202 protein-coding genes, 2 tRNA genes, 1 other RNA gene and 2 riboswitches (1 of these 207 only partly in view) are annotated in these 228,349 nt (G+C 66.1%); of the genes, 63 read left to right on the plus strand and 142 right to left on the minus strand.

Going from position 1 to position 228,349, the window contains the following annotated elements; all coding sequences use genetic code 11:
- From DES52_RS06065 to DES52_RS06195, 27 genes are all read right to left on the minus strand, one after another.
- Window positions 1–628, minus strand: partial view of a cation:proton antiporter domain-containing protein gene (locus DES52_RS06065; RefSeq protein ID WP_170130919.1) — the 5' end (the start) only. It extends 635 nt beyond the left edge of the window; the window shows 628 of its 1,263 coding nt (coding positions 1–628); the start codon lies at window positions 626–628; its stop codon lies beyond the left edge, outside the window.
- The gene (locus DES52_RS06070) at window positions 625–1,350 is read right to left on the minus strand and encodes a MinD/ParA family ATP-binding protein (RefSeq protein WP_110885909.1); all 726 of its coding nucleotides are present in this window, start codon (window positions 1,348–1,350) and stop codon (window positions 625–627) included. The genes DES52_RS06065 and DES52_RS06070 overlap by 4 nt, the downstream gene beginning before the upstream one ends.
- Window positions 1,347–2,486 (minus strand): HAMP domain-containing protein, encoded by a 1,140-nt coding sequence (locus DES52_RS06075; RefSeq protein WP_110885910.1) that lies wholly within the window; start codon window positions 2,484–2,486, stop codon window positions 1,347–1,349. The genes DES52_RS06070 and DES52_RS06075 overlap by 4 nt, the downstream gene beginning before the upstream one ends.
- Window positions 2,483–3,451, minus strand: a complete 969-nt coding sequence (locus DES52_RS06080) for a D-alanine--D-alanine ligase family protein (protein ID WP_170130920.1) — start codon at window positions 3,449–3,451, stop codon at window positions 2,483–2,485. Before DES52_RS06080 ends, DES52_RS06075 begins: the two co-directional genes overlap by 4 nt.
- A gap of 131 nt (window positions 3,452–3,582) precedes the next feature.
- Window positions 3,583–4,923, minus strand: coding sequence for a hypothetical protein (locus DES52_RS06085; protein WP_110885912.1), 1,341 nt, complete (start codon window positions 4,921–4,923; stop codon window positions 3,583–3,585).
- 27 nt (window positions 4,924–4,950) lie between these two features.
- The gene (locus DES52_RS06090; RefSeq protein ID WP_110885913.1) at window positions 4,951–5,337 is read right to left on the minus strand and encodes a hypothetical protein; all 387 of its coding nucleotides are present in this window, start codon (window positions 5,335–5,337) and stop codon (window positions 4,951–4,953) included.
- 57 nt (window positions 5,338–5,394) lie between these two features.
- Window positions 5,395–6,165 carry a MinD/ParA family ATP-binding protein gene (locus DES52_RS06095; RefSeq protein WP_110885914.1) on the minus strand — a complete coding sequence of 257 codons (771 nt, stop codon included), beginning with the start codon at window positions 6,163–6,165 and terminating at the stop codon, window positions 5,395–5,397.
- Between the two features lie 17 nt (window positions 6,166–6,182).
- Window positions 6,183–7,943, minus strand: coding sequence for a SpoIIE family protein phosphatase (locus tag DES52_RS06100; protein WP_110885915.1), 1,761 nt, complete (start codon window positions 7,941–7,943; stop codon window positions 6,183–6,185).
- A gap of 13 nt (window positions 7,944–7,956) precedes the next feature.
- On the minus strand, window positions 7,957–8,286 hold the full coding sequence (locus tag DES52_RS06105) for an STAS domain-containing protein (protein ID WP_110885916.1): 330 nt from the start codon (window positions 8,284–8,286) through the stop codon (window positions 7,957–7,959).
- Between the two features lie 2 nt (window positions 8,287–8,288).
- The gene (gene glgX, locus DES52_RS06110; protein ID WP_110885917.1) at window positions 8,289–10,493 is read right to left on the minus strand and encodes a glycogen debranching protein GlgX; all 2,205 of its coding nucleotides are present in this window, start codon (window positions 10,491–10,493) and stop codon (window positions 8,289–8,291) included.
- Complete coding sequence (locus tag DES52_RS06115) at window positions 10,490–10,825, minus strand: anti-sigma factor antagonist (protein ID WP_110885918.1); 336 nt, start codon at window positions 10,823–10,825, stop codon at window positions 10,490–10,492. Before DES52_RS06115 ends, glgX begins: the two co-directional genes overlap by 4 nt.
- Before the next feature lie 54 nt (window positions 10,826–10,879).
- The gene (locus DES52_RS06120; RefSeq protein ID WP_110885919.1) at window positions 10,880–12,742 is read right to left on the minus strand and encodes an AGE family epimerase/isomerase; all 1,863 of its coding nucleotides are present in this window, start codon (window positions 12,740–12,742) and stop codon (window positions 10,880–10,882) included.
- On the minus strand, window positions 12,739–13,176 hold the full coding sequence (locus DES52_RS06125; RefSeq protein ID WP_110885920.1) for a VOC family protein: 438 nt from the start codon (window positions 13,174–13,176) through the stop codon (window positions 12,739–12,741). Before DES52_RS06125 ends, DES52_RS06120 begins: the two co-directional genes overlap by 4 nt.
- Window positions 13,173–13,778, minus strand: coding sequence for a DJ-1/PfpI family protein (locus tag DES52_RS06130; RefSeq protein WP_110885921.1), 606 nt, complete (start codon window positions 13,776–13,778; stop codon window positions 13,173–13,175). The genes DES52_RS06125 and DES52_RS06130 overlap by 4 nt, the downstream gene beginning before the upstream one ends.
- Window positions 13,771–15,330 carry a GMC family oxidoreductase gene (locus DES52_RS06135; RefSeq protein ID WP_110885922.1) on the minus strand — a complete coding sequence of 520 codons (1,560 nt, stop codon included), beginning with the start codon at window positions 15,328–15,330 and terminating at the stop codon, window positions 13,771–13,773. The genes DES52_RS06130 and DES52_RS06135 overlap by 8 nt, the downstream gene beginning before the upstream one ends.
- On the minus strand, window positions 15,327–16,682 hold the full coding sequence (locus tag DES52_RS06140) for an ester cyclase (RefSeq protein ID WP_110885923.1): 1,356 nt from the start codon (window positions 16,680–16,682) through the stop codon (window positions 15,327–15,329). Before DES52_RS06140 ends, DES52_RS06135 begins: the two co-directional genes overlap by 4 nt.
- Window positions 16,683–16,712: 30 nt before the next feature.
- Window positions 16,713–17,669: an ester cyclase gene (locus DES52_RS06145; RefSeq protein WP_110885924.1), complete on the minus strand. Its 957-nt coding sequence runs from the start codon at window positions 17,667–17,669 to the stop codon at window positions 16,713–16,715.
- Entirely contained in the window at window positions 17,666–18,607 is a 942-nt protein-coding gene (locus DES52_RS06150; RefSeq protein WP_110885925.1) for an ester cyclase, read from the minus strand. Before DES52_RS06150 ends, DES52_RS06145 begins: the two co-directional genes overlap by 4 nt.
- 46 nt (window positions 18,608–18,653) lie before the next feature.
- Entirely contained in the window at window positions 18,654–18,965 is a 312-nt protein-coding gene (locus DES52_RS06155) for a tautomerase family protein (RefSeq protein WP_110885926.1), read from the minus strand.
- A gap of 76 nt (window positions 18,966–19,041) precedes the next feature.
- Window positions 19,042–19,509 (minus strand): nuclear transport factor 2 family protein, encoded by a 468-nt coding sequence (locus DES52_RS06160; protein WP_110885927.1) that lies wholly within the window; start codon window positions 19,507–19,509, stop codon window positions 19,042–19,044.
- 12 nt (window positions 19,510–19,521) lie between these two features.
- On the minus strand, window positions 19,522–19,962 hold the full coding sequence (locus DES52_RS06165) for a nuclear transport factor 2 family protein (protein WP_110885928.1): 441 nt from the start codon (window positions 19,960–19,962) through the stop codon (window positions 19,522–19,524).
- 64 nt (window positions 19,963–20,026) lie between these two features.
- Window positions 20,027–20,482: a hypothetical protein gene (locus tag DES52_RS06170; protein WP_110885929.1), complete on the minus strand. Its 456-nt coding sequence runs from the start codon at window positions 20,480–20,482 to the stop codon at window positions 20,027–20,029.
- A complete protein-coding gene (locus DES52_RS06175) occupies window positions 20,479–20,868 on the minus strand; it encodes a nuclear transport factor 2 family protein (protein ID WP_110885930.1) in 390 nt (129 codons plus the stop codon). Before DES52_RS06175 ends, DES52_RS06170 begins: the two co-directional genes overlap by 4 nt.
- Before the next feature lie 13 nt (window positions 20,869–20,881).
- On the minus strand, window positions 20,882–22,585 hold the full coding sequence (locus DES52_RS06180; protein WP_110885931.1) for a thiamine pyrophosphate-binding protein: 1,704 nt from the start codon (window positions 22,583–22,585) through the stop codon (window positions 20,882–20,884).
- Between the two features lie 4 nt (window positions 22,586–22,589).
- Window positions 22,590–23,411: a type 1 glutamine amidotransferase domain-containing protein gene (locus tag DES52_RS06185; RefSeq protein ID WP_110886138.1), complete on the minus strand. Its 822-nt coding sequence runs from the start codon at window positions 23,409–23,411 to the stop codon at window positions 22,590–22,592.
- A gap of 74 nt (window positions 23,412–23,485) precedes the next feature.
- Window positions 23,486–24,157, minus strand: a complete 672-nt coding sequence (locus DES52_RS06190; RefSeq protein ID WP_170130921.1) for a response regulator transcription factor — start codon at window positions 24,155–24,157, stop codon at window positions 23,486–23,488.
- Between the two features lie 111 nt (window positions 24,158–24,268).
- Window positions 24,269–25,516 carry a GAF domain-containing sensor histidine kinase gene (locus DES52_RS06195; RefSeq protein ID WP_170130922.1) on the minus strand — a complete coding sequence of 416 codons (1,248 nt, stop codon included), beginning with the start codon at window positions 25,514–25,516 and terminating at the stop codon, window positions 24,269–24,271.
- A gap of 159 nt (window positions 25,517–25,675) precedes the next feature.
- On the opposite strand from DES52_RS06195, the gene DES52_RS06200 reads away from it, so the two are divergent.
- Window positions 25,676–26,905: a low temperature requirement protein A gene (locus DES52_RS06200; protein ID WP_110885934.1), complete on the plus strand. Its 1,230-nt coding sequence runs from the start codon at window positions 25,676–25,678 to the stop codon at window positions 26,903–26,905.
- Between the two features lie 66 nt (window positions 26,906–26,971).
- Here the strand turns inward: DES52_RS06200 and DES52_RS06205 are convergent, their stop codons facing one another.
- The 9 genes from DES52_RS06205 to DES52_RS06240 all read right to left on the minus strand — a co-directional run bounded on the left by DES52_RS06205 (window position 26,972) and on the right by DES52_RS06240 (window position 32,689).
- Window positions 26,972–27,715: a shikimate dehydrogenase gene (locus DES52_RS06205; RefSeq protein ID WP_110885935.1), complete on the minus strand. Its 744-nt coding sequence runs from the start codon at window positions 27,713–27,715 to the stop codon at window positions 26,972–26,974.
- Window positions 27,715–28,770, minus strand: a complete 1,056-nt coding sequence (locus DES52_RS06210; RefSeq protein WP_110886139.1) for a lipid II:glycine glycyltransferase FemX — start codon at window positions 28,768–28,770, stop codon at window positions 27,715–27,717. Before DES52_RS06210 ends, DES52_RS06205 begins: the two co-directional genes overlap by 1 nt.
- Window positions 28,771–28,805: 35 nt before the next feature.
- Window positions 28,806–29,012 carry a hypothetical protein gene (locus DES52_RS06215; protein WP_110885936.1) on the minus strand — a complete coding sequence of 69 codons (207 nt, stop codon included), beginning with the start codon at window positions 29,010–29,012 and terminating at the stop codon, window positions 28,806–28,808.
- On the minus strand, window positions 29,009–29,425 hold the full coding sequence (locus tag DES52_RS06220; RefSeq protein WP_110885937.1) for a BON domain-containing protein: 417 nt from the start codon (window positions 29,423–29,425) through the stop codon (window positions 29,009–29,011). Before DES52_RS06220 ends, DES52_RS06215 begins: the two co-directional genes overlap by 4 nt.
- A 22-nt stretch (window positions 29,426–29,447) precedes the next feature.
- Window positions 29,448–29,624: a hypothetical protein gene (locus DES52_RS22845; protein WP_170130923.1), complete on the minus strand. Its 177-nt coding sequence runs from the start codon at window positions 29,622–29,624 to the stop codon at window positions 29,448–29,450.
- Between the two features lie 52 nt (window positions 29,625–29,676).
- On the minus strand, window positions 29,677–30,150 hold the full coding sequence (locus tag DES52_RS06225; RefSeq protein ID WP_245900760.1) for an HD domain-containing protein: 474 nt from the start codon (window positions 30,148–30,150) through the stop codon (window positions 29,677–29,679).
- Window positions 30,151–30,154: 4 nt separating this feature from the next.
- On the minus strand, window positions 30,155–31,150 hold the full coding sequence (gene trxB, locus DES52_RS06230; protein ID WP_110885939.1) for a thioredoxin-disulfide reductase: 996 nt from the start codon (window positions 31,148–31,150) through the stop codon (window positions 30,155–30,157).
- Between the two features lie 106 nt (window positions 31,151–31,256).
- On the minus strand, window positions 31,257–32,549 hold the full coding sequence (locus DES52_RS06235; protein WP_211317870.1) for a S8 family peptidase: 1,293 nt from the start codon (window positions 32,547–32,549) through the stop codon (window positions 31,257–31,259).
- A 66-nt stretch (window positions 32,550–32,615) separates the two neighbouring features.
- Window positions 32,616–32,689: transfer RNA gene (locus DES52_RS06240), tRNA-Gln, on the minus strand.
- A 160-nt stretch (window positions 32,690–32,849) separates the two neighbouring features.
- Between DES52_RS06240 and DES52_RS06245 the strand changes: the two genes are divergently transcribed.
- The 3 genes from DES52_RS06245 (at window position 32,850) to DES52_RS06255 (ending at window position 36,210) form a co-directional block, all read left to right on the plus strand.
- Window positions 32,850–34,571 (plus strand): 30S ribosomal protein S1, encoded by a 1,722-nt coding sequence (locus DES52_RS06245; RefSeq protein ID WP_170130924.1) that lies wholly within the window; start codon window positions 32,850–32,852, stop codon window positions 34,569–34,571.
- A 95-nt stretch (window positions 34,572–34,666) separates the two neighbouring features.
- Window positions 34,667–35,029: a DoxX family protein gene (locus DES52_RS06250; protein ID WP_245900762.1), complete on the plus strand. Its 363-nt coding sequence runs from the start codon at window positions 34,667–34,669 to the stop codon at window positions 35,027–35,029.
- A gap of 8 nt (window positions 35,030–35,037) precedes the next feature.
- On the plus strand, window positions 35,038–36,210 hold the full coding sequence (locus DES52_RS06255) for an acetyl-CoA C-acetyltransferase (protein ID WP_110886141.1): 1,173 nt from the start codon (window positions 35,038–35,040) through the stop codon (window positions 36,208–36,210).
- A 61-nt stretch (window positions 36,211–36,271) separates the two neighbouring features.
- On the opposite strand, the gene DES52_RS06260 is transcribed toward DES52_RS06255, so the two are convergent.
- The 4 genes from DES52_RS06260 to DES52_RS22510 form a co-directional block, all read right to left on the minus strand.
- A complete protein-coding gene (locus tag DES52_RS06260) occupies window positions 36,272–36,589 on the minus strand; it encodes a non-heme iron oxygenase ferredoxin subunit (RefSeq protein WP_110885942.1) in 318 nt (105 codons plus the stop codon).
- 52 nt (window positions 36,590–36,641) lie between these two features.
- On the minus strand, window positions 36,642–38,378 hold the full coding sequence (locus tag DES52_RS06265) for a 2-oxo acid dehydrogenase subunit E2 (RefSeq protein ID WP_110885943.1): 1,737 nt from the start codon (window positions 38,376–38,378) through the stop codon (window positions 36,642–36,644).
- Between the two features lie 24 nt (window positions 38,379–38,402).
- A complete protein-coding gene (gene aceE, locus DES52_RS06270; RefSeq protein WP_170130925.1) occupies window positions 38,403–41,111 on the minus strand; it encodes a pyruvate dehydrogenase (acetyl-transferring), homodimeric type in 2,709 nt (902 codons plus the stop codon).
- Window positions 41,112–41,399: 288 nt separating this feature from the next.
- Window positions 41,400–41,693, minus strand: a complete 294-nt coding sequence (locus DES52_RS22510) for a hypothetical protein (RefSeq protein WP_146237203.1) — start codon at window positions 41,691–41,693, stop codon at window positions 41,400–41,402.
- Window positions 41,694–41,988: 295 nt separating this feature from the next.
- On the opposite strand from DES52_RS22510, the gene DES52_RS22515 reads away from it, so the two are divergent.
- From DES52_RS22515 to DES52_RS06285, 3 genes are read left to right on the plus strand one after another with little or no spacing between them, the layout of a single operon-like run.
- A complete protein-coding gene (locus DES52_RS22515; RefSeq protein WP_146237204.1) occupies window positions 41,989–42,948 on the plus strand; it encodes an LCP family protein in 960 nt (319 codons plus the stop codon).
- A 22-nt stretch (window positions 42,949–42,970) separates the two neighbouring features.
- Entirely contained in the window at window positions 42,971–43,870 is a 900-nt protein-coding gene (locus tag DES52_RS06280) for a LysR family transcriptional regulator (RefSeq protein WP_110885946.1), read from the plus strand.
- Window positions 43,871–43,917: 47 nt separating this feature from the next.
- Complete coding sequence (locus DES52_RS06285) at window positions 43,918–45,018, plus strand: MFS transporter (protein ID WP_110885947.1); 1,101 nt, start codon at window positions 43,918–43,920, stop codon at window positions 45,016–45,018.
- A 184-nt stretch (window positions 45,019–45,202) separates the two neighbouring features.
- On the opposite strand, the gene DES52_RS06290 is transcribed toward DES52_RS06285, so the two are convergent.
- The 5 genes from DES52_RS06290 to DES52_RS06310 all read right to left on the minus strand — a co-directional run bounded on the left by DES52_RS06290 (window position 45,203) and on the right by DES52_RS06310 (window position 48,032).
- Entirely contained in the window at window positions 45,203–45,556 is a 354-nt protein-coding gene (locus DES52_RS06290; protein ID WP_211317871.1) for a cupin domain-containing protein, read from the minus strand.
- Window positions 45,557–45,590: 34 nt separating this feature from the next.
- Window positions 45,591–46,667, minus strand: coding sequence for a CopD family protein (locus DES52_RS06295; RefSeq protein ID WP_110885948.1), 1,077 nt, complete (start codon window positions 46,665–46,667; stop codon window positions 45,591–45,593).
- Window positions 46,668–46,670: 3 nt separating this feature from the next.
- Window positions 46,671–47,093, minus strand: coding sequence for a copper resistance CopC family protein (locus DES52_RS06300; RefSeq protein ID WP_110885949.1), 423 nt, complete (start codon window positions 47,091–47,093; stop codon window positions 46,671–46,673).
- A gap of 12 nt (window positions 47,094–47,105) precedes the next feature.
- A complete protein-coding gene (locus DES52_RS06305; protein WP_110885950.1) occupies window positions 47,106–47,546 on the minus strand; it encodes a hypothetical protein in 441 nt (146 codons plus the stop codon).
- A gap of 75 nt (window positions 47,547–47,621) precedes the next feature.
- Entirely contained in the window at window positions 47,622–48,032 is a 411-nt protein-coding gene (locus DES52_RS06310) for a DUF2946 family protein (RefSeq protein ID WP_110885951.1), read from the minus strand.
- Between the two features lie 152 nt (window positions 48,033–48,184).
- Here DES52_RS06310 and DES52_RS06315 point away from each other — a divergent pair, with 152 nt between their 5' ends.
- From DES52_RS06315 to pruA, 7 genes are read left to right on the plus strand one after another with little or no spacing between them, the layout of a single operon-like run.
- Window positions 48,185–48,874, plus strand: a complete 690-nt coding sequence (locus DES52_RS06315; RefSeq protein ID WP_245900765.1) for a GntR family transcriptional regulator — start codon at window positions 48,185–48,187, stop codon at window positions 48,872–48,874.
- On the plus strand, window positions 48,871–49,806 hold the full coding sequence (locus DES52_RS06320) for a proline dehydrogenase family protein (RefSeq protein ID WP_110885953.1): 936 nt from the start codon (window positions 48,871–48,873) through the stop codon (window positions 49,804–49,806). Before DES52_RS06315 ends, DES52_RS06320 begins: the two co-directional genes overlap by 4 nt.
- A gap of 4 nt (window positions 49,807–49,810) precedes the next feature.
- On the plus strand, window positions 49,811–50,116 hold the full coding sequence (locus tag DES52_RS06325; protein WP_110885954.1) for a hypothetical protein: 306 nt from the start codon (window positions 49,811–49,813) through the stop codon (window positions 50,114–50,116).
- The gene (locus DES52_RS06330; RefSeq protein WP_110885955.1) at window positions 50,117–51,373 is read left to right on the plus strand and encodes a Gfo/Idh/MocA family protein; all 1,257 of its coding nucleotides are present in this window, start codon (window positions 50,117–50,119) and stop codon (window positions 51,371–51,373) included. It abuts the gene before it with no gap.
- The gene (locus tag DES52_RS06335) at window positions 51,370–51,837 is read left to right on the plus strand and encodes a DUF6714 family protein (protein ID WP_110885956.1); all 468 of its coding nucleotides are present in this window, start codon (window positions 51,370–51,372) and stop codon (window positions 51,835–51,837) included. Before DES52_RS06330 ends, DES52_RS06335 begins: the two co-directional genes overlap by 4 nt.
- A complete protein-coding gene (locus DES52_RS06340; RefSeq protein ID WP_110885957.1) occupies window positions 51,834–52,340 on the plus strand; it encodes a DUF6714 family protein in 507 nt (168 codons plus the stop codon). Before DES52_RS06335 ends, DES52_RS06340 begins: the two co-directional genes overlap by 4 nt.
- Before the next feature lie 22 nt (window positions 52,341–52,362).
- Complete coding sequence (pruA, locus tag DES52_RS06345) at window positions 52,363–53,913, plus strand: L-glutamate gamma-semialdehyde dehydrogenase (protein ID WP_110885958.1); 1,551 nt, start codon at window positions 52,363–52,365, stop codon at window positions 53,911–53,913.
- Between the two features lie 60 nt (window positions 53,914–53,973).
- Here the strand turns inward: pruA and DES52_RS06350 are convergent, their stop codons facing one another.
- Window positions 53,974–54,774 (minus strand): nucleotidyltransferase domain-containing protein, encoded by an 801-nt coding sequence (locus tag DES52_RS06350; RefSeq protein ID WP_110885959.1) that lies wholly within the window; start codon window positions 54,772–54,774, stop codon window positions 53,974–53,976.
- 66 nt (window positions 54,775–54,840) lie between these two features.
- On the opposite strand from DES52_RS06350, the gene DES52_RS06355 reads away from it, so the two are divergent.
- Together DES52_RS06355 and DES52_RS06360 are read left to right on the plus strand one after the other, a co-directional pair.
- Complete coding sequence (locus DES52_RS06355; RefSeq protein WP_211317872.1) at window positions 54,841–55,845, plus strand: sodium-dependent bicarbonate transport family permease; 1,005 nt, start codon at window positions 54,841–54,843, stop codon at window positions 55,843–55,845.
- A 19-nt stretch (window positions 55,846–55,864) separates the two neighbouring features.
- Window positions 55,865–56,167, plus strand: coding sequence for a P-II family nitrogen regulator (locus DES52_RS06360; protein WP_110885960.1), 303 nt, complete (start codon window positions 55,865–55,867; stop codon window positions 56,165–56,167).
- 26 nt (window positions 56,168–56,193) lie between these two features.
- Here DES52_RS06360 and DES52_RS06365 read toward each other — a convergent pair whose 3' ends face one another.
- A complete protein-coding gene (locus DES52_RS06365) occupies window positions 56,194–58,065 on the minus strand; it encodes an HD domain-containing phosphohydrolase (protein ID WP_170130926.1) in 1,872 nt (623 codons plus the stop codon).
- A gap of 175 nt (window positions 58,066–58,240) precedes the next feature.
- Here DES52_RS06365 and DES52_RS06370 point away from each other — a divergent pair, with 175 nt between their 5' ends.
- A complete protein-coding gene (locus DES52_RS06370; RefSeq protein ID WP_110885962.1) occupies window positions 58,241–59,161 on the plus strand; it encodes an alpha/beta fold hydrolase in 921 nt (306 codons plus the stop codon).
- A 51-nt stretch (window positions 59,162–59,212) separates the two neighbouring features.
- On the opposite strand, the gene DES52_RS06375 is transcribed toward DES52_RS06370, so the two are convergent.
- Window positions 59,213–61,060, minus strand: coding sequence for an arginine--tRNA ligase (locus DES52_RS06375; RefSeq protein WP_110885963.1), 1,848 nt, complete (start codon window positions 61,058–61,060; stop codon window positions 59,213–59,215).
- Window positions 61,061–61,149: 89 nt separating this feature from the next.
- Between DES52_RS06375 and DES52_RS06380 the strand changes: the two genes are divergently transcribed.
- Window positions 61,150–61,674, plus strand: a complete 525-nt coding sequence (locus DES52_RS06380; RefSeq protein WP_110885964.1) for a hypothetical protein — start codon at window positions 61,150–61,152, stop codon at window positions 61,672–61,674.
- A 55-nt stretch (window positions 61,675–61,729) separates the two neighbouring features.
- On the opposite strand, the gene DES52_RS06385 is transcribed toward DES52_RS06380, so the two are convergent.
- The 4 genes from DES52_RS06385 to DES52_RS06400 form a co-directional block, all read right to left on the minus strand.
- Window positions 61,730–62,395: an amino acid ABC transporter permease gene (locus tag DES52_RS06385; RefSeq protein ID WP_110885965.1), complete on the minus strand. Its 666-nt coding sequence runs from the start codon at window positions 62,393–62,395 to the stop codon at window positions 61,730–61,732.
- A gap of 81 nt (window positions 62,396–62,476) precedes the next feature.
- Window positions 62,477–63,265 (minus strand): transporter substrate-binding domain-containing protein, encoded by a 789-nt coding sequence (locus DES52_RS06390; RefSeq protein ID WP_110885966.1) that lies wholly within the window; start codon window positions 63,263–63,265, stop codon window positions 62,477–62,479.
- A gap of 94 nt (window positions 63,266–63,359) precedes the next feature.
- Window positions 63,360–65,045 carry a M20/M25/M40 family metallo-hydrolase gene (locus DES52_RS06395; protein WP_110885967.1) on the minus strand — a complete coding sequence of 562 codons (1,686 nt, stop codon included), beginning with the start codon at window positions 65,043–65,045 and terminating at the stop codon, window positions 63,360–63,362.
- 106 nt (window positions 65,046–65,151) lie between these two features.
- A complete protein-coding gene (locus tag DES52_RS06400; RefSeq protein WP_110885968.1) occupies window positions 65,152–66,054 on the minus strand; it encodes a hypothetical protein in 903 nt (300 codons plus the stop codon).
- 58 nt (window positions 66,055–66,112) lie between these two features.
- Between DES52_RS06400 and DES52_RS06405 the strand changes: the two genes are divergently transcribed.
- From DES52_RS06405 to DES52_RS06415, 3 genes are all read left to right on the plus strand, one after another.
- Window positions 66,113–67,399 (plus strand): HD domain-containing protein, encoded by a 1,287-nt coding sequence (locus DES52_RS06405; protein ID WP_110885969.1) that lies wholly within the window; start codon window positions 66,113–66,115, stop codon window positions 67,397–67,399.
- Between the two features lie 18 nt (window positions 67,400–67,417).
- Window positions 67,418–68,854 carry a glycoside hydrolase family 13 protein gene (locus DES52_RS06410; RefSeq protein WP_110885970.1) on the plus strand — a complete coding sequence of 479 codons (1,437 nt, stop codon included), beginning with the start codon at window positions 67,418–67,420 and terminating at the stop codon, window positions 68,852–68,854.
- A 95-nt stretch (window positions 68,855–68,949) separates the two neighbouring features.
- Window positions 68,950–70,056 carry an acyl-CoA dehydrogenase family protein gene (locus DES52_RS06415; RefSeq protein WP_425451118.1) on the plus strand — a complete coding sequence of 369 codons (1,107 nt, stop codon included), beginning with the start codon at window positions 68,950–68,952 and terminating at the stop codon, window positions 70,054–70,056.
- 17 nt (window positions 70,057–70,073) lie between these two features.
- Here DES52_RS06415 and melA read toward each other — a convergent pair whose 3' ends face one another.
- Window positions 70,074–71,402 (minus strand): alpha-glucosidase/alpha-galactosidase, encoded by a 1,329-nt coding sequence (gene melA, locus DES52_RS06420; RefSeq protein ID WP_110885972.1) that lies wholly within the window; start codon window positions 71,400–71,402, stop codon window positions 70,074–70,076.
- 158 nt (window positions 71,403–71,560) lie between these two features.
- The gene (locus DES52_RS06425; RefSeq protein WP_110885973.1) at window positions 71,561–74,953 is read right to left on the minus strand and encodes an ATP-binding protein; all 3,393 of its coding nucleotides are present in this window, start codon (window positions 74,951–74,953) and stop codon (window positions 71,561–71,563) included.
- A gap of 185 nt (window positions 74,954–75,138) precedes the next feature.
- Here DES52_RS06425 and DES52_RS06430 point away from each other — a divergent pair, with 185 nt between their 5' ends.
- The 4 genes from DES52_RS06430 to DES52_RS06445 are packed head-to-tail and all read left to right on the plus strand — an operon-like array spanning window position 75,139 to window position 83,838.
- Window positions 75,139–75,336 (plus strand): hypothetical protein, encoded by a 198-nt coding sequence (locus DES52_RS06430; RefSeq protein WP_110885974.1) that lies wholly within the window; start codon window positions 75,139–75,141, stop codon window positions 75,334–75,336.
- Window positions 75,336–76,619 (plus strand): hypothetical protein, encoded by a 1,284-nt coding sequence (locus tag DES52_RS06435; RefSeq protein ID WP_110885975.1) that lies wholly within the window; start codon window positions 75,336–75,338, stop codon window positions 76,617–76,619. The genes DES52_RS06430 and DES52_RS06435 overlap by 1 nt, the downstream gene beginning before the upstream one ends.
- Window positions 76,609–81,936 carry a PKD domain-containing protein gene (locus DES52_RS06440; protein ID WP_146237205.1) on the plus strand — a complete coding sequence of 1,776 codons (5,328 nt, stop codon included), beginning with the start codon at window positions 76,609–76,611 and terminating at the stop codon, window positions 81,934–81,936. The genes DES52_RS06435 and DES52_RS06440 overlap by 11 nt, the downstream gene beginning before the upstream one ends.
- Window positions 81,937–81,951: 15 nt before the next feature.
- On the plus strand, window positions 81,952–83,838 hold the full coding sequence (locus tag DES52_RS06445) for a fibronectin type III domain-containing protein (RefSeq protein WP_110885977.1): 1,887 nt from the start codon (window positions 81,952–81,954) through the stop codon (window positions 83,836–83,838).
- Between the two features lie 47 nt (window positions 83,839–83,885).
- Here the strand turns inward: DES52_RS06445 and metG are convergent, their stop codons facing one another.
- Entirely contained in the window at window positions 83,886–85,862 is a 1,977-nt protein-coding gene (gene metG, locus DES52_RS06450) for a methionine--tRNA ligase (protein WP_110885978.1), read from the minus strand.
- Between the two features lie 186 nt (window positions 85,863–86,048).
- On the opposite strand from metG, the gene DES52_RS06455 reads away from it, so the two are divergent.
- Both DES52_RS06455 and DES52_RS06460 read left to right on the plus strand, forming a co-directional pair.
- Window positions 86,049–88,094, plus strand: coding sequence for a penicillin acylase family protein (locus DES52_RS06455; protein WP_110885979.1), 2,046 nt, complete (start codon window positions 86,049–86,051; stop codon window positions 88,092–88,094).
- Window positions 88,095–88,106: 12 nt separating this feature from the next.
- On the plus strand, window positions 88,107–88,787 hold the full coding sequence (locus tag DES52_RS06460; protein ID WP_110885980.1) for a DUF2259 domain-containing protein: 681 nt from the start codon (window positions 88,107–88,109) through the stop codon (window positions 88,785–88,787).
- 56 nt (window positions 88,788–88,843) lie between these two features.
- Here the strand turns inward: DES52_RS06460 and DES52_RS06465 are convergent, their stop codons facing one another.
- Both DES52_RS06465 and DES52_RS06470 read right to left on the minus strand, forming a co-directional pair.
- A complete protein-coding gene (locus DES52_RS06465; RefSeq protein WP_110885981.1) occupies window positions 88,844–90,037 on the minus strand; it encodes a thiolase family protein in 1,194 nt (397 codons plus the stop codon).
- 49 nt (window positions 90,038–90,086) lie between these two features.
- Window positions 90,087–92,462 carry a 3-hydroxyacyl-CoA dehydrogenase/enoyl-CoA hydratase family protein gene (locus tag DES52_RS06470; protein WP_110885982.1) on the minus strand — a complete coding sequence of 792 codons (2,376 nt, stop codon included), beginning with the start codon at window positions 92,460–92,462 and terminating at the stop codon, window positions 90,087–90,089.
- A gap of 148 nt (window positions 92,463–92,610) precedes the next feature.
- Here DES52_RS06470 and DES52_RS06475 point away from each other — a divergent pair, with 148 nt between their 5' ends.
- From DES52_RS06475 to DES52_RS06485, 3 genes are all read left to right on the plus strand, one after another.
- Entirely contained in the window at window positions 92,611–93,009 is a 399-nt protein-coding gene (locus tag DES52_RS06475) for an SET domain-containing protein-lysine N-methyltransferase (protein WP_110885983.1), read from the plus strand.
- 213 nt (window positions 93,010–93,222) lie between these two features.
- Window positions 93,223–94,302, plus strand: a complete 1,080-nt coding sequence (locus DES52_RS06480; RefSeq protein WP_110885984.1) for a M42 family metallopeptidase — start codon at window positions 93,223–93,225, stop codon at window positions 94,300–94,302.
- 4 nt (window positions 94,303–94,306) lie between these two features.
- Window positions 94,307–94,819: a hypothetical protein gene (locus tag DES52_RS06485; protein WP_110885985.1), complete on the plus strand. Its 513-nt coding sequence runs from the start codon at window positions 94,307–94,309 to the stop codon at window positions 94,817–94,819.
- Window positions 94,820–94,864: 45 nt separating this feature from the next.
- Here the strand turns inward: DES52_RS06485 and DES52_RS06490 are convergent, their stop codons facing one another.
- From DES52_RS06490 to DES52_RS06605, 24 genes are all read right to left on the minus strand, one after another.
- Complete coding sequence (locus DES52_RS06490) at window positions 94,865–95,248, minus strand: SPW repeat domain-containing protein (protein WP_110885986.1); 384 nt, start codon at window positions 95,246–95,248, stop codon at window positions 94,865–94,867.
- Window positions 95,249–95,591: 343 nt separating this feature from the next.
- On the minus strand, window positions 95,592–97,052 hold the full coding sequence (locus DES52_RS06495; RefSeq protein WP_425451116.1) for an NADH-quinone oxidoreductase subunit N: 1,461 nt from the start codon (window positions 97,050–97,052) through the stop codon (window positions 95,592–95,594).
- Window positions 97,049–98,476, minus strand: coding sequence for an NADH-quinone oxidoreductase subunit M (locus DES52_RS06500; protein WP_110885987.1), 1,428 nt, complete (start codon window positions 98,474–98,476; stop codon window positions 97,049–97,051). The genes DES52_RS06495 and DES52_RS06500 overlap by 4 nt, the downstream gene beginning before the upstream one ends.
- Entirely contained in the window at window positions 98,476–100,356 is a 1,881-nt protein-coding gene (nuoL, locus tag DES52_RS06505) for an NADH-quinone oxidoreductase subunit L (protein WP_245900767.1), read from the minus strand. The genes DES52_RS06500 and nuoL overlap by 1 nt, the downstream gene beginning before the upstream one ends.
- Before the next feature lie 18 nt (window positions 100,357–100,374).
- Entirely contained in the window at window positions 100,375–100,677 is a 303-nt protein-coding gene (gene nuoK, locus DES52_RS06510; protein ID WP_110885989.1) for an NADH-quinone oxidoreductase subunit NuoK, read from the minus strand.
- Window positions 100,677–101,282: an NADH-quinone oxidoreductase subunit J family protein gene (locus tag DES52_RS06515; protein ID WP_110885990.1), complete on the minus strand. Its 606-nt coding sequence runs from the start codon at window positions 101,280–101,282 to the stop codon at window positions 100,677–100,679. Before DES52_RS06515 ends, nuoK begins: the two co-directional genes overlap by 1 nt.
- On the minus strand, window positions 101,279–101,809 hold the full coding sequence (gene nuoI, locus DES52_RS06520; RefSeq protein ID WP_110885991.1) for an NADH-quinone oxidoreductase subunit NuoI: 531 nt from the start codon (window positions 101,807–101,809) through the stop codon (window positions 101,279–101,281). Before nuoI ends, DES52_RS06515 begins: the two co-directional genes overlap by 4 nt.
- On the minus strand, window positions 101,810–102,973 hold the full coding sequence (nuoH, locus tag DES52_RS06525; protein ID WP_110885992.1) for an NADH-quinone oxidoreductase subunit NuoH: 1,164 nt from the start codon (window positions 102,971–102,973) through the stop codon (window positions 101,810–101,812). It abuts the gene before it with no gap.
- Complete coding sequence (gene nuoG, locus DES52_RS06530; RefSeq protein WP_110885993.1) at window positions 102,973–105,111, minus strand: NADH-quinone oxidoreductase subunit NuoG; 2,139 nt, start codon at window positions 105,109–105,111, stop codon at window positions 102,973–102,975. Before nuoG ends, nuoH begins: the two co-directional genes overlap by 1 nt.
- Window positions 105,108–106,445: an NADH-quinone oxidoreductase subunit NuoF gene (gene nuoF / locus DES52_RS06535; protein ID WP_110885994.1), complete on the minus strand. Its 1,338-nt coding sequence runs from the start codon at window positions 106,443–106,445 to the stop codon at window positions 105,108–105,110. The genes nuoG and nuoF overlap by 4 nt, the downstream gene beginning before the upstream one ends.
- Window positions 106,442–107,059 carry an NADH-quinone oxidoreductase subunit NuoE gene (gene nuoE / locus DES52_RS06540; RefSeq protein WP_110885995.1) on the minus strand — a complete coding sequence of 206 codons (618 nt, stop codon included), beginning with the start codon at window positions 107,057–107,059 and terminating at the stop codon, window positions 106,442–106,444. The genes nuoF and nuoE overlap by 4 nt, the downstream gene beginning before the upstream one ends.
- Before the next feature lie 3 nt (window positions 107,060–107,062).
- Entirely contained in the window at window positions 107,063–108,289 is a 1,227-nt protein-coding gene (nuoD, locus tag DES52_RS06545; RefSeq protein ID WP_110885996.1) for an NADH dehydrogenase (quinone) subunit D, read from the minus strand.
- Window positions 108,279–108,872, minus strand: a complete 594-nt coding sequence (locus DES52_RS06550; protein WP_110886145.1) for an NADH-quinone oxidoreductase subunit C — start codon at window positions 108,870–108,872, stop codon at window positions 108,279–108,281. Before DES52_RS06550 ends, nuoD begins: the two co-directional genes overlap by 11 nt.
- Window positions 108,869–109,405 (minus strand): NuoB/complex I 20 kDa subunit family protein, encoded by a 537-nt coding sequence (locus DES52_RS06555; RefSeq protein WP_110885997.1) that lies wholly within the window; start codon window positions 109,403–109,405, stop codon window positions 108,869–108,871. The genes DES52_RS06550 and DES52_RS06555 overlap by 4 nt, the downstream gene beginning before the upstream one ends.
- Window positions 109,396–109,809: an NADH-quinone oxidoreductase subunit A gene (locus DES52_RS06560; protein WP_245900769.1), complete on the minus strand. Its 414-nt coding sequence runs from the start codon at window positions 109,807–109,809 to the stop codon at window positions 109,396–109,398. Before DES52_RS06560 ends, DES52_RS06555 begins: the two co-directional genes overlap by 10 nt.
- Window positions 109,810–110,111: 302 nt before the next feature.
- Complete coding sequence (locus tag DES52_RS06565; protein WP_245900771.1) at window positions 110,112–111,284, minus strand: ATP-binding protein; 1,173 nt, start codon at window positions 111,282–111,284, stop codon at window positions 110,112–110,114.
- Window positions 111,285–111,444: 160 nt separating this feature from the next.
- Entirely contained in the window at window positions 111,445–113,475 is a 2,031-nt protein-coding gene (locus DES52_RS06570) for a M3 family metallopeptidase (RefSeq protein WP_110885999.1), read from the minus strand.
- Between the two features lie 49 nt (window positions 113,476–113,524).
- Window positions 113,525–114,577 (minus strand): tRNA preQ1(34) S-adenosylmethionine ribosyltransferase-isomerase QueA, encoded by a 1,053-nt coding sequence (gene queA / locus DES52_RS06575; protein WP_110886000.1) that lies wholly within the window; start codon window positions 114,575–114,577, stop codon window positions 113,525–113,527.
- Window positions 114,574–115,110 (minus strand): LabA-like NYN domain-containing protein, encoded by a 537-nt coding sequence (locus DES52_RS06580; RefSeq protein ID WP_110886001.1) that lies wholly within the window; start codon window positions 115,108–115,110, stop codon window positions 114,574–114,576. Before DES52_RS06580 ends, queA begins: the two co-directional genes overlap by 4 nt.
- Window positions 115,111–115,187: 77 nt before the next feature.
- Entirely contained in the window at window positions 115,188–117,656 is a 2,469-nt protein-coding gene (locus DES52_RS06585; protein WP_110886002.1) for a phosphoenolpyruvate carboxylase, read from the minus strand.
- A gap of 13 nt (window positions 117,657–117,669) precedes the next feature.
- The gene (locus DES52_RS06590) at window positions 117,670–118,434 is read right to left on the minus strand and encodes a TIGR00282 family metallophosphoesterase (protein WP_110886147.1); all 765 of its coding nucleotides are present in this window, start codon (window positions 118,432–118,434) and stop codon (window positions 117,670–117,672) included.
- A 176-nt stretch (window positions 118,435–118,610) separates the two neighbouring features.
- Window positions 118,611–119,171 (minus strand): HD-GYP domain-containing protein, encoded by a 561-nt coding sequence (locus DES52_RS06595; protein WP_170130927.1) that lies wholly within the window; start codon window positions 119,169–119,171, stop codon window positions 118,611–118,613.
- Complete coding sequence (locus DES52_RS06600; protein ID WP_110886004.1) at window positions 119,168–119,347, minus strand: hypothetical protein; 180 nt, start codon at window positions 119,345–119,347, stop codon at window positions 119,168–119,170. Before DES52_RS06600 ends, DES52_RS06595 begins: the two co-directional genes overlap by 4 nt.
- A complete protein-coding gene (locus DES52_RS06605; protein WP_110886005.1) occupies window positions 119,347–119,532 on the minus strand; it encodes a hypothetical protein in 186 nt (61 codons plus the stop codon). The genes DES52_RS06600 and DES52_RS06605 overlap by 1 nt, the downstream gene beginning before the upstream one ends.
- A 46-nt stretch (window positions 119,533–119,578) precedes the next feature.
- Between DES52_RS06605 and DES52_RS06610 the strand changes: the two genes are divergently transcribed.
- Window positions 119,579–121,456, plus strand: a complete 1,878-nt coding sequence (locus tag DES52_RS06610) for an SARP family transcriptional regulator (RefSeq protein WP_110886006.1) — start codon at window positions 119,579–119,581, stop codon at window positions 121,454–121,456.
- 12 nt (window positions 121,457–121,468) lie between these two features.
- Here DES52_RS06610 and DES52_RS06615 read toward each other — a convergent pair whose 3' ends face one another.
- The 6 genes from DES52_RS06615 to mraZ form a co-directional block, all read right to left on the minus strand.
- Window positions 121,469–122,647 carry an ABC transporter permease gene (locus DES52_RS06615; RefSeq protein ID WP_245900772.1) on the minus strand — a complete coding sequence of 393 codons (1,179 nt, stop codon included), beginning with the start codon at window positions 122,645–122,647 and terminating at the stop codon, window positions 121,469–121,471.
- Between the two features lie 24 nt (window positions 122,648–122,671).
- Window positions 122,672–123,544, minus strand: coding sequence for a 3D domain-containing protein (locus tag DES52_RS23400; protein ID WP_245900773.1), 873 nt, complete (start codon window positions 123,542–123,544; stop codon window positions 122,672–122,674).
- A gap of 419 nt (window positions 123,545–123,963) precedes the next feature.
- The gene (locus tag DES52_RS06625; protein WP_146237206.1) at window positions 123,964–125,526 is read right to left on the minus strand and encodes a peptidoglycan D,D-transpeptidase FtsI family protein; all 1,563 of its coding nucleotides are present in this window, start codon (window positions 125,524–125,526) and stop codon (window positions 123,964–123,966) included.
- Complete coding sequence (locus DES52_RS06630; RefSeq protein ID WP_110886009.1) at window positions 125,523–125,873, minus strand: hypothetical protein; 351 nt, start codon at window positions 125,871–125,873, stop codon at window positions 125,523–125,525. Before DES52_RS06630 ends, DES52_RS06625 begins: the two co-directional genes overlap by 4 nt.
- Window positions 125,870–126,739, minus strand: coding sequence for a 16S rRNA (cytosine(1402)-N(4))-methyltransferase RsmH (gene rsmH / locus DES52_RS06635; RefSeq protein WP_110886010.1), 870 nt, complete (start codon window positions 126,737–126,739; stop codon window positions 125,870–125,872). Before rsmH ends, DES52_RS06630 begins: the two co-directional genes overlap by 4 nt.
- 22 nt (window positions 126,740–126,761) lie before the next feature.
- On the minus strand, window positions 126,762–127,190 hold the full coding sequence (gene mraZ, locus DES52_RS06640; RefSeq protein ID WP_110886011.1) for a division/cell wall cluster transcriptional repressor MraZ: 429 nt from the start codon (window positions 127,188–127,190) through the stop codon (window positions 126,762–126,764).
- Between the two features lie 228 nt (window positions 127,191–127,418).
- On the opposite strand from mraZ, the gene DES52_RS06645 reads away from it, so the two are divergent.
- Entirely contained in the window at window positions 127,419–127,823 is a 405-nt protein-coding gene (locus DES52_RS06645) for a DUF423 domain-containing protein (RefSeq protein ID WP_110886012.1), read from the plus strand.
- 4 nt (window positions 127,824–127,827) lie between these two features.
- Here DES52_RS06645 and rnpB read toward each other — a convergent pair.
- Window positions 127,828–128,222: RNase P RNA component class A (gene rnpB / locus DES52_RS06650), an RNA gene on the minus strand.
- Between the two features lie 751 nt (window positions 128,223–128,973).
- On the opposite strand from rnpB, the gene DES52_RS06660 reads away from it, so the two are divergent.
- From DES52_RS06660 to uvrC, 4 genes are all read left to right on the plus strand, one after another.
- On the plus strand, window positions 128,974–130,401 hold the full coding sequence (locus DES52_RS06660) for an alpha-amylase family glycosyl hydrolase (protein WP_110886013.1): 1,428 nt from the start codon (window positions 128,974–128,976) through the stop codon (window positions 130,399–130,401).
- Between the two features lie 69 nt (window positions 130,402–130,470).
- Entirely contained in the window at window positions 130,471–131,163 is a 693-nt protein-coding gene (locus tag DES52_RS23695) for an HAD family hydrolase (protein ID WP_425451117.1), read from the plus strand.
- Entirely contained in the window at window positions 131,160–132,152 is a 993-nt protein-coding gene (locus DES52_RS06670; RefSeq protein ID WP_110886014.1) for a dipeptidase, read from the plus strand. Before DES52_RS23695 ends, DES52_RS06670 begins: the two co-directional genes overlap by 4 nt.
- Window positions 132,153–132,209: 57 nt before the next feature.
- Window positions 132,210–134,057 carry an excinuclease ABC subunit UvrC gene (gene uvrC / locus DES52_RS06675; RefSeq protein ID WP_110886015.1) on the plus strand — a complete coding sequence of 616 codons (1,848 nt, stop codon included), beginning with the start codon at window positions 132,210–132,212 and terminating at the stop codon, window positions 134,055–134,057.
- Window positions 134,058–134,060: 3 nt separating this feature from the next.
- On the opposite strand, the gene miaA is transcribed toward uvrC, so the two are convergent.
- The gene (miaA, locus tag DES52_RS06680) at window positions 134,061–134,960 is read right to left on the minus strand and encodes a tRNA (adenosine(37)-N6)-dimethylallyltransferase MiaA (RefSeq protein ID WP_110886016.1); all 900 of its coding nucleotides are present in this window, start codon (window positions 134,958–134,960) and stop codon (window positions 134,061–134,063) included.
- Window positions 134,961–134,996: 36 nt separating this feature from the next.
- Here miaA and DES52_RS06685 point away from each other — a divergent pair, with 36 nt between their 5' ends.
- On the plus strand, window positions 134,997–135,380 hold the full coding sequence (locus tag DES52_RS06685) for an Hsp20/alpha crystallin family protein (RefSeq protein ID WP_110886149.1): 384 nt from the start codon (window positions 134,997–134,999) through the stop codon (window positions 135,378–135,380).
- A gap of 50 nt (window positions 135,381–135,430) precedes the next feature.
- On the opposite strand, the gene DES52_RS06690 is transcribed toward DES52_RS06685, so the two are convergent.
- Window positions 135,431–138,340 (minus strand): (Fe-S)-binding protein, encoded by a 2,910-nt coding sequence (locus tag DES52_RS06690; RefSeq protein WP_110886017.1) that lies wholly within the window; start codon window positions 138,338–138,340, stop codon window positions 135,431–135,433.
- A gap of 287 nt (window positions 138,341–138,627) precedes the next feature.
- Between DES52_RS06690 and DES52_RS06695 the strand changes: the two genes are divergently transcribed.
- The 5 genes from DES52_RS06695 (at window position 138,628) to DES52_RS06715 (ending at window position 143,554) form a co-directional block, all read left to right on the plus strand.
- On the plus strand, window positions 138,628–139,599 hold the full coding sequence (locus DES52_RS06695) for a phosphotransferase enzyme family protein (RefSeq protein ID WP_170130928.1): 972 nt from the start codon (window positions 138,628–138,630) through the stop codon (window positions 139,597–139,599).
- Between the two features lie 173 nt (window positions 139,600–139,772).
- Window positions 139,773–139,857: riboswitch (ZMP/ZTP riboswitch) on the plus strand.
- 42 nt (window positions 139,858–139,899) lie between these two features.
- Window positions 139,900–141,399 (plus strand): bifunctional phosphoribosylaminoimidazolecarboxamide formyltransferase/IMP cyclohydrolase, encoded by a 1,500-nt coding sequence (purH, locus tag DES52_RS06700; RefSeq protein WP_110886019.1) that lies wholly within the window; start codon window positions 139,900–139,902, stop codon window positions 141,397–141,399.
- Window positions 141,400–141,407: 8 nt separating this feature from the next.
- Window positions 141,408–142,274: a bifunctional 5,10-methylenetetrahydrofolate dehydrogenase/5,10-methenyltetrahydrofolate cyclohydrolase gene (locus DES52_RS06705; RefSeq protein ID WP_110886020.1), complete on the plus strand. Its 867-nt coding sequence runs from the start codon at window positions 141,408–141,410 to the stop codon at window positions 142,272–142,274.
- Window positions 142,275–142,353: 79 nt separating this feature from the next.
- Entirely contained in the window at window positions 142,354–142,896 is a 543-nt protein-coding gene (locus DES52_RS06710) for an RNA polymerase sigma factor (RefSeq protein WP_110886021.1), read from the plus strand.
- Window positions 142,886–143,554 carry an anti-sigma factor gene (locus DES52_RS06715; RefSeq protein WP_146237207.1) on the plus strand — a complete coding sequence of 223 codons (669 nt, stop codon included), beginning with the start codon at window positions 142,886–142,888 and terminating at the stop codon, window positions 143,552–143,554. Before DES52_RS06710 ends, DES52_RS06715 begins: the two co-directional genes overlap by 11 nt.
- 102 nt (window positions 143,555–143,656) lie before the next feature.
- Here the strand turns inward: DES52_RS06715 and DES52_RS06720 are convergent, their stop codons facing one another.
- The 7 genes from DES52_RS06720 to DES52_RS06750 all read right to left on the minus strand — a co-directional run bounded on the left by DES52_RS06720 (window position 143,657) and on the right by DES52_RS06750 (window position 151,065).
- A complete protein-coding gene (locus tag DES52_RS06720; RefSeq protein WP_110886023.1) occupies window positions 143,657–145,087 on the minus strand; it encodes a molybdopterin-dependent oxidoreductase in 1,431 nt (476 codons plus the stop codon).
- A 120-nt stretch (window positions 145,088–145,207) separates the two neighbouring features.
- Window positions 145,208–145,915 (minus strand): DUF4397 domain-containing protein, encoded by a 708-nt coding sequence (locus DES52_RS06725; RefSeq protein ID WP_110886024.1) that lies wholly within the window; start codon window positions 145,913–145,915, stop codon window positions 145,208–145,210.
- 91 nt (window positions 145,916–146,006) lie between these two features.
- Window positions 146,007–147,638: an HD-GYP domain-containing protein gene (locus tag DES52_RS23410; protein WP_110886025.1), complete on the minus strand. Its 1,632-nt coding sequence runs from the start codon at window positions 147,636–147,638 to the stop codon at window positions 146,007–146,009.
- A 128-nt stretch (window positions 147,639–147,766) separates the two neighbouring features.
- Entirely contained in the window at window positions 147,767–148,741 is a 975-nt protein-coding gene (locus tag DES52_RS06735) for a homoserine O-acetyltransferase family protein (RefSeq protein WP_110886026.1), read from the minus strand.
- Window positions 148,738–150,069, minus strand: a complete 1,332-nt coding sequence (locus DES52_RS06740) for an O-acetylhomoserine aminocarboxypropyltransferase/cysteine synthase family protein (protein WP_110886027.1) — start codon at window positions 150,067–150,069, stop codon at window positions 148,738–148,740. Before DES52_RS06740 ends, DES52_RS06735 begins: the two co-directional genes overlap by 4 nt.
- A gap of 120 nt (window positions 150,070–150,189) precedes the next feature.
- Window positions 150,190–150,315: riboswitch (SAM riboswitch) on the minus strand.
- Window positions 150,316–150,369: 54 nt separating this feature from the next.
- A complete protein-coding gene (locus DES52_RS06745; protein ID WP_110886028.1) occupies window positions 150,370–150,762 on the minus strand; it encodes a VOC family protein in 393 nt (130 codons plus the stop codon).
- Between the two features lie 39 nt (window positions 150,763–150,801).
- Window positions 150,802–151,065, minus strand: a complete 264-nt coding sequence (locus tag DES52_RS06750; protein WP_110886150.1) for an acylphosphatase — start codon at window positions 151,063–151,065, stop codon at window positions 150,802–150,804.
- 95 nt (window positions 151,066–151,160) lie between these two features.
- Between DES52_RS06750 and DES52_RS06755 the strand changes: the two genes are divergently transcribed.
- A complete protein-coding gene (locus tag DES52_RS06755; protein ID WP_146237208.1) occupies window positions 151,161–164,054 on the plus strand; it encodes a translocation/assembly module TamB domain-containing protein in 12,894 nt (4,297 codons plus the stop codon).
- Between the two features lie 71 nt (window positions 164,055–164,125).
- Here the strand turns inward: DES52_RS06755 and DES52_RS06760 are convergent, their stop codons facing one another.
- The 3 genes from DES52_RS06760 to DES52_RS06770 are packed head-to-tail and all read right to left on the minus strand — an operon-like array spanning window position 164,126 to window position 167,828.
- Window positions 164,126–164,575: a hypothetical protein gene (locus DES52_RS06760; RefSeq protein ID WP_110886030.1), complete on the minus strand. Its 450-nt coding sequence runs from the start codon at window positions 164,573–164,575 to the stop codon at window positions 164,126–164,128.
- An 18-nt stretch (window positions 164,576–164,593) separates the two neighbouring features.
- Window positions 164,594–166,693 (minus strand): ABC-F family ATP-binding cassette domain-containing protein, encoded by a 2,100-nt coding sequence (locus DES52_RS06765; RefSeq protein WP_110886031.1) that lies wholly within the window; start codon window positions 166,691–166,693, stop codon window positions 164,594–164,596.
- A 43-nt stretch (window positions 166,694–166,736) separates the two neighbouring features.
- Window positions 166,737–167,828 carry a GGDEF domain-containing protein gene (locus DES52_RS06770; RefSeq protein WP_170130929.1) on the minus strand — a complete coding sequence of 364 codons (1,092 nt, stop codon included), beginning with the start codon at window positions 167,826–167,828 and terminating at the stop codon, window positions 166,737–166,739.
- A gap of 138 nt (window positions 167,829–167,966) precedes the next feature.
- On the opposite strand from DES52_RS06770, the gene sucC reads away from it, so the two are divergent.
- From sucC to DES52_RS06785, 3 genes are all read left to right on the plus strand, one after another.
- Complete coding sequence (sucC, locus tag DES52_RS06775) at window positions 167,967–169,112, plus strand: ADP-forming succinate--CoA ligase subunit beta (protein WP_110886033.1); 1,146 nt, start codon at window positions 167,967–167,969, stop codon at window positions 169,110–169,112.
- Window positions 169,112–170,023: a succinate--CoA ligase subunit alpha gene (gene sucD, locus DES52_RS06780; RefSeq protein ID WP_110886034.1), complete on the plus strand. Its 912-nt coding sequence runs from the start codon at window positions 169,112–169,114 to the stop codon at window positions 170,021–170,023. The genes sucC and sucD overlap by 1 nt, the downstream gene beginning before the upstream one ends.
- 134 nt (window positions 170,024–170,157) lie before the next feature.
- Window positions 170,158–170,718, plus strand: a complete 561-nt coding sequence (locus tag DES52_RS06785) for a hypothetical protein (protein WP_110886035.1) — start codon at window positions 170,158–170,160, stop codon at window positions 170,716–170,718.
- 10 nt (window positions 170,719–170,728) lie between these two features.
- On the opposite strand, the gene bshA is transcribed toward DES52_RS06785, so the two are convergent.
- A complete protein-coding gene (gene bshA / locus DES52_RS06790; RefSeq protein ID WP_110886036.1) occupies window positions 170,729–171,847 on the minus strand; it encodes an N-acetyl-alpha-D-glucosaminyl L-malate synthase BshA in 1,119 nt (372 codons plus the stop codon).
- Between the two features lie 133 nt (window positions 171,848–171,980).
- Here bshA and DES52_RS06795 point away from each other — a divergent pair, with 133 nt between their 5' ends.
- Window positions 171,981–172,823: a DegV family protein gene (locus DES52_RS06795; RefSeq protein WP_110886037.1), complete on the plus strand. Its 843-nt coding sequence runs from the start codon at window positions 171,981–171,983 to the stop codon at window positions 172,821–172,823.
- Window positions 172,824–172,880: 57 nt separating this feature from the next.
- Window positions 172,881–173,345 (plus strand): hypothetical protein, encoded by a 465-nt coding sequence (locus DES52_RS06800; protein ID WP_110886038.1) that lies wholly within the window; start codon window positions 172,881–172,883, stop codon window positions 173,343–173,345.
- Here the strand turns inward: DES52_RS06800 and rpsT are convergent.
- Window positions 173,342–173,626, minus strand: a complete 285-nt coding sequence (gene rpsT / locus DES52_RS06805) for a 30S ribosomal protein S20 (protein WP_110886039.1) — start codon at window positions 173,624–173,626, stop codon at window positions 173,342–173,344. The two genes, DES52_RS06800 and rpsT, sit on opposite strands and share 4 nt — an antisense overlap.
- A 220-nt stretch (window positions 173,627–173,846) precedes the next feature.
- Between rpsT and DES52_RS06810 the strand changes: the two genes are divergently transcribed.
- From DES52_RS06810 to DES52_RS06820, 3 genes are all read left to right on the plus strand, one after another.
- Window positions 173,847–174,314, plus strand: a complete 468-nt coding sequence (locus DES52_RS06810; RefSeq protein WP_170130930.1) for a RecX family transcriptional regulator — start codon at window positions 173,847–173,849, stop codon at window positions 174,312–174,314.
- Window positions 174,315–174,403: 89 nt separating this feature from the next.
- A tRNA-Pro gene (locus DES52_RS06815) sits at window positions 174,404–174,480 on the plus strand.
- A gap of 67 nt (window positions 174,481–174,547) precedes the next feature.
- Window positions 174,548–175,234 (plus strand): metallophosphoesterase, encoded by a 687-nt coding sequence (locus tag DES52_RS06820; protein WP_110886041.1) that lies wholly within the window; start codon window positions 174,548–174,550, stop codon window positions 175,232–175,234.
- Between the two features lie 4 nt (window positions 175,235–175,238).
- Here DES52_RS06820 and tilS read toward each other — a convergent pair whose 3' ends face one another.
- Window positions 175,239–176,801 carry a tRNA lysidine(34) synthetase TilS gene (gene tilS, locus DES52_RS06825; RefSeq protein WP_281268560.1) on the minus strand — a complete coding sequence of 521 codons (1,563 nt, stop codon included), beginning with the start codon at window positions 176,799–176,801 and terminating at the stop codon, window positions 175,239–175,241.
- A gap of 79 nt (window positions 176,802–176,880) precedes the next feature.
- Between tilS and DES52_RS06830 the strand changes: the two genes are divergently transcribed.
- Complete coding sequence (locus tag DES52_RS06830; RefSeq protein WP_110886042.1) at window positions 176,881–177,372, plus strand: peroxiredoxin; 492 nt, start codon at window positions 176,881–176,883, stop codon at window positions 177,370–177,372.
- Between the two features lie 10 nt (window positions 177,373–177,382).
- Here DES52_RS06830 and DES52_RS06835 read toward each other — a convergent pair whose 3' ends face one another.
- The gene (locus DES52_RS06835) at window positions 177,383–177,898 is read right to left on the minus strand and encodes a hypothetical protein (RefSeq protein WP_110886043.1); all 516 of its coding nucleotides are present in this window, start codon (window positions 177,896–177,898) and stop codon (window positions 177,383–177,385) included.
- 133 nt (window positions 177,899–178,031) lie between these two features.
- On the opposite strand from DES52_RS06835, the gene DES52_RS06840 reads away from it, so the two are divergent.
- Entirely contained in the window at window positions 178,032–179,237 is a 1,206-nt protein-coding gene (locus DES52_RS06840) for a class I SAM-dependent rRNA methyltransferase (RefSeq protein ID WP_110886044.1), read from the plus strand.
- Window positions 179,234–179,536, plus strand: coding sequence for a hypothetical protein (locus DES52_RS06845; RefSeq protein WP_110886045.1), 303 nt, complete (start codon window positions 179,234–179,236; stop codon window positions 179,534–179,536). The genes DES52_RS06840 and DES52_RS06845 overlap by 4 nt, the downstream gene beginning before the upstream one ends.
- Here DES52_RS06845 and pdxR read toward each other — a convergent pair.
- Window positions 179,476–180,930, minus strand: coding sequence for a MocR-like pyridoxine biosynthesis transcription factor PdxR (pdxR, locus tag DES52_RS06850; protein ID WP_110886046.1), 1,455 nt, complete (start codon window positions 180,928–180,930; stop codon window positions 179,476–179,478). The two genes, DES52_RS06845 and pdxR, sit on opposite strands and share 61 nt — an antisense overlap.
- A gap of 66 nt (window positions 180,931–180,996) precedes the next feature.
- On the opposite strand from pdxR, the gene DES52_RS06855 reads away from it, so the two are divergent.
- Window positions 180,997–181,512, plus strand: a complete 516-nt coding sequence (locus tag DES52_RS06855) for a hypothetical protein (RefSeq protein ID WP_342767070.1) — start codon at window positions 180,997–180,999, stop codon at window positions 181,510–181,512.
- Window positions 181,513–181,557: 45 nt separating this feature from the next.
- Here the strand turns inward: DES52_RS06855 and DES52_RS06860 are convergent, their stop codons facing one another.
- The 3 genes from DES52_RS06860 to DES52_RS06870 all read right to left on the minus strand — a co-directional run bounded on the left by DES52_RS06860 (window position 181,558) and on the right by DES52_RS06870 (window position 184,168).
- Window positions 181,558–183,144, minus strand: a complete 1,587-nt coding sequence (locus tag DES52_RS06860; RefSeq protein WP_110886047.1) for a phosphoenolpyruvate carboxykinase — start codon at window positions 183,142–183,144, stop codon at window positions 181,558–181,560.
- A 154-nt stretch (window positions 183,145–183,298) separates the two neighbouring features.
- Window positions 183,299–183,502: a DUF1540 domain-containing protein gene (locus DES52_RS06865; RefSeq protein ID WP_245900776.1), complete on the minus strand. Its 204-nt coding sequence runs from the start codon at window positions 183,500–183,502 to the stop codon at window positions 183,299–183,301.
- A 144-nt stretch (window positions 183,503–183,646) separates the two neighbouring features.
- A complete protein-coding gene (locus DES52_RS06870; RefSeq protein ID WP_146237209.1) occupies window positions 183,647–184,168 on the minus strand; it encodes a hypothetical protein in 522 nt (173 codons plus the stop codon).
- 122 nt (window positions 184,169–184,290) lie between these two features.
- Between DES52_RS06870 and DES52_RS06875 the strand changes: the two genes are divergently transcribed.
- Window positions 184,291–184,773: a hypothetical protein gene (locus tag DES52_RS06875; protein WP_110886049.1), complete on the plus strand. Its 483-nt coding sequence runs from the start codon at window positions 184,291–184,293 to the stop codon at window positions 184,771–184,773.
- 55 nt (window positions 184,774–184,828) lie between these two features.
- Here the strand turns inward: DES52_RS06875 and DES52_RS06880 are convergent, their stop codons facing one another.
- From DES52_RS06880 to DES52_RS06920, 9 genes are all read right to left on the minus strand, one after another.
- Window positions 184,829–185,614: an ABC transporter permease gene (locus DES52_RS06880; RefSeq protein ID WP_110886050.1), complete on the minus strand. Its 786-nt coding sequence runs from the start codon at window positions 185,612–185,614 to the stop codon at window positions 184,829–184,831.
- Window positions 185,611–186,414 carry an ABC transporter permease gene (locus tag DES52_RS06885; protein ID WP_110886051.1) on the minus strand — a complete coding sequence of 268 codons (804 nt, stop codon included), beginning with the start codon at window positions 186,412–186,414 and terminating at the stop codon, window positions 185,611–185,613. Before DES52_RS06885 ends, DES52_RS06880 begins: the two co-directional genes overlap by 4 nt.
- On the minus strand, window positions 186,411–187,448 hold the full coding sequence (locus tag DES52_RS06890; RefSeq protein WP_110886052.1) for an ABC transporter ATP-binding protein: 1,038 nt from the start codon (window positions 187,446–187,448) through the stop codon (window positions 186,411–186,413). Before DES52_RS06890 ends, DES52_RS06885 begins: the two co-directional genes overlap by 4 nt.
- A 192-nt stretch (window positions 187,449–187,640) precedes the next feature.
- Complete coding sequence (locus DES52_RS06895) at window positions 187,641–188,132, minus strand: DUF421 domain-containing protein (protein ID WP_110886053.1); 492 nt, start codon at window positions 188,130–188,132, stop codon at window positions 187,641–187,643.
- A gap of 97 nt (window positions 188,133–188,229) precedes the next feature.
- On the minus strand, window positions 188,230–189,465 hold the full coding sequence (locus tag DES52_RS06900; RefSeq protein WP_110886054.1) for an MFS transporter: 1,236 nt from the start codon (window positions 189,463–189,465) through the stop codon (window positions 188,230–188,232).
- Between the two features lie 225 nt (window positions 189,466–189,690).
- Window positions 189,691–190,380, minus strand: coding sequence for an HAD family hydrolase (locus DES52_RS06905; protein ID WP_110886055.1), 690 nt, complete (start codon window positions 190,378–190,380; stop codon window positions 189,691–189,693).
- A gap of 8 nt (window positions 190,381–190,388) precedes the next feature.
- Window positions 190,389–190,778 (minus strand): MmcQ/YjbR family DNA-binding protein, encoded by a 390-nt coding sequence (locus DES52_RS06910; protein WP_110886056.1) that lies wholly within the window; start codon window positions 190,776–190,778, stop codon window positions 190,389–190,391.
- Window positions 190,779–191,333 (minus strand): mycothiol transferase, encoded by a 555-nt coding sequence (locus DES52_RS06915; protein WP_110886057.1) that lies wholly within the window; start codon window positions 191,331–191,333, stop codon window positions 190,779–190,781. It lies immediately after the preceding gene.
- Window positions 191,334–191,336: 3 nt separating this feature from the next.
- The gene (locus tag DES52_RS06920) at window positions 191,337–192,650 is read right to left on the minus strand and encodes a beta/alpha barrel domain-containing protein (protein WP_110886058.1); all 1,314 of its coding nucleotides are present in this window, start codon (window positions 192,648–192,650) and stop codon (window positions 191,337–191,339) included.
- A gap of 68 nt (window positions 192,651–192,718) precedes the next feature.
- Between DES52_RS06920 and DES52_RS06925 the strand changes: the two genes are divergently transcribed.
- A complete protein-coding gene (locus DES52_RS06925) occupies window positions 192,719–193,921 on the plus strand; it encodes a citrate synthase (RefSeq protein WP_110886059.1) in 1,203 nt (400 codons plus the stop codon).
- 138 nt (window positions 193,922–194,059) lie between these two features.
- On the opposite strand, the gene DES52_RS06930 is transcribed toward DES52_RS06925, so the two are convergent.
- A complete protein-coding gene (locus tag DES52_RS06930; RefSeq protein ID WP_110886060.1) occupies window positions 194,060–195,841 on the minus strand; it encodes an acyl-CoA dehydrogenase family protein in 1,782 nt (593 codons plus the stop codon).
- Window positions 195,842–196,009: 168 nt separating this feature from the next.
- Window positions 196,010–196,252 carry a hypothetical protein gene (locus tag DES52_RS06935; protein WP_110886061.1) on the minus strand — a complete coding sequence of 81 codons (243 nt, stop codon included), beginning with the start codon at window positions 196,250–196,252 and terminating at the stop codon, window positions 196,010–196,012.
- 121 nt (window positions 196,253–196,373) lie between these two features.
- On the opposite strand from DES52_RS06935, the gene DES52_RS06940 reads away from it, so the two are divergent.
- The gene (locus DES52_RS06940) at window positions 196,374–196,763 is read left to right on the plus strand and encodes an NADH-quinone oxidoreductase subunit 15 (RefSeq protein ID WP_110886062.1); all 390 of its coding nucleotides are present in this window, start codon (window positions 196,374–196,376) and stop codon (window positions 196,761–196,763) included.
- Window position 196,764: 1 nt separating this feature from the next.
- Here the strand turns inward: DES52_RS06940 and DES52_RS06945 are convergent, their stop codons facing one another.
- From DES52_RS06945 to DES52_RS07005, 13 genes are all read right to left on the minus strand, one after another.
- Complete coding sequence (locus DES52_RS06945; protein WP_110886154.1) at window positions 196,765–197,226, minus strand: divergent PAP2 family protein; 462 nt, start codon at window positions 197,224–197,226, stop codon at window positions 196,765–196,767.
- Window positions 197,223–198,086, minus strand: a complete 864-nt coding sequence (locus DES52_RS06950) for a bifunctional 5,10-methylenetetrahydrofolate dehydrogenase/5,10-methenyltetrahydrofolate cyclohydrolase (protein ID WP_110886063.1) — start codon at window positions 198,084–198,086, stop codon at window positions 197,223–197,225. Before DES52_RS06950 ends, DES52_RS06945 begins: the two co-directional genes overlap by 4 nt.
- Window positions 198,086–198,565, minus strand: a complete 480-nt coding sequence (gene nusB / locus DES52_RS06955) for a transcription antitermination factor NusB (RefSeq protein ID WP_110886064.1) — start codon at window positions 198,563–198,565, stop codon at window positions 198,086–198,088. The genes DES52_RS06950 and nusB overlap by 1 nt, the downstream gene beginning before the upstream one ends.
- Window positions 198,565–198,903 carry an Asp23/Gls24 family envelope stress response protein gene (locus DES52_RS06960; protein WP_110886065.1) on the minus strand — a complete coding sequence of 113 codons (339 nt, stop codon included), beginning with the start codon at window positions 198,901–198,903 and terminating at the stop codon, window positions 198,565–198,567. The genes nusB and DES52_RS06960 overlap by 1 nt, the downstream gene beginning before the upstream one ends.
- Window positions 198,904–198,921: 18 nt before the next feature.
- Entirely contained in the window at window positions 198,922–200,922 is a 2,001-nt protein-coding gene (ligA, locus tag DES52_RS06965) for an NAD-dependent DNA ligase LigA (RefSeq protein WP_110886066.1), read from the minus strand.
- A 26-nt stretch (window positions 200,923–200,948) separates the two neighbouring features.
- Window positions 200,949–202,412: a xylulokinase gene (gene xylB, locus DES52_RS06970; protein WP_110886067.1), complete on the minus strand. Its 1,464-nt coding sequence runs from the start codon at window positions 202,410–202,412 to the stop codon at window positions 200,949–200,951.
- Complete coding sequence (gene xylA / locus DES52_RS06975; protein WP_110886068.1) at window positions 202,409–203,620, minus strand: xylose isomerase; 1,212 nt, start codon at window positions 203,618–203,620, stop codon at window positions 202,409–202,411. The genes xylB and xylA overlap by 4 nt, the downstream gene beginning before the upstream one ends.
- Window positions 203,617–204,786 carry a Gfo/Idh/MocA family protein gene (locus DES52_RS06980; RefSeq protein WP_110886069.1) on the minus strand — a complete coding sequence of 390 codons (1,170 nt, stop codon included), beginning with the start codon at window positions 204,784–204,786 and terminating at the stop codon, window positions 203,617–203,619. Before DES52_RS06980 ends, xylA begins: the two co-directional genes overlap by 4 nt.
- On the minus strand, window positions 204,783–205,805 hold the full coding sequence (locus DES52_RS06985) for a sugar phosphate isomerase/epimerase family protein (protein ID WP_110886070.1): 1,023 nt from the start codon (window positions 205,803–205,805) through the stop codon (window positions 204,783–204,785). Before DES52_RS06985 ends, DES52_RS06980 begins: the two co-directional genes overlap by 4 nt.
- 55 nt (window positions 205,806–205,860) lie before the next feature.
- On the minus strand, window positions 205,861–206,820 hold the full coding sequence (locus tag DES52_RS06990; RefSeq protein WP_110886071.1) for an ABC transporter substrate-binding protein: 960 nt from the start codon (window positions 206,818–206,820) through the stop codon (window positions 205,861–205,863).
- A 70-nt stretch (window positions 206,821–206,890) separates the two neighbouring features.
- Window positions 206,891–207,895: an ABC transporter permease gene (locus DES52_RS06995; RefSeq protein WP_110886072.1), complete on the minus strand. Its 1,005-nt coding sequence runs from the start codon at window positions 207,893–207,895 to the stop codon at window positions 206,891–206,893.
- Entirely contained in the window at window positions 207,876–209,411 is a 1,536-nt protein-coding gene (locus tag DES52_RS07000) for a sugar ABC transporter ATP-binding protein (protein ID WP_110886073.1), read from the minus strand. The genes DES52_RS06995 and DES52_RS07000 overlap by 20 nt, the downstream gene beginning before the upstream one ends.
- Entirely contained in the window at window positions 209,408–210,628 is a 1,221-nt protein-coding gene (locus DES52_RS07005) for an ROK family transcriptional regulator (protein ID WP_211317874.1), read from the minus strand. Before DES52_RS07005 ends, DES52_RS07000 begins: the two co-directional genes overlap by 4 nt.
- A 308-nt stretch (window positions 210,629–210,936) precedes the next feature.
- Here DES52_RS07005 and DES52_RS07015 point away from each other — a divergent pair, with 308 nt between their 5' ends.
- Window positions 210,937–212,040, plus strand: coding sequence for a BMP family lipoprotein (locus tag DES52_RS07015; RefSeq protein ID WP_110886075.1), 1,104 nt, complete (start codon window positions 210,937–210,939; stop codon window positions 212,038–212,040).
- A 60-nt stretch (window positions 212,041–212,100) separates the two neighbouring features.
- Here the strand turns inward: DES52_RS07015 and DES52_RS07020 are convergent, their stop codons facing one another.
- On the minus strand, window positions 212,101–212,940 hold the full coding sequence (locus DES52_RS07020) for a phosphatase PAP2 family protein (RefSeq protein ID WP_110886076.1): 840 nt from the start codon (window positions 212,938–212,940) through the stop codon (window positions 212,101–212,103).
- 76 nt (window positions 212,941–213,016) lie between these two features.
- Here DES52_RS07020 and DES52_RS07025 point away from each other — a divergent pair, with 76 nt between their 5' ends.
- The 3 genes from DES52_RS07025 to DES52_RS07035 are packed head-to-tail and all read left to right on the plus strand — an operon-like array spanning window position 213,017 to window position 216,093.
- Complete coding sequence (locus tag DES52_RS07025) at window positions 213,017–214,576, plus strand: ABC transporter ATP-binding protein (protein WP_110886077.1); 1,560 nt, start codon at window positions 213,017–213,019, stop codon at window positions 214,574–214,576.
- A gap of 56 nt (window positions 214,577–214,632) precedes the next feature.
- A complete protein-coding gene (gene deoD, locus DES52_RS07030; protein ID WP_110886078.1) occupies window positions 214,633–215,340 on the plus strand; it encodes a purine-nucleoside phosphorylase in 708 nt (235 codons plus the stop codon).
- 27 nt (window positions 215,341–215,367) lie between these two features.
- Window positions 215,368–216,093 (plus strand): hypothetical protein, encoded by a 726-nt coding sequence (locus DES52_RS07035; protein ID WP_110886079.1) that lies wholly within the window; start codon window positions 215,368–215,370, stop codon window positions 216,091–216,093.
- Between the two features lie 60 nt (window positions 216,094–216,153).
- On the opposite strand, the gene trpA is transcribed toward DES52_RS07035, so the two are convergent.
- Genes trpA through gluQRS form a run of 3 tightly spaced genes read right to left on the minus strand, consistent with a single transcriptional unit; the run spans window position 216,154 to window position 219,081 of the window.
- A complete protein-coding gene (gene trpA, locus DES52_RS07040; RefSeq protein WP_110886080.1) occupies window positions 216,154–216,945 on the minus strand; it encodes a tryptophan synthase subunit alpha in 792 nt (263 codons plus the stop codon).
- Window positions 216,942–218,180 (minus strand): tryptophan synthase subunit beta, encoded by a 1,239-nt coding sequence (gene trpB / locus DES52_RS07045; RefSeq protein WP_110886081.1) that lies wholly within the window; start codon window positions 218,178–218,180, stop codon window positions 216,942–216,944. The genes trpA and trpB overlap by 4 nt, the downstream gene beginning before the upstream one ends.
- Window positions 218,167–219,081 (minus strand): tRNA glutamyl-Q(34) synthetase GluQRS, encoded by a 915-nt coding sequence (gluQRS, locus tag DES52_RS07050; RefSeq protein WP_281268561.1) that lies wholly within the window; start codon window positions 219,079–219,081, stop codon window positions 218,167–218,169. The genes trpB and gluQRS overlap by 14 nt, the downstream gene beginning before the upstream one ends.
- Window positions 219,082–219,356: 275 nt before the next feature.
- Here gluQRS and DES52_RS07055 point away from each other — a divergent pair, with 275 nt between their 5' ends.
- Complete coding sequence (locus DES52_RS07055) at window positions 219,357–222,320, plus strand: FAD-dependent oxidoreductase (protein WP_146237210.1); 2,964 nt, start codon at window positions 219,357–219,359, stop codon at window positions 222,318–222,320.
- Window positions 222,321–222,327: 7 nt separating this feature from the next.
- On the opposite strand, the gene betC is transcribed toward DES52_RS07055, so the two are convergent.
- The 6 genes from betC to DES52_RS07085 form a co-directional block, all read right to left on the minus strand.
- Complete coding sequence (gene betC, locus DES52_RS07060; RefSeq protein ID WP_170130932.1) at window positions 222,328–223,776, minus strand: choline-sulfatase; 1,449 nt, start codon at window positions 223,774–223,776, stop codon at window positions 222,328–222,330.
- Between the two features lie 61 nt (window positions 223,777–223,837).
- Window positions 223,838–225,124: a flotillin family protein gene (locus DES52_RS07065; protein ID WP_110886085.1), complete on the minus strand. Its 1,287-nt coding sequence runs from the start codon at window positions 225,122–225,124 to the stop codon at window positions 223,838–223,840.
- A gap of 84 nt (window positions 225,125–225,208) precedes the next feature.
- Window positions 225,209–225,514, minus strand: a complete 306-nt coding sequence (locus DES52_RS07070) for a hypothetical protein (protein WP_110886086.1) — start codon at window positions 225,512–225,514, stop codon at window positions 225,209–225,211.
- Complete coding sequence (locus DES52_RS07075) at window positions 225,511–226,263, minus strand: sulfite exporter TauE/SafE family protein (protein WP_110886087.1); 753 nt, start codon at window positions 226,261–226,263, stop codon at window positions 225,511–225,513. Before DES52_RS07075 ends, DES52_RS07070 begins: the two co-directional genes overlap by 4 nt.
- 38 nt (window positions 226,264–226,301) lie before the next feature.
- Entirely contained in the window at window positions 226,302–227,498 is a 1,197-nt protein-coding gene (locus tag DES52_RS07080) for a S41 family peptidase (protein ID WP_110886088.1), read from the minus strand.
- A 31-nt stretch (window positions 227,499–227,529) separates the two neighbouring features.
- Window positions 227,530–228,282 carry a fumarylacetoacetate hydrolase family protein gene (locus DES52_RS07085; RefSeq protein ID WP_110886089.1) on the minus strand — a complete coding sequence of 251 codons (753 nt, stop codon included), beginning with the start codon at window positions 228,280–228,282 and terminating at the stop codon, window positions 227,530–227,532.
- Between the last annotated feature and the right edge of the window lie 67 nt (window positions 228,283–228,349).

Here is a 228,349-nt window from a genome sequence, read left to right on the forward strand (position 1 = left end):
GCAGCACGGTGCGCACCGCGCCCGCGAATTGTCCGGCGGTGGCGGCGAGCGCGAAGGCCAGCAGGCACCACGCGACGACGTCCGACACGGCTCCCGCCGCGAGGGCCAGCACGCCGACTCGGTCGTGCAGCAGACCGCGCTCCTTGACGATGCGCGACAGTACCGGCAAGGCCGTGATGGACATGGCGGCCCCGAGGAAGAGCAGCGCCGCCGTGCGCGGCGTGCCGCTCGGAAACAGCGTGGCGTTGTCGTGCCACGCCCAAGCGAGCAACGCGCCGAGGATGAAGGGCGCGGCCAAGCCCGCCACGGCGACCGCCGCGCCTTCGCGGGCGAGGCGCTTCATGCGGGTGACGTCGAGTTCGAGCCCGACGATGAACACGTACAGCACGAGGCCGATTTGCCCGAGGGCGTTCAAGACGTCGCGCCCCTCGGGCGGAAACAAGGCGCGCTGCACGTCGGGCAAGGCGGCGCCGAGCAACGACGGCCCCAGCAGGATTCCCGCGAGGATCTCGCCGACGACGCGCGGTTGGCCGACACGGCGTAACAGGGCCCCGAGGGCGCGGCACGCGATCAAGATGACCGTGACTTGCGTCAGCAGCAGTGCCACGCCGCTCAATTCGATCGTCACTCGGCTCGCTCCCGTCGACCGAGGGTCGGCGCAAGCCTGACCCACAAGTTCGCGAGGGCCGCGTCGAGCGTGTCGGGCGTTTCGGCGTACGGCACGACGAGCGTGTCCGCGTCGTAGGTGCCCGACACCCTCGCTTCGATGGCGCGCTCGTCGTACGACGGCAAGACCATGTTCACGAGGAGCCGCACCGACGGCACCCCGAGTTTGCGCGCGACGTCGGCCGTGACGCCCGTTCCTTGGTAATCTTGCTGATCGAGGCGCATGACGAGCAGCAAGTCGTCGGCGAGGGCGATGGCGGGCAGCGACTGCTCGCCGAGACCTGCCGCCGCGTCCAGCACGATGAGGTCCAGCTCGAGTTCGGCGCGCAGTTCGCTCAGGGCGCGGTCGAGTTGTTCGACGGACAGTCTCGTGCGGGCGGTGCGCGCGACTTCCGTCGGATGGTCGTTGACGCACCCGACGAACAGCGTGCCCGAACGAACGACTTGCAAGGGCGTCATGATGTCGGCGGCTCGGCAAGCGCCGACGAGGAAGTCGTTGAGGTAGAAGCGTGGAGCATCGAGGTGCAGCAACGTCTGCAAGGACGGCGCGCCGAGGTCCGCCTCGATGAGGGCGACGCGGGCGCCGCGCGACGCGAGAACGGCGAGGCGAGCGGCGAGCGTCGTCTTGCCCGAACCGCGTACGAACGAATGCAGTACGAGTGTCGGGGGAACGCGCGACGTCATGGAGACGGCTCCCTGGGGTCCGTGTCGGACTCGTCTGCGCGCGGCTGGCTCGCGCGGGCGCGCATGGAGGCCGCCTTGCCCTTGAGGTCACGGAAGAAGTCGGTGTCGACGATTTCCTTGACCTGCTTTTCCTTCTTCGCTTGATCGATCTCGATGCGCAGTTCCAACACTTCGCGCCGCAAGGACTGCTCGCGTTCACGCACCTTCTCGGTCATGCCGGTGAGCACTTGGGCGAGCACCACGATCTCGTCGCGGGTACGCACGCGCACCAAACGACCGAAATCTTGGTTGTAGTCACCGTCGCCGACCTTCTCGGCGGCGGCGGTGAGAACGGTGATCGGACGCGTCAAGACGCCCGAGACGATGTAGACGAGGAAGAACAGCACGAGGTACACCATGGCGAACACGAGCGCGACTTGTCCGAGGATGGCGTTTTGCACGTCGTCGACTTCGGACGCGGTGAAGTCGATGCCGACCGCGCCGACGACTTGCCCTTTCGAATCGAGAATCGGGTGGTAGGCGGAGACCCACTTGCCCCACTCGTCCTCGTACCCGACGCGGCCGAGCGGGTTGAACGACGTCAAGCCGAGCCGCCCCCAGAAGGTCTCGCTGAGGTCGGCGCCGCGCCGATTTCGCGGCATGTTGAGCTGCACTTGCGTCAAGCCGCGCCACAAGTTGCCTTTGCTGACGAAGGTGTCCTTGAACTGCACGGCGCGCCGCACGTCGTCCGTGGTGGACCACAAATCGGTCATCCAGACAATCTCGTTTTCCTTCGTGCCTCGAACGTACGTGTACGGCCAAGCGCGCGGTTCGATCGCGTGAATGCGCTGAAACTCGTCGATTTCGCGTTTGTAGCGTGGATCGTCGGAGAAGCCCGCCTTGTTGGCCTTGCCCGACGCGGCGAGACGACTCAGATTTTCGCCGTCGATGTTCGCGGCGGCGCCCGCCGCCGTCTCGACGAGGTCTTGCCGAATGCGGGCCAAGGCGTTTTCCGTGCTGAACCAGTAAAACCAGTAAAAGGCCGCCGCGAAGACGACCGTGAAGATCAAGGTGAAGCCTATGAGCAGCTTGGCGCGCAGTGACAACTTACGTTGGCGACGTGCGGGCGTCGATAGGGTGGACGGCGTCGCGGTCATCGTGTCCCTTTCCGGGCGGGAAGCGCCCCGTGCGGCGAGATGCACGCCCTGCGATGGGCGCTATCGACGACGAGTTGAAGCAAGTCGCGGTACGTCATGCCTCGCTCGCGCGCCATGAGGACCATCCCCGAGTGGCGGGCGTCGAGGTTCGGCAGGGAATTGATTTCGAGCAGTTGCGGCGCGCCGTGCTCGTCGGCGCGCAAGTCGACGCGGCCGAGATCTCGGGCGTCCACGGCGTGGTACGCGCGCAGGGCGAGGTCTTCGAGGTGCGCGCGCAGCGAGGCGTCCTCCACGGGCTCGGACAAGCGGCCGAGCGCCTTGTGGTGCTCCTTTTCGTGAAACGTCCGCACGGCGTCCGGGGCAGTAGTGAGGTAGCGCACGGCTCCGAGCGCGAACGCTTCGCGTCCGGTTCCGACGATGCCGACGCCGTAATCGGGACCGGGCAGGAAGCGTTCGAGCAGGGCGGGCTGCCCGTAGACGCGCTGCACGTGCTCGACACGCGCCGCCGCCGAGGCGACGTCACGAACGACGGCGCTCTCGTCGATGCCCTTCGAGGAACCTTCGTGCAGCGGTTTGACGAAGAGCGGGAACTCCACGGGAAGCTCCGGGCCGAGGTCGTTCGGCGAGGCGGCGACGAACCAAGGCGCCGTCGGCAGGTCGTGCGCGCGCCACACGCGCTTCGTGAAGTCTTTGTCGAGCGTGAGCGCGAGGGTGAGAGGATCGGAGCCCGTGTAGGGCACGCCGACCGCCTCGAGCAGGGCCGGGACGTGCGCTTCGCGCGAACGGCCTCCGAGTCCCTCGGCGATGTTGAACACGAGGTCCCAGCGATCGCCCGCCGCGACACGCCGAAGCAGCGCGTCGAAATTCCCGATGCGGTCCACGGCGTATCCGAGGCTCGCCAAAGCTTCCTCCAACGCGCGAATGGTCGGCTCCTCGTCGAACTCGCCGAAGAAATCGGGGGGCAAGTTCGGACTTCGCGAGTAGTCTTCGCGGCGATCGAAAGTGAGGCCAAGGCGGAGCGGAGGCACGGTGTTCCTTTCATTGGAGAAGGGGCGGACGGCGGAAATAGTCACGAAAGCACCTCACGCGTCGAGAGTCACAAGTTCAGGCGGTCGAGGACGCTCGACGTGCGGCCTCGGCGCTTCAAACGCCAGTTGAGCATGCTCTGGTCGTACGAGAGGGACATGCGGCGCACGAGGTACCACGCGAGCAGCGCGCTCATGGCGGCGACCCCGAGGTACACGGCGCCCGTGACGAGCGGCAGGTGAGCGCCGAGCACCACGATTCCGAAGGTCAGAAGCGACGCGACGATCGTGCCGAACGACAACACATAGCTGTCCATGAACATGCTGACGCGGCCGCGCCGTTCTTCGGGCACCACGCCTTGCAAGGACTTGCGGGCCGAATCGTCGACGGTGTCGCGCGTCGTCTTTTGCAGGGTCATGCCGAACGCGCCGCCGAGCACGCCGGGCAGCGCGAACATACATGCGACGGCCAGGAAGTACGCGATCGGCGCGACGTAAAAGGCTTTTTTCAAAGTCAGCCGTTGCAGCAGGCGCGACGTCACGAGCAGTTGCAGCGAAAAAGCCAGCAAGACGTTCACGAGGCGGTAAAGGCTGTAGAAGGTCTCATAACTGCCAGCGGCCGCGAAGGCTTCGCTGGTGATTCTGAAAAAATGGAATTCGACGATCGTCTCCGTCACGGCGAGGGCGACCATGGCGCCGGTGAGGTAGCGAAAAGCGGGCACTTCGCGCACGAACTCCCAGCCTTCCGTGAGCGTTTCGCGCATGCCCTCGGCGCGTTTGCTGAGGGCCGTGGTGGGCTGAAGGTCGCGCCCGAGCGTCAAGAAGGTCAGCAGGATGCCGAGGTACACGGCCGCGTTGACCAGCACGAGCGACTCCAGTCCGGCGCCGCTGCGCGCGAGCAGCGCCGGAACGAGCGCCGCGAAGCCGAGGCCGAGCAGGCGTCCCGCGAACGCGAAGGACGACACGACGGGAATGATGCGCGTGCTTTGCGAGGTGGTGAACAAGCCGTTCGCGAACGCCCAGAACACCAGCGGAAAGAACAGCCACTGCTGCTCGGCGAGCATGTACAACGCGCCGTAGCTCAACCAGCCCGGCGCGCCGATCCAGAACAAGCAGCGCACGCCCACGAAGGCGAGCGCGAACACCAGCGTCACGGCGACGAAGAGCTTGCGGCGCTCGAAGCGGTCCACGACGAGACTTTGCGCCCCCGTCAGCACGGCGATGAGGGCGAAGTCGATGATCCACACCAGCAAGATGTTGTCGACGTCCGTCTCGGCGAGGAAGCCCGCGACGGACGAGACGTACGAGATTTGCATCGCGAAGGCGTTGCACAGCAGCATGAGGCCGAGAACCAGGACGGGGCGCCATTCACCCGCCCTGAGGTTCAACACGTTGGCACGGAGCGTCGTCAAGGAATCGGCCTTTCGCAGTGGATCAGGTCAAGCGTCGGTTTCGTCGAGGTGATCGAGGACCTTCGTCCACACGTCGAGCGGTTTGTCGCGGCGGTGCGCCCGCGCGTACCACAGGCGGTAGTGCGGCTCGCCGTCCTCGGCGTCCTCGACAGTCTTGAGAAAGCCGTGGTCGAGCAGCAGATCCACGACGGCGTTCGTTTGCGCGGGGTCCAGCGCGAGCTCGCTGGAAAAGACGTCGAGGGTGACGCTGCCCTCTCGTATGACACGCTGCAGCGTCGTTCGCAGCGGGTCGCTGATGTGGACGAGGTCGCCGAGTTTGACGCCCTCCCCTTTGGGCCAAGCGTGAATTTCCGAGACAATGTAATCGAACACACCCAGCGAGTCGCCCGCGATTTGATCCGTCGACCTCTCCATACGCCTCCTGTGCGCGACCGCACGCCCTCGAACTCGATCATCGAGTTCACGAAACAATCAGACACGGACTGTTGGTCCGTACACGCTCTTTGCCACGCCGCGCATGCGCTCGGTGAGCGAATGGTTGGGGTAGCGGGCGACGAACACGCCTTGACTCGCAAGGGCCATCATCTCGTCGGAGTGAGGAAGCACGGCCGCGACCTCGCAGCCGTAGGAGTTTTCGACGCGCTTCTTGACGTCGCGCTCGTCGAAGATATTGGGCATCTTGTTCACGACGATCACCATGCGCGGCACGTCGAGGTGACGGCCGATCTCGACGGTGACCGACGTTCCCTGGAAGTCTTGCTGGTCGGGCCGCATGACCACGACGAGGGCGTCGCTGATGGCGATCGACAGCAACGTCTCCTCGCCGACGCCCGGGTGCGTGTCGATGATCAAGGCGTCGAGCCGCGCCTTTTCCACGAGGCGCTGAAAGCCGTCGTTGAGCAGACCGGGGTCGTACCCTTCGCGCAGCACGCGGCTGATTTCGCTCGTTCGAATGCTCGACGGCACGAGCAGCACCTTGCCCGAGATGGGCACGCCGAGCTTGGGCGTGACGTCGTGCACCGCCTCCTCGATGTCGCACTTGCCCCACAAGTAGTCGTTGAGGGTGTGGCGCATCTCGGTCGGTTCGAGGTTGAACAGCACGTGAATGCCCGGCGACTGGATGTCGGTGTCGACGACCCCGACGCGCAGACCTTGCATGGCGAGCAGGGTGGCGAGGTTGGCGGACGTGTTGGACTTGCCGGTGCCGCCGCGGAACGAGTGGATGGAGATGATTTTAGACACGCTGACCTCCCGTGGATTTACGCTGAGCTTGGTCGAGCGTCGCCGTCGCGACGCAGGCACATCATGGTGATGTCGTCGAACTGCGCGGCCGCACCGATGTGCGTCAGCAACTCGTCGCGAACTCGCTCGATGCTGCCGCGCGCGGTGGGCGCGGGCGTTTGCAGCAAGCCGTACAGGCGCTTTTCCGTGAAGAAGCGGCCCGTGATGTCTTTGGCGTCTGTGACGCCGTCGGTGTGCAAGAAGAGCGTGTCTCCCGGCAGCAAATTCGCCTGTTGAATCGTGAAGTTGGCGCCGGGCAGGATGCCGACGGCGGGCCCGGTGGGCTTCAACAGCTCACGCTCGCCGTTGGCGCGGATAAGGACGGGCGGGTTGTGTCCCGCGTTGATGTAGATGAGGTTGCCGCTTTGCGGATCGAGCAGGCCCATGAACATCGTCGCGAAGTACCCGGTGAGGCCGTGGTTCTCGGTGATGTAATTGTTGGTGCTCTCGATGGCGTGCATGAGAGGACCCGTGCCGATGCTCGGAAGGCTTTGACGGCGCCGTTCTGGATCGCCGCGCAGCCAATCACGGTTCTCGGTGATCGACGTGTTCTTGCCCATCCAGCTCAACGACACGTTCTGCTGCGCGTTCGAGCGAACGAGCGTGCGAAACAGCGCCATGAACAGGGCCGCGCCGACGCCCTTGTCGCACACGTCGGCGATCAAGAAGGCGAGGCGGCGTCCGTTGATGAGTTCGAACGCGTCGTAGAAGTCCCCGGCGACTTCGCGCGCGGGCCGGAAGAACGCGGTGAGCTCCCAGCCGCTCGGTTGCGGTAGCGTCTCGGGCAGAAACGAGAGCTGGATGTCGCGCCCGATCTGCACGTCACGCTCGATCAGCAGCAAGGCCGCCTTCTTCGTGACGTCCTCTTGGTGCTCGGTGAGGCGCTTGCGTTCGCGGGCATGCTCGACGCGCACCCGCACGAGGTCAGGTTCGATAGAGCCCGCGAGGTAATCTTGCGCGCCTAGGCCCAGCAAGGCGCGCACGGCGTTGAGCTGGTCGGGGCGCGTGGCGTACGCGAGAACGAAGGGCTTCGCGCCGAGCGGCAGCGCCGACAAGCCGCCGATCAAGTCCTCGGCTTCCCTGGGGTCGATGTCGTCGGGAACGATCAGGACCTCGATTTCGCCCGCCTCCAGAAGCGGACGCGCCTCGCTCGGGCTGGTCGCGCCGAACACCGCGTACCCGCAGCCTTTGAGGGCCGCGCTGAGAGCGGCGCTGCTCATCTTGCCTTCGTACAGCAGCACGCTCGGGCCGCGGGTGCTCACCTCCGGCGTGACGCTTTGTGGACCGCAGTTCATCACGAAGATGTTGCGGTTGCGGCCCTCCACGAACTCGTAGCGAAATTCGTCGACGCCGCGGAGCGTGAGGTAGACGCCGAGCCCGCCGATGTCACGCTCGTGCAGGGGCGCGGCGAGGTCGTCGGGCATCGTCGTCTTGAGAGGATCGTACGGCACCGCCTCGTCTTCGAGGGTGACGGTGAGGGCGTGCGGAGCGAGGCGCGCGCTGATCGTGATGTCGCCGTTTAAGCCCGCCTCGTCGTAGCCGTGCGTGACGATGTTCGTCGCGATTTCGTCCACGGCGAGGCGAAGGCGGTACGCGGCCTTCTTGTCGAGGTTGGCGACGTCGGCGGCACGCAGCACGAACGCCGCGAGGTCGTCGAGGGCGTCGAGCGTGCCCGGGACCTTCAAGACCTCGAAGTGCTCGTGGGATGTGACGGCCGCGCCTGGAATAGGGTCGCTCATGAAGTCATCGCCTTTAGGCAGGCTGGTACTCGGCTTGCATCACGACACTGTGATGAAAGCCCGTCATTTCGATCGTCTCGGCGACGCTTTCCTGCGCGCCGATGACGTAGATGTCGGTGCTCGCGCCCATCTTCTGCTTCGCGAACACGAGGGCGCGCAAGCCTGCCGACGCCATGTAGTCGAGGGCGCTCATCATCAAGACGAGCTTCGACGGGTGCGCGCCCGCCGCGTTTTCGATGGCCGTGCGGAAGACCGGGGCGCTCGCCGCGTCGAGTTGTCCCGTGAGGGTGATGATGGCGGTACCGGATTGCGAGGTCGTATCGAGTTGAGCGTCGAAAGCCATGGTCAGTCTCCTTGAGGGTCGTTCGAGAGAGAGTCGGGTTTGCCGAGCAGGATCATCGCCGAGCGCGAGCCCAGCAGGACGTGCGATTGGTCCGAGAGGCGAACTTCCTCGCCGGGCGCGTGAATGTCGTGCGGACTCGGCATGGACGTGTTGGCGGCCACGTACCACGCGTGCCCTTCGGGCAGAGTCGGCAGTTCGAAGCCGTTCGCTTCCCACGACGAGTTGAGGGCGACGTACAAGGTATCGTCGGTCACCGTGCCTCCCCGGGCGTGACGGCCGTCGAGCATGAACGCCAAAGTTCTGCTCGCGGGCGACCAGTCGGGCCGCCAAGCGCGAACGCCGTGCCACGAGAGGTCGGGAACGCCGCTTCCGACGTAGTCGAAGCCGCTGTGGTGGTAGCGGTTGCGCAGCACGGGATGGGCGTGGCGAAGCGCGACGAGGTGCTGCCAAAAGCGCAGCAGACCCGCGTTGGTCTCGGTGAGCGACCAGTCGAACCACGAGAGGTCGTTGTCGTGGCAGTACGTGTTGTTGTTGCCGTGCTGGGTGCGTCCGACCTCGTCGCCCATCAGCATCATCGGCACGCCCTGCGACGTCATCAGGAGCACGGCGGCGTTTTTGATCTGCCGTTCGCGCAAGGCGAGGATCGCCTCGTCGCTCGTCTCCCCTTCCACGCCGTGGTTCCACGAGTTGTTGTCGTTCGCGCCGTCGCGGTTGTCCTCGCCGTTGGCCTCGTTGTGCTTGTCGTTGTACGACACCATGTCGTGCAAGGTGAAGCCGTCGTGCGCCGTGACGAAGTTGATGGACGCCGTCGCGCCGCGCGAAGAGTAGAGGTCGGGCGATCCGGCGATTCGCGTGGCGAGGTCCGCCACGACGCCCTCGTCGCCCTTGATGAAGCGGCGCACCGTGTCGCGGTACTTGCCGTTCCATTCCGCCCAGCGGTTGTACGCCGGAAAGCTGCCGACTTGGTACAAGCCGCCCGCGTCCCACGCCTCGGCGACGAGCTTGCACTTCGCGAGGATCGGGTCGTGCGCGAGCGCCTCCAAAAGGGGCGGGTTGGACAGCGGCGTGCCGTCGGCGGCGCGGCCCAAAATCGCGGCGAGATCGAAGCGGAAGCCGTCGATGTGGAACTCGGACGCCCAGTAGCGCAGGCAATCGAGGACCATGTTGCGCACGACGGGATGGTTGCAGTTCAGCGTGTTGCCTGTGCCGGAGAAGTTGAAGTAGTACCCCTCGGGCGTGAGCATGTAGTACACGGAGTTGTCGAGGCCCCGAAAGGAAATCGTCGGGCCGCGGTGGTCGCCTTCGGCCGTGTGGTTGAACACGACGTCCAGCATCACCTCGATGCCCGCCTTGTGAAGGTCCTTGACGAGTTGCTTGAGCTCGTCGACTTGCATGCCGAGACGTCCGGTGGCCGCATAGCCCGACTTCGGCGCGAAGAAGTTGACGGTCGAGTATCCCCAGTAGTTGAGGTGATTCACCTCGCCCGTCTCGGGGTCGGTGTGCGAGTGCTCGAACTCGTCAAACTCGAAGATCGGCATGAGTTCCACGCAGTTCACGCCGAGCGCTTGGAGGTAAGGAATCTTTTCGCGCAATCCGGCGAACGTGCCGGGAAAGCGCACGCCGCTCGACGCGGATTTCGTGAAGCCCCGCACGTGCATCTCGTACACGACGAGGTCCTCGTTCGGAATTTGCAGGGGGCGGTCGCCTTCCCAGTCGAAGTCGTCGAAGGCGAGGCGCGAGCGATGCGGAAAGGGATCGTTCCAATCCGGCACTTCGCCCCACACGTCGCGTCCCCCGACCGCTTTCGCGTAGGGGTCCATCAGGACTTTCGTCGGATCGAAGCGCAAGCCGCGCGCCGGATCGAACGGGCCGTCCATTCGGTAGCCGTACTCCAGCGTTTCCACGTCGAGATCGAACACGACCATCGCGAACACGTCGCCGATCTTGAATTCCTCGGGAAACGGAATTTCCGCCTTGGGTTCGGGCGCGCCCTTGTCGAAGAGGACGAGCGTGCAGTTCGACGCGTGGCTGGAGTAGATGCTGAAGTTCACGCCGTTCGGAACGAGCGTGGCTCCGAAGGGAAAGGGCCGTCCCGAACGCAATCGGTACGTGACGCCGTCTTGTTCGTGCTCGTGCGTCGGGTAGAAGTCGATGCGCAAGCTCGCCGCTCCGCTTTCGGCGGACGTCTGACCTTTCGGCGCGGTCATGACGACAGGGCGGCCACGCCCTCGTCCACACTCGACGCGACCTTGAAGTGATCGAGAAAGCCCGTCGCGCTCATCGTGTCGCGAATTTCTTCGCTCAAGCCCACGAGGGCGACCGAGCTGCCCTTGCCGAGCGCTTGGCGGTACAGCAGCAGCAGCATGCGCAGGCCCGCGCTCGACATGTATCCGACCTTCGTCATGTCGAGCAGCAATTTGCCGTCTTGCGGAATGAGCGGCAGCACGTTCGCTTGCGTGGTTCCCGCGTTCTTTCCGTCGATGTCTCCGTCGAGCGTCACGACGGTCACACCTTGTCTGGTTTCGTTGGAAACGTCCATGAAGCTCCTTCTTCGTCTCCTCCCCCTCTGGAGGGAGGGGGTGGAGTCGAGGGTTCAGCGAGGCGTGATCGTGACTTTCACCTTCACGCGCTCCTCGGTTTGGGGAAGCGTGACGGTGAGAGCTTGCGCGTCGAAGTTCTCGTAAGGCACGCCGTCGATCTCCACGGCGGTGATCCTGATGGTGCCCGGCGGCAGGATGTCGGGCGACACGCGCAAGATGTTGTCCTTGAAGCCGCCCGGGATGGGCTTGAAGTAGAAGTCCATCGGCTTGCTGAAGATCAGCAAGTTGTTGTAGATCGCCGAGAGGTAGCACAGTTCCGACGAGTGGTACATGCTCATCGAGTGGCTGCCCTTGAAGCGCTCCGTTCCGAGCAGGTACGGCATGCCGTTGGCGAAGGTGTTGAAGTACACCGCTCCGTCGTCGTGATCGAGGAACCACGCGTTGTAGAACGACTGCGATTCACGCGCGAGCTTGAGGTACTCGTCGTCGCCGAACACACCTTTCATGATGAGGTACGCGAGGATGCCCTGCTCTTGCTGCCACCACGCCTTGCGGTCGTGGAAGGCGAAGCGGTGGCGTTCGTTGCCTTCGTCACGCATGCGCTCCATGACGTCGTACCAACCGCCGTGCTGCGTGTCCATCCCGACCTTCGGCATTTCGCTCGCGATGCGGCGGGCGAGGGCCTCGTACTCGGGCTTCGGGGCCATGCCGTACATGCGCGTCAAGTTCCAAGCGATTTTGAGGTTGTGCCCGACGACACCGCGGTTTTGCTGCCACATGTGCGTGCGGTCGTGCGACCAGTCGGTCAGAAACTTCTCTTGCACGAAGGGCGACTCTTCGTAGTTCGGGAAGTATTTGGCGATGGTGTCGAAGGTGCTTTCGAGCATCTTCGTGTAGCGCTCGTCGCCGGTGGCGAGCACGAGGTTGATAAGGTACGCGGGCGCGTGGTCGCCGACCGAGTTCCAGTTCTTCTTGCCCTTGTTCTCGCCGATCGCGTCGCTTTGAGGATCGAGCGTGATCGGATCGAGGTGGCTGAAGTAGCCGCCCTTTTCCTTGTCGAGGAAGAAGCGATCGAACAAGTCGATGGTAAGCTCGGCGTCCTTGAGAATGCGCGGATCGCCGTTCACGCGGTACGTCTGGATGGGGCCCGCGAGCGCGTAGATCTGCTCGTAAGCCGGAATCGCGTCGTAGTCGTCGCTGAACTCGGACGTGAACAACTTCTTCTCGCGCTCGCCCTGCACGTTGATGCCGTGGTACCAGTAGGCGATGTTCTCGTCGCGGTCGTAGAAGCGCATGTGGTCGCGCAGGTACTTCGTGCCCTTCTCGGCGATCTCCAAGAACTCCTCGTCGCCCGTCAGCAGGTACGCCGACGCGTAGCCGTACACGAGACGCGAGATGGTGTCGGTTTCCTGCACGTAATTGTCGCGCTGACGCTCGCCCGAGAGGTTGATGATCGTGCGGTAGTTCTTGAAGTCGATCTCGTCGGTGCCGAACTGCGCCTTGCGGTAGAACTTGGCGATTTGCCGCAGTTGCTCCACCCACCAGTTTTGCGTTTCGAAGCGGAACTCGTCGGGCTTGCGGCCCACGAACACCAGAAACTGCGCTTCGAACGTGAAGGCGCCGCCCTCGGGGTAGTACACGCCGTACGCGTAGATGAAGCGGTCCTCGGTGAGCATCGAGAAGACGCTTCCGGTGGCGTCCAGGTACGGTTCGCCGAGGTTGCGCATGACATACGCGTAGGTGTTGCCCTTGAGCTTCACCTCGAATTGGCGTCCGTCGGAGGTGCGCAGGCCGAAGGTGCGTCCCGCTTCGTCGAAGTTCGTGACGTATCCGGCGATCGAGTCGGAGAAGGTGAAGGAGATGGTGTTGACGTGCCGGCCTTGCTGGACGTCGACGTTGACGCTGGTCTGGGTCATGCGGTGTCTCCTGTCAGGGTTTCTTGCAGCAGTTTCGGATCGTCGGTGTACCCTTGGCTGATCTCGACGATGTTGCCGTCCGGATCGCGCACCCACACGGTGCGCCAGCCGGGAATGAAAGCGTCGAAGTCCACCGGGCCGAGCGTGACGGGCGCGTGCGAACCGAGCTTCGTGAGCGTGGCGTCCACGTCGTCGACTTGAAACGCGAGGTGCCGCAGCACGCCGCGTTCGGCGGGACCGTCGTTTTGCAGCGGCTCCCCGACACCTTCGGCTTGGAAAAGTTCGAGCAGGGCGTCGCCGTTGCGCAAGAAGATCAGTTGCTTGCCTTCGCCGAGGTCGAACACGCGCGACAACGAAAAGCCGAAGAAGCTCACGTAGAAGTCGGCGGTCGCACGCGGATTGGCACAGTTGAGGGCGACGTGCGAGAACTTCACGCGTTCACCGCTTCCTTCGCCGCGCTTCGCGCCACGATCTCGTCCATGAGGCGGCGCGCGAACACCGCGTGGTGCCCGCCCGTCCGGCCCGTCACGAGGTCGCCGTCCACGACGACGTCCTCGTTTTCGTAGAGAGCGCCCATGTTCATCGCGTCCGCGAAGAGGTTGTTGTGCGTCGTGAGGCGGCGTCCGCGCACGAGGTCGGGCGCCCACGCCACGAGCCACAGGCCGTGGCAGATGACGCCCTTCACGATGCTCGGCTCGGCGAACGCCCGACGAAGAAACGCCACGGCGGGCGACGGTTGCGTCACGTCCGGCGTGTACCGAAGTCGGTCGGATACGAATCCGGCCGGAACGATCACGGCGGCGTACGAGCGCAAGTCCTCGTCGCTCATGTCCTCGAAGCTCTTGTCGACGTAAAAGGGCATGCGGTGCTCGTGCCCTTGGAACGTGAGTCCCGGCTGGCCCCACAGGCGCGTCACGAAGTGGACTTCGGCGCCTTCTTCGGCGAAGCGGCTTTTGTAGTACAAGATTTCGGGCTCGTAGAAGTCCGATTCCATCAGAATCGCGATCTTCTTGCCCGTCAAGCGAGGTTCAGGCATGAGAGGCAGCCTCCGCGGTCTTGATTTTGACGCCCTTGATGAGGTCGGCGCACTTCTCGGCGATCATCACGATGCCCGCGTGGCAGTTGCCGCTGGGCACCGCCGGCATCACGGACGCGTCGGCGATGCGCAAGCCTTGCACGCCGTGCACGCGCAAGTCCGGACCGACGACGCTGAGGTCGTCGAGGCCCATCTTGCACGAGCCCGCCTGGTGGTGGTACGAGTCGGCGGTTTGCTTCACCCAGGCGCGCAGTTGCTCGTCCGTTCGGACGTCCGCGCCCGGCATCAACTCGTCTTTCACCCATCCGCTCAGCGCGCGCGTGGCGAACAAGTCGCGCGAAATCTTCACGGCGAGCACGAGACGTTCCAAGTCGGCTTCGACGCCGAGGTAGTTGGGGTTCACGAGGGGCTTGGCGAGGGGATCGGCGGACGCGAGGCGAATCCAGCCGCGCGATAGCGGTCGGACGACGCCCGGCAGGATGCTGACCGAGTTCGGGTGGCCTTGTCCCACGATGATGTTGAAGGGCACGTGCACGAACGCGATTTGCAAGTCCGGCGCGGGCCAGCCGCGATCGGAGCGCAAGAACAGCGCCGCTTCGGACAAGTTCTGGTTGGGAGGCGGAACGGCCGGACCGCACTCTTGGATCACGCCGGTCAGGACGTGGTTGTGGAAGTTCTCGCCGACGCCGGGCAAGGCGGCGACCGTGTCGATGCCGTGCGCGCCCAGTTGATCGGGATGGCCGATGCCGGACAGCATCAGGAGCTTGGGCGATTCGATGGCGCCGCCGCACACGATGACTTCGGCGGACGCGAACGCTTGCTGCCGTTCGCCGCCACGGTCGTACTCCACGCCGATGCAGCGCTTGCCTTCGAAGAGCAGGCGCGTGGCGGGCGCGTCCGTGAGGAGCGTGAGGTTCGGACGTTCGAGGGCGGGCAGGAGGTAGGCGCGCAGAGCGCCGTGCCGCTGGCCGTCCTTGATGTTGACGTGATGCCATCCCACGCCGTCCATCTGCGGACCGTTGAAGTCCTCGGTTCGCGGATAGCCGAGCTCGAGCCCCGCGTCGATGAAGGCCTGCGAGGTGGGATTGGGGCCGTGCAAGCCTGCGTTTTGCAGCCGAATCATGCCGCCGTGCCCGGCCCAGGGACTCGTGTCGTCCTCTTGGTCTTCGAGCTTCTTGAAGTACGGCAAGACGTCTTGGTAACTCCAGCCGGGCGCGCCGTTGTACGCCCAGTTGTCGTAATCCGAGGCGTGCCCGCGAATGTGCATCATGATGTAGAAGTTCGACGAGCCTCCGATGAGGCGTCCGCGCGGTTCGTAGACTTGGCGTCCCCCGAGTCCCGGTTGCGGCACCGTGGTGTAACCGTAGTCCACGGCCGAGCCGAGCAGGGTGTACCACAGGCTTGGGATGTGCACGTTGTCGGGCACGTCGCGCGTGCCGCCCTCCAGCACGAGGACGCGCGCCGAGGCGTCCTCACTGAGGCGATTGGCGAGGACGCTTCCGCCCGCGCCGGTCCCGACGACGATGTAGTCGAATTCTTGGCGTGCGGTCATGCTTCGCCCCCGGACAGCTGGTCGAGGAAGGGCTTGAAGGGAACGCTGTCGTGGAAGTTTGCCATGTAGGCGATCTTGCCGTCGCGAAGACGGAAGTAGTTCATGACTTCGGCCTCGATGGGCCGATCCGGGTACTTCGCGGCGAGCGCGGAAATGTGCGACACGACCGCCGCTTCGTTTTCGGAAACGATGATGTGGCGCGGAACGTTCTGGAATCGGCTGTACGCCGTTCCCATGCCGTCCATCATCGGCCTCAGGGTCGCCAAGGTCTCGATGTGGCCGGCGAGTTGCTCGTCCATCACGAGGTCGTCCGTGAACAGGTCGCACCACGCGGACCAGTCCCCGGCGTTCGCGAGGCGGTAGTAAGCGTCGATCACGTCGCGCGTCGAGGCGCTCGTGTTCTCGTTGGATTCCTGGGTCTGCGTCACGGTCTCCTCCCGAGCGGGGCCAACGCCGAGTTGGCTCATCAAGGTCATCATGTCGGTCTCGTACCACGTGCCGATCACCTTGCCGTCGGCGAATTGCAGCAAGGCGATCTCCTCGAAGTCCACCTCGTGGCCCGTCGGCGGAATGCCGAACAAATCGCCTCGGTGCGTTCCTTGCTGACGAAAGCGCGCGACGACGAAGTCACCCTCGGCGAGGAGGTGTTCGATCGTCATGTGAAAGTCCGGGAAGGCCGTGCGGAACGTCTCCACGGCGAATCGAGTTCCGGCGGGCCCAACCGGAAGTTGCGGCACGTCGGGCGCCACGGAGAGATCGTGGTAGATTTCCGGAATCACGTCCGTTCTTCCCTGATTCCAGACTTCCTCCGTGAGACGGCGCACGGCCGCCTTGTTTTCCTCGGGGGTCGTGACGCGGCCCTCCACGATCGGCAAGTCGAGCGGGGGTTGCGCCTCGCCGCCGCCGGGAATCACGTCGAGTTGCTGCAGCACGTCCATCATGTTCATCTGGCCCCAGCGTTCGACGATCAAGCCGTTCTCGAAGCGGCCGATGCCGAGTCCCCGCAACTTCAGCGTCTTGCCCGTGGCGGGAATGCCCGCGAAGTTCCCGGTATGAACGCCTTCGCCTTCCCAGTGGTCGACGGCCAGATCGCCGTCGACGAGTTGGTGACGCATCACCATGGACGTGATCGTGAGGCCCTCGTGGAACATCCGAACGGCCTGCTCGTATCCGTCGCGGTCGGACGTCGTGCCCGGCATGGGGTTGTGATTGACGAGGTTCGGTACCATCCCGTCACGAATCGCCGAGACGTCCGCCCGGCCCCAAGCGTCCTCTAGCAAGCGGCGAAGCACGCCGCGCAGGACGCCTGGAGCGTTGGACGAAATGACCGAGGAGACTGTATCGATTTCCATGAGTCCTCCGAGAGAGAAACGAACGTGCGGTCAGGCGCCGCTCGCGGGGGCGTTTCCGCCCACGCCGAGTTGCTGCATGAGCGTCAGCATGTCCGGGTTGTAGAAGCTTTCGACGACCTGCCCGTTTTCGAGCCGAAGGAGGCCCATCTCACCGAAGCGCACGGTGCGCCCCGAGGCGGGAATGCCCATCAGTTCGCCTTGGTGCGTGCCCGTCTGGATGAAGTGCGCCGCGACGCGGTCGCCTTCCGCCGCGATGAGGTCGATTTCCATGTGGTAGTCGGGGAAGGCCGAGCGGAACATCTGCGCGATGATCTTGACGCCTTGCGGGCCGTCGGGCAGCCCCGGCGCGTCGGGGCTCGTGGCGTTCGGCGCGAAGATCTCGTCGGCGACGTCCATGTTGCCTTCGTTCCAAACTTCCTGGATGAAGCGGCGCATGAGGGCGCGGTTGGCGTTCACGCGCTCCGCATCGACGTCGGCAGCGGTCGGATCGGCTTCGGGCGCGTGCGAGAGGTTCGGAGTGGGCGCGTTCGGCGGCGTCGGGATGACGCCGAGTTGCTGAAGGACGCTCAAGCCGTCCCACTCTTGCCAGCGCGCGACGCACAAGCCCTGCTCGCCGAACTTGAAGACGGCGGTGCCCGTCCACTCGATTCTCTTGTTCGTCGGCGCGACGCCCATGAAGTCGCCGCTGTGCGTTCCGGTGAGCGTGCCCCGCACGAAGACGATGTCCCCTTCGGCCACCATGAAGGTCGAGTCGATGCGCAAGTCGGGCATGCCGACGAGAAACTGCTGGTACAAGTCGCGGAACGCGGCGGGCCCGTGCAGATCTCCGAAGCCCGCGCCGCCGTAACTGACGAACTCGGGCGCGAAGAGTTCCTCGAACACGGCGAGGTTGCCTTTGTTGGTCTCGTCGTAGATGTAGACCATCCGGGCTTTCATTTCGCTGGGCGTGAGCTTGCGGCGCACGGCTTGAGGATCGAGCGCCGTCATGACGTTCCTCCGGCGGTGGGCAGCACGCCCGCTCCTTGGTACAGCGACAAGACGTCCGGGCAGCTCCAGCGTTCGGCGACCTTTCCGTCACGGATACGCAGAATCTCGGATTGAGTCCACGCGACGTACTGCCCGTTGGGCTTGCTTCCCCACAGTCCGGCGCCGTTGTACGTCCCGATGAGGACGCCGTGAACGGCCACGAGATCGCCCTCGGCGATCAGCAAGCCGGGATCGTGGCGGTACTGCAAGTCGGGCATGGCGGCGCGCAACTCGGCGACGATTTCGTTCGCTTCGTCCGCGTCACGCGCGCCCAAGGCGGGGTTGAATTCGCGGTAGTCCTCGGCGAGAACGGGCGTGAGGTTGCCCGCGTTGAACGCCTCGACGAACGCTTGCGCGACCGCCTTCTCGTCGCCGCGTCCCTCTCCGGGGCGCACTTCGGTCGGACTGCCCCACTCGGCGGACTGCTCGTGCGCGCTCGCGCCGGGACCGACCTTCGGCATGACGCCCATCTGCTGCATCATGCCGACCATGTCGAGTTCGCCCCAGCCGTCGACGATGATGCCGTTCTCTATTCGGTCGATGCCGATGGACGTGCACACCACCGACTGTCCGCTGGCGGGCGCGCCGTAGAATTCCGCTTGGTGCGTGCCGCGCCACGTGAGGAGCGCCGCGACGAGGTCGCCCTCGGCGATCAGCAAGGTCGAGTCCATGCGGCCGTCGGGAAAGGCGTCGCGCCACGTCGAGATCAAGCCGACGAGGCCGTCGGGGCCTTGCTCGACCGGTTGGCCGCCCGCGCCGTGAACGCGCATGCGGGGACTGATAACTTCATGCGCGATTGCGTACTCGCCGCTGTTCCACACGCGCCCGAACCACCGGTTGAACAGGGCTTTGTTCTGCTCGGTGATGTTCGACGCGCTCGTCGGTTCCGGAGTGGTCATGAACGGTCCTTTCGGGGGGAAGCGGGAGGGCGGGGCGACAAGACGTTCAACTTCCCCAGTCCTTGACGGGTTCGGGCTCCGTCGGTGGCGCTCCTCCGATGACGGAGCTCATGATGGCGTTCGCCTTGGCGTGGTAGTCCGCGTACTGCGGACCGGTGAGGAAGGCGAGGTCGGGCATGGGTTTGCCGGCGATGCCCCACTCGGCTTGCGGCGTTTCTTGAATGAGGCAGTAGACGTAGGGGCGCACCACCTCGCCGAGCACGCCGACGAAGGTGTCGGTGAGCTTTTCGATGAGCTCGCGCTTTTGTTCGGGCGTCGCGACGACGTCCTTGATGAACTGCACCGTGATGATCGGCATGTGGGCTCCTTTTGGCCGCGCAGGATCGAGCGGCCGGGAAGCCCAGGTTCGACCATTGATCGAACCCGGGCGACGTTTACTGCGGAAGGCGGGTGCCGTCGGGAAGGAGTTGGCTCCAGAACTCGTTGAAGCGCGTGGTTCCGTCCCCGAAGATCGCGCCGCGACCTTCCACGACCTTGCCGTCGCGCCACCTCAACAGGTGGATCACCCAGATGTCGAGGTTCGTGTAAGGCGAGGTGTCGCCCTCGGGCACGCCCGCGCGTCGTCCACGGTTGTGCGTCACGTCCGCCGACCACTCGTCGTTCGTCAAGATGGTGACTTGCTCCATCTCGAAGGAGTTGCCCGAAAGTTCGGCGGTTTTGGCCATGAAGCCCAAGAACTCGTCGAGGCTCTTGTACCACCCGGCGAGGGCATGCAGGCCCGGCACGAGCCAATGCATGTCGTTTGACCAGTACTGCTCGATTTGCGCGCGGTCGCCACTTCCGAGCGCGCCGTACGCGGCCCGAACGAGGTCGGGCGTCACTTTCGATTGCGTCTGCGTCATGACGTCTCCGTCTCAGTCGGCCAGCCGCTCGGGCACGCCCTTGAGCTTGAACTTGCCCCAGAAGTAGCGTTCCACGGTCGGGTAGTCGCCGTTGTGCACTTGGACGGTGTGAAGCTTGCCGTCCTTGACGCCGTAGCTCGTGCACGTCGGGAAGAGGAACTTCTCGCCGTTGAGCTCTCCGTGCCCCATGTGCTTCTCGATCACGGTGCCGTCGTCGAGTTCGCCGAAGTGGATGTTGTCGACGCTGATGCCCGCTTGGAAGAGCGCGCCGAAAAACGCCACGACGGCGTCCGGGCCGACCATGGTGCCCGACAGGGGGTGACGGCCGGGCATCGTCCAAGAAATCTCGGGGTGGAAGAGTTCGCGCTTGATCGACTCCATGTCACCTTGGCTGAAGTACTGGTACATCTTCAAAACGAGTTCGGTGTTGCTGCTGGTCTTCGTGTCCGTCATATACGATCCTCCCTAGCGTTTCGGCCCTGTCGAGCCTCGAAACCGAATTGAGCGAGCCTCGGCGTCACAACTCGACGGAGCCGGGGCGGGGCGTCAAGGCGTTCACGATGTAAACGGCGATGACAGGTTGTCCGGAAGCAGGTGAGCGGCGCACTTCCCACGTTTGGTCGGCGTCCATCAACAGTCGCTCGCTCTTCGCGGCGGGCGCTTTCCAGCGGCTCGCTTCCCAGTACACGACGAGGTTCACGAGCGCCGAGGAGCCGTCCTCGTTGAGATTCACGTCGAGCTTTTGCAGGGTGTGCACTTCGTCGAAGAAGATGCGGATGACGCCTTCGTACCAACCGCGGAATTCCTCGACGGTCGTGAGCGTCGCTTCGGGAAAGCGCATCTGCAAGTCGGTTTCGTGAACGAAGGGCGTCATGTCCTCGGCGGGCGCGTGCACGTCCAGACCCTTGTACCAGGCGTCCACCATGGCGCGAACTTCGGCGTCGGTCAGGGGAGCGGTCGTGGTGGTGGTCATGCGGGCACCTCCGTGGGGTTTTGAGGAGCAGACTCGGGCGTGAAGCCCAGCAGGCCGGTGAAGTGGTGCGTCGCGCGGCCGTCTCGAAGCACGAACACGTCGTACACGCGCGCTTGTCCGCCTTGCACGTTCACGGTCGCCTCGAAGAAGATCGCGTCGGGCGTTTCCGTGAACTTGTCGGTGGACACCAAGCGAACGAATCCGAGGCGCGCCATGTAGTTGGTGAAGTGCGTGCGAATCGCGTCGGATCCTTGCACTTGGAAGTCGAAGCCGACCACGCGGGCGTCATCGGTGTACTGACGAACGATCGCGTCGATGTCGTTCGCTTGAAGCGCGGCGACTTGACGTTCGTAGAAGGCGTGGCCGGGGCTGGACGTGTTCGTCATGGCGTTGCTCCTCTCACAAGTCCTTGCTCAGGACGAGGTCGATCAGGTACGGACCGTCGCTCGCGAGCATCCGCTCGATGGCCGGGCCGACTTGCTCGGGCGTCTCGACCTTCTCGGCGGGCACGCCCATCGAGCGCGAAAGTGCGGCGAAGTCCACGATGGGATCGTGCAGATCGAAGGACTTCGGGAACTCGTGCGCGGGCAGACCGCGTTCGCGCCAGTACTGCGCGATGTTGAGCTTGAGCAGCTTGTAACTCTGGTTGTTGCAGATGACGAACTTCGCGCCGATGTCGTGGTGCGCCGCCGTCCAAAGCGCTTGGATGGTGTACATCGAGCCGCCGTCACCCGTGAAGCCGATCACTTCACGGTCGGGATGCGCGAGCTTCGCGCCGAGCGCGCCGGGAATGCCGATGCCGAGCGAGCCGCCGCGCGTTTGCAGAAACTGACCCGGCTCGAGGTCGGGCAGGTAGCGCGTGATCTCGGGGCTGCTCGTGAGGGCCTCGTCCACGATGACGGCGCCTTCGGGCAAGCGCGACGAGAGTTCGTCCATGAAGCGCGACATGCGCAGCGGAACGTCGTCTCGGTGCGTGAAGTCGTGCGCGATGATCGCCTCGGTCTTCGCGCGTTTCGCGTCGGAAAAGGCGCGTGAACGAGCCGCGGCCGAGGCGCGGTCCTCGTCGTTTTGCCGCGTCGCCACGAGGTCGCCGAGCGCGGCGAGCGTCGACTTGGGATCGCCGAGCAGGGCGAGCTCGACGGGGAAGTTCTTGCCCATCTCGTACGCGTTGAGATCGACGTGCACGAGGCGCGTGTTCGGCGCGAACGCGCCCGACAGCAGCGGGAAGACTTCGGGAAACACGTAGGTCCCGACGATCAAGGCGGCGTCGTGGTCTTTCAGGAGACGCTGCGAGTCTTCGCCGAACATGTGCCCGGTGGTGCCGCCGTACAAGGGGTGACTCGACGGCATGTTGATCTCGCTGGAATTCACGCCGTACACCGGCGCTCCGAGCAGCTCGGCAACGCGGGCGAGCTCGCCGTGCGCGCCGCTGAAGGTGATGCCGTCTCCCATGAGGACCACGGGGCGGGACGCGCCCGCGAGCAGGGTCGCCGCTTGTTCCAAGTCGTCGGAGGCGGGCGTCACGCGTGAGCGTACCCGCGTGCTCGGTACGACCTCGTCTTGAATGACCGCGTCGAGGACGTCCATGGGAAGCGCGACGAACACGGGGCCCGTGGGAGGCGTCGTGGCGATCTTCACGGCGCGTCTCAGCACGCGCAGCAAGGAGGCGGGGTCGACGACGCGCGTCGCGTACTTCGTGACGGGCCGAGCGATGGCGACGAGGTCGGCCGCCATCTGGGCGTCCATCGCGTCGTACTGCACCCCTGACTCTCCCGCGACGACGACGAGCGGGGCGTGGCCGCGCATCGCTTGGTACAGCATCCCGACGCCGTTGCCGAGGCCGACGCCCGAGTGCAGTTGCACGAGGGCGGGGCCGTTCGTGGCGCGGGCGTACCCGTCGGCCATGGCGACCGCGATGGTTTCTTGCATCGTCAGGACGTACTGAAACTCGGGGTATTCCTCAAGGGCGTCGAGGAACCCTTGTTCGACCGTGCCGGGGTTGCCGAACATGAACTTCATCCCGTCGGCGAGGAACTGCTCGATGATGAGCTGACGTCCGGTCTTGCCGACGGACGCGCGCTCGGTACGGTCTTGCAGGGTCATGACGTCACCATCCGTAGCGCTGCAAGCCTTGTTCGAGCACTTGCACGGCGAGTTCGCCGACGAGCTTGGAGTCTTGCGTGGAGCGGCCCGTGAGGTACGGGAAGTCGAGGACGGTGGAGCGCGTGCGGCCGACGCCGCCGTGGTATTGACCGCCCGGCTGGGTCGCGTCGCGCAAGATGAACTCCAGCGGGTACGGGGGCGGCCCCATGTTGAGGTCCGTGTTGAGGAAGCCCGTGCCGTCCTTGTAGTCGTACTCCAAGGCGTGGCCCGTGACGTGCTTGCCGGCGATGATGCTCTTGCGGTCTTCCCACTCGCGGGCGAACGCGAGGCACGTGACGGCGTAGCACTCGGCGATGATGAGCTTGTTGAGCGCCCGGAAGCCGAGGATGACGTCGTGCAGACGCTGGTTGTTGACCATATCGACGATGGGGCCGCTGCCGCCGACCATCAGCAGGGCGTCGTACTGCTCCAACTCCTTCCAGCACTGCTGGCGCTTGTTGTAATACTCTTCCAGGCCGTGCGCGAACTCGTCGCTGCTGAAGTACGGGCGCTCGGGGAACCACGTGCACAAGTTGATAGGTTGCGCCAAGCGGTCCGATTCGTCGATTTCGCGCGTGCGCTGAGCGTAGTACTCGTCCGTGACGACTTTGCGCAAGGGCGGATCGAAGTAACCGACTTCCATGCTGGGCGGCAAGGCGTGCGGACGCTTGCCGTTCGGCGTCATGAACACGGTCTCGTAACCGTGCGCGTCGAAAGCTTCGAGCGGTCCGACGAGCTCTTCGCCCCAAAAACCGTATTCGGACAAGACGACCAAAATCTTCTTCATGTGGCCTCCTTCGAGGGGTCCTGCGGAGAATCGAGGGGAAACGTGACGCGCGGCGAGCGATTCGTCGGCGCGCGTCACGGAGACGTCAAGTGAGCGTTTTGCGCTTCTCGGGCGTACAGAAGCGCGGCGGCGACGCGAGCGTTGATGGTGGGATCGTGGGTGTCGACGCCGAGAGCGGCGTACAGGCCGCCGACGGCGTTGTCGATCCATTTCTGGCTGCGTCCGAGTCTTTGGGCGATGGCGGCGTTGCTGAAGCCTTGGGTGATGAGCTCCCACAGTTCGATCTGCCGCCACGTGAGATGCGAGAAGCGGGCGCTGTGCGGATGCTTGCGGCCTCCGACGAGCGCGGGGTCGAGCACGATTTCACCCACGCGCACGGCGGAGATGGCGCGCAGCAAGGTGTCGAGGTCGCGGACGGACTTCTTGAGCAGGTAGGCCCACCCGACCATCTCGGACGCGATGAGCGCGTGGGCGAAGGCGAGGTGGGCATGGTTCGACAGCAGGACGACGCCGAGGCGAGGGGCATGTTCGCGCAGCTGCATGCCGAGACCGATGCCGTCGACTTCGCTCGACCCGAGGTCGATGTCGAGCAGCACGACGTCCGCTTCGCGAATCATGGCGTCGCCGAGGGCGGACGGCGCGTCTCCGTACTCCGCGAGGACCGAGACGCCTCCCGTCGCGGTGAGGGCGCCGCGCAACAAGGCGCGGAAGAGCGCTTCGTCCTCGACGATCGCGACGGACGGCACGGTGGCTTGAGTGGATTCTGCGCAAGCGGATGACGCACGAGACACGAGCCTTCCTCCTTTCACAAACGTCGAGAAGATGACAGCGGGCGATGCGATGGGCTGTGGAGGAGGTCAGGTCAGGGCGGCGGTCGCGTGTTGGCGTTCGAGATCGCTCGAACATCGCGGAAGCGACGCCCACAGGCGCGTCGGGCCGCCGGGCGCGCTCTCGATGCCCCAACGTCCTCCGAAGTGGTCGAGGCGCGCCTCCAGGCAGCGCAGGCCGAGCCCCGACCGAGCCGAGGCGGGATCGAAACCTTGTCCGTCGTCCACGACTTCGAGGTGCAGCACGTCGGAGCCCGCCGGAGTCGAGAGCGAGATGGTGACGTTGCGAGCGTGCGCGTGCTTCAAGACGTTGCCGACCGCTTCCTCGATCGTGCGGAACGCCGCGAGGCGCACGTTCATCGGCAACCGGTTGTGAATGGGCGAGTCGATCGCCAGCAGCGCACGGTCCGCGAGGATGCGAATGTCGAGGACTCCCACGAGGCGCGACGCGAGGACTTGCAACGCGGCGACCAGGCCGACGCCGAGCGCCTCGGGGTGCAGGAGATGACTGATCGAGCGGACGTCGTGCTCGCGCAGGTGCTCCAAGTCTTCGCGCACGCGTTCCAAGGCGGGTCGCGCCTCGGGGTACTGCTCGCTGAGTTCGCCGAGACGGTACCACGCGACGAGCAGACGCGATTGCACGCGTGAGTGCAAAAACTCGCTGATTTCGCGTTTCGTGCGCTCCTCGGCTTCGGTGACGAGGGCGCGCGATTCTTCGAGGGCGAGGGTGATTCGGCGCTGCTCGGCGAGCAGTTCCAAGTTCCGAAGGTGCAGCGCGACTTGCGAGGCGAACGCACAGGCGATTCGCGTGTCCGCTTCGGTGAAGGTCTCGCCGCGCTGCACGCACACCAGCGACCCGAAGACGCGCTCTTCGACGTGCAGGGGAACGAGCATGCAGTGCGAAATGCCCGCGACCTTCGCCGCGATTTGCAGCATGAGCGGCGGGACGAGGTCGCCGACGATGTCCGAAAGCGGCGCCATGACGACGCGTCGCTCGAAGTACACCGCGCGGGTGTGTTCGTTGTAGTCCGCCGACGCCGTCGCCGAGAAGGGATCGAACGACGGAATGAGCCGCCGCGCGAGCCGTATGCCGCGCTGCATGGCATCGCCGCTCGCTCCGCCCGTGGCAACGATCCGCGTCGTGCGCGTCGCCTCGTCGAAGCGGGCGAGCGCGATGTAGGGCATTCCGAGCGCCAGACGCGCGTCTTCGACGATCTTGCCCGTCATCGTGTCGTCAAACGACGGGGCAAGTCGGCTTCCTCGAAGTACGCTGTCCATGGTTCCTTCATATTGAGTAAGCTCTAACTCATTAACAAGGGGGTTACCTCCCTTAATGAAGGCGATTTCGTGGGCGTTCATACAGCAAGCCGAACTTGGTGGTACCGCAAGGGAGGTGGGCCCCTAGCGCCGCGCCGTCGCGTGTGGCTCAATGAAAAGATGGAGAAAAACAGAGAAAGGCAGGCGGGATTCGCTGGGCTGCGTCTGACGTTGGCGGACGCCGAGGAAGCGGGCGGTCGACGGGCGACTTGGCTGGAATTGTTCTTCGACCTCGTCTTCGTCGTCGCGATCGGCAACTTGGCGAAGGTGCTGCTCGGAAAGCATGACGTGTCGGGCGTCCTCGTCTTTCTCGGGCTGTTCGTCCCCGTGTGGTGGGCGTGGATCGGCATCAGCTACTTCGTGGACAAGTACCAACTGCCGGAAGTCGCGCTGCGCCTGCTGATGCTCACGCAGATCGCGTTCAGCCTCGGCCTCGCCGTGGGCCTGCTGAGTGTCGTCAAGGGCCACCCGGAACTGTTCGTCGCGTCGTACGTCGGGCTCCGATTGACGCTGACGGCCCTGCACGTATGGGCGTCGCGGGCGCACGAGGAAGGCCGAGAGCTCAACGCGAAGTACGCGGCGGGCTTCGCCATAGGCACGGCGCTCTGGGCGGCCTCGCTCGCCGTGGACGGATCGGCCCGCTACTGGATTTGGGGCGTCGCGATCGTGTTGGAGATCGTCGCGACCGTCTTGGCTTACACCACCTCGCGCCGCATTCCGGCGCAAGTGTCGCACATGGACGAACGGTTCGGCCTGTTCACGATCATCGTGTTGGGCGAATCGGTCATCGCGGTCGCGTCGGGCGCCAAAGCCAGCGGCATCGAATCGGCCTGGCCCGTCGCGGCGGTGGGGTTGATGCTGGCGGGCGCGGTATGGTGGCTGTACTTCGACCGGATGGATCACTCTGTCATCGACCGCGCGCTGAGAAGCGGTCGCCGAGCGCTGCTGCGCAGCTTCGTGTACGGATACTCGCATCTCGCCGTCTTCGCGAGCATCGTCGCGACGAGCATGGGCGTCGAACTCGCCTTCGAAGACGCGAAGACGGGCAGCATGGAACCGGACACGAATTGGCTGCTGTACGGCGGACTCGCCGTGTACCTGGCGGCCTTGACGGTCGTGCAGTCGAGCGGCCGAGGCAACTTGCCGTCACGCGTCCTGCTCGCGCGGGCCGCCGCGGTCGTCGCACTCGTCGCGCTCGGCTTCGTGGGCTCTTCACTCTCGCTGTCGCTCGCCTTGCTGCTGGGTTTGCTGGTGGTGGGCGCGCTCGTCACCTTCGAGCACTTGACCTTCAAGTCGCTGCCTTCGGGCCATGTACCGCACGAAAGTCCGGTGTCCTCGGCTCAGCCGTGAACAAGCGAGTGCAATGGAAAGGAGGTCGCCAAAAGCGACCTCCTTTCCATTGCACTCCTTCCGGCGTCACATCAGGACTTGCGCGACGCCGGCGAGCGCTTCCGGCTTGAATTTCTGGCCTGTGGCATGCTCGAGTTGGGCGGCGAGCCGCAAGGCGGACAAGCTCGTCGCGGGCAACACCGGGACGCCCGCGCGCGTCGCTTCCGACCACGCCTCGCCCGTGAGGTCGAGAAGGGTATGGTACGGCTGCAGCACGCCGCGCGGCAGCGAGCCGTTGGTGAGCACGACGAGATCGGCGCGCTCGGCGTAGCCGCCGAACGAGGTATCGCGCGTGCTGACCGCGTACGCGTTCGTTCCGGCGGGCAGCAAGGCGAGGTCACGCTGCGCTTCGGGCAAGTCGTCCGTGGCGATCGTGAGCATCGACGGCCCGAGGCGCGCGAGGCTGAGGGCCGCGCGCAGCGGCGCATCTCGGCCGAGCAGCAGCAGGCGCGCGCCGCGCACGGCGTAGCGGCTGTCGTCCACGAGGCGCACGAGGGCTTCTTCCAGAGTGTGCGTGCCGTACGTCGATCCGGCGAGCGCGATCGCGTCCACGCGTCCTTGACGGCGGGCCAAGGCGTCGGGCTGCACCGCGCCGAACACCGCCTCCTCCTTGTGCGGCGCGACGAGCGCGCCCACGAAGCGCAGCGTTCGCAGGGCGTCGAGGACGTTCGTCAAATTGTCCTCGGGCACGCGCAAGGCGGTCAGGCCCAGTTCGCGCAGAGCGACCGCGACTTCGGGCCGATGTCCGACGAGGGCGAGGGCCGCGTCCATCACAGCACGTCCTGGGTGGTGCCGCGCTTGCGGAAGTTGTTTTGGTCCTTGCGCCAGCGTTGCACGCGCGTGAGGGCCGAAGCGAGCGGCGAAAGGGCGAGGTCGTAGCCGGGAAACCACACTTTCTCGCCGCCGAAGTTCTCCTTCATCTTGTACACGCCGAACGAGTGCTTGTCGCCGCTGAGGGTTCGCGGAATGCCCCAAAAGTCGAAGCTCGTGTATCCGCGCCGCTTCGCGTCGAGCATGGCGTGCCAGTAGAAGGCGGTGGGCGCCTTGACGTCTTTGCGCTCCGAGCCGTCGGGCGTGGCGCGGTCGTCCTTGATGGAGCCGCCGAAGAGGTAGTTGGTGGCGCCGCCCATCGCCAGGAAGAAGCCGCCCGCGAGGGCGCGCCCCTCGTGCCGAGCGAGGACGAGGTATGCTTCGCCGCCGTGCGCGGCGCCTTCGCGCAGCATCGTTTCGTAGTACGCTCGGGGAAAGGCGCCGAGCTTGGCGCGCTCGTTCGTCGCGGTGAAGACGTCCCAGAACGCCTCGAAATCTTCGTCGCGTCCCGCCGTCACGCCGTACTTCTGCGCGGTGCGGACGTTGCGGCGCACCATAGAGTGCAAGTTGGCGAACAGCTCGTCTTCGCTCGGCACGAGGCTCGTGACGATGGTGTGCTCGGGCTGCTCGGCTTGCGCTCGGCGCCACGGTCCGAGCGCGTCGGGAATGAGGTGCGCGGGCCGCGCGAGGGGCGGCTCGATCAGGACCTTGACGTCCGTCGGGCGCGCGACACGTTTGATGGCGCTCGCCACGTCGGCGAGCAAGTTGATGTCCTCCAGGGCGGGGCCGCGCGGCGCGTACAGATAACTCAAGCCCGGCGCGAGAGGACGGCGCAAAAGCTGCAAGGCGCCGACGGCTCGCCCGTCGCGGCGAACGAGATAGCGCGCGGGTTCGAAGCCCAGGACGCGCCGCGCTTCACCGTACGCCCAGCCTTGCAGAGCGCTCGTGATGGGCAGCGAGCGTACGACGTCGTCGTACGCGTGAGGATCGGTGGTGGGTTCCAGGGCGAGTCGCACCACGAGATTGTACCGCCTGGCCGCGCACCGCTCGGTCAGGAACGATTCTTGAGCGGTTCGGGCGGCAGCGTCGGCTCGGACGGATCGCTGGCGGGGCGGGGCGGTTCGGGTGACGGATGGGGCGTCGGCAACTCGGGATCGAGAACCGGGCTCGGCGTCTCGAAGGGCGGCAGACGCTCGGGAACCTCGCCGGGAAGGTCGGGAGGCGGAATCGTAGGGGGAATGTCTTGAGGCTGGGTCATGCGGACTCGTCCGGATCGCGCGAAGAGCGAGGATCGACTTCGCCGCCCGCGCTCTGGTCGGGCGTGCGCAAGGAGTTGTACACGTCCTTCACGCCGTCCACGGCGAGGGCTGCCTCGGCGGCGAGGCGCATCGCGTCACGGTTGACGGCGATGCCGTACAAGTACGCTTCGCCGCGCTCCACGCGAACGTCGAGGGCTGTGATCGGCAGCGTGGAGAGGGCCCCTCGCACCGTCGTCTCGAGCGCGGCGTCGTTCGGCGGATCTCGCCCGTCGTCTTGAAGAGTGTCACCTTCGTGGTCGCGGTTCTCGCCTTGAAAGCCGTAGTCACCGCTGCCATAGCCGTAGCCGAGGTCGGCTTGCCCTTGATGGGCGTGGTCTTGCGTTCGCGGGTCGGGCGCCTTGTCGTCGCTCATGAAGTCCTCCGTGCCTTATGCCTCAGTCGTCGTCGTGCGTCGCGCGATGCGCCGCCTCGTCGTCCGTGAACCCCTCGCCGTACTCGGTCACACCGTCGCCCGACAACCCGATTCCGAACGGATCGTCCTGTTTGTCGGGCGCGCGGTTCTCCTTCTCGGTGAGGGGCGTGTCGGTGGGGTGACGCTCGGGATCGGTCATGCGTCGATGCTAAGCGCGCGAGGTGGCGCCTTCGTGTTGAGCGCCTCAAGGATCATTCGAGATCGTCGAGGTCGTGCAGCAAGCGAGCGTCGCCGTCGTCGGGCGTATGGTGTCGCTCGACGAGACGAATCACCTCGGGGCGCGCGTTCACTGCCTGAAGCATCGACGCGCCGAGGCGAGCGTGCCGAGCGCGCACCTGCACGAAGCCCACGGGCAGACGCGCCGCGAAGCGCATCGGAACGAGCCCCGCGAGAACGCGTTCCGCGACTCGGTAAGGCCGCGTGCTCTTGCCGCAGTCGTGCAGGAGGGCGGCGGCGACGAGGTGAGGCGGCGCGTCGGGCCGCACGGTCAGCAGCGTACGCGCGACTCGGCACGCGTGTTCGCGGTCGCGCGGATCCATGGCGAGGTAGACGACGCCTTCGCCGCCTTGGAGAAAACGGGCGGCGAAGGCGTCGTCGGGCCGAGCCCGGCTCGCGTGCAGACTGCGCGCGAGCCGGGCGATCTTGCCGAGGAGGTTGGCGGCCAAGAGCTCAGTCGGCGGAAACGGCGTCGGTCGCAACGTCGCTCGAAGCGACTTCGAGGTGCGCCAGCATCCGCTCGGCGCTCATGGCGGCGCGGGTGCCCGCCCCGACGCTCGTCGCGAGTTGGCGGTAGACGTAGTCGCTGACATCTCCGGCGGCGAACACACCCGGCACCGAGGTGTAGATGTCTTCCGTGACGTCGACGTACCCGTCGTCGCGCAGGCGTACGAGATCGCCGAGGAACTGCGTGTTCGGCACGTGCCCGATGAAGACGAACACGCCGTCCGTCTCGTGGAACCACGTTTCGCCCGTCTTGAGGTTGCGCAGCTTCACACCGCTCACCTGCTTGTCGAACTCGGTGTCGCCCTTGCCGACGACTTCGTCGACGACCGAGTCCCAGATGAACTTCACTTTGGGATTGGCGAGGGCGCGAGCCTGCGCGACCTTGTTGGCCCGCAAGGAGTCGCGACGGTGGATGATGGTGACCGTCTCAGCGAACTTCGTGAGGAAGAGGCCTTCCTCGACGGCGGCGTCGCCGCCGCCGATCACGACGACGTGCTTGCCGCGGTAGAAGAAGCCGTCGCACGTGGCGCACGTGGAGACGCCGCGGCCCCAAAAGAGGTCTTCGCCGGGAACACCGAGCCGCTTGGGATTGGCTCCGGTCGCGATGATGACGGCCTTGGCGCGGTACGTCGCCTCGTAGCCTTTCACGACGAATTCGCGGCCGTCACGGTCGATGCGTTCGACTTCGTCCATCTCCAGCTTGGCGCCGAACTTCTCTGCTTGCTCGACCATGCGTTGCGAAAGTTCCATGCCGCTGATCGGCTCGGGAAAGCCGGGGTAATTCTCGACTTCCTCGGTTTGAGCGATTTGGCCTCCGGGCTGCCCCTTCTCGAGGATGATCGTCGTGAGGTTGGCGCGGCCCGCGTAAATTCCGGCGGTGAGGCCAGCGGGGCCGCCGCCGATGATGACCACGTCGTACGAGTGATGGGAGGATGCCGTCATGAAGACAGGGTAACAGGAATCGCGTTTCGCGAAGGTACCGAAGGCACTTTATAAAGTAAAGCGACTCGTCGACTGCATACCGTGCAGCCGACGTTTCCTCATAGCCTCAAGGAGTCGAGCCCAGGGTCGTCGCAGCAGAAACCAGTCCGCTGCCCGTGGCGTCGCCGTCCCAGGAGAACGTCTCCGTCGCGCCGCTCGGCTGCGGAACGACGAGCGAGCCAGGGTTCATGGGGCGTGACGAGGCTTCGAGGATCGCCTCGGCCTGATCCGCGGTCAGCGCTTGGTTCTTCTGCACCATCAGCGCGACGATCCCGGCCACGTGTGGCGAGGCCATGCTCGTTCCGCCGAGGTCGTAGTACGAAGCTTGACCGTTGACCTGATACGGTCCTGGGACCCAACTTCCCGGAGCGGCGACGTCGAGGTCCTGACCCGGCAACTGACGGCTCGAAAAGTCCGTGATGTAAAAGTCGCCGATGTCGGTCGGGTCGGGTACGTCCGTGTGCCACCACCCGCGGCTCGTCCACTCACCGTTCCATCCTGCCGCCACCGAGATGACCGGCGCGTATGCGCCGGGGTAGCCCATGCCGGCGTTCCCCGAGTTGCCTGCCGACGCCACGATGATCACGCCCATGGAAACGGCGTAATCGGTCGCTGCTTGCTCGACGGCGTCGAGGCTCATGTTTATGACGACGGGGCTGTTCTTCAAGACGGGATCGTACGCCTTGAGCTTGGCGACGTACGTGATGCCGCGCGCGATGACCGACGACCAGCACGAGCCGTTTTGATTGAGCACTTTCACGGGGGTGACGGTCGCTCTCGGTGCGACGCCGTTCACGGCCGTGCCGCCGAAGTCGTCGCCGAGGATCGTACCCATGACGTGCGTGCCGTGCGAGTTTTGGTCTTGTCCCCACATGTTGGGCTGCTCGGACACGTTTCCCACCTCGCCACCGCCGCCGAACGAGCGAGCGTACTGGGTGGCGATTCGGTCCTTCGGCAAGTTGGAGGCCCAGTTGTTGGCGAGGCCTGTGTCCAGCACGGCGACGTACACGCCGCTTCCGTCGTGGGAGACGGTGGGCACGTCGCCGCTCGGCGTCTTGTCCGTCACCTGTATGGCGTCGAGATCCCAGGTGCTGATTCCGTCAGCAAGGTCTTGAGCGGCCGCCGTCGCCGTCGGTCCTGTTCCACGCTCGGCATCGACGTTCGCCGCTCGAACGACGGAGAGTGCCCGAATGGCGGCGAGGTTACCGGGGCTCATCTGCAACGTGACCGCGCGAATCTTCGCGATGACGTCGCGCACTTTGCCGTACCGCGCGAGTTGATTGAGCGCGGCGTCGGTCACGGCCCCGTTGAGCACGACGTTGACGCCGACCATGTTCGCGTTCGCGGCCTGACTCTGCAACGTCGGCTCCCAGGTGAGGGGGCGCTGTCCGCAGGCAGCGAGGCAAAAGAACCGCCCGTGGGCGGCTGGCTGGGGCACAAGGATTCGAACCTTGATTGACGGTGCCAGAAACCGTTGTCCTGCCGTTAGACGATGCCCCACCGATGTTGCCTGCTTTACACAAGTACGAGCGAAGAGTATACGACGACCTATTTATGCGGTCAAGCCAATTTCGCTCACTGCCCTTGGCAGAGCTCGCCGCAAAGTGCTACAATGAACCGTTGCCTCGTCATGACGAGGACTTCAGGAGGATGTTCGTTCATGGAAGACCAGGTTACCCCGACCCCCCAGCAAGATGGGGGCACTCAGCCCGAAGCCGAGGGCACGACCGCTACGCCCACCGCTGAAACCGCGACCGCTACGCCCGAGGCCGTCAGTGCTTCGAACGCGACCGAAGAGTACCCTGCGATGACGTTCGAGGATCTCGACGCGTCGTTCCAGAACCTTCCGGGCGCGCGCGAGATCAACCGCGGCGACATCGTGGACGGTACCGTCGTGTTCATCGGCAGCGAGGGCATCGCCGTCGATGTCGGCGCGAAGATCGAGGGCGTCATTCCGTTCTCGCAAGTCGCCGACGAGCCGATCACGATGGAGCAGGCGCAGGCGATGTTCAAGCCCGGGGACAAAATCGAAGCGTACGTCGTGCGCTCCGACATCCCCAACGGCGTGATCGTGCTCAGCAAGAAGCGCGCTGATCAGGACAAGGGCTGGCGTGTGCTCGCCGACCTGCAGGCGAGGAACGAATCGTTCGAGGTGGATATCACCGAGAAGGTTCGTGGGGGCCTCGTCGCGCAAGTCGAAGGCATTCGCGCCTTCCTGCCCGCCTCGCAGGTCGACACGCGCCGCGTGAACGACCTCGATCCGTACGTCGGCAAGCCCTTGCGCGTCAAGCTCATCGAGCTCAACCGCAAGCGCAACCGCGTCATCATCTCGCATCGCTCGATCCTCGAAGATGAGAAGGCCAAGGCGCGCGAGTCCACCATGGGCAAGCTCGTTCCTGGCGCCGTCTTCGAAGGCGAAGTCGTCGAGATCACGGACTTCGGCGTGTTCGTCAACCTGGGCGGACTCGACGGTCTCGTCCACCGTTCCGAGCTCACCTTCGGCCGCTTCAACCACCCGCGTGAAGTCGTGAAGGTCGGCGACAAGGTCCAAGTCCAGATCATCGACGTCGATCCCGAGCGCGAGCGCATCAACCTCTCGATGAAGGCGCTGTCCAACGATCCTTGGCAGTCCGCCGTCGAGAAGTACGCGATCGGCCAGAAGGTCACCGGTAAGGTCACGAACCTGACGAACTTCGGCGCGTTCGTCGAAATCGAGGCGGGCCTCGAAGGTCTCGTGCATGTTTCCGAAATGAGCTGGACGAAGCGCATTCGTCACCCGAACGAAGTCCTCAAGGAAGGGGACGAAGTCGAGGCGATTATCTTGCGCATCGAACCGAAGGACCGTCGCATCAGCCTCGGCCTTCGCCAGACCAGCGACGATCCGTGGAGCGCCTTGCCCGACCGTTACCCCCCCGGCACGCCGGTCAAGGGCAAGGTCACCGGCATCACGGACTTCGGCGTGTTCATGGAGATCGAGCCGGGCATCGAAGGTCTCATCCACATCTCCGAGCTCGACACGCAGCGAGTGAACAATCCCGCCGATCTCTTCAAGAAGGGCGACGAGATCGAAGCCGTGATTCTCAACATCGATCCCGTGGAGCAACGCGCGAGCCTCTCGCGTCGTCGCGCCCTCGGCGGTGGCGGCAACCCCCGCGATTTCGTGTCGCAGGGCGGCGGTCAACGCGGTGATCGTGGTCAGGGCGGTCAAGGTGGCGGCGGTCGTCGTCGTCGCGACGGCATCGACTACGACTACAGCTACGCGGCCAAGGACGCGTCCAGCGGCAAGATCAGCACGAAGCTCGGCGACGTGTACGCCGACCTCTTCGCGCAGTTCGGTCTTGGCGGCAAGGACGAAGCCAAGGACGAAGGCAAGAAGGAGTAAGTCCTTCTTCAGCAGGGGCCCCGAGATGACCTCGGGGCCCCTGCTTCATTTCTCTTCGAAGGCGCATCCCGGTTCTGCGGGTCGGAGGTGAAGCGGTGAAGGAAAGCGTTGTGTTGTGCATCCTGTTCGTCGCGGCGGGAACAGGGCACTTCGTGCGGCCCGACGTGTTCGAACGCATCGTTCCTCCAGGCGTTCCCGCGCGAGAAGCCGTCTTGCTGAGCGGCGCGGCAGAAATCGTGGGTGGGCTGGGTCTCCTCTCCCCTACCACGCGGCGCGCGGCGGGCGCCGGGTTGATCGCGCTGCTGCTCGCCGTGTGGCCTGCCAACCTCTGGATGGCCCTCAACGCCAATGCGTTCGAGGGCATCCCGCCGTGGTTGGTGTGGGCGCGCGTCCCGCTGCAGCTTCCGCTGATTTGGTGGGTGTGGCGTGTAACGCGACCGAACGCTCGTTCGGTATAGTGGTCGTCATGAGCAGAATCGTCATCGCGGCGGCCAAGCGCACGCCGATCGGAAGCTTCCTGGGCAGCCTCAAGGACGTGCCCGCCGTCGACCTTGGCGTGGCGGCCGCCAAAGCCGTACTCGAGGGCGTGCGAGGCGACGACATCGCCGACGTGATCGTCGGGAACGTGCTGCAAGCAGGACAAGGCATGAATCCCGCTCGGCAAATCTCGGTGAAGGTCGGCTTGGGACACCACGTTCCCGGTCAAACCGTGAACCGCGTCTGCGGCAGCGGCCTTCAAGCGATCATCTCGGCCGTGCAGGGCATCAAGTCAGGCGACGGACAGGTGTACCTCGCGGGCGGCATCGAAAACATGAGCCGCGCGCCGTACCTGCTGCCGCGAGCGCGAGAAGGCTACCGCATGGGCCACGGCGAGTTGCTCGACTCGATGATGTCGGACGGCCTCACCGACGTGTTCCACGGTTACGCGATGGGCGTCACCGCCGAGAACATCGCCAAGCAGTGGAACATCACCCGAGAAGAGCAGGACGCCTTCGCCGCCGAGAGTCAGCGTCGCGCGACCGCCGCGATCGAGTCGGGCGCGTTCACGAATGAAGTCACTCCCGTGGAAGTGCCCGGCAAGAAGGGCGTGTCGATCTTCGACCGTGACGAGTACGTGCGCCCTGGCACGACCGTGGAGACGCTCGGGAAGTTGCGCCCCGCCTTCGACAAGAACGGCACGGTCACGGCAGGCAACGCCAGCGGAATCAACGACGGCGCGGCGATGCTGCTGATCACCACGGACGAGTACGCCGCCGCGAACGGCCTGACGCCCCTGGCGGAGATCGCTTCGTACGCGACGATCGGCGTCGATCCGCAAATCATGGGCATCGGACCGGCCAAAGCCGTACCGCTCGCCCTCGGAAAGCTCGGGATGACCCCGAAGGACGTCGACCTGTACGAGCTCAACGAGGCGTTCGCCGTGCAGTCGCTCGCCGTCGTGCGTGACCTTGGCATCGACGACTCGAACGTGAACGTCACGGGCGGCGCCATCGCCCTCGGACACCCGATCGGAGCGTCGGGCGCGCGCGTCCTCGTGACCCTCGTGCACGCCCTGCGCACCGCCGGGAAGGAGACGGGCGTGGCGAGCTTGTGCATCGGAGGCGGCATGGGCATCGCGTTGGTCGTCCGCGCCTTGTAAATCGCCGCGCGCCGTCATGAAAAGCCGAGGCCACCTTGCAAGGTGGCCTCGGCTTTCGTCGTCACAAGGGCAAGACGAAGAGTTCTTCCCCGTCGATCTGCGTCTTGTAGATTTGCACGGGCTTCACGGCAGGCAACGTCTTCGCCTTTCCGGTGGCGAGTTCGAACTTCGCGCCGTGCTTCTCGCACGTGATCCTTCCCATGTCGACATCACCGCCCTTCAACGGGTAGTCCTTGTGCGAACAATTGTTGCGAAGGGCGTAGTACTGCCCCTCGTAACACACGACGAGGACGCTCTTGCCGTCCACCTTCACTTCCGTCTGAGAACCTTCCGTCAACTCGTCGACCTTGCCGACGAGAACGCGAGTCGAAGCAGTCACGACGGCAGTGTAATGCCCCGCTCCCTGCGGGAGCGAGGCGAGAGGTGACGATTCACAAGCTGATCAGGAACGGGTCCTCGAGCGATTCGCAGATGAAACGCATGAAGCGCGCGGCGTCCGCGCCGTCGATGAGGCGGTGGTCGTATGTCAACGAAAGGGGAAGCATGTTGCGCGGCTCGAACTGCCCCGTCTCCTTGTCCCACACGGGCTCGAAGCCGCCGCGGGACACGCCGAGAATGGCGACTTCGGGTGGATTGACGATCGGGGTGAAGGCGTGCCCGCCGATTCCACCGAGGTTCGAGATCGTGAAGGTCGCGCCTTGCATCTCGTCGGGCTTGAGCTTGCGGTCGCGCGCTTTTTGCGCGATCTCACCGATTTCGACGCTTAGTTCGGTGATGCTCTTGCGGTCGACGTCCCGCAGAACGGGCACGAGCAAGCCGTTGGGGGTATCGACGGCCACCCCGAGGTGCACGTACTCCTTGTAGATGACACGATTGCCCGCCACGTCGATGCTCGCGCCGAACTTCGGAAAGCGGCGCAAGGCGTTGGCGACGACCTTCATCAAGATCGTCGTCATGGTGAGCTTGCCGCCTGCCTTCTCGACACGCGCGCCGAATTGACGGCGAACTTCCTCCATCTTCGTGACGTCGGCCTTGTCGAAGTGGGTCACCATCGGGATGGTCGTCCACGCTTGCGTCATGGAGCGCACGGTCGCCTTGCGAATCCCGCTCATGTCCTCGGCACGCACGTTGCCGAACTTGCTGAAGTCAGGCAAGGGCGCGGGTTGCGCGCCCGCTTGGGGCGCGGCGACGGCGGGTTGTGCTTGCGCGGCGGGCGCCGCCGCGGCGACGCTGGGTGTTCCGGCGGTGCGGCGCACGTCTTCCTCGGAGATGCGTCCCGCGAGGCCCGTGCCGTGCACCGTTTGAATGTCGACGCCGAGCTCGCGGGCGAAGCGCCGCACGCTCGGCGCGGCCGCGATGACGTGACGACCGTCGAAGACTTGTGGAGCTTGCGGCGGCGTGGCAGGCGGAGCGCTCGGCGACGTCGGCGCGGGCGACTGGGCTTGCTGCTTTTGCGCTTCGACTTGCGCGTCGGCGACGCGCTGCGCCGTCGACGCTTGCGGCGCGACCGTGACGGCCTCGTCGACTTCCGCGCCCGCCCCGCTTTGACCGAGGGCCGAGCCGACGCCGCTCGGCGAGGCGCCGTCCGGCGCGCCGCCTTCCAAGGTGAGGATCACGCCGCCGACCTCGAGTGCCTCGCCTTCCTTAACGCTGATTTCGCGCACGGTGCCCGAAGCGTTCGACGGAACTTCCACGACGGCCTTGTCCGTTTCGATCTCGATGATCGGCTGGCCTTCGGTCACCGTGTCGCCCGGCTTCACGAGAATCGTGACGACGTTGCCTTGCTCAATGTTGTCGCCCACGTCGGGCAGCGTGACTTGACGTGGCGCGGTCGCTGGCGTCGCCGAAGCGCTCGCGCTCACTTGCACAGGAGAGGTAGGCGCGGCAGGAGTGGGCGCGGCAGGAGCCGCTTGCGGCGCCGGGGCGCTCTCCCCTCCTGTCAAGGTGAGAATCACGCCGCCGACGGCCACGGAGTCGCCTTCCTTAACGCGCACGTCCTGCACGGTTCCCGCCGCGCCGCTCGGGACTTCCACGACGGCCTTGTCCGTTTCGATCTCGATGATCGGTTGGCCTTCCGTGATCGTGTCGCCCGGCTTCACGAGCACCGTGACGACGCTGCCTTGCTCGATGTTGTCGCCCACCTCGGGCAGTTTCACTTCGATCGCCATGTCAATGTCCTTTCGAATCGAGGCTCAGCGCAGCACGGGCGCGATACGCTCGGGGTCGATGCCGAAGTCGGCGATGGCCTTCTTCACGACGTCCGCCTTGATTTGACCGTCACGCAGCAGAGCGTAGAGGGTCGCGACGACGATGTGGCGCGCGTCCACTTCGAAGAAGTCACGCAGTTCCTCGCGCGCTTCCGAGCGTCCCCAGCCGTCCGTGCCGAGGGTCCACAGCTTGCGGTCCAAGTGACCGTTGAGGCCGTCCGCGCCGAGCTTCACGTAATCCGAGACGGACACGAGCACGCCGGGAGCGTTCTCCTTGCCGAGCTGACGCGCGACGAAGCTGAGCTGCGGCTCGCGGTCGGGGTGCAGCATGTTCTCACGCTCGGTGAGCAAAGCGTCTTGATGCAAGGCCTTGTAGCTCGTGGCGCTCCAAACGTCGGTGGCGACTCCGTAGTTCGCGAGGAGGGTTTGCGCTTCGAGGGCCGCCGTCATCGACGGGCCGCTCGCCAGAAGTTGCGCGTGCAGCTTGGCGTCCGCGTTCTCGGCGCGCTTGAGGCGGTACAGGCCCTTCATGATGCCCTCGCGGACTTCCGCGTGGTTTTCGGGCATGGGAAACTGCACGTAGTTCTCGTTCTCGACCGTGACGTAGTAGAACTCGTCTTTGTTCTCGACGTACATCCGGCGAATGCCTTCCTCGATGATCACGGCGAGTTCGAAGGCGAACGCGGGATCGTACGTGTGAAGGTTCGGCACAACGTACGCCTGAAGCAGCGAATTGCCGTCTTGGTGCTGCAGCCCTTCTCCGGCGAGGGTGGTGCGGCCTGCCGTGGCGCCGATCAGGAAGCCGCGCGCCCGCTGGTCGCCCGCCGCCCACACGAGGTCGCCGACGCGCTGCATGCCGAACATAGAGTAGTACACGTAAAAGGGAATGGTGGGCACGCCGTGCACCGCGTAGCTCGTCGCGGAGGCGATCCAAGAGCACATGGCGCCGTCCTCGGTGATGCCTTCCTCCAGCATCTGTCCGTCGGTCGCTTCCTTGTACGCCATCAAGCTGCCCGCGTCGACGGGTTGGTACGTCTGGCCGCGCGGCGAGTAGATCCCGATGCGCGGCACGAGCGCGTCCATGCCGAAGGTGCGCGCCTCGTCGGGCACGATGGGAACGACGCGCTGACCGATGTTCTTGTCGCGCAGAAGCTTGGAGAGGATCGACACGAAGGCCATGGTCGTGGAGACTTCACGGCCGCCGCTTCCCTTGTAGAACTCCTCGTAGAATTCCTCGCTCGGCACTTGGACGGGGTCGAACTTTACCGTGCGCTCGGGCAGGAAGCCGCCGAGCTTCTCGCGCTGGGCGAGGGCGTACTTCACCTCGGGCGAGTCGGGGCCGGGATGGTAGTACTCCAAGTGCTCGACTTGCTCGTCGGTAAGGGGCAGCTCCAGGGTGTCTCGCAAGGCGGTGAGGGCGTGGTAGTCGAGCTTCTTGACTTGGTGGGCGACGTTGCGTGCTTGGGCGGTCTCGCCGAGACCGTAGCCTTTCACGGTGCGCGCGATGATGATGGTCGGGCTGCCTTTGTGCTGAGTCGCCGCCTTGTACGCCGCGTAGATCTTCTTGACGTCGTGCCCGCCGCGGTTGAGCAGCTCAAGGTCCGCGTCCGTCCAGCCCTCGATGAGCTTTTGCAGTTCGGGCGTGTTGAAGAACTTCTCGCGCAGTTCCTTGCCGCCGAACGCCGCGTAGCGCTGCGACTCGCCGTCGACGAGTTGCTCGAAGCGCTTCACGACGGCGCCCGTGTAGTCCTTGGCGAGGATCTCGTCCCACTTCGAGTCCCACACCACCTTGATGACGTTCCATCCCGCGCCGCGGAAGAGCGCCTCGAATTCTTGGATGACCTTCGAGTTGGCGCGAACCGGACCGTCGAGGCGTTGCAAGTTGGCGTTGAGGACGAAGATGAGGTTGTCGAGGTTTTCGTAGGCGGCGAACCGCAGGCCCGCGACGCTTTGCGGTTCGTCCATCTCGCCGTCGCCGAGGAAGGCCCAGACTTTGGCGTCGCCTTTGGGCTTGAGGCCGCGGTTTTCGAGGTATTTGACGAAGCGCGCCTGATAGATCGCCTGCAGAGGTCCGAGGCCCATGGAGACGGTCGGGAACTCCCAGTAGTCGGGCATCAGCCACGGGTGCGGATACGACGACAAACCGGGCGCGTTCTGAAGCTCGCGGCGGAAGTTGTCGAGGCGCGCCGCGTCGAAGCGTCCTTCGAGAAAGGAGCGTGCGTACACGCCGGGGCTCGCGTGCCCTTGGAAGAAGATCAGCGAGCGGTCGGGCATGGCGCCGTGTCCCACGAAGAAGTGGTTGAAGCCCACTTCGTACAGCTCGGCGGTCGAGGCGTACGTGGAGAGGTGCCCTCCGATGCCGTCCGAGTTCTTGTTGGCCTTCACGACCATCGCGACGGCGTTCCAGCGAATGATGTTGCGAATGCGGCGCTCCATCTCCAGATCGCCGGGATAGGTGGGTTGCGCTTCGGCAGGAATGGTGTTGATGTACGGCGTGTTCTGCTTGAACAGGATCGGGGCGCCGTTGAAGTAGGCGTAGTGGTCGAGGTCTTCGAGAAGTTCGGCGGCTCGGATACGGCCCGCGCTCGCGAGAACGTACGCGAGCGAGTCGAGCCACTCTTGCGTCTCGATCTTGTTGAGCTTGTCGCGCTCGCCCGTCGACAAGGCCGCTCTGGAATTGGTGCTGCTCGTCATGTCGTTCGATCGTTCCTTTCTAGGGATGCACGTGTCCTGCGCCATGGCATCAGGGCGAGGCGGTCGCGTCCGTGCTCCACGCTACGGATGAACGGCGAAGGTGAAGAGAGTGTGAACCACGCCCTCTTCCTCCCGAACAGCCGTTTGCACCTCATCAGTCTACGCGGGAAGGAAAAGACGTCCAACAAGCGTTCACTCCACAATTCACCACTTCGACGCGTGAATGAGCATCACCGAAGCACCCTATTCAGGCTCACCTCAGGAAGGTTCGCGGCCCCTACACTGAGGTCAAATGGCACGGCAACCGCGCGTCCTCGTCCTCGTCGTCACCGTCGTTCTCCTCATGCTGGCCGCGCTCGCCGTCACGACCTCGAGAAGTCGCGCGACGTCGAACCCCGCCGTGCAAGCGTCCGCGCCCATTGTGCCCGCCAAGTCGTCCCCTGCCGCCACGGCGCCTTCCTCCGTCAAGCCGACCGCTACGACGGCGAAAACCACCGCGTCCGTCGTGCCACGTGCGCCCTCGACGGTGTCCGTCACGAAGGTGACCACGCCCGCCAAGGTCCAGGTGACGACCCCTGCCAAGGCGACGAAGACTCAAACGAAGGCAAGGACGTCGCCCACCCAGACCGTCAAGCCCCAGGTGAAGACCACGACGACGCCGACGCTCACTGTGACGCCTCCAGTGAAGGCGACGACAACCCCGACGCGAACCACGACAACTCGGACGAAGACACCAGCGGCGTCCACGCCGACTGCGAAAACTCAGGTGAAGGTGACGAAGACGCCGGTACAAGCCGCCCAAACTACGACGCGAACCACGACAACTCGAACGAAGGCGCCAGCGGCGTCCACGCCGACCACGAAAACCCAGGTGAAGGTGACGAAGGCCCCCGCACAAACCGCCCGAACCCCGGCGAAGGTGACGAAGTCCGCTTCGACCGCTTCTCGCTCCGTCAAGGGGGGCACGGCCGCGAAGCCGAGCACCCCGACGACTGCCAGCACGGCGGTCAAGCCCGCGACAACGGCCACGGCGCGCCGAGCCGCGCCCCTGTCTCCCCGGAAGTTCGTCACGATTCCGACCTTGCCGCAAGGCGTCAAAACGTACCTCGTGGCCGGCGTGACGCCCATCTACACGGCGCGCGGGGCGCGCGTCGAGTCGTTTCGCAGTCCGACCGACACCATCTTGCTCGTGCAACTCGATCCGGGCGCAAACGTCGTGCGTACGCTCAGCTTGCCCAGAGATACGCTTCTGGGTTCCTCGGGATCGCGAATCAACTCGGTCTTGCCGCGCTCGGGCGCGGACGCCCTCGTTCGCACGGTGACCGCGATGACAGGAGTGGGAATCGACGCCTACGTGCTCGTGAACTTGCGGGGCGTACGCGACTTGACGGACGCGGCGGGCGGCGTCACGCTCACCGTGGGCAAGGCCATGAACTACGACGACTTCGCGGGCAAGCTCCACATTCACTTCCAGCCGGGCCGTCAGACCCTCGGCGGGCAGAAGGCCGAGGAGTTCTTGCGCTTTCGTCACGACGCGCGCGGCGACATCGGCCGCATCGACCGAACCCGCGACTTTCTGCAAGCCCTCACGCTTCGCCTCCTGACGCCCAGCGGGTTGGAGCGTTTGCCGCGCGTTTCGGCCGCCGTCCGCGCGAACTCGCGCACGACGCTCTCCGAGCGCGACTACCAAGACATCCTGGGCTTCGCGATGAAGCGCCCGAAACTCCAGACGTTCGTGTTGCCAGGTCGCAACGAAGGGGCGTACTGGCGCATGGATCCGGGGCGAGCGGGAGGCGTCCTCGCCGCCTTCCGCTCGCCTGTCCAGGCAAAACGCTGAGACGCGTCGCTAGACTGTCTTCATGGAGTTCCGTCAACTTCGCTACTTCGTCGCCCTCGCCGAGGAAGGCCATTTCGGACGGGCCGCCGAGCGCGTGTTCGTCGTGCAGCAGGCGCTCAGCGGCTCGATTCGCAACCTCGAAGAAGAGCTGGGCGTGCGCTTGTTCAACCGCACCACGCGCCGCGTCGAACTCACGCCCGCCGGTCGAGAGTTTCTCGTAGGCGCGCGGCAGATCCTGAGCTTGTTGGAGCAGACGTCGGATCGGGCGCGCAAAGCGGCGCGCGGGGAGGTCGGGCGGCTCGCCGTGGGTTTCGTGAGCGGGCTCGCCTTCGGCGGCTTGCCGGAAGTCGTGCGGACGTTTCGCGACCGCTACCCGAGCGTCGCCGTGGAACTCTTGGAGCTCACGGCCGCCGAGCAGGAGCAGGCGTTGCGTGAAGGACGTATCGACATCGGCTTCGTGCTGCTGCCCGTTCGCGATCCCTCGCTGGCCCGCGAGGCGCTTTGGCGCGAACCGCTCATCGTCGCCTTGCCGAGCCGTCACCCGCTCTCGGCGCGCGAATCGCTGCGGCTGGAGGACTTGCGTGAGCACGACTTCGTGTTCTTTCCTCGTCACGTGCGCGCCACGTACTTCGATCAGGTGATGAGCGCGGCGACGAACGCGGGCTTTCAGCCGCGCATCGTGCAGGAGGCAATCGAGGTGCCGACGCTGCTGAGCCTCGTCGCTGCAGGCATCGGGTTGTTCTTGCCCATTCAGTTCTTCAGCAAGCTCGCCCTTCCCGGCGTGACGTACCGCCGTTTGGACGGAGCGCCCGTCGTGGAGATCGACGCGGCTTGGCGGCGTGACGACACCTCGCCCGTGATTCGCGAGTTCTTGCAAGTCGGGCGGGAAGTGCTGGCGCGGGTGACGAGCGTGACATCGTGACGACCTGATTCCTCGAACCGCATCTGAACCCTTTAAGATGGGTACTCGTGCGCTCGTTCTACGTTCTCGGATTCATCGCCTTTCTTCTGCTCGGAGCGCTTCAGGCCGTCTACGGCCCCGCCTTCTCGGCGTTGCAAGCGCGCTTCGACGTTTCGCGGGCCGATGTCGGCCTCATCGCCAGTTCTCACTTTCTCGGATCGATGCTCGGCATTCTGGCCGCCGGAGGGCTGCTCAAGCGGCTGGAGCTCCGCGGACTGTTGAGGGTGGGTTCCGCGTTGATCGCCCTCGGACTCGCGGGCGTGACCTTCGCGCCCGCGTGGACCTTCGCGGTCGTCTGCGCTTCGCTCGCCGGTTTCGGCTTCGGCTTCGTCAGCGTCACCTTCAACGTCGGCGGCGCTCGTCTCGGCGTGAGGGCGGCGGGCGTCTTGAACATCCTCAACGCCTGCTTCGGCCTCGGCAGCATTCTCGCGCCGCTGAGCGTCTCGGCCCTCGGAGGTCAGACCTGGCCGTACGCGCTGTTGGGACTCACGGCCCTCGGACTGCTGTTGAGCGCCGGGCGACTGCCGCACCTGCCGGAGACGACCGTCGCCTCGTCCGGTCGCGCGCCGATCGTGCCGCTCGCGCTGTTCGGAGGGTTCTTCGTGTTGTACGTCGGCGTGGAGGCGGGCGTGGGGTCGTGGATGACCGCCCACTTGTCCGACCTCGGCGTGGTGAACGCGGCGACTTGGACGAGCGGCTTTTGGCTCGCCGTGACGATCGGGCGCTTGCTGGGCGCGCCGCTCGCGCTGCGCTTCAAGTTGCCGCGCATCATTTTGAGCGCGCTCGTCCTTGCGATCGTGGCGCTCCTGCTCGCCTCCACGCCTGCCGCTCGCTTCGCTTACCTGCTCGTCGGCCTCGCCATCGCGCCACTGTTCGCGACGACCTTGGCATGGTTCGGTCAGAACATCTCGACGGGTCTCGCGCCGCTCGTGCTCGCTTGCGGCGGATTCGGCGGCACCTTGTTTCCCTGGTTGCTGGGCGTCTTGTCGGCACGGTTCGGCACGGACGTGGTGCCGTTCGTCGAGGCGGGTGTCGCGTTCGGCGCCTTGCTGGTCGCGCTATTACTGCGCGTTCGGCTTAAGGCGTCCGCCGAAACGCCTGCTTTGTGACGCCCTTCTCGTTCCGCCGGAGACGTAGGCGTAAGATGCTTTTACCACGGAAGGGAGGTGATCCGACTGTATTTTAATTCGGTTGGTGGAGGTGCCCGTCGAGGGTAGCCCCTCGAAGGCCTGAGTACCCTCAATGTCAGGCGGGTACCGCGGCGGCGGAGCTTGAAGAGCTCCGCCGCTTGTTTCATTTGCGCAAGTACGCGTCGCTGCCGTTGATCCAGTCTTCCCTCGGCGGGTTGAAGATGTCGAAGCCGACGAAGTCTTCGAGCACTTCCGCGCCGTGCGACACGTGGGGCGGAATCACGAGCGTCTCGCCCGGACCGAGAATCAACTCGCGCTCGCCCAGGAAGAACTTGATGCGGCCCGACAGCACCGTCGACACCTGCTCGTTGTGATGCGAGTGGACGGGCACGACGCAGCCCACCTTGAGTTCGAGACGGGCGAGCATGACGCCGCCGCCGGTGATGAGTTGCCGCACGAACGTCTCGTTGACTTGTTCGCGCGGCACCGATTGCCAATCATAGTTGTGCGCTTCCACGAGGTCGTTGTACCACGCGCGGAAGCTCGGGAGATCAACGAACGTTCAGCGGCACATCGGTCGCCGTGTCGTTCACGCGAACGGTCGCTTTCCAAGCGCCGCTCATCCACAGCCGCGTTCGCGCGGTATACACGCTTCCCGTCCGGGTGAACGTCAACTGTATGGGCGGCATGGTGTGCTCGGTCATGTGCAAGACGGCGGACGGCGCGTGTTCCGCCTCGATCCGCGCGCTGAGCACGCCGCCCGGTTCGAGGCTAAACTCGCCTCGAACCGGACGCCCGCCGAGCGTCGTTTCGAAGGGAGTGACGAGCGCCGCCGCCGGAACTTCGGGCGGCGCGGTCGTGGCGAGGACGCCGCTCGACGCGAGAACGGACACGAGCAGGGCCGCCTCGACGCGCAGGGCGCCGCGCAGTTGCGGTAACTTGCGGCGCTTCAAAAAGTCGAGCTTGTTGAGGGCGGCGAGCAGCAACACCCCGCCGAAGAATCCGAGCTTGACGAGCAACGCGAGGCCGTACGTACTGCCCGTGAGCGCCCCGACGCCGGGCAAGGCGAGGACGGTCGCGGCGAGACCCGTGGCGACGAGAACGGCGACGCTGCACAGACCGAGGTTCGACAATCGCTCGACGCCCCGCCAAAAGGTCGCTTCGTCACGGGGAAAGCCGACGAGGAACACGACCGCCCCGATCCACGCCGTCATCGCGGCGAGGTGGACGACATGCAGGCCGAGCAGCAGGATGCTTTGGCGACCGTGCCCTTGCTCGGCGACGCTCGCGAGGAGCAGCGCGCCCGCCACGCCCGTCGGGATCCATGTCCTGACGGGCTGGCCTTCGAAGGCGAGCACGGCCGCCGTGAGGGCGAGCGTCGCCAAGACGGCCGTGCCGCCCGAGCTCGACAACAGGTACTCGGCGAAGTCGGCGAGACCGAACGGCCCCAGGAGGTCCGAGAGGGTGAGCGTGACCGTGCCCAGCGCGCCGACCACGACGAGGAGCGCGCCGACCACGAGCGGCCGCAAGGGCGAGCGGGGTTCGGGTGAGACGAATCGCCGAAAGACCGCCCCGCCGAGCAGCAGGGCCAGTCCGAGGTACAACAGGGTTTTCGGAAGCCAAAGCATCGGTCAGTGCACGTCGAACACGTAGTAGCCCGTGACAGGATGCGAGTCGTCGCTCAAGGCCTTCCACATTACGACGTACGCGCCGGGCTGCAGCTTCGAGCGCAGTCGCAGCGTCACCTCGTCGTGCGTTCCCGTGCGGGCCACGAGGCCGAGGTCGGCGCGGCTCGCGGCGTCGTTCTTGAGGTCGAGGACCTTCGTCACGAGTTGACCCGCGAGGCCGTTGACTTTGAGGCGGTCGCCGGAGTCACCGACGCGGTAGACCTTGAAGGTCGAGAAGCGCACTTGCACGCCCTCGGTGAAGCTCAAAACGACTTGGCGGGGAGCGGGAATCTTGGCGCCCTCGGCGGGTGACGCTTTTTCGAGTTCGGCGTGCGCGAGCGCGAAGCTCAGCAACGTGGCGGTCAGCAGGGTGAGGATCTTGCGCATGGCTTGGCTCCTTCAGCGGCCCGTGACGGGCGGGAACATGAGGTCTTCGAGCTTCAGCACGTCGTGCGTCTCGTAGGTCTCGTCGAACGAGGTCGTGCCGATGTAGCCGTACACGCGAATCTTGTACTGGCCGGGCTGCGAGAAGACGTAGTCGTCGGTGTAGTAGCCGGGCTTGCCGAACTGCGCGCGAATCGTCAGTTCCCGCTTGAACTTGCCGTCGAGCGTGGTGATTTCGGCTTTGAGGCTGTTTTGGAGGTTCTCGACGGGCTGGTCGTTCATCGTGCGGATGATGAGGTCGAGGCCGTTGAGCTGCATGGTCGTGGCAGGCTCGACGCGACTTCCGACGATGACCTTGTATTGGTTCGTTCCCGTGCCGACGGTCTTCGTCGTGTGCGCGAGTGCGGTGGAGGCGAGGGCGAGGGTGGCGAGCAGGATTTTGCCGAGGTGATTCATGATCGAGACTCCCGAGAGGTGAGCGAGGTCGAAGGAATACCGAACCGGGCGACGTGAAGCCCGTTCGTGCCTGACTCAGCTCGGGAAGGGCGGCCCTCGCGCGACGGGCGTGGTGTCGAGTGTCCGAACGCGCGGGGTGGACGGGGCGACGGGGACCGTGGGGACCGAGAGCGGCAAGGCGAGGACGACTTGGCCGGGAAGCGTCACCTCCGGCGCGGCGCCGCACTCGCAGCCTTGGCGAGACGTCACGTGCCGTTTCGGCGCGTTCTGCTCGTGCTTCGACGACCCGCCGTGTCGGGGATCGGCGTGGACCGACTCCGCGGAATGGGAGTGCGAGCACGTCTCGGTCCCGGTCAAGCGCATCTCTATGGCCATCGCGGCGTGCATCGGCGTCCACAGAAGCGACAGCACGGCGAGAATGGCCGCCACGGTCCGCCAAGCGGCGGAAGAGGCAGGATTCGGAGAGGCTTGGCGCACGGAGATCATCTTCAGTATCCTCGTCGGCTCGTGAGGCAGGTGTCCCCTGCCTTCGAGAGTTACCGTAGCGAACTCGGAGTGATTCGGCGATGACTCGGGTCATGGCGCATGAAGGCGCGCCTCGTTGCGAAGGCGTTTGGATTTTGTATACAATATCCAACGTGTTCGAACGGCCCGGCCTCGTCCGCGAAACGGTGTACGCACACCTGCGCGACCTCATCCTCGGCGGCAAGTTCGCGCCGGGAGAGAAACTCGGCGAGGTCGAGCTCGGCACCTTACTCGGCGTGAGCCGCACGCCCATACGCGAGGCGGTCCAACGCCTCGTTCAAGAAGGCCTGCTTGCGTCGAGCGCCAACCGAGGCGTGTGGGTGCGCGTTCTGAGCGCCGACGAAGCCCGAGAAGTGTACGAGGTGCGAGAAACGCTCGACGGCCTCGGGGCCGAACTCGCCGCGCGTCACCACACCGACGCGGACGCCCGCAAGTTGCGCGAAGCCCTGAAGCGCTTGGAAGCCGCCGGACGAGACTACCGCGAGCAAACGGCCCTCGACCTCGCCTTTCACCGCGCCGTGATGGAGGCGTCACACAACTCGGCCCTCCTCGACCTCGCACGCACCTTGGAGCAACGCGTCGCCCTCATCAAGCACCAAACGCGCACGTACAACGCCCACCCGCACACCCGAGAACAGCACCACGCCATTTTGAGCGGCGTGCTGAGCGGCGACGGACGTTCCGCCCGTGACGCCGCCAAGGCGCACGTCCGGACCTTCGCCGCCCTCGTCCTCGCCGAACTCACGTCGACGTCCCTGCTCACCACGGCGGGCGACGCGCTCGACGAACAGGAGGAATCATGATCGACCGTATCTACCGCTCCGCCGTCCTCGGGGTGGCGGGCAACAAAGCCGTCGAGAGCGTCGTGCGCACACGCGGCTGGAGCGTCGCGCAGCGCTTCGTGGCAGGCGACGACCTGCAAGACGCCGTCCGCGCCGTCGAGGAACTGGAGCGAGACGGCGTTCACGGCATCCTCGACTTGCTCGGCGAGATGGTCACGAGCGAGGAGGAAGCCAACACCTTCGCCGAGAAGATCCTCGCGATCATGGACGCTCTCGACGGCAAGCCCTACCCGAAGTACGTCTCGATCAAGCTCAGCCAAATCGGGCAAGACCTCACGACGGCGAGCGGCGAAAACCTCGGCATGGTGAACGCACGGCGTATCCTCACGCGCGCCCAGCACATCGGGGCGTTCGTGCGTCTCGACATGGAGGACCACCCGCGCGTCGACGAGACCCTCGCACAATTTCGCGAGCTCGCGTCGGAGTTCGGTACCGACACGGTCGGCACGGTCTTGCAAGCGTACTTGTACCGCACCGAGCAGGACCGCGCCGCCCTCGACGACCTGCACCCGAATCTTCGCATCGTGAAGGGCGCGTACCTGGAGCCCGAGACGGTCGCGATGCCCGACAAGGCCGACGTGGACGCCGCGTACCGCCGTCTCACGTACGCGCACCTCAAGGCGGGAAATTACACGGCGGTCGCCTCGCACGACGAGAGCATCATCGAGGACGTCAAACGCTTCGTGATCGCGCACGGCATTCCCAAGAGTCAATTCGAGTTCCAGATGCTGTACGGCATCCGCCGCGACTTGCAAAAGCGGCTCGCCAAGGAAGGCTTCACCGTGCGCGCCTACATTCCGTACGGGCGCGATTGGTACGCGTACTTTTCTCGCCGCATCGCCGAGCGACCCGCCAACGTCTTGTTCGTGCTGCGCGGCATGCTGAAAGGGTGAGGCCATGATCGAACTCAGAGGCGCGGTCGCGAACGTGTTCGTGTTGGGAGTGTCGGACGAAATCGCACTACGAGAAGCGGGACGGGTCGACGTGCTCGTGGAGACGGCGAGCGGCGAGCGGTACGCGGGAACCTTACGAACGCTCGACGACATCGACGCGAGCCTCACGGGCATCTACCTGCCCGTCACGGACACGCTCGTCTTGCGCGACCTCACGCCCGACACGGTCCTGCCTGCCATCGAGGACCTCATCAACGGAGGCGTCCTCGACGAGGTGTTCCTCGAAGTGCTCGAAGAGGTCGAGAGCTAGATGCCGCCCGTCACGGCCGTCCTGCTCGGCGCGGGCAATCGCGGCGCCGACGTGTACGGGGCTTGGGCGCTCGCGCATCCCGAGTCGTTGAGGATCGTGGCCGTGGCCGAGCCCGACGACGCCAAGCGCGCGACGTTCGCCGCTTCGCACGGCATCCCGAGCGAGGGGCAGTTCGCGCGCTGGCACGACCTGCTCGCCCGCCCGAAGCTCGCCGACGCCGCCATCGTCGCCCTGCCCGACCGTGAGCACGAGGCGAGCGGCCAAGCGACGCTGCGGGCGGGTTACCACACGATGCTCGAAAAGCCCATCGCGTCCACCTTGGACGGCACGCGCCGCGTGGTGGACGCGGCGCGCAACGCGGACGTCGTGCTGATGTTGGGGTACGTGCTGCGTTACACGCCCTTCTTCCGCGCCGTCCGAGACGTCGTGCGAAGCGGGCGTCTCGGGGACGTCGTGAACTTGGAGTGGCGCGAGAACGTCCACGCGCTGCACTTCGCGCACTCGTACGTGCGCGGCAACTGGCGACGAGAAGTCGACAGCAGCCCGATGCTCTTGGCGAAGGCCAGCCACGACCTCGACTTGCTCACGTGGATCACGGGTCGGCGCATCGAGCGGTTGTCGAGCTTCGCGAGCTTGCTGCACTTCCGAGAAGAACACGCGCCGCCCGGAGCGCCTCAGCGCTGCCTCGACGGTTGCCCGGTCGCGGACGCCTGTCCGTTTTACGCTCCGAAGACGTACCTCACGCAGAGCGTCGGATGGCCCACGAGCGTCATTTCGCCCGACCCGAGCTTCGAGGCGCGCGAGCAGGCCCTGCAGACCGGACCGTACGGCCGCTGCGTGTATCGAAGCGACAACGACGTCGTCGATCATCAAGTCGTCGCGTTTCAATTCGACTCCGGCGCGAGCGGCACCCTCACGGTGCACGGACACAGCGCGGTCGAGGGACGCACCCTGCGAATCGACGGCATGAAGGCCACGTTGCGCGGCACTTTCACGGGCGCCTCGCAGGAAATCACGATTCAAGACCACGACGAGGCCAGCTTCCGAGGTGGCGCCCAACCCGAAGTCGTTCCGATCACCGCGCCGACGGGCATGTCGGGCGGCGGTCACGGCGGAGGGGACGACGGCCTCATGCACACCTTCGTGGGCGCCGTGCGAAGCGGCTCTCCCCTGCCCCTCGACTTGGAGGTCGAAAGCCACGTCTTGGCGTTCGCGGCGGAAGACGCACGGCGAAGCGGCCGCGTGGTGACGTTATGACCAAAGACGAATTGCTGGCGATGATTCGAGCGGCGTTCGAGGACGTGACACTTGGAAGCGGCGTGAGCCTGCGGGAAGCGGACGTCATCGATTCGTACGGATCGCTCGAGGAACGCAAAGCCGCCCGCGCGCTCGATCGCAAGGACGCGTGGTGGGAACTTCCCAGCGACGACTTGCAAAATCCATGGCCGATCTCGTTTCTCGACGACGCGGGCTTCGCGTTCTACCTTCCCGCGTACCTCACCGACGCGCTGCGAAGCGACTTGCAACGCGACAGCACCAACATCGCGCTCTTCGCGCTCAATCCGTCCAACCTCGTCGAAAACTTCGGCGCGATCACGCCGCCGCAAGCCGCCGCGATCGCCGCCTTTCTGGAGTACGCCGAGGAGCACGACCCGAACGAGAACATTTTCTACTCGGACGCCTGGTCGTACTGGGCCGAGCGTTCCAGGAGCCTCTCATGACCGACGTGACGAGACAGCACCTGCTCGCATCCATCCGTCGAGCCTTCGACGACGTGACGCTCGGGGACGGCGTGACGCTGAGCGAAGCGCGCGTCATCGATCGCTACGGAGACGAAGCGGCGCGCCGAGCCGCGCGCGAGCAGGACTGGCAAGGACCGTGGTGGGACCTTCCTGCTCAAGACATCGACTTCTACAGCCCGTTCTCGTTTTTGGACGAGGTCGGCTTCGCGTACTACCTGCCCGCCTACCTGACCCGCTCGCTTCGCCACGAACCGATGCTCGCTTGCAGCGCGTTCGAGGCCGTGATGCACGCCCTCTCGCCCGATCCGTGGTACGACCTCAAGGCCCGCCGATTCGAACGCCTCACCGATTCTCAGGCGTCCGCCGTCCTCGCGTTCGTGGAGTTCGCCGAAGCGCACGACGACGACGCGGACTGCTGGGCGAACCTTTACACCGACGTTTGGGCCTACTGGGCCGAGCGCGCACGACAACCCTCGCCTTGACGGCGAGCGCAAGGAGACCCGTATGTTGAAACTCACTCCGTTCAAGAACGAGCCGTTCACCGACTTCAGCCTGCCCGAGAACAAGAAAGCTTACGAGGACGCCCTCGCGAAGGTCCGCGCGACGCTGGGGCGCACGTACCCGCTCGTGATCGGCGGCAAGCGCATGGAAACCAAGGAGACCATCGCCAGCACGAATCCCGCCAAGCACAGCGAAGTCGTGGGTTACACGGCCAAGGCGACGAAAGAAGACGCCGAGTACGCCCTCGAAGTCGCTTGGAAGGCCTGGGAGGACTGGAAGACGTGGAGCATGGACGCCCGCGCGCGCATCCTCGTGAAGGCGGCGGCGATCCTGCGGCGCCGCAAGCACGAGTTCTCGGCTCTCATGAGTTTGGAGGCGGGCAAGAGCTGGGCCGAGGCGGACGCCGACACCGCCGAGGCCATCGACTTCCTGGAATACTACGCGCGCCAAAGCATGAAGTACGCGGTGCCGGGCGAGACGCACGACTTTCCGCACGAAGAGAACCGTCTGCATCACATCCCGATCGGCGTGGGCGTGTCGATCTCGCCGTGGAACTTTCCCTTCGCGATCTTCACGGGCATGCTCGCCGCGCCGATCGTCGTGGGCAACTGCGTCATCGCCAAGCCCGCCGAGGACACCGGCGTCATCGCCGCGTGGGTCGTGGACGTCATGCTCGAGGCGGGGTTGCCCGAAGGCGTCCTCGCGTTCCTGCCGGGCCTCGGTGAGGAAGTCGGCGACTACCTCGTGAAGCACCCGAAGACGCGCTTCGTGACCTTTACGGGATCGCGTCAAGTGGGCCTCATGATCAACGAGAACGCCGCGAAAGTGCAGCCCGGCCAGAAGTGGCTCAAGCGCGTCGTGCTGGAGATGGGCGGAAAAGACGCGCTCATCGTGGACGAAACGGCGGACCTCGACGAAGCGGCGACGGCCGCCGTGCAAAGCGCCTTCGGCTTCGCCGGTCAGAAGTGCTCGGCGATGAGCCGCCTCATCGTCGTGGACGAGGTGCACGACGCCTTGATCGAAAAGGTCGTCGAGAAGACGAAGGCTCTCAAGGTCGGTTCCGGCGAGGAGAACGCGAACGTCACGCCGCTCGTGAACGCCGAGAGCTTCGAGAAGGTCGCGCGGTACATCGAGATCGGCAAGACGGAAGGCAAGCTTCTCGCGGGCGGCAACGTCGATAATTCCGTCGGACATTTCGTCGAGCCCACGATCTTCGATGACGTCGAGCCGGGCGCGAAGGTATCCCAAGACGAGATCTTCGGTCCCGTGGTCGCCGTGATTCGCGCCAAGAACTTCGACGAGGCCCTCAAGATCGCCAACGGCACCGAGTACGGCCTCACGGGCGGCGTGTTCACGAAGAAGCGCGAGCGCATCGAGCGGGCCCGCACCGAGTTCGAAGTCGGCAACTTGTACATCAACCGCAAGATCACCGGCGCGCTCGTGGGCGTGCAGCCCTTCGGCGGCTTCAACATGAGCGGCACGGACTCCAAGGCGGGCGGCCCGAACTATTTGGAGTACTTCCTGCAACTCAAGACGGTGGCCGAGCGCTACTGAGCGGCCAAGCAAAATCAATGAAGGGCGAGGCGGTATTGCGCCTCGCCCTTCATCTTGGTGCTACGCCGAGTCGGCGACTTCCCGCGCCAGCGTGCGCACGGCTTCGAGATCGAGCGCCGACAGGGCCGTCCGAACTCGCGCCTCGAAGTGATGAGGCGCGCTCGGAACGCTCGCCGCGACGGAAACGGCGCCCTTCTCGTTCGTCAGCCAAACGCCGTGGCGCGCGCATAGCGTCTGCACCATCGCCATGACAGCTTGAAAAGCGCATCCTTGCAACCAGTGCACGTCGCCGCGCCCTCTCGCCTTGAGGGCCCCGGCGAGCCAAAACTCCGCTTGCCAGGCGTACTGCCGCAGCAGGGCCTCGCTGAGCAAGGGCGGATACTCCTTCACGAGCGACTTCAACCGATCGACACGACCATCGACGTCGCTCAAGACGATTCCGAGCGCCAATTCGGCCGCGTAGTGGTGACCGTGAATTCCATGCGGATGGCCGACTTGAGCGTGCAGCGTCACTCGGCCCGCCAAGGCGTCCTCGACGCTCGTCGTCACGCGCTTCAAGTCGCGGTAGATGAAGTCGACGCGCTGACCCTGAACCGTCAGCCAAGCGCCGCCGTCCACCCACGGACCCCAACCTCCGGGCACGGTCGGACGCGCGGCGCCTTCGTCCACGTCGCGGCACAGCGCGCTCAACGCGTCGACGTTCAAGGCGCGCGGGCCTTCGTAGTACAAGCCCAAGTCGAGATCGGAGTCGGGCCGCGCCGCGCCGCGGGCGCGAGAGCCACCCAAGAGGACGGCGACGATGCCGGGCACCGTGGCGAGTCGGTCGGCCAAGCGGAAGGCGAGCGCGGTCACGTCTGTCACGTCGCCTGCACGCTAACACGGTTTCGTGGCCTTTCTAGAGCAGTGAGCGCACACGTCCGCTCGCGCGTGTTACCGTATCGCCTCGTGGACGCCCTCGACTTGTTGCGGCTGAACCTGCTTTCGCCGATGGTGCTGGCGTTCGTGCTCGGCATGGTCGCCGTGTTCGTACGCAGCGATTTGCGCCTTCCCGAGGCGCTGTACACGTCGCTGTCGATCTACCTGCTCCTCTCGATCGGCCTCAAGGGGGGCGCCGAGCTGTCGGAGACGCCCTTCGCGACCCTCGTGCTGCCCGCGCTAGCGACCCTCGTGCTGGGCGTGACGATTCCCGTCGTGGTGTACGCCGTGATGCGCCGCGTCGGGCGATTCGGCGTGGCGGACGCGGCGGCCGTCGCCGCGCACTACGGTTCGGTGAGCGCCGTGACGTTCACGGCGGCGATCACGACGATGTCGGCGCTCGACGTTCGCGTGGAAGGCTTCATGCCCGCCCTCGTCGCCTTGCTGGAAGTCCCGGCGATCGTCGTGGCGCTCTCCATCGCCCGCTCGCGTTTGGAAGTGAGCGCGCCCGGCGCCGCGAGCGGGCGCGCCGAGGTGTGGCGAGAGCTTCTCACGGGCCGCAGCCTGTTCGTGCTGCTCGGCGGGCTCGTGATCGGCGCGCTCGGCGGCAAGGCGGGCCTCGCGCAAGTCGCGCCGTTCTTCGTCGATCCCTTCAAGGGCGCGCTCGTGCTGTTCTTGTTGGAGATGGGCATGGTGGCGGCGGGGCGCATTCGGGATTTGAAGAAGGTCGGCCCTTTCGTGATCGGCTTCGGTCTGCTCGCGCCGATCGTGAACGGCTCGGTCGGCGTGCTGCTCGCGACGCTCTCGGGCTTGTCGATCGGGGGCAGCACGATTCTCGGCGTGATGGCGGCGAGCGCGTCGTACATCGCCGCGCCCGCCGCCGTGCGCATCGCGCTTCCACAAGCCAATCCCGCGCTGTACCTCGGCGCGTCGCTCGGAGTGACCTTCCCGTTCAACCTCAGCGTGGGAATTCCCCTCATGTACGCCCTTTCGCGGGCGCTTCACGGCCTGATGTGAAGCGCGTTCAGGAGTCAACGTGAAAACCGTCGTCCTCAAACGCGTCACCATCATCGCTGAAGCTTTGCTCGAAGAGCGCCTCGTGCGCGACGTCAAGCGCCTCGGGGCGCGCGGGCACACCGTCACGGAGGTGCGCGGTGAAGGATCGCGCGGCGTGCGCGCCTCCGAGTGGGAAGGGCACAACGTCAAGCTGGAGTCCATCGTGTCGCCCGACGTCGCCGACCGAGTGCTAGAGCACCTCGCCGCGACGTACTTTCCGCATTTCGCCGTGATCGCGTACGTGGAAGACGTCTCGGTCGTGCGCGGCGAGAAATACGTGTAGCCAACCGAGCGTCGGCGTGGACGCACTCAGTTCGCGCGCTCGGGCGCGGTGAGCTTCACGAAGGCGTCGACGACGGCCGGATCGAATTGACAGCCCGCTTGGCGCTTGAGTTCCTCGATCGCTTCGGTGGACGACCAAGCCTTCTTGTACACGCGTTCGCTCGTGAGCGCGTCGTAGACGTCCACCACCGCGAAGATGCGTGCCAGCAGCGGAATCTCGTCGTCGCTCAAGCCGTGCGGGTACCCCGAGCCGTCCCAGCGCTCGTGGTGATGCAAGATGACTTCCAGGGCGCCGAGGGTGAGACCCGGAATGCGCGACGCGATCTCGGCGCCGCGTTGAGCGTGGGTGCGCATCACGGCCGTCTCGTCGGACGTGAGCGGGCCGGGTTTGAGCAACACCGAGTCGGGCACGGCGAGCTTGCCGATGTCGTGCAGGTACGCGCCTTGCCGTAACTCGCCGAGTTGCGAGAGGCTGAGTCCCATCGCCTCGCCGACTCGCTGGGCGCGCGCCACGACGCGGTCGGTATGACCGGCCATTTCCAGAGCGCGCGCTTCGAGGGCCACGCCGAGGCCGAGCAAGCCGCCTTCGAGCGTCTCGCGCACGAGGCGCACGACGCGGTCGCGCTCCAAGACATGCGACACGCGCAGCGCGAGAACTTCCATGACGCGCCGCGCTTGCGGCGTGATCGTGCGCCACGTGTCGAAGGAGAAGACGGTGAGCAGCCACTCCACTTCGCTGCGAGCGTGCACGGGCGCCACGAGAATGCTTTTGAGGCCGTGCCGTTGCAGTTCGGCGAGCGCGCCCGCCTCACGGTCGACGCGGACGCTCGTGAAATCGGCGACGGCGACGGTGCTGCCACTCAGCAGCGGCATGAAGACGCCGCCGCCGCGCGACAAGCGCACTTCTAGGCGCCGCAAGGCGTCGGACGCGCTTCGCACGTTCGTGCTGGGCGCGCCGTACACCTCCACGAGGGTGAGGAAGTCGCCGCGCACCCGCCACACCGCGCTGCCCTCGAAGCCCAGCAACGCCCGCACGGCTTCCAGTCCTTCCCCGAGCAGGTCTTGAACGGTGTCGAGGTTTTGCAAAAGGCGCACGACGTCCTCCACGCCCCACGACACGTCACGTCCGCCCGGCGTGTACTTGCGGCTCTTCATGTCGTACATGTCTTGGTCGGCGACCGCCACGGCGCGCAGCAAGGGCTCGGGCGAGCAAGCTTCGGCGAGACCGAACGCGAAGGCGGGAACGCCCGGCGTCGGAGCGGGCGCGGCGGCCAGAGCGGCTTTCACCCACTTCATGATGCGCTCGGACGGAGCTTGAGGAACGAGCACAAGGAACTCGTCGCCGCCCCACCGGCTCACGAGCGCGAAGCCGGGAAAGGCGGCGCGAATCGCGCGGGCGACGCCCAGGATGTGCGCGTCGCCCGCGCTGTGTCCCCCGATGTCGTTGACGGTCTTGAGGTCGTTGAGGTCCAGCATGACGACGCCGCACGGCGTACCGATCGGCAACGTCTCGTACGCGCGCGTGAGACCTTCGCGCGTCAAAAGGTTCGTGAGAGGATCGCGCGCCACGTCACGCTTGTGCACCTCGCGGTGCCCGACGATCCACGTCAGGATCACGCTGCTCGTCACGACGAGCAGCAGCAGGAACTGCAGCGCGGGGCTGCCGCCGACGAACGCTCGCTCGAAAGCCACGCCGCTGAGGCCGCCGAGCAGTACCGCCAGCCACAGCCGCATCGAACGCGTCGGCCCGAGTCGAATCATCGTCAAGCCGGTCGCAGCGATCAGCAACGCGAAGCCCAGCGTGATATAGGCGGGACCCAGAGGCGCGAATCCGCCCGCCGAGACATCCACCCAACGCGCGAGCACCGCGAAGGCCACGATGAGAAGCACGACGATCACGACGAATCGGAGGGCGTGTCTGGCGTCGTTTCGGTCACGGGATGCGTCGTCTTCCAGCACGCTGAGGGCATTGTAGGAAGACCGTGGATGACCCGCCTGAGACGGCACGCCAAGGCGTTCATCATTTGCCAAGGTAGCGTCGAGACTTTTCACGCGCCGTGCGTCAAGCTGAGGCATGACGCGATCGGGTGAAGTCGCTTTCCAAGACCTCCAAGTCAACGGCGTCCGCTTGCACGTCGCCGTGGCCGGACCGACGAGCGGACCGCTCGTGGTGCTGCTGCACGGATTTCCGGAATTCTGGTACGCGTGGCGGCATCAATTGCCGCCGTTGGCCCGCGCGGGTTACCGCGTCGTGGCTCCCGACATGCGCGGCTACGACTTGTCCGACAAGCCCGTGGGCGTGGAAGGCTACAAATTGGACCTTCTCGCCTCGGACGTCGCCGAGCTCGTGCGGGCTCAGGGACGGGAGCGAGCCGTCGTCGTCGGGCACGATTGGGGCGGCGTCGTCGCGTGGCAAGTCGCGGCGTCGTTTCCGAACGTCGTGGCGAAGCTCGTGATTCTCAACGCGCCTCACCCGAAGGCGTTTCGCCGCGAGCTCGCTCGCAATCCTCGGCAGCGGCGCAAGTCGCGGTACGTGGCGTTGTTCCAACTGCCGTTCCTGCCGGAGTTCCTGATTCGCCGAATGCTTCCTAACGTCGCCGAGTTCTTCAGGGGCACGAGCACGCGGCCCGAAGGCTTCACCGACGAGGACGCCCAACGATACCGCGAAGCGCTCTCGCGGCCCGGCGCGCTCACCGCGATGATCAACTACTACCGCGCGCTCGTCCGCTTCCGACCTGTATCGGCGTTTCCACGAATCGACGTTTCCACGCTTCTGATCTGGGGCGAGAAGGACGTCGCCTTGGAGCCCGGCAACACCGAGGACTTGCACAAGTGGGTGCCGAACCTGCGCGTCGTGCGCCTCCCCATGGCTTCGCACTGGGTCATGAGCGACGAGCCGGTTCGCGTGACCAACTTGCTGCTCGACTTTCTCGGCGCACCCGCTTCGACGGCGAGTCCAGCGGAGGCCAGCGGTGACAACGAAATGCTGCCGTGACGCCTCGGCGGTCACCTCCTCTCGGAGCGGAGGAAAGGAGGCGACGACGAGTCACATCTCGGACGGGACTTCGATGCCGAGCCAGCCGAGCGTCTCGACGAGCGCGGCGTGCATGCGTTCGACGAGGGCGAGGCGCGCTTCTCGCAGTCCCTCGGGGCTCGCCATGACGTTCGTGTCGTTCTTGCCGCCTTCGTCCTTGTGGTTGTACCAACCGTTGAAGGCCGTCGCCAAGTCGAGGGCGTACTGCGCCACGACGTGCGGAGAATGCTGCCGCACCGACGCCTCGAGGATCTCGGGGGCGCGAGCGACGACTTTGGCAAGGTCGAGTTCGAGGGTCGTGAGCCGCGCGAAGTCCGCGCGCTGAGAGGAAAGCCCGGCGGCGCTCGCCCTTTGCACGATCTTCGAGGCACGCACCGCCGCGTATTGGGCGTACGGCGCCGTGTCGCCCGTCAGCGCAAGCGCCTGATCCCAGCGAAAGTCGATTTGACGCGTCGGTTCGCTCTTGAGCATCGCGAAGCGCAAAGCGCCGATGCCGACCTTGCGGGCGACTTCGTCCGCGTCGCCGAGTTCGCGGTCGCCGAGGACGGCCTTCGCCCGGGCTTGCGCTTCGGCCAGAACTTCGTCGACGCTCAGAGTGATGCCCTTGCGGCCCGACATCGCCTGCCCTTCGAGAAGCACCGTGCCGTACGCGAGGTGAAAGGAGCGTTCGCTTTGCTCGTTGGCTTCCGCGACGGCGAGCGACGCTTTCACGATCTTCTGCGGATGGCTTTGACGATCGTCGATGACGTTGATGACCTCGGTGGCGTGCGCGAAATCACCGCTCGGCTCGCCGTCGGGATGCGACGTGTACAGCATCTCGCCGCTCGGCTGCTCCATGAACGCCTTGTACTTGAGTCCCTCGAAGAGGCCGAACTTCCAAAATTGCTGCGCGATGTCCTTGGCCGTGTACGTCGCCGTGCCGTCGCTGCGGACGAGGACGAGCGTGGGATCTTCGAGGCCGGGAATGAACTCGCTCATGTCCATCACGAAGGCGCCCGCGTACTTTCCCTCGGTGGGATGCGAGCAGTACGGACTCGACTTCAGCAAGTCCATCGCGCGCTTCAGAAAGCCGCTTCCGACGATGTCGGACTCCCACGTCAACAAGTCGTACTCGGCTCCGAGGGCGAAGCAGGTCTGGAGTTGCGCTTTCACCATCTCCTCGATCTCGGTTCTCAACTCGCCCGCTTCGAGCTTGTGCATGACGTCGCGAATGCCGGGTTCGAGTTCGGCCTTTCGAGGATCGGCGTTGAGCCGCACGTACAGCTCGCCGAGCCAATGGTCGAGGCGCGCCTTCCACGCTGGCTGATTCACGCGCCACGCCTCGAAGGCGTCCTGCCAGCCGTTCGGGTAGTAGTGATCGCGGGCGAACAAGGACTCGGCGGCTTGCCGACCCGTGTCGTCGATGTAGTTCTGGACTTCCACGCGGTGCCCGGCGGCTTTGAAGACGCGCGCCATGGAGTCGCCCAAGACGACGTTGCGCAAGTGCCCGACGTGCAACTCCTTGTTGGGGTTCACGGCCGTGTGTTCGACGACGACCTTGCCGGGCTTGACGTCGACGCGCCCCTCGCCTTGCACGACCGCTTGCACGAAGGCGCCGGGGTCGAGAAAGAAGTTCAGGTACGGCCCGACCGCCTCGGCGCGGGCGACGCCGAGCGGCAGCACGACGCTCTCGGCGAGCTTCGCGGCGATTTGCGCCGGATTTTGGCGAAGCGCCTTGGCGAGGAGAAAGGCGGCGGGTGTGCCGTAATCGCCCGGCTTGTCGGGCGGCGTTTCTTGGACGACGGCCTCGATGGTCGCGCCGAGGGCGCGCCCGGCCTCCTCCACGGCGGACTTGAGTGCAGCTTTGACGTTTACGGTCATGACCGTAGATTTTAGCATTGGCAGAACCCTCAGCGCTTGCTAAAGCGTTCGTCACGAACGCGTCAGAATGGCCTTGCACAGTGAAAGATATGAAAAAGGCTTTCGCGTTGGTCGGTTTGAGTGCGGTACTCGCTTCGTGTGGTGGCTTGTCGTCGGGTGGCGACTTGATCATCGACGAGAGCAGCTTGACGTTGACGAGTCAGTTCACGGTGCAAAACGTGCCGTTCCGTGGCGGAACGTACTCCGGTCCGGTCATTTGTGACGACCGCGCGACGAACTTGCAGTTGGCGTTCAATTACGCGGGCAGCGTCAACACGGTCGACGCACGCTTGCAAGGCGCGACGACGGGCAGCGTGAGCGGCGCGTTGAACGTCACCAACACCACCAACACGGGCTCGCGCGTGACGGTCGACTTCTTCACGAGCCCCGGCTCGGTGCCCTTGTCCGTTCCGAACGACAAGCTCACTGCTCAAGCGATCATCGTCAGCCCGATCGTCAATCCCGTCATCATCGGCGGAACGCGCGTTCAAATCGTGGCCCACAGCCCGCTCGGCCAAACGGACACGCTCAACACGAACTACCTCCCGGTCGTCGACAACTGCCCGGCGGTCTAAACGTCCTGAGCACGAGGAAGGAGGCCGGGTTCGCCCGGCCTCCTTCCTCGTGCTTTCAGCGAGCGACCGCGTACGGGCGCGCCAATCGATGCTCCATGCGGCGAAACACCCACGCGGCGGCGTTCGACAAAACGAAGTAGATCACGCCGACGGCGAAGTACATCGGGACGGGCTGGTAGTTGCTGCTGACGATGCCGCGCGTGGTGAGCAGCAGTTCCGTGACGGTGATGACGGAGGCGAGGCTGGAGTCCTTGAGAAGGCCGATGAATTGGTTGCCGAGGCCGGGCACGGCGATCCTGGCGGCTTGCGGCACGAGAACGAGCCGCAAGACTTGCGTGGGCTTGAGGCCCAGGGCGCTCGCCGCTTCCGCTTGTCCGCGCGGTACGCTCAGCAAGGCGGCGCGAATGACTTCGGCGGCGTACGCGCCCGCGAACAGGCTCAGGCCGATCACCGCCGTCTGAAAGGGCGGCAAGGTGACCTTGGTGAGTTGCGGCAAGGCGAAGAACAAGAAGAAGAGCTGCACCAAGAGGGGCGTGCCGCGAAAGATCTCGATGTAAATGCCCGCGAGCAGACGAAGCGGCCCCAGCCTCGACAATCGGCCGAGGGCGGCGACGAGGCCGAGGCCGAGGCCGAAGACGGACGCGAGCACGGTGAGGCCGAGCGTGACGCGCGTGCCTTGCCACAAGGCGTTGAGAACGTCGGGCGTGAAAACGTCGAGCATGACAGCGGACCTCCGATAGAGCGAACCGTCGGCCCGAGCGTGAAGGCGCGGGCCGACGGCGAAGGCGGAACTCCGAGGCGGTCAGCGATCAGCGGTTGGACGCGTGATGTCGCTTCCGATCCACTTCACGGAAATGCGGCGCAGCGTGCCGTCCTGCCGCATGCCTCCCAAGGCGCGCTCGACGGCCGCCTTGAGTTGCGGGTTGTTCTTGCCGAGCGTGATGTAGGGATTGTCCTCGGCGAGGACCTTTCCGGCCGCCTTGAGCTTCTGGCCGTTCTTGATGGCGATCGAACCGACGGAGCGCGTCGTGATCATGCCCGCCGCGCGACCCGACGAAAGCGCCAGGAAAATCTCCTGCTCGCCGCTGTACGTGACGATGTTCGGGTACTTCTGGTCACGCAGGTACTTCTCGAAGACCGTACCGAGGGCGACGGCGACCGATCCTCCGTTCAATCCCGAGAGGGTCGTCGCGGTCGAGTTGCTCGGCACGAACAGTTGGAAGCCGTCGTAGTAGTACGGCGTCTTGAGAAAGTCGATGGCGCGCTCGCGCTCGGGAGTCTTGGACTGCGAAGCGACGGCGAGGTCGAATTGGCCGGCTTGAAGCCCCGCGATGATCGACGAGAACTCGGCCTTGATGATCGTGGCCTTCACGCCGAGTCGACGCGCGATTTCGCGGGCGACGTCAACGTCGAAGCCTTGCAAGGTGTTGTTCGGGCCGGGCTGCGAGAACGGCGGGTACTCGCCGCTCATAACGATGCGAAGCTCGCCACGTTGACGAACTTGGGGCAGATCGGCGAAGGCGACGCTCGACGCGGCGAGCAAGGCAGTCGAACTCAACACGGCGAGACGTTTGAGCGATGACGAATTCATTCGGACCTCCGAGGTCGTACGTACGAGAGTGAGGAGCAGTGAATGTCCTGCCCGGAAGGTACCGTACCTGGCTCGAGAGTCCCAATAGCGTTTCTTAAGACGGTTCGCCCGTCAGCATTTCCTCGCACAACGCCGCGAGGAGGGCCGGGAGGGTCTCGAAAGCGTAGCGAACGTGGGCGCGTTCGGTTCGTTGGTGGTAGTCACGACCCCAAGGCCCCGCGTTCACGCTGGGAAGGGCGCACTCGGCGAGCCGATCGTAGTCGAAGGTGAGGCGGCTGCCGTAGGCGGGCGAGTTGGCGTTCACGGCGCTCACGTCCTCGGCGTCGGGTCGGCCGGCGAGAAAGCTCATGTCGGACACGCCGGTGAAGAAGTTTCGCACGGTCAAGCTCTCGCCGGTTTCATGGGCGAGGCGCGCCGTGACCTTCTCGACGGCGCGGCGCAGGCGAAGCGCTTTCGGCGCGTCCCCGAGAAGCGCCGCCGGGTAGTACAGCGACGCGAAGGTCACGACGGCGGCGGGACCGCGCACGTCGGCGAGGCGCACGGCGGCCTCGGTGAGCAGGCGCGAGACGCGCGGCGTGTCGAGGGAAGAGTCGCCCGCGAGGCGGACGGCGAGCGCGTCGAGGTCGGCGCCCTTTCCCGCGCGGTCGACGAGGGCGCGCAGTTCGGCGTACGTCAAGACCCGCGGCGCGTGATCGAACGTCGCCGGGGGCGTCGCGGCAAAACGAGCGTGCCGCTCGGCGCGTTCGCGCGTCACGTCCAGGGCGCATCGCAAGGCTTGTCGAGCGCCGTCGGTGAATGCTCGGAGGACGTCGGTGACACCCCATTGACGCGTCAAGATGTTGAAGGCGCACCAAACGGTGTCGGGCGTCGTGACGTCGTATCGGTCCTTGGAGTCAGCAAGTTGCAGCAGCACCGGAGGCGTGCCAGGCTCGCCGGGCAGTCCGGGGTCGGCGAAGTCGGGGTTGTTCTCGACGAGACGGACGAGTTCGGACGCCATGAGCGACGCGCTGAGTCCGTCGAAGGGCGTTCCGGCGTGCGTGGGCCGCCCGACGAGCAGGACGCTCGGCAAGAGCTTGCCGACCGAACCGAGGAACACCGAGCGTCCGAGCGCGCCGCTTCCGAGGTCGGTTTCCGCGTCGAGGTTCACGGCGCCGACGAAGTCGAGGTCGTGCCGAGCGGAGATCGTCGGCAGAAGCGGCGCGGCCGTACGCATGCCGTGCGAGGCGTCCTCCTCGTCGGGCACGGCGACGAAGAGCAAGTTGCCTTCGCGGTCCTCGTGCCGCGAGAACGCTTCGAGGACGGCGAGGCCCGCGCCGAGGCCGCCTTTCATGTCGAGCAGGCCCCGCCCCGGCAAGAATTCGCCGCTCGCGAGGTCCGTGAAGGCGAGGCGGTCGGCGGCGCTCGATCCGCGGGCGCGCAAGTCTTCGACGAGGCGAGGCGCGAGGCGCTCGGGACGGCCGGCGTCGTCGGCGAGCGGTCCGTAGTTCTCCACGCCGACAACGTCGTAGTGCCCGGTGAGGAGGACCGTGCGCTCACCTCGGCCGCGCACGAGGGCGAACACGACGAAGCGTTCTCGCGCGTCGTCCTTCGTGCGCTCCAGCCACACGTCGTCGGGACGGTCGGCGAAGTACGCGAGGCTTCGCAAGCGACTCGCGAGCCACGGACCGAAGGCCGCTTCGTCCGGCGAACTCGTCACGCTGGGCTTGCCAACGAGTTCGAGCGTCCAAGTGCGGGCGAGCGTGGAAAGAACGTGGGGCAGCGTCGTCGAAGAAAGCGTCATGAAAGCACCTCGCACATCGTGAAGATGCTTCACGATTTCTTAGGGTAACGCTTAATCCGTCCTCGATGTTGAGCGCCGCTGAATCGACTTGCGCCGCTTGGGCATGTCATCTCCAGTCGAGCGCCTCGACGTACGACAATACCCACTTCATCGCGCGACTCGTCGGGCGCGTCACGGTGGAGTGATCCTCCGTCCACGACGTCAACGTCTCGATGCCGTCGCGCGATCCGTCGAGGCGCACGTTGTTCGTGGTGTCGAAGGGCAAGTTGGCGGGCAAGTTCCGCGGATCGTCCGAGGTGCCGCCCGGCACGACTCGTTGACTTTGCACTTCGAGGTTCAAGGCGACGTTCGGAAAGGCGATGTCCTTGACACGGTACGCCTTTCGTCGAATGTACGTCACGTCGCACGCCCGCGAGGGATCGAACGCCCACGGCGACCCGCCGCGTTCGCGGTACAGCGTTTCGAACGCGGGTCGGTTGTCGAGATCCCACAGGGCGCAGATGGCGTCGAGGTCGATCATGAGCGCGATCGGCGTATACGGATACAGCTTTGCGAGCGTGTGCGTCCAGTTCGCGCCGTGCGAGTGCGCCAGCAGCACGATGCGCGTGGGATTGGCCTTGCCACGCACGAACTCGTCGCTCACCCGCCGAAAGTCCGCCTCGAGCTTCAAGAAGCCCGCCTCGTCCTTGTTGGAGATGCCCGAGCGGTGCGTTTCGAACAAGTTCGACGAGTAGCCGTACGTCTCGACCTTGAAGCTCTTGGCGCGAAAGGCGTTCGCGATCGCGGCCACGGTGCCGCGCGGCGTGAGGTAGTCCCAGTTGTCTTGAGGCGCGGTCGTGCAAAAAGCCGAGCAGCGGCCCGCCACCGAGAAGATCACGACGTCCGGCGTGCCCTCGGGGCGAAGCGTGAGGTCGCCCGTGTACGGCGTCTCGCCGCCGCCGTAGGAAGCGGGGCGTGGCGCGCACGCGGCGAGCAGGAAAAGACAGGCGAAGACGACGAGTCGGCTCACCTGAGTATTTTATGAAGATAATTCGCCGCCGGGATGAGCATCGTCTACAATCCAGCACGTGCTCTTCTTTCGACCGCGCCTGCCCGCGTTTCCGGCGAACAGCCTGCTCGTCGGCGGTGCGGCGCGCGACGTGCTGAGGCGCGTGAAGCCGAAAGACTTCGATTGGCTGGCGCGCGACCCCGAGGCGGCGGCGCGGGAAGTGGCCGCCCGCCTCGGCGGCAGCGCGTTCGAAATCGACGAGGAGCGCGGCTACTGGCGCGCAGTCGGGCGCGGCGAGCAGCACGACTTCGTGCCGCTGCCGCACGCCGTGGAGGCGGACCTCGCGCGTCGCGACTTCACCGTCAACGCCCTCGCCATGCGCGAGGACGGCCAAGTGATCGATCCGCTCGGGGGACGAGCGGACCTGAAACGCCGAACGCTGCGTATGGTGAGCGAGGCGAATCTCGTCGACGATCCTTTGCGCCTCCTGCGAGCGGCGCGGTTGTCGGTCACGCTGGGATTCTCCATCGAGGCGTCGACGCGTGAGACCGTCGCGCGCCTCGCGCGATCGAACTTGCCCCTTCCCGCCTTCGAGCGCGTCCGCGACGAGTTGAGCGCCCTCCTCGGTCACGACCGGGCCGCCGACGGCGTGGAGTTGCTCGAAGATCTCGGCTTGCTGCAGTTGTATCTGCCGGAACTGCGCGAAGGAATCGGCGTGACGCAAGGCGGCTTTCATCATCTCGACGTGTTTCGACACGGGGTCGAGGCGCTTCATCAGCTCATCGCTCGTTTCGAGGACGCGAGCCTCACGCTGCGGCTCGCCACGCTGCTGCACGACGTGGGCAAACCCCGGGCGCTGGAGCGAGACTCGGGCACCGGACGGCCGAGCTTTCACGCCCATGACCGTGTCGGCGCGGAGATCACGCGCGACGTCCTCACGCGCCTGAAGTTCCCGCTCGACGTCGTCGAACGCGCGGCGGCCCTCGTGAAGGCGCACATGCTGCCCTTGCCGAGCTCGCCACGAGAAGCGCGGCGCTTCGTGCATCGACGCCGCGCCCTTCTTCCCGACCTTCTACGCCTCATGCTCGCCGACCGCGAGGCGGCGCGCGGACCCGACTCCACGCCCGCCACGCGCTTCGCGTACCAAGCGGCCATGAGCCTGGTCCTTGAAGCGCTCGAAGAGCAACCGGCCGCGCCGTCTCCCCTGCTGCGCGGCGCCGACATCATGGCCTTGCTCGGCGTCGATCCCGGCCCGATCGTCGGGGAAGCCTTGCGGGCCGTGGAGGAAGCGCGAGCGGTCGGGGACGTGAAGACGCCCGAAGACGCCGCCGAGTTCGTCACATCTCACTTTCTGAGGCGCGTGTGATCGCGGTAGCATGCCCGCGTGAGCATCAAGACGCCCGACTGGGTCAAGGACGCGGTCTTCTACCAAATCTTTCCCGACCGCTTCGCGAAAAGCGAGCGTGTCCCGAAAGCGACGCACCTTCAAGCTTGGGGTGACGCGCCTCACCCTCACAAGTATCAGGGCGGCGACTTGCTCGGAGTCGTCGAGAAACTCGATTATCTGCAAAGCCTCGGCGTGAACGCCATCTACTTCTGTCCCGTCTTCCAAAGCGCCTCGAACCACCGCTACCACACGCACGACTACCTCAACGTCGACCCGATGCTCGGAGGAAACGAGGCCCTCGACGAACTTCTGCGCGAAGCGCACGCGCGCGGCATCCGCGTCGTCCTCGACGGTGTGTTCAACCACGCCAGCCGAGGCTTTTTCCAATTCAACGACATTCTGGAGAACGGCCCGCACTCGGCGTACCTCGATTGGTTCCACGTCACCGCCTTTCCGCTGAGTCCGTACGACGGCACGAAACCCGCCAATTACAAGGCGTGGTGGGACAACCGCGCCTTGCCGAAGTTCAACACGGACTCGCCCGCCGTGCGCGAGTTCTTGTGGAGCGTCGCCACGTTCTGGGTGGAGCGCGGCGTGGACGGCTGGCGCCTCGACGTGCCCAACGAAATCGACGACGACTCGTTTTGGCGTGAATTTCGCGCGCGCGTTAAAGCGGCCAATCCCGACGCGTACATCGTCGGCGAGATTTGGCATGACGCGCAGCGTTGGCTGTCGGGCGACCAGTTCGACGCCGTCATGAACTACTTGTTCACGCGCCCGTGCCTGGCGTTCTTCGGAGCGCATACCCTCGACAACCGCGTCAACGAAGCGTCGGGAACCGGCAAGGTCTTGCCGATGGACGCGCCGTCCTTCGCCGAGCGCATGACGCGCGTCGCGGCGATGTACCCCGACGAAATCACCTTCGCGCAGCTCAACTTGCTCGGCAGCCACGACACCGCTCGGTTTCGCACGGCCGTCGGCGGGGACGAAAGCGCGCACCGCCTCGCGACGATCTTCCAATTCACGTACGTCGGCGCGCCTTGCGTGTACTACGGCGACGAGATCGGCCTCGCGGGCGGCCCCGATCCCGACTGCCGCCGCGCCTTCGATTGGGACGAGGCGCGCTGGGACCACGAGACCTTGGAGCTCACGCGGCGCCTCGCGCGCGCGCGCACCACGTCCCCCGTCTTGACGAGGGGCACCTTCGAGGTCATGACGGCCTTCGCAGAGACCGTCGCGTACAAGCGCGCCTTCGCCGGACGCGAAGCGTACGTCGTCCTCAACGCCGACCGCACGCCGCAAGCCGTGTACCTCGCGTCCTTGCAGCCCGGATCGTACACCGACGTCGTGACCGGAGGAGCCGTGAGGATCGGCGAACACCACACGTTCTCCGTCGAGCCGCGAAGCGGTATGGTGCTCGTACCGAGAGAGTAACCGTGCCGATTCCCTTCGGGCGGATCCTGCATCCGCCCGTTCCCGTTTCAGGAGGTCCAGCCTTGAATTTCGAACTCGAACCGGAACTCGTCCAGATGCAAACCATGGTGCGCGACTTCGCGCACGACGTCGTCGAGCCTCGCGCGCACGAAATCGAGACGACGAACCGCGTGCCCGACGACCTCATGCGGCAAGCAGCGGAGCTCGGGTTGTTCGGGCTGTCCATCCCCGAAGCGTACGGCGGCGTGGGCCTCGGCATGGTCGGGCGTTGCGCGGTGTACGAAGCGCTCGGGCACGCCCACATGGGCTTCGGCGGAGTGATTTCCGCGCACGCCTCGATCGGCACCAGCGGCCTCGTGAAGCTCGGCACCGAGGAACAAAAGCGCCGTTACCTGCCGCGCATGGCGACGGGCGAGCTCATCACGGGCTTCGCGATCACCGAGCCGAGCTCGGGCAGTGACGCGGCGAACATCAAGACGAAGGCCGTGAAGCACGGCGATTCCTTCGTCCTGAGCGGCACGAAGCACTACATCTCCAACGCGCCCATCGCGGGCTTACTGACCGTCATCGCCCTCACCGACGCCGCGCTCGGGCCACGAGGCATGAGCGCGTTCCTCGTCGAGATGAACGCGCCGGGCGTGCGCGTCGGGAAGATCGACGAGAAGATGGGTCAAAAGGGCGCGCTCTCGGCCGAAGTCATCTTCGAGGAGTGCGAGGTGCCCGCCGCGAATCTCTTGGGGCGAGAAAACGAAGGCTACAAGGAAGCCCTCAAGATCCTGACGAACGGCCGCGTCGGCATCGCGGCGCGGGCGAGCGGCGCCATGGAGCACCTTATCGAACTCTCGACCGCGCACGCCAAGACCCGAGAGCAATTCGGTCGGCCCATCGCCGAGTTTCAAGCCGTGCAGTTCATGCTCGCCGAGATGGCGGCGGACTTGGAGACGTCGCGCGCCTTGTGGCAAAAGGTCGCGTGGATGGTCGACGAGGGCGCCGACGTGCAGAAGATGGCGTCCATCGCCAAGCTTCACGCGACGGAGGCTTTGTCACGGGTGGCCGACAAGGCCGTGCAGATCGCGGGCGGCATGGGCTACATGAAAGACTATCCCGTCGAGCGTTGGTACCGCGATCAACGCCTTCTTCGCATCTACGAAGGCACCTCGGAAATCCAGAAGCTCATCATCGCCCGCGCCTTGCTCGCCTGAGCGACGCGGGCACCTCCTCACGCTTCGACGAGCGCGTCTCGGCGCAGTTCGGGCGGAATCAAGTCGCCGTGCGCGTCGAGAAGGTCGTCGACGAGCGACCAGATCTCGTCGAGCGTGAGTTCCGCCGCCGTGTGCGGATCGAGCATCGCCGCGTGGTACACGTGTTCGCGCCTTCCCGTCACGAGCGCCTCCACGGTGAGCGCCTGCACGTTGACGTTCGTCTGCATGAGGGCCGCGAGTTGCGGCGGCAAGGTGCCGACGCGGGTCGGTTGCAGCCCGTTGCGGTCCACGAGGCACGGCACCTCGACGCAGCATCCCCTCGGCAAGTTGTCGATGAGGTGGTCGTTGCGGACGTTGCCGTACACGACGCGAGGCTGCCCCGTCACCATGCTGTGGATGATCAGCGAGCCGTACTCGACGCTGCGGCGCACCTCGAGCGGCGCGTCCGGGTCTTCGAGCGAGGTCCGCAACGCCTCCCAGCGGGCGATCTGGTTCTCGCAGCGCCTCGGGTACTCGTCGAGGGGAATGCCGAAGCGCTCGATGAGCTCGGGGTGGCGCTCCTTGATGAAGTACGGAACGTACTCGCTGAAGTGCTCGCTCGACTCGGTCACGAAGTACCCGAGGCGGCGCAGCATCTCGTAGCGCACCTTGTTGTCGGCCGGAGCGCGGCCCGACGCGGCGATCTCCTGCAAGCGGGGATAAAGGTCCTCGCCGTGGTGCTCGAACTTCAGGTAGAAGGCCATGTGGTTGATGCCCGCGCACACGAAGTCGATGTCCCGAACGTCGAGGCCGAGGTCGCGCGCGAGAAGCGAGGCGGTGTGTTGCACGGAGTGACACAAGCCCACCGAGCGAACGGTCGACAGTTGCTGCAACGCCCACATGTTCATCGCCATGGGATTGACGTAATTGAGGTGCAGCGTGCCTGGGCACAACCTCTCCATGTCCCGGCTCATGTCCAGCAAGACGGGCACGGTGCGCAAGGCGCGCATGATGCCGCCCACGCCGAGCGTGTCCGCGATCGTTTGGCGCAGGCCGTACTTCTTGGGAATCTCGAAGTCGGTGACCGTCGCGGGCTTGTAGCCTCCCACCTGGATCATGTTGATGACGAAGTCGGCTCCGTCGAGGGCTCGCTCGCGATCGGTCGTCGCCGTGATGCTCGGAACGGCCCCGAGTTGGGCGGCGACCCGGCCGGCGACGACCTCGGTGGTGGCCAAACGCGCCTCGTCGATGTCGTACAGGCGAAGGTCGGCTTCGGCGAGTTCCTCGAAGCTCAGGATGTCGCCGAGCAGGTTCTTGGCGAAGACGGTGCTGCCCGCACCGACGAAAGCGATCTTGGGTCGAGGCACGTCGAAGTCCTCCAGGGAAGCGAGAGGGCGAAGCCGCCGAGAACGTCGGCGAGCCTTCGAGAGCGGACTTTCTCTCTTGTAATGCCCCTCGGACGCCCTGTCAACCACGCCGAGAAAAGGTGGACCCGAGAGGACGCTTCGGCCCCTCGCGCCCCGCGTCACCTTCGCGGTCGCGACCCGGCGGCGAAAGAGGCCCGAATCAACTCGACGCGAGCCTTCAGGGCCGCGCGCACGTCGGCGTCGGACGTGCGTGCGAGCAGGCTCGCGGCGCGGCGTCGAACGAGCCGCTCGTCCGACCTGTCGCCCGTGCGGCTCGCCAAGGCGGCCGCGAGCAGAAGCCCGTCCACGGCGGGCACGGTCGGATCGCCGAGCCACGCGCGTACAGCGACCACGTCGGGCGCGTCGAGCACGGCGAGTTCGAGACGCGCGCGCCACGCGCCGAGCGGCGCCAGCAGCACGCGCCTCCTCGCCTCTTCCCATTGACCGAGCGCGAGGTGCGCCTCGGCGAGCAGCAGGTGGTGACGCTCGACCTCGTCGCTTTGCACGGCGTCCTCGGCGGCGGCGAGGGCGGCGGCGAGATCGGCGATCTCGCCGCGCGAACCCGTCAGGAGCGCCCTGGCGAGTTCGAGGCTCGCCAGAAAGTGCCGCAGAATCGAGAGGTCGAGAGAGGCGATGAGGTCACGCGCCTCGGCGAGCAGGTGCGTCACGCGCGCGTCGCCGCACGCGAGGTGAACGTTCGCGAGGCTCAGTAACCTCCGCGCGACATCGAAGGAGGCGCCTCGGGTCCGGGCTTGTTCCAAAGCGCCCGTCAGTAGATTCGCGGCGGCGTCCATGTCGCCGAGCATGAAGCGCATCGCGGCGAGGTTGGCGCGAGCGGCCTCGTCGAGGTCGAGAAGGGCGGGCGTTTCCAGCAATGCCGTCTCGAACGCCCGCGCCGCCGCCTCGTAGCGTCGTGACAGCGCGTTGGCCGCCCCGAGGTTCAGGGCGATGGTCGCCTTGAGCTTCGGCTGGACGAGGTCGCGCGCCTCCTCGGCCGCTTCCTGCAGCGCGCGCGCGGCCTCGTCGGCCAAACCCCGCGCGAGGAACACGCCGCCGAGCAGCATCGCGCCTTGCGCGCGGGCCAGCGGATCGCCGAGGACGCGCGCCGTTTCCAAGGCGTTCGACGCGTGCGCGCCCGCCTCGTCGAACTCGCGGGCCACAAGGTGGATTTGCGTGAGCGCCCAATGCACGTTGAACGTCCAGCGCGTGCGCTGCGTGGGTTCGAGGCGCAACGCCGCCTGCAAGTGCTCACGCGCTTCGCTCATGCGGCCCAGACGCACGAGCGACAATCCGCGCCACATGTGTCCCTTAGCACGCACGTCGCTCGCCCGCCCGCCTTCCACGAGTCGTTCGGTGAGGGTGACGACGCCCGCGTGATCTCCGGTGTCGTACTTCAACCGCGCGAAGTGAGCGTCCACTTCCAAGTGCAGCGCTTCGCTTCGCAAGTCGTCGGCAAGGCGCCGCAACGTGTCGAGGTAGGTCGAGGCCCCGTCGAGGTCACCCTCCAGGTGCCGAAGCTCGACGCACAGCGACAAGGCGCGGGCGCGCACGAGGCCGCTCGGCGCGAGCGCGAGGGCGCGCGAAGCGAAGTCGTTCGCTTCCTTCCACGCGTACGCCGTCATCGCTTCGACGGCGGCGCGCGTCAGCCATTCGGCGGCGAGAATCGGCTCTTCGGCGAGGACCGCGTGGTGCGCGACTTCCGCCGCGCTCGCGCCCGCCTCGCCGAGCGCGAGCGCCACCTCGCGGTGCAGCACGACGCGGCGGGCCGCGTCGAGACCGCCGAGAAGCGCCACGCGGTGCAGGTCGTGCGCGAGCCGCGCCGTGCCGCGCTCGGACCGAACGAATCCTGCCGAGGCGGCGAGCGCGACGATGTCGGCGGCTTTCCATGGATCGAGCCGCGCGACCGATTCGACGAGGGCGAGCGAGGCGGGGCGACCCAGCACGGCGAGCACGTCGAGAATGCGCCGAGCGTCCTCGCCGAGGGCTTTCATGCTGGCGCGTACGGCGTCGAGGACGCTCGCGGGCAGCGCGAGTTCCGAGTAGTCGCGCGTCGTGTCGTCGAAGCGGGTGTGCCACACGCCGCGCTCGTCCACCGTGACGTCTCCGCGATCTCGCAGGTGCCGCAAGGTCTCGAGCAAGAAGAAGGGATTGCCGCCCGTCGCTTCGTGCAAGCGTTCCGCGAAGCGCGTTCCGAGTCTCGTGCGCGTCGTGGCGCGCACGACCTCCAGCACCTCGGTCGGCTTGAGGCACGTCAAGGGCAGCACCCTCAGTTCCCCTCGCGCCTCGAGGTCACGTACGAGGGCGGCGGCGGCGGGATGCGCGCGCAACTCGGGAGTCCGGGCGGTCAGCACGAGGCGCGGTCGGACGGCGCGGGGCGTGCGCGCCGCCTCGGCGAACACGGCGCGCAGGGCTTCGAGGCCGAGATCGTCGAAGTCGTGCAGATCGTCGAGGACGAGGGTGCCGCGTCCGAGCGCCTTCACGACGGCCCGAGCGAGATGTTCGAACAATCGGCTGCGATGCTCGGGCGACGCGTCGAGGACGGGCGGCGGGTCGTTCGAATCGCGCGGAAGGAGCCGCGCGAGGAGCGTCTCGGTGTCCGCGTCGACGTCGCGCAGCACGCCACGCTCCCAAGCGGACCGCAGCGCCACGCGAAGCGCGCCGAGCGGCCAAGCGCGCGCCTCGGGCAAGCCGCGCAAGAAGAGTCGAGGTCGATGCGCGGCGCTGAACTCCTGCGCGAGCCTCGACTTGCCGACGCCCGGCTCGCCGAGCAGCAGCAGCGGAGCGGGCGAGCTCTGCAACTCGCGCCAAGCGTCTTCGCGGCCGACCATCGGCGCGTGAAGTCGCTCGGCCCCGCTCTGCGCCTCGGCGTGAAGCGCGTTCAACCAACGCCGCGCGACCTCGTCGGGCCCGACGCCGAATTCACGGCGCCGCATGTCGCTGAACGCCTCGTAGGCCCGACGGGCGCCGCGTTCGTCGCGCCGCAGCACGCTGAGCCGCACGAGGTCGCGCCACGCGACCTCGTCGGTCTCGTCGAGCCTCACGAGCCTCGCCGACGCTTCGACCGCGCCTTCCAAGTCGCCGCGCGCCTCGCAGGCGGCGACCGAGGCGACGAGGCGCGTTCTCGCTTGGGCGAGCAGTTTGGTACGGCGCGCGGCGATCCACTCGGCGAAGTCGCCGTCGGGAACGTCTCCGTCGAGAAAGCTCGCGACGTCGTCTTCCTGAAGCTCGGCGACGTCGACGCGCCACGCGCCGCGCGTCGCCACGCGGTCGTCGGTGATGTGCAGGTGCTCGCCGACGAGGGTGCGCGACAAGCGGTACAGTTCCGCGCGCAAGTTCTGCCGAGCCCTTCGGGCGTCCACGCCCGGCCACAGCATCGACGACAGCACGCCGCGACTCGCCTCGCCTTCCAAGGCGACGTACGCGAGCAGCAGCAACGCCTTGCGTGTCGGCAGCTTGACGAGTTCGCCTCGGACTTTCACGCTCGGCGCGCCGAGCAGCGTCAATTCCACCATGAGAGCCTCTCTTGAGCGGCTTGCTTCTCGGGAAGAACGATCGAAATCGGTGTCTGGCAACGCGACGTCGAGCCCTCGGGCTGTCGTGTGTATCTCATGGTAGCGCGCCGCCGCCCGGTCGCGCTTCTGTCTTGTCACGCCTTTATCACACCTCCCCGCGTACGGTGACGCCCGGGAGGTACCGCATGAAAAGCGATGCTCGACACCCACCGCCCGACTGGCGCTACGAGGTCTTCGTGACAAGGAGCGAGGAAGGTGGTTGGATCGTTCGTGTCGAAGGACGGCGCTCGGGTGACGCCCACGTCTTTTCGACGTTGCTGCGCGCCTTCGAGTTCATCGAGCGCGACGTCGACGCGGCGGCGAGCGAGCGGGGGGTGCGCTGATGCGGCGAGCTTGTCTGCTAGGAGCCGCGCTGTTCGCGGCGAGCGCGGGCGCGCAATCGACCTCCAATTTCTTTCAAGTCCGCTTCTTCGGCCCGCCGATCGGTCTCGAAAGCGTCGCGGTCGACGGGCAGCTTTCGGCGAGAATGCCGAACTTCACGCTGAATCTGCGCGTGCCTCAATTCGACGCGTACACGCGCAGCGCGAACCTCACGGTCTCGGTGGGCACCTTCTTCGCCGTGACGAGTTTCGCGGCCGACACGTCGCGCGCCACGGAGACGTACACGGGCGTGCTGGGCTACACGAGCCCGGACCCCGGATTCTTCACCGACGGCACCTTGACGCTCGTGCGCGCCACGGACGCGCGGCCCACGCAAGGTTACGCCGTCACGAGCGCCACCTTGGACGTGCGAGGCCGCTTGAGCGACGTTTGGCAGTGGGGCACGACCGCCTCAATGGACGACACGCGCGCGAACGCCACGCCCGACACGCTCGGCGGGTCGCGGTCGCTCGGCCTGAGCGCGAGCGGCAAGATCGACGAGGCAGACGTCCGCTTGCGCGCCAAGGTCACGAGCAACGTGCAGACGCCGAACACGCTGAACTACAACGTCGCCGCCGAGACCCGCGTTCCGCTGAGCGACACGGAGGCGCTGGGCGCGAGCGTGTCGTTCGACAGCGTCACGCTCGACGCCGAGCGGGTGTCGTTGACGTCCACGCGCTTCGACGACCTCAGCTTGACGGCGAGCGTCGAGCGTTCGAACGGCGCGGTCGGCGCGCGACTCTCGGGAGTGCTGGGGCCGGACGCGCCGACGTCGTGGAGCGCCGAGTACGGGATCGTCTTCACGCAACCGCCGTCGCAGGACGCCACGATCGGCGTGAACGTTCGCGAAGGTCCGTGGTCCGTCGCGGCGAGCGTCACGGGCAGCCTCGCTCCCGACGCCTTCGGAAGCGCGCAACCGGCCGTGGGCGGGCAGGCGTCGCTGGGATTCCGCTCGGGCGACGCGACGTTGTCGTTGCGCGGCAACGCGCGTTACCAAGCGGGATCGGCCACGCCGTGGTCTTACCGCGCGGACGCCAGCGTCTCGGTGACGTCCGGGCCGTTGACGTGGTCGCTGATCGGCTCGCTCGGCAGCGCGACGACGTCGCTGCCGCTCACGGCGACGGCCACCCTGCAAGGCTTGTACGCCTTGACGAGCAACGTCGGCGTGAGCGCGAACGTGCGCGTGTCGAACGGATCGAATCGCCCGAGCGTGCAATTCGGAGTGGGGGTGAGGTATGCGTTCTGAAGACCGACGGTGGACACCGCGGTGGCTCGCCGTGGTGCTGGTGTGGCTGATCGTCCTCGGGTCGAGCGCGCTCGCCCAAGCGGGCGTCACCTTGACACTTTCCGCCAACCGCGCGGACGTCGGCATCGGCGTGGGCGCGACGTACAGCATTTCGCCGAATGCCGGAAATCCGCAAGGATTCGTCCTCGACTGGGGTGACGGAACGACCGAGCAACTGCAGCGAGCGAGCAGCACCATCGTGCACGCGTACTTCACTCCGGGCGTGTATACGGTCGCGATTCGCAACGACGGCGCGCCTTACGCGAGCGCGGTCGTGACGATCGTCGACCAGACGAATTGCACGATCGCGGCGGCGCCGTCAGCCACGACGGTCGGCACGAACGTCACGTTTACCGTGGACGTCACGGGCTCGGCGAGGAGCACGTACGCCTTGGAGTTCGGAGACGGAGACACGGCCCCGCCCTTCACGGTGGGACGCCAGCGAAGCTTTCAGTTCACGCACGCGTTCCGCTCGCCCGGCGTCTTCTTTCCCGTCGTGCGCGATCAACGCGGTGAAGCCGTCCTTTGTCGCACGACGGTCACGGTGACGTCGCCCACCGCGACCCTGACCGTCACGCCGACCAGCGTCACCGTCGGCGAGAAGGTGAGCGCCTCGATGGGCAACCTCTTCGCGGGCGTGGACTACATCCTCGATTGGGGCGACGACACGACCACTCCCATCAGCGTCGCCGCCAGCCCGTCCACGGCCGCCGCCGAGCACGCCTACCAAACGGTCGGGACCTTCGTCGTGCGGCTCACGTCGAGCGGCTCGGCGCCGCTCACGGCGACGGTCGTGGTGCGACCGCCCGCCCCGAGCCTCACGGTCTCGCCCAATCCCGCTGCGGTCGGCGAGACCGTGACGGCGGCGCTCGGGAGCCTCGTGAGGGGCGTCTCGTACACCTTGGACTGGGGAAACGGGACCACCGTACCCGTGAACGCGACCGGAAGCTCGACGACCCTCACGCAAGTCTTCCAGCAACCCGGCACGTACGTCGTGCGACTCACGGCCGAGGGCTTGCCGCCCGTCGTGTCCACCCTGACGGTGCGTCTGCCCGCTCCGAGCCTCGCCGTCTCGCCCAATCCCGCCGCCGTGGGCGAGACCGTGACGGCGACCCTCGGGAGCCTCGTGAGGGGCGTCGCGTACACCCTCGATTGGGGCGACGGGACCACCGTGCCCGTGACCGCGTCGGCAGGTTCGACGATTCTCACGCGCGTGTTTGGGCAGCCCGGCGTGTACGTCGTGAGACTTTCGGCTGATGGGGTCGCTCCGGTCGTGTCCACCCTGACGGTGCGCGTTCCCACACCGACCCTCACGCCACGGCCCAATCCCGCCGCGGTCGGCGAGACCGTGACGGCGACGCTCGGGAACCTCGTGCAGGGCGTCGCGTACACCCTCGATTGGGGCGACGACGCGACCTCGAACGTCACCGGCAACGGCACTGCCACCTCCACGCACGTCTACCGCGCGCCCGGCACGTACGTCGTTCGGCTCTCGGCGGAAGGTGTCGCGCCCGTCATCGTGACCTTGGCGGTACGCCTCCCGACCCCGACGCTGTCCGTCGCGCCGAATCCCGCCGTCGTCGGGCAAGACGTCACCGCCACGCTCGCCGGCACCGTGGCGAGCTATCCCTACCGTTTGGACTGGGGTGACGACACGATCGACGCCGTGACGGGCGGCGGTCCCGCGCCGCGCCACCGTTACACGCGGCCCGGCTTGTACGTCGTGCAACTCACCGCCGAAGGACTGGCCGCGCCCGTGACGGCGACCGTGCGGGTCACGCCGAGCCTCGTCGTGCAAAGTTTCACGCTGAGCTTCGTGAATCCGCAAGGGCGCCCCGCGCCTGTCGTGGCGAAGGGAGCGCGGGTCGACGCCGCCCTCACCTTGCAGTACTCCGGCCAAGGGCAATTGCAAGGCGACGTCCTCCTCGACGGAACGCCCATCGCCCGCGCCGTCTTGAACGCTCCGCTCGGACGGTCGAGCGTCGTCTTCCCCGTTCCGAACCTGCCCACCGACAAAGTCGGGACGTTCACGCTTTCGTACCAGCCCGACCCCGCGCCCGGCGAGACGCCGATCCTTCCCACGCCCGCCGCGATCGTGTACCGCGTGCGCGAAGTGCCGACCGAGATGGACGTCGGAGGCTTCATCTTCAAGCTCGGCGTCGTCACGAACCTCGACCCGGACGCCTTCGCGGGCGCGGCGACGCACACCCTCGTCGTGGGCGGCGTCGAGGCCTTCAAGGACGTCGGCGTGAACTTCACGGGCCTCAAGGTGCAAGACGTCTCGGAGACGCGCGTGAAGGTCACGGACGGCACGGTCACGATGGATCTCGCGCGTTTCGACACGACGCCCTTGCCCGCCGGGGTCACGGGCTTCACGCTCAAGCCGACGCGAGCCGTCTTCGCGCCGACGGGCGCCCGTTTCACCGGGAACGTCATTTTGCGCTTCGCTTGCACGTCGCCGTCGGGAAGCCGCCTCGATCCCGGCCTCATCGATCGCCTCAAAGACGTCAACTTCTCGCGCCGCCTCGCTTTGGCGGGCGTCCTGCCGAAGCCGACGCCGCCCGAGCCTCTCGGCGGCTACCAGCTCATGTCGTACCGCCCCGGCCGCGGACAGGACCAACGCTTCGCGACGTCGCTGCGCGACGCTTCGCCCGTGAGCGACGTGTCCACGGTGATCGCCGGGCTGAAGCAAGCGGCGCAGTCGTGCCGCCCCGATCCCAGCGCCTCGTACACGGTCACCGACGCGAGCCTCGCGCCCGACACGGGCGATCTCTTCGGCGAAACGAGCGCGACGTTGAACGGACTTCCCGTTCCGAGCACGCCGCTCACGCTGACGGGGACCGCGAACCTCGTGCTCGACCTCAGCGCCGCTCGAAGCGACGCGGCCGTCGACGAGGTTCGCGCCCTGTACCTCGCGGTGCCGAGCGAGCCCGCACCGCCCGGCGGTGCCGAGTGGACGGGCGTCGTCCTTCGCGGCGTCACGCCGAAGCTCGGCGGCGCGAGCGCGGCGCCCACCACGGCGACGTTGCGGCGCGGTTGGACGTTCGCCGGCGACGTCGCGGCGGGCTCGTTCACGGATCGCGGCTGGACCTTCCGCTTGAGCGCGGCGAGCGTCAAGGTCGTGGAGAACGTTCCGGCCACGACGGACATCGCCGCCACGACGCGCGTCCCGCTGTGGGAGCAGGACGCGCCGGTCACGATGACCCTCGGGTCGGACGGCGTTCGCTACACGATCGAGGGCGACGTCACGCGAGACTTCGGAACCACGATCCTCAACGCCGGAAGCGGAGCGTGGACGGAGCGCGGCGACGCCCTCGACCTCGTCATGAACTCCTCGACGTGGAGCATCGGCGACTTGTCGACCCTACAGCCGAGAACGCGCCCCAGCTTGGGCAAGCGCAAGCGCTTCGACGGTGCGACCGCCTTCGGAAACGTCTCTCGAGGGGGAACGACCGCCAACCTCGCCTTGGCGAACTTCGCGACGTCCAGCGCCCCGCGCCTCACGAGCTTCGCCCTCGGCTCGCGGGAATTACAGCCGGTTTCGCTGTCGCCCGTGCAGACGCAAGGCGGCGCGGGCGGTGCGGCGGGCGCCCCGTCCCCCGCGAGCGGCTACGCCTTGACCGCCAGAAGCGGCTTGTCGGCGGCGTTGCAAACCGACTTGGAGACCTTCTACGGTACGCGAGTCACCGACGGCAACGCGCCGCTCGGGTCGATCGAGTTGCGCGTCGACGGCAGCGCGCGATTCCAAGGCCGCGCGCCCGACGCGGAGGGCTTGAGCCGCACGCCCGCGTGGGGCGGGGACTTCAAGCTGTTCGGACAGCCGTTCGACATCGACTATGTCGTTCTCGGTGGAGCGGGAGGCGCGTACACCCTGGGCCTCGACGGCAAGCAGCAATTCTCGCCGGTCGTGCGGGCCGTGTCCGCGCGGGCGCGTTACATCGTCTCGGAAGGCCGCGAGCGCTCCTTCGTCTTGCGGACGGACGGCTTTTCGCAGTACGTCAACGCGAACACGACCTTCCGCGTGGAAGGCAACGAGCAGCGCGTCGTCCTCGGCGGCCGCAACGTCCGCGTTCTCGCGGCCATGCAAGGTGGCGGCGACGTCACCATCGCGAAGGTCGACGGCGGCTACGAGTTGTTCTTGAAGGGCGGGCTCGACATGGGACGCGGCAACAGCGCTTTCAGCGTGACGGCCGAGGCGCTCTTCGGGCTCACCAGCGATCCGTACTTCTACGTCAAGGCGAGCGTCGATTCTCGCGCGCCCATCGTGAGCGTCCTCGGAGCGTTCAACATCTACGGCTTCACGGGCGGCGTGGCGTACCGCATGCGCTGGCCCGACCGCGCGACCGTGCCGCAGTACGCCCAGCGACCCGCCAAGAGTCTGGGCAGCGGCATTCAAGTCATCGGCGGTCTCACCGGGGCCTTCGAAGACGGAAACTCGCTGCACTTCCGCTCGATCTTCAGCGTGGACGCACGCGGTTTCCAACTCACGGCGGACGGCTGGATCCTCACGCCTTTGTCGAGGGGCGTGTTCGGCCGCGAAGCGCCGCAAAGCCGTATTCTCGCGACGATCACCGGCGACGGCTTCGACATGTACGGTTGCCTCGGCCCATACCCCGTCGACGGCATCTCGTGCGGCGACTTGCGGGCGTTCACGTTGTACGACGTGGTGACGTTCACGTCGTGGATGCACGTGCGCGTCGCCGACCAGAAGTTCGTGAAGATCGGGACGTACGCCCAGCCGTCCAAAGCGACCTTGCAGATTCCAGCCCTGGGCGGCGTGACGTCCACGTCGTACTTCATCTTCGGGCAGGCGTTCGAGCCGGGTGACCTTCCGTTCAGATTCACGGGCACGGGGCTCCTCGTCGAGCGCAGCACGGGACTCTTCGTCGGGTACGGCTTCACGGCGCGCTTCGGTGTGGCGGGCGCACTTGGCAAACTCGGATCGCCGTTTGATTGCTATCCGTGGGCACGCGCTAGCTTCGACTCCGCCCTCGACGCGAACGCGGGCTTGGTTCTCGACCCCGTCTCGTTCAAGGCAGGCGTGAAGTTCGAATACGGCTTCGAGGTCCGCGCGGGTTGCGCGGGACGCGACCGTCCTTTCGCGAACAAGCAGGAGATCATGGAATGGAACGGCAAGAGCTTCGGCGTCCACCTGCAGGCGACCGTCGAGGGCACGTTGAGCGCGTACGACCCGATTGCCTTTAGCGGAAGCGCTGCACTCACCGTCGACCTTCCCCTCATCCCGACCTTCACGGTCTCGGCGGGCGCGAGCTTCTGACTCGGGAGGATGACCATGCGAATCATCATCTTGACCGCCTTCCTGCTCGGAACGACCGCGTTCGTCCAGACGCCGAGCGGGTCGCGGCCCTTGGCGCTCGGCACGCGTGACGCCGTTATCTTGCGGTTTCCCGTGCTCGACACGGGCTTGCCACAAGGCGGCTTCGTCGTCACGCGCAGCGGATCGGGCGCCGAGCGGACGTTCACGGTTCGGCCGCTCAACGCCGCCGACGCCGCCGCGCGCTTCCGTGTGGACGCCGACGACTTCGCGTTGCTCACCAACGGCCTCGCGGCCTTGAGAACGACGTCGAGCGAGCAGCGCGGCTACCTGCTACTCACCTTGCTGGGAAGCGTCTTGCAACCGAACCTCGCGCGAGCGGCGGGCTTGCTGTACGACGACACGAACCTCGCGGCGGGCACGTACACGTACACGGTGACGGCCGACGGGCGAACGCTCGGACGCGTCACGGCGCGCGTCGGGCAGGATTCACCCCTGCCTGCCCCGCCTCAGCCCAAGGCGACCTTCGGGCGTGGCAGCGTACGGCTCACGTGGACACGCGGCGGCGAGGAGGTCGTCGGGTACCGCGTGCAGCGCTCCGTGGACGGCGGAGCGTTCGTGGAGGCGACGTCGTCGCTGATCGTCGTGTCGCGCGGCGTCACGCCCGCGTTCGACGAGGCCCGTCTCGATGCCGCCAAGACGTACCGTTACCGCGTAACCGCCGTCGACGTGTTCGGCCGCGAAAGCGCCGCCTCGCCCGTCCTCGCCGTGGAGGGCGCGGACACCGTGCCGCTCGCCGCGCCCGTGCTGCGCTTCGTACGCGGCGAGCAAGGCCGCGTCATGGTCTCGTGGCAGCCCCTCACGGACCGGCGGGTGCGCGAAGTCGTCGTGCTGCGCGGCGACAAGCCGGGCAAACTCTCGGTGCTGGCGCGCGTGCCCGCCGGAAGCACCTCGTACACCGACGCCGCCGCGAGCCTCACGCGTCCCCAGTACTACGCCGTGAAAGCCTCGGACGGATCGAGGGAAAGCTCGGCGTCGCCCGATCTACCCGCGCAAGCTTTCAACACGAATCCGCCCGCCGCTCCCGCCAATGTCCGCGCGACGGGACAGGCGGACGGCGTGGCCCTCGCGTGGACGCCAAGCCGTGAAGACGACGTCGTCGGGTACCGCGTGTACCGAACGCAGATCGGCGTCGAGACGCCCGCGCCGCCCACGCTTCTGAACGGCGCCCTCGTGAAGGAGGCGGCATTCAAGGACACCATCGCCAAAGGCGTGCGCGCCTCGTTCGAGTACACCGTGCGTGCCGTGAACGCCTCGGGAGTGGAGGGCGCGCCGTCGACGCCCGTGCGGAGCCGCACGGCGGACGGCACACCGCCCGACGCGCCGATCGTCTTGCGCATCGACGCGGTGCCCGGCAAGATCGCGCTCGTCTTCACGCAAACGCCCACACCGGATCTGCGCGGCTTCGACGTGTACCGCGCGGCCGAGGACGACGCCCGCGCCTCGCGCATCGCCACCCTCCCACCGGACGCGTACGGCTTCGTGGATCCCAGCGTGAACGGAGGCACGACGTACTCGTACGCGGTGCGCGCCGTGGACGATCGGGGCAACGCCTCCGAACCGTCGAACGTCGTCAGCATCACGCCGCCCGCCGCGCGCCTCGCCGCGCCCGCGAACGTACGCGCCGCCAACGCGAGCGGCGCCCTCACGTTGACGTGGAATGCCGTCGAGGGGGCGGTCGCGTACTTCGTGTACCGCGAAACGAACGGCCGCCGCGTCCAGTTGCCCGACCTCGTGGTGGGAACGACCTTCCGCGAAGCGTTCGCGCGCGGCGCGCGCTACCTCGTGCAAGCCGTCGACCGCGAGGGCCGAACGGGGCCGCTGTCGAGTCCTGCGGCGCCGTGAACGTGAAGGGGGAAGGCCGTCGGCCTTCCCCCTTCGCCGGAAGCGTCTCAGCGCACTTTCGTGCCGCTCGGCAAATCGAGCGTTGTACCCACGAGGTCCAGGTTGCCGTGCTCGTCCTCGGCGGCGAGGATCATGCCTTGGCTCATGATGCCGCGCAGCTTGGCGGGCTTGAGGTTCGCGACGAGGACGACCTTGCGGCCGACCATGTCTTCGGGCGTGAACCACTTGCGGATGCCGGAGACGACGGTGCGTTCCTCGTCGCCGAGGCGAACGGTGAGCTTGAGAAGCTTGTCGGCCTTTTCGACCGCTTCGGCGGCGATCACCTCGGCGATGCGAAGGTCGAGCTTCGCGAAGTCGTCGATGGTGATTTCGGGCGTGCCCTGCGGTTCGGCTTTCACTTCGGGCTTGACTTCGGTGTGCGGCGCGGGGGCCGTCTTCGTCTCGTTCGTCACGGCACCCTTTTTAGCATCCCCGTGTGCTTTCGGGGCGTCGGGTTTCGGAAAGAGGACGGCGCCGAGCTTCACGCGCGTGCCCGGCGGCGTGAGGCCCCATCGACCGTCGAGCAAGTACGCGCCTTCCAACCCGAGTTGCTCGCGCAAGTCGTGCGCCTTCGTGGGAATGGCGGGCTCCAAGAGGACGGACGCGACGCGAAGGCCTTCGACCGCCGTGTACAGCACCGTGTCGAGTCGCGCGGCGAGTTCCGAGCGTTTGGCGAGGTCCCACGGTCGGCTCTCGGCGATGTAGCGGTTGAGGTCGCGCACGTACTCCATGGAGAGTTCGAGCGCCTGCGAGACGCGCAACTCGCGCACGAGGTCGAGCACTTCGCCCGCGATGCTCGCCGTCCTCGCCTTGATGCCTTCCTCGCGCGCGGTCGTCTCCGTCGCTTCGGGAACGACGCCGCCGCGGTACTTCTCGACCATGCTCAGCGTGCGCGACAGCAAGTTGCCGAGGTCGTTGGCGAGGTCGCTTTCCAAGCGCGCCTTGAGGATGTTCTCGCCGTACGGAGAGTCCGATCCAAGGGTCGTTTCGCGAAGAAGGCTGTAACGCACGACGTCGGGCCCGAAGTCGTCGACGAGTTTGACGGGGTCGATGGCGTTTCCGAGGCTCTTGCCCATCTTGCGTCCGTCCTCGGCGAGGATGTGCGCGTGCACGACGAGCTTCTTGTAGATCGGCAGGTTCGCCGCCTTCAGCATCGTCGGCCAAAAAACCGCGTGCGGCTTGAGGATGTCCTTGCCGATGACGTGCCAAGCGTGCGGCCAGAAGCGCTCGGAGAGGTCGCCCGTCTGCAAGGCCGAGACGTAGTTCAGCAAGGCGTCGAACCACACGTACGTGACGTGCGCGGGGTCCCAAGGCAGTTCGATGCCCCACGGCACGCGCGCCTTCGGCCGGGAGATCGACAAGTCGCCGATGGGTTCTTTGAGGATTTCGAGCACTTCGTTGCGGTACGGCGTCGGCTGAATGAAGTCGGGATTGGCGAGGATGTGCTCGCGCAGCCAATCTTGGTACTTTTCCATGCGGAAGAAGTAGTTCGCCTCGCGGCGAAGCTCGGGAGCCTCTTTGTCGCCGGGCAGGACGCCGTTCACGAGTTCCTTCTCGGTCACGAAGCGCTCCGCGCCGACGGAGTACAGGCCCTCGTACTCGGCGTAGTAGATGTCGCCCGCGTCGTAGACGCGCTGCAGCACCTCTGCGACGAAGGCCTTGTGGCGCGGCTCGGTCGTGCGGATGAAGTCGTCGTACGAGATGCCGAGACGGTCGTACAACCCCTTGAAGGCCCGCAAGGAGAGGTCGTCGACGAACTCCTGCGGCGTCTTGCCCGCCGAGCGCGCCGCCTTGGCGATCTTCTCGCCGTGCTCGTCCGTGCCCGTCAGGAAGAAGGTTTCGTATCCGGCAAGGCGGTGGTAGCGCACGAGGGCGTCGGACAAGATCTTCTCGTAGGTGTGCCCGATGTGCGGTTCGCCGTTGGCGTAGTCGATGGCGGTCGTGAGGTAAAATGTCCGACTCGGTTGGGTGTTGTCTTCAGCCATGCCTGCCTCCACGCAAAAAATTCGGGGCGCTCAGCAAAGCGCCCCCGCACGAGATAGCTTCGAGTGCTACTCGCCGGGAACGCCTCGCATCGGCCATCCGATCATGAGCGGAGTATACACGACCGGACTCGGGGGTGCACTCGCCGATTGCCGTAGGGCGGAGCGAGCCAAGGTAAGCTGAACGCCATGCCGCAACCGGAGATTCTTTGGGACGCCTGGGGCGTTCCGCACGTCTACGCCGAGAACGACGCCGACGCCTTCCGCGGCCTCGGCTGGGGACAGGCGCGCGCGCACGGTCGTCTGCTCGCCAAGCTCTACGCCCTCGCGCGCGGTGAGGCGGCGGCCGTTTGGGGCGAGAAGTACGCCGAGAGCGACCGCTTCATTCGCCGCTTCGGCATTCCGAGCTTCGCGAGCGCCTGGATCGAACGGCAGGATCCGGGAACGCTCGAAGCGATCGAGAGCTTCGTGGCGGGCGTCAACGCCGCGTTTGCGGCGCATCCCGGCGCCTTGGACGACGAAGCGCGCTCGTTGCTGCCGATCACCGTGAACGACGTGTTCGCGCACGTCGGGCGGGTGTACCTCGTGTACCTCACGCAACTCGGCCAGCGGCCCGCCGGGGAGGCATACAACGACCTTCTGCCCTACTCGACGATTCTGCCCGACGTGCAGGCGATGGGAACGGGCATCGCGGGATCGAACGCTTGGGCTCTGTCGAAAACGCGCACGGCGAGCGGACGCGGCATGCTCCTCGCGAATCCTCACTTGTACTGGGGCGACTTCCACACTTTCTTCGAAGCGCACCTCGTCACGCCGAACACGAGCGTGTACGGCGTCGCTCAAGTCGGCTGGCCCGTGCTGCGGTACGGCTTCAATCGTCACCTCGGATGGGCGCACACCGTCAACACCCTCAAAGGCTGGGACGCCTTCGAACTGAAGCTCGAAGGCGACGGGTACGTTCTCGACGGCGAGGTGACGCCCTTCGAGACGCACGAGGAGACGCTCAGGATCGGCGAGCGCGAAGAGACGCTCGTCGTGCGCCGCACCGCGCACGGACCCGTCGTGATCGACGAGGAGCATCGCAAGGTCGCCGTGCGCTGCGTCGGCTTTCAAGTCACGTCCATGAGCGGCTTGTTCGCGCAGTACTGGGCGATGGCGAACGCCCGCACGCACGCCGAGTTCGAAGCGGCCCTCGGGCGCGCAAGCAATCCGATGTTCAACGTCTTGTACGCCGACCGTGAGGGCCGCGCCGCCAGTTACTTCACGGGCTTCGTGCCGAGACGCGCGGGCGGTACGTGGACGGATTGGGCGGGCACCTTGCGCGGCGACGACTCGGCGTTGATCTGGAACGAGACGCACGCCTTCGACGAGCTTCCTCGGGTCGTCGACCCGCCGTCGGGATTCGTGCAGAACGCCAACAATCCGCCTTGGCTCACGACCTTGCCCGCCGCGCTCACGAAGAGCGACTTTCCCGCGTACCTCGCGCCTTGGCTCGTCACGCCGCGAGAGGGGCGCAGCCTCAAGATGCTCGCCGCCCTCGAAGGCGTCTCCTTGGACGACGTCGTGCGCTGCACGTTCGACACCACTTCCGAGACGGCCGAACGCCTCTTGCCGGACCTGCTCACGGCGGCGAGCACGTCCGACAGCGACGTCGTTCGCGAGGCGGCTCGCGTTTTGGGCGCTTGGGATCGCCGTTACGCCGAAGAAAGCGTCGGCGCCGACTTGTTCGCGCGTTGGCTCGTCCTCATGGCTCCCTCCAGGGATCTCGGCAACATCGCGGCCGAAGGCTGGACGTGGAACGACCCGACGAGCACGCCGCGAGGCCTCGCCGATCCCGACCGGGCCGTGCGCTGCCTGAAGCGGGCGGCCGCGTCGCTCTTCGCCGAGACGCGCACGTTGGAACGCCGCTGGGGAGACGTCACGCGCGCGCGGCGCGGCGCGCGCGAGGTTCCCGGGCACGGCCACCTCGACCCGTTCGGCGTCTTCCGCGTCTCGGGTTTCACGCGGTCGGGCGACGGGCGCTTCGACGTCGCGTTCGGAACGACGTACGTCGCCGCCGTGGAGTTCGCGGACCCCGTGCGGGCGAAGGTGCTGCTCGCGTACGGTAATTCTTCGCAGCCCGACTCGCCGCACAACGGCGATCAACTTTCCCTCTTCGCGCGCGGCGAGATGCGCGACGCCCTCCTCACCCGTGAGGACGTCGAGGCGAAGCTCGCCGAACGCGAGGTCTTGTAGCGGAGGTCTTTTGTGCGGTTCGCGATCTTGTCGGCCCTGTTGAGCACGTCCGCCCTCGCCGTGAACGTTCCCGAGGTTCGCTCGCTCGGCTTTTCCGCCGACGGCGCGACCTACGCCTTCGAGACGGCGTGGACCGCCGACGGAAGCGGCTTTCCGTTCCGTGAACTCCACGTCCTCAACGTGGTGCCCAACACGTACGCCGCGCGCTTGCGCGTGGGCGGGCAAGCGTACGAAGGGAGGCAGGCGGCTTTGAACGCCGAGTACACCGTTCGGCGAACCCAGACGCTCGCGAAGTACGGAATCGGCGGAACGCGCGTCGGCACGGTCCTCTTCGACGCCGCCTTGCCGCAACCCCTCACGTACTTCGTTCCGCCGCCTGCCGTCACGGTGTCGCCGCGCCTCGGCGCGGTGCCCGTCACGGTTCGCTTGCGTGAAACGACCGTTCCGAACACCTGCCGCTTCACCGACGACGCTTCCGGGCGAACGAAGCCGGTGGGACTGCTGTTGACCGTCAACGGCCGCACCTTGCAAAAAGACACGGCCCTTCCCGCTGCGCGCAACTGCACGTACGGCTATCACCTCGGCGAGATCCGCGTGTGGAACGACCGCGTCGCCATCCTCGTGAGGCCGTTGACGCCCGGCTTCGAGGGCCCGGACGCCTTTCCGATCGTCGTGACGGGCCTCTGGCGCTGACGGCGCGTGCGAAGGCCCCCTCTGCCTTGAAGGCAGAGGGGGCCTTCGCACGGGATTTACGCCGAGTACGCTTCGAACACCGCCGCCGCGCCTTGACCGCCACCGACACACATCGTGACGATGCCGTAGCGACCGCCACGACGACGAAGTTCGTGCAGCAAGGTCGCGGCGAGCTTCGCGCCCGTCGCACCCTCGGGGTGGCCGAGGGCGATGGCGCCCCCGTTCACGTTGACCTTCTCGGGATCCATGCCAAGTTCGCGAATCACGGCGAGCGACTGCGACGCGAAGGCTTCGTTGAGCTCGACGAGGTCGATGTCGGCCATCGTGAGTCCCGCGAGCTTGAGGGCCTTGGGCACCGCCGCGATCGGCCCCATTCCCATGATTTCAGGTGCCACGCCGCCCACTGCAAACGACACGAAGCGCCCGAGAGGCTTGAGGCCGAGTTCCTGCGCCTTGCGGCCGCTCATCACGACGGCGGCGGCGGCTCCGTCGCTGTACGGACTGGAGTTGCCCGCCGTGACGGAACCTTTGGCGTTGAAGGCGGGGCGAAGCTTGCCGAGGGCTTCGAGGTTCGTGTCGCGGCGCACGAGCTCGTCGTGCTCGAACATCACGGTTTCCTGCGTGACCTTGCCGTTCTTGACCTTGTCCACGCGCACGGGGACGGGCACGATTTCCTCTTGGAACCGGCCCGCGTCCTGTGCCGCCGCCGCCTTCTGGTGGCTGCGGTACGCGAACTCGTCTTGCTCTTCGCGGGACACGCCGTACTGCTGAGCGACGTTCTCGGCGGTGAGGCCCATGCTCATGTACGCGCCGGGACGCTCGTCAACGAGGCCGGGATTCGGCGAGAAGACGTTGCCCGTCTGCGGCACCATGGTCATGCTCTCCAAGCCGCCCGCGACGATCACGTCGTTCCACCCCGCGCGGATGTTCGCCGCCGCTTGCGCGATCGTTTGAAGGCCCGACGAGCAAAAGCGGTTCACGGTCACGCCTGCGACCTCGTCGGGCAAGCCCGCGCGCAGCCCGACGAGGCGCGCGACGTTGAGGCCCTGCTCGGCTTCCGGGAAAGCGCAGCCCAGCACGAGGTCCTCGACGAGGGCGGGGTCGATGCCCGCGCGGCTCACGGCTTCACGCACGGCGAGCGCGGCGAGTTCGTCCGAGCGGGTGTTGGCGAGGGTTCCTTTGATGCCGCGTCCGACCGGCGTGCGAACGGCGGACACGATCACGGCGTCGTTGTCTTGGAATTGCGTCATGTTCGTCCTCTAGTTTGAACCAAGTTCAAGAAGTCTGCCGTGGCGGAAGTCAGTTTCTCAGCGGCTTGCCGGTCTTGAGCATGTGCGCGATGCGCTCTTGGGTCTTGCGCTTGCCCGTCAGGGTGAGGAACGCTTCGCGCTCGAGGTCGAGAAGGTGCTGCTCGCTCACCTTCGCCGTGCGGGAAACGTGGTTGCCGCCCGACAAAATCTTGGCGATCATGAGGCCGATCTCGCGGTCGTACTCGCTGATCTGCCCGCCCATCAGCATGCCGTAGAGGGCGGCCTTGACGGCGGCGACGCCCTGCTCGCCCATGACGGGAATGTCGGTGCGCATGACAGGCTGGACGTAATCGGGCGCGAGTTCGAGCACCTTGCGCTTCGCGTCGTCGATGAGGCGATCTCTGTTCATGGAGATGTCGTCGGAGGCGCGCAGGAAGCCCAACTTGCGCGCTTCGTGCGCGGACGTGCTGACCTTGGCGGTGCCGATGAGCTCGAAGGCGCGTTGCACGGCGGGCATGAGGTTCTGACCGCTCGGAAGCCCGTCGGTGAAGCGCAGCAGCATCTCTTTCGTGCCGCCTCCGCCGGGAATGAGGCCGACGCCGACTTCCACGAGGCCCGTGTACAACTCGGCGCTCGCTTGCACGTGGTCGGCGTGCAACGCCATCTCGCAGCCTCCGCCGAGGGTGAGGCCGAAGGGCGCGACGACCGTGGGGTGCGGACTGAAGCGCATGGACGTCGTGGCCTTCTGGAAGGCGCGGATGCCCAAGTCGATGTCGTCGAAGTCGCCGTCCTGGGCTTGCATGAGGATCAACGCGAGGTTGGCGCCCGCGCTGAAATTCTCGCCTTGGTTCCCGACGACGAGGCCCGCGTACCCGAGTTCCTGCACGGCTTTGTGCGCCGCGAAGACCATCTGCACGGCGTCCTCGCCCAAAGCGTTCATCTTCGCGTGGAACTCCAAGAGCAGCACGCCGTCGCCGATGTCGAGGACGCTCGCGCCGGGCTTGCTCCTCACGACCTTCGTGGCGTCCTTCTTGAGGTCCTTGAGGACGAGGTACGGCGCCTCGTAGGACGAGACGGTACCGCTCGGCGTCAAGACGGTGTCGTCTTGGTAGAACTTGTCGCGACCGCTCGCCTTGAAGCTTTGCAGAATCGGCGGCAGCTCGTAGCCGTACATTTCCAGGAAGTGGATGACGTTTTGCACGCCGAGGACGTCCATCGTCTCGAACGGCCCTTGTTCCCACGCGAAGCCCCACTTCAGCGCGTTGTCGATGTCCACGATCGAGTTGGACACCACGCCCGCCATCTTGGCGGCGTACCACAAGTAGTCGCGCATGAGGCCTTGCACGAACTCGCCTTCGGGTCCTTGCAACGCGAGGATCTTCGAGACGCGCTCGTTGAGGGGCAGATTCCTCAGGCCTTCGAGGGCGGCGAGGCGCACCTTGCCCTTGTCCTCGTACTCGAACGTCCGGAGGTTCAGCGTGAGGATGGTGCTCTTGCCGCCCGCGCCCTTCACGCGCTTGTAGAAGCCCGCGCCCGTCTTCTCGCCGAGCAGCTTGCGCTGTTCGACCATCTCGACGAGGAAGCCCGGCAAGGTGAAGTCCTCGTCGGGCGGCGTGACCTTCTGCAGGTCGTTGGCGACGTGCGAGATGATATCGAGGCCCGAGAGGTCCGCCGTGCGGAAGGTCGCGCTCTTCGCCCGCCCGAGGATCGGACCGGTGAGAACGTCGACGACGTCGGGCGTGAGGCCCGTCTTCTCCATCCAGTTCATCGCGCGGACGATGCCGTAGACGCCGATGCGGTTGGCGACGAAGCCCGGCACGTCGTTCGCGATCACGATGCCCTTACCGAGGTGCACGTCGCCGAACTCGCGGAACGCCTCGATCACTTCGGGCGCGGTCTCGGACGTCGGAATGACTTCGAGGAGGTGCAGGTAGCGCGGCGGGTTGAAGAAGTGCGCGCCGACGAAGCGTCGGCGAAAGTCCTGGCCGCGCCCCTCGATTTGCAGGTGCATCGGGATGCCGCTGGAGTTGCTGGAGATGATCGCCGTCTTCTTCGCGACGCTTTCGACGCGCTCCCACAAGGTGCGCTTCGCGTCGAGCTTCTCGATGATCGCCTCGACAATCCAGTCGGCGTCCCTCAGCTTGTCGAAATCGTCCTCGAGGTTCCCGGTCGTGATGAGGGCCGCGTCCGCCTTGTCCATGAACGCGGCGGGACTCGCCTTCAGAGCGCGTTCGAGGCCGCCCTTCGAGGCGGCGCTTCGGTCTTTGGCGTCGGGCAGGACGATGTCGAGCAGCAACGTCGGAATGCCCGCGTTGGCGAGTTGCGCGGCGATGGCGGCGCCCATGGTGCCCGCGCCGATCACGGCGGCCTTCTGGATGCGCGTCGGTCGCTTGACCGTCACGGGTGAAGGAGCGGTTTGCGTCATGCTGAAAACCTCCGGAAGGTGAAAATTGAACCGAGTTCAAGTATGGAGGTCGAACGGATGTTTGGCAAGGGCGGACGCTACGGACCTTCGCCGCGCCCTGCGCCAAGAGGCGGATGCCGCCGCACGGACCGAGGAACTACAGTCGGGCATGACCTACGTCACGCAACCCACCACGATGTGGTTCGACCGCCGCCTCGTGATGCGCCCCTCGCGCATTCACGGCATCGGAACCTTCGCGACCGACGACATCCACGAAGGTGAACTGCTTGTCCTCGTCACCGGCGGCCTCGTGTACACGCCGGAAGCGGCGCAGCGCGGCAGTTCCGAACTCGCGGGCGAGCTTTACAACGAGGACGTCTTGCCCAACGGGCAGCGCATCTTGACCCCGAAGGTCTTTCACTACTACATCAATCACTCGGACGAGCCGAACGCCGTCGACGTGACGCGCCACCCGTCCTCGACGCAGTACGTGGCCGCCCGCCCCATCCTCGCCGGTGAGGAGATCACGGCGAGCTACCTGGACTCCGAGGAGTCGGGCCGCCCGTGACGACCGCGCCGGTAACGGAAGATACAGGGTGAGATCGCCTCGCAAGGCCGCCCGGACTCGAGCGGAGCTGGCGGCACTGCTATCTAGCCGTTCGGTGCCGAGATCTTCAACGATCACGTGCTCTACCCGACTGGCCTGACAAGCGCGTTTACTAACGCGTTTTAAGCAAGCGCGCATGGTCAACGCCCGCACGAAGGCGAGTAGAGTACCGCCATGCCAACCCTGCTCGGACACCTTCAAGCGCTTGTCGAACTCACCGGTCCCAGTGGCAGCGAGGAAGACGTCGTGAAGTACCTCGCCAAAGAAGCCCTCGACCTCGCCGACACCGTCGAAGTCGACGCGTTCGGTAACGTCCACGCCGTGAAGAGGGCCGAACGCGAAGATGCCCGCACCCTTCTGATCGCCGCGCACACCGACGAAATCGGCTTTCGCGTCAAGACCATCGAGCCCAGCGGCTTTCTCAGGCTCGAAAAGGTCGGGGGCAGCGACGACCGCATCCTGCCCGCCCAACGCGTCTGGATTCGCACCCGCGAAGGCAAGCTTCTCGGCGTCATCGGCACGAAGAGCGCCCACCTCCTCACGGACGCCGACCGCGTGCGCGTCACTCCGTACACCGAGCTTTACGTGGACGTCGGCGCCGAGTCGAGCGAAGCCGTGCGGGCCATGGGCATCCGTGTGGGCGATCCGGTCGGATTTCAAGGAGAACTCGCCGAGCTCGGGCGCGGCACGGGCCGCTACACCGCGCACGCCCTCGACGACCGCGCGGGTTGCGCCGTCCTCCTCGCGTTGCTGGAGCGCTACCGGGACACGCCACCGCCCGTGACCCTCGTCGTCGCCTTCACCACCCAAGAGGAAGTCGGTCTTCGCGGCGCGCAGAACGTCGCGCGCCGACATCGACCGGACGTCGCGCTCGCCCTCGACATGACGGCCGTCGACGACACACCCGAGGTGAAGACCAAGCACCTTCGACTCGGCCAAGGGCCCGCCGTCAAGGTGATGGACATGTCCACGCTCTCCCATCCCGCCGTGCGCCGCGGCCTCGACCTCGCCGCCGACCACCTGAAGCTTCCCGTGCAACACGAACTCCTCAAAGGCATCGGCACCGACGCGGGCGCTTTGCAGTACGCGGGCGCAGGCACGCCCGCCGGAGCGGTCTCCGTCGGGAACCGCTACACGCACTCGCCCGTCGAGGTCCTCGACCTCGCCGACCTTCAAGGAGCGCTCGACCTTTTGCACGCCTTCGCGGACGCCCTGCCCAGCCTCGACCTTCGCTTCGTGAATTTGGAAGAATGACGTCGTGACGGACGACGCGCCCGAGTTCCTCTCCACGCACGACCTCAAAGGGCGCGGCTGGACCGCCAGCCTCATCCGTGACTTTCTCGGGAACCACGACGCCACCCGCCCGAACATGATGCGCTTCGGGCGGCGGCGCAAACTTCCGCCCGTCAAGCTCTACGCCACCGACCGAGTCGACGAGGCCGAGCGTGACGAGCGCTTCCTCATCGCACAGGGCCGCGCGATGGAGGCGAAGGAGCGCGCCGAACGCGCCAAGCTCACGAGGCGCCGCAAGATCGAACGGGCCATCGACGACTTCGTGTGGAATTGGCAGCCGAGCATCGTCCCGGGGACCGTGCGCAAGGGCGCGAGCCGAAAGGCGTACGACGCGCACGTCGACGAACTCAAGAACGCCGTCGCCAAGGGCGCGGCCAACATTCCGGGTCTCACAAACAAGGACGTTCAGGAGCTCACGCGGAGCCTCGACGAGAAATACCGCGACGCCCTGAAGCTCGCCTACCCCTGGATGAAATGAAGCGCCCTCCGCCGATGGAGGCGGAGGACCAAACGTCGAGTCGAATTACCGGACGGTGCCGCGCGACGCTTCCGTGACCGTCTCGCGGTCACGCCAGTCCGTCAGCAACCAAACCACGCCTTCGACGACCGCCAGAACCACGAACAACGACCGGGCCGTCGGCTCGTCGGAAAAACCGAGAATCCAGGGAAGCGCCAGGATCACGAACGCCGACACGAGATCGATTCCGCCGTGCCAATGCACCGGGATGGCCTTGGCGATGCTCGGCATGCGCCGTGTCAGCAAGGTCAAGCCAGCAATGATCACGGCGAGGATGTAGCAGGCGAGGGCGGGCGTCCCGTTGAGGTTGAACAAACTGGGGGCGAGCGCCAAGAAAATGGCCGCGAGGTAATCGAGGATGCCGTGGACACCAGGACGGATCGGCTTCATGGTTCGTCTCCCTCGCGCCGCGCGGTGAAATGAGGAGGAGGCGGCGGCGATGAACGAAGGGTACGGCGGCAGGGCTGTGATTCGACGTGAGGCGACTGAACGGAAATTTGGATTTCAAGAAGGGATGAGCGGGAAGGCGGCGAGGATCGGGCGCGCACGATCTGAAGCGGTTTCCCCTCCCCTTCCCGGCGCCGTGGTTCGGTCGCCGCTTCGCTGCCGATCACGCGACGCATCCCGGTTCGTGGGCAAGCGTTTCCCCCTACCCCGGGCGGGGTAGGGGGTTCGGAACGCGGGCGGAGGCGAGCCTTCTCGCTTCCTGCGGTGGTTCGGGCTGGAGCGGTCTTCAGCCGCCGCCCAACGCGAGCACCCACATCTGCCGTGACGTCAGCCAGCCCATGACGAGTCCGGGCAGCACTCCCAGCAGCACGATTCCGACGGCGCACGACACGATGGCGACGTTCGTGAACACGCCTGGGCGCGCGACGACGGGCCGCACCGAGGTGTCCGTCACGGGCATGAACATCAGCGCGGCGGGCCGCACGTAGTACACGAGCGCGACGACGCTCATCATCGCCGCGAGCACGACGAGGGCGACGTATCCGTTTTGGAAGGCCGCTTGGAAGACGAAGAGCTTGCCCCAGAAGCCCGCGAGGGGCGGCAAGCCCGCCAGGGACAGCAAGCACGCCGTGAGGATGACGGCGAGTCTCGGATCGCGGTAGTACAAGCCGCGCAACGCGGCGACGTCGAAGCCGCGCTCGCTGGGCTGCAAGATCGCCAAGATGGCGACGGCCCCAGCCGTCATGAAGGTGTACGCCAGCAGGTAGTACACGAGGGCGGGACCGCCCGCGGCGGGATCGGCGAGCAGGGCGAGCCCGAGAAAGCCGGTATGGGCGACGGCGGAGTACGCGAGCATGCGCTTGAAGTTGTTCTGGTTGAGTGCCCCGAGGTTTCCGATGACGAGCGTGGCGCCCACCAGGATCTGCGCGACGCCCGACCAGGCTTGCAAGCCCGGCAGGGCGCTGCCGAACACGCGGATGAAGCCCGCGAACGCGGCGACCTTGACGACGGTGGACAAAAAGAGGGTGACGACGGTGGGCGCGCCGCCGTACACGTCGGGCGTCCATTGATGAAAGGGCGCGAGGGCGACTTTGAAGCCGAACCCGGCGAGCATCATGAGGGCCCCGGCGACGAGCAGCCCCGTGTTGGCGACGCCGCCCACGGCGATGCGCTGCGCGATGGCGCCGAAGGCGAAGGTGCCCGTGGCGCCGAAGGTGAGGGCGATGCCGTAGATGAGGATGGCGCTGCCGATAGAGCCGAGCAGGAAGTACTTGATGCCGCCTTCTTCGCTTCGCCGCGTGCCTTGCAGCGAGGCGAGGACGTATCCGGCGAGGCTCATGATCTCCAAGCCGATCAGCATGACGATGAGGTCGCCGCTGAAGGCGATGAGGAGCATGCCCGTGACGGAGTACATGAACAGCGCGTCGAACTCGGGAAAGTGCAGCGAGGCGCCGCGCGTGGAGTCGAGGCTGACGAGCAGCGCGACGACGGCGCCGATGAGGATGACGAGTCCGAAGGACAGCGCGAAGTTGTCAGCGCGCAAGCCTCCTCCGAACGAGGTGAGGTTCTCGTTCCACAGCGTCAGCATCGAGAAGCCGGACAAGGCAAGCGCGGCGATGCTGAAGATGGCGGTGACGCGCCGTTCCAGCTTGAAGGCGAGGGTCGCGAAGATAGCGCCCGCGAGGGTGATGAGCAGGGGCAGCATCGGCGCGAGGGCGACGTCGGGAATTTGGAGGGCGGAGTTCACGAGCCACCTCCGAGGGCGGTCACGGCAGGCTGCACGTACGGTTGGATGAGGTGCAGGGCGGGCAGCGAGTAGACGCCGAAGAAGATCGCGACGGCGAGCGGAACGGCGAGCACGGCGAGTTCGCTGCCGCGCAGGTCGGCGACTTTGATCGTGCCTTCGGGGCGAACTTGCCAATAGGTGTGCTGATACGCCGTGAGGGCGTACGCGGCGGCGGCGATGGTGGACAAGCCGCCGAGGAAGGCGAGCCACGGATTCACTTGGTACGCGCCCAGCAAGACGCTGAACTCACCGATGAATCCGGCGAGGCCGGGCACGGCGATGGACGCGAACCAGAGGGCCATCGTGAGGCCCGAGAGCGTACCGGCGGTCGTCATGATGCCGCCTTGCCGCGTGGAGACGTTGCCGACTCGGGCGTGCAGCATGCCGACGGCGAGGAAGAGCGCGCCGGTGTACACGTTTTGGAAGGCGAGGAGGTACAGTCCGCCCGTCTCGGCGATCGGGTTGAGGCTGAACAGCCCCAACCCGACGAGACCCATGTGGCTGAGTCCCGCGTACGCGAGCAGCCGCTTCCAATTCGTTTGTTGAAAGGCGATCCACGCTCCGTACAAGGCCGTGAACGCCGCCAGACCCATCAGCAGGGGCCTCAGCGTCTCGGCGGCTTGCGGAAAGAGCGGCAAGGCGAAGACGAACAGGCCGTACCCACCGACTTTGTAGAGGGTGCCCATCGCGTCCGCGACGCCGCTGGGATGGTTTTGCTCGTGAAAGTCGGGCAGCCAGGCGTGCAGCGGGAAGAGGGGAAGCTTGACCGCCATCGCGGCGAGGAAGCCGAGGAAGAGCCACGTTTGCGCGGCGCCGCGAACAGGATGCGCGAGGAGGTCTTGCAGCGCGAACGTCGGCGAGCCGCCGAGGTACTTCACGCCGATGATGGAGATCAGCATGAGGAGCGACCCGAAGAGCGTGTACGCCGCGAACTTCACGAGGGCGCCCATGCGGTTCGCTTCTCCGTACACGGCGAGCATCACGAGCGCGGGGATGAGCGCAAACTCGAACATGACGTAGAACAGCACGAGGTCTCGCGCGGCGAAGATGCCGAGGAGGCCCGTCGTCATGGCGAGGACGGACGTCACCATCGTGCCGTTTTGCTCGACGGCGCGCAGGGTGTACACGAGCGACACGACGACCATGAAGCTCGTGACGAGCGCGAGCAGCAAGCTCGGGCCGGTCATCTCGACCGTGTACGTGACGCCGAGCGAGCCGATCCACGGAGTCGACGTGAGGGGCGCGCCGCCCTGCGTCCACAGCAGCACGCCGAGGGCGAGGTTCACGAGGGCCGCGCCGACGGCGACGGTGCCCTTGAGGTTTTTTGGAAGCATCGTCAGCAGCAAGGCCGCCGCGAGGGGGAGGAAGAGGAAGAGGTGGAGCATCAGCGCATTCCTCCGAGGGCGCGGAAGGCCCAGTAGAGCATCACGAGCGCGGTGCCGACGGTCATGGACAAGGCGTACGTGCGAACGTATCCGCTTTGCCACAGCGAGTAGGCGCGGCCCTGCGGTTCGGCGATGACTTCCGCCGAGCCGGTGACGGCGCCGTCCACGCCTCGGTCCATCTTGTCGAAGGCGACGGCGAGCGCGCGGCTCGGAGCGCCGACCGCGCCGTCGTAGAGGTTGTCGAGGTACAGCGCGTGGATGGACGCGTCGCGCATCGGCCCGTCGATGAGGCGCTGGCTTCGGTGCCGCGAGTAAGCGAGGAACAAGCCGAGCACGCCCGCGCCGACCGCGAGGGCGACGAGCAGGAGCTCGGTGGAGAGCGGCGGTTCGCCTTCATGCTTGGGCAAAACGCTGCCGAGGAAGGTGCCGAGGTAGTTCGGCGCGCCGAGGAAGTGCGGCAAGCTCAGCAAGCCGCCGAGCGTCGCGAGCACGGCGAGCGTCACGAGCGGGAAGGCGAACACCGCGCCGCCTTCGTGCGGATGGGCGACCTTGCCGCGGTATGCGCCGCGAAAGACGAGGAAGTACCAGCGGCCCATGTAGAACGCCGTCATGAGGGCGACAAGCAAGCCGACGCCGTACAACACGAGGTTGCCCGACTCGTACGCGCCGAGCAGGATGGCGTCTTTGGAGAAGAAGCCCGAGAAGATCGGAATGCCCGAGATGGCGAGCACGCCGATGAGGCTCACCGCGTGCGTGAGCGGCAACTTCTTCGCCAAGCCGCCCATGCGGCGAACGTCCTGTTCTTCGTGCAGACCGTGGATGACGCTGCCCGCCGCGAGGAAGAGAAGCGCTTTGAAGAAGGCGTGCGTCACGAGGTGGAAGATGCCCGCCGTGTACGCTCCGACGCCGACGGCGAGGAACATGTAGCCGAGTTGCGACACCGTGGAGAACGCCAAGATCTTCTTGATGTCGTACTGGTTGAGCGCGCAGATCGCGCCGTAAAGGGCGGTGAGGGCGCCGATGACGGCGACCCACGTGGACGCCGTCGGAGCGAGTTCGAACAAGGCGTGCGAACGCGCGACGAGGTACACGCCCGCCGTCACCATCGTCGCGGCGTGGATGAGCGCCGAGACGGGCGTCGGGCCCGCCATGGCGTCGGGCAACCACGTCGTGAGGGGCAGCTGGGCGCTCTTGCCGATCGCCCCGACGAGCAGGAACAAGCAGATCAGCTCGACCGTGGCGCGGCTCGCGCCTTCGAGATCGCCGGAGAAGAGTTGCGGCAAGGAAAGCGTGCCGAAAGCCTTGAAGGTCAAGAACATCGCCAGCATGAACCCGAGGTCGCCGATGCGGTTCATGATGAAGGCCTTGCGGGCGGCGTTCGAGTTGTTGATGCCGTCTTGCGCGTGGCGATCGTGGTGTCCGGCGAACCAGAAGCCGATCAGCAGGTACGACGCCATCCCGACGCCTTCCCAGCCGACGAACATCAGCGGGTACGAGTCGGCGAGCACGAGCACGAGCATGAGGGCCACGAAGAAGTTCAGGTACGCGAAGAAGCGCGCGAAGCGCGGATCTTTGTCCATGTACCCGATGGCGAAGACGTGGATGAGGAAGCCGACGCCCGTCACGACGAGCGTGAGGGTGGACGACAGCGAGTCGAGGTAGAAGCCGACGGACAAGTTCTTGTTGCCGCCCGTCATGTTCGGCAGCCACTGCCAGTACGTCTCGTGGTGCGCTTGACCGCCGAGGTTCAGGAAGTTGAGGGCGGCGACGACGAAGGACGCGAGCACCGCGCCCGACGCGAGCCACCCGGCGGACGTCCCCTTGACGCTGCGACCCGCGAGGATCAAGATCGCGAAGCCGATCAGGGGAAAGAGGGGCATGAGGTACAAGGGGAGCATTTAACCTCTCAACTCCGCGAGATCGTCCACGTTCGTGGAGGCCCGCTTGCGGAAGATCGTCACGATGATCGCGAGGCCGATGGCGACCTCGGCGGCGGCGAGGGTCATCACGATGAACACGGCCGTGTGCGCCGTGAGGTCGCCCCAAGCGCGCGCGAACGCCACGAGCGCGAGGTTGGCGGCGTTCAGCATGAGTTCGACGCTGAGGAACATCAAGACGGCGGTGCGCCGCACGAGCACGCCCGCCATGCCGATGGCGAAGAGGATGCCCGACAGAGCGACGTACCACTCGGTGCCGACCATCAGGAGTTCCGCCTTTCCACGACGGGCGTGGACAGCAGGGCCGCGCCGAGCTCGCGTTCGCCCGTCGTGACCGCCTGCCCTTCGGGCGCTTCCTCGACGCTCGGGACGGGCTTGCGCACGAGGACGACCGAACCGACGATCGCGACGAGCAGCAGAACGCTGACGGCCTCGAAGGGAAAGACGAACTTCGTGAGCAGCGTCTCCCCCACGGCGGCGGGCGAGCCGTCTTGAAGGTGCGCCGTGGCCGTTGCGAGCGCTCTGGGAGCCTTCCACGTCAACGCGATCAGGCCGATCGACGTCGCGAGAAGGCCCGCGCCGAGCGCGGCGATCTCGTTCACGAACGGAATCTTGTTTTGCGCCGTGACGGGTTGGCTCGCGTCGAGCAGCATGATCACGAACAAAAAGAGCACCATGATGGCGCCCGCGTACACGATGACTTGCGTCGCCGCCAGGAAGTGCGCGTTGAGCGACGTGTACATCATTGCGAGCCCGATGAGGGTCGCGACGAGTCCGAGCGCGGCGTGCACGGCGTTGGCGGCGAGGACCGTCACGAGGGCGCCCGTGACGATGACGAGGGCGATGAGGACGAAGGCGAGGGCGCTCACTGGTACTTCACTCCCTCCAGCTCGGCGCGCGGCGTGACTTCGAAGCCGGCGCGGACGGGCTTGCCTTTCATCCCCGCTTCGCGGCGTTGCGGCATGGTGCCGTTCACGCCGACGAGCATGTCTTCCTTGCCGTACACGAAGTCGCGGTAGCGGAAGTCGGCCATCTCGAACTCGTTTCCGAGGACGACGGCGCCCGTCGGGCACGCTTCCTCGCACATGCCGCAGAAGATGCAGCGCAGCATGTTGATTTCGTAGACCGAGGCGTACCGCTCGCCGGGCGACTTCGGGTTGGCAGGGTCGTTCTCGGCGGCCTCGACGTAAATGGCGTACGCGGGGCACGCGGCGGCGCACAGCGAGCAGCCGATGCACTTCTCCAAGCCCGTGCCGGGGTGGCGCGTGAGAATGTGACGGCCGCGAAAGCGGGGCTTGAGTTGCACGCGTTGCTCGGGATACGAAACGGTCACGGGCTTTTGAAAGAGCTTGGACAAGGTGATGCCCATGCCCTTGGCGATTTCCAGGACTCCCATTCAGTCACCTCCTGCGGCTTTGTTGTGGGTGGGGGTCACGCCGGGCTGAATGCCCGTCTTGTGCGGCGCGTTGACGAGGACGCGAATACGGTCGGACAAGGCGATGCACGCGATGACGGCGAGAATGCCGAGGAGGCCGAGCGGCCACAGCGGCGACGAACCGACGAAGGCGAGGTACGTGGCCGTAGCGACGACGTTGAGAATCGCGAGGGGCAGCACGAACTTCCAGCCGAAGCGCATGAGCTGGTCGTAGCGCAGACGCGGCAAGGTGGCGCGCACCCAAATGAACAAGAACAAAAACAGCGCGATCTTGAGGATCAGCCACACGAAGGGAATCTCGGCGATCGGACCCAGGAACGACGGGCCACGCCAACCTCCGAAGAAGAGCGTCGCCATGATGGCCGAGGCGGTGATCATGTTGACGTACTCCGCCATTTGGAAAAGCGCCCACTTGATCGCGTTGTACTCCGTCAGGTAACCCGCGACGAGTTCCTGTTCGGCTTCCACGAAGTCGAAGGGCGTGCGGTTCGTTTCGGCGAAGCTGGAAATGAGGAACAGCATGAATCCGAGCGCCTGAAAGAGGATCAGGATGCCGTTGGCGCCTTGCCAATCGACGATTTGGCGCAAATTGGTCGATCCGACGATCATCAGCAAGCCGAGGATGGACAGCCCTTGGCCGAGTTCGTACGAGATCATCTGCGCCGAGCCGCGTAAGCTCCCCAGCAACGGGTACTTCGAGCCGGACGCCCAGCCGCCCAAGAAGATGCCGTACACGCCCATGGACGTGATGGCGAGCACCGCGAGGATGCCGATGTCGAGGTCGAAGACCCAGGGGTTGAGGCCGAAGAAGGAGTTCGCGGGACCGGCGGGAATCGCGCCGAACGCGGTGAGCGCCATGCCGATCGCGACGATGGGCGCGAGCGTGAACACGATGCGGTCGGCGGCGGTCACGCGGAAGTCTTCCTTGAAGATGCTCTTGATGGCGTCGGCGAGCGGTTGCAAGAGGCCCATCGGACCGACGCGGTTCGGGCCGTAGCGAATTTGCATCCGGGCGAGCAGTCGGCGCTCGATGAGCGTCATGTACGCGAAGGTGGTGAGGAGCGCGAAGGCCAGCAGCACCGCCTTCACGAGCACCCAGACGAGGTCGAGGAGCCAGGCGGGCATCAGTCGTCTCCTCCGACCGTCTGGATGTTGCGCGGCGCGGTCGCGGTCGCCATCGGCAGCGGGATGGGGTTGCCGCGTTGCATGCCGGGCTTCCAAAGTTGCGGCTTCACGGTCAGGCCCGTCGGGGCGGTTCGACGTTTGCCGAGGGGCACGATCGTGCCCGTTTGGGGCAGGGCCGCGAAGTCGACGCCGAAGCGTTCGGTCAGCATCTTCTGCGCCGTACGCAAACCGCGCACCTTCGACTTCACACCAAGGCCCTCGGCGACCGCGCCGAGCGCGCGCACGAGGTCGGCGCCTTCGCCGGAGTCGATGGCGGCTTGCGTGAGGGGCAGCAGACGCCCTTCGAGGTTGACGGTCGTGCCGCGCTTCTCGTAGTTGCTCACGGCGGGCAGGACGACGTCGGCGAGTTTGGCGGTCTCGGTGAAGTGCGTGTCGTGCACGACCGTGAAGCCGCTGGGGCGAATCTTCGGGTCGAGGCGCGAGATGAACGCGGCGCGGGCCGACGCGAGGCGCGAGTAAGGCAGGCCGCCCGCGCGCGGCACGAGGTCGAGGTGCCCGAGGCCGCGAGAGTTCGGCGCGGCGGGAATCGGGAGGATCTTCGCGCCGTACGTCAACGCGAGTTGCGTCAAGATGGGATGCAGGACGTTCGCGCCTTGATTGAGGACGTCCGAGCCGACGATCAAGACGGGCTTCGACGCCTTTTTGAGCAGCGCGGCGCCCGCTTGGATGGCGCTCGATCCGCGTCCCGACAGCAGTCCTTCGAGGACTTCGAGGCTCGGTTCGTTCGACGTGATGCCCGCGTGCGTCGCGAGGCGCGTCGCCGTCGGGTGGTAGACGGCGAGTTTCGCGCGGTCGCGCGCGGCGCGTTCGACGAGGCGCAAGTCGGCGATGGCCGTGCCGTGCTCGTACGTTGGCGGGAGGATGCCGCCGCGCAGCATCTCCAGCACGCGCAGTTCGAGAACGGGCGCTTCCTCGCCGAGGTCCGCGCCGACGACGATCACGCCGTCGGCCGTCGCGACCTCTGTCAAGGTCGGCAGGGGCAACTCCACGGAGACGGGGTAGCGCGGGAAGTAGTCGACGCTGGGCGCCGCGATCGTCTCGGCGAAGACTTCGAGGGCGAGTCCTTCTTCCATCGTCGCGTCACCGCTCGTGTAGAGGGCGAGGTCGCCGGGATTCAAGCTGGCCATGCCCGCCGTGATCGCCGCGATCGCTTCGTCCCACGTCGCCTCGACGAGTGTGCCGTTTCGGCGCACGAGGGGCATCGTGAGGCGGTCGTCCGTTGCGACGGGGTGGCCAAAGCGTCCGGCGTCGCAAATCCAGACTTCGTTCACGTCGCGGTTTTCCCCCGACACGATGCGCTCGATGCGTCCGTTGCGCGCGTCGACGGTGATGGCGCAGCCGACGGGACACAGCGTGCAGGTCGTGGGCGTGTGGTCGTATTCCCAGTTACGACCGCGAAAGCGCGCGACGTTGTCGAGGAGCGCTCCGACCGGGCAGATGTCGGCGATGTTTCCTTGGAAGCCGGTGGGCAGCCCACCTTCGGCGGTGTCGATGAAGGTGTGGCCGCCGCGCTCGATGAAGTCGAGGACTTCCTGGCCGGGCACTTCCTCGAAGTAACGCACGCAGCGCTTGCAGTGAATGCAGCGCTCTTGGTCGAGGATGATGAACTCCGACAGGGGGTAGTGCTTGTCGGCGTGTCGTCGGTCGAAGCCGAAGCGCGACACGCCGTAGCCGTACTCGTACGCGCGGTCTTGCAGTTCGCACGCGCCGCCCTTGTCGCACGTCGGGCAGTCGAGCGGGTGGTTGAGGAGCGTGAACTCCATCATGCCCGCCTGCGCCTTTTGGACGGTGTCGGACTGCGTCTTGATGACCATGCCGTCCGTCGCGGCGAGCGTGCACGACGCCATGGGCTTCGGGAACCAGAAGATCTTGGGCTGGTCACCTTCCATGATCAGGTTGCCGTCGGGCCCTTTGCGTGGGCTGCCCGCCTCGACGAGGCACATGCGGCACGCGCCGACCGGCGAGAGGTACGAGTTCGCGCAGAAGTACGGAACGTCGCGCCCGGAGGCGAACACGGCGTCGAGCGCGGACGTTCCGCTCGGCACTTCGATTTCTTGGCCGTCTACGATGACTTTCACAGGTCGTTCCACCGCTTTCTCGCCGGGTACATGGGCTTGCCGGTGCTGGCGAGCACGTCGTACTCGTGGCGGAAGAGCTTGACGCTGCTCACGACGGGCCCGAGGCACGCGTCGGCGAGGGCGCAAAAGCTTTTGCCGGAGATGTTGTCGCTCATGTCGAGGATGAGGTCGACGTCGCCGGGCTTGCCTCCGCCGCGCACGAGCTTCTCGTACATTCGCACCATCCAACCGCTGATACCTTCGCGGCACGGCGTGCACTTTCCGCACGATTCGTGGGCGTAAAACCGCACGAGGTTCCACGTGGCGTTCACGATGCAGTCGGCCGTCGGGACGAGCGTGACGCCCCCGGTGCCGAGCATGGAGCCTTTGGCCGCGACGCTCTCGTAATCCATCGGCGTGTCGAGAATGTCGTCCGTGAAGGGCATCATCGGGCACGAGGATCCGCCGGGAATGATCGCCTTGATGTCCTCGGTGGGGCCGCCCCCGAAGTCGTAGATGAGCTCGCGGAAGGTCGCGCCGAGCGGCAGTTCGTACACGCCAGGGCGCCGAACAGGACCGGAAAGCTGGAAGAGCTTGTTGCCCTTGCTCTTCTCGGTGCCCATGGACGCGTGCCACTCCCAGCCGTACTTCAAGATGTGCACGGCCGAGCACAACGACTCGACGTTGTTGATGGTAGTCGGCAGGCCGTACAGGCCCGACGCGGCCGGAAAGGGCGGCTTGAGGCGCGGATTGGCGCGCAAGCCTTCCAGCGAGTTCATGAGCGCGGTTTCCTCGCCGCAAATGTACGCGCCCGCACCTCTGTGGACGTGAAGGCGCATGGAGAAGCCGCTTCCGAGGATGTTGTCGCCGAGGTAACCGGCGCGGGTGGCTTCCTCGATGGCGGCGGTGAGTCGTTGCGCCGCGAGAACGTACTCGCCGCGAATGTAGATGTAGCCGAGCGTGGCGCGCATGGCGAAGCCCGCGATGATCATGCCCTCGATAAGCTGGTGCGGATCTTCGGACAGCAGGTAGCGGTCTTTGAAGGAACCGGGCTCGGACTCGTCGGCGTTGCACAACACGATGTGCTGGCGGCCGTCGTTGAGCGGCATGAACGACCACTTCATGCCCGTCGGGAAGCCCGCGCCGCCTCGGCCGCGCAGGCCGCTCTTCTTGACTTCGTCGATCACGGCGTCGTTGCCCATCGCGAAGGCGCGAAGCAAGGCTTGGTAACCGCCGTCGCGCACGTAAGCGTCGAGGGTGTGCGAGTCGGGCTTGCTGACGCGCGCGTAGAGTGTGGGCGCGAAGCGGGGATCCTTGGCGCTCGTGATGGGTTTGGGAGGCGTGGCGACCGTCACTTCGACTCACCGACTTTCACGAGGACGTCGGCGCTCGTGCCGACAGGTTGACCGCTCGCGTCGAGTTGCTGGCCGTCTCGTACCGTCACGGGCACGGGATTGTCGAAGGCGGGCGGCGTTCCGGCGCGCATCGCGTCCAACAGGTGACGGCACCTCGTGGGCCCGACGTTCTCGTAGTAGCCGTCGTCGTTGACTTGCACGACGGGCGCGGTGCCGCACGATCCGAGGCACTCGACTTTCTGCACGCTGAACAAGCCGTCGGGCGACACTTCGCCGGGTTGCACGTCGAGCGTCTCGACGAGGTGGTCCCACAGTTCGTCGCTGCCCTTGAGCGCGCACATCAGCGTCGAGCAGACTTGCAGGTGGTACTTGCCCGTCGGGACGGTGTGGTACGTCGAGTAGAAGCTCATGACGCTGCGCACTTCCGTGGCGGTCGTCCCGGCGACGGCGGCGATTTCCTCCATGTGCGCTTCGGACACGAAGCCGAAGGTGTCTTGCACTTCGCGCAGCAGGGGCATGAGGACGGAGCGACGTCCGCGCTCGGTGTCGGGATAGCGCGAGAAGACGTCACGAAGGAAGGCTTGCTTGTCCGAGAAGTATGGGGTGTTGGTCATAAGTTACCGGTCCACGTCTCCGAGGACGGGGTCGAGGCTGGCGAGGACCGCCACGAGGTCCGCGAATTGACCGCCGACGCCCGCGTATTCGAGGGCTTGCAAGTTCACGAAGCTCGGGGCGCGAATCTTGACGCGGTACGGCATGCTGCCGCCGTCGGAAACGATGTAGTAGCCGACTTCGCCGCGGGCCGTTTCGACGGGCACGTAAGATTCGCCGACGGGCGGGTGGAAGCCTTCCGTCACGAGCTTGAAGTGGTGGATGACGGCTTCCATCGACGTTTCGAGTTCTTCGCGCGGCGGCAAGCTGATTTTGCGGTTCGGGTCCTTGACGGGGCCGGGCCGCAGTTTCTTCAGCGCCTGCTGGATGATCTTCATAGATTCGCGCATTTCTTCGAGGCGAAGCATGAATCTCGTGTACACGTCGCCGTCGGTGCCCCACGGCACCTTGAAGTCGTACTCCTCGTAACCGCTGTACGGATTGGCCTTGCGGTGGTCGAGCGGCACGCCCGACGCGCGCAAATTCGCTCCCGTGAGGCAGAGGTCGAGCGCGAGTTCTTTCGAGATCACGCCGACTTGCTTGGAGCGGTCGAGGAAGATGGGGTTCGCCGCGAACAAGCCTTCGTACTCGTCGATGCGCGGCCCGAGTTGCGAGACGAACGCGCCGACGTGCTCGGCCCAATCGTCGGGAATGTCTTTGGCGAGGCCGCCGACGCGCAGGTAGCCTTGGTTCATGCGGTAGCCGCAGACTTCCTCGAAGAGGTCGAGCAGGGCTTCGCGTTCGCGGAAGGTGTAGAAGAAGGGCGTGAGCGCGCCGAGGTCGAGCAGGCCCGTGCCGAAGTACACCGTGTGAGAGGCGAGGCGACCGAGTTCGTGCAAGATGACGCGCACGACCTTGGCGCGTTCGGGCACTTCCGCGCCGACGAGCTTCTCGGCGGACAGGACGTAGGCGAGCTCGTGTCCGAACGAGTGCAGGTAGTCCGTGCGCGGCGCGTACGTGACGTTTTGCTGGTACGTGCGGTGCTCCATCGTCTTTTCGAAGCCGGTGTGCAGGTAGCCCATATGATTGACGACCTTCACGACGTACTCGCCGTCCATGTCCACGACGAGGCGCAGCACGCCGTGCGTGGACGGGTGCTGCGGTCCGACGTTGAGGCTCAAGACTTCGGTGTGCAAAAGAGAGCCGGAGCTGTCGGGGGCCTGCAGTTCGGGGCGGTCCACTTCAACGGTCATGCTTCACTCCCGGTGTGACGGGCGGCTTGTCGTCCCGGTCTTGAAAGCCCTTGCGCTCGCCGCCGCGCCAGCCGGTGAGTCCGCCGCTTTGCCCGGTGAGTCCCGCGCGAAAGGCGGGCGGATCGATGAAGCGGCCGTCGCGGAAGAGCGTCGGGGACTCGCCGAGCGGGTAGTCTTTGCGCAGCGGGTGGCCTTCGAGGTCGTCGGGCGTGAGGACTTTGCGCAAGTCAGGGTGGTCGTCGAAGCGAACGCCGACGAGGTCGAAGACTTCGCGCTCCAGGTAGTTCGCGGCCTTCCAGAAGGAATACAGCGTCGGAAGGCTTTCGCCGTCCTCGACGTAGGCGCGCAGGAAGAGGCGGTCGTTCGTGTCGATGTTGTAGAAGTTGTAGGTCACGCCGAAACGCGCGGGCTTCTTCTCGACGAACTTGGAGAAATCGATTCCGACGACGTCCATCAGCAGGTAGCCTTGGGTCTTGAGGTCCTCGGCGGCGATCAGGAGGCGGGCCTTGTCGAGGCGCGCGAGGGGCAGGAGGCCCGGCTCGGGCGTCGCGCCGAGGCGCTCGAAGCGCTCGGGCGTGCTCATCGCGTCCACGCCTCCACCATCGGCAGTTGCGTACCGAGCTCGTCGAAGGCTTCGCCGCGCACCTTCCTTTGGAGTTGCATCACGCCGTAAATCAAGGCTTCGGGACGCGGCGGGCAGCCGGGCACGAAGACGTCGACGGGCACGACCGAGTCGACGTTTTGAACGATCGCGTAGTTGTTGAACATGCCGCCGCTGCTGGCGCACGCGCCCATGGAGATCACCCATTTGGGATCGGGCATCTGGTCGTACACGCGGCGCATGACCGGGGCCATCTTTTTGGAAAGTCGGCCGGCGACGATCATGACGTCGGCTTGACGGGGCGAGGCGCGAAAGACCTCGGAGCCGAATCTCGCGAGGTCGTTGCGGCCGTCGGTGGAGGCCATCATTTCGATGGCGCAGCACGCGAGGCCGAAGGTGGCGGGCCACAAGGAGTTCGAGCGGCCCCACGCGACGAGCTTTTCGAGGCTCGAGAACAAGATGCCTTCGTTTTCGAGCTCTTGGACGTCGCGTTCGAAGAGGTCTTTCAATCCCATTCCAACACGCCCTTTCGGTAGATGTAGATCAAGCCGACCGCGAGCAGGGCGACGAAGGTGATCGTTTCCCAGAACGCGAAGATCCCGACGCGTTGGAACGCCGTGGCGATCGGGTAGAAGAAGGCGGTCTCGATGTCGAAGACGATGAAGAGCATCGCGACGAGATAGAAGTGGACCGGGAAGCGCTCTTTGCCGCCGGGCAGCGGGTCGTTTCCGCTTTCGTAGGCCATGAGCTTGGTCCGGCTGGGCTTCTTGGGACCGAGGATGCGGCTGACGACGACCGCCAGAATGCCGATGCCCAGTCCGACGACCAGCATGATGAGGGCGTTGACGTACTCGATGTTCCTTCCTCCTTCCGAACGGTGAGCGATCGCGCCTTCCGTTTCATGCGGTTTGTTGCGCAAGGAATAAGCTCGTGCAACTTTTCACGAAAAGAGAGACAACAAACGCTCGGGGTAGACGACGCGCGCAAGACGAAACCGTGATGTACGTCTTGTTCTATCACGTCACAAGCGTTTCTAACAGACCGCGAACTAAAATTGCACTGAGTTCAAAAACGAGAAGGAGAAGGCCGCGAAAGAAGCGAAAGCGCAACGAGAAGAGGCCCACGTCGCCAAGATCGTGAGCCTTCGTTTCAACCCTGTTTGCGCCGAGCAGGCGTCGTCCATGAGCAGGCGGCGCGAACCGAGAGCGCTTCCGAACGTCCTCAGTTCGACAAGACCTCGACGAAGTCGTCCTCTTCTTCTTGAATGAACGGCAGCGTGAAGTAGAAGCGCGATCCGAGTCCTCGCTCGCTCTCGACCCAGATGCGCCCGCCATGGCCTTCGACGGCAAGCTTGCAAAACGCGAGGCCCATGCCCGTGTCGAACCGACTGTGCAGCGTGAGGCGCGATTGCTCGAAGGCGCTGAACAAGTTCGGGATGTCCTCGGCGGGAATGCCCTCGCCGTCATCTTGCACGCACCACTGCATCTGGCCGTTGGACTCACGCGCCGAAATGACGATCGCGCCGCCGCGCGTCGTGTGCTTCACCGCGTTCGACAACAAATTCGCGAAGATGCGGCGCAAGATCTCGGGGTCCGCGTGCAGCGGAGAGGCGGCCGTCGGAAGATCCAGAATCAGCTTGCGCTCGGCGAGGCCGACGCCGACGTCTCCTTGCGCGAGGCTAAGCACGTCCGCCATCTTCGGCGCGAACAAGGTCGTGAAGTTCAAGCGCATCTTGCCCGCTTGAATTTTTCGCACGTCCAGCATGTTCACGGCGAGGTGCAGCAAATGCTGGCACTCTTCGCGTGACAAGCGAAGCAAGTCCAGCAAGTCCGCCGGGACACGCTTGCCGTCCTCCAAAACGACGTCGAGCAATCCCAGAATCGCGCTGATGGGATTCTTGAGGTCGTGGACGAGCATGTGCACGAGCTGGTCGCGCACGCGCTCCTCGTGCGCCCAAGCGTCGAGCCGCGCTTGCTGCGTGTGAGCGCGTTCCTCCACTTCGCGCAGTTGCCGCACGCGCGTCAGATGCGTTTTCAGCAGCGTCGCGACGGCGACGGCGGGCGTTCCCGGCGCGATCAGGGCGTCCGCGCCTCCTTGCAAGAACGCGCCGAGGTTGCGCTGCCCCATCACGATCCAGCGCGTGTGCACGTGCTCGGCACGCGAGCGCAACATCGCGAAGACGTCCGTGAGGGCCACGCCGCTCGGCAAATCTGCCGAGAGCAGGACGACGTCGGGCACGAACGAGCGCGTGTCACGAAGCAGCCCTTCCGCGCTCTCGGCATGCAGCACGCGCGCTTCGGGCAGCGCCATCGACAGTTCCGTGTGAAGCGAGACGTCGTTGACGGCAACGAAAACATGAGTGCAAGAGCTGGACGCGGCCATGGATTGTTCCATCTTAACGTACCGTAAGGATAACAACGTGAAACTCACACGTAATCTCACGCACGTCATCCTCGGCGGCCGCACCGTCGCCGAGGATGACAACGAGGGGAGCGAAGGCGGCGCAAGATTAGCGCCGCCTTCGCTCCCCTCGATTCGGTTGAGAGAACCTGCCTCAGGCCGACACGAGCCCCGAGCGCCTCAACAGCGCCTCCGCGTCCGGATCGCGGCCCATGAAGTCACGGTAGAGTTGCGCAGGATCCTCGGAGTTGCCGCGCGACAGCAAGCGATCGACGTACTCGCCACCGACGACCTCGCTGAAGATTCCCTCGTCGGCGAAGCGCGTGAAGGCGTCCGCGTCGAGCACTTCCGCCCACTTGTAGCTGTAGTAACCCGCCGCGTACCCGACCGGGTTGGCGAAGATGTGGTTGAAGGCGGCTACGAACGCGTAATCGTGCGGCAGCGGCGCGGGACTGAGGGGCGCCATGATTTCACGGGCGAACGCCAGGGGATCGCCTTGCCCGTCGAAGTCGATGTGAAGGGCGAGGTCCACCGTCCCGAACGCCAATTGACGCATCGAGACGTTGGCGGCGCGGTAGTTCTTCGCGGCGTTCAACTTCTCGAACAGGTCTTGAGGAATCGCCTCGTTCGTCTCGAAGTGACGCGCGAAGAGGTCGAGCGCCTCGCGCTCCCAGCACCAGTTCTCCATGATCTGGCTCGGCAACTCCACGAAGTCCCACGCCACGCTCGTACCCGCGAGGCCGCGCGTTTCCACGCGCGAAAGGGCGTGGTGCAGCAGGTGACCGAACTCGTGGAAGACCGTCTCGACTTCACGGTGAGACAGCAGCGCGGGCATGCCTGGGCTGGGCGGCGTCATGTTGCCGCACATGAGACCGAGGTGCGGCACGAAACCTTCCGGCGTCGGCTTGCCGGTGATGAAGGCGTTCATCCACGCGCCGCCGCGCTTGTTGTCACGCGGAAACCAATCGGTGTAGAAGCTCGCGACGTGCTCGCCGCGCTTGTCGAAGAGGTTGTAGTACTTCACCTCGGGGTGCCAGCCGGGCGCGCTTGCCTCTTCGACTCGAACGCCGAACACGCGGCGCGTGATCTCGAACAAGCCCGTGAGGACGGATTGAAGCGGGAAGTACGGCCGTAACGCTTCCTCGTCGAAGGCGTACTTCGCGGCCCGCTGCTTCTCGGCCCAGTACGCCACGTCCCACGGCTGCAGCGCGGGCGCGTCCTGACCCGCGTGGGCACGGTAGAAGTCGTCGAGTTCTTGGTTTTCACGCTCGAAGAAGGGCTTCACGCGCGACACGAGGTCACGCTCGAACGCTTGCGCGCGCTCGCCGTTTTTGGCCATGCGCTCGGCGAGCACGAGATCGGCGAAGTTGGCGAAGCCGAGAATGCTCGCCTTCTCACGTCGCAAGGCGAGAATCTCGGGAATAAGCTCGCGGTTGTCGCGCCCCTCGCCCACACCGACTTTGCCTTGCGCTTCCCATAGTTCGCGGCGAAGCTCGCGGTCGTCGGCGTACGTCAAGACAGGCTGGAGGGTCGGAAGGTGCAGCGTGAGGCGGTAACCGTCGTGTCCACGCTTCTCGGCCTCGGCGCGCGCCGCTTTGAGCACGCGGTCGGGCACGCCCGCGAGGCGCGCTTCGGGCACGTAGAGTTCGAAGGCCGCCGTGCCGTCGAGGACGTTTTGTCCGTAGCGCGTCGTGAGCTCGGCGAGGCGCAAATCAATCTGCTTCACGCGGTCCTTTTGCGCCGACGGCAAGTCGGCGCCGCCACGGCGGAAACGGTCGAGGGTCAAGCGCAAGTACCGCGCCTGCTCGCCGGTGAGTTCCCGCGCGAAGTCCGTGTCGGCGAAGCGCTTCAAGGCGCTCCAAAGTTCCTCGCTGAGCTGCACTTCCGTCGAGAAGGCGCTGAGCTTGGGAAGGACGGCGTTCCACGCCGCGCGCCACTCGTCGTTCGTGACGACGCCCTCGAGGTGCCCGACGATGGTGGACGTCGTGCGAAGCTCGCGGTCGAGATCGTCGAACATCGGGAGGAAGGACGCGGGATCTTGCCAAGCGACGAGCGAAGCGAGCTTGCGCCGCGCGTTCTCGATGAGGCGCTCCACGGCGGGTTCGGCGTGTTCCGGGCGAATGCGGTCGAAAGGGATGTCGAACCCGACGTCGAGCAGCGGGTTCACGGCCTCGGAAATGGTCATGCGCGGAGTATAGGGTAAGGGCCTCGGCGGGCACTCTACGTCTTTTTACTTACCCGCCCGCGCTTCTCTTCACGTTCTGCCGTTCGAGCAGCATCGCGTCGCCGAGGCTGTAAAAGCGGTAGCCGTCGCGCAACCCCGCCTCGTAAGCCGCCTTGATGCGTTCGACGCCCGCGAAGGCCGCGACGAGCAGCAGCAAGGTGGACTTCGGCAAGTGGAAGTTCGTGACCAGCATGTCGGGCGCGCCGAAGGTATGGCCGGGCTTGATGAAAATGCCGGTCTCCCCCGCGCTCGCCCGCACCTCGCGGCCGTCCCACACGCTTTCGAGTGCGCGCACGACCGTCGTTCCGACCGCGACGACGCGCCGCCCCGACCGCTTCGCCTCGTTGACGAGGTCGGCCGTGGCCCGCGGGACCTCGAACGTCTCCTCGTGCATGACGTGCTGTTCGACGCTACCTGCCACCGGCTTGAAGGTGCCCGCCCCGACGTGCAAGTTGAGGTGCGCGCGCCGCACGCCCTTGGCCTCCAGCGCGGCGAGAAGTTCGGGTGTGAAGTGCAAACCCGCCGTGGGCGCGGCGACGCTGCCCGGCACCCGGGCGTACACCGTTTGATAGCGGTCTCCGACGTTTTCGTGGATGTACGGCGGCAACGGCAGCGATCCGAGACGGTCGAGGTGCGGCTTGACGTCCGTGTCGAACTTCAGTAATCGGGCGCCGTCGAGCGTCTGGCCGACGATCTCGGCGCGAAGGTCGTCGAAGTGCAAGACGTCCCCGGCGCGCTTGGCTGGCTTGAGCATCGCGCTCCACGTGTTTGGGCGCTCCTCCCTCAGCAGCAGCACCTCGATCTTGCCGCCCGTAGGCTTGCGCGCCTCGAGGCGCGCGGGAATCACCTTCGACTCGTTGAACACCAAGACGTCGCCGGCCTCCAAATACTCGAGCAGGTCGCGGAAGATGCGGTGTCGAATCTCTTCGCCGACGATCATGAGGCGCGAAGCGTCGCGTGGTTCCGCGCCCGTCTGCGCGATGCGGTCCTCGGGAAGGTGAAAGTCGAGGTACGCGAGAACGTCGTCGCCGCTCGCGAGGCGCGCGGATTCGAACGCCGTCACAGCGGCTTGCGTTCCTTGACCGGCATCAGCGCGTCTTCCACGTCCATCATGTGCGTGAACTTGTCGGCGGCGTCCACGAGCTTTTGCGCGGTGTGCTCGCGAAAGGCGATGACTTCCACCCGCTTGCCCCGCTCTTGCAGCACCTCGACGATGTCCGCGAAGTCCCCGTCGCCGCTGCCGAGCACGATCACGTCGAGGTGGTCGCACAAGCGCACCATGTCCGCCACGATGCCCATGTCCCAATTGCCTTCCCAGATGGCCTTGCCTTGATCGTTGACGTGATGCAACTGCAAGAACATCCGCCGCACCTTGTAGCCGAGGGTGGACAGTTTGTAGATGAACGGCCTCGGCGACGCGTCGCCTTCCTTCTCGACGACGTAGGCGATCGCACGGACGAGCTCGCGGCCTTCGCAGCCCACCTTGAGAAGCGTCTCGAAGTTGACGGTGCGCTCTTGAAGATCGCGCGCCGAATGGTAGAGGTTTTGCGTGTCTATGAAAATGCCGACTCTGGGTTTGTGCGTCACGTATTCCATTGAGGATGCTCCAAAAAGAGGGCCGATGGGTGTCGGCCCTCTCCAGGGTACACGAAGACGGTCGGCATTCGAACGGCTCAGCCGGTGTTCCTCATGCCCGCCGCGATGCCTTGAATGCTGAGCAGCAACGCCCGCTCCATGTCCTCGTCGGCGCCGTGTGCGCGGGCACGCCGCAACAACTCCACCTGCAGGCGGTGAATCGGGTCCACGTAAGGATTGCGAAGTTCGATGGAAAGCTTGAGGCGCGGCTCGTTCGACAAGAGCGGCGCTTCCACGACGTCCTCCACGAGCCGCACGGTGCGGTCGTAGGCCGCGTGGATTTCACGCCCGAGGCTCGCGTCGTCCGTGAGGCGCAGGTACTCCGCGAAGATCAGCATGTCGCTCTTGGCGAGGCTCATCTGCGCGTTGTCAAGGACCGCGCGGAAAAAGGGCCACTCGCGGTACATCTCGCGCAGCAAAGCGGGCTCCACGGCGCTCAGCCCGTCGCCAAGACCGTACCAGCCGGGAAGGTTCGCGCGGTTTTGCGTCCAGCTCATGACCCAAGGAATGGCCCGCAGGTTTTGCAAGGTGGGCGGTCCGCCGCGGCGCACGGGCCGCGAAGCGATGTTGAGACGCGCGATTTCGTGGATGGGCGTGACGTCCTCGAAGAACTTCAAAAAGTCCGGATGCTCCACCAACGCTCGGTACGCGACGACGGACGCGTCGGCCGCGCGCGTGAGAGCGTCCGTCCACGCGGGCGGCAACGCTTCGGGCGGGCGCGCGGCGGCCAGAAGCAGGCCATGAAGCGCTTGCTCCAAGTTTCGGTGCGCCAAAAGCGGGTGACTGTACTTGTCCGAGAGCGCCTCGCCTTGCTCGGTGATGCGCAAGCCCGCCCCGATCGTGCCGCCGGGCTGCCCGGAAATGGCGCGCGACGCGGGCCCACCGCCTCGACCGATGGACGTGCCGCGCCCGTGAAAGAAGCGCCACGACACGCCCGCTTCACGGCACACGTCCGAGATGCGCCGCTGAGCTTCGTGCAACGCCCAGTTCGCGGCCAGGAAGCCCGCGTCCTTGTTCGAATCGCTGTAACCCAGCATGATCTCTTGCGTGTCCGAGCCGAGGTGCGCGCGGTACAGCGGCGAGTTCAGCAGCGAGCGAACGATGTCGGGCGCGTGGCGCAAATCGGCCAGGGTCTCGAAAAGCGGCACGGGCAGCACGCGAAAGCCGACTTCACGGGCGAGCACGAGCGGCTCCAGCACGTCCGAGACGCTCTCGCTCATCGAGATGACGTAGCGACCGAAGGCGAGCGGCCCCACCCGCCGAGCCGCCTCGGCGACTTCACGAATCGGAGAGATCGCGCGGTGCAAGTCTTCCGGCAGCTCCTGTCCGGCGGGCCACAGCGGGCGGCGCGAGCGCAACTCCTCGGTGAGTACGGCGAGCTTCTCGTCCTCGCTTCTCGACTCGTAGTCTCGAACGCCCGCCTCGTTCAGCAAGTGCGCGACGGCCGCGCCGGTGAGCGCGCTGTGTTCTCGGATGTCGAGGCTGACGAGGTGGCGGCCGAACACTCGCGCGAGCGTCAAGGGCGGCCCGAGAAGTTCGTCCGCCGTCCGGACTTGACGTTCGGTCCGCAGCTCACCCGCGAGCGCTTCGAGGCGCGTCGCCACGTCCACGTCCGCCCCCGCCGCGACCCCGTCGTGCAGGGCCTGCACTTCGGCGCGCGGCCTCGCCTCGCCGCCCTCCTCCTGACTGACGAAAGTGTAGGCGCGGCGCAACACGTCGGTGAGGAGGCCTTCGGCGCGCGCGGCGTGAAGCGCGAGCGCGTCGCGCGTCGCCTCGGGCGTCACGAACGGATTGCCGTCACGGTCGCCGCCCATCCAGGAAGCGAAGCGCAGCGGGAGGCGCACGTCGGCGCGCACGTCGTACACGCGTTCGAATGCGCGCCGAAGGTCGCGCGCGAGCCTCGGCAGCGCCTGGCCGATCGACGCGACGTACCACAAGCCGCCCTTCACCTCGTCGAGGACGGTGGGCCGGAGGCGGCGCAGTTCGGGCGTGTTCCACATCGCCTCCACGTGCGCCGTGACGTGCTCCAAGGCTTCCTCGCCGAGGTCGGGCAGTTCGCGGGCGATTTCGGCGAGGTGCGCGCGCACGGTACGGCGCCGCATCTCGGTCGGGTGGGCGGTGAACGTCGGGATGAGCTCCACGCTCTGCACGAGCGCGAGGGCCTCGTCGGCGCTCAAGCCGCGCTCCTTGAGCGTCACGAGGGCGTCCTCCAAGCTTTGCGGTCTGGGGCCCTCCCGTCCGCGCAAGCTGCGAACCCGCTCGTACTCCTCGGCGAGATTCACGAGCTGGAAATACCACGCGAAGGCGCGCGCGAGGTTCTCGGCGAGTTCCGTGTCCGCCTCGTCGAGCAGCGCGCGGAGCGCCGCGTCCGAGCCGCCTCCGCGCGCTTCGCGCACGAGCGCCCGCACGCTCTCGACCTTCTCGAAGAACGCTTCGCCTTCTTGCTCGCGCAGCACGTTTCCGAGCACCCGCCCGAGACGACTGACGTCTTCCCTGAGTGAACTCATGCTTTCCTCCTGCTCACGCCGGCTCCGTGAACGCGTACCGTTCGATGGCGACGCAGCTTCCCCCGTCGAGGGTCAACGCGGCGGCGTTGAACACCGCGCGGCCCTCGGCGACGGTGAGCTTCGTCGGCATCCTGGTGGTGAAGCGAGCGATGGGCCCCTCGGGCGCCGCGCCGATCACGCTTTCGAGCGGGCCCGTCATGCCCACGTCCGTTTGAAAGCCCGTGCCGTTGGGCAAAATGCGGGCGTCGGCGGTCGGAACGTGCGTGTGCGTTCCCAGCACGGCCGCCACCCGACCGTCGAGATGGTACGCGAAGGCGGCCTTCTCCGACGTCGCCTCGGCGTGGAAGTCCACGATCACGGAGCCGAGGTCGGGCCCTTCGAGCAGATCGTCGAGCGCCTTGAACGGATCGTCGAGCGGGTCCATGAACACGCGGCCCATGACGTTGACCACCGTGAGGCGCTCACCTTTGGCTTGGATCGTGAGAAAGCCGCCGCCGGGCGTGCCGATAGGATAGTTGAGGGGGCGCACGACCTTCGCCGAGCCCAGCAGGGCGTGAACGTCACGGTGCCCGAAGGCGTGGTTGCCCAGGGTGATGACGTCCACGCCCGCCGAGAACATCGTCTTGGCGCTTTCGGCGTTGAGGCCGTGCCCACCCGCGGCGTTCTCGCCGTTGGCGATCACGACGTCGTACGCGCCGCGAATGCTCGGCAGATGGGCGGCGAGAACACGGCGGCCAGGCTTGCCGTACACGTCCCCGATGAAAAGCAAGCGCAACATGAGCGCCACTGTACCAAGCCCGCCTCGGCTTCCGTCGGCGACTTGCGGAGACAAGTGGCGGAAACGCAAAAATCCATTCTCTTATTGGAGGTGACTGCAACGAACAACGGCGACGAGCAAATGTGCCGGGAAATGAAAGCATGGGAAAATTAAGCGACGTTCGGCCGCCTCTTCGTTCAAGCGGAGGCGTTCATCACGCGCATGAACGCGTCCACGACGCTGGGATCGAACTCTCGACCTGAGGCGTGTTCGATGTAAGTCACCGCGTCTTCCCTCGACCACGCCGAACGGTAAGGACGATCGGAGACGAGGGCGTCGAAGACGTCGCACACGGCGACGATCCGGGCGAGCAGGGGAATGTTCGGGCCGTTCAAGTGTTCGGGATAGCCGCTTCCGTCCCAGCGCTCGTGGTGATGCAGCACGATTTCACGCACCATGATCGGAGATTGCGGCGCCATCTCGACGCCCCACGCGGGATGCTGCTCGATCAAGCCGCGTTCGGCGGGCGTGAGCGGTCCGGGCTTCTCGAGAATTCCCGTCGGAACGCGCGCCTTGCCGATGTCGTGGATGCGCGCGCCCCACGCGAGCACGAGCCGTTCGTACGCTCCCAATCCGATCTCGTCGGCGACCCGAAGCGAAAGCTTCGCGACGTCCTCGCCGTGGCGAAGCACTTCGTCGGGCACGACGCCGCGCAGAGGCTGACTCTGCGGTTGATCGGATTTGCGGGCGTCGATCACTCGAACCCCAAGTTGGGCCTCAGCGTCGGCATGACGGTGAGGCAATCGACGCGGCTGACGTCACGCGGCATATCGAGGATGTTGTGAGGCGCGCGTCCGGACACCATCGACCGAACTCCGGTCGGCGCGACGGGCAGGCGTTCCTGAGAAGCTTTGGGCGCGGGCGTGATCTTCATCACTCCAACCCCAGGTTGCGGGCGCCTCCCGTGGGCAAGACCGTGGGAGACGAGTCGAGAAGCTTCGTTCCTGAAGTCGTGGTTGAATTATCCTGAAGCGAGGCAGCGGCGGCAGTGGGAGCGGCGACGGTCACGGCGACGAGGGCGGCGAGACGTAAGGCCTTTTGAACGTTGGGCTTTTGCATGAGAACAACCTACAGGTTCATCGGAGAAAAATCGGAGAGGGTAAGGTTGGACTGGCAAGCGGCTTTCAACGAGGGAAGATACGACGAGGTCATCGAGCGGCTTCAGCAGCAAGCCGAGCACACGGCGCGCGCGCAAGGCGTGCTGGGAATCGCCTTGCTGCGGCTCGGTCGCCTTCATGAAGCATTCGGGCCGTTGTCCGAGGCGGCCGAGCAGGGAGATCTCGAAGCAGCGGTCGAACTCGGCAACTGGCTTCGCGTGAACGGCCAACTGACCGACGCGAAAACGGTGCTGACCGCCCTTCTCACGCACCTCGACGGCGAGTTGCTCGTGCGGGCCGAGCGATGGCTCGGCGCGGTCGAGTACCTGTTGGGGCAGCGCATCGACGGCCTCGATCGCTTGCGCCGCGCTCATCGCGGGTACCTCGATCTCGGCGACGAGGAAGGCGCCGCGCGCGTCGCGCAAAATTTGGCGGCGTTGCTGACCGAGATCGGCGAATTTCACGAGGCGTCCTTGCTGCTCGAGTCGGCGTTGCCGACGCTGAGGCGCTCGACGAAGAAAGGACCGCTGCTCGCCGCGTTGCAGTCGCTCGCCGACCTGCTCACGCAGCACAAGAACTACGCCGAGGCGCACGACGTGCTCGTCGAGGCGGAGGTGGTTTTGCAGTCGTTTCCCCATCCGCACCACGCGGCGTTCATCCTCACGAGCCGCGCGAACTTGTCGATGCTCGCCGGAGACTACGGCGCGTACTTGGAGGCGCTCGGCAAGCTCGAAGGACTCGCCGACGCGCTGGACGACTTGGAGTTGCGCTTGTGGACGACCGTGCGGCGAGCCGAGCACTTCTCGCGAGTGGGGCAGCACGGCGAAGCGCTCGCCCTGCTCGCGAAGTTCACGGGGCCGAGCGGCGAGGAGCCGCCCATCGAAATCACCGCGTTGCGCGGCGTGCTGGCACGGAGGCGAGGCGACTTGCGCAGCGCCGTCGGCTTGCTGCGCGGCGCTGCGCGGCGGTACGAGTCCCAAGGGCAGCGACCCGCGCACGCGCGCACCTTGCTGCAACTCTCGTACACGCATTACCTCGCGCGCGAGCTGAGGGAAGCGTCGGACGTGCTGCGGCGCGCCTTGGAAGGATTGATGGGGTTGTCGGCCCACACGGAGTTCCTGCCCGAGTTGGAAGAGCTCGCGGAGTTGCTGCACTTCGCCGCGCTGGAGCCCGACCTCGCGCCGATCCTCGTGCCCGTTTTGGACCGAGTCGCGGGATTGGCGGGAGCGGCGGCGCTCGACGCCGGCACGGCGCGCACCTTGATCGAGCTTCGCACGTTCGGCTCGGCGCGCGCCATGAAGGACGGGGTACCTCTCGGCTTCAACATGGAGGGGAGCGCCGCGATCTTGGCGTACCTCGCGCTCAATCCGGGACGAACGAGGCGAGACATCGAACTCGAGCTCTTCCCGGACCGCGATCCTGAAAAAGGGTATGTCAAAGCTTGCCTGCGCGAACTGCGCGACATGCTGGGACCGGAGGTGCTGGTGTCCGAGGGGCCGTACCGCGCTCCGCAGTACCGCATCGGGCGCGGGGTGACCGTGAATCTCGATTACAACACCTTCATGACGGCCGTCAACGCGGGCGACTTACCGCGCGCCTTCGCCGTGTACAAGGGTGACTTTCTCGCGAAGCTGACCGAGAGCGAGTGGGCGAGCGTGAAGCGTGAAAGCGCCCGCTTGGCCTTGCTGGAAGAAACGCGTCACCAAGTGGGCGTCGCGAAGGTCCATCGGGATCACGCGCGCGTGCTGCTTCTGGCGAGCGCGTACCTCAAAGTCGACGGCTACGAGCGCGAATTGCACGACGAGCGCGTGGCGGCGGCGCGCTTCGTGGCCTCGGCGGCGGAAATCGCGCAGTACGAAAGCGAGCGGCGCTCGGTGCAGAACTGAAAGTCGGCGAGGTCAGCGAATGACGCGGGCAGGCTCGATGTTCGCGGCGCGCCGAGCGGGAAGCAAGGCGGCGAGCAGCGTCGTTGCGAGGCTCACGGCGTTCACCCACAGCACGTCGGTGATGCGCAGTTCGACCGGCAAGGCAGAGATGAAGTACAAGTCTCCGGGCAATTGAAAAGGCCGCACCGTGAAGTACGCGGCCACGAGCAACGCCAAGACGTTGCCGAGCACCAAGCCGACGCCGCCGAGGAACAAGCCTTGCAAAACGAAGGCGCCTTGAATCGCGCGCCGCTTCGCGCCGATGGCGCGCAGGATGGCGATGTCGCTCGTCTTCTCGAAGACGGTCAAGGTGAGGACGTTGGCGATTCCGAACGCGGCGACGATCACGATGAGGAACACCACGAAGCCGATCACGCGCTTTTGCAAGGCGAGTTGATCGATGAGGGTGCGGTTGAGGTCCTGCCAGGGAATGGCGAGCATCGGTTCGCCGCGCACGAGGCGTCGCCCGACGCCGGGAGCGCGGTCCGGATCGCGAAGACGCGCTTGGTACCCCGTGATGCCCTTGGTGTTGGCGAGTTTTTGCAGCGTTTCGATGCGGACGAAGGCGTAGCCGGAATCGATGACGAAGTTGCCGGTACGAAACAAGCCTTTGACGCGCAATTCGCCTCTTCGCTGAGACGAGTTCAAGAGACGCAACTTGTCGCCTTCGAATGCTCCGACGGACTGCGCAAGGGCGCTTCCGAGGACGATTTCACCCGGACGCAGCGAGCGCACGAGATCGCGTTCTCGCGGCGTGAGCGTCAGGACGTCGGCGGCTCGTGGCGTCACGCCGAAGATCGTCGCGAAGTCGACTCCGGCCGAGCGTCCTTGATCGGCGGGCCGCGTGAGCAGGGCCTTGTCCGCGAAGTACGGCGTGAACGCCGTCACGTCCGAGTCGCGGCCGATGCGACGTTCGACTTCGTCTACGGGCGCGCTGGGCGGCGCGTAGTGATTGAGCGTGAGCTGCGGCGTGGCGCGCAACGTCGCGTCGACCAAGGCGCGTGAAAAGCCGTTCGTGAGCGACAGGGCCGTGATGAGGACCATCACGCCGACCGCGATGCCGAGCACGGTGATGACGTTTTGCGTGCGTCGGCGACGCAGATAGGCCCGGGCGAGCGTCACGGGAAGAGAGCGGGCTGGTTCGCGCGTCACGCCGAACAAGATAGTGCGTCGCGGTCAGCGAAGGGCGGTGATGCGCACGGTGCGCGCGCCCCATTGCAGGGCTTGGCTTCGAGAGCTCATCCAGACGTCGATGGTGTTGGCCTTGCGAGGGTGCATCGTGTCCTCGACGATGAAGATCTGGTTGCGCAGCATGTTGCTGTACTGTCCCGAGAGGTCTTCGAGGCGCACGCGGGTTCCGTAGGGAAAGAGCCGCAGCAAGTCGCGCGAAAGGGCGATGACGCCGAAGCGCGTCCGCGTTCCCGTGGCCGTGACGAAGGGCGTGGAGTCCGTCTGGTTGGCCAGGGAGTTGTAGGCGGTGGCGCGCACGACCGTCGAGCGACCCGTGGCGTTCAGCGACGCGGTCTGCTGCACGCGGGCGATCGAGGTTTGCCGCACTTGCGCGGGGGTGGGAACGACCGTCTTCTTGGCGCTCGCGGTTGTTGCCGTGCTCTTGGCGCTCGTGCTGGCCTTCGCGTTCGTGGTGACCTTCGTGGTCGTGCTGGTCTTGGCGGACGCAGCCGTCTTCGTGGTCGTAGCGGTCTTCGAAGCGGTTGTCTTCGTCGCCGTCGTTTTGGCGGTCGTCTTCACGACGGTCGCTTGCTTGGCGGTGTTGGCGAGGGCAACTTGAGAGGCGACCGTGTTCACACGAGGCGCGACCGCTTGTTGAAAGGCTGCGACGGCAGGAGGAACGGGCGTGTTGGCCTCCGAGGTCGCAGCGGCGGGAGCCTTGCTGGGTGTGGCTTTGCTGGGCGCGGTCGACGTTTCCAGGGCGGCGCGCACCGCCGTCGTGGCGATCGCCGCGTCAGGAAGAATAGGGGTCGCGGCGAGGGCGACGCCCGTCATGGTCGATAAGGTCAGAGTCAGGAACGTGCGAGAAGAATGAGACATAGAACTCCCTTGCTGGCCGATCAATAGGTCGGCAGCGACTTCAATCAATCGTCGTGTGTTGGGTGGAGGGCGCGTTCGCGCTCTGAACAAACCTTAGGGTCCCTCAGTGAGGGATTTTTTAGAAGGAGCCCCTTTTTTTCTCACGAGTTGAGGCGTGACAGAGGTCGGAATGCCACCGTTGTCCGGAAAACTGTCGATAGGGCCGCCTAGTAGAAATGAGAGCGATTCTCACCTACTCATGTGCCGCCTCATAAAAAAGTGTTTTGAAAGCGTACATTTTGTCGAATTTTCCACTTAGAAGGGGTCGAACGGCCTCCAAGCGGACGCTTCAGGTGTCGTTTCCTGTGGCCCAAAGAACAATAGAGGGGGGCACGATGTCGTGCCTCCCTCCAAGTCACCTCGTTGCTCTCAGTTAAAGCTCATGGTTGTTCCGGGCTCGGCGCGGAAGGCGGGTACGCCCACTGCGAGTACACTTCCGACGCGATGTCACGAAAGATCGGAGCGGCGAGCATCGAGCCGTGGTAATCGTGCTTGGCTCCGTGGACCATCACCGCGACCGTCACGCGCGGCGCCTTCGTGGGGAAGATGCCGGCGAAGACGCTGTCGAAAATCGATCCGCTGTACCGACCGTTCACCACCGTCTGCGCGGTTCCCGTCTTGCCCCCGAGGTCGTAACCCTCGATGCCCGCCGCGTGCGGAATGCCCTCGGAGACCACCGAGCGCAGCAACTCTAGGGTCGTCTTGGCCACGTCTTGCTTGATCACCCGGCGCGTGGGGCCTTGCGGCTCGCCGATCACGAGTTGAGGCGACACGAAGACGCCGCCGTTGGCGAGGGTGTTGTACGCGAGCGCGAGTTGCAACGGCGACGCCGACAACCCTTGCCCGAACGAGTTGTTCACGCGCACGACGTCGTCCCACGTTCGAGGATCGCTGAGGCGGCCGTTCTCGGCGTACACGCCGCCAAGATCGACGTGCCCACCAAAGCCGAAGTTCTTGAGGTAGGTGTGCAGCTTGGCGTACGGAAAGTGCTCCACGACATGGCTCATGCCGACGTTGCTGGAGTAACGCAGGATGCCTTTCACGGTCAGCGTCGTCACACCTTTTGGGCGCGCGACGGCGTCGTGAATCGTCTTGTACGAGATGCGGTTGATGCCCGATTTGTAGGCGACCTTGCGCGTCATCGGGGTGTCGTAGGCGATGTCGAGGTTCGTGAGGCCCTCGTTGAGCGCCGCCGCGACCGACAGGGCCTTCACGGTGCTGCCCGGCTCGAAGGTATCCATCATGGGGCGGTTACGGCGGTGCGCGGCGTCATACTTCGACCAAACGTTGGGATCGAACTCGGGGTAGCTCGCCGATGCCAGGACGCGTCCCGTCGCGACGTCCAGCGCGACCACGCTTCCGTACACGCCTTCGTGCTCGCGCACGTACTTCCCGAGCACCGACTCCGCGACCGCCTGAAAGCGCGGATCGATCGTCAGAACGACATCCTCGCCTTGCGCGAGGCGCGCGTCGTAAAACCGCTCGATTCCTTCGAGGCCCGCGTCGCGGCCCATCATGCCGAGCAGTTGGCCGGCGACGGTGCCGAGCGGATAGACGCGTTCCACACGCGGACGCAATTCCAAGTTCGGCTGACCGCGCGCGAGATCACGCAGACGATCGACTTGCGCGTCGGTGAGACGAGCGGCGAGCGTCATCTCCTCGCGCGGCGCCAGGGACGGTGGCTTCGAGGCGGTGAGGCCGCTCGCCGCCCGAATGTCCGCCCAGCGCTTCACGGGCCCGCCCTTGTAGATGAGGTCGGTGACGTCACGGCTCGTCGCGAGGACCGTTCCGTCCGCCGCGACGATGTTGCCGCGCAAAACGGTCGTGATCGCCGTGCGCGCTTGAGGCAGGCGCCACTCCAACTGGGCGTAGGCGTACACGAGCAGCAAAAACGCGCCGAGCGCCAGCACCAGCATGAGGCGTGAGCGGTTGCGAATTTTCACCTCCACTGCGTCGTCACCTCCAACGCCCGATGCTCGGGCAGGGCAGGCGGCGGCGGCAGCGCCTCGAACGACGCCGTTTCCTTCTTCGCCCGCGCGAAGTCGATCATGCCGTTGTCGAGCGCCCAGTTGCGCACGCGCGCGGCGGACGTCGACGTTTGCAACGCGACTTGCAAGTCGCGCTTTTGGGCTTGCAGCGTCGCGCGCTCGTCACGAAGCGTCAACAAGGCCGGGCGAATGTCGCGCGTCGTGAAGCGCAGCCCCATGAGGGCGACGGCGAGCACGACGTAGATGAGGGTGTAGCGTAAGGCGCGCGCGCGCCACTCGTCGAGTTCCACAGGGGACGTCATGCGGCCTCTCCTTTCACTGCCACGCGCAGCTTCGCGCTGCGCGAGCGAGGATTGCGGTCCTGCTCGTCTTGGGACGGCTCGATGGGACGCTTGGTCAGAGGCATGAGGCCGTTCTCGCCGCGAAAGAAGCGCTTCACGATGCGGTCCTCGAGACTGTGGAAGGAAATCACGGCGAGTCGCCCGCCGGGCTTGAGAAGGTCGCGGGCGCCCGCGAGGCCGTCGCGCAACGCGCCGAGCTCGTCATTGACGTAAATACGAAGAGCTTGGAAGGTACGGCGAGCCGGGTGGATGCCTCGCGAATAGCCGGGGTAGGCCCGCTTCACGAGGTCGGCGAGTTGCACGGTCGTCTCGATCGGGGCCTTGTCACGGGCCGAGACGATCGCGCGTGCGATGCGGCGCGAGTGGCGGTCTTCGCCGAACTCGTAGATGAGCGAGGCGAGGTCGGCTTCCGGAAGGGTGTTCACGACGTCCGACGCGGATTCGCCTTCTTGGCTCATGCGCATGTCGAGCGGCGCGTCGGTGTGGTACGAGAAGCCGCGGGCCGTGTCGTCAAGTTGGAAGCTGGACACGCCGACGTCGAGCAGCACGCCGTCGACCTCGCTCACGCCGACGTTCGAGAGCAAGGACTTCATGTCGCGGAAGTTGCCGTGCAGCAGGTGGAGGTGGGCGAGGCCCTCGGCCCGCAGGCGTTCGAGGGCGTACGGGTCTTGGTCGATGCCGTAGACCGTCGCGCCCGCGGCGAGCAGCAGGCGCGTGTGGCCGCCTCCGCCGAGCGTTCCGTCGACGAAGACGCGGTCGGGTCGCGGTGAGAGGGCGTCGAGGACTTCGGCGGCGAGGACGGGCGTGTGGGTCAGGTCTTGGGTCATGCGAAGCCTTTTGAGGAGCGCCTCAAGGCGTGAAGTTCGCGAGAAGTTCGGGACGTGGCGGGTCGTCCTGCACGGCGAGGATGGCAGCCTCCCACCGTTGGGGGTTCCACAGTTCCAAGCGGTTCGGAGCGCCAGCGACGACGACCTCGTCGTCGAGACCGCCGAAGGCTCGCAGGCTCTGCGGAATGGACACCCGGCTTTGGTTGTCGAGGCGCGCTTTGGACGCGCCGGAGTAGAAGAAGCGCACGAAGGCGCGGCTACCGGGGTCGGTGAGGGGCAAGCTTTCAAGTTGCTCCTCCACCCGTCGCCACGCCGTCAAGGGAAAGACGTACAGGCAGCCTTCCATGCCGCGCGTGAGAATCATGCCGTCCTCCACGAATTCGCGAAAGGACGGTGGAATTACCACACGTCCTTTGTCGTCAATCGAGTAGGGGTATTCTCCATACGGCATCGCTTCGGCCTCATTTCCCCACACGGCCCCACCGTGCCTCTCATGAGGTTGTGGGGTTTTTCGCGCTTGGCAGCGCGTCGGGGACATGAGGAGTGTACCACCCCTCACCCATCGTTTACCACTTTCTCCCACTTCTTCCCACGTTTTCGCAATGAGGCGACGGCACATCCCCACCGCGCCCGTTCGCGAGGGGACGCTCGTCTCACCGCGCGGCGCTACACTCGCCGCATGACGACGTCCTTCCACAAGACTCCGCTTAACCGTTCCACCGTGTACGGCGCCGCCCTCGGCGGGCTCGGCGTGGCCCTCGGTGCGTTCGGGGCGCACGCCTTGAAAGACCAACTCTCCCCGAACGCCCTCGCGATCTTCGAGACGGGGACGAAGTATCAGATGTATCACGCGCTCGCCTTGCTGGCGCTCGGCGCGCAACCTGCGCAGAAGCGCGCTCCGAACTTTCTGCTGGCGGGCACGCTGATCTTCAGCGGAAGTTTGTACGCCCTCGCCCTCAGCGGCGTCAAGCCCCTCGGAGCGATCACGCCGATCGGCGGCGTCGTTCAACTCGTCGGGTGGGGACTCGTGGTCGCCGACGCGCTGAGCGGGCGAAATTCCACCAAGCAAGAACACCCCGCCTGAGCGGGGTGTCGGGAAGGGAGTAAGCCGGGTTCTGTCCTCCGAACGGAGTCGCGGTCATCTCTCTGGGACGAGCGTCGCCGCTCGCCTCAAGCGGTCATCTTGGGGATCGAAGAGGCGGGCCGCCTCTCCCCCACTATCGGACCTTGCACCGGATGGGGTTTACCAGCGCGCCTCGTTCCCAAGGCGCCTGGTGCGCTCTTACCGCACCGTTTCACCCTCGCCGCCCCACGGGTTTCCCGCTCGGGGAGGCAGACTCGTTTCTGTGGCACTGTCCGTCGGCTTCGCACGGTTCCGCCGTTCGACGGTCGTCTGCTCGCCGCCCAGCCGTTAGCTGGCATCCTGCCCTGTGGTGCCCGGACTTTCCTCACGCTGTTCACGCGCGACCGCGTTCCTTCCCGGCCCGGAATTATAGCAAAGGAACGCGAGGTCACGTCCGTTCAGCGTCCCGACGACGTCCGAGACGGCGAAGCGCGCGAACATCTCCTCGGCGTACCATCCGAGTTCGCGCGTGCGGGTGATCGCCTCGCGGTGGCCGCCTTGCTTGTAAGCGAAGTCGCGCACGCTCGCGGCGTCGCGCCACACGCTGAAGGTCGCTTGGTACAAGAGGGGCGCTTCGCCCACGCCGAGGCTCGCCACGAGGCCCGGTTGGTCGTGCAGCCCCGCTTGGGACGACGGCACGGAAGCCCAGAAGGCCCGCGCGAGGCGCGGCTTGATGGTACCGCGCGTCAAGACGGCGAGCGGACCATCGTGCGCGTCGGCGAACGGCGGCGTGCCGAACGGGTTTCGGCCGCTCCACGTGCCGCGCCAGCGCAGCGGACGCAGCAGCAGCGTGCACGTCTCGGACGCCCCGCGCCGTTCGCGCGCTCGCCATTCGGTCGCCTCGAAGGCGTGAAACGCCGCCTCGTCCTCCCACACGGCGAAGCGGGCCCAACGGCGAAGGTCCGCGCCGAGCGAGAGGTCCGAACCGCGCCCCGTGCCGAGAAGGCGCACGAAGCGCAGGCCGGACACGCGGGCGAGCGCGGCTCGGTCCGAACCCATCTTCAAAAAACCCCGCACGGCGCGAGCACCGTCGTAGCGGGAAATCGTCATGCTCGCCACGACCGTCATCCGGAACAAGGTAGCTCGAAACACCGATGATAGACTGTTCCTCATGCGACTCGCTTTCCTGCTCGCCGGTCTCTTGGCCGGTTCGGCGCTCGCGCAATCGAGCGCCCCGTCGTGGAAAGGCCAGATCATCTATCAAGTGATGCCCGACCGCTTCTACGCCGCCGGCACCCCCCTCACGACGCAAAACGTCGACAAGAGCGACTTGAAGAGCTGGCACGGCGGCAACTTGAAGGGCCTCACCGAGAAGTTGCCGTACATTCGTGACTTCGGCGCGACCGCCGTGTGGTTGACCCCGATCTATAAACAGGTGTCGGGCCGCGACCAAGGAGCGACCGGTTACCACGGCTACTGGCCCGAGAACTTTCGCGACGTCGATCCGCACTTCGGAACCCTCGCCGACTTCGACACGTTCGTGAAGGCCGCCAAAGGCGCGGGGATGAAAGTCTTGCTGGACCAAGTCGTGAATCACTACGGCTTCGGCGCCTTCGCGACGCTGGAGCGACCGAAGTGGTTCAACAATCCGTCCACCTGCGCTCAAAAGGGCAACAACGACGTCTACTGCCCGATCTTCGCGCTGCCCGACCTCGACCAGGACAATCGCGAGGTGCGCGACTTCTTGTTCGCGAACGCGGACTTCTGGCGCGCACGCGGCGTGGACGGATTTCGCTACGACGCGATCAAGCACGTGCCCCAAAGCTTCCTCAAGGATCTCCTCGCGCGCGATCGCGCTGCGAACACGTACACCCTCGGCGAGTGGTACGACGCCGACGCGAGCACCATCGACTCGTTGCAACGACTCGGCTTTTCCAGCGCCTTCGACTTCTCGATGTCGTCGGCGATGCGCAGCGCGATCATGAGCGGCAGCAGTCTGAGCGCCGTTCGGGCGGTGCTCGAACGACAAGGCGAAATTTCTCGCCCGGACGAGGTCGCGTTGTTCCTCGACAATCACGACGTGGCTCGCTTCGCGAACTCGTCGCCCTTCGAGGACGTCGCCCGCGAACGAACGAAGTTCGGCTGGCGCGCCCTCATGAGCTTGCGCGGCATTCCCGTGATTTGGCAAGGTACCGAAATCGCCATGCGCGGCGGCGGCGATCCCGACAACCGCCGCGACATGCGCTTCCCGAATCAGTGGACGCCTGAAGAGAAAGCCGTGTTCGACGTCGCCAAGACGGCCGTCGCCGTGCGCAAAGCCAACCCCGCGCTGAACGTGGGCGACTTGAAGTTGCAAAACGTCCCGTCGAGCATCGAGGACGACTTGCTGGTGTTCGTGCGCGAAGCCCAAGGGCAGCGTGTCGTCGTCGCGTGGAACAACGCGCGGCAACGCAAGACGTACAGCCTACGCAACACGCTCACGGCCCAGTTGCCCGTCACGCGCGACCTGTACGGACAAGACGCCAAGCTGAGCTTCAAGAACGGCTTTTTGCACCTCAGCTTGCCCGCGCAGACGGCCGCCGTGTTCAAGTTGAACTGACGTCCCGACGCTTTCTTGGGAGCGGAGGCCATCTCCGCTCCGCTTCCTTGAGTGCCCCCCGGAGTGACCATGACGACGCCCCCACCGAATCCGAGCGTCAAGGCGGTCCTCTTCGACCGCGACGACACCCTCAGCCTCACGGACCACGACGTGTACCGCCAAGCCGCCGCGTGGGTCGCGCGACGCTTCGATCTCGACGGGCGGTTCGCCGCGAACGCCATGGTGACGCAGTGGGCCGAGACGGCGCGCGCTTGGCAGCACCTGCGCACCTTGAAGGACGAGGTGCAGTTTTGGCGCGAATACGCCGAGAAGCTGGCCACGCACCTCGGCTTGCACGTGCGCGACGCCGAGGCATTCCTGCGCGAGTGGCCGTACGAGCGCTTCATGATGCCCGTGCCGGGCGTGCGCTTCGTCCTGGGCGAACTGCGCGAGCGGGGCTTGAAAATCGGCGTGCTGTCCAACACCCTTCCGAACGTCGAGGCGACCTTGAAGGCCATCGGCGTGGACGATCTCGTGGACGTCGTGATCGCCAGTAGCACCCTCGGCGTGCACAAGCCCTCATCCGGACGCGTTTCTGGTGTCCGCCGAGCGGCTCGGAGTACACCCGAGCGGGGTGCTGTTCGTGGACGACCTCGTCGAGAACGTCGAAGCGGCCCGAAGCGAGGGCATGCGGGCCTTGCTGATCGATCACGCCAGAGTGCGGCCCGGCGCCATCCACACCCTCGAAGCGGTCCTGGAAGCCGTATGATGCGGCGCGTATGATCGTCGACGCTCACCTCGACCTCGCCTACCTCGCCACCACCGGGCGCGACTTGCGCTTGTCCCTGCAGGAATTGCGCGAACGCCTTCCGAGCGGTGACGTGCCGACCGTGACCTTTTCCAGCTTGCGGCGCGGCGAAGTCGGATTGTGTTTCGCCACGTTGTTCGCCGAGCCGGGCAGCGAGGAAGCGCCGAGCGGCTACGCGGATCAGCGAGACGCGCGCCGTCGACTCGACGCGCAACTCGAAACGTACTTGCGCTGGCAAGACGATGGGCACGTCCTGCTTCTGAGAACGTGGGGGGAAATCGAGGCGCACGTTCGCGCGTGGACGCCCGAGAAGTCGCCGCTCGGCGTGGTTCTGCTCATCGAGAACGCCGAGCCTCTGCGTGACGCCGACGACTTGCCGCGCCTCGTGGACGCGGGCGTGCGCCTCGTGGGACCCGCTTGGGTGAAGGCGAACCGCTTTTGCGGCGGAAACGGCGAGCCGGGAGGATTGACGGACCGAGGACGCGACCTTCTCGCGGCGATGCGCGAACTCGGCGTGACCCTCGACGTCTCGCATTTGCCCGAGGAAGCCTTTTGGGAAGCCGTGGAGTTGCAACCGAAGGCCGTGGCGACGCACAGCAACGTGCGAAGCCTCGTCGGAAGCGAGCGGCACCTGACCGCCGAGCAATTGCGGGCGATTCGTGACCGAGACGGACACGTCGGTTGCGTGCTGTTCAACAAGTTCTTGCGGCGCGGATGGGACCGCGGCATGGACCGCCCCGTGCTGAAAGTCGTCGGTGACATGTTTGCCGCCCTCGCCGAGGAAGTCGGATGGGAGCGCGTGGGGATCGGCAGCGACCTCGACGGCGGCTTCGGGCGCTTCGAGCTGCCGAGCGGCTTGGAAAGCGCCGCCGACTTGCCGCGCCTCGCCGACGTCCTTCCCGAAGAGCAACGCGAAGGCGTCCTGAGCGGTCACTGGCTGAGGTGGCTCGAACGGCATTTGTGAACGGACATCGTCGGGCGGGAACAGTACTTCGCTCGGCGTCGCTTTAGACTGTATTCAATGCTTTTCGACGATCTGCCCGTTCTCCCGGCCGTGAGCGGGGTGTACATCTTCCGCAGTCCGAGCGGCGTTCCCATTTACATCGGCAAGGCCAAGAATTTGCGCAACCGCGTGCAGCAGCACTTTAAGGCGGGCGGCAAGAGCGGCAAGTTCACGCGCGAAGCGGGAAGCTTGGAATTCATCACGACGCGCGGCGAAGTCGAGGCCCTCATTCTCGAGGCGAACCTCATCAAGCAGCACCGTCCCTTCTACAACGTCCTCCTCAAGGACGACAAGCACTACCCGTTTCTCAAGATCACCAACGAGGACTACCCGATGCTGCTGATCACCCGCAAGGTGATCGACGACGGCGCGACGTACTACGGTCCCTACCCGGACGGCGCGGCGGTGCGGCGCGTGAAGAACCTCGTGGACACGATGTTTCCGTTGCGCAAGAACTCCGGGCAACCGTTGCAGCGCAAGCCCCGCCCTTGCTTGAATTACCACATGGGCCGCTGCCTCGGGCCGTGCATCGGCGCGGCCGACAAAGTGCACTACGACGCGGTCGTGGACGACGTGAAGGCGCTGCTCGACGGACGCGCGGCGGGCGTCGTCACGAAGTTGCGCGAAAACATGATCGACGCCGCGAAGAAGCAGGATTTCGAGCAGGCGGGCCGCCTTCGCGACCGACTGCAAGCCGTGGAGAAGCTGTTCGGCTCGGAGCAGTTCGCGATCACGGCCAGCCTCGACGACCTCGATTTCCTCGGCTTCGCTTCGGCGGGCGAGTACGCAATGGTGCAGCTCTTCCGCCTTCGCGGCGGACGCGTCGTCGGACGCGACAAGCGCTTCTTGTCCGGCGCGGCGGACTCCACGCCGTCCGAGATCATCGGGGCCTTCGTCGGCGATTACTACGCGGTCGCGACGCACGTTCCGCCGCTCATCCTAATTCCCGACGAGTTCGAGGACGCGGAGTTGTGGAGCGAGATCCTCTCGGAGAAGGCGGAGCGCAAAGTCGAGCTTCGCATGCCTCAGCGCGGCGACAAGGTGGACTTGCTGGAGATGGCGCAGCGCAACGCACACAACAGCCTCGAATCGGAACTGCTCAGCTTGGAAAAGCGCGGCGACCATCCCGGCTTGGAAGCCCTCAAGGAAGTCCTCGCGCTTCCCGAGCGTCCTTGGCGCATCGAAGGGTACGACAACTCGAACCTTTTCGGCACGAACATCGTCTCGGGCATGGTCGTCTTCGAAGGTGGGCGGGCGAGGCGAGGTGAGCACCGCCGCTTCAAGGTGACGGGCCTCGATCATCCCGACGACTATCACGCGATGCGGCAGACGATCTATCGCCGCTTCACCGGAAGCCTCTCGGACAAGTTGCCGTTGCCCGACCTCATCCTGATCGACGGGGGGCGCGGCCAACTCAACGCGGCGCTCGACGCGATGAAGGACGCGGGAGTGAAGATTCCCGTGGTGTCGCTCGCCAAGCGCGAGGAGCGCATCATCTTGCCTTCCGTGTACGGCGCTCAATGGTGGCTGGAAAGCGGCACGGACGTCGGGCGAGACCGCGAACTCCTCTTGCCCGAGACGCACCCGGCCTTGCGCACCCTCATCGGCGTGCGCGACGAGGTGCACCAGTACGCCATCACGTACCACCGGAAGTTGCGCGGCGAAAGCATGCTCAAAAGCGTCTTCGACGACTTGCCCGGCATCGGCAAGAAACGCCAGGACGCCTTGTTGGAGCACTTCACCAGCCTCGAGGATCTCGGCGCGGCGAGCGTCGAGCAGATCGCGCGCGTGCCGGGCATGAACCTCGCGGCGGCGAAGGCCGTCAAGGACTTCCTCGCGCAACGAACGGGCGTGGAAGCGAGCTGAGCGTCAAATGTTCAGCAATCTCGACAAGTGTTCCTCGGCCTCCTCGGCGCGTCCGAGCAGATCCGCTTTCAGCTGAGTGCGAATCCACGTGAGTTGCCGCTTCGCGTAAGACTTCGTGGCGACGACGACCGCTTCACGAGCCTCGTTCAGCGTCGTCTCTCCCGTCAGGAACGCCCACACCTCCTTGTAGCCGATCGCCTGCAACGCCGTCGGGCGGCGACCGTGCGCCTCCAGCGTGGCCACGACGCGCCGCACCTCATCCACCAAGCTCAAGGCGAACATGGCGTCCACCCGAGCTTCGATTCGTTCGTGAAGCTCGGGAAGCGGCGGTGAGAACGCCACGACGTCGTACTCGAACCGAGGCGAGGTGTTGCGAAATTCGGACGGCCAACGACCGGTGCGCCGAAAGACTTCCAACGTCCGAATCATGCGCCGAGGGTTGCGCTCCAAGCGTTCGAGTTCGCTCGGTCGAACCGCCGCGATCTCGGCGAGCAAAGCGTCGAGACCGCGGTCGTTCAATTCGCGCTCGATCTCGGCTTGAATCGCGGGATCGGCGTGCGGTGTGGTCGGCAGGCCCTTGAGCAGCGCCGAGAGGTAGAAGCCCGTGCCTCCGACGACGAGGGGAACGCGGCCGCGCGCGAGGACGTCGGAGATGGCGGCTTCCGCGTCACGAACGAACCGCGTGACGTCGTAGTCCTCCCAAGCGTCGCGAATGTCGATCAAGTGGTGAGGCACGAGGCCTCGTTCCGACCGCGTCGGTTTGGCGGTCCCGACGTCCATCCCTCGGTACACCAAGAAGGCGTCGGCCGACACGACCTCCAGTTCGTAGCGCACGCCGAGACGCAAGGCGAGTGCCGTCTTCCCCGCTGCCGTGGGAGCCGTGAGAATCGGGAGCTTTCGCACGTGCCAAAGTCTAATGTCACGGAGTAGGCTATGGAAATGAACGAGCTCGCCCACAGCCGCATCAACTCGCTGATGCAACTTCGCCAGGAAGTCGAGACGCTTTCGAGCGGCACGACCTGGATGCCCGCCGCCGATTGGATCGAAACGAACACCGAACTCGTCCTCGTCATGGACGTTCCCGGCGTCACGGCCGAAGCGATCGAGCTCGTGCAGGAGGACGGTCACGTCACCATTCGCGGTTCTCGTCCAGATCCGGAGGAGGAAGGCATCGCCTTGCAGACCGAGCGTCCACGCGGCGGCTTCTCGCGCACCCTGACCCTTCCCGTCGAAATCACGCCGGGAAGCGGTCAGGCGAAAATTCAGGCGGGCGTTCTCGTCGTGCGCTTCGAAAAGCGCCACAAGATCATCGATCAAGGCTGAAGGTACGCAACAAGGGGAGGGCCCGCGAGCCCTCCCCTTGTTCGTGCGCGTCACTTCTTCTTGGGTTCCCACTTCTTGCGCTGTGGCGTGTCGGACGGAGTGTCGGGCGTGGGAGCGACGGTAGTGACGGGCGGAACGGAAGTGGCTTCGACGGAGGTCGGTTCCACGGCCGCTTCCTGAGCCGCAGCGACCCCCTTCGGCGACCACTTCTTACGGGCCGAGGTCGGCTCGGCGGACGGCGATTCGTTGATCGGCGTCGCTTCGATCGGTGCTTCGATTACCGCTTCCGAAGCGGCCGTCTTGGGCGCCCACTTCTTGCGGGCCGAGGCGGGCTCGGCGGACGACGGTCCACCGATCGGCGTCGCTTCGACCGGTGCTTCGACGGCCGCTTCCGAGGTGGCCGTTTTGGGCGCCCATTTTTTGCGAGGAGTTTCCAGCGGCGGCGCGGCTTCGGCGAGCGTCGGCTCGGCAGCGGGCGCCGCTTGGGATTTCGGCGTCCACTTCTTACGCTCCGGCTCGGCGGGCGTCGGCGTTTCGGCGAGGGGCGTGGTTCCCTCGGCGGAGGCGTTCTTCGGCGCCCACTTCTTGCGAGCGGGTTCTGACGTGGGCTCGACCGGGAAAACTTCGGTGAGGTCGCTCGCCGGGACCGGGGTGGTGGAAACGTCGTCCGCCGCCTTCGACTTCGGTGACCACTTCTTGCGTTCGCCCGGTCGCTCGCCCGCCGAGTGCGCCGCTTCGACTTCGGCGGTCGTCGTGCCTGGAAAGGGCTCGGCGCTCGCGAGCATCGGGGGCTCGTCGCGCATGGGTTCGGGCTGAAGGTTCTCGGGCGGCGTCGTCGAGATGAGGGGCGGGGTGACGGCCTCGGGTTCGGGCGCAATGGGCGAGACGTCGTCGGTGAGGCGTCCGCCGGACCGACGCGTGACGCTTTCGAGCAGAAGCTCGGCGACGTCCTTCACGACGACGTCGCTGTCGCCCTTGGCGGGCGTGGAGTTCAGCATCGACTTGCAAAAAGGGCAGCCCACCGCGACGACCTTGCCTTCCTTGGCGGTGTCGAGGCGACGCTGGATTTCCTTGAAGCGGTTGTCGGAGATGCGCTCGTGGCCTTCTTCCTCTTCCTTCCAGAATTGCGCTCCGCCCGCGCCGCAGCAGAACGACGCTTCGCGCGAGCGTTCCATCTCCAAGATCTCGAGGCCCATCGAGCGGATGACGTCACGCGGCGCGTCGTACACGCCGTTGTGCCGACCGAGGTAGCACGGGTCGTGGTACGTGACGGCCTCGTCGAGGGTAGCCGTGGCGAGCTTGCCCTGCGAGACGAGCATCTCCAGGTACTGCGTGTGGTGCATCGTGCGGTAGTCGCCGCCGATCTGCTTGTACTCGTTGCCGATCATGTTCATGCAGTGCGGGCACGTCGCCACGATGAGCTTCGGACGCACGGCATCGAGGGTCTCGACGTTCTGCTCGGCGAGTTGCAGGTACAGGTACTCGTTGCCCGCGCGGCGGGCCGAGTCGCCCGTGCACGCTTCCTTCTTTCCGAGCACCGCGTAGTTCACGCCCGCCTTGTCGAGCAGTTGCACGAACGCGCGCGACACTTTCTGGGCGCCCGGGTCGTACGACGCGGCGCACCCCACCCAGTACAAGACGTCGGGCTCGGGGTTCTCGTCGATGGTGGGTACGCGCAGGCCTTCGGCCCACTCCATGCGCTTGTCGTGAGAGATGCCCCAGGGATTCTTCGCGCGTTCCATGCCGCGAAAAGCGCTTTGCAGTTGCGGCGGGAACTCGCCCTCGACCATCACCTGCTGACGGCGAATGTCGATGATGTCGAGCATCTGCTCGTCTTGCACGGGACAGACGTGCATGCACGCTCCGCACGTCGTGCAGGCCCACACGGCCTCCGGTGAAATCGCGAATTCCAGCAGAGGACGTGAGCTCGCCTCGCCCGACTCGAACGCGGCAGGTTTCAGAGTGAACGGCGACGGGTGCGACGCGATCACGTTGAGTTCCATGCGCTTGTTGATTTCGAGCGCGGCGGGGCTGAGGGCCTTGCCGGTACCGCTCGCGGGGCACACGTCTTGGCAACGGTTGCACTGGATGCAGGCGTAGGCGTCGAGGAGACGCGGCCAGGCGAGGTCTTCCATGTTCTTCGCGCCCATGTCGGGGTTCTCGGCTTCGAGATCGACTTTCATGGGCGGCAGTTCGCCCGTGACGGGATTGCGGCGGAAGAAGTAGTTGACGGGCGCGGCGAAGATGTGGATGTGCTTCGTGTACGGGAAGTACGCGAGGAACGCGAGGACGGACGCGAGGGCGCCCCAGTAGCCGAACAGGCGCCACCCTTCGGCGTTCTGCTCGGCGAACAAGCCGGAAAGCGCCGTGGAGAACGGTTGGAACGGGTCGCCGCCGACTTCGGCCATCTTCGCGCCGTTGCCGACGAGTCGGCTTCCGACGTGGAAGAGAATGAACGCGGAGACGATGGCGGAGTCGCGGTTGATGTAGCGCCGCTTGACGTTTTCGTGCAGCAGCGTCTTCTCGTTGAAGCGGAAGTCACGCCGCTGAGGCGCGAGGTAGCGGCGAATCACGAAGGCGATCACGCCGACGAGCACGAGGACGCTCAGGAGATCGGCGAGGATGTTGTAGGCCGCGCCGAGGACGTTCGTGCTCGGGATGTTGAACTCGACGAAGCCTTCGAGTCCGTCCACGACGTTCACGAGCAGGTAGAAGACGAAGCCGTAGAAGATGAAGGCGTGGAAGACGCTGAGGAACTTGCGTTTGCGGAAGGTTCGCTCCTGTGTCAGCGTCGTCTTGAGGGCGTACCACAGGCGCTTCGGGACGGCGTCGAAGCGCGCCTCTTGGTCGGGGCGGCCGCGACGGATTCTGAGGTAGAGGCGGTAAAAGCCCCACAAGCCGAACGTGCCCGCCACGACGGCGAACACGAAAAAGGCGATTTTGTGCTCCAAAGGCAGCAAGCAGATTCCTCCGAGGGGAAATTAGACTGAGTCCAAGTATAGCCGTCGAACGTCCGTTAGGACAGTGTACGCGGTGAGCGAAGACGTGCGAAAAGAAGGGAGGCACACGACGCCGCCCCGACCGAAACGATGAAGCTGGACTCAAGCCACGACCGAGCGGGGAAACGTCGAGCGCATGATCACGAGGACATCAGCATCGACGTTCGAGCGAGGACGGCAGACCGACCGCGCGCCTCCGCCATATGGACGACTCGAACGGCGTGCGTGGACTGCTACGCTGCCTCGACATGGAACCGCACATCGTCGCTCTCCTCTCGCCGACCGTCCTCACCGACGTCGCCGCCCGCTACGCCACCGATCCCGCCGCGTTGACGCGCCTCGGGTCCTTCGAGAGCGTCGTGTACGCGACCGAGGACCGCGTCTTTCGCTTCACGCACTCGTCGCACCGCACGGCCCGCCAAGTGAACGCCGAACTCGAATGGCTCGCGTTCCTCGCCGAACATGGACTCTCGGTCGCCAAGCCCTTGCCGTCCGCCTCCCATCGCATCTTGGAGGAGGTCCCGGTCGCCGACGGATCGTTCATCGTGGCGACCTTCGAGCATGCCGGAGGCGTGCGCATCACCGCCGAGACCCTCACGGACGACATTTTGGTGTCCTGGGGACGATTTCTGGGCAAACTGCACGTCTTGAGCGCCTCGTACCGCCCGCGCGATCCCGAAGGCCGCCCGACGTGGTACGGCGACGAGTACGTCGCCGTTCGAGCAGGCACGCCCGCTTCGATCGAGCCTTCGATCCTCGAGACGCTCGATACGACCGTCGCCGCCTTGCGCGCCGTCCCGACGACTTCCGAGAACTTCGGGCTGGTGCACAACGATCCGCACAACGGAAACTTTCATTGGGAGAACGGCCGCTTGACCTTCTTCGACTTCGACGACAGCTGTTACAACTTCTACGTCAACGACCTCGCGATGGCCCTTTACTACGGCATGTGGATGGCCGGGGACGACAAGGTGTCGTTCGGGCACCGCTTCCTGACGCGCCTGCTCGAAGGATACCGCTCGGAGCGGACGATCGGACCCGACGAGTTACGCCTCATCCCCGACCTCATGCGCATTCGTGACTGCTCGCTGTACGTGTACATTCAGCGAAAGCTCGGCCCCGAGCCCGAAGATGACGGACTTCGCGCCATCTTGACGGGAGTGCGCGAAGCGCTGCTCGCCGGTCGTTCCCCGGTGGACCTCGACTTCGAATCGTACTGAGTGACGCGGGGACGATCGTCGAGGCGGAGGCGTCGACGATCGTCCCCGCCCACCCATTCGAGTTCACGACGCAGAGAACGCGGCCTCGCCGTCGAAGGACCCGAAGAACGTCCAAGTACAGGCACGTGGCGAACGAGCAACGCCCCACGGGGGTAAACCTGCTATACTTCCTGCCGAATCGCGGTGACTGGCGATGAAGGTGGGTGACCACCGGGAAGCCGCGAAACTCGAGCATGGCCGCTCGCCTGGGCCGAAGACGAAACGTCGTTTCGTCTTCGCATTTTCTTGCCAGGAGCGAACATGCGAGCATTGCTGTCGGTGAGCGACAAGACGGGAATCGTGGACTTCGCGCGTGCATTGGTCGGGCGCGGCTACGAAATCATCTCGACGGGCGGAACTCTGAACGCCCTCGTAGAAGCGGACGTTCCGGCGATCGCCGTGAGCGACGTGACGAGCTTCCCCGAGATTCTGGGCGGACGCGTCAAGACGTTGCATCCGAACATTCATGGCGGCATCCTCGCGCGGCGCGACGAGGAACACCTCGCCGAGCTCGCCGCGCACGGCATCACGGCGATCGACCTCGTGTGCGTCAACCTCTATCCTTTCCGCGAGACGATCGCGAAGGGTGTCGACCTCGCCGAGGCGCTCGAGAACATCGACATCGGAGGTCCCGCGATGCTGCGCGCCGCCGCCAAGAACTTTCCCGGCGTGATCGTGCTCGTGGACCCCGCCGACTACAATCTCGCGCTGGGGGGCGACTTGAACTCGCACGAGCGCCAGCGCCTCGCGGCGAAGGCCTACGCGCACACGAGCTCGTACGACGCGGCGATCACGACGTACCTTTCGGAAGTCACAAGCGACTTGCCGACCCGCGCGGCGCTCGAGCTTTCCCAAGTGGCCGAGTTGCGCTACGGCGAAAATCCGCATCAGCCCGCGGCCTTGTACCGACTCGGCAGCGAGCGCGGACCCGTTCTCGACGCGGTCGTGCTCGCCGGAAAGCCGATGAGCTTCAACAACTACGCCGACGCCGACGCGGCGTGGGCGCTCGTTCGTGAATTCGAAGGGCCCGCGTGCGTCGCCGTGAAGCACGCCAACCCTTGCGGCGTGGCGATCGCGCACGACGTCAAGACCGCTTGGGAGCGGGCGCGAGACGCGGACACCCTCAGCGTGTTCGGCGGCGTCGTGGCCGTGAACGCGAAGGTCGACTTGGAAGCGGCCCAAGCCATGCGCGGCACCTTCCTCGAAGTGCTCATCGCGCCCGAGGTGAGCGAGGAGGCGCTCGCGTGGTTCCAGGCGAAGAAGCCCGACTTGCGCGTCCTCGTGGCGGGCGAAGCGAAGTCGGGCCGCTTCGACTACCGACCGCTCGTCGGCGGATTCCTCGTGCAAGAGCGCGATTCGCGCGTGTGGGACGACCTCTGCCCCGAAGTCGTCACGGAGCTTCAGCCGACCGATCAGGCGTGGTTGGATCTCGCGTTCGCGTGGCGCGTCGGGAAGCACGCGCGCAGCAACTGCGTCGTCCTCGCGCGTGACGGCGTCACCGTCGGCGTCGGGGCGGGCGCGGTCAGCCGCATCTGGGCGGCCGAGCGGGCGGTCATGAACGCGGGCGAGCGCGCCGAGGGCTCCGTCCTCGCGTCGGAAGCGTTCTTCCCCTTCGACGACGTCGTGCGCCTCGCGGCGTCGGCAGGCGTCTCGGCGATCGTGCAGCCGGGCGGCGCGAAGCGAGACGAGGAAGTCATCGCCGCGTGTGACGAGCTCGGCGTCGCGATGATCTTCACGGGCTCGCGGCACTTCAAGCACTGAGGACTTTGATGACGAGCGCTCAGCAACTCCAAACGCGGCTTCTACAAGGAGCGCCGCTCGCGGCGGACGTGACGCGCGGCACGAAGGCGCGCCTCGCGCCGTTCGCGCACCTCTGTCCCGTGTTGGCCGTCGTGATGGCGTCGAACGATTCGGCGACGCGAGTGTACGTCGACCGCAAGGCGGCGCGCGCGCGCAAGCTCGGCATCGAGCTTCGCGTCGTCGACCTCGGTCAAAACGTCGATCAAGCGCACCTCGAAGCGCACCTGCTCGCCTTGTCGCGCGCGCCCGACGTGCACGGCATCGTCCTCGAACTGCCGCTCGCGTGTCACCTCGACGCGGACCGCGCCCTCGCGTGCATCACGCCGAGCAAGGACGTCGAGGGACTCTCCCCCGCCAACCTCGCGCTCATCGCCGCGGGCCGAGAACGGGAGGCGATTTTGCCGCCCACCCCGACGTCGTGCGTCACGCTCTTGTCGCACGGTCTCGACCTCGACGGAGCGCACGTCGCCGTGATCGGACCGGGACGGACGGTGGGGCGTCCGCTCGTTTGGATGCTCAACAATCGGGGCGCGACCGTCACGGTCGTGAACCACCGCACGAAGCACCTCGGGAACGCGGTGGAGCGGTGCGACGCGGTCGTCGTGGCGGTCGGGCAGGCTTGCCTGCTCGAAGCGCGACACCTCAAGGCTCACCACGTCGTGGTGGACGCGGGAATCAACGTCGTCGCGAACGTTGTCGTGGGAGACTGCGCGTCCGACGTCGCCGACGCGGTGAGGGCGATCACGCCCGTGCCGGGCGGCGTCGGTCCTCTCACGAGCGCCTTGATGCTCGCGAACTTCGCCCGCGCGTTGGAGTTGCAAGCACCTTCGACTTGAGCCGACCTTCGTTCTCCATCCGAAGTCGCACGAGTCGCGTATACCAAAGAAAGGCCGACTCGTGCGGCCCAGGAGTCACATGGATGACACGGACGAACGATTGATAGAGCGCATGGCGATGCGAGACGAAGGAGCCCTCGAAGAGCTTCATCGTCGCTACGCCTCCTACTTCATGGCGCTCGCGTGGCGCGTGCTACACGACGCGGATTTGGCGCGAGAGTGCGTTCAGGACGCTTTCCTCAGCGCTTGGAACGCCGCGCCGCGCTTCGACCCTTCTCGGGCGAGCGGCAAGACGTGGCTCGTGACGATCGCGCATCGCCGCGCGCTCACGGCCTACCGCGACCGCCCTCAGGCGGGCCTTCCCATCGAGGAGTGGGACGCGCCCACGAACTCGCCGAATCTCGACGAGCAGTACGTCGTGAAGCGCGCCGTGGATACACTGGACACCGAGGAACGCCGCCTCGTCGAGCTCGCCTTCTACCAAGGCTACTCGCACTCGGAACTCGCCGTGCTCACGGGCAAGCCGCTCGGCACGGTGAAGTCCAAACTTCGCGGCGCCCTCGCACACCTTCGGACTTATTTCAAAGACGAACCCGGAAAGGAGGTGTCTCGTGGTGATTGACCCTGATACCCTCGTGTCCTACGTGATCGGCACCCTCTCCCCCGACGAGGAGCGGCAAGTCGAAGCGTGGCTGCGCGATCATCCGGAAGAAGAGCGCCGCCTGCTCGAAGAACAAGAGGCGCTCGCGAGCATGGCGCTGCAACTGCCGCCCGCTCCCGTCACGCCGCCGTCGTTTCAAGACGTCCTCTCGCACGTCAAGGCGAAAGAACCCGTTCCGTTCACTCCCAAGCCGAATCGAAGCCGCCTCGTGCCCGCCCTCGCGTTCGCGGCGGTCGTCGCGGGTCTGCTCGTGATCGGCGTGCCGCTGACGCCTCCTTACCAGGAGTGGCGCGTTCAGCAGAACATCGCGCGGTACGCGAACTTGCCGGGCGCCGTCTCGCGTCCCCTGATGAGCGCGAAAGGCGAGTCGATGGGCATGCTCGTGCGCCTCGCCAACGGCCAAGTCTTCGCCTCTCTCAAGAAACGTCCCGCTGACGGACGTGTCTATCAAGCTTGGGAAATCAAGGGCGGCGTCCCGGCGTCTCTGGGCGTGTTCGGCGACCGTTCCTTCCTGAGCGCCGCCACCGTCGCCGAGGGCAGCACGTTCGGCGTGACCCTCGAGCAGCCGGGCGGCAGCGATCGTCCGACGAGCGCGCCGGTCGCCGTGACGACGCTGTAAGTCCTCGCGCGCGAAGAGCCCCCTCACCCGAAACGGGTGAGGGGGCTCTTCGTGGCTGAATCGGAGTTGTTCGAGGCGTCCTCGCGGGGGGCGAGGACCCGCTCAGCTCGCCGTCACGATAAAGCGGTGGTAGCCGGTCGCGCCTTCGGGGAGGGCGTCGGCTTCGGCGCTCTTTTGAACTTCGTCGCCCGACCAGGCGCGCACGGCGAGTTGGTACGAGCCGCGTTTCGGCGTCCAGTCGAGGCTCCACAAGGTCCAGGCGTGCTGAGAGCGCTTGGGTTCCAGGCGCGCGGCGCGCCACGTTCGGCCGCCGTCGACGCTGACTTCGACCTTCGTGATCTCTTTTTTCCCGGCGAAGGCGATGCCGTGCAGCGTCGTGGACTCGTCGGCTTTCACGATGGGATTGAGCTCCGCTGGAACGTCGATGCGGCTCGTGAGTTCGACGACGGCGGTCTTGCTCCAACCTCGCTGCACCCAGTAGCCCGCCTCGTCGGTGTCGGACAGGCGAATCGCGGTGATCCACCGCGGCTGCTTCATGCCGTAACGCCCGGGAATCAGGACGCGCAGCGGAAAGCCGTGCTTTTGCGTCAAGGGCTCGCCGTTGAGTTCGTACACGAGCAGAACGTCCTCCTCGAAGGCCTGACCGAGCGGCAGCGACTCGATGTAGCCGTCGGCGGCTTCCCAGATGACGTACTTCGCGCCCTTCTGCACGCCGACGCGCCGCAGAAAGTCCGACACGGGAACGCCGCGCCAGATTCCGTTGCTGATAAGCGGCCCTCCGAGCGGGTTGGAGATGCAAGACAAGGTCAGTTCCAGCGTCTTGGCGGGCATCTCTTGGAGGTCGGCGAGGGTAAAGGTGCGCTCTTCGCTCACGAGGCCGCCCACCTTCAGCCTCCAGTTTTCTTCCTTCAGCTTCGGATCGAAGGCTTCGAGGTTCTTGGAGACGTAATAGAACTGCGAGACGGGAGTGACGCCGAACGGCAAGGGCTGACCGGGCACGACGCGAGCGGCCTGCGCGACGCCGTTCACCTGACGAAAGAAGTTCAGCAAACCGCCGCCGACGAGCAGGGCCGACCCGCCTCCGAGGAGGGCGAGGGTCGTGCGGCGGCTCGGCTCGACGGGAAGTGGGGCCGCACTTTGCGCGCGCGGCGCGAAGACACGGTCGAGCAGGACGCGGAGCAGGAAGAACGAGACTCCGTACACGAGGGCGTCGAGGGGCGGCGCGAAGGTCAGCAGGAGCGCCCCGAGGATGACCGCGCCCAGCCAAGGACGCAGCAGGCCGAGCAGAGTCGAACCGCCCAGCCAAAGCAGGCTGACGGAGAGAAACGCGAGGATCTTCGCGTCTTGGCCGATCCCGAGGATCGAGTGGATGAACTGAAAGACGCGCGGAACGCCGAGCGCTTGCGTGACGCGGTTGAAAAGTTCCTGAGGCGCGAAGCCCACGAGGTTCGCGCGCCATAGCGCGTACCCTAGGACGCTCAGGAGGGCGGCCGTCGTCCACGCGATGAGAAGCTTGCCTCGCAGCTGGTTCATGCCTCGTCCTTTCGTCAATTCAAGTATGCAGGTCTTGGATCAAAGGAGAAAGGAGCGATCCTCGCTCGCTCCCCTCCTGTCTTGGAACACTCTCCGGGTGGGCCGGAGTTCAAGCGCGCGTTACTTCGCGGACATGGAGTCGGCGACGACCTTGTCCTCGGTGGGAATGAGCGTGAAGGCCATGTCGCCCGTTCCGCCGACGACGCCGACGGCGAACACGGAGTAGCTCTTACCACCCGCGATGTTGATGCCGCTGATGTTCTTCACGACTTGCATCCCGCCCGCCGGAACGACATTCGCGTTGACGCCCATGGGGTTGACGTACGCCGTCTTCACGTTGCTGTACGCGAGGTTGCTCACGACCTTGGCGTTGTTGTAGTCCACGGCGAGCACGTCCACGTTGGGAGCGCCCGGCGACAGGTGGTACACGTTGAGGCGCGCCTTGGCCTTGTTGGTGTTGAGGCTCGTCGTCGTGAAGACCTTCAAGCCGATGTTGGAAAGCTTGCCGAGCGCGGCGACGGTGTAGTACGTTCCGGCGCGCAAGGTCACGTTCGTTTCGAGGACCTTCTTGCTCTTGTCGCCCGCGACGGTCACGACGACGTTGTGGCGGCCCGCCTTCACGTTGCCGTACGTCGTGACGGCCTTGAAGGCGGCGCCCGCGACGGTGCGCGTTCCGTCCACGTAGACGTCCACGGCAGGTGCGTCGGGCGAGGCGTGCACGACGCGCACGAACGACGTGTCCATGTTCATGCCCGTCATGGGCGTGGTGCCTTGCGCGGCGGCGAGCGTGACGGTGAGGGCGAGGGCGGACAGGATGATGTTCTTCATGGTTTTTCCTACCTTTCACTCTGTTGTTCGCAGCCTGGAAAGGATCGGATGTCGGCGTGCCCGACACTGAAGGTTGCGTGAAGATCCACGCTCAGTCTTCGAGGGTGCGCACGAGGTTCAAGAAGGCGCGGACGACGCGCGCGTCGAATTGACGGCCCGCTTCGCGCTCGATTTCCGCCATGGCGGCTTCGTGCGTCCACGCCCGCTTGTAAGGACGCGCGCTGCGCAGCGCGTCGTACACGTCCACGACGGCGAACAGACGCGCGAGCAGCGGAATCGCCTCGCCGACCAGCCCGTCCGGGTAGCCCGCGCCGTCCCAGCGCTCGTGGTGGAAGCGCACGACTTGACGTGCCTGCTCGGGCAGCGTCGGAATGCCACGCGCGAGGGCGTCTCCGATTGTCGTGTGCGCTTGCATGAGGCGACGCTCGTGCTCTTCGAACACGCCGGGTTTGAGCAACACGCCGTCAGGCAGACCTAATTTGCCGATGTCGTGCAAGTACGCGCCTTGACGCAACGCTTCGAGTTCGCCGCTCGGCAAGCCGAAGGCCCGCCCGAGTTGCTCGGCCCAACGCACGACGCGCTCGGTGTGCCCGCGCGTCTCGAAGTCGCGCACTTCGAGGGCGCGCCCCAAGGCGAGCAAGGCGCCCTCTCGGGTTTCCTTGACGGCGCGCGTCTCCAACGCGCGTTCCAAGGCGGTCGCGCCCGCCGACGCGAACGCCTCGGCAAGGCGCACCTCGGCGGTCGTGAACGGCGCGTCGAGTCGACCGACGGCGAGCACGCCGAGCAATTCCCCCGACGCGGCCAGGAGGGGCGCGTACAACGTCGCGAGCGACTCGACGGGCGTGAGGACGAACGCGCGCGGATCTCGCAAGGCGTCTTGAAAGCAGGTCACGGACCGAGCCTCGACCGCCGTCCAAGACAAGCCTTCACCGCGCCGCAGCAAGAGGCCCGACTCGGGCGCGTGCTGTCCTGACGAAGCCGTCGTGACGAGCGTGTCGCGGACGGGATCGTAGCGCAACAACGTCGCGTACCGCGTGCCGAGCAGGACGACCGTCTGCTGAACGAGGATCTCCTCGACTTCCCCCGGCGCTCGGGCGGGCCGCAAGGCGACGTTCAACGCGGAAAGCATTTCCAACTCGCGGTTGCGCGCCGCTTCTCGCGCGCGGTGCTCGGCGGCGGTCAGCAGAAAACCGACGTGCTCGGCGATTTCGCTCGCCGTCTGCTCCTGCTCCCCCGTGAAGGCATTCTCGTCGAAGTGGTTTTCGAGGTGCAGCACGGCGGTGATTCGGGCGTCCACCTCGACGGGAACGGTGAGGGACGCTCGGACGTGCGGAGTTCCGGGCGGCATTTCGTCTTCGCCCGCGATCAACAAGGTTTCGGCCGAGTGGGCGTCGTGGCCGCGGCACACCAGAGGAGCCCGTGGCCGACCTTCGGGTCGTCCTGATCGCGCGTCGAACCAGCGCAAGAACGCCTTGGCGTCGACACGTCGGTCGATGAGCACCGCCGAAGCGCCCGACGTGACGCGCACACGAAAGGTGCCCCGCTCGCGCACGAACAACGCGGCGGCGTCGTGGCCGTCGATGAGCGCCGCCGCCAAGTCCATCAAGGTTCGGTAGTCGTCGTCGGACGGTCCGTCGATGCGTGAAAGCAACGAGCGCGCCGACTGAAACGTGCGCCGCAAAAGCGTCCGGTCCGAAGGCGCCTCCGCGTCGGGCAGGGTCACCGCTCCTCCTGCCAAATCCGCGACGTGGTGCTGCAGGGGGTCATGCAGATCGATGATAAACGATCGGTGAGCGGTGATGGGGCGAGGCGAACGATCGTTCGCCTCGCCCCATCACGGAAGCTCCGACGTCAGCCCAGGAAGCTCTTCACGCGCCGAGCGAGATTGTCGGCGTCGATCAGGAAGGCGTCGTGGCCGTGCGGGCTTTGCAGTTCCCAGTACGTGCTTTCACCCAGCTTCGCGGCGAGCAGGCGCACTTCCGACGCCGGATACAACTCGTCGGACGAGATCCCGACGACGAGCGTCGGCACTTCGTTTCGGCGCAAGGCGGCGTCGGGCACGTCGAAAGCGTCCATGGCCTTGGTGAGGCACACGTAGCTCGCGGAGTCGAAGCGGCGGCGCAACTTCTCGCCTTGATGATCGAGGTAGGTGTCGATGGCGCGCGCACCGGGTGTGCAAGGACTTTCACCGCTTTGGCTGAGCTCCAAGCTGAGCGGCGAGCGGTACGTTAGCATCGCGAACATCCGCGCGATTTCGAGGCCGCGTTCGGGATCGAGGGCGATCGCGGCGCGCTTGGCGTGATTGAAACCGGCGGCCCACGCGCTTTGCCGCTGCGGCGCTCCGACGATCACGGCCCGCTCGGTCCGGTCGGGGTACTGCGTGACGAACGAGAGGGCGAGCATTCCGCCCATCGATCCGCCGATGACGGTGACCTTGTCGACGCCCAGGAGGTCGAGAAGTTCGGCTTGAACGCGCACCATGTCCCGAATCGTGAGGTCATGGCCGAGTTCGGCGGCCGACGTGCTGCCCGCAGACCCGCCGACGACATTCGCGCACACGAGAAAGGAGCGGTTCGGATCGAGCGCGCCGCCTTCACGTAGCAGGGCGGGCCACCACACGTCCGCGTTCGCGTCACCCGTAAGGGCGTGCAGAATCAAGACGGCGTTGTCCTTCGCGGGACTCAGGCTGCCCCACGTGCGGTACGCGACGCGTAGATTTCGAACTTGCGCCCCCGAGTCGAGCGTGAGCGGACGATCGCGAAACAGCAAGGCCGTCTGCGTGCGGGTCGTGTCGACGTCCCGGAAGAGGTCGAAGGCCACGCTCATACCAGCTCCGGAACGCGAGCGAAGGCTTGCTGGAAGTCGGCGATGATGTCGTCGATGTGCTCGATGCCCACCGACACGCGAACCAAACCCGGCGTGACGCCCGCCGCGCGTTGCTCGCCTTCCGTGAGTTGGCTGTGCGTGGTGCTCGCCGAGTGGATCACGAGCGTCTTCGTGTCGCCGACGTTCGCGAGCAGCGAAGCCAGCTTGACGTTGTTCACGAACGCCTCGCCCGCTTCGCGTCCGCCGCGCAATTCGAAGGTCAGGATCGAGCCCGCGCCTTTCGGAAGGTACTTGCGGGCGCGCTCGAAGTGCGGATGGGACGGCAAGTCGGGGTGCGTGACCTTGCTGACTTCGGGGCGCGTCGCGAGCCACGCGGCGAGCTTACGGGTGTTCTCCACGTGCCGCTCGGCGCGCAAGCTGAGAGTCTCGAGGCCTTGGATGAACAGCGAGGCGTGGTGCGGCGCGAGCGTCGGACCGAGATCGCGCAAGTTCTCGACGCGCGCGCGAATCGCGAAGGCGACGTTGGGAAGGCCCAGCGGGTTGCCTTCACCGAAGGTCTCCCAGAAGTTGAGGCCGTGGTACGAGGGGCTCGGCTCGGTGAAGAGCGGGTAGCGACCGTTGCCCCAGTCGAAGTTGCCGCCGTCGATGAGGACGCCTCCGATGGCCGTGCCGTGTCCGCCGATCCACTTCGACGCGGAGTGCGTGATGATGTTCGCACCGTGCTCGAATGGCCGGAAGAGATAGCCGCCTTGCCCGAAGGTATTGTCGACGATGACGGCGACGCCCAAGTCACGCGCGACCTTCGCGATTTCATCGAAGTCGGGCACGTTGAGGGCGGGATTGCCGAGCGTCTCGAGGTAAAAGCCTTTCGTCTTGTCGTCCGTGAGAGCGGCGAACTCTTCGGGGCGCTCTTCGGACGACGTGAAGCGCACTTGGATGCCGAGGCGCGGCAGCGTCACCTTGAAGAGGTTGTACGTGCCGCCGTAGAGGTTCGGCGAGGACACGAAGTTGTCCCCCGATTGCGCGAGGGTCAGGATCGTCACGAGGAGGGCGGCGTGCCCGGAGCCCACGGCGACCGCCATCGTGCCGCCTTCGAGGGCGGTGATGCGCTCTTCGAACACGGCGTTGGTGGGGTTCATGATGCGGCTGTAGATGTTGCCGAACGCCCGCAGGCCGAACAAATCGGCGGCGTGGGCGGCATCTTTGAAGTTGTAGCTCGTCGTTTGGTAGATCGGCACGGCGCGCGAGCCCGTGACAGGATCGGGCGACTGGCCGGCGTGGACTTGCAAGGTTTCGAAGCGGGGCTTGCGAGAAGCGTCGTGCGTCATGAAGAGTCCTCCATAAGAAACAAGGCGGCCCCAAAGGGGCGCGAGCTTGAAGTTGCTTCGGGGGACTGAAAAATCCCCCTCTCCGGAGAGAAGGGGATCAGTATTTCGTGACCTTGCCTTCCCTTATCGGTCCCGAGGCGCGCCATCGTCGGCGATTTCTCAGGCTGGAGGGAGCACCGTTGCCGTGATGAGGGCCGGTTGCTGCGCCGTCGGTGAGCCAGGTCTCTCGGGCGCTCTTGATAAGAGTTGCTCGGACGTGACGCCAAGCATGAGACAGGTTATGCGGTTTTCGGCGAAGCGTCAAGAGAGCGGGGCGAAGAGGTCGACGGTGTTGCCGTCCGGGTCTTTCACCACGGCGTAGCGTTGTCCCCAAAAGGCATCCCACGGCTCCTTGTGCGGCGTGACGCCCGACGCGACGAGATCGGCGAACTTGGCGTCGACGTCCTCGGGCGATCGACACAGGAAGGCGAGGCCGACGCGCGACGAGCCGATCGGCGCTTTCCAAGCCGGATCGAACGTGAGGATGACATCGACGGTGTCGAGGGCGAAGCGCAAGCCGTTCGGCAACGTCGCCTCCACGTGCCCCTCGCTTTCCGCGCCTTCGGGAAACGTCAAGCCGAGCGAGCGGTAGAACGCCACGGACGCGGCCATGTCGAGCACGACGAGGCCGATCATGTCGAAGCGAAGGGTCATGCGCGCATCGTAATCAGCAGAACTCGGCAAGTCAATTCGCTAATAGACGTAGAAGCCCGACAGTCCGGTTTCCTCGCTCCATTGAACGTCGACGTGATCGACCGAAGCGTGCGGAGGGCCTCGGCGAATCCAGTGAAGCAAGCGGTCCAAATCTTCGCGCGCACCTTCCGCGACGACTTCGACGCGGGCGTCCGACAAGTTCTCGGCGTAACCGGCGACCGCGAGGTCGAGAGCGTGCCTTTGCACGTAACGGCGGTATCCGACACCTTGCACCGTTCCGGAAATGAGGGCGGTCATTCGCATGACGGCAGTGTAAAGTCCCGCGCCGCCTGACGAATCTGACTGAAGGCTGCCTTCATGGTAGTCCGTCCTCATCTCTCATCTTCTAGAATGCCTGTGTGACTCGCCTCCGATGGATGCTCTTGCTCACCTTGAGCATCCTGCTCATCTTGCTCTTCTTCGGAACACCTTTTTATGGACGTCAACTCCTGTCGCGCATCCCGGGGGATACCAAAATCTCGGCGGCCGCGGTGTCGGGCCCGCTTTGGCGTCCGACGCTTCGAGGCGTACGCATCGAAGGGCCGGGACTGAGCGGACGGGCGGACGAAGTGACACTGGGCGTCCGTAGCCTCGATCTCGGCGGCCAGCAGGCGCGCATCACGGGCCGCGTGAAGGGCGCGGACGTGAACGTCGACCTCAAGAAGGTGCTGTCTCAGCCCGCGCAAGGCGGATGGCGCGTCTGGCCCGAGGACCTCGACGTGCAGGACGTGCGCGTCAACGTGAACTCCGGCGGCTTGGCGTTGCCGAACGCCCGCCTCACGGTCAGCGGACGCGACGGCACGCTCAACGTCCGCGCCGTCTCGAAGAACGGAACGGCGAACGTGGCTGCACGTTACGCCGTCGAGAACGGCGATCTCGCCGCGACGGCCGACGTCCGCGCCGACGCGACCTTGCTGCGGCAATACTGGAACGGCGTCCGCGGCGGCGAGTTCCGAGGTCGCTACACCCTGCGAGGCGGCGACGTTCGCGGCGACCTCACGCTCACGGGCGGCCTCTTGATCGTCCCGGAAGCGTCGTTCGTGACGGTTCGCGACATCCGAGGTGAAGTGCATCAGCGCGGCGACCAGTTCGACACGACCCTGGCCGGGGTCGGGCTCGGCGGTCCCGTGACACTGAAGGGCAAGGCGAACCTCGCCCGCGAGCGTTGGGACATCACCGCCCAAGCGACTCCCAACGTGTCGAACCTCGCCCGTGCTTTCGGCGTAGACGGAAGCGGCGTCTTGAAGCTACAGGCGACGGCGGGCGGCTGGGACCGTTCGAGCGTCGAGGTGAACGCGAGCGGAGCCAAGGGTGAAATCGCGAGCGTTCCCTTTCGCGACCTCGTCGCCGCGTACCGTCTCACCGCCGACGGTACGAGCGTCGCCACCGGCAGCGCCGAGACGCGCCTGTTGGACGAGAATCAGCACGTCGCGGCGACTTGGAAGCTCGGAGAGTCGGTCGTCGCCACGGCGACGGGCCACCTGCTCCGCGATCCTCTTCGTGTCACGGCGACACTGAAAGGCGACCAACTCACGGCGGCAGGTGAAGCGCTGGCGGGTCGCGTACGCGCTTCTTATGACCTGCGCACGGGTGCGACGAGCGCGAGCGTCGACGGACGTCCGTCGGGCGTCCTCATCAGAGGAACGGCGAACGGCACCCCGAGCGACCTTCGCCTACGCATCAAGCAGTTGGAATACGAAGGGCTGACCTTCTCGGGGACGGGACGCTACGGATCGAAAGGTCTCGCGCTGAACCTCGGCAACCTTCAGGCCACGTTGAGCCCGAAAGGCATCGGCACGTGGACGGCCAAAAACTTCGAGTTCTCCGGCATCAATCTCAACGGCAGCGGGCGCTTCGACGTCAACGCCAAGCAACTCGATGGACGTCTCGCCACCAACGTCCCGCTCGTCAACGGCCCACTCGCCGGGCCCGTGAACGTCGACCTGGCACAAAACCGAGCCTCCTGGGCCTTCGAACGTGGCAACGCTTCGTGGCGCGACGGAAGCTTTGCGCTCGCCTTGCGCGGCTTGAACGTCGCTGGGTACGAAACGACGGGGGACATCACGTACCGAGACGGCGGTTTGTTCGGACAGGCCCGTGCAAGCGGACCCGACGCGAACGTTACTGTGCGCGGCCTTGGAACGCGGGCGACGCTCGACGGCAGTGTGCGGGGCGTGCGGGTGGTCGGTGAAACGCGCTTGAGCGGCGACTTCGCCACGACCCTCCGCGCTGTCGAAGCCGACGTGAACGCCAACGTTCGCTTCCAGGACGGCGTGCGCTTCGACGTGACCAGCCGAAAAGAGACGCTACGCGGCACCGTACGAGACGGCCAGGTGAACGCGCAGGGTACGGTGGATCTTGCGGCCTTCCGAGCGTTGACAGGCATTCGGGACTTGACGGGTCGTGCCGTCGTCACCTTCCAGCAGGGCCGTGGCAACGCCACCCTCGACGCCGCGGCTCTCGGGGCGACCTTGCGTGCTTCAGCAGTCGGGTCGCTAAATGACGTTCGCCTACGCATCAAGCAGTTGGAATACGAAGGGCTGACCTTCTCGGGGACGGGACGTTACGGATCGAAAGGTCTCGCGCTGAACCTCGGCAACCTTCAGGCCACGTTGAGCCCGAAAGGCATCGGCACGTGGACGGCCAAAAACTTCGAGGTTTCCGGCGTCAATCTCAACGGCAGCGGACGCTTCGACGTGAACGCCAAGCAACTCGACGGACGTCTCGCCGCCAACGTTCCGCTCATCAACAGCCCGCTTGCCGGGCCCGTGAACGTCGACCTGGCACAAAACCGAGCCTCCTGGGCCTTCCAACGTGGCAACGCCTCATGGCGCGACGGGACCGTCGCGCTCGCCTTGCGAGGCTTGAACGTCGCCGGGTATGAAACCACGGGGGAAATCACGTACCGAGACGGTGACGTGCACGGATTGCTTCGCGCAAGCGGACCCGACGCGAACGTTACTGTGCGCGGCCTCGGGCAGAACGCCGCGCTGAATGGAAGCGTGCGTGGCGCGCAAGTGCGAGGACAAACAAGCCTTTCGCGTGACTTCGCCACGACTCTCGCCCTCGTGGGCAGTGACGTGCGAGCCAACGTCCGCTTCCAGAACGGCGTGCGCTTCGACGTGACCAGCCGAAAAGAGACCCTGCACGGCACCGTACGAGACGGCCAGGTGAACGCGCAGGGCGCTGTGGATCTCACTGCCTTCCGAGCATTGACAGGCATCCGAGACTTGACGGGTCGTGCCGTCGTCACCTTCCAACAGGGCCGTGGCAACGCCACCCTCGACGCCGCGGCTCTCGGGGCGACCTTGCGTGCTTCAGCAGTCGGGTCGCTAAATGACGTTCGCCTACGCATCAAGCAGTTGGAATACGAAGGGCTGACCTTCTCGGGGACGGGACGTTACGGATCGAAAGGTCTCGCGCTGAACCTCGGCAACCTTCAGGCCACGTTGAGCCCGAAAGGGCTTGGCACGTGGACGGCCAAGAACTTCGAGTTCTCCGGCATCAATCTCAACGGCAGCGGACGCTTCGACGTCAACGCCAAGCAACTCGATGGACGTCTCGCTGCCAACGTCCCGCTCGTCAACAGCCCCCTTGCTGGTCTCGTGAACGTCGACCTGGCACAAAACCGAGCCTCGTGGACCTTCGAACGTGGCAACGCTTCGTGGCGAGGCGATGAATTCGGCTTGTCCGTGCGTGGCTTGAACGTCGCCGGGTACGACACGACAGGTGACATCACGTACCGAGATGGTGACGTGCACGGATTGCTTCGCGCAAGCGGACCCGACGCGAACGTTACTGTGCGCGGCCTCGGGCAGAACGCCACGCTCAATGGAAGCGTGCGTGGCGTGCGGCTGGTCGGTGAAACACGCTTGAGCGGCGACTTCGCCACGACCCTCCGCGCTGTCGAAGCCGACGTGAACGCCAACGTTCGCTTCCAGGACGGCGTGCGCTTCGACGTGACCAGCCGAAAAGAGACGCTACGCGGCACCGTACGAGACGGCCAGGTGAACGCGCAGGGTACGGTGGACCTCGCGGCCTTCCGAGCGTTGACAGGCATCCGAGACTTGACGGGGCGTGCCGTCGTCACCTTCCAACAGGGCCGTGGCAACGCCACCCTCGACGCCGCGGCTCTGGGGGCGACCTTACGTGCTTCAGCAGTCGGGTCGTTGGATAACATTCGCCTTGACATCAAGCGGTTGGCGTACGAAGGGCTGGCCTTCTCGGGGACGGGACGCTACGGGTCGCAGGGTCTCGCGCTGAACCTCGGCAACCTTCAGGCCACGTTGAGCCCGAAAGGCATCGGCACGTGGACGGCCAAAAACTTCGAGGTTTCCGGCGTCAATCTCAACGGCAGCGGGCGCTTCGACGTGAACGCCAAGCAGCTCGACGGACGTCTCGCCGCCAACGTCCCGCTCGTCAACGGCCCACTCGCCGGGCCCGTGAACGTCGACCTGGCACAGAACCGAGCCTCCTGGGCCTTCCAACGTGGCAACGCTTCGTGGCGCGACGGGACCGTCGCGCTCGCCTTGCGCGGCTTGAACGTCGCCGGGTATGAAACGACGGGGGACATCACGTACCGAGACGGCGGTTTGTTCGGACAGGCCCGTGCAAGCGGACCCGACGCGAACGTTACTGTGCGCGGCCTTGGAACGCGGGCGACGCTCGACGGCAGTGTGCGGGGCGTGCGGGTGGTCGGTGAAACGCGCTTGAGCGGCGACTTCGCCACGACCCTCCGCGCTGTCGAAGCCGACGTGAACGCCAACGTTCGCTTCCAGGACGGCGTGCGCTTCGACGTGACCAGCCGAAAAGAGACCCTGCGCGGCACCGTACGGAACGGTCAGGTGAGCGCACGAGGCGCCTTGGATCTTGCGGCCTTCCGAGCGTTGACAGGCATTGGTGACTTGACGGGTCGTGCGGACGTCAGCTTCCAGCAGGGCCGTGGTTACGCCACCCTCGACGCCGCGGCTCTGGGCGCCCGTGTGAACGGCAGTGTCGAGGGAACGCTCGATGGCTTCACCGCGCGCCTGAAAGGCGAGTACTCGAACGCGACCTTCGACGTCGCGGGACGCGTGTACCCGAACGTGGACGTCAGCGGTCCCCTGACTTGGCAAGGACAGACGGTGTCGGCGAGTCTGAGCGGACGCTTCGACGCGCTTCGCTGGACCGCCACGGGCCGAACGGGGCCGCTCGACGTCTCCGGCGTTCGCGTTCCCGCTCAGACCTTGCGGGCGGCGGGCACGTTGACACCCACGCTGGGCGCTTCGGGACGCCTCGGCGACTTGACGTTCGTTTACGATGGGCGATCCGTGCGGGCCACGGGCACCCAGGTGTTCGAGGCCCTGGGCGAAACGGGCCGATTGAGCATCGACGGCACGTTCGGCGCGAACTTCGCCGGGCGCCTTAGCGCGAACGCGACCCTCGGCGAATTCACGGTCGCCGCGAATGGGCCTTGGCGTGCTTTGAGCGTTTCCGGGCGCGGACGCGGCTTCACGGCGAGCGGTCGGCTCGACGCCGAAACGTTGTCGTACGAGGCGAAGGTGCGAGGCCGCCTGGCGCCGTACTTCGTGAATGCCACGCTTTCGGGACGAGCGGCGGCTATTCGCGCCCATGGCGAGTTGTTCGATGCGGGTGGTGGCTCGGCGCGCTTCGATGCGACGTCTCTTCAGTCTTGGCAAGCGCGCGTGTCGGATTTGACGGTCGGCGACCGCCGCGTGAACGGGAATCTCTCGGCCAGCGAAGGTCTCGTGAGCGGTGAATTGACCGGTGCTGGCCTGCGGTTGCGCGCCGATCGGGGACGCGTCGTGCTCGACGGGTCCGTGGCAGGTACGCGCATCGATGGCACGGCGAGCGTGCGCTTGCCGAACGACGTGAAGGACGTCTCGTTGAGGGTGACGGGAGCCTGGGGAACGGCCGAGGCTGGCGGTGGGCTCGACACATTGCGCGGTCGCGTTCGGCTGAATCGACAAGGAGCAGAGCTGAGCGGCGTTCGGGCGGAATTACCGGAAGTCACCTTGCCCCTGACGCTCTTCCCGACGAGGCTGGAGGCGCGTGTCGGCGACTTGACGTACATCCAGGGAGCGTTCGGCGGCTCTCAAGCCCTGCCGTACGTCCTGGGTGCCGATCGAGGGACCGCGACGATCCTCGGACGAGGAACCACCATCGCCGTTCGACTCGCAGGTCCCGCCCGAGGCGACCTCGCGGTCCTGCCGAGCCTGAAAGGTGACGTGAGCGTGAGTTTGTCCGCCGCACGTTCCTTGCTGCCGAGCGAAGTTCGTACCGACTTCACGCCGGGCGAGGCGCGCGTTCAAGTGAACGGTTCGACGGCGACCGTGTCGCTCGTCGGAACGCGTTTGCTGAACGGGCCGCTCACCGCGCGAGGCGAGGTGTCGTGGGAGGACGGCGTGCGCGCGACCGGAGCGGTGCGCCACCCCGACGTTGCCGTGGACTTGTCGTTCGACGGCCGTGACCTGCGCGGTGAGAACCTCGTCGCGAACCTCGGAGTCCTGCGCCGCTTCGTCGACGTCGGTGCGTTGCGCGGCGCGGCGCGCGGACGATTCACGCTTCCGAATCTCGACGTGAACCGTGCGAGCGCGGACTTGAGCGTGGAGGCTAATCGTGACGACGCGCGGGTCGCGGGCGCCGTCACGATTCGGAGCGGCGCGGTCGGAGCGAACGTGACCGGTGAGGTCGCGAGGCGAGGCTTCGCGGTGCACGGCGATCTGCTGCCGCGAGCGAACGCCACGTTCGAAGTGGCAGGTCTGAATGGTGTCCTCACGGGCGACGTGAGGCGGGAAGCGCGAATTTCCGCGCGAGGTCGCGTGGAAGGACGCGATGTGACGCTGGGCGGCACGCTCTCCACGACGAACGTCGTTCTAACCGGCGCAGTGGACGGGGCCTCGTTCGACGTTCGCGCGAGCAACACGAGCGGCGAGTGGCGCGGCGACGGGCGCGCGAACGTTCCGACGCTGCGTGCCTTCGCGGACGTCGAGGGACGTGCGAGCGCCACGTTCTCGGGAAGTCTTTCCGACGTGCGCGGCACCGTGCTCGGCGAGGTGTCGGGCGCGGCGCTCTTCGCGAACGTGCACTTCGACGGGGCGCGTCTCGCCGTGACGTCGCTGCGGGCGGAACGCGCCGATCTCGGTTTCGTCACGGCGAGCGGTGAAGTCTATCCGTCCCTGAAGCTCGTTGGATCAGCGAACGTCACCGCGGTCCTGCCGGGGCGCTACGACGTCTCGGTCGGGGGCATTCTTTCGAAGCTCGACGTCCGCGCGTCGGGCCGCACGAACGGCGCGAGCGTCGACGGGACGAGCGTGACCGTGCCCGACACGGCCCTCTCCGCCCGTCTTCTGGGCCAAGATTGGCGCGTCGACGCCAGCGGTCCTTCATTGAACGCGCAAGCGCATGGAAGCGTCGACGCGGGCTTGGAATCGGCAAGCCTCGACGGCCGCGTGGACGTCGCATGGCGTGACGGGCGCGTCACGTTGGCGGGTCCGCTCGGCTGGAGCGCCGCGAGCGGCTGGAGCGGCGCGGCCCGCGTCTCGGGCCGCGCCTTCGAAGCGGACGTGGACGTGCGCGCCGTCGGCTCGGGCGGGTTGACGCTCCAGGGGAACGTCGCCCAGGGACGCGTCACGGCGACGTTCCCGCGTGACTTCCCCAGCACTCCGTCGGGCCGCTTGGACCTCGCTGCCTTCGACGTGGGGTCCGTGTGGGGCCGCGCGGGCGAGCTGAGCCTCACGGGCCGCGCGGACGTGAGCGGAACGTGGCAGCGTCCGACCGCCGTCTTGTCGGGCGCGTTGACCGACGCGCGAGGCGACTTGAGCGGCGCGCTGAGCGGCTCGTTCTCGGACGGCAACGTGACCGCGCGCTTCGACGGGACGGCGTTGAGAGGCAGCGCGACGATTCGAGGCGGGCAGATCGAGGCGAGCGTCGAGGCACGGCAAGTTCGTCTCGCGCGCCTCGTGCCCGCCGAGTGGAACGTGGCGCGCCTCGATCTCGACGGAAGCGCGACCGTCACGGCGGGCGGCGGGCGAGACGTTCAGGTCGTCGCCCGGAATTTGAACGTGAACGGGGAGCAGTCCGACGTCGGCGCGTTCACGGTACGTGGAAGCGCGACGTGGACGCCTCGACGTGTGGACGCCGACCTTGTCGCGAACGTTCGTGACACGACCCTGACTGCTCGCGGCAGCTTGCCGCAAGGCGTGCGCGTGAGCGCGCAATCGTTCGAGTTGCCGAGCGTCGGGCGCATCTCCGGCACGGCGACCCTCACGGGCGACCTCACCGACCCGGCGGTGTCGGGCAACGTCGAACTCGCTCGGACCGAGGGCACGGCGCGCGCCTTGGTGTTCGGGCGGTTGCGCTCGCCGCGCGCCCATGTCACGGCCGATTTGCGTGGTGACGTCCAGGGACGCTTGTTCGCGGACGTTCGGTCCGTGTCGTTCTCCCCTGTCGGCGTGGACGTGCGACTGTACGGCACGGCGACGAGCGGAACCAACCGTGTCAACTTGGACTTGGCCGGAATGTGGCCGAATTTGCGCGGCGAACTGCGCGGCCGGGTGCGCACCTTGCCGGACGAGGTCGTCGTTCGCGGAGACGGCACGGGCCGCTACGTCCTGAGCGCGGGATCGTTGCTGCAAGGTGACGTCACGCTGGCGGGCCTCGTGCCGACCTTCGATTTGAACGCGCGCGTCACGCCGTTGGCGTTGCTCGGCGCGAGCGGAACGGGTGGGCTGACCGTCGCGGGCGGCGGTTCCGTGACGGCGCCGCGCCTGACGGTCGCCGGGAGCTTCGCGTCCGTCGAGCGTTCGGGCGTTCGTCTCGACGACCTCGCGGTGCGCGGAACGCTCGACGGACGCGGTTACGAGCTGACGGCGTCTCAAGGCGGGCGCGACGTCGCCACGTTGCGTCAGGCGACGTTGGACGTGCGCGGCCTCGCGCTCCGCGCGTTCGGCGCGGACATCGTGGCGAGCGGACGGGCGAGCACGAACGGACCGGTCGACGCGACCTTGAGCGCGAACGGCCCATTGAGCGGCGAGGCGACCGTTCGCTACGACGGCGGACGAGTGACTGCTCGAGGTCGCGTCGCGGCGAGCGGGGCGACGGCCGCGTTCGACGCGACGGGCAGCGAAGCGGGCGGTTGGAACGGCGCCGTGCGTGTCGGCGGCTTGCCCGAGGCGCTCGTGACGGGCGACGTGCCCTTGACGCTCGGCGGTACGTTCGCTCAGCCTACGCTGAAAGGCGGCGCGGTCGTGCTCGGCGCGAACGTCGCCTTGAGCGCGTCCATCGAGGGCGCCACGGCGCGCCTCACCGACGGACCTTCGACGCGCGCTTCGGGCACCCTGCGAATCACGTCGGACGCGCTGAGCGGCGACGTGCGCCTCGCGCGCGACGGTCTCGATGTCGCCGCGACCGTGAGCGGTTCGCCGGGGGATCCCGCTGCCACGCTCGACGCGTCGTTCCGGGGTCTCGCCCTTCGGGGAACGGTGCGCTCGGCGGGCGGGTCGTTGATCGTGTCGGACGGCCGAGCGGAGGGTCGAGTCACCGTCACGCGCGAACGGGTCGACATCGACGTACCGGGCCTCGACCTCGGGGCGCTCGACGCCTTCGAAGTGCAGGGCCGCTTGTCCGCGCGCGGATCGCTCGACTTCACGTCGGTCCGACCGACGCTCGCGCTCGACGCGGGCCTCACGGGCGTCGAACGTGCGGGCGTTCGAATCGCAGACCTCGCCGTGCGTGCCGAAGGGCCCGTCGATTCCCTGGCGGTGCGCGCTTCGCAAGCAGGACAGGTCGTCGCGACGCTCGAGGGTCAGGACGTCACGCTGACGAACTTGGCAGCGACGGTGGCCGGGTTGGACGTGACGGCGAGCGGACGGGCCACGCTCGCCGCGACGGCGGACGTCACCGTGAAGACGCGAGGTGCCGTCGAAGCCGAGGCCGCCGTGAAGTATGCCGAGGGCCGCGTCAGCGCGAGCGGACGAGCCGCGGTAGGCGGCGCGAACGCCACGTTCGACGTGACGGGCAGCGAGGCGAACGGCTGGAACGGCACGGCGCGCGTGACGGGACTGCCCGAGGCGTTGCTGACGCGTGAAGCGCGTCTGACCTTGGGCGGTTCCTTCTCCAGCCCCACGGTCCGTGGCGACGCGGGCTTGCTGGGCGCGAACGCCTTGCTGAGTGCATCCGCCAGCGGGGTCGTCGTGCGCCTCGCCGACGGGCCGACCACGCGGGCTTCGGGCGCCGTGCAAGTGCGAGCCGACAAGCTCGACGGCAACATTCGCCTCGCTCGGGACGGCTTCGACGTCGCCGCCACCGTCGGCGGCACCTTGAGCGAGCCCACGGCGAACGTCGACGCGGCGTTCGGCGGATGGACGGCGCGCGGCCGCGTGGGAACGGCGGGCGGCGAGCTCACCGTGTCCGACGGGCGTCGAGAGGGACGCGCGATCGTCACGCGCGAGCGCGTCGACCTCGACTTGCCCGGCCTCGACCTCGCCTCGCTGCGCGTGCCGGAGGTGCGAGGAACCGTGACGGGTCAAGGGACCTACGAGTTCGCCTCGAATCGCGGCTCGTTCGCGGGTCGTGTGGCGGGCGCCCTCGGCGACCTGACGATTCCGGTGGTGGACGTACCCCTCGCGGGCGACCTCGACGTACGTGCGACCTTCTCCGAGGGCCGCGTCACGGCCGACGCGAAGATCGCGACGTCAAAGGGTACCGTCGCCGCGCGCGTCACCAACCTCTCGCCGTTGCAAGGAACCGTCACGGCGAACCTCCGCTCGGGTGACGGAACGCTGGAAGGATCGCTGACCCTCGCCGAGGCGGGTGTGAGCGGCCGCGTCACGGCGAGCGGGTACCCGTTGACCGCCTCGGGCGTCACGGCACGCCTCGACGCCAGCCTCGGCGTCACGAACGACGAGGTGGCCTTGCGCGGCACCTTGTCCAGCGATGTCGGTCGCGTCACGCTCGACGGAAGCGGCAACGCCCGCTCCTTGCTCGCCGACTTCGCGCCCGCCCTCGGGTATCGAGCGCGGTCGGAAGGCGCTTCGTATCGCCTCGACGCTCGTCTGGAAGGCGTGTCGCTCGCCGAGCTCAAGGTCGCGCCGAACTTGCGGGGACGCGTGAGCGGCAACGCGACCTTCGCGGACGGTGGGGCGACGTTCGTGCTGCGCTCGACCGACCTCGAAAGCGGCGGCACGACTTTGCCTGCCCGCGTGGAAGGCACTCTTTTCGACGACGAGTGGCGTTTGCGCGGCACGCTCGGCGATTCGCAGTTCGTGGGCTCGCTCACGGCGGGTATCGTGACGGGCCGCTTCACGCTCAGCGCCTTGCCGGTGAGCTCGTTGCTCGAAGCGTTCAGCGGCGAGTTGCCAGGCTCGGGCGAAGTCACGGGCGTCGCCCGCGTCACCGCGCCGCTGAGCGATTTGCTGTCCGGACGCGTGGACGTCGCCGCCGAGCGCATCCGCGTGTCGAGCGGCGGCGACGTCCTCACGGGGAGCGGAAGCCTCACCTACGCCAACCGCGAGCTTCCCAACGTCAACGTGCAGCTCAGCGGCGCGGGGGCTTGGGACGTGCAAGGGCGATTCACGCGCGCCGAGACGAATCTTCGCGCGAGCTTCCGAGGAACGACGTTCACGCCGGTCCTCGGTCTCGTGCCGACCCTACGCGACGCCGAGCCGTCTCTTCGAGGTGACCTGGAGGTGCTCGTCGGCGGTTCGTACGACGCACCGACGGCGGTCGTGACGGGCGCGAACTTGTCCGGCAGCCTCGCCGACGTGGCGTTCACGGTGCCGAGCTTGCGGGCGTCGTTGACGACGGCGGGCGATCTGACCGCCACGGCGCAGGTCGCGACGCGCGGCCTGCTGGCGGCGAACGGCACCGTCACCGCGTCCGGGACGTTCGTGGGCGGTGCGCTGTCGGGCACCCGGGTGTCGTATGACGGCGACCTAGCGACGCAGCAGACGGGCCGCTTCGAACGTGTGCGCGCGGACATCGTGCAGGCGGGGCGCGGATACACGCTCGACGCGACGGTCAATCAAGGCGGCGTGGCGAGGATCACGGGTGATTTGCTGCCCGACACGCGCCTCACCGTCACGGCGCGCGGCCTCACGCCCACCCTCGGCTTCATTTACGGCCGGGAAAGCAACGTGGACGCGACCGCGACGATCACATCGCGTGGAAGCGACTTCGTCGTAGACGGCGCCGTCACCCTCAACCGCCTTCTCATCGGCCGTGTCGACGCGCCGAGCGGGGTGACGCCCCCACCCGGTCAATCTTCGACCGATGCCCGCGCGAACACCTTCGTCAGTCCGCTGCCGCAAGAGCTGCGCACCTTCCCCGTGCCCACCGAGGAGCGTCCTCAGGAAAGCAGTCCGCTGCTGTCCCGCGTCGTCTTCGACGGCATTCCGGTGCGCGCCCCGAACGGCGTGCGCGTCGACGAGAACCTCGCGCGGGCCGAGCTCGCCACGAACGGCCTCGTGCTGTCGGGTCGGGCGAACGCTCCGCGCATCACCGGCGAGATTCACGCCGTGCGCGGCAACCTCTTCTTGCGCGAAAACGAATTCCTCGTGCAAAACGGAAGCGCCGTCTTCGACGGCTCGAGCGCCTTTCCACGTCTGCAACTTCTCGCGCGCGGCGACGTGCCCGACGGTTCGGCGCGCGTCACTGTGAATGTGTCGATCACGGGTGAGTTCGTGAACGACAGCCAAGGATCGGGCTTGCGGCTCGACACGCGCTTCTCCAGCCCGAATCGGCGCGCGAACGGGGCGGCGTACGGCGAGTCGGAGCTGTACGCGCTGTTGGCCTACGGCACGTCGGACATCGGAGCGGTGCCCGACGCGGCGACGCTCTTGCAAAGCGGCATTCGCACGGCCCTCAACGTGTTCGTTCTCGGCGAGGTGGAGCGCAACCTCGCCCGGGCGCTCGGCCTCGACGTCGTGCGGTTGCGCACGAACTTGCTTTCGGGCGAGTCGGACTTCCGCGCGCAACTCACCCTCGGCACGTACTTGTCGCGCGACTTCTTCGTGCAGTACCAAGTGGACCTCACGGGCGCGACGTCCGGACAAGGCTTGCTGGACGCGCGGTACACCACGCCGGACAACCGCTTCACCTTCTCGGTCAGCACTCCCATCGTCGGGTTGGACTTCTCCACCATTCGCCCGTCGCTGTCCGTGGCGTACAACCTCTCGGACCGTGAAAGCTTGCAGTTCGGCGTGCGAAGCGGGCCGAGCACCACCTTGCGCTTCGGGTACAGCTTCCGATTCTGAGCGGCCGTGCGAAAGCGAGAGGAGGCGAACCTGTGGGTTCGCCTCCTCTCGCTTTCCTCGCGAAGCTCGGATTACTTCTTGACGCTGGCGCGAGGTTCGAGCGCGTAGAACGCGACGACCGCCACGAGCGTGCCGACCCAGCCGGGAGCGGACCCGAGGTCGAACTCGAAGTCCTTGCCGAGCACCGTGCTGCCGAGACGTCCGATCAACTTCTGGCCTTGCTGCTGGGCGAGGATGTTCCACCCGACGATGGGCTCGCCGAAGAAGCCCGTGACGCGGTCCACGCCGCGCAACGTGACGCGCTCGCGGCCGACGTGACCGCGCAACTCGCCTTCTTGCAGCTCGACTTTGACGTCGTCGTTTCCGACGACGCCCACGACGCCCGTCTCGGTGATTTCGAGGTTGATGTCCTTACCGTGCAGTTTACCGCCCGCGCGACCGACGATGCGGTCCCCGTCGAGGGAGCAGCGAACGTCGAATCCGTCCGTGCCGCCGAGTCGTCCTTTGAGTACGTCTTCCACGCGCCCCAGTATAGAGGGTTATCTGGAATTGTGACCTTCGTACTTCGGCGCTGCGTCCGCACCTCGGCCGTCGAGCGTTCGCTCGTACTCTTCGAGCGACAAGACGCGCCCGTTCGCGAAGCGTACCGACGTCACGTTCCAGTGCTCGAACAAGATGCGCAGCGCGCCGCGCGTGAGGTGCGCTGCGAACCAGCGTTCGGCGGTCCCGCCTTGCCAGGAAAGCTCCTCGCCGCTCCAAGCGAGGCCGGGACAGCCGTCGGCGCGGCGGGCGTAGAAGGCGCCGCCGCGTCCGGTCTTCACGCCTCGCACGTGCAGCGGTCCTTCTCGCACCTCGTGGTCGAAGACGTCCGCGCCGAACACGTCGGCGTACAGGTCGTACAACTGCCGCCTCAACGCGTGGCGTTCCGAGCGGACGCGCGCTTCCTCACGACCCGTCAAGGTGGTATGCACGAGGCGCGCGTCCAAGTCGGCGAGGCGAGTTTCGCCGCGTCGTAGCCGGTCGCGCGGCCGAGGCGGCGGCGGCGGTGGCGGCGGGTCACCTTGCAGTGTGCGTGCCGGATCGAGCTTCAGGCGGTCGCCGGGCGTGGCCGTTTCCGTGAGGGCAGCGTCTTCGATGCGCCACACGCGCGTGGCGACGTCGCGGGCGAATCGGCGGTCGTGCGTGACGATGAGGCTCGCGCCGCCGTAACTCGTGACGGCGGTCTCCAACGCCTCGAGCGCCTCGACGTCGAGGTGGTTCGTGGGCTCGTCGAGCAGCAGCAGGTCCGCTCGCAAGCCGCCGACGAGGGCGATGCCCGCCCGGGCGCGCTCGCCGCCCGACAGATCTCGAGGCGAGCGGTCCCAGAATTCGCCCGAGAAGTTCGCGCGGCCGAGCAGGGCGCGGGCGCGGCCCTCGCCGAAGCGATCCGTGAACTGCTTTCCGAGCGGCGCGTCCGGATGCAGTCCGTGCCACGTCTGGTCGAGGTACGCGACGGTGACGCCCGGCTCGAACTGCAACTTCGCGTCCGCGCCGTCGGGATAGAGTTCGCCGACGAGCAGCTTGAGCAGCGTGGTCTTGCCCGTGCCGTTGGGCCCGAGCAGTACGATTCGGTCGCCTTGGCGAATCTTGAGGTGCACGTCTTGCAACACGACGCGCTCGCCGTACACCTTGCGAAGATGCTCGGCCCACACCAAGACCTTGGCGCGGGCGTCTCCGGACAGGAGGCGCATGCGAAGCTTGCGTTCGGGAAGTGGCGCGTCGACGACGTCCACCCGTTCTGCGCGGCTGCGAAGGGCTTCGGCCTGGCGACCCCAGCGGCGCTCGCGGGCGGCACTTCCGGCGAGCCGCTCGTACTCGCCCGCCGCGAGCTTGTGCGCCCTTGTCCGCGTGCGGCGCTCGATGTCCCTCGCCGCTCGCGCCGTCGAGTACCCGCCGGGATACGCGCTCGCTTCGCCCTCTTCGATCCAGAGCGAGCGTGCGGCGACGCGATCGAGCAAGTCGCGGTCGTGCGAGGTCAAGACGATGGCGGCGCGAGCGGCGAGCAGGCGACCTTCGAGCCACTCGCGCATTCGAACGTCGAGGTGGTTCGTGGGCTCGTCGAGCAGCAGCAAGTCGGGGTCGGTCAGCAAGGCGAGCGCCAGTGCCAGGCGGGTTCGCTCGCCGCCCGACAGGGTGTTGGCCACGCGCCGCTCGAAGCCGCGCAACTCCAGCACGCCGAGGGTGGTGGCCGCGTCGACTTCGAAGCGGTAACCGCCCGCCGCCTCGAACGCCGCTTGCCGTTCGGCCCAGACGGGCAGCAAGTGCGGCTCGGCATCGAGGCGCGCGGCGAGGCGGGCGAGGTCCGCTTCGCGCGTCTTGTGCGGATTGGCGGCGGCCACGAGTTCGGCGACCGTCGCGTTGCCTTCGAACACGGGCTGTTGCGGCAGTTCGGCGACGCGCACGTCGGGCGCTTTCCACAAGTCACCCTCGTCGGGCTTGAGGTGTCCGCCCAAGATGCTCAGCAGCGTCGTCTTGCCCGCTCCGTTTCGCCCCAGCAGGGCGAGGCGCTCGCCCGTCGACACGGAGAGGTCCACGTGGCGCAAGATGACGCGGTCACCACGCGTTAGCGACACGCCTTCGAGCGTCAGGAGGGTCGGCACCGTCGCAAGGTATCAAGAAGCTCGCGGAGCGTGTGTGGCGAGGTCACACGGCGGAGCGGGCGTGGGCGTCGACGCCGTCGCGTCCGTCGCGCTTCACGCGGTACACGCCCGCGTCGGCGCGCCCGATCCATTCGTGCAGCGCTTCTCCCGGGAGGTACTCGGCGCACCCGAAGCTGGCCGTGACCTGCATCGGCAAGCCGAAGTCGTGCTCGGCGAGGCGCACACGCAACTGTCGCGCCCACTCGACGGACGCGTCGAGGGTCGTGGCGGGCAGCAGCAAAACGAATTCCTCGCCGCCCCAGCGTCCCAGCAGTGCCGACGCAGGCAGGTGCGCGCGAAACAGCGCCGCCGTTTCCTTCAAGACTCGGTCCCCGACGTTGTGCCCGAACGTGTCGTTGAAAGACTTGAAGTGGTCGAGGTCGATCAGGACGAGGCTCGGAGGTGGCCCGCCGGCGTCGGCGAGCGTCGTCTCGGTGGCGAACGCGTCGTAAAGCCGGCGGCGATTCGCGACGCCCGTGAGGACGTCCGTGAAGGCAAGTTCTCTCACGCGCTCGAAATCCAGGCGTTCGGCCAGCAGGCGGTCCTTGAACCACGCGAGGGCGAAGGTGAGGCTCGCGGCGGCGGCGCACGTCAGGAAGTCTCGGACGATTTGGGCGGCGCCATGCGCCGACACGTCGGAGTGGACGAGCAGCAGGGTCGCGGGCGGTGCGAGCGCGCCGATCAGCAGCAGGGACAGCACCCAGCGCGCCGCTTCCCGAAATTCGAAGACGATGAACAGCACCGTGGAGAGGCTCAGCAACAGCCAATAGCCGTCCGAAGCGCGTTGATGCGCGGCGATGCTGGAGGAGAGCAGGGCGACGGCGGCGAAGGCGTTGACCAGCATCACCAAGCGTTCGACGGGCGGCAAGGGACGTTTCGCATCCGCCAGCCACCACAGGACGAACAATGCCAGCGTTCCCAAGGCGGCCATGACGACGACGTTGGATGTCAACGCTCGTTTCGAAATGACGTCAAGCAGGATCGAGGCGCTCGCGGCGACGGCGCCGCACAACGTCGCCACGCGGTAGACGCGCCGTTTGAGCGTCGTGAACGCTCGTTCCGACGGCGTGTCGCTGCTTTGACCGCGTGAGTTCATGACCATTTCCTGAACTCGTAGTGTAGCGCGCCGTTTCCTTCTTCATGTCACAAAGCTCACGCGAGCGAACGAGTGTTTTATACTGGCGCGGGTAAACGACGGGGCGAGCCTCGCGGCTCGTCCGGGAAGGACATTGATTTGAAGCTTCACGAGTACCAAGGCAAGGAATTGTTGCGCCGCTTCGGCGTGAACGTTCAGGAAGGCCGCGTGGCCTACACACCCGACGAGGTGCGCTCCATCGCTCAAGACTACGGTCAAGCCGTGGTCGTCAAAGCGCAAGTGCACGTCGGAGGGCGTGGCAAGGCAGGCGGCGTGAAGTTCAGCCCCACGCCCGACAAGGCGTACGAGAACGGCCAGAAAATTCTCGGGATGGACATCAAGGGCCTGACCGTGAAGAAAGTTCTCGTGACGAAGGCCGTCGACATCGACAAAGGCACCGAGTATTACGTCGGGATGATCGTGGACCGCAACGTGCAGTCCTACACCTTGATGGCGTCGTCCGAAGGCGGCATGGAGATCGAGGAAGTCGCCGCCGAGAAGCCCGAGGCGATCATTCGTCACCGCGTCGATCCCGTGACGGGTCTGCGTCCGTTCGAAGCGCGTGAAGTGGCGCTCAAGGCGGGCTTCAAAGGCAATCTCGCCAAGATCGCCGACATGATGGTGAAGATGAGCGAGGCGGCCCTCAAGATGGACGGGGTGCTCGTGGAGATCAACCCGTTGTTCGTGGACGAGTCGGGCACGCCGCTCGCGCTCGACACGAAGTTCGAGATCGACGACAACGCCATGTATCGCCACAAGGATCTGGCCGAGTGGCGCGAACTCGAAGCGGAGCACCCGCTGGAGATCGAGGCGAGCAACTACGGCTTCGCGTACGTGAAGCTCGACGGCAACGTCGGTGTCCTCGGCAACGGAGCGGGCATCGTGATGACGTCGCTCGACGTCGTGAATCGCGCGGGCGCCAAGCCTGCCAACTTCCTCGACATCGGCGGTGGGGCGCGCGCTGACATCGTGTACAACGCCGTGAAGCTCGTGCAGAAGGACCCTGACGTCAAGGCGATCTTCGTGAACATCTTCGGCGGCATCACGCGCGCCGACGAAGTGGCCAAGGGCGTCATCCAAGCGCTTCGCGAAGGCATCCTCACGAAGCCCGTGCGCATGCGCATCGCCGGGACCGCCGAGGAGGAAGCCAAGGCGCTGCTCGCCGACGTCAACTCTCCTCTCATCCAGATGTATCCCGACATGTTCCAAGCGGCGGACGCCGCGGCGGCGGAGGCGAACAAGTAATGGCGATTCTCGTCGACAAGAACACGAAGGTGCTCGTGGTGGGCATCACGGGCCGCGAAGGCACGAACCACACGAAGGCGATGCAGGCTTTCGGAACACAGGTCGTGGCGGGCGTGACGCCCGGCAAGGGCGGCATCGTCCACGAGGGCGTGAAGGTGTACAACAGCGTCGTCGAGGCGCAGGCGGACGCCGAGGTGGACTGCTCGATCATCTTCGTGCCTCCGGCGGGCGCGGCGGACGCGGTGCTCGAAAGCGCGCACGCGGGCGTGCCCCTCATCGTCCTGATCACGGAGGGCGTGCCCACCGTGGACATGATGCGCGCCGTGCAGGAAGTGAAGTACCTCGACGAGGAAAGCCGTGAGCGCGGTGGCAAGGGCGTGCGGCTCATCGGCGGCAACTGCCCGGGGCTCGTGTCGAGCGGCGAAAGCAAGATCGGCATCATGCCCAACCGCATTTTCGAGACCAAGGGCCGCGTGGGCCTCATCTCGCGCTCAGGCACCTTGACGTACGAAGCGGCGAAGTTGCTCGGAGACGCGGGCGTCGGAACGTCGACGACCGTCGGCATCGGCGGCGACCCTGTCATCGGCACGACGTTCGTGGACGTCTTGCCGATGTTCGAGGCGGACCCCGAGACGGACGCGATCGTGCTGATCGGCGAGATCGGTGGCGCGGACGAGGAAGCGGCGGCCGAGTACATCAAGAACCACATGCGCAAGCCCGTCGTGGCGTTCATCAGTGGTCGGACCGCTCCGGCAGGCAAACGCATGGGGCACGCGGGCGCGATCATCATGGGCAACGTCGGCACGGCCGAAAGCAAGCTCACGGCGATGAAGGACGCGAACGTGCCCGTCGCGGACACGATGCCTCAGATCGTGGAACTCATCCAGCAAGCGCTCACCCAGCGCGCCTGAGCGATTGAGATTCTTTCCGGGCGCCCTCTTTGGAGGGCGCCTTTTCGTGGTTGCCAAGAGGAGGTATTCTCATTATACTCATGACACGCTTATGCACTTCAGACTGAAGTCAGTTAAGGTGCTACACTTATCCTATGAAGCGTGCCCTCTTGTTGATGCTGGCGATGACGTCGAGCGCGCACGCCTTGATGCTGTCGGGCTCGATCGAAGACGACCTCCCCGGAAACGCGCGCGTCGGCGCTTGGCTTGTTTCGAACGCGGGCTTGCCGCTTTCGGAAGTCGCCTCGGCCGCCGTTCAGAACGGCGCGTTTCGCCTCGCTCTGCCGGAGGATGCTCCGAGCGGGCGCGCCCGCTGGTCGCTCACGGGCGACTCGGTCACGTGGCCCGGTGTCGCCGGGAACGTCACGGCGACGAGCGGCGTGGAGACGGGCGAACTGCGCCTGTTCGTGTACGCCGATGCCAACAGCAGCGGTCGGCGCGAGGAGAACGAGCGTCTGCTCGAAGCGAGCGTCACCGCCGGAAAGGCCAGTGTCGCGTTCGTGTACGTCAACCGCGAGTCGGCCGTGAGCGGGCCGCGCGGTCTCAACGTCACGTTGCCCGCCGGATGGAGCGCGCTCGTCGTGGAACTCGGCCGTACCCTCAAGACAAGCGTTCTGAGCGACGCGGCCACCATCCGTTTGAACGTCGTTCGTTGAGCCTTCCGGGTCACGTCAACAAGCGTTCGTACGCCTGCAGGTAACGCGGCAGGATGAGGCTCGGGTGGAAGTGATCTCGGGCGCGCTGCCGCGCCGCCTTCGCCATGCGGCGGTAGGTCGGCGAATCGGAGAGGATGGACAACGCCGCGTGCGCCATGCCGTCGATATCGCCCAGAGCGCACAACACGCCCGTTTCACCGCTCGCCACCACCTCTGGAATACCGCCGATGTCGCTCGCGACGACGGGCACTTCGCAGCTCATCGCTTCGAGCGCGACGAGGCCGAAGCTTTCCTTTTCGCTCGGCAGCACGAAGAGGTCGGCGATCGAAAGTACGGTCTCGACGTCGGGAAAGCTTCCCAGGAACTGCACGCGGCCCAGCACGCCGAGCGCTTGCGCGAGTTCGAAGGCGCGGGCACGCTCCGGACCGTCTCCGATCATCAGGAGGCGCGCGGGCATCTCGGACGCGACGCGCGCGAAGATCTCGACGACTTCGTGCGTGCGCTTGATCGGCCGGAAATTGCTCACGTGCACGAGAATCGCCTCGTCGGGATGAGCGAAACGAGCGCGAACACGCGGGTCCTCGTTGCGAGTGAAGCGGTCGGTGTCGACGAAGTTGTGAATCACGTCGATCGGGACGTCCACGTCGAACAAGTCGCGCGTTTGGTCGGCCAGGAAGTGTGACACCGCCGTCACTCGGTCGGAACGCTCGATCGCGTACTTCGTCGAGTGCCGAAAGGCTCGGTCGACCCCGACGAGCGTGACGTCCGTGCCGTGCAAGGTCGTCATGACGCGCGTCCTCCCCGTGATTCCGCGCGCGTGAATGGCGCTCGTGGCGTGCGGAATGGCGTAGTGCGCGTGCGTGATGTCGACGCCGTGCTCGGAGATGACCTCGGCGAGGACGTTCGCCTGCGCGAGTTCCGGAAAAGGCTGGTCGAACAAAGCGTACGCGTAACTGCCGACTTGGTGAAAGTACGGCCCGTCGCTCAGCTTGTGATTCGACAAGCGAAACGGCATGGCGTTTCCGATGAAGTGTACGCTGTGCCCCGCCTCGGCGACGAGCAGACCGAGCTCCGTGGCGACGACTCCCGACCCGCCCGCGGAAGCGTGGCAGAGAACGGCGATGTTCACGTGATGCTTCCCGAGGCCGAGCTGGGAACGAGGTCACTCATGCGCGAAGATCATAGAGGTGAGCTGCCGACGTCTTGCGTGCTCCCCTTACAATCGTGGTGTGGACGGCATGAGCGTATACTTTCCTTGACTCATGATCGCAATCGTCACCGATTCCACGTGCGACCTCGGCCTCGCTCAACTTTCGCAACTCGGCGTGACGGTGATTCCGCTTCGAGTCCACCTCGGCGGCAAGCAGTGGCTCGACTGGGAAGAGCTCGATCCGGACTCCTTGTACACCCAGATGAAATCCGGAGCCGTCGCGACGACCTCTCCCCCGCCCGTCGCCGAATTCGCTGCCGTTTACCGTCGCCTGCTGGCAGTGTACGACGAAGTCGTGAGCTTGCACTTGTCGAGCAAGGTCAGCGAAACGTACGCGCACGCGCGCGACGCCGTCGAGACGCTCGACTTGCACAGCCGGGTGCAAGTCGTGGATTCAGGATTGGCGACGGCGCCCCTCGGCGAGCTCGTCTTGGCGGCCGCTCGGCTCGCGGCGAGCGGCGCACGCTCCATTGAGGTTCTGGCCGAGTTGCGCACGTTGCAAGAAAGCTTGCACGTCGAGTTCACCGTGGAGTCGCTGGAGTACTTGCGGCGCGGCGGGCGTTTGTCGTACGCCCGAGCTTTCTTGGGCAACCTGCTCGGCGTGCGGCCCGTCCTGACCTTCGATAACGGCCTTATCGTCCCGACCCGCACCGTGCGCGGGCGTGACGTCATGGACGACATGGTGGCGCGCTTGGAGGAACGATTCGCCTCGCAGCCGATCGGACTCGTCATCGCCTACGCGGGGCGCGACCGTGAGCGCATCGATGCGCTGCGCAGATCACTGGAAGGCTCGAAGCTCGTCATTCGGCACGGACGCATTCAGCTTATCGGCGCGGTCGTCGGTGCGTATGCCGGACCGGGAGCATACGGCGTGGCGGCCTATCCGGTTCCTTAAGGCCGAACGTGAGAAGAATTTCCGGCGTGACTTCACAATGTGATTTACTGTGGCGGTATGCGCTGGGTTCTGGTCGTTCTCGCACTTGCCATTGCGGCCCTGGCCTACTTCTTCGGCTTGCGCCTCGGATATGTCTCCTTGACCCCGACGTACATGTTCAACGCCCAGGGAGTCAACAACTACTCGTACCGAACGTACGACGCGAACGCTCGTGTCATCTTGACGGGGCGTTGCGAAACGCGCAGCGGGGTAGTCGCGCTTCGGCTGTACTCTCCTTCGAACCGCCAAGTGGCGAGCGCCCTTTGCACGGCGGGCAATACCTTCGCGCTCAATTTGCAAGGCGGCGGCGAAGTCGGCTACTACGTCCTCAACGTGGAATTCGATCGTTTCACGGGCATGCTCGAAATCGATGAAAACCGCGCGGGCGAAACGGGCGGGCGGGACGTCGAGTTAGAGAAGGGGAGCGCGATGAACGCGCTCCCCTTCTCGTTGCTTCGTTTCGTCGATCGACGCCGCGTTTAAGCGTTCGTTTCGCTCGCGGCGCCCAGCTTGTTGATGCGCTTGGCGAGGCGGCTCTTCTTGCGGGCGGCGGCGTTCTTGTGAATGGTGCTGCCCTTGGCGGCCTTGTCGATGAGGCTCTCGGCGAGACGTTGCAACTCGGTCGCGTTCTCCGCGCTCGTCGTGGCTGCCTCGACGGCCTTCTTCGTGAAGGTCTTGATGGTGCTCTTCTTCGAGCGGTTGCGCAGACGGCGCTTGAGGCTTTGGCGGTGCCGCTTCTGGGCGGACTTGTGACGTAGGGCCATGATGTACCTTTCTCTCGCGAAGCGAGGCGGTCCCGCCGAGGACGTCGGCGGAACTCGAGCGAAAGCGACGATTCGCCGCTCCGCGCGCCGAGTGGCGCACCTTCCACGCCCATGGCATGAAAAGCCTTGCCAGTGTAGCGACTCGGCGCGGAGAAATCAAGCGAGGGGGGGCGCGACAAGGGTCACCGTCGCGCGACCCGCCGCTCGTTACACTGCCGGAGTGAGCGACGACTTCATGGAGTACGCCTTTCGGGCGCTCGCGGCGCGCGCCCTCACCGAGCACGAGCTCTTGACGCGGCTCGCCAAGCGCGGCGCGTCGTCCGATGAGTCGAGGCGCGTCGTCGACCGTCTCAAGGAGCTCGGCTACATCGACGACGAGGCGGTCGCGCGAGGAGCCACGACGCGCCGAGGGGTCGGGAAGATGCGCGTGAAGTTCGACCTCGCGAGGCGCGGCGTCGACAAGAACGTCATCGCCGAAGCCGTGAGCGCCCGAGGCGACGACGAGGAGCGCGAGGAGGCGGCGCGCTTGGTGGAGCGCTACCGCGACAAGTGGTTGCGGGCCAAGGATCCGCGCGCCAAGGCCTTCGGGTTCCTCGCGCGCCGAGGCTTCGCCGTGAGCGTCATCTACGAGGTGATCGGCAACTTGCACGGCTCGGAACTCGCCGACGTCGCGCCGGACGACCCGTGACGCTTGACACGCTTTGCTGGCGCGGCTAGACTACTGACCGCATTCGGATGACGAGTGCGGCACCACCGACACGCTCGCGTGTCATTCATCGAGGCGTAGCGCAGCTTGGTAGCGCACTTCGTTCGGGACGAAGGGGTCGGAGGTTCAAATCCTCTCGCCTCGACCACAGCAACCTGGCCCCCTTTGGGGGCCGTTCTTGTTCACCCTTCTTCGCACAGAGAAAGCTCCGCATCATGCGCGTGTTCGCCATTGCCGACCTTCACCTTTCGGCCATGCATTCCAAACCCATGACGATCTTCGGTTCGAACTGGCTCGGCCATCCGGACGCGATCTTCGAACGCTGGGCAAACGTCGTACGCGACGGCGACCTCGTCCTGCTGCCCGGCGACTTGTCGTGGGCCATGCGGCTCGACGACGCCCTCGTCGATTTGAAGCGCGTGGCCGAGTTGCCGGGCACGAAAGTCATTTCGCGCGGCAACCACGACTACTGGTGGCCTTCGATCAGCAAGTTGCGTGCCTCGCTGCCTCCTTCCATGTACGCCGTGCAGAACGACGCGTTGACGTTCGGCGACCTCGTCGTGTGCGGAACGCGCGGTTGGAGCGTGCCGGGCAGCGACGATTTCGGTCCCGACGACGACAAGATCTACAAGCGTGAACTCGAACGACTGCGCCTCGCCTTGGAGGCCGCGCGCCGCACGGGCGCGCCCCGCACGGTGCTGATGCTGCACTACCCGCCGAGCAACCTGCACTTCGCGCCCAGCGGCTTCACGTCCCTGATCGAGGCGTACCGGCCCACCTGCGTCGTGTACGGTCACCTGCACGGCATCGGTGTGGAGCGGTCGCTGAAACGCTGGGGCGACGTCTCGACGCACCTCGTCGCGGCGGACGCCTTGAAGTTCACGCCGAAGCAAGTGTTGTGATGGCTCAGGGGCGACGCTGCTCGAAGAAGGCTTCGAGCAGCCGTCCGCACTCACGCGCCCGCACGCCGCGCACGACCTCGAAGCGGTGACCGAAGTTGGCCCGAGAGAGATCGCGCACACCGCCGAGCGCGCCCATCTTGACGTTGTCCGCGCCGTAGACGACCCGTCCGACCCGCGCCTCCACGATCGCCCCGAAACACATGGGGCACGGTTCGAGCGTCACGACGAGCGTGCAGTCGGTGAGGTACGGCGTTCCGAGCACGTGAGACGCTTCTCGCAGCACTTCGAGTTCCGCGTGGCGCGTCATGTCCCCCGAGCGCCGCGACGTGTTCGCGGCGCTCGCGACGATAATTTCGCCGCGCACGACGACCGCCCCGATCGGGACCTCACCTGCCTCGAAGGCTTCACGCGCGGCGCGCAAGGCTTCGCTCATCTCGCCGTCCCAAGGCCGGGGGGAAGCGCCGAGGGCGACGGACGTCACGGGAGGATCGAGGCCGAGCCACAGAACGTCGCTTTCCACCGCGAGCAGCCACACGACGTCTCGCTCTCCACGCGGAACCTTCGCGTCCGTGAGGACGTCGCTCACCTTGCGAGTGCCGCCGGGAAGCCGGATGCGGTCGCCGGGGCGGCGGTGCCTCAGGACCGCTTCGGGAGGCGGATCGAACGCCGGCATCGGCCAGGTACGCGGCGCGGCGTGCAGACGGCCGTTGGTGACCGTGACGTCACGGCGACCGGGCAAGGTGAGGTGGGTCGTGCCTTTGCCTTGCAAGGCGTGCGCGAGGCGGTCGACGTGAGCGGCGTGAAAGGTCAGGCGCGAGGCGCGTAGGCGCGAGGCGACGAATCGGCGAAGAACGCCGAGCGGTTCGCGCGAGAAGTCGGCGTCCTCGGGAAGCGCCGCGGCGAGGTCGCTCAGGACGCGTTCGTCCTCCGCGTCCCAGTCGGCGCGGCGCGCGAGGGCCACCTCGACGTTCGGGAAGCGCTCCGTGAGGCTCGGCAAGATCTCGTGCCGCAACCAGTTGCGCGTGAACGTCACGTCGCGGTTGCTGTCGTCCTCGCGCCACGGCTGCCCGAGCGCCGCCAGGTACGCGCGGATCTCGGCGCGCGACACGTGCAGCCACGGTCTCTCCACGCGACCCGCCCGCCGTGAAATGCCGAGGGTGGCGTGCTCGCCGCGCAGCACTTCGTGCAGCACCGTCTCGGCTTGATCGCCTCGGTGGTGCGCCGTCAGGACGACGTCGGCGCCGGCCGCCTTGGCCGAGCGGGCGAGAAAGTCGTAGCGCACGCGCCGCGCGGCGACCTCCAAGCTTTCACGGCGCTTCTCGGCGACCGCGCGCACGTCCACGCGGCGCACTTCGCACGGCACGTTCAGCGAAGCGCAGAGTTCTGTGACCCAGCGAGCGTCGTCGGCCGAGGACGCTCGTAGACCGTGGTCGAGGTGAGCGGCCGCCACGACCGCGCCGACGCGCAGCAAGGCGCGCAGCATCGCCACGGAATCCGCGCCGCCCGAGAGGCCGAGCAGCAAGCGACGGTCGCGATACGGCGCGAGCGACGTCTCCAAGCTCTCCACGTCCGCCAGTCTAGCCCACGGCGAACCGACCTTCGCTCTTCGCACCGTCGCGCCGCCGAGGGCCTTCTACAATGGCCGCATGACGATCAAGATCGGCGACTTCGCTCCCGAGATCGACGCGCGCAGTGACGACGGTCGGTCGGTGAAACTGTCGACGCTTCGAGGCGCGTGGGTCGTGCTGTACTTCTATCCGCGCGCGAGTTCCCTGGGTTGCTCCGTCGAGGCGGCTCGCTTTCAACAAGCCCTGCCCGAGTTCGAGCGGCTCGGCGCCGTCGTCGTGGGTGTCAGCACCGACACGGAGGCGGCGCAGGCGAAGTTTCGCGAGACGTGCGACTTGCGCTTTCCGCTGCTGCCCGACGGAGACAAGACGATCTCGCGCGCTTACGGCGTCATCGGAGGCTTGATGGGACTGCTCAACATGGCCGACCGTCAAACGTTTCTGATCGATCCCGAGGGACGTCTCGTCCAGCACTGGCGGCGCGTCAATCCCCACAAGCACGCCGCCGAAGTGCTCGCAGACTTGCGGCGGCGCGTGGACGTCTTGTCGGAGCCGCCAGCGGTTCGAGGTTGAACGCGGCGGGTTACAGGCGGGCGCTGGCGGTGACGTTTCGCAAGAGGAGTTTGTCGAACAGCCACGACTCGCCTTCGAGCAGCCGCACGCCGAAATAGCCTTGGCGGTTCTTGGCGGCGACGTCGAGGGACGGTCCGCCGAGAGAGAACAGCCCGGAGCGGTTCGCGCCGAGGGTGAGGCTCCCGATGCGGTTGGCCGTCTCGGCGGTCGCGTCGCACACGAAGTACGCGCCGAGGTCTTGGCAGGCCTCGGTCGCGGACGGCAAGCTCGGTCGCACGTAGACGTCGGCTCGACTCACCGTTCCGAGCCCGCTGTACACGGCGTTGCCCGACAGCTGAACGCGGCTGAACACGGTCGGGATGGTCGTGTCGGCGAAGCGGTTTTCCTTGGTGTACACGACGATCGACGCGTCGGGACGGCTCGGAGGCAGCGTCACCTCGAAGTCGCCGATGCGCTGGGAAGGCAAGGGGATGACGCCGCAGGCGGCGAGGGCGAGCGGCAGAGTCGCGGCAATCAGTCGTTTCATCGTTTCGTCAGTATGCGGCCCGCCTTCGTGACGGGCGATGAACGCCTGAAAAAATTCTTAAAGTCTGCGGTCTGCGAGGTGCTTGGCGACGCGCGTCTCCAAGCACGAAGCGGGCAGCCCGTATACTCCCCGCATGAAAGAGACGACCAAACGCCCGTCCACCGCGCCGAAAGTGCGCCTCAAAGCGGGCCGCGAGCGGCGTGTTCTGGGTCGCTATCCGTTCGGGCATTCCGGAGACATCTTAGAAGCCGACGCGGGCATCGCGCCCGGCTCGATCGTGGACGTGCACGCCGAGAGCGGCACCTTTCTCGGTCGCGGCTACTTCAACGCCGAAGGTGGCACCCCCCTGAGAATGCTGACGTTGGAGCGCGAGGAGATCGACGCGCGCTTCTACGAGCGGCGCGTTCGTGAAGCGCTGCGGCGACGCGAGGAGCGCGTGACGGGCACCAACGCTCTGCGCGTCGTGCACGGCGAGGCGGACGGCTTGCCAGGCGTGATCGCCGACCGATTCGGCGACGTGCTGTCCGTGCAATTCAGAAACGCGGGCGTCGAGCGGCACCGCGACCTCGTGCTGAACGCCTTGGCGAGCGTCACGGGCGCTTCGAGCGCGTTCGAGCGCTCGGACACCGTGGAGCGCCGACGCGAGGGGTTGGAGCTTCGAACGGGCGCCTTGTGGGGCGAGTTGCCCAGCCGCGTGGAGTTCTTCGAGGACGACCTCACCCTCGCCTTCGACCCGACGACGTCCCAAAAGACGGGCTTCTACCTCGATCAGCGCGACAACCGCCGCTTGCTGCGCTCGCTCGTGAATCCCGGTGATACCTTTCTCGACGTGTACAGCTACACCGGCACCTTCAGCTTGCACGCGGCGAAGGCGGGCGCGAAGACGCTGGCCGTCGACAAGGACCACGTGGCGCTCGGCGTCTTGGAGGGCTGCGCGCGCGACAACGCCGTGGAGCGCCTCGTCGGCGTGCGGCTCGGAGACGCGCTCGACGTTCTCGGGGCGCTCGAGAAGGAAAAGCGAACGGCGAGCGTCGCCGTGTTCGATCCGCCGACGCTCGCCAAGCGCAAGGACGACGTTCCGAACGCCAAGCGGGTGTTCACGACGGGCGCGGCGAGCCTGCTTCGCATGCTTTCGAACGGCGGGCATCTGCTGATCTCGACGTGCGCGCACTACCTGCGCGTGGACGATCTGCTCGACGCGGCGCGCGTCGCGGCGGGCGAAGCGAACGTGGGAGCGGAAGTCGTGGCCGTGACGTACCAGCCCGCCGATCATCCGTGGATGTTGGCGGTGCCCGAAAGCTTGTACCTCAAGAGCGTGTTGCTGAAGGTGGAAAAATGATCGAGTTTCCGTCTCCTCCCATTCCGCCGAATCCCGGCGGTTGCACCCTGGAGCCCGCCGCATACGCCTTGGACTGGCTCGTGACGAAGTGGCACGCCACCGTGCGCGTCAACGGCGAGGCGCACGAGCGCGTGCTCGTCGCGGACTTGCTGCGACGCATTTCGGCGGAGCCCGCCGCGTTCGGCGTGAACGCCGACGAGGCTCGTCGGGCCGTGGAGCGCTTCGTGACCCTCGGCGGTCAGGTGCTGGAGCGCGAGGGCGGCTCGGCGGCGTGGCTGGCGCGCGAATTTCCCGCCTGACTCGCAGCGAGCCGCTCGACGCCCTCACGAATGCGGTGCTCGGGCAGATGGGCGAAAGCGATCAGCACGCCGGGCGGCCTGGGCAGTTCGCCGTACTCGGACGTCACGCTCACCCCGACGCCGACGCTCGCCGCGCGCCAACGAACGTCCGCCTCGTCGCTGCCGAGCGGCAGAGCGACGTGCAAGTGCAAGCCCGCCCCGGTTGCCGTGGGGCGCCATGACGGCAGGTACGTCTGGAGCGCCCTCAGCAGGACGTTCGCGCGCGCCTCGGCGACGTCGCGCACGACGCGCAGGTGCCGCGCGAAGGCGCCGCTCTCCAAAAAGTCGGCGAGGGCGAGCGCGTCCAAGGTGGGAGGTTGGCGGTCGGTCAGGGCGCGGGCGCGAGCGAGCGTCGCGACGACCGCTTGGGGCGCCACGAGGTAACCGCTGCGCAGGGCGGGCGCGAGGCTCTTGCTGAACGTCCCGACGAAGATGACGGCGTGCGGCGCGAGTCCTTGCAGGGCCGTGAGAGGACGGGCGCCGAAACGGAATTCCGAGTTGTAGTCGTCCTCGACGATCCACGCGCCCGCCGACCGCGCCCACTCCAGCGTGCGCAACCGCCGCTCGGCGCTCATGGCGGCGCCCGTCGGAAATTGGTGGGCGGGCGTCACGTACAAAAGCGTCGCCTGCCTCGGCAACGCCTCGACGATCAAGCCGCCTTCGTCCACGGGAACAGGAACGACCGTGGCGCCGCTCGCTTCGAAGACGCGCCGGGCGGCGACGTAACCGGGGTCTTCCATCGCCACGACGCGGCCAGGTTCGAGCATCACGCGGGCGAGCGCGTCGAGGCTGCCTTGAGAGCCGCTCGTGAGCATGAGTTGGTCGGGCGTGGCGTGCACGCCGCGTTCGCGCGCGAGGTAGGCGGCGAGAGCTTCACGCGTGACAAGCGGTCCGAGCTCGTCGCCGTAGCCGCCGAAGCGCAGTTCGGGCGCACGGTGAGCGAGCGCCTCGGCCCACGCCTCGCTCGGAAAGAGCTGCGTCGGGACTCGGCCGAGGCGAAAGTCGATGTCGAACTTTCCCGCGTCCGCCGACGGGCGATCGTGAATCGCTCGACGGGCCCACGAGGACAGCGCCAGGGGCGGCGAGCGACCTTCGGGAGGCGCGCGGCGCTCGCGCTCCAAAAGCTCGGCCACGAACGTTCCCGACGCTTCACGCGTCACGAGGTACCCTTCGGCGACGAGCATCTCCACGGCTTCGAGAACGGTGTTGCGCGCCACGCCCCACTCGCGCGCGAGCGTGCGGCTCGATGGAACGCGCGACCTCGGCGCGAGTTCACCCGCGAGGATCGCTTCGCGCATACTGCGGTACACGCGGCGGTACAAGGCTTCGTTCGGGCGAGGCGGCAGGAGGTGCACCTCGCTCAGTGTAGTGCGCCGTGAATCGCCACACTCGCCTTCACGGGGCCTCTCTAGAATGAGCGGGTGGCCCCGCCCGTCTCCTCCTTGCTCCGTGAATACCAAGATTACGTGATGGCCTACCGCCTTCGCTCGGCGGTGGGAGGCCGAGTGGCTCCGCGCGGACCGCTGCTGCCTTTGAGTTTGTACGCCCGCAAGCGTATCGAGCGGCAATCCCTGGCGGGCGCCCTCGTGCGCAAGGAGATTCCGCTGGCGGGCTTGCGGGAAATCGACCGGCTCACGAACGAGACGGCCTTCGGCTTTTGGCACAACCCGGCGGAAGTGGCGGACTTCCTGCGAGCGGCGCTTCGCGGCGGCGGCCACCCCGCGCTCGGTGATCCGAACGCCTTCGAGAGCCTCTTGTCGGACGCGGAAAAGTCGCGGTTGGGTGTCAAGGTGAACGACGTCTGCCGTCACTACCTCACGTGCCTCGCGCTCGCCGCGCCGGGCATCGACCCGTCGGCGCTCGAGTCCATCTACAAGCGCGTGGAGGCGTTCGACATGCCCTTGTTCGCCGACGAGCTTCCCGACACCGCGAAATAGCAGCAGCCCCGAGCAGGACGCTCGGGGCTTGCTGCTGGCGGCGGTTCAGCCGTGGTTCGGCATGCAGGCCGTCACTTCGGGCGCGACGCCGTCGGCGAAGCGTTTGAAGTTGTTGCGGAACATTCCGGCGAGCTTCGTGGCCGTGCGGTCGTACTCGCCTTGATCGGCCCAGGTGTCGCGTGGACGCAGCACCTCGCTGGGAACGCCGGGCACACTCGTGGGAATTTCGAGGTCGAAGAAGGGCTCCTTTTCGAAGGCCACGTCGTCGAGGGCGCCCGAGAGGGCGGCGCGCAGCAAGGCGCGCGTGTGGGCGATGCTCATACGGCGTCCCGCGCCGTACTTGCCGCCCGTCCAGCCGGTGTTCACGAGCCACACCTTCGCGCCCGATTCCTCGACGCGCTTGGCGAGGAGCGCGGCGTACTCGCCGGGGTGCCGAGGCATGAACGGCGCGCCGAAGCACGTCGAGAAGGTTGGTTGCGGCTCCACGACGCCTTGCTCGGTGCCGGGAATCTTGGCCGTGAAGCCCGAGATGAACTGGTACATCATCTGCTCGCGGGTGAGGCGCGCGATGGGAGGCAACACCCCGTAGGCGTCGGCCGTGAGGAACACGACGTTCTTCGGGTGTCCGCCGCGTCCTTCGGGCACGATGTTGTCTATGAACTCGATCGGGTAGGCGCTGCGGGTGTTCTCCGTCAGGCTGCCGTCGTTCAAGTCCGGCGTGCCGTCGGGCTTCAGAACGACGTTTTCGAGGACGGTGCCGAAACGGCGGGTCGTCGCGTAGATGGCAGGTTCGGCTTCGGCGTTGAGGCCGATGACCTTGGCGTAGCAGCCACCCTCGAAGTTGAAGACGCCTTCGTCGCTCCAGCCGTGCTCGTCGTCGCCGATCAAAAGGCGCTCGGGGTCGGCGCTGAGGGTCGTCTTGCCGGTGCCCGACAAGCCGAAGAACAGCGCGACGTCACCGTCCTTGCCCATGTTCGCCGAGCAGTGCATCGGCATGACGCCTTGCGCGGGAAGCAGGAAATTCAAGACGCCGAAGATGGCCTTCTTGTTTTCGCCCGCGTACTTCGTGCCGCCGATCAAGACGATTTTGCGCGTGAAGTTCACGAGGATGAAGGTGCCGCTTCCGACGCCGTCACGCTGGGGATCGGCTCGAAAGGACGGCACGTTGAGAACCGTCCATTGCGGGCGGAAGGAGCGCAGCTCGGCGTCATCGGGACGCACGAACATGTTGCGCACGAACAGGCTGTGGTACGCCATTTCCTGCACGAAGCGTACGGGCAGGCGGTAGCGTTCGTCGGTGCCCGCGTAGAGGTCTTGCACGAACAGTTCGGCGCCCCTCAGGGAAGCCGTGACACGCTCGTACAAGCGGTCGAAGACGTCGGGAGCGATGGCGGTGTTGAAGCCGCCCCACCACACGGCGTCCTTCGTGGCGTCGTCGAGAACGATGAAGCGGTCTTTCGGCGACCGTCCGGTGTGCGGCGCGGTGTGAACGACGAGGGGGCCTTCCAGCGCGAGCGTGCCTTCCCCCAGGCGCAGGGCCGCTTCGTACAGCTTCGGGGCGTTGAGGTTGAAGTGCGCCACGGCACCGTGAATGCCGAGTTCGTCGAGGTTGCGCTCCAATGCGGTCGTCATGCGTCCTCCCATCGCTCCACTAACGAGCGTTCGTTGACCGCCATTTTGACTCATGAAGACGTCTTGGCGCAACCCCGCAGACGTCGGTGTTTCTCACGAAGGAACACAAAAGCGAGACCGAGTTCAGATCGGTCTCGAGGATTGGAAGCGAGGCTCAAGCCGGGTTGTCGCGCAGTTGCTCCGACATGGCGCCACGGTCGTCGCGCGGCGTGTACGTCATGCAAGCGGCGCCTTCGCTCGACATCGACACTTGGATCTGCCCCGCGTGGCACTGGTGGTCCTCGTTGTAGCGGCATCGAGTGACGTCGCACTGACCGACCACGCTGAGTTGTCCGTCTCGGTTCATGTCCTGCATCATGCCCGTCCTCCTTCGGCGGCGCTCGACCGCCTCGTGTGCGTTCAGGGTGGACGACGAACGCGCCTCCGAATGTGGAGGCGCGTCCTTTGTGGCGGGTCGTTCAACCCAAGTGACTCGCTCGGTTTTTTCGCGCTGACACGAGGTTCAATTGAGGGTCGCCGAGCGAATGCCCGAAGCGCAACGAACGCGATGCTCGACGGCGTCGCCGTCGAGGACGCCCGCCTCTCGAAGGCCGAGCGTCACGATTTCCACTTCCGCCCACGCGCGCCGCAACTCGCCGCGCGCCCGAGCGAGGAGAATCGTGAGGTAAGCCTCGACGGCGTCCGACTCGTCCTCATGGGCGGCCGCGTCCTTCAGCAGGCGCCGCGCGCCGTCGAGCGCGCCGTCGTCTTGCGCTTCCCCGAACTTGATCTGCCGCGCGGCGACGCCCGCGAGCTGCGTCATCACGGTCTCTTCGAGCAGGGCGCGGTGAACGCGCAGCGTCCCGGGTTGCGCGCGCGCGACGAAGTGCAGCGAAGGCTGGGGGCGCACGCGCACTTCCTTGACGCGCAGCGTCGGACGATTGAACTTGCACGCGAGAACGGCCGAGCCGGCGAGGCCGTAGGCGAAGGAAAGCTCGGTGTCGGATAGCGGCGCGGACGCGGGCAGAATGTCGAGGTTCGGCATGATGAGGAGGGCGTCGAAGAATCCCGACGAACCAACTCTACTTTGACGGGCCATGAAGGAAACGTCAAGGGACGTCCTTCCCATTTGTCCCGCCTCGGCGGCCGATTCGATACCATGAATTCATGGACGTGCATCGCCTCGCCTTCAGCCTCGATCACCGAATCGGTCACGTTTTGAGGCGTGAAGACGGCGGCATGTTGACCCTTCAAGAGACCCTTCCCGTCTTCGAGCATCCCGAGGACGCCGATCGATACGCGCTCGATCACGCGCTGCACCTCACGCCCGCCGCAGCGAGCCCGGTGCAACTCGACGTGCTCGCCTTGTGGCTGTCGCGCGACCGCGTCGACATCTCGCACGACGTCCTCTTGCACGCCTGGGAGCTTTTCGCGGCCGTCGCCCGCTCGCTGAAATCGCGCGACAGCCGCGTCGTCGCCGAATTCGAAGGTCCCGGCTGCCTCTACGACAAGCTGTTTTGGACGAGCGTCACGCCCGGCGGCGCCCTCTCCGTCGCGGAACGTGCCAAGCTGCGCTGGGTCCTCGCCGAGGGCTTGCGCTCCTTTCGCGGCGCCCTCAGCTGGCAAACGGCGCGAGACACCACGAACTGACAACGTCGTGTTTCGGCCCCGCCTCCCCGAAGGAAGCGGGGCGTCTTCTTGCCGCTCAGCTCGACGCTGAGGTGTAATTGCGCAGCGCGTAGCGCCAAAACAGGCGACTGACGACCATCAACGTGACGGCGAGCAGCGGGGACGCGATGGCGAAACCGGGCGGAAGCTCGCCGAGCACCGCCCAAGCAGGAACGGTCGTGATGAACGCGATCGGCACGACGAAGGTCAGCAGGAAGCGGATACCGCCCGGAAAGGCCACGACGGGGTAACGGGCGGCGGCGAAGAAGCCGTTGAAGAGCTCGGTGATGTTCTGGACTTTCACCCACCAAAACGCGGTCGTCGCGAGCATGAACCAGATGGAATACACCGTCACGAGGGCGCTGAGGTACAGCGCGAGGCCGAGGAGCACGCCGCCGACCGTCACGCCTTGCAGTTGCACGAGCCCCCACACGACGATGCCGACACCGATGAGCGCGTCGCCGATGCGAAAGGCGTTGAGGTTGCGCGTGCTCACTTGGAACTGCGCGTCGATGGGCTTCAGAAGGGTGAAGTCCATCGTGCCGAGACGCACGCTCTCGGCGATACGGTTGAGGTTCGGGGCGAGCGCGACGGCGATGAACGAGTTCGTGAGCATGAACAGCCCCAGCACGACGGCCGCTTGGGGCGCCGTCCAGCCGCCGAGCGTGGAGGCGTTGCGAAAGAAGATCACGAGGGTCAGCAGACCGATGCCAACTTGACCGAGGCTTTCGAGCAGCCCCGCGATGAAGTTCGCGCGGTATTCCATCTGCGCGCTCAAGGAAGCGCCCGCGAAAATGCCGACGAGCCGCAGGTAACGCTTCACGCGCCCACCGCCCCGTACCGCTTGACGCCCCGCCGCCACATGACGAGGCGAAGCGTGGTGAGCGCGGCCAACCAACCGAGCAGCACGACGACGCCTGACGCGACATCGCTCCAAGAAGCCGTTCCGGAGATCATGCGGGCGGGTAGGTTCACCATGTACGGGTAAGGCGTGACGAGCGCGAAGGCGCGAATCGCGTCCGGGTACAGCGAGAGCGGCGCGAAGATGCCGCCCAAAGCGGCGTACGCGAGGAAGGAGAGGTTTTGCAAACTCGTGGCCGACTCCATCCAGAAGGCGAGCATTCCCAGGCAGTACTCCAGCAGGAAGCGCGTCATGAACGCCACCGTGATGACGCCCGCGAAGGCCAGCCACATCAGAGGGTCGGCCGTGACGTGCGCGCCCGGCACCAGCAGCACGATGGCGGCGACGATGACCGCCATGAACGGCAGGCGCACGACCTTCTCGGCGATGTGGGCCCCGACGTGCTCCCACATCGGATCGAAGGGCCGCAAAAGCTTCGGCGAGAGTTGCCCGAGTCGCACCTGCATGTCGAGTTCCCACACCACCCACACGACGAGCAACTGACCGACGATCCACGTGCCGAGAAAGTACGAGGCGAAGTCGCCGCCCGTCAAACCACCGATGGTGCCCGTCGGAGACGAACGCGCCTGTGAAATCCAGATCGCCATCATGATGAAGCTGAGGGTGCCCGTCAGCATCCAGATGATCACCTCGGCGCGGTAGACGAGCATGTTGGCGATTTGCGTCGCGAAGACGGCGCGAAGTTTGCGCGCGAAGCTCACAAGTGTTCGTTTCCACGCTCGGCTCCGAACAATTGGCCGATGACGCTTTCGATGGGCGGGTCTTCCACGGTGAGGTCGGCGACGTCGAGTTCGGTGAGGAGGCGCGCGGCGAGCATCGAAACCTCGGCGCGCGGCACGTTGACTTCCGCCGAGAGGCCCTCGAGCGCGACGACTTCGCCGTAACGGCTCAGCAAGTCGCGGGTAGTCGGCGAGCCGAGCTGCAGCTTCACGGTCTTGTGCGGGCTGCTCTTCTCGGCGAGTTCGGCGAGGTCGCCATCGAAGACGAGGCGACCCGCGTCGATCACGAGGATGCGCTTGGCGAGGGCCGTGACGTCGGCCATGTAGTGCGACGTCAAGATGACGGTGGCGCCGTATCGTTCGTTGTACGCACGGATGAACTCGCGGATGCGCACCTGCATGTTGACGTCGAGGCCGATGGTGGGCTCGTCGAGAAATAGCACTTTGGGGCGGTGCAGCAAGGCGGCGGCGAGCTCGCACTTCATGCGCTCGCCGAGGCTGAGCTTGCGCACCTGCTTCTTGAGGATCGGCTCGAGGTCGAGCACTTCCGAGAATTCGGCCATCGTCCGCTTGAACGCGTCGTCGGGGACTTCGTAGATCGCTTGGTTCACGAGGAAGGTGTCGAGGGCGGGCAAGTCCCAGATGAGCTGTTGCTTTTGGCCCATCACGAGGGTGATGTTCTTCAAAAAGGCCGTCTCACGTTTTTGCGGTCGGTGCCCGAGAACGCTCAACTCACCGCCCGACGGGTGCAGGAGGCCCGCGAGCATTTTGAGGGTCGTGGTCTTCCCTGCCCCGTTCGGCCCGAGGAAGCCGACCATTTCGCCGCCTTGAAGATCGAAGCTCACGCCGCGCACGGCTTCCACCTTGCGGGTCTTGGGATTCACGAAGGACTTCAACGACCCGAGAAAGCCGCCTTCCTTCTCGGTGACGTCGTACGACTTGCGCAGATCGCGCACGCGAACGGCGGAGGGAGGCGAGGCGGACAGCACTTGGGGTTGAGGCTCGACTACGGTCATGGCGTCCTCCGAAGAAGTTCAGTGTACGTCGTCAACAGATTGAGGTGAAAGTGGTACGCCAATCGGCGCATCGCCTGGCAGGAGTGACCGAGCGTCGGAGGTTTGAACTCAGGTGATGTCGGAAGTGATGCGCGAGCGCTACGAGGCGTCGCGTCCCTTTGGTCGGCTGCTTTCAAGGGCGTGCGAGGGTCGTCAGCCACGAAGGCCGCTTTTCGGAATGACGCTGATGTTGCCGTCGCCTTCCATGTAGGCGGCGGCCACGTCCTCGATGCGCTCCAATCCTTGACGCCGCACCTGCGTCATGAGCTCTTCCATCGTGATGAGCTCGCGGCGCATGTTGCGGCGGTCGATTCTTCCGTCCTTCACGAGCGGCAAGGCGGGCGGGTGGATGAGGCGGTCGAAGAATTTGTAGCGAAACGCGAGCCAGTTGAGACACCAGCTCCAAAAGACGATCGTGCCGACGAGCGCGGCGCCGTTCCACACCGAGTTGGCGGCGCCGCCCATCGCGCCGCCCGACGCGTCGGCGATGAGGACCACCACGAGCAGGTCCGTCACGGACAAGCTGCTCGCCTGCCTTTGCTGCAAGAAGCGCAGCAGCGCGAACAGCACGAGGTACATCACCGTTCCGCGCACGACCGTCTCCGAAAGCGGCACGTCCGGCCCGAACACTTGCGACCAGTTCATACCGAAAGTATGACGAGGGCCTCGTGCGGGCAGACGTGAAGGGCATGAACGAAGTGACCGCACGCGGAGGTCGCTCGCGGCGCGTCGGCGCCGAACGTCAATCGGTGGCCGGAGCGGTCTTCATGGCGCGGCGCGCGCCCCACGCGAGCACGAGCAAGACGGGCAGGCGCAGCAAGGCCGACACGCCGATCGCGCTGGGCACGCCGCACGCGTTGCCCAAGGCGCCCACACCGGGGCCGCCCGCGACTTGACCGAGCGCGTCGGCTTGCGCGGCGATCGAGAGAACAGTCGCCCGCACCCGAGAGTCCAATCCTTGATTGAGCCATGCTCGATACAAGGGCTCGTACAAACCCCGAAGCACACCGACCGCCAGGAAGACCGCGACGGCCCACCAGAAGTGTCCGGCGAGCGCGAAGGCGAGCACCGCCGCCGCGCCGAGCGCGCCGATCCACGTGAGTTGTCGAGCGATACGCGGCACGTCGCTCGTCTCCAAGCGGCGCTGCAACGCTCGCGTGACGACGAGATTCACGAAGGTCCCGACCGCGCCGAGCAAGCTGAACCACGCGATGGGCCGAAGTCCCAGCAAGTCGGGCAGATCAAAGCTTTCGAGAAGATGGAGTTGCCACAAGCGGTCCAGCGCTTCGGTGGACGCTCCGTACAAAACGGCCGCGCCGATCAGGGCGAGCAAGACGGGACGGACGCGCACGGTCCGCGCTCCTTCTCGGAAGGTGCTGGCCATCGCTCGCCACGCCGAGCCTTCGCCGCGGCGCGGCGAGAAGTTCGACTCGGGCATCATGAAGGCGAGAACGCCCGCGAGCGCGAGCAGCACGCCCGCCCCCCCGAGGAGCGGCAAGGCGAGGCTCGCCTGCCCGAGCCACGCGGCGAGCCCAAGGCCGAGCAGCGATCCGACTCGCCCGACTTGCGCGCCCTTCAAGAACAAGGCGCCGACGTTCGCTTCGCCGACCTCGTCGGTGATCCACGCGCTTTGCGCGCCGCTCAGGAAGGTGTAACCGAGCGCGGCGACGACCTGCGCGAGCAGCACGGCGAGAAAGTCGCCGCCCAGCACGACGACGAGAAACGACAATCCGAGGAAGGTGAAGCCCAGCAGGACGGAGCGTCGACGGCTGTACACGTCGGCGACGACGCCCGTGGGGATTTCGAGGAGGAAGCACGAGGCTTCGAGGACCGTGCCGATCAGCACAAGTTGAAGCGGCGTCAGCTTCAAGCTCTCGACGAGGTAGACCCCTTGCGCGGTGAACGCGAGGGCGAAGGCGAGCGAAACGGCGAATTCCTGCAGCAGGAAAGCGCGCCGAGCGGCGTGGGCAACAGACATGAAGACTCCAGGGTGAGGCGGTCCGACAGGACTGACGAGGGCGCGCCGCACACCATGCAGGACGGCGCCGTGAGGGCCGTCACGCGGGCACGAGCGAGCGTTCGCGCGGTTCGAGTTGAAGTTCGTCAGGCGACTGTTGGCATGGTGACATCACCCCGAAAAGGAGGTGTCACGACCTTACCGAATCGAGCGCGACTTGTCTTGAGCACGATGGCGTAATGGACTTCACTCGAGGTTCAACGACGTGCGCAGTTCCTCGTGGCTGCGCAAAGTGCGCTGCACGCCCGCGCGCTCCAACTCGAGCGCGGAGTTCGGGTGCACGTGCCCGCCCGCGAGAAGGCCCCACACGGTGGCGCCCGCCGAAACGCCCGCCGTGGCTCCGGGAACGCTGTCCTCGATCACGAGGCATCGCGTGACGTCCACTCCCAGCGACGCCGCCGCGAAGGCGTACAAGTCGGGGTTGGGCTTACCGCGGCCGCCTACCATCGACGAGTCGAACGAGCGCCCGTCGAGCAGCACATCGAGTCCGGACGCCCGAAGCTTGAGGTCGAGGCGGTCTCGCCGCGAGTTGCTCGCGACGGCGAACGGCACGCCTCGCCGAGCGAGGGCGCGCAGCGTGTCCGCCGCGCCTTCGATGGCGGGTACGGACGTCAAGGCCGCCGCGAGGCCCGCGTCGATCCGCGCGTCGATTCCGTTCGGGCGCACCCAACCGAAGTCGCGCTCCAGCCCCTCGAACAGCACGGGAAAGGACGCGCCGACCGCGCGGCGCGAAAACTCCTCGTGCGTGAACGGCAAGGCGTGCTCGCCGAGCAGACTCAGCAGCACCTGTCCCGACAAGCCTTCGGAATCGATGAGGACGCCGTCGAGGTCGAAGAGGACGGCGTCGAACGAAAAGGAGGCGTCGGGAGAAGGCACGCCGCAGTCTAACGGGTCGCGAGGCGTTCTCGCACGCGCCTCGGAAGATTTCGCTTCACGACGAGGTCGTACGACGCGTGCAAAAGCTCCAAGGGCAGCGGGGTCGGCAGCGACCCGTCGAGAGGCAGGAAAATCCAGTGGCCGCCGAAGTACGCGGCGGGGACGATGTCCGGGAACTCGTCACGCAGGCGAGCCGTTCGCGCGAGCTCGCACTTCACCAGAAGCCGCAACGGATCCTCGGTGACGTTCACCATCGCATACATGCGGAAGACGGGTGCGCCCGAATCCGGGTCTTCCCCGCCGACCTTGAACACCAGGTTTTGCGTGTCGAACGGAAAGGTTTCGATCGTGGCGGGCAGCTTCGCGCACGCTTCCCGGATGTCCGAGACGAGCTCCATTCAGGCGGAGCCTCGAACGGCGAGGGCTTGCGGCAGGCGCGACTTGATCAGGCGGATCTGGCCGCGGTGGTTGAGTTCGTCCTCGAACACGTGGAACCACATGAAGTAGTGGTTGCCGCGCGCCCACCAAAACGGGCGGCTTTCGTGCAGCCACGCGTCGTCGCGCTCGCGAAATCCGCGCAACGTCTTGTCTCTGACGGACCGCAGCAAGTCCAGGTAGTACGCGTCGTCGTGCCCGTGAATCTCGGTCCTTGCTCGGTCGCCGAGTTCCATGGCCGCGCTCCAACGGTCGTACTCCTCGGGCTTGAAGAGCTCACGGCCCTCGAAGGTGAGGATTTGAAACCACGATTCGATGGCGGCCATGTGCACGAGTAGCGCCCCGATGGAGTTGGCCTTGTCGTCGATGCGGTGATCGAGTTGCTCGACCGTGAGACCTTTGATTTCCCACAACGTCGTGAGGCGCGTGTAGTTCATCATGCCGACGAGGCGGGCGACGTGCGGCGTGTATCCTTCGAGATCTTCGATGAGCAAATACTGAGGATCGGGGGCGGTCATGCTTCACCGTACCACTCGCTCCCACCCGTGCACACGCTCCCGAATCTCCTCCCACTCCACGGCGGTCTGGCGACCCGCGTCGAACTCCGCCGTGAGGCTGACGTGGAGGGCACGCAGATCGGCGTCGTCTTTCGTCACGTCCCGTCCCGTGTGCGTCTTGACGAGGAAGATCAAGCCCGCGAGGCCCGAGTCTTTCGTGAGGCTGAGCTCCAAGGGCCGCCCGAGCAGCCTGGGCACGTCGAACGGCGCGTACATCGGCCAGAACTTGTTGAGTCCGTCCGCGTGAATGCCGGCGCGCGTACGATGCGCGTCGCGCCCGAAGAGCGGGTACTTCGGCGGCACGCCTTGCCCGAGCTCGTCGTACAAGGCGGCGAGGTCGTTCAACGCCGTGAAGTCGGGGGCGTTTTCCTCGAACCAGCCCATGCCGACCAGATGCAGCAGCACGCCTTCGAGCGGTGCGTTTCCGGTGCGCTCCCCCTTGCCGAGCAGCGTGCCGTTGACGGCGCCGCACCCGGCGAGAACGGCAGCGAGACAGTTCGCGACGACGAGGTGCGTGTCGTTGTGCGGATGGAACTCGAGGTCCGCCGCGTCCAGGCCAAGTGCGCGAAGCTCGCCGAACATGCCGGGAACGCTTCTCGGCCACGCGACGAAGTCGTACGGCAACCCCAGGCCCATGGTGTCGCACACGCGAAATTTCGGTCGCTGGCGCTCGCCGTAGGCTTCAGCGAGTTGAAGGACGGACGCCACGAAGGGCAGCAGGAACTCTCGGGGAGCGCGCGTCGCGTCCTCCAGATGCAGCCTCGGTCTCAAGCCCGCGTCGAGCACGGCCCGCACGGCGTCGAGGTACGTCTCGGCGGCCTTCGCCCGCCCGCCCGGCTTGAACTTGTAGAACGTGTGGTAATCGCTCGCCGAGGCGAGCATGCCCGTTTCACTCACTCCGAGACGTGATACGAGGTCGGCGTCCGAGCGCGTCGCGCGAATCCACGTCGTCGGCTCGACGGGAGCGCCGCTCGCGAAGCGTTCCAAGGCCGCCGAGAGCATCGCGCGGTCCGATTCTCGGTACACGAAGAACTCGGCTTGGCGAACGGCGCCGCTCGCGCCCGTGAAGGCGCACATGAGCTCGTAGATCCGAACGCCCTGATCGACCGTCAAGGGCAGACCGCCTTGCTGGCCGTCTCGGTGCGTCGTCTCGGTCGTCCACACGCTCGTCGGAAGGCTTTCGGGACGCTCCTTCCAAACGAAGCGAGGAAAGGACTGAGCGGGAAAGGCGTCCGGGAAGAGGTCCGGTGAGGGCACGTCCTTCACGAGGTTCGTCATAGCGGCATCGTCCGTCACTTGACGGTTTGCGTCAATCTTGATTCGCGAATCAATATTAAGCTGAAGGCATGACCTCCTGGATCTCCGCCGCCGAAGCCACCGAGCGCCTCGGCGTGAACAAAGCGACGCTGTACGCCTACGTCAGTCGCGGCCTCGTACGCTCGCGAGCGGCGGGCGGTACGACCCGCGCCCGAACCTACGCCGCCGACGACATCGCGACCCTCGTCCGTCGCAAGGAGGATCGGCGCGAACCTCAACGCGTCGCGCGCACCGCGCTCGACTGGGGCTCGCCCGTCCTGGAATCCGAGTTGACCCTCATCGCCGACGACCGCCTGTTCTACCGAGGAATGGACGCGACCGAGCTCGCGCGGTTCGCGAGCGTCGAGGAGGTCGCGGGCCTCTTGTGGTCGGGCGAGCTTCGCGCGCCGCCGCTGCCGCTGCACGCCCAGCTCGCCCTGGTGCCCCTGCCTTCGGGCGCGCACCTCCTCGAAGCGTTCGGGCACGCCCTCACGCACGCCGGAGCGCACGACCTGCAAGCCGGCTTCACACGCGCCGACGACCTGCCGAAAAGCGCGGCCCGCGTGCTCGCGCTGTTGTACGCCACCGTCGAGCGCTTCGAGCGCGTTCCGCCCGCGCCGGACTTGCCGCTTCACCGTCGCCTCGCGCGCGCGCTGGGACGCGGCGATGATCGAAGCGCGGATCTCGTACGCCGAGCCCTCGTTCTCACGGCGGATCACGAGCTCAACGTCTCGAGCTTCACCGCGCGATGCGTCGCGTCGAGCGGGGCGAGCGTGCACCACGCCGCCCTCGCCGGCTTGTGCGCCTTGCAGGGCGTGCGGCACGGACTGGCGACCGAACTCGCCTTCGACCTGCTCGCCGACGCGGGCGAAGGGCGCCCGCGTGACGCGCTACGACGCGCCACGCGGCGTCACGGCTCGCCTCCCGGCTTCGGCCACACCCTCTACCCGAACGGCGACCCACGAGCGAAGGCGCTTGTGGACGTCATCGAAGACGATTTTCGAGACGAGCCGATCGTCCGCGTCGGCCGCGAGGTCGCCGAGATCGCGCACACCGAACTCGGCCTGCATCCCAACGTGGACTTCGCCTTGAGCCTCGCCGCTCACGTCTTGAAGCGAGGCGCACTCGACGGAGTCGCCTTGTTCGCCCTCGGTCGGACGGTCGGTTGGCTCGCGCACGCCATCGAGGCGGCGAGAAGCCAAGCCCTCATTCGACCGCGCGCGAAGTACGTCGGGCCGCTTCCAAACCGATGAACGTTCGAGAGATACGCGGTCCATGTCACTCGTACCGCGCAGAATCGACGTCATCGACGCCGCTCGTAAGACGCCGTCGATGATGAATCACGAAAAGCCCCTCTCCCTTGATAGGAGAGGGGCCACGCGGTGAGGAGATTACGCTCTCGGCGCCGGGTAGGCTTGCGCTTCCAGCACGGCCTTCGTGATGTGACGGCGCAGGCGGATGGTGTTGAGCATCTCGTGTTTCGTGAAGCGCTTGACGGCGCTCAGCATCACGCGCAGATCGTCGCCGTCGGCGATCATGCCGAGGGCTTCGCGGGCGAGCGTGGCGACCTTCTCGGCGGCTTCGTACGTGTAGACCTGCGTCATCTCGACTTGCAGTTCGGGGTTGCCGAGCTTGCGCGTGCGCAAGACGGCGGACTCGGCGGCGAAGGCGAGCATGGCGATGTCGGCGACGCGCATCAGGATTTCCTGACGGCTTTCGAGTTGCGGCCCGTATTTCATGGCGGCGGCCCCGGAGACGAGCAGGGCGACCTTCTTGAGATTCGCCGTCACCTTCGTCTCGGCGGCGAGCGGCGTCTCGTCCTCGTCCTCGTCGAAGGAGAACTCCATCAATTCCGACTGGAGCTTTTGGGCGGCTTGCATGAGCGGCAATTCGCCCTTCATGGCGCGCTTGAGCAGCATGCCGGGAATGAGAAGGCGGTTGATCTCGTTCGTGCCTTCGAAGATGCGGTTGATGCGGCTGTCACGGTAGGCGCGCTCGATGGCGTACTCCTCGGAGTATCCGACGCCGCCGTGGATCTGCAGGCCCTCGTCGACCGCGTAGTCGAGAAGTTCGGAGCCGAGCACCTTGATCATGGACGCTTCGACGGCGTACTCCTCGATCGCCTTGAGCTTGTCCGTGCCGCCGTCGATGGCCGCGTCGATGAGGCCGACGATGCGGTACAGGGCGCTCTCGACGGCGTAGGTGCGCAGGGCGATGTTGGCGAGCTTTTCTTGCACCGCGCCGAAGTTGGCGATGGGCTGACCGAACTGCTCGCGTTCGAGCGCGTACCGCGTGGAGATGGCCAAAGCGTCCTTCGCGCCGCCGACGCCGCCCGCGCCGAGCTTGTAGCGCCCGACATTGAGGATGTTGAAGGCGATCTTGGCGCCCGCACCGACGCCGCCGAGCAAGTTCTCGGCGGGGACTTTCACGTTGTCGAGGCGCAGCACGACCGTGGAGGACGAGCGAATGCCCATCTTGTGCTCTTCGGCGCCCGTGGAGACCCCCTCGAAGGCGCGTTCGACCAAAAAGGCGCTGAGCTTGTTGCCCTGCTCGGTCTTGACTTGCGCGAAGACGGTGTAGAGGTCGGCGATGCCGCCGTTGGAAATCCACATCTTCGAGCCGTTGAGGGTGTAGTACGTGCCGTCCTCGGACAAGACGGCGGTCGTCTTGGCGGCTTGCGCGTCCGAGCCACTGCTCGGCTCGGTGAGGCAGTACGCGGCGATCATCTCGGCGGAGGCGAGCTTGGGCAGGTACTTCGCCTTTTGCGCGTCGTTGCCGAAGTACACGGTGGGGAGACTTCCGATGGATTGGTGCGCGCCGTACGTCACGGCGAAGCCGCCCGTCTGGCTGAACTTCTCGGCGATCACGAGGCTCGCGGTTTTCGGAAGGTCGAGCCCGCCGTATTCCTCGGGCACTTCGACGGCGGTGAGGCCGAGTTCGCCCGCTTGCTTGAGGAGTTTGGCGTTGAGGCCTTCGTGCTTGGCCTCGAGGTCCTTGATGACGGGCATCACTTCGCCTTGAATGAACGCCTCGGTGACCTCGCCGATTTGGCGCAGGGTGTCGTCCATGTCTTCGGGCGTGTAGATGTCTTGGGGAGACTGGCTGGCGATGAGGAACATCCCACCCTTGAACACGTTCTTGGACTCGCTCGCCTTGTCTTGCAATACGGTCATGGTTTTCCTCCGCGTTGGAATATTGGACTCAGTATAAGCAAACGGGCGAGCGTTTGGGTAGGTCCCCAATCAGCGAACGGCGAACGAGGCCACAAAAAGAAGCCTCCCCGATCAGGGGAGGTGGCAATCAAAGCCGAGGGAACCGTTCACACGTCGCCTGCGCCGTCGTCAGTCGCGGTTAGAAGCTTTTTCGCCGGGCAGGTCGTTCCCGGTTTTGCGTCCCAAATTCTGGTCTTCATCGGGGAAAGTGAAGTCGTTTCCGGATTCCTCGGGAATCGTCCCTCCGTTTTGTTCGTCCTGCTTGCGAAGCTGGTGAACTTCCGAATCCATCTGTTTTTCGACTTCGTTGTTGCGCCCCGAGAACCCACTGCGGTGCGATTCCGAGCGCGGCTTGTCGTATTGATCGGCCATTGGGCTCCTTTCGTCGCGTCGCGACTGAGTGGCCCTAGAATGCGCCGTTCGAGCGAGCGGACGGCCAGAAGCGCGTGAACGAACCTTCACGACCGCTCGTGATTTGTTACACTTTCAGCAAATGGCCCACGACTCCAAGGCGCACGACGCCGCGCTGTACCGCCACTGGATGACGCTTCTCGCCTGGATGCAGGACTTCGCGCAAGAGCGCGGTCTGATCTTCGAGAAGGTCGCCGACTTCCCCGATTACATCTACCGCATGGAGCGCGCCTACGACCTGCCCACGACCATCATGAGCGCGTCGCTCAACACGTCGACGGGGCCGCTGTTCGTCGCGGCCGTCAGCCCTCGTCACACGGATCTCAAGGGCGTGAGCTTGCGCCTCATGGGCGGCAGCAAGCACTGGCACCTGCACGCGGACGACGCGGGCTTGCTGGAAGGCAAGCGGCCCTTCACGCGCCAACGCCTGCACGTCATCCTCGAAGGCGCGCTCACCGGCGTCGGCCGCTGATTCAGGGCAGCCAAACGAACGCGATCAGCGCGCACAATACGCCCAGGATGGCGCCGACGGCGACTTCCAGGTACGTGTGGCCGAGCAGGACGCGCAGCGGTCGGGGAGAGAAGCCTTCGCGCACGACTTCCCGAAGCTCCTCCAAGAGGTCGTTGAGCAAGCGCGCCTGCTGTCCGCTGGAGTGCCGCACGCCCGTCGCGTCGTACATGATGATGAGGCTGAACACGACGGCCACTCCAAACAGCGGACTCGACAACCCTTGGGTGAGGCCGATGCCGGTGGAGAGCGAGACGACCATCGCCGTGTGACTCGACGGCATCCCGCCCGTCTCCAGGAACTTGTCGGGGGCCCAGCGGCGCTCCACGAGCAAAATCAAAAGCACCTTGAGGATCTGCGCCGTGACGTTCGCGAGGAGCGCCGTCCACAGCCAGCGGTTCGACAACAGTTCCTCGAAGCCGTTCAGGGCGTCACCTCCGCCTTCCTTTGCAGTTCGGCGGCCGACACGGTGTTGGCGAGAAGCTGCGCGACCGTCATGGGTCCCACGCCGCCCGGAACGGGCGTGAGGGCCGCCGCGACCTCGCCCACGTCCGGACGGACGTCGCCGAACACGCGGCTCTTGCCGTCCGGCAGGCGCTCCCAAGTGTTGCCGACGTCCACGACGACCGCGCCGGGCTTCACCATGTCGGGCGTCACGAGGTGCTTGCGGCCCACGGCGACGAGCAGCACGTCCGCGCCCCTCGTGACGTCAGCGAGGTTCGGCGTGCGCGAGTGCGCGACCGTGACCGTGGCGTTGGCGCGGAGCAGCAAGGCCGCGAGCGGTTTGCCGACGATGTTCGAGCGGCCCACGATGACGACGCTCTTTCCGGCGACGTCCACGTCGTAGTGCCTCAGCATCGCTATCACGCCTTGCGGCGTGCACGGCGGCAGGGCGTCCCCGCCCGACCACAGTCGCCCGACGTTCACGGGGTGAAAGCCGTCCACGTCCTTGAGCGGATCGATCGCCTCCAGCACGCGCGTCTCGTCCACGTGCCTCGGCAGGGGAAGCTGCACGAGGATTCCGCTCGCGTCCGAGTCGGAGTTGAGCGCTTCGATGAGCGACAAGAGGTCGGCTTGCGTCGTCTCCTCGGCGAGCGCGTGCACGGTGGATTTCAAACCCAGCTCCTTGGCGCGCTTGTCCTTGAGGCGCACGTAGCTCACGGACGCGGGGTCCTCGCCGAGGCGAATGACGTGCAAGTGCGGCACGAAGCCCAACGCCGCGATGCGCGCGCGCGCGTCGGAGAGCAAGGCCGCCGACGCCTCGTCGCCGCGCAGGGCGCGCGCCATCAAGCGTCCCTCGGCTTCTCGCCCGCGTCCCGACCGAGGGTACGCAGCACGCTGGCCAGCACGCCGTTCACGAACCGGCCCGACTCGTCCCCGCCGAACTTGCGGGCGATGCGAACCGCCGACTCGATGATCGGCACGGGCGGTTGTTCCACGTCGAGCAATTCCGACGTCGCGAGACGCAAGATGTTGAGGTCCGTCTGCGCGAGTTGCCCGAAACTCCAACCGTGGATGGTGCGGTGCAGCACCTCGTCGACGTCGTGCCGCCGCGCCTCGAAGGTCTCGACGAGTTCACGCGCGAACGTCAGCGTGTCCGCGTCGAGCGCCGCGTGAAGATCGCCGCCCGTGCGCATCGCGCCCTCGGCGCGCGTCAACGCCTCTGCGAGCGGCAAGCCGCCCTGCGCCGACTCGAAGATCACCTGAAAGGCGAATTCGCGCGCCGCGCGCCGTCCCGACGCGGGCCCGGTGTCGCGTCGTCGCATCAACCCTGCGCTCCCTTCGGCAACGTCAAGCCTTGAACCGTGACGTTCACGGCCTTCACCTTGAGTCCCGTCATGAGTTCGATGTTCTCGGTCACCGCTTGTTGCGCACCGCGCGACAGCGACACGATGTTCTTGCCGTATTCCACGTTGACGCTGACGTCGATGGTGACGCCCGACTCGTCGCGGTTCACCTTCAACGACCGCAGTCGCCCGCGCGGCGAGCGGTTGAGCACCTCACCGACGTTCATCGGCAAGTTCGTCACTTCCAAGCCCTCGATGCGTTCGAGCGTCGTGCAGGCGATGTCGTACAACACGTTTTTATTGATGTCGAGTTCCATAACTCCTCCAAGTGGAGCTCATTGTAACGTGACCCCGCGCGCGCTCAGAATTTCCGAGAGGCTCGCCTCGTCGAGGACCTTCACGCCGATCTCCTGGGCCTTGGCGAGCTTGCCGCCCGCCTCCTCGCCCGCGATCACGAACGAGGTCTTCTTCGTGACGTTGCCCGTCACGCGCGCGCCGTGCCGCTCCAGCAGTTCTTGAAGTTCTGGTCTCGGGCGCGAAAGGGTCCCGGTGATCACGAAGGTCAGTCCTTCGAGTTCCGTGCCCGCCTTCACGACGGTGGACGTCGTGTTGAGGCCCGCCGCCTCCAAGCGCCCGACAAGCTCGACCATCGACGGGTCGTGCAGGGCCGTCACGAGGACGTGCGCGACCGTTTCGCCGATGCCGGGAATGTTCGCGATTTGCTCTTCCGACGCGTCCATGATCGCGCGCAAATTCGCGAAGTTCGCCTCCAAGACACCACCGTTGCGCTCGCCGATCAGCGGGATGCCGAGGGCGACGATAAGGCGGGACAAGGGCTTTTTCTTGCTTTCCTGAAGTTGCGCGAGGATCTTCGTGGCGTTCTTCTCCCCCATTCGCTCGACTTGCAGCAGCTTCTCGACGGTGAGGTCGTACAAGTCGGCGGCGTTTCGCGCGATGCCTTGCGCGAAGAGCGCCTCCACGATCTTCTCGCCCAGGCCGCGCACGTCCATCGCGCCGCGCGACACGAAGTGCTTGAGCCGTTCCACGGCCTGCGCGGGACACAGCGGATTGGGACACACGACCGCCGCGCCGCCTTCCTCGCGCACGACCTCGTGCCCGCACTCGGGGCAGTGCGCCGGGAACTGGAAAGCCTGGGCTTCCTCGGGGCGCAGTTCGGGCACCACGCGGATGATCTCGGGAATGATTCCGCCCGACTTGTGCACGACGACCGTGTCGCCGACGCGGATGTCCTTGTCCCGGATGTAGTCCTCGTTATGCAGCGTCGCGCGCTGCACGACCGTTCCTTCTATAAGGCGCGGCTCGAGGTGCGCCAGCGGATTGAGGCGGCCCGTCCGCCCGACACTGATGGTGATCGCCTCGACTTTCGTGAAGGCTTCCTCGGCCGGGAACTTGTACGCGATCGCCCACCTCGGAGCGCGTGACGTGAAGCCCGCCTCGACTTGCAACTGAAAATCGTCGAGTTTCACGACGGTTCCGTCGGCGTCCATCGGAAAGGTCGAGCGCGCGGCCGTCATGTCGTGGTGGTACACGCCCGCGCCCGCCACCCCCGTCACGTGCCGCGAGTAGGGACTCACCGGGAAGCCGAGAGCCTGAAGTTCGTGCAGCAAGTCCCATTGCGTCCGCGCCTTGAGGTTGCCGCGCTTGCCGACCGAGTAGAAGTACGCTTCGAGCTTGCGGCTCGCCGTGACGCGCGGGTCCTTTTGACGCAGCGTTCCGGCGGCGGCGTTCCGGGGATTTTTGAAGGGCGGCAAGCCCGCCTCGTCCTGCTCGGTGTTGAGGCGCGCGAACTCGGCGCGCGTCAAGAACACTTCGCCGCGCACCTCCAACTCGCCCGTCACGCCCTCGAGCCTTCTCGGGATGCCCGAAATCGTGAGGACGTTGGCCGTCACGTCCTCACCCACGGCGCCGTTGCCGCGCGTCGCGCCCCACCGCAACTCGCCGTCCACGTAGTACAAGTTGATGCTCAGACCGTCGAGCTTCAGTTCGCACGTGTACGTGAACTCGCCGCCACCGCCGAGGGCGCGCGCGAGTTTCACCTCGAAGTCGGCGAGATCCTCGTCGCTGAAGGCGTTGTCGAGGCTCGTCATGGGCGTCGGATGGCGAATCGGGGCGAAGGTCGTGTTGGGCGCGCCGCCCACCCGTTGCGTCGGCGAGTTCGGCACGACGAGGTCGGGATGGGCGGCTTCGAATTCGCGAAGTTCGCGCATGAGCGCGTCGTACTCCGCGTCGCTGACTTCTGGATCGTCGAGTTCGTAGTAGCGCTTGTTGTGGTGCTCGATCAATGAGATGAGTTCGTGGTAGCGCGTGGCCGTCATGCGCTCACATTACCAGGCGCTTCCCTTCAGGTCGGTACGTGGAGACGCTCAAGGTCCCTTCGCGTTCGGTAGAGAGCGAACTCGGCGGCGGCGGGCAACGCCGCGACCGCGTCGCCTCGGGGCCGCAAAGCGTCCATCGCCTCCTCCAAGCTGGCGTACAGCCCGGCGGCGGGCATCGCGAGAATCGCCGCGCCGTGCGCCGCGCCCGGCTCGTGCGACGGTCGCCGCACCGCTTTGTCGAGCGCTCCGGAGACGAGGCCGAGCCACAAGTCGCTTCGCGCGCCGCCGCCCGTGGCGAGCAGGGTCTCGACGTGCGACAAAGGCCGCATGACGTCGAAGGCGTCCGCGAGGCTGAACGCGACGCCTTCCAGCACCGCCCGAGTGAGGTGACCGCGCTCGTGCGCGAGGCTCAGCCCGCTCCACGAGCCTCGCAACGCCGGATCCATCCACGGGCTTCGCTCGCCCGCCAAGTACGGCAGGAACGTCACGCCCTGTGAAGAGCCTACGCCGCGCGCTTCTTCCAGCAAGGTCTCCAAGCTCGCTTCGGGCGCGATCTTGTCCTTGAGCCACTGCAAGGCGCCCGCCGCGCTGAGGGTCACGCCGAGCAGGTGGTAGCCGCCGTCCGCGTGTGCGAACAGGTGCACGCGCCCCTCGGGGTCGGGCGTCGCGTCGGAGAGCGGCGCGAAGATCACGCCGCTCGTGCCGAGGCTGACGCTGCCGACGTCTCGCCGCGAGGACGTGAGTCCCAACCCGACGCCCGCCGCCGCGTTGTCACCGCCGCCCGCTACGACGAGCAAGCCGCGAGGCAACCCGCAAGCTTGCGCCACCGCGTCCGACAGCGTCCCGACAACTTCATGCGACGCGATCACGTCCGGAAAGAGCGAGGCGTCGAGGTCGAGCGCCGAGAGGACGTCTCGGTCCCACGACTTGCTCGCGAGGTGCAAGGCGCCCACCCCGGAGGCGTCGCTCGGTTCCGTACGCTTTTGCCCGGTCAGCACGAAGCCGAGGTAGTCTTTCGGCAGCAGGGCGCAGCGCAAGCGAGCGAACGCTTGAGGCTCCTCGTCGCGAAGCCACAGAATCTTCGGAAGCTGGAAGCCCGCCACGGCGCGGTTGCCGGTGCGGGCCACGAGCTCGGCCCTCGAAACGCGCGCCTCGATCGCCTCGACTTGCGCGCCCGTTCGCGCGTCGTTCCATAGCATCGCGGGGCGGATGACGTCGCCGCCGCCGTCGAGCGGAACGAGGCCGTGCATCTGCCCGGAGAGACCCAGGGCGAGCGGGACGCGGCCGTCCAAGTTCGACGCGACGTCACGCAGGGCCTCGGTCGCTCCGCGCACCCAGTCCGACGGGTCTTGCTGCGTCCACCCCGGGCGCGGCGTGTGCAGCGGATAGCTTCTCGTCGCCTCGGCGATCACCTCGCCGCGCCTCGTCAAGGCGACGACCTTCACGCCGCTCGTGCCGACGTCCACGCCCAGCGTGACGCCTTCGGTCACAGGGTCGCCTCCGCCTCGCTCGCCGACGAGGAACGAGCGGGTTCGCGCACGCCCAGCAGGAGATCCGTGACGAGTTGATCGAGGTGCTCCAAGCCCGGCCCGCGCCGCCCGAGTTCTCCACGGTCGAAGGCGCGGCTCTTCAAAGCTTCGGCCTTGTCGCGAGAGTAGCCCTTCGAGAGGCCTTCGAGTTCGGCGTCACGAACACGGTACGCTTCGATCGCCGCTTGAATTTCGGCGTCCTCGCGAAATTGCCGCACCTTCTCCTTCAAGACGAGGTAGGTGCGCATACAGCCGCGCGCGAAGGCCCACACGCCCGCCTCGTCCTCGGTGCGCAGCGCGTGCGCGTCGAAGTGCCGAGGGCCGTCGTAGCCGCTCGTCTCCAGCAAGTACACCGTGAAGAAGGCACTTTTGAGGTTCTCCGCGCCGAACCGCAAGTCCTGATCGAAGCGTCCCATCTTCTGGTCGTTGAGGTCCACGTGGAACAGCTTGCCCGCGTCGATGGCCTGCGCGATCGCGTGCGGAAACGACAAGCCCGCCATCGTCTCGTGCGCGAACTCGGGATTCACGCCGAACATCTGGGGTTTGTCGAGCGTCGCGATGAATCCCAGGGCGCTGCCGACCGTGGGCAAGAAGATGTCGCCGCGCGGTTCGTTCGGCTTGGGTTCCAGCGCGAACTTGTACCCGTAGCCTTGGTCCTCGCTGTACTCGGCGAGGAAGTTCAAGCTGTCGCGAAACCACGACATCGCGTCGAGAAGCTTGCCGCCCGCGTCGACTTCCGTGCCTTCGCGGCCACCCCAAAAGACGTACGTCTTCGCGCCGAACTCCGCGCCGAGGTCCATGGCGCGCATGGTCTTTTGCAAGGCGTAGGCGCGCACGCGCGCGTCGGCGGACGTGAACGCGCCGTCTTTGAAGGCGGGGTCCGTGAAGAGGTTGGTGGTCGCCATCGGGACGCACAAACCCGTTTCTTGGAGCGCGCGACGAAAGCCCTCGACGATGGCGTCGCGTTCCGACGCGCTCGCGTCGATCGGCACGAGGTCGTTGTCGTGGAAGTTCACGCCCCACGCGCCGAGTTCGGCGAGCTTCGACAAGATGGCGGCAGGGTCGATCGCCGTACGTGTCGGCTCGCCGAACGGGTCGCGCCCGACGTTGCCGACCGTCCACAAGCCGAACGTGAACTTGTCGGCGGGCGTGGCTTGAAATGAGCTCACGGGGTCACCTCCGGGGCAAGGGCCGAAAAGGGCGTCCACTTTTCCGAGCTTTGCCCGCTTCGCACGGCCGTCTCGATGAACGCCACGCCGCGCGCGCCGTCGTGGACGGTCGGAAAGTCGGCGATGAGAGAATCGGGCGCGCGTCCCTCGTCGCCCGCGCGAATCGCCTCGGCGGCGCCGACGTACAAGTTCGCGAACGCCTCGATGAAGGCCTCGGGGTGCCCGGTCGGAAGGCGCGTCGCGGCTTTCGCGGCCGAACCGAGGTAGGCGTTGCCGCGCGTCAGGACTTGCCGCGGGGCGTCGAGGGAATCCAAGACGAGGTAGTTCGGGTCCTCCTGATGCCACGTCAAGGTGCCCTCGGTGCCGTACACGCGGATGCGCAGATCGTTCTCGCCGCCGACCTCGATTTGAGAGCACCACAAGATGCCCTTCGCGCCGCCTTTGAAGCGCAGCAGCATGTTCGCGTCGTCGTCGAGACGCCGTCCCGGCACGAAGGCCGTGACGTCCGCGCAAATGGCATCGAGTTCGAGATTCGTGATCGTCGCCACGAGATTCTCGGCGTGAGAGCCGATGTCACCGATGGCGCCCGCGACGCCGCTGCGCGCCGGATCGGTGCGCCAATCCGCCTGCTTGTTCTCGACGTGACGCGCCAACCAGCCTTGGTTGTACTCCACGACGACCTTGCGAATCTCGCCGATCTTGCCCGCCCGCACGAGGTCGCGCGCTTCGCGCACCATCGGGTAGCCGGTGTAGTTGTACGTCACGGCGAACACGACGCCCGTCCGCTCGACGACGCCCACGAGGTCGCGCGCCTGCTCGAGCGTGTGCACGAGGGGCTTGTCGCACACGACGTGAATGCCCGCCTCGGCGAACGCCTTGGCGACTTCGTAGTGAACGTGGTTCGGCGTCACGATCGACACGAAGTCGATGCGCTCGTCCTTGGGGCGCGCGAGTTCGCCCGCCAACATGTCTTGCCAAGAGCCGTAGGTACGGTCGCCCGAAAGGCCGAGTTCCCGGCCCGACGCGACGGCCTTCTCGGGCGTGCTCGACAACGCGCCCGCGACGAAATCGATTTGTCCGTCGAGGGCGGCCGCCTTGCGGTGCACTCCGCCGATGAACGCGCCTTGCCCGCCGCCCACCATGCCCATGCGAAGCTTGCGGGTCATGATTCCGCCTTCGGCTGTTCGCTGCGCGAGAAGGCCGCGTCGAACGCTCCTTGCGCGGGCGCGAAGTCGAGGCGCCTCACGAACGCGGCGCTTTCCGCCGCGCCGTGGAATCGGTCCATGCGCGAGTCTTCCCATTCCACGCTGAGCGGCCCTTGGTAGCCGATGTCGTTGAGGGCCACGATGACTTCCTCGAAGTTCACGTCGCCGCGTCCCACCGAGCGGAAGTCCCAAAAGCGCCGCGCGTCTCCGAACGACGTGTGACCGCCGAACACGCCGACGGTGCCGTCGCCGTGACCCCACCACGCGTCTTTCATGTGCGCGTGGAAGATGCGGTCCGAGAACACGCGGATGAACTTCACGTAGTCCACGCCTTGATAGCCAAGGTGGCTCGGGTCGTAGTTGAAGCCGAAGCGCGGGTGGAATTTCACGGCTTGAAGCGCGCGCTGACTCGAGGCGATGTCGAAGGCGATCTCGGTCGGGTGAACTTCCAAACCGAAATTCACGCCCTGCTCGTCGAACACGTCGAGAATCGGCAGCCAACGCCGCGCGAAGTCGTCGAAGCCGCGCTGCCAATACTCTTGCGACGTAGGCGGAAATTGATACAAGGCGTGCCACACGCTGGAGCCCGTGAAGCCGTTGACGACTTTCACGCCGAGCTTGGCGGCGGCGCGTCCCGTGTTCGAGACTTCCTGCGCGGCGCGTTGACGCACGCCTTCGGGCTCGCCGTCGCCCCAGACGTGCGACGGCACGATGTCACGGTGGCGCTCGTCGATGAGATCGCACACCGCCTGCCCGACGAGGTGCGTGGAGATCGCGAAGAGTTGCAGTTCGTGGTCGGCGAGCAGCTCACGGCGCTGCTTGACGTAGTCGTCGTCTTCCAAGGCGCGCGTCACGTCGAAGTGATCGCCCCAGCACGCGAGTTCCAGCCCGTCGTACCCCATCTTCTTCGCGAGCGGGGCGAGCTCGGCGAGGGGAAGGTCGGCCCACTGGCCGGTAAAGAGAGTGATCGGTCGAGGCATTGCGCTCCTTCTCCCCTCTCCCGAAGCGGGAGAGGGGGGCGGGGGGTGGAGATCTTCAGAACGGCGAGTTCGGGTAGTAGAACTGCTTGGCGTTCGCCTTCGTGACGAGGACGGACGGAATGATGGTGCTGGCGGGCATCTTCTGGCCCTTGGAGCGCGCGGCGGTCGCCAGACGCATCGCGTCGGCGATCATGGCGGGCGGATACGTGACGTCGGCGGGAATCATCTTGTCGCCGTCCATGACGCGCTTGATCATGTCCTTCATGCCCGCGCCGCCGAGGACGAATTTGATGTCGGTGCGCTTGGCTTGCTGGATGGCCTTGAGAACGCCGACGGCCATGTCGTCGTCGGACGCCCACACCGCGTCGATCTTCGGGTAGCGCGTCAGGTAGTCCTGCATGACCTTGAAGGCGTCGTCGCGGTTCCAGTTGCCGAACTTCTTGTCGAGGATCTTGACGTTCGGGTACTGCGTTTTCATGGCCGCTTCGAACGAGTCGACACGCTGATTGTCGATGACGGTCGGCAGACCGCGCAAAATCACGACGTTGCCCTTGCCGCCCATCTGCTTGCCCATGAACTGCGCGGCGACCTTGCCGAAGCCGGGATTGTCGCCCGCGACGTAGGCGTCTTGCGCGGAGGTGTCGGTGAGGCCGCGGTCCACGACGACCGTATAGACGCCTTGCTTCTTGAGGTTCGCGACGGGCCGCGTGAGGGGCGCGCTCTCGAAGGGCAGGATGACGAGGGTGTTGATCTTGTTGACGGTGTAGAGGTCCTGGATTTGGTTCGCTTGCTCGCTGGGGCTGTTCGCGGTCTTGATGATGAAGCGGGCGTTCGGGTACTTCTTGGCGAGATCCTTGGCGGCTTCGTTGGCGTGGTACACGACCCCGCCCGTCCAGCCGTGCGTCGCGGACGGAATGGACACGCCGATGACGAGCGGCGTCGATTGTCCGGCGGCCGTCATGCCGAGGGTGATGGCCGCGAGGGCCGCCATGCCGATGGAGAATTGCTTGCTCATGTTGCCTCCTGAATGTGGAGTGAGTCGAACGTCCGAACACCGCGCCGTCTGTGCCAACTCGAGGAAGGAGTCAAGTTCGCCGACCGCGTTGCAAGAAGGCGACGATGATGATGACGACGCCTTGCACGGCCGCGTTGAGGTACACGCTGAAGAGGTTGGTGAGGTTGAGGACGTTTTCGATCGTGACGAGCAAAATCGCCCCGACGACCGTGCCCCAGATGCGTCCCGAGCCGCCCTTGAGCGCCGTTCCGCCGATAATGACGGCCGCGATCGCTTCGAGTTCCCACAGCAAACCCGTGGAGGGCGAGGCCGATCCGAGGCGCGGCACGTACAGAATCGTGGCGATGGCGACGCACACGCCGAGCAGGACGTACGTGAGGATCTTGATGCGCGTGACGTCGATGGCGGCGTAGCGCGCGACCTGCTCGTTGGAACCGATGGCTTGGACGTAGCGGCCGTACCTCGTGCGGTTGAGAAGCAAGCCGCCGAGCAAGGCGACGAGCGCGAACACGAGAATCGGGATGGGCACGCCGAGGACCGAGCCGTAGTAAACCGGGCTGTACTTCTCGGAAAGAGTGTCGTTCAAGCTGATGGCGCCGCCGTTGGAGAGGTAGGTGAGGACCGAGCGGAACAACCCTAGCGTGCCGAGGGTGACGATGAAGGGCTCGATGCGCCCGCGCGCGATGAGGGTGCCGTGCGCGAGTCCCGCGAGCGCCCCGATGGCGAGCGCGATCAGCATTCCGACGAGGATGGTGGACGTGCCCGACCCGAGCGTGGGAATGAGGGAATTCATGATGAGGATCATCGACCCGGCGGTGAGCGCGGCGAGCGAGCCCACGGAGAGGTCGATGCCGCCCGAGACGATCACGAAGGTCATGCCGACGGCGATGATGCCCGTGAAGGCGGCCCGCGTCAGAACGTTGGAGACGTTCGAGATGCTGGCGAAGTCCGAGTTGAGCGACGTCGCGAGGATCGCGAGCAGGATCAGGCCGAGCAGCGGCCCGAGCGCGCCGATGCGCGCCAAGATGTTGGGCCTCTTGGCGGGCCGAACGGCTTCAGAGGTGGGAGTGGACATGATCGCTCCTTGAATCGGCCCGCAGGCCCGTGGCGTACTGAATGACGGTTTGCTCGTCGAGGTCGTTGCCGCTGAGCTCGCCGACGATGCGCCCGCCGCGCATCACGAGCAGGCGGTGGCACAACCCGAGCAGTTCGGGCAGTTCGCTGGAGATCACGATGACGGCCTTGCCCGCTTGGGCGAGCTTGTGAACGAGGTGGTAGATGTCTCGCTTCGCGCCGACGTCCACGCCGCGTGTCGGCTCGTCGAGGATCACGACGTCCGGGTCTCGCTCCAAAATCTTGGCGAGGGCGAGCTTTTGCTGATTGCCGCCCGACAAGGACGCGGCCTTGACGTCGAGTCGGCTCGCGCGCACGTCGTACTCTTTCACGGCGCGCGTGAGAGCGGCGTCCTCGGCGCGTCGGTCCAGCAAAGGTCGGGCGTAACGCTCCAAGGTCATGAGCGTGAGGTTGGGGCGCAAGCCGAAGTCGACGTGCAACCCTTTGCCCTTGCGGTCCTCGCTGAGGTACACGATGCCTTGCCGAGCGGCGTCGATCGCCGAGCGCACGCGTATGGGGCGGCCGTGCTTGCGAATGCTTCCCACCGTGGAGCGGCGCAAGCCCAAGAGGCCCTCGAACGCCTCGGTGCGTCCGCTACCGATGAGGCCCGCGAAGCCCAGGACTTCGCCGCGGCGTACCGTGAAGCCCACGTCGTCCGCCCAGCCGGGCACACCGAGGTGCTCGACTTGGAGCGCCTCCTCGTCCGAAGGCGCGTTGTGCCGGGGAAACATGTCGGCGAGTTCGCGCCCCACCATGAGGTTGGCCATCTCGTGCGTGGACAAGGTGCTGGCGGGCCGCGTCGCCACGAGCCGCCCGTCTCGCAAGACCGTCACGCTGTCGGAGACGCGCTTCACCTCGTCGAGCTTGTGCGAGATGTAGAGCATCGTCACGCCGGAGGCGCGCAGTTCGCTCATGACGCCGAACAGCACCTCCGTCTCTCCGGGCGTGAGGGCCGCCGTCGGCTCGTCCATCACGAGCAACGTCGCCGAACGCGAAAGGGCCTTGGCGATTTCCAGAAGTTGTTTTTGCGGCACGCTCAGCTCTCGCACGCGCGTCCTCGGATCGACCGCGAGGCCGACGCGGTTCATGGCGTCCACGGCGCGGCGGTTCATCTCGGCGTCGTTCACGAGGAGCCCGCCGACTTCGTGACCCAAGAAGACGTTTTGGGCGACCGTGAGATCCTCGGCGAAGTTGAATTCCTGGTGGATGAGGACGATGCCCTTGGCCTCGGCGTCACGGCTGCTCGTGAAGCGGACGCGCTCGCCGTCCACGACGACGTCTCCGGTCGTCGGCGAGTGGTAACCGCCGAGAATCTTCATGAGGGTGGACTTGCCCGCGCCGTTCTCGCCGATCAAGGCGTGGACTTCGCCGCGCGCCACGTCGAAGTTGACGTCGCGCAGCACGTCCACGTCGCCGAAGCGCTTCGTGATGTGCGAGAACTCGACGTGCGTGGCGTGCGTTCGAGCCGGGCTCGTCATAGCGACCTCGCCTTGGCGGCCTCGAGGGTGGAGTTGAGGGCCAAGACCCCCGCCCCGACCAGGCCGCCTCGATCGGGGATTCGCGACAAGCGCAGTTCGATGTGCCGCGTGGACAGCGCGAGCGAGCGTCCGTACACGCTTTGACGGATGGACGCGAGCCACAACGGACCCATGAGCGAGATGCCGCCCGTGAGGACGATGTGCGACGGGTTGAAGAAGTTCACGAGCGAAGCGAGCATGCGGCCCAGCAAGACGCCCGAGCGTTGAATGATCGCCGTGGCGACCATGTCGCCTTCCCGGCTCGCGCGCGCGACCTCCACGGGCGTGAGCGAACCGACGCTCTTGAGCAGTTCGGCGAGAACGGCACTTTCGCCGCTTTCGGCGGCGGCGCGCGCTTCTTTGGCGATGGCGGGACCCGCCGCCATCGCCTCGACGCAACCGACGTTGCCGCAGTGGCACACGGGCCCGAGCGGATCGACGCAGATGTGACCGACGTCTCCGGCGGCGCCGTCCGCGCCGCGGTAGATGCGGCCGCCGCAGACGATGCCGCAACCGATGCCCGTGCCGACCTTCACGACGAGGAAGTTCTCGGCGAAGCGCCGTCCCGCCCACAGCTCGCCGAGCGCGAGGACGTTGACGTCGTTGTCGACGAAGACGGGCGCCCCGAGAATCGCGGCGAGGTCGTCCCGAATCGAGAAGCCTTCCCAGCCCGGCATGATGGGGGGATTGACGAGCAGGCCGGAGTCGAAGGCGACGGGGCCGGGCACGCCCATTCCGACGGCGAGCACGTCGTCGGGCAACAAGGCGAGCCGCGCGAGCAAGGTCTTCATGATCGCTTTGACGCGGGTCATGACGGGTCCGGGTCCGTGCCGCACGTCGGCCGCCTCGTGGTGGCTGGCGAGGGGCGTCATGTCGAGGCTCAGCACGGCGACGTCGAGGCTGGTCGCGCCGAGGTCCACGGCGAGAAGCACGCCGAGGTCCGGGTGAAGCGTCAGCTGTTCGGAGCGGCGCCCGCCCGTGGATTCGCTCGGGCCGCTTTCGCGCACGAGGCCCGCCTCCAGCAGATTCGCGATGGCGGCGACGACCTTGCTTTTGGAAAAGCCCGTGCGCTCGACGAGAAAGCGGCGGGAAACTTGTCCTTCCCAGCTCACGGCGGACAGCAGGGCCGCCTCGGTCAAGCCCAACAGCCCGATGTGCGTGCGGATTCGTGGGGTCACGGCACCTCCCGGAGATGAAGCCGAAGGAAAGTCGATCCTTCAGGCGTTTCTTGCTCGATGTCCGGAGTCTAAGCCCATCGACTTCAATCCGACAAGACCGAACTTCGAACCGAAGTCGAACGAAGTTCGAGCGAAGTCACGCCGAAGCCGCTCGATTTCGTGAAGCAGGCACGTTCGTGTGAGAAACGCATCAGGCCGCAACGCGACAGCGCTTATTTTTTCCCTGTATACTTCTTCGGGGTCGAAGGAAAGGTTCGTGAACGCGCTCGGCGCGACGATTTTCCACGACATCTCCAGGAGGACGTGCAATGAAAAAAGTTCTGGCACTCGGGCTTCTGGCCCTCGGCGCTGTCGCGAGCGCGCAAACGCCTGTTCGCGTCGGAATCGCGTTCGATTCCGGCGGTAAGTTCGATCGTTCGTTCAACCAGTCCGCGTGGGAAGGCTCCCAGCGCGCTGTGAAGGACCTCAAGGTCCAAGTGAACGACTTCCAGCCCACCGACCCCAGCCAAACCATCCAAGGCGTTCGTTCCTTCGCGCAAAACGGCTTCGACCTCACGGTCGGCGTCGGCTTCGCCAACGAGTCGAGCATCACGGCGGTCGCCAAGGAAAACCCGAACCTCGCGTTCGGCCTCGTCGACTCCGAAAGCTCCGCGACGAACGTCGCCAGCCTGCTGTTCCAAGAAGAGCAAGGCAGTTACCTCGTCGGCTACCTCGCGGGCCTCAACACCTCCACGAACGTCGTCGGCTTCATCGGCGGCATGGACATCCCGCTGATCCACAAGTTCGAAGCGGGCTTCGCGGCGGGCGCCAAGGCGGCCAACAAGAACATCCGCGTCATCGCGCAGTACGTCGGCACGACGCCCGAAGCGTGGAACAACCCCGCGCGCGCCAAGGAAATCGCGTCGAGCATGAAGTCGCGCGGCGCCGACGTCATCTTCCACGCGTCCGGCGCGTCGGGCAACGGCTTGATCGACTACGTGAAGCAAACGCAGTGCATCAAGGCCACGGACTTGCCCAAGGGCGTGACGTTCCGCAACAACACCTTCGCGAACGTCCGCAAGAGCGCTTCGTACACGAAGGCCTGCGCTGGCAACACGCGTCCGTTGTTCTTCATCGGCGTCGACTCCAACCAAAACCGCCTCGGTGACTACGACAACAACCCGGCGACGCTGAACCACGGCCTGACCTCCATGCTCAAGCGCGTGGACAACGCCGTGTACGCGCTCATCCGCGACGTGTCGCAGAACAAGTTCAAGGGTGGCGTGCGCCGCTTCGGCCTCGCGCAAAACGGCGTGGGCTTCGCCCTCGACCAGTACAACCGCGCCTTGATCTCCAACGCGCAGGAAAAGCGCCTCGAGGAAGTGCGTCAAGCGATCATCGCGGGCCGCATCAAGGTCCCGACCGACCGCTGATCCTCGCCCATCAACGAAAACACCCCGCCGCTCGGCGGGGTGTTTTCTGTTTTCAAGCGCTCAGTTCAAGACCGCGCGCGGCTCGGCCCGCTTGAGGCGCAGCAACCTCGGCACGCCTTCCGTCGCGATCAAGACGAGCGCCATGTACCGCACGGCCTCCACGAGACCGAGGTGCCGAATGCTCTCGGGAATGACGCGAAACGCGAAGTACACCGCGAAGACGAGCGCGATGCCCACGATCGTTCCGACAAGGCGCATGCCGAGGTTCCTGTGGCCTTCGAAGGTGCTGCGCGTCAGCCAAAAGCCGGAAAGCAAGCCCATGCTCATCGACATGTACGCCACCGACGAGAACACGGTCGCGGCAACCAACGCCACGATCGGCACGACGAAACGCCACGCGCCCTCCGCCTTCGGCACGCCGACGCGCGCGAGCAAGGCCACGAAGATCGCGCCGATCAGCACGCCGCCCACGATGTCCGACAGGAAGTGCACGCCCAGCACGACGCGCGACAAGGCGATCAAAAGCACGAGCACCGCCGCCACGCCCCAGAAGACGCGGTTGCGAGCGGCGAGCGCCATCGATCCCCAAATCGTCGCGCTGATTTGCGCGTGTCCGCTCGGAAACCCCGGCCCGCCCGCCGTGTCCTTCGCGGCGTCCGAAGCGATGCTCGCGTCCACCTGAAAGGGGCGCGGCTCGTCGAGCACCGTCTTGAGCAGGCCGTTCGTGAACAGCGACAGCGAAAACCACACGCCGAAGTCGCGTGCGCCGCGCGGATTCACGAAGAAGATGTAGACCCCCATCAAGACGATGAAGGCGTAATCCGAGCCGAACTGCGTCAAAGCGAGCCAGAAGGACTCCGGTCCGCCGAGCGCATCATGAAGTGCTCTCACGATGTCCATAAAGATTATTGTGCCAAACTCTCGGGCGCTGCGGAGCAGAACGAGCGCGGCGAAGCACCCCTGCTACACTACGGCCATGACCGGCTCCACCCACGGCAGCGACCTCGCGATCGAATTGCGGGGGATCACGAAGCAGTTTCCGCTCGTGCTGGCCAACGACAATATTTCCCTGAAAGTGCGCTGGGGCAGCGTGCACGCCCTCGTCGGCGAGAATGGCGCGGGCAAGTCCACCTTGATGAAGATCTTGTACGGCGTGCAGCCACCCACGAAGGGCGAGATCCTCGTGGACAGCCAGCTCGTTCAACTGCACGATCCGCGCGACGCCATCAAGCTCGGCATCGGCATGGTCTTCCAGCACTTCATGCTCGTCGATCCCTTGACCGTCACCGAGAACGTCATCCTCGGCTCCGAGCCCACGTCGGGCACCAGCATCAACTACCGCGCGGCGAAGGCACGCGTCGCCGAGCTCATCAAGCAGTTCAACTTCGACATCGACCCCGACGCCAAGATCGAGGACCTGCCCCTGGGCCTGCAACAGCGCGTCGAGATCCTCAAGACGCTGTACCGAGGCGCGCGCATCCTCATTCTCGACGAACCGACAGCGGTTCTCACGCCGAACGAGACGCTCGAACTCTTCGCGTTCCTCAAAAACCAGTACGCCAAGAGCGGCAACGCCGTCATCTTCATTTCGCACAAGCTGCACGAAGTCTTGGAGATCTCCGACGAGATCAGCGTCATCCGCGACGGCAAGATGATCGGCACGATTCCCACTCAAGGCGCCACGCCGCCGATCCTCGCGCGCATGATGGTAGGCCGCGACGTCGTCTTGAGCGTCGACAAGGCCCCCGCGCAACCTGGCGGCGCCGCCCTCGAAGTGCGCGACCTCGTGGTGAAGAACGAGGCGAACAAGAACGTGGTGGACAACGTGTCGTTCGACGTGCGCGCGGGCGAAATCGTCGGGATCGCCGGGGTCGAAGGCAACGGGCAAAGCCAGCTCGTGGAAGCCATCACGGGCCTGCACAAGTTCCACGGCGGCTCCATTCGCATTCTCGGCCAGCAATTGCCGCACATGACGGCCAAGACCGTCACGGAAGCGGGCGTCGCGCACATTCCCGAGGACCGCAACGAGCGTGGTCTCGTCCTCGACATGACAACCGCCGAGAACCTCATCCTCGGGTCGCACGACGAAAAGCCCTTCGCCGGCCCGCTCGGCCTGCTCGACCTCGACCGCATCGAGCAGCGCGCGGTGCAACTCGCGGGCGAATACGACGTCCGTCCTCGCTCGGCCTCGTTGCCCGCCGGGCAATACTCGGGCGGCAACGCCCAAAAGATCATCGTGGCGCGCGAGATGAGCCGCAACCCGAAGGTGCTGATCGCGTCGCAGCCGACGCGCGGCGTGGACATCGGCGCGATCGAATTCATCCACAAGCAGATCGTGAACGCCCGAGACAAGGGCCTCGCCGTTTTGCTGGTATCCGCCGACCTCGGTGAAGTCATGAATCTCGCCGACCGCATCATCGTGATGTTCGAAGGCAAGATCGTCGGCGAAGTCGTCGCCAAGAGCGCCACCGAAGAGCAACTCGGCCTCATGATGGCGGGCGTGCATCCGGAAGGAACGCACGTCTCGGCAGATTGACTGCCACCGCTCCGCGAAGCCCCCGTCAGGGGGCCTTTCGTTTAGGATGTTTGTCTATGAGTGTTCACCTCTCCGCCCAGCCGGGCCAAATTGCCGAAACCGTCCTCATGCCGGGCGATCCGCTGCGCGCCAAGTACATCGCCGAGACGTTTCTGGAGGACGCCGAGTTGTACAACGAGGTGCGCGGAATGCTGGGGTACACCGGCACGTACAAAGGCAGACGCGTCTCGGTGCAAGGCAGCGGGATGGGCATTCCGAGCATTTCCATCTACGCCTCCGAGCTCATCACGCAGTACGGCGTGAAGACCCTCGTGCGTGTCGGTACGTGCGGCGCGTACCAAGAAAACGTGCGCGTGCGCGACCTCGTGCTCGCCCAAGCCGCCTGCACGGACTCGGCCATCAACAACGTGCGCTTTCCCGGCAAGACCTTCGCGCCGATCGCCGACTTCGAACTCTTGCTGCGCGCCTATCAAGTCGCGCGAGAGCGCGGCTTCACGACGCACGTCGGCAACATCTTGTCGAGCGACACCTTCTACCACGACGATCCTCAGCAGTTTCAGCAGTGGGCGCGGTTCGGGGTGCTCGCCGTGGAAATGGAGGCGGCGGGCCTGTACACCCTCGCCGCGAAGTACGGCGTTCGCGCCCTCACGGTCCTGACGGTCAGCGATCACCTCGTCACGCGCGAGGAAACGACCGCGCAAGAGCGCCAAACGTCGTTCGGCGCGATGGTGCAAGTCGCGCTCGACGCGGCGCTCGGCCTCTAAGCTCGGCGGGAGGTGTACGCTCGAAGCATGAGCTCGCTGTTGCTCCTGACCGCGCTCGTCGCCGCGCAACCGTCCCTCCCCCGGGTAACCGTGGACGCTCGACCGCTTGTAGTGACGGCGACCGTTCGAGAACTTCCGGCTCGGCCCGTGGAGGAAGGGCCGGAGTTCTATCCGCCGCGCCGCGTCCGCGTGACGTTCGGCCCGCAGCAAGATTGGCGCGAGCTGAACGTGTACCCCGTGGCGGCGTTGCTCGCGCAGTACCCGGATTCTCGCGACCGCGTGCGCGGCCAGATCGACGCGCTGAAAGGATTGCTGCGCCAACGCGCCGCACCGAACGCCGTTCGCGGCGAGTGGCCGTTCCTGCCGCTCGCGTTCGCCGCGCAAGTTCTGGCGGCGAGCGTGAGGTACGTGGATTTCGACGGCGGACGCGGCGTGCGCTACCTTGTCGCGTACCGTCAAGACGCGGCGCCCCTGTCGCGTGACGACGTGTACTACACCTTCCAGGGCCTCACGAACGACGGACGGCACTACGTTTCGTTCGTGTACCCGGCGTCGCTCGCCGAGTTGCCGAAGGATGCGTTCGCCCCGGCGAACAAGTCGGTGATGGACGCACTCGCCTCGGGCGACGCGCAGCGAGCGAAGACGACGTGGGAAGCGTACTTGTCGCGCATGAAGCGGCAACTCGACGGCTTGACGAACGACGCGCGCCTCACGCGGCTCGACACGGTCGTGAAGTCCTTGCTGATTCGCTGAAGCGCGCGAGCGAGGGGAGGGCCGTTTAGCGGCCCTCCCCTCGCTCGCCTCTCTTCGATTTCAGCGCGCGCAGCCCGCCAGAATCTCCTGCGCGAGCGGACCCACGCCATCAGGGGTGAGGGCGGCCGTGACGAGCGCGCTTCCCACGACGACGCCGTCGGCGACTTTTGCGACGGCGTTCGCGCTGCCTCGGTCGCCGACGCCGAAGCCGACGGCGATGGGATGCGAGGTGTGCTCGCGGGCGAGGGCGAGCAGGCGGGGCACCTCGTGAAGGGCGCTTCCGGTGCGCGCGCCCGTGACGCCCGTCACGGACACGGCGTACAAGAAGCTGGTCGTCGCTTCCGACACGAGGCGAATACGCTCGGGCGTGCTCGTCGGGGCGATCAGGAAGGTCAGCTTGAGATCGAAGCGCGCCGCGAGGTCGCGCAAGCTCTCGGCCTCGTCGGGCGGCAAGTCGGGCAGAATCAAGCCGTCGAGGCCCGCCGCGACGGCGTCCTTCACGAAGCGCTCCTCGCCCCACGCGAGGATGGGGTTGTAGTACGTCATGAGGACGAGCGGCTTGTCGGTACGCTCGCGCAACTTGCGAACGGCGTCGAACGTGCGGCGAATCGTCGCGCCGTTGCGCAGCGCGAGTTCCGACGCCTTTTGGATCGTCGGGCCGTCACCGAGCGGATCGCTGTACGGCAAGCCCACCTCGAGCAGGTCGGCGAAGCGCAGAAGCTCGGCCGCGTGAAGCTGGAACTCCTCGGCCGTCGGGTAGTCGGCGGGCAGGTAGCCGATGAAGGCGGCGCGGCCCTCGGACTCGGCGCGGTGAAAGGCATCGTGGATGCGGCTTTTCGTCATGATGGTCATGCCGTCGCTCCTTCGAGTTCGAGTTCGCGTGCGAGAAGGCGCGCGGCTTCCGAGGCGTCCTTGTCGCCGCGTCCGGAGAGGTTCACGACGATGATCTGGTCTTGAGGCAAGGTCGGGGCGAGGTCCATAACGTGCGCGATCGCGTGCGCGGTCTCCAAGGCGGGAATGATGCCTTCGAGGCGGGTGAACTCGGTGAAGGCCTTGAGGGCCTGCGTGTCCGTGACGGGCACGTACTCGGCGAGGCCGTGCTTGGCGTAGTACGAGTGCTCGGGGCCGATGCCGGGATAGTCGAGGCCCGCGCTGACCGAGTGCGCCGGGACGATCTGGCCGTCGTCGTCGAACAGCAAGTACATCTTCGCGCCGTGCAGCACCCCGATCTTGCCGCCCGAGACGGACGCCGCGTGCCGGCCCGACTCGACGCCTTCCCCGGCCGCTTCCACGCCGACGATCCTGGGACGCTCGCCTTCGGGCAGATACGCGTACGGCGCGAACAGCCCGATGGCGTTGCTGCCGCCGCCGACGCACGCGACGAGCACGTCGGGCACCTCGCGGCCTTCCTTTTCGAGCAGTTGGCGCTTCGTCTCCTCGCCGATGACGCTTTGGAAGTCGCGGACCATGGCGGGATAAGGATGCGGTCCCACGACCGAGCCGAGGATGTAGAAGGTGTCACGAACGTTCGTCACCCAGTCGCGGATGGCCTCGTTCGTCGCGTCCTTGAGCGTCGACGTTCCGCTCGTGACTTCGCGCACCTCGGCTCCGAGAAGCTTCATGCGAAAGACGTTGAGCGCTTGGCGACGGATGTCCTCGGCGCCCATGTACACGACGCACTGCAACCCGAACAAGGCGCAGGCAGTCGCGGTCGCGACGCCGTGCTGCCCCGCGCCCGTCTCGGCGATGATGCGCTTTTTGCCCATGCGCTTGGCGAGAAGCGCTTGGCCGATGGTGTTGTTGATCTTGTGCGCGCCCGTGTGGTTGAGGTCTTCGCGCTTGAAGTAGATCTTGGCTCCGCCGAGGTGACGGGTGAGGTTCTCGGCGAGGTAGAGGTTGGAAGGGCGACCGACGAATTCTCGCAGGTAGCGTTCGAAGTCGGCGAGGAAGGCGGGGTCTTGCTTGGCCTCCTCGTACGCGGCTTTGAGCTCGTCGAGGGCCGGAATGAGCGTCTCGGGGACGTAGCGACCGCCGAAGTCGGCGAACCGACCGCGCGCGTCGGGTTGAGGGTATTCAGGAATGGACATCTGTGCTTCCAGGGTAGTGCGAACGGGTGTTAGGCGAAGCTTGATTTTTAGACAAATTGTCTAAGTAGCGTCGCCAACATTCCAGGAGGTCGGAGGGAAGAACGTCGTCCGGAACGCGCCAACCCATCGACGCGGCGAGGAACGAGAGCAGGCGGGAAGGCTGCTCCCCTGCCTCGCGAAGCGCCGTCACCGACGGCGCGCCGCCGCGCTTGGCGAGTCGCTCGCCGAAGGCGTCTTTCAGCAAGGGAACGTGCAGGTACCGAGGCGTGGGGAGGTTCAGGGCGCCTTGCAGGGCAACGTGACGCGGCGTGCTGAGCCACAAGTCCTCGCCGCGCACGACGTCCGTGACGCCCGTCAGCGCGTCGTCCACGACGACCGCGAGATGATAGGCGAAAGCCCCGTCCGAGCGCAAGAGCACGAAGTCTCCGACCTCCCGCGCCAGGTCTTGACACAGCGTTCCGAGGCGAAGGTCGTGCGCGCAAGCCGTTTCGTTCGGCGCCCGCCAGCGCACGGCACCGCTTAACACGTCCTTGGCGCGGCACGTGCCGGGGTACACGAGTTCCGCTCCGTGCGGCGCGCTCACCGCCTCGGCGATCTGCTTGCGGGTGCAGTCGCAGCGATACGTCTCGAGACGGCGAAGCGCGTCCTCGTAGAGGTCGCGCCGCTCGCTTTGCGTGAACTCCTCGTCCCAATCGAGGCCCAGCCACGTCAAGTCTCGCCGAATGCCGTCGTACGCCCAGGAGCGCACGCGGCCCGTGTCGAGGTCCTCGAAGCGCAGAAGGTGCCGCCCGCCAAGCGAACGAGAATGCAGCCAGGCGAACAAGGCCGTGCGAGCGTTGCCGAGGTGCATGGCGCCCGTCGGCGAGGGGGCGAAACGGCCGATCACGGTCGAGCCGGACACGCGGAAAGTGTAGCGCGCCGAGGAGCGACCGTGGAAGTCGCTATCATCCCGAGCCCGGCGTGTCGTCCGACGGCGACCTCTTCCCGACGAACGTCGGGGCGAAGTCGCCTCGTCGCACTTGGAGAGCGCGGCCATGCCCGTCATGGATGTCGTGCCGCGGCACGCGTGGGCGGCTTGACACGGCGGGCTGACGAGCCTACGGTTGACGGGCCGTCCGCGCCCTGTTTGTGCTTTCGATCGTCCCGCCCACCGAGGCGAACTTTCCCCGAGGTCCGATGAACGCGAAACCACCCGAGTCTGCCCGAGCCATCCTTCTCACCGCCGTCCCCGCCGACTTGCTGGTGGTCGGCGGCGGGCTCGCGGGCATCGCCGCCGCCATGAGCGCCGCGCGAAGAGGCGCGAGCGTCGTCCTGACCGAGGAGCACACGATGCTGGGCCGCGAGCTCTTCCCCACCTTGCGCCCGTGGTTGGACTCGCGAGCCTTGAAGCGGCTCGACGTGCTGCTCGGCGGGCTCAGCGACGTGGCCGTCACGTTCGGGGGCGAAGCGGCCCTCGTGCCCGACGCCTTCAAAATCGCCTTGGAAGACCGCCTGCTCGACGCGGGCGTTCGCCTCTTGTACGGGCTGCGTCCCGTCGAGCGGCGAGGAAGCGGACCGTTCGAAATCGCGTTCGCCTCGAAGCAGGGTCTGCTCGCCGTTCGCGCCCGCCGTCTCGTGGACGCCACGCCGCGCGCCGACCTCGCCGCGTGGAGCGTTCCGGACCTTCGAAGCCCGCTCGCCTCGGCGCGCCGAACGGTAGAGTTCACGGGCGCCGACTTGAACGCCGTGACGCCCGGCGTCCTCGCCGTTCCGGAAGCGCTTTCCCCCGACGTGCGCGTTCACCTCGGTGCGGCCCGGAGCGGACACGTTTTGATCGAGCACGTCGTCGAGCCACCGTTCGAAGGCACCTCGTCGAACGACTTCGAGCTTCACGCTCGGAGCGCATCGTTCGCGCTCGCACGTTGGCTGTGCGCCCACCACCCGGCCTTCGTGCAAGCGCGTGTCACGGGCACGTCCCTGGAGCTCACGGCGCCGCCCGCTCGGCACTTGCACGAGCCGGCGTTTCGTCATCCCGACGGCTTTTGGGTGACCGCAACGGCCCCGAGGCTACCCGGCGAGGACGCCGAGCAACTCGCCGCGCTCGCCGAACTCGGCTGGAGCGTCGGCGAGCGCGCGTGGGACGAAACGCCACCGGAAGTTCCCGGCGAGGTCCGCCACCGCCCGCTCGTCCGATCGGCACGCGTGGACGTCCTCGTGATCGGCGGAGGCACGAGCGGAACGGCCGCCGCGATCGGCGCGGCGAGGCGCGGCGCAAGCGTCCTGTTGGCGGACATGAACATGGGGTTGGGTGGAGCGGGCACCCTCGGCGGCGTCGACAGTTACTGGTTCGGGCGGCGCGGCGGCTTCAATGCCGAAGTGAGCGCTTGGACGCAAGAGCAGCAGGCCTGGATGAACTGGCCGAGCGGCGCGAAGTGGAACGTGGAAGCCAAGATGTTCGCCCTGACCGATCACGCTCGCCGAGAAGGCGTGGACGTCGTGTTGGGCGCGCTGCACCTGTGGCCGATCCTCGGGCCGGACGGCCGCGTGCGCGGCGCGCGGCTCTCGACACGCGACGGCCTGCTGGACGTGACCGCCGACATCACCGTCGACGCGACGGGGGACGCGGACGTCGCGGTTGCCGCCGGAGCCGAGGCGACGTACGGCTCGCTCCGCGAAGGCGTCACGATGTGGTACTCGCTCGCGCCGCATCCGAGACCGGGCTTGACGAAGAACAACTTCACCAGCAACGTCGACGTGGGTGATCCCGACGATTACACGCGCGCCATCCTCAGCGGACGGCGCCGCGTCGTCGGGCACGACCACGGGCCGTACGTCGCGCCACGCGAAACGCGGCACGTCCTGGGCGAGGCGCGCCTGACACTTACCGACCAGCTCACGCGGCGCCGCTGGCGCGACGTCGTGAACGTCCACTTCTCCAATCACGACGTCAAAGGGCATGCGACGTCCGATTGGCTGCGCTTGGGGTTGATTCCGCCGAACCTCGAAGTGGAAATTCCCTACCGCGCGCTCGTTCCGCTCGGACCGGACGGCCTGCTCGTCACGGGCAAGGCGATCTCCGCCGAGCACGACGCGCTTCCCGCCATTCGCATGCAAGCCGACTTGGAAAACCTCGGCTTCGCGTGCGGCGTCGCGGCGGCCCTGTGCGTGACGAAGAAGGTCGAACCCCGCCACCTGAGGGTGGAGGAGCTTCAACGTGTCCTCGTGGACCTCGGCGCCCTCGCGCCCTCCGTGCTGGAACGCTCGGTGAACGAGCACGACGTCGCGGACGCTTCGACGTGGCCGTCGATCGTCGCGTCCTTCGACGACGCGGTGCAACCGTACGAGCTTTCGTTCAAGGAGTTCCACGAGGTGTGGCGAGGCCCCATTCCTTTCGTGCAAGCGTGCACGGCCGGACCCGGCATTCTCCCGCTGCTTCGCGCGCACTTGTCGCCGAGCTTTCGAGGGCGCGTGTGGGCGGCGCGCGCCCTTGCGTGGTACGGCGACCGCGCCGCGACACCCGTGCTGCTCGAAGCGATCGACGCTCGGCTCGCCTCTGCTTCGAACGGCACGCTGCCTCACCGCGTTCCGATGCCGTTCACCCAGGCGTCGCCGGACCACGCCGCCATGCCCGACCTCGCCTATCTCTTGCACGCCCTCGCGCTCACGCGAGACGAACGCTCGATCGGCGTCCTGCACCGAATCGTGGACCGCCTCGACCCGACCGACGAGCGACTGCGCGATCACACGAGCGGCCTGTTTCACTACGTCGACGCGGTGTGCGACGTGTGCGAGCGGCTCGGCGATCCACGCTGCCTGTCCGTCCTCGCACGGTTGCGCGCCCATCCGTTCCTGCGCGGTCACGTCACGACGACCGCCGTGCAGCCCGACTTCTTTCTGGAGCGGCTCGCGCACATGGAGCTCCTGATCAACCGCGCCGCCGCCCGTTGCGGGGACGCCGACGGCGCGCGAACCTTGATCGAGTACCTGGACGACCCGCGTCGTCCGCTCGCCCGCCACGCCCGAAGAGAGCTGACGGCGCTCGCGGGCGAGGACCTCGGGCCGGGCCGCGAGGCGTGGAGGCGCTGGATCTCGGACCGGGCGCGCCTCGATCCTCGCCCTTGGCGAGACGCGCGCTCGCCGTCGAGGGCGGTGAGCGCTTGAGAAGGCGTCAGGACTTCGGGCGCTCGTAGAGAACGGCGTCGGGCGACGGGCGGTATTTCCAAGCGGACGCGTCGCGCGTCGCCGCCGCGATCAGAAGGCGTTCGTGCTGTCCGCGCACGATTCGCTCTCGCAGTTCGGACACGTCGAGGCCTGCCAGCAAGGCCGCCTGCAATTCCTCGCGCACGATGGCGTACGCCGAGTCGGACGCGAGGTCGCGTTGCTCGTACGGGTCCGCTTGAAGGTCGAACAACAGCGGGGCCTGCTCGTGCACGTACACGAATTTGAAGCGGCCCGCGCGCAGCATCAGCATGGGCTCGACGGTGCCCTCGGAAAAATACTCGGACACCGCGAAGTCCTTCCACGGCCCGCCGCTTCCCGAAAGAAGCGGCTTCAAACTTCCGCCGTCGGCGTCACTGGGCGCTTCGACTTCGGCGAGGTCGAGCAACGTGGCCGTGAGGTCCACCAGCGACACGACTTCGGAGCGGCGCGCGGGCGCGAACGTCGAGGGCCGCGACACGATCAGCGGAACTTTCGCGGCGCCGTCGTAGAAGGTGCGCTTGAACCACATGCCGTGTTCGCCGAGCATCTCACCGTGGTCGCTCGTGAACACGACGAGGGTGTCGCCGAGTCCCACGCGGTCGAGTTCGGCCAGCAGGCGTCCGACGATGCTGTCCACGTAACTGACGGCGGCGTAGTACGCGCGCCTCGCTCGCAAGGTCTCCTCGGGCGTCAGTGGAAAGCGGTCCGCCTCGTGGTGAATCTGAATCCAGCGGTTGAAAGGATGCAGGTCTTCGTCGTGCGCCTCCACGTTCGGCGGCGCGACGGGGCGGTCCTCGTACGCCGCCCAGTACGGCTCGGGCGTCAGGAACGGATCGTGCGGATGGCTGAACGACGCGCACAGGAAGAACGGTGCGTCCTCCAAGGCGAGGCGCCTGAGGCGCGCGAGCGTGTGGTGCAGCACCTCCTCGTCGTATGCGAGCTGCAAGCTCCACGGGCGCACGGGCGGGTAGCGCAGGCGCTGAACGCTCGTTCCGGGATTGGGGTAAGGGCCGCGCGTCCAGTCGGGCGTCAACTCGAAGCCCGTCGGCGAGATGTCGGGCGTGAGGCGCTCGCGAAAGCCGTGAAGTTGATCCGGCCCGACGAAGTGCATCTTGCCCGACAAGATCGTCGTGTACCCCGCGAGGTTCAAGCGGTGCGCGAACGTCGGGAGACTCGCCGGGAATTCCGAACCGTTGTCGAAGGCGTTCGTGTGTCGCACGAGACGGCCGGTCATGAACGACACGCGCGACGACACGCAGATCGGCGAGTTGCAGTAGGCGTGGTCGAAGGCGACGCCGCGCCGCACGAGCGCGTCGAGGTTCGGCGTGAGAACGGTCGGGTGTCCCAGCGCGCCAATGACGTCGTGCGCCATCTGATCGACCATGATCACGAGGATGTTCGGCTTGTTGACGCTCACCCTTGACATGGTAACCCCCTCTCCCGCGAGGTGAGAGGGGGCGGGGCCGTGACGAGGAGGATCAGTCGTTGGCCACGGGCGTCAGGATCGTCTTCGAGTCGTCGTGCGAGCTCGACTTCAGGGCGCCGAGAAGGTTCACGCCCGTGGCGTTTTCCACTTGCTCCATGAGGCTCACGATGCCCGCCGGAAGGTTCGTGAGGGCGCTGCGGTAACCGCTGCCGCTGCCCGAGTCGATGACGCTGAGCTTGTCGATCTGCACTTCGCGCACGCTCTTGGCGAACTCCTCCACGATGCCGGGCAGCATGTTGAGGACGTAGGCGCGCTCGCCCTCGGCGCCCGCGTTGCGAAACGCCTCGGCCATGAGGCGCACCGCTTCGGCCTTCGCGCGGCCTTCCTCGATGATCGGCGCGGCCGCCGCTTGCGCCTCGAGCAGCTTCGCTTCCCGCTGAGCGCGCGCCGGAGCCACGACGTCCGCTTCGAAGCGCTTTTGGTTGAGGATGATGCGTTCGGTTTCCAGAGCCTGCTCGGCGAGGACCTTGGCGCGTTGACCCGCGACTTGCGCCTCGTTCTCCTTCGACACGGCGACGGCGCTGAGTTCCGCTTGACGCACGCGCAACTTGTTCTGCTCTTCGATGATCGCTTGCTGCGCGACGGCCTGCGCGACTTGGGCGCGTTGCTGGCTGCGCGCCTCGGCTTCGGTCGCCTCGGCGCCGCGCTCGGCTTCGGCGACGCGCGCCTCCTTGAGCACCTCGGCGGTCTTGCGGCGTCCGATCGAATCGAGGTAGCCGCTGGAATCCGAGACGTTTTGGATCTTGAGGGTGTCGAGTTGCATGCCGAGCTTGCCCATGTCGTGCTCGGCTTCCTCGATGAGGGCCTCGGCGAAGCGCAGGCGGTCTTGGTTGATCTCCTCGGGCGTGAGGGTCGCGACGATGCCGCGCAAGTTGCCTTCGAGCGTGTCACGCACGATGATCGTCACCTCGTCGCGCTTCACGTCCAAGAAGCGCTCGATGGCGTTCGAGAGATAAGGTTCGTGCGCGTTGATCTTGACGTTGGCGACGGCGTGAATCGTGAGGGGAATGCCGCCTTTCGAGTAGGCGTTTTGGATCTTGAGGTCGAGCGGGATCGTCGTGAGGTCGATCCAACCCGCGCGTTCGATGGCCGGGAAGTACGTGGCGCGCCCGCCGCGAATGATGCGGTACCCGACCGAGTTTCCGCTGGCGTCGCGGCTTCGCCGACCCGCGAGCACGAGCACCTTGTTGGGCGGCACGATGATGAGGAAGCTGCGGATGATGACCAACAAGACGATGAAGCCGAGCAAAACGAGGCCGAACAGAATCATGACTTCCATGGTGTCCTCCGTGGACGACGGCCCCAACGCGAACAGGGGCTTTCCTCACAATACGAGGTTCCGCGTCTCGAAGTTGCCTGACTTCTAGCCTCCCAGAAGCTTGGCGAGGGCGGGCAAGTAGCCGCGCACGAGGTACACCAGCGCCAAGCCCACGAGGGCGAGCAGCGCGGCCACGGCGAGGCGACGGTCGTCGCGCCAATGCACGAGCACGACCGTGACGGCGGCCACGACGGGCGTGAGCAGCAACGCCAGCACGCCAATCTGCTCGAGGGCGGGCACGAACAGCCCCAGCGCGAGGAGCGTCACGACGATCCAGAAGGCCGTCGGGTAGAGCCTCGGCGGCAAGACGGGCTTCGCCACCGAGTTGGTCTTGTGCTGAGGTGCGCTCATCGCAGATGCTCCCACAGAAGTTGCAGCGCCGTGAACACCAGCAGGGCCGAGAAGAAGAGCTTGAGCCGGTTGGCGGAAATGCGCTGCTGCAAACTCGCCCCGAGGCGGGCGCCCACCAAGACGCCGAGCGCGACCGTTCCGGCGAGGCGCACGTCGAGCAGTCCGCCCGCTTGATACACGATGGCGTTGCCGACCGCCGTCAAGCCCATGATGAAGGTGCTCGTCGCGATGGCTTCGCGAATCGGGATGCCCGCGAGCAAGTTCATGACGGGCACCTGCACCGTTCCGCCCCCGATGCCGAGCAGGCCGGACATGATTCCGGCGAAGGTCATGGCGGGCAGCACGAGACGCGACTGGCTTTCGCGTTCCTCGTCGACGCGGCGAATGCCCTTGACGAGGTTGTACGCCGAGTACAGCAGCAAGGCGGCGAACACGAGCGCGACGATGCGCTCGGGCAAGACCAGCCCGAGCACCGAGCCGAGCACGCCCCCGACGATCGTGTACGGCGAGAGCAGGTACCCGATGCGCGCGCGCACGAGGCCTCGCTGCAAGTACGCGGCGGCGCCGCTGAGACCGACGGCGAGCACGCCGATTTGAGAGGCGGCGACCGCTTGCTGGATGGTGATGTCACGTCCGAACAGAGGCAAGACGAACTCCAAGGCGGGAACGACGACGACGCCACCCCCCAAACCGAGGATGGCGCCGAGCACCCCTGCGAACAGACCGATGGCGAGAACGGCGAGGGTCACGTCGCGAAGCCTATCACGCTCGCCTTCGCCGCGAACGTTCAGCGATCGGCGAACTCGCGCACGGTCGTGACGCCCGCCTCCAGCGTGATATCGCGCCCTTGCAACAAGGCGTCGCGGTCGAGCTTCACGTCACGGTCGGGCGTCACGAAAGCGTCCATGAGCTGCCCGCTCGTTCCGACGGCCTTGCTCGTCGTGACGGACAGCATCGAGCCGTCGCTGAGGTCGTACAAGCCCACGGCGGAGTTCATGACGCCCGCCGTCCGAGCGCCGACGATCGTCGCACCGAGCTTTTGCATGGAAAGCGCGAAGATCTCGCCGCACGACGCGGTCCGCTCGGACACCAGCACGGCGACGCGCGCCGGATTCGGAGCGCTCACGTCCCCCAAGCGCTCCACGAGGTGTCCGTTCACGGCGAGGCTCCCGTCCTTGGCGCGGTAACGGGTGACGCGGCGGTCGCTTTGCAAGTCGTGCGTCACCTCGCCGAAGGCGGACGCGGCGAGCAAGCACTCGTCGAGGTTCCCGCCGCCGTTGGCGCGCACGTCCACGACGAGCGGAGTACGCGCGTCGAGGCCGCGCAGCGTCTTGAAGAACGCCGAGGCGGTGCCCTCGCTCAGAAAGGTCGGAATGTTGACGACGTTGACGCCCTTCACGACGCGAAGCGTCGGAAAGTCTCGGGCGGGCAGCAGGTCGGGCTTCAGCGTGACGGTGCGACCTTCCCCGAGCGCCAACGTGACGGCGCCCGCGTCCTCGGCGACGGCGAGGTTCGTGCTCGTCGCGTCGAGCCCGTTGATGGCCGTGACGACCGCGCCGACGTCGAGCTTCGCTCGATCGGCGGGCGAGTCGGGGCGCACGTAACCGATCATGGAGGCGCCTCCGCCGATCGGCACGAGGCGCACGCCGATTCGCGCGACGTCCGTGCCGTTCATCTCGGCGCGGGCGCGCTTCGCGGCGCTGGGAGGACGCAAATTCGTGTGTTTGTCGGCGAACTTCGCGACGAGGTCCTGAGCGACCGCCCGACCGGTGTCGATGGAGCAAGCGGCCGCTTCGGCGCACTTCGCGTCGAGTTCCGCGCGTGCTTGCTCGCTCAGCGTGACGGGATCGACCTTGGAAGGCCCGCCGTAGAAGCGCAGAAGGCGTGTGACTTCCGACAGGAAGTCCGAGGCGGGCGACGCGAACGTCGCGCCGGAGGCGAGCAGGGAAACGGAGCCGAGAACGACGAAGGCACGGAAGCGCACGTCTTCATTGTCGCTTCACGTGGTGAATGTCTCAAGCGATGAAAGTGAGAAGCACGCCGACGCCGCCCACTTCGACTTCGACGCGGTCTCCCCGCTGAAGCGGCCCGACGCCCGACGGCGTCCCAGTGAGGACGACGTCGCCGACTTCGAGGGTCACGAAGCGGGTCACGTACGCGAGGATCGTCGGCACGTCGAAGATCATCTGCGACGTGCGACCGTCTTGGCGCGTCTCACCGTTCACCCGTGTCGTGACGCGCACGTCCGACGGGTCGAGATTCGTCTCCAACCAAGGACCGAGAGGGCAGAACTTGTCCGCGCCCTTCGCGCGAAACCACTGCAAATCGGCGCTCTGCTTGTCGCGCGCCGTGAGGTCGAGGCCGCAGGTGTACCCGAGAACATGCTCCAAGGCCGCGTCGCGGCCCACGTTCTTCGCTTCGCGTCCGATCACGAGCGCGAGTTCGCCTTCGAAGTGGAAGTTCTCGGTCCAGTCGGGATACGCGACGCGCTCCTCGTGGACGGCGAGGGTGTTGGGGCCCTTGAGGAAGATGCCGGGCTCGGTCGGCAAGTCGCCTCGATCGTTGCCGAGTTCCTTGATGTGATCGAGGTAATTGCGACCGACGCACACGATCTTCGTCGGCTCGGCGGGCGCGAGGAGGGACACGTCGGAACGCGAGGTCGTCTCTCCCGTTCGCGCGCCCGTCATGGAGGCGCGCAGATGAATGGTGTCACCGTCGAGGTCGCCCCAGGCGACCGTCTCACCGTGGCGAAAGCGCAGAAGTTTCACGACGGGTAGTTTGACACGCGCGACCGCCGAGCGCGAGGATCTTCATCGCGCCGCGTCGCGCCGGACG

Origin of the sequence: Deinococcus yavapaiensis KR-236 (assembly GCF_003217515.1) — a bacterium.
GTDB classification, from domain to species: domain Bacteria; phylum Deinococcota; class Deinococci; order Deinococcales; family Deinococcaceae; genus Deinococcus_A; species Deinococcus_A yavapaiensis.

What these genes read in the sequence shown, in the direction of transcription:
- DES52_RS06070 (WP_110885909.1), bottom strand. Translation starts at nt 1,350, where the DNA reads ATGACGTCGCGCGTTCCCCCGACACTCGTACTGCATTCGTTCGTACGC.
- DES52_RS06075 (WP_110885910.1), bottom strand. Translation starts at nt 2,486, where the DNA reads ATGACCGCGACGCCGTCCACCCTATCGACGCCCGCACGTCGCCAACGT.
- DES52_RS06090 (WP_110885913.1), bottom strand. Translation starts at nt 5,337, where the DNA reads ATGGAGAGGTCGACGGATCAAATCGCGGGCGACTCGCTGGGTGTGTTC.
- DES52_RS06100 (WP_110885915.1), bottom strand. Translation starts at nt 7,943, where the DNA reads ATGAGCGACCCTATTCCAGGCGCGGCCGTCACATCCCACGAGCACTTC.
- DES52_RS06105 (WP_110885916.1), bottom strand. Translation starts at nt 8,286, where the DNA reads ATGGCTTTCGACGCTCAACTCGATACGACCTCGCAATCCGGTACCGCC.
- glgX (WP_110885917.1), bottom strand. Translation starts at nt 10,493, where the DNA reads ATGACCGCGCCGAAAGGTCAGACGTCCGCCGAAAGCGGAGCGGCGAGC.
- DES52_RS06115 (WP_110885918.1), bottom strand. Translation starts at nt 10,825, where the DNA reads ATGGACGTTTCCAACGAAACCAGACAAGGTGTGACCGTCGTGACGCTC.
- DES52_RS06120 (WP_110885919.1), bottom strand. Translation starts at nt 12,742, where the DNA reads ATGACCCAGACCAGCGTCAACGTCGACGTCCAGCAAGGCCGGCACGTC.
- DES52_RS06130 (WP_110885921.1), bottom strand. Translation starts at nt 13,778, where the DNA reads ATGCCTGAACCTCGCTTGACGGGCAAGAAGATCGCGATTCTGATGGAA.
- DES52_RS06135 (WP_110885922.1), bottom strand. Translation starts at nt 15,330, where the DNA reads ATGACCGCACGCCAAGAATTCGACTACATCGTCGTCGGGACCGGCGCG.
- DES52_RS06140 (WP_110885923.1), bottom strand. Translation starts at nt 16,682, where the DNA reads ATGGAAATCGATACAGTCTCCTCGGTCATTTCGTCCAACGCTCCAGGC.
- DES52_RS06145 (WP_110885924.1), bottom strand. Translation starts at nt 17,669, where the DNA reads ATGACGGCGCTCGATCCTCAAGCCGTGCGCCGCAAGCTCACGCCCAGC.
- DES52_RS06150 (WP_110885925.1), bottom strand. Translation starts at nt 18,607, where the DNA reads ATGACCACTCCGGAACCGACGAGCGCGTCGAACATCACCGAGCAGAAC.
- DES52_RS06155 (WP_110885926.1), bottom strand. Translation starts at nt 18,965, where the DNA reads ATGCCGATCATCACGGTGCAGTTCATCAAGGACGTCGTCGCGACGCCC.
- DES52_RS06160 (WP_110885927.1), bottom strand. Translation starts at nt 19,509, where the DNA reads ATGACGCAGACGCAATCGAAAGTGACGCCCGACCTCGTTCGGGCCGCG.
- DES52_RS06165 (WP_110885928.1), bottom strand. Translation starts at nt 19,962, where the DNA reads ATGACGGACACGAAGACCAGCAGCAACACCGAACTCGTTTTGAAGATG.
- DES52_RS06170 (WP_110885929.1), bottom strand. Translation starts at nt 20,482, where the DNA reads ATGACCACCACCACGACCGCTCCCCTGACCGACGCCGAAGTTCGCGCC.
- DES52_RS06175 (WP_110885930.1), bottom strand. Translation starts at nt 20,868, where the DNA reads ATGACGAACACGTCCAGCCCCGGCCACGCCTTCTACGAACGTCAAGTC.
- DES52_RS06180 (WP_110885931.1), bottom strand. Translation starts at nt 22,585, where the DNA reads ATGACCCTGCAAGACCGTACCGAGCGCGCGTCCGTCGGCAAGACCGGA.
- DES52_RS06185 (WP_110886138.1), bottom strand. Translation starts at nt 23,411, where the DNA reads ATGAAGAAGATTTTGGTCGTCTTGTCCGAATACGGTTTTTGGGGCGAA.
- DES52_RS06195 (WP_170130922.1), bottom strand. Translation starts at nt 25,516, where the DNA reads ATGGACAGCGTACTTCGAGGAAGCCGACTTGCCCCGTCGTTTGACGAC.
- DES52_RS06200 (WP_110885934.1), top strand. Translation starts at nt 25,676, where the DNA reads ATGGAGAAAAACAGAGAAAGGCAGGCGGGATTCGCTGGGCTGCGTCTG.
- DES52_RS06205 (WP_110885935.1), bottom strand. Translation starts at nt 27,715, where the DNA reads ATGGACGCGGCCCTCGCCCTCGTCGGACATCGGCCCGAAGTCGCGGTC.
- DES52_RS06215 (WP_110885936.1), bottom strand. Translation starts at nt 29,012, where the DNA reads ATGACCCAGCCTCAAGACATTCCCCCTACGATTCCGCCTCCCGACCTT.
- DES52_RS06220 (WP_110885937.1), bottom strand. Translation starts at nt 29,425, where the DNA reads ATGAGCGACGACAAGGCGCCCGACCCGCGAACGCAAGACCACGCCCAT.
- DES52_RS22845 (WP_170130923.1), bottom strand. Translation starts at nt 29,624, where the DNA reads ATGACCGATCCCGAGCGTCACCCCACCGACACGCCCCTCACCGAGAAG.
- trxB (WP_110885939.1), bottom strand. Translation starts at nt 31,150, where the DNA reads ATGACGGCATCCTCCCATCACTCGTACGACGTGGTCATCATCGGCGGC.
- DES52_RS06245 (WP_170130924.1), top strand. Translation starts at nt 32,850, where the DNA reads ATGGAAGACCAGGTTACCCCGACCCCCCAGCAAGATGGGGGCACTCAG.
- DES52_RS06255 (WP_110886141.1), top strand. Translation starts at nt 35,038, where the DNA reads ATGAGCAGAATCGTCATCGCGGCGGCCAAGCGCACGCCGATCGGAAGC.
- DES52_RS06265 (WP_110885943.1), bottom strand. Translation starts at nt 38,378, where the DNA reads ATGGCGATCGAAGTGAAACTGCCCGAGGTGGGCGACAACATCGAGCAA.
- aceE (WP_170130925.1), bottom strand. Translation starts at nt 41,111, where the DNA reads ATGACGAGCAGCACCAATTCCAGAGCGGCCTTGTCGACGGGCGAGCGC.
- DES52_RS06280 (WP_110885946.1), top strand. Translation starts at nt 42,971, where the DNA reads ATGGAGTTCCGTCAACTTCGCTACTTCGTCGCCCTCGCCGAGGAAGGC.
- DES52_RS06295 (WP_110885948.1), bottom strand. Translation starts at nt 46,667, where the DNA reads ATGCTTTGGCTTCCGAAAACCCTGTTGTACCTCGGACTGGCCCTGCTG.
- DES52_RS06300 (WP_110885949.1), bottom strand. Translation starts at nt 47,093, where the DNA reads ATGCGCAAGATCCTCACCCTGCTGACCGCCACGTTGCTGAGCTTCGCG.
- DES52_RS06305 (WP_110885950.1), bottom strand. Translation starts at nt 47,546, where the DNA reads ATGAATCACCTCGGCAAAATCCTGCTCGCCACCCTCGCCCTCGCCTCC.
- DES52_RS06310 (WP_110885951.1), bottom strand. Translation starts at nt 48,032, where the DNA reads ATGATCTCCGTGCGCCAAGCCTCTCCGAATCCTGCCTCTTCCGCCGCT.
- DES52_RS06320 (WP_110885953.1), top strand. Translation starts at nt 48,871, where the DNA reads ATGATCGACCGTATCTACCGCTCCGCCGTCCTCGGGGTGGCGGGCAAC.
- DES52_RS06325 (WP_110885954.1), top strand. Translation starts at nt 49,811, where the DNA reads ATGATCGAACTCAGAGGCGCGGTCGCGAACGTGTTCGTGTTGGGAGTG.
- DES52_RS06330 (WP_110885955.1), top strand. Translation starts at nt 50,117, where the DNA reads ATGCCGCCCGTCACGGCCGTCCTGCTCGGCGCGGGCAATCGCGGCGCC.
- DES52_RS06335 (WP_110885956.1), top strand. Translation starts at nt 51,370, where the DNA reads ATGACCAAAGACGAATTGCTGGCGATGATTCGAGCGGCGTTCGAGGAC.
- DES52_RS06340 (WP_110885957.1), top strand. Translation starts at nt 51,834, where the DNA reads ATGACCGACGTGACGAGACAGCACCTGCTCGCATCCATCCGTCGAGCC.
- pruA (WP_110885958.1), top strand. Translation starts at nt 52,363, where the DNA reads ATGTTGAAACTCACTCCGTTCAAGAACGAGCCGTTCACCGACTTCAGC.
- DES52_RS06370 (WP_110885962.1), top strand. Translation starts at nt 58,241, where the DNA reads ATGACGCGATCGGGTGAAGTCGCTTTCCAAGACCTCCAAGTCAACGGC.
- DES52_RS06375 (WP_110885963.1), bottom strand. Translation starts at nt 61,060, where the DNA reads ATGACCGTAAACGTCAAAGCTGCACTCAAGTCCGCCGTGGAGGAGGCC.
- DES52_RS06380 (WP_110885964.1), top strand. Translation starts at nt 61,150, where the DNA reads ATGAAAAAGGCTTTCGCGTTGGTCGGTTTGAGTGCGGTACTCGCTTCG.
- DES52_RS06385 (WP_110885965.1), bottom strand. Translation starts at nt 62,395, where the DNA reads ATGCTCGACGTTTTCACGCCCGACGTTCTCAACGCCTTGTGGCAAGGC.
- DES52_RS06390 (WP_110885966.1), bottom strand. Translation starts at nt 63,265, where the DNA reads ATGAATTCGTCATCGCTCAAACGTCTCGCCGTGTTGAGTTCGACTGCC.
- DES52_RS06395 (WP_110885967.1), bottom strand. Translation starts at nt 65,045, where the DNA reads ATGACGCTTTCTTCGACGACGCTGCCCCACGTTCTTTCCACGCTCGCC.
- DES52_RS06415 (WP_425451118.1), top strand. Translation starts at nt 68,950, where the DNA reads ATGCAAACCATGGTGCGCGACTTCGCGCACGACGTCGTCGAGCCTCGC.
- DES52_RS06425 (WP_110885973.1), bottom strand. Translation starts at nt 74,953, where the DNA reads ATGGTGGAATTGACGCTGCTCGGCGCGCCGAGCGTGAAAGTCCGAGGC.
- DES52_RS06430 (WP_110885974.1), top strand. Translation starts at nt 75,139, where the DNA reads ATGAAAAGCGATGCTCGACACCCACCGCCCGACTGGCGCTACGAGGTC.
- DES52_RS06435 (WP_110885975.1), top strand. Translation starts at nt 75,336, where the DNA reads ATGCGGCGAGCTTGTCTGCTAGGAGCCGCGCTGTTCGCGGCGAGCGCG.
- DES52_RS06440 (WP_146237205.1), top strand. Translation starts at nt 76,609, where the DNA reads ATGCGTTCTGAAGACCGACGGTGGACACCGCGGTGGCTCGCCGTGGTG.
- DES52_RS06445 (WP_110885977.1), top strand. Translation starts at nt 81,952, where the DNA reads ATGCGAATCATCATCTTGACCGCCTTCCTGCTCGGAACGACCGCGTTC.
- metG (WP_110885978.1), bottom strand. Translation starts at nt 85,862, where the DNA reads ATGGCTGAAGACAACACCCAACCGAGTCGGACATTTTACCTCACGACC.
- DES52_RS06455 (WP_110885979.1), top strand. Translation starts at nt 86,049, where the DNA reads ATGCCGCAACCGGAGATTCTTTGGGACGCCTGGGGCGTTCCGCACGTC.
- DES52_RS06465 (WP_110885981.1), bottom strand. Translation starts at nt 90,037, where the DNA reads ATGACGCAATTCCAAGACAACGACGCCGTGATCGTGTCCGCCGTTCGC.
- DES52_RS06470 (WP_110885982.1), bottom strand. Translation starts at nt 92,462, where the DNA reads ATGACGCAAACCGCTCCTTCACCCGTGACGGTCAAGCGACCGACGCGC.
- DES52_RS06475 (WP_110885983.1), top strand. Translation starts at nt 92,611, where the DNA reads ATGACCTACGTCACGCAACCCACCACGATGTGGTTCGACCGCCGCCTC.
- DES52_RS06480 (WP_110885984.1), top strand. Translation starts at nt 93,223, where the DNA reads ATGCCAACCCTGCTCGGACACCTTCAAGCGCTTGTCGAACTCACCGGT.
- DES52_RS06490 (WP_110885986.1), bottom strand. Translation starts at nt 95,248, where the DNA reads ATGAAGCCGATCCGTCCTGGTGTCCACGGCATCCTCGATTACCTCGCG.
- DES52_RS06500 (WP_110885987.1), bottom strand. Translation starts at nt 98,476, where the DNA reads ATGCTCCACCTCTTCCTCTTCCTCCCCCTCGCGGCGGCCTTGCTGCTG.
- nuoL (WP_245900767.1), bottom strand. Translation starts at nt 100,356, where the DNA reads ATGCCCCTCTTTCCCCTGATCGGCTTCGCGATCTTGATCCTCGCGGGT.
- nuoK (WP_110885989.1), bottom strand. Translation starts at nt 100,677, where the DNA reads ATGGTCGGCACCGAGTGGTACGTCGCTCTGTCGGGCATCCTCTTCGCC.
- nuoI (WP_110885991.1), bottom strand. Translation starts at nt 101,809, where the DNA reads ATGGGAGTCCTGGAAATCGCCAAGGGCATGGGCATCACCTTGTCCAAG.
- nuoH (WP_110885992.1), bottom strand. Translation starts at nt 102,973, where the DNA reads ATGCCCGCCTGGCTCCTCGACCTCGTCTGGGTGCTCGTGAAGGCGGTG.
- nuoE (WP_110885995.1), bottom strand. Translation starts at nt 107,059, where the DNA reads ATGACCAACACCCCATACTTCTCGGACAAGCAAGCCTTCCTTCGTGAC.
- nuoD (WP_110885996.1), bottom strand. Translation starts at nt 108,289, where the DNA reads ATGACCGTTGAAGTGGACCGCCCCGAACTGCAGGCCCCCGACAGCTCC.
- DES52_RS06550 (WP_110886145.1), bottom strand. Translation starts at nt 108,872, where the DNA reads ATGAGCACGCCCGAGCGCTTCGAGCGCCTCGGCGCGACGCCCGAGCCG.
- DES52_RS06555 (WP_110885997.1), bottom strand. Translation starts at nt 109,405, where the DNA reads ATGGGATTGAAAGACCTCTTCGAACGCGACGTCCAAGAGCTCGAAAAC.
- DES52_RS06565 (WP_245900771.1), bottom strand. Translation starts at nt 111,284, where the DNA reads ATGGAACAATCCATGGCCGCGTCCAGCTCTTGCACTCATGTTTTCGTT.
- DES52_RS06570 (WP_110885999.1), bottom strand. Translation starts at nt 113,475, where the DNA reads ATGACCATTTCCGAGGCCGTGAACCCGCTGCTCGACGTCGGGTTCGAC.
- DES52_RS06580 (WP_110886001.1), bottom strand. Translation starts at nt 115,110, where the DNA reads ATGGAATACGTGACGCACAAACCCAGAGTCGGCATTTTCATAGACACG.
- DES52_RS06585 (WP_110886002.1), bottom strand. Translation starts at nt 117,656, where the DNA reads ATGAGTTCACTCAGGGAAGACGTCAGTCGTCTCGGGCGGGTGCTCGGA.
- DES52_RS06590 (WP_110886147.1), bottom strand. Translation starts at nt 118,434, where the DNA reads ATGTTGCGCTTGCTTTTCATCGGGGACGTGTACGGCAAGCCTGGCCGC.
- DES52_RS06600 (WP_110886004.1), bottom strand. Translation starts at nt 119,347, where the DNA reads ATGAAGATCACGCCCGCGCCCAAAGCTTCTCAGGAACGCCTGCCCGTC.
- DES52_RS06605 (WP_110886005.1), bottom strand. Translation starts at nt 119,532, where the DNA reads ATGCAAAAGCCCAACGTTCAAAAGGCCTTACGTCTCGCCGCCCTCGTC.
- DES52_RS23400 (WP_245900773.1), bottom strand. Translation starts at nt 123,544, where the DNA reads ATGTCTCATTCTTCTCGCACGTTCCTGACTCTGACCTTATCGACCATG.
- DES52_RS06630 (WP_110886009.1), bottom strand. Translation starts at nt 125,873, where the DNA reads ATGACGTCCCCTGTGGAACTCGACGAGTGGCGCGCGCGCGCCTTACGC.
- rsmH (WP_110886010.1), bottom strand. Translation starts at nt 126,739, where the DNA reads ATGACCCAAGACCTGACCCACACGCCCGTCCTCGCCGCCGAAGTCCTC.
- mraZ (WP_110886011.1), bottom strand. Translation starts at nt 127,190, where the DNA reads ATGCCGTATGGAGAATACCCCTACTCGATTGACGACAAAGGACGTGTG.
- DES52_RS06645 (WP_110886012.1), top strand. Translation starts at nt 127,419, where the DNA reads ATGACGACGTCCTTCCACAAGACTCCGCTTAACCGTTCCACCGTGTAC.
- DES52_RS06660 (WP_110886013.1), top strand. Translation starts at nt 128,974, where the DNA reads ATGCGACTCGCTTTCCTGCTCGCCGGTCTCTTGGCCGGTTCGGCGCTC.
- DES52_RS23695 (WP_425451117.1), top strand. Translation starts at nt 130,471, where the DNA reads ATGACGACGCCCCCACCGAATCCGAGCGTCAAGGCGGTCCTCTTCGAC.
- DES52_RS06670 (WP_110886014.1), top strand. Translation starts at nt 131,160, where the DNA reads ATGATCGTCGACGCTCACCTCGACCTCGCCTACCTCGCCACCACCGGG.
- uvrC (WP_110886015.1), top strand. Translation starts at nt 132,210, where the DNA reads ATGCTTTTCGACGATCTGCCCGTTCTCCCGGCCGTGAGCGGGGTGTAC.
- DES52_RS06685 (WP_110886149.1), top strand. Translation starts at nt 134,997, where the DNA reads ATGAACGAGCTCGCCCACAGCCGCATCAACTCGCTGATGCAACTTCGC.
- DES52_RS06695 (WP_170130928.1), top strand. Translation starts at nt 138,628, where the DNA reads ATGGAACCGCACATCGTCGCTCTCCTCTCGCCGACCGTCCTCACCGAC.
- purH (WP_110886019.1), top strand. Translation starts at nt 139,900, where the DNA reads ATGCGAGCATTGCTGTCGGTGAGCGACAAGACGGGAATCGTGGACTTC.
- DES52_RS06705 (WP_110886020.1), top strand. Translation starts at nt 141,408, where the DNA reads ATGACGAGCGCTCAGCAACTCCAAACGCGGCTTCTACAAGGAGCGCCG.
- DES52_RS06710 (WP_110886021.1), top strand. Translation starts at nt 142,354, where the DNA reads ATGGATGACACGGACGAACGATTGATAGAGCGCATGGCGATGCGAGAC.
- DES52_RS06720 (WP_110886023.1), bottom strand. Translation starts at nt 145,087, where the DNA reads ATGAACCAGCTGCGAGGCAAGCTTCTCATCGCGTGGACGACGGCCGCC.
- DES52_RS06725 (WP_110886024.1), bottom strand. Translation starts at nt 145,915, where the DNA reads ATGAAGAACATCATCCTGTCCGCCCTCGCCCTCACCGTCACGCTCGCC.
- DES52_RS06735 (WP_110886026.1), bottom strand. Translation starts at nt 148,741, where the DNA reads ATGAGCGTGGCCTTCGACCTCTTCCGGGACGTCGACACGACCCGCACG.
- DES52_RS06740 (WP_110886027.1), bottom strand. Translation starts at nt 150,069, where the DNA reads ATGACGCACGACGCTTCTCGCAAGCCCCGCTTCGAAACCTTGCAAGTC.
- DES52_RS06745 (WP_110886028.1), bottom strand. Translation starts at nt 150,762, where the DNA reads ATGACCCTTCGCTTCGACATGATCGGCCTCGTCGTGCTCGACATGGCC.
- DES52_RS06750 (WP_110886150.1), bottom strand. Translation starts at nt 151,065, where the DNA reads ATGCGAATGACCGCCCTCATTTCCGGAACGGTGCAAGGTGTCGGATAC.
- DES52_RS06770 (WP_170130929.1), bottom strand. Translation starts at nt 167,828, where the DNA reads ATGAACTCACGCGGTCAAAGCAGCGACACGCCGTCGGAACGAGCGTTC.
- sucD (WP_110886034.1), top strand. Translation starts at nt 169,112, where the DNA reads ATGGCGATTCTCGTCGACAAGAACACGAAGGTGCTCGTGGTGGGCATC.
- DES52_RS06785 (WP_110886035.1), top strand. Translation starts at nt 170,158, where the DNA reads ATGAAGCGTGCCCTCTTGTTGATGCTGGCGATGACGTCGAGCGCGCAC.
- DES52_RS06795 (WP_110886037.1), top strand. Translation starts at nt 171,981, where the DNA reads ATGATCGCAATCGTCACCGATTCCACGTGCGACCTCGGCCTCGCTCAA.
- DES52_RS06800 (WP_110886038.1), top strand. Translation starts at nt 172,881, where the DNA reads ATGCGCTGGGTTCTGGTCGTTCTCGCACTTGCCATTGCGGCCCTGGCC.
- rpsT (WP_110886039.1), bottom strand. Translation starts at nt 173,626, where the DNA reads ATGGCCCTACGTCACAAGTCCGCCCAGAAGCGGCACCGCCAAAGCCTC.
- DES52_RS06820 (WP_110886041.1), top strand. Translation starts at nt 174,548, where the DNA reads ATGCGCGTGTTCGCCATTGCCGACCTTCACCTTTCGGCCATGCATTCC.
- DES52_RS06830 (WP_110886042.1), top strand. Translation starts at nt 176,881, where the DNA reads ATGACGATCAAGATCGGCGACTTCGCTCCCGAGATCGACGCGCGCAGT.
- DES52_RS06835 (WP_110886043.1), bottom strand. Translation starts at nt 177,898, where the DNA reads ATGAAACGACTGATTGCCGCGACTCTGCCGCTCGCCCTCGCCGCCTGC.
- DES52_RS06840 (WP_110886044.1), top strand. Translation starts at nt 178,032, where the DNA reads ATGAAAGAGACGACCAAACGCCCGTCCACCGCGCCGAAAGTGCGCCTC.
- DES52_RS06845 (WP_110886045.1), top strand. Translation starts at nt 179,234, where the DNA reads ATGATCGAGTTTCCGTCTCCTCCCATTCCGCCGAATCCCGGCGGTTGC.
- DES52_RS06860 (WP_110886047.1), bottom strand. Translation starts at nt 183,144, where the DNA reads ATGACGACCGCATTGGAGCGCAACCTCGACGAACTCGGCATTCACGGT.
- DES52_RS06865 (WP_245900776.1), bottom strand. Translation starts at nt 183,502, where the DNA reads ATGATGCAGGACATGAACCGAGACGGACAACTCAGCGTGGTCGGTCAG.
- DES52_RS06870 (WP_146237209.1), bottom strand. Translation starts at nt 184,168, where the DNA reads ATGCCGAACCTCGACATTCTGCCCGCGTCCGCGCCGCTATCCGACACC.
- DES52_RS06875 (WP_110886049.1), top strand. Translation starts at nt 184,291, where the DNA reads ATGGACGTGCATCGCCTCGCCTTCAGCCTCGATCACCGAATCGGTCAC.
- DES52_RS06890 (WP_110886052.1), bottom strand. Translation starts at nt 187,448, where the DNA reads ATGACCGTAGTCGAGCCTCAACCCCAAGTGCTGTCCGCCTCGCCTCCC.
- DES52_RS06895 (WP_110886053.1), bottom strand. Translation starts at nt 188,132, where the DNA reads ATGAACTGGTCGCAAGTGTTCGGGCCGGACGTGCCGCTTTCGGAGACG.
- DES52_RS06900 (WP_110886054.1), bottom strand. Translation starts at nt 189,465, where the DNA reads ATGTCTGTTGCCCACGCCGCTCGGCGCGCTTTCCTGCTGCAGGAATTC.
- DES52_RS06910 (WP_110886056.1), bottom strand. Translation starts at nt 190,778, where the DNA reads ATGGAGCTCGTCTCGGACATCCGGGAAGCGTGCGCGAAGCTGCCCGCC.
- DES52_RS06915 (WP_110886057.1), bottom strand. Translation starts at nt 191,333, where the DNA reads ATGACCGCCCCCGATCCTCAGTATTTGCTCATCGAAGATCTCGAAGGA.
- DES52_RS06920 (WP_110886058.1), bottom strand. Translation starts at nt 192,650, where the DNA reads ATGACGAACCTCGTGAAGGACGTGCCCTCACCGGACCTCTTCCCGGAC.
- DES52_RS06925 (WP_110886059.1), top strand. Translation starts at nt 192,719, where the DNA reads ATGACCTCCTGGATCTCCGCCGCCGAAGCCACCGAGCGCCTCGGCGTG.
- DES52_RS06930 (WP_110886060.1), bottom strand. Translation starts at nt 195,841, where the DNA reads ATGACCGTATTGCAAGACAAGGCGAGCGAGTCCAAGAACGTGTTCAAG.
- DES52_RS06935 (WP_110886061.1), bottom strand. Translation starts at nt 196,252, where the DNA reads ATGGCCGATCAATACGACAAGCCGCGCTCGGAATCGCACCGCAGTGGG.
- DES52_RS06940 (WP_110886062.1), top strand. Translation starts at nt 196,374, where the DNA reads ATGGCCCACGACTCCAAGGCGCACGACGCCGCGCTGTACCGCCACTGG.
- DES52_RS06950 (WP_110886063.1), bottom strand. Translation starts at nt 198,086, where the DNA reads ATGGCGCGCGCCCTGCGCGGCGACGAGGCGTCGGCGGCCTTGCTCTCC.
- nusB (WP_110886064.1), bottom strand. Translation starts at nt 198,565, where the DNA reads ATGCGACGACGCGACACCGGGCCCGCGTCGGGACGGCGCGCGGCGCGC.
- DES52_RS06960 (WP_110886065.1), bottom strand. Translation starts at nt 198,903, where the DNA reads ATGGAACTCGACATCAATAAAAACGTGTTGTACGACATCGCCTGCACG.
- ligA (WP_110886066.1), bottom strand. Translation starts at nt 200,922, where the DNA reads ATGACGGCCACGCGCTACCACGAACTCATCTCATTGATCGAGCACCAC.
- DES52_RS06980 (WP_110886069.1), bottom strand. Translation starts at nt 204,786, where the DNA reads ATGACCCGCAAGCTTCGCATGGGCATGGTGGGCGGCGGGCAAGGCGCG.
- DES52_RS06985 (WP_110886070.1), bottom strand. Translation starts at nt 205,805, where the DNA reads ATGCCTCGACCGATCACTCTCTTTACCGGCCAGTGGGCCGACCTTCCC.
- DES52_RS06990 (WP_110886071.1), bottom strand. Translation starts at nt 206,820, where the DNA reads ATGAGCAAGCAATTCTCCATCGGCATGGCGGCCCTCGCGGCCATCACC.
- DES52_RS06995 (WP_110886072.1), bottom strand. Translation starts at nt 207,895, where the DNA reads ATGTCCACTCCCACCTCTGAAGCCGTTCGGCCCGCCAAGAGGCCCAAC.
- DES52_RS07000 (WP_110886073.1), bottom strand. Translation starts at nt 209,411, where the DNA reads ATGACGAGCCCGGCTCGAACGCACGCCACGCACGTCGAGTTCTCGCAC.
- DES52_RS07015 (WP_110886075.1), top strand. Translation starts at nt 210,937, where the DNA reads ATGAAAAAAGTTCTGGCACTCGGGCTTCTGGCCCTCGGCGCTGTCGCG.
- DES52_RS07020 (WP_110886076.1), bottom strand. Translation starts at nt 212,940, where the DNA reads ATGGACATCGTGAGAGCACTTCATGATGCGCTCGGCGGACCGGAGTCC.
- DES52_RS07025 (WP_110886077.1), top strand. Translation starts at nt 213,017, where the DNA reads ATGACCGGCTCCACCCACGGCAGCGACCTCGCGATCGAATTGCGGGGG.
- deoD (WP_110886078.1), top strand. Translation starts at nt 214,633, where the DNA reads ATGAGTGTTCACCTCTCCGCCCAGCCGGGCCAAATTGCCGAAACCGTC.
- DES52_RS07035 (WP_110886079.1), top strand. Translation starts at nt 215,368, where the DNA reads ATGAGCTCGCTGTTGCTCCTGACCGCGCTCGTCGCCGCGCAACCGTCC.
- trpA (WP_110886080.1), bottom strand. Translation starts at nt 216,945, where the DNA reads ATGACCATCATGACGAAAAGCCGCATCCACGATGCCTTTCACCGCGCC.
- trpB (WP_110886081.1), bottom strand. Translation starts at nt 218,180, where the DNA reads ATGTCCATTCCTGAATACCCTCAACCCGACGCGCGCGGTCGGTTCGCC.
- DES52_RS07055 (WP_146237210.1), top strand. Translation starts at nt 219,357, where the DNA reads ATGAACGCGAAACCACCCGAGTCTGCCCGAGCCATCCTTCTCACCGCC.
- DES52_RS07065 (WP_110886085.1), bottom strand. Translation starts at nt 225,124, where the DNA reads ATGGAAGTCATGATTCTGTTCGGCCTCGTTTTGCTCGGCTTCATCGTC.
- DES52_RS07070 (WP_110886086.1), bottom strand. Translation starts at nt 225,514, where the DNA reads ATGAGCGCACCTCAGCACAAGACCAACTCGGTGGCGAAGCCCGTCTTG.